The following is a 163,711-nucleotide window of genomic DNA, read 5'->3' on the forward strand; positions in this document are numbered from 1 at the left end:
TGTCGCGTCACGCTGGTCGTTCAACCGACCACCGTGACGCGACAGGCTGGCACATCCGTGGATCAGGCGGGCCCTCGTGACCGACTGGCGTCGGCAGTGCGTGGCATGACACGGACGGCAGGCCGTGGTCCAGCCAGACCGAGGGCCACGATCTTGCGCAACCGCGTGACGAACCTCGCCGGCCGCGAGTAGAGCGTCCAGGGTGTGACGCCGACGACCCGCACTCCCGCAGCGACGAAGTCACCGTCCTTCTCGACGGTTCGTGCCCACGTGTCACCGCCCTGGTCGTCGATGCCTTGGTGGAACTGACGCGAGTGCACCTGGACAACCACCCCCGCATCCTCGATGTAGCCGTCGGGGGTGCCGACGACCTCTCCGTCGTCCACCCTGACCAGCATGCAGTTCGTCACCATCGGCGGGAAGCCACCGCCCCGTCCACGACCTCCCGCAAGACAACCTCCGGTCGAGACCATGCCCCGTCCACGAACCCTTCGAGGCCCTTCCACACGGACGACACCGCTGCGAGCGGACGGAGCCACAGCTCCCTCTCGAGCAGCTCAGGCGTAGTCAACCCGCGCTGCAACACGCTGATGGTCAGGGACTCGAGCTCGTCCTGCCCGTGCGCCTCGTAGACCGCGGCGTCCGCCAGGGCGCGAGCACCTCCGACGAAGGTGGCAGGCCCCGACCTGCTGACAACCTCGAGCTCCCTGGCCGTCCGGACGAGCCGTACCCGTTCGTGCTGCCTCGCTCGGCCTGCCTCCGGGATGACGAAGGTCACACCGGTCAACCTGGTGCACTTGACGCCCAGCCTGCTCAGGGCGACCGTGCCGGTCACGGTTGCCTAGGTGCCCGCCCACAGCGCCGCGGCCGCCAGCCGCGCCTGACCGTCGAGCGGGCCGCGGTGCGGAGCGAGGACCCGTGGCATGGGCTCCTGCCACCGGGTCGCCCTGGCCTGGCGCAGGGCGGACCGAGTCCACCCTGCCTCCAGGAGCTGCGGGACCGTGGCCAGTCCTCGCTGGCCGGGGATGTCCGGGAACGCGCGCTCTGTCGTCACCGCCTCAGGATGGTGCGACCGGCCGCGCACCCGCAGCCAACAGGCCACGGTCTGTGGACAACTCCAGGCGCATGCCAGGCTGTCGACGGCAACTCACGCCCGCCACCGAACCGGCGTGCTGTCCTGTCCTGTCGTGTCTCGGTGGTCGCGGGAGCAACCGGCGTGACACGACTACCTGGCACGTCGGTGCTCCGGGGTCGCTGCCCACCGAGAGGGTGGGCGCTCGGAGGTTGAGCACTGACGAATGCACCTGCTCGGCTGGCCTAGATCACCGCCGTGCCGGTCCAGACGGTCTGCACCGACGGCTCAACGCCACCTCGCGCTTCCGTCCGCTGCGCGCGGTCGGTGGGTTGCGCCACGCTCGTCGCACGCCGGGTGTCGGCGCTGCCCAACTCAGTAGCGCAGCACCGCCGCGACCGGCGCCCTGTCGGGCAGCTCGTCGAGCACCCGGACCGAGCCGCTGTTGCGCAGGGTGGCCCTGGTGGCCGCGTCGACCAGCCCGCAGGTGTCGTCGTCCTCGCTGGTGGGCCGCACGACGTGAGGTGCGCCGTTGCCACCCGCCCAGCACTCGTCTCGGGCCAGCAGCAGTGTGTCGACCCGTCCCTCCTGGGCCGCCCGGTGGCACTCCTGCGCGCCGAGGGCACCGGTCCCGCGTGCCCTCTGCTCGTGGAAGCGGTCCACCAGCAGGCCGCTCTCGTCGTCCAGCCGCTTCTCGACGAGCTTCCAGGCCGCGGACCGCAGGGCGTCGGGGCTCATGTCGTCGGGATTGCGCTCGACCGCATCGTCCAGCAGGTGGGGGTAGCCGTTGAGCTCGCGGTAGACGGCGACCCACTCGGGGAGGCCGGCGAGGATCAGCGGGATGGACCGTCCCGCCAGGTGCTGCTCGAGCCCGCGCGAGACCTCGCGGAAGAACTCCACGACGTCCTCCTTGTGCGCGTTGTCCAGCGAGCTCGCGCCGTAGTAGACGGCACCGGTCGGTCCGTTGCGGCCCGAGGCGTTGGGACGGGGCACCGAGTCCGACTGCGGCCCGTCGGGCTCGAACACGTCGTCGAAAGCGGCGGGCACCGACGGCAGCCTCAGCTCGCCGATCCGGTCGCGGCTGCCGCGCAGCACCCGCACGTCCTTCTGGCTCAGGGTCAGCACGGCGTAGTTCTGGTCGCTCAGCAGCGGCAGCACCGGACCCAGGACGAACGAACTGCCGATCGCGGCCAGCTCGGGCAGCTCCAGCGGCACCCGGTAGGTCGCCGACCAGCCGGGGCTCAGGTACATCACCAGCCCGTCGGACTGGTGGCTCCAGGCCGGCCGGTCGGCGTGCAGCTCCCACGCGGGCGCGAGCAGGGCGTCCACGTCGCGGCGGTCGTGCTCGTCCTCGATCAACGCACTCTCGGCGGCGGTGAGCAGGTTCTTCCACCTCAGCCGGTCCTCGTCGCGGTCGTGGGGGGTGGCCGCGCTGTGCGTCGGCACGAACAGGGACACCCGTGTCCCGTCGCCCTCACCCACCAGTTCCTCGAACTCGGCCCGGGTCATCAGATCCATGAGGTCCTCCTGTCGGTCGCTGTCCTTCGAGACTACGCCGACCCGGGGACGGGCGGCGAGGCTGTCCCCACGAACGACCGCATCGTGCTGATCGGCGTCTCAACCCTGGTCGAGCACCGCCCGCAGGCGAGCGGCATGCTCCTTCGCCTCCCCCTCGGCATACGTCGTCCGCGGCCAGAAGAACCCCCGCAGCCCGTCCCCCTTGGTGCGTGGCACGACGTGCACGTGCAGGTGTGCGACCGACTGGCTGACGACGTTGTTCATCGCCACGAACGAACCCTGCGCCCCGAGCCCGTCGACGACGGCCCGGGCAAGGCTGCGCGCCGCGGTGAGGAGCGGGACGACGAGGTCGTCGGGAAGGTCGGGAAGGGTGTGCACGTGCCGCCGGGGTATGAGCAGCACGTGCCCCTTGAAGAGGGGGCGCCGGTCGAGGAAGCCCACGACGTCGTCCGTGGACAGGACGACGTCGGCCGGCTCCTCGCCGGTGGCGATCAGGCAGAAGGTGCAGGCCATCCGGCGATCATGGCACCCGGCGCCGCTCTCTGGTCAGACCGGCTCGGTCGCGCCCAGCTGGTCCAGCATGAACGCGATCTCGAAGGCGGTCTCGTGCCACGCGTCGTACCGTCCGGTCTTGCCCCCGTGCCCGGCGATCATCTCGGTCCTGAGGACGATGGGACGCTCCACCGGGTCTGACGTCACGGTCTCGCGCAGCCGCGCGACCCACTTGGCCGGCTCGACGAAGAAGACGCGCGTGTCGTTGAGCCCGGTGGTGGCCAGGATCGCCGGGTAGTCCACGGCCCGGATGTTCTCGTAGGGCGTGTAGCCGCGCATCAGCTCGTAGATCTCGGCCGACTCGACCGGGTTGCCCCACTCCTCCCACTCGCCGACGGTCAGCGGCAGCGACGGGTCGAGGATCGTGGTCAGCGCGTCGACGAACGGCACGCCGGCGTGCACGACGCGGAAGCGCTCGGGTGCGAGGTTGAGCACCGCGCCCATGAGCAGCCCGCCGGCCGACCGGCCCTCGGCCGCGAGCCGCTCGGGGGCGACCCAGCCGCTCTCGACGAGGTGGTCGGCGCAGGCGACGAAGTCGGTGAAGGTGTTGACCTTGTTCTCCATGCGCCCCTGCTCGTACCAGCCGCGGCCCATCTCCCCGCCGCCGCGCACGTGCGCGATGGCGTAGACCACCCCGCGGTCGAGGTAGGACAGGCGGGACACCGAGAAGTAGGGGTCGATGGAGATCTCGTAGGAGCCGTAGCCGTAGATCAGGCCGGGGTTGGTGCCGTCTGGCTCGACGTCCTTGCGCGCGACGAGCGAGATCGGGATGCGGGTCCCGTCGGCGGCGCTCGCCCACAGCCGGTGCTGCTGGTAGTCCGCCGGGTCGAAGTCGCCCAGGACCGGCTGGCGCTTGACCAGGTCGAGGTCGCCCGAGGCAAGGTCGAGGTCGTAGATGCTGCGCGGCGTGACGAGCGACTCCACGACGACCTGGACCACGTCCGTCTCGTAGGTCGGGTTCGCGCCGGTGTCGATGGAGTAGACCGCCTCGTCGACCGGCACCTGGTACCCCTGCCCGACGGGCAGCCCGGTGCCGGACAGCGGCAGGACCTGCACCTGGGTCAGGCCCTCGCGGCGCAGCGAGAGGACGAGGTGGCCGGCGAACGCCTCGACCCCGCTGACCCGCACCCCGTCCTGCCCCGGCACCACGGTCGTCCACTGCTCCGAGGACGTGGCGCTCGCCGGCGCGACGGCCAGCTCGAAGTCGCGGTGGTTCTTGTTGTGGACGACCCACAGCCGCTCCCCCGCCGGCTCCACGTCATACTCCACGCCCTCTTCGCGCGGCGCGACGACGCGCACCGGACCGGTCGGGTCGTCCGCGTCGAGGAGGAGGAACTCGGAGGTGTTCTTGCTACCCATCCCGATGACGACGTAGCGGTCGTCGCGCGAGCTGCCCACGCCCATCCAGAAGCGTTCGTCGTCCTCCTGGTGCACGAGCACGTCCGACTCCGCGGGCGTGCCGACCTCGTGCCTCCAGACCTGGAAGGGGCGCCAGGCGTCGTCGACGCGGGTGTAGAAGAGGTGTGCCGCGTCCGTGGACCAGGCGGTGCCGTAGCCGATGCCGGTGACCGCCTCGTCCACGACCTCGCCGGTGCTGAGGTCCTTGATCCGCAGGTCGAAGCGCTCGTCGCCGGTCGTGTCGACGGCGTAGGCGAGCCGGTCGCCCGCAGGGCTGACGTCGAGCGCGCCCAGGGAGAAGAACTCCAGCCCCTGCGCCTCGGCGTTGCCGTCAAGCAGGACCTCCTCGGCCTCCGGCGCGACGCCCGGGTCGAGCGCCGGTCGGTCGGGGGACTCGCCGACCGCGATCCGGCCGTGCACCGCATACTGCTGGCCCTCGATCGTGCGCGTGTAGTACCACCAGTCGCGGTGCCGGACCGGGACCGAGAGGTCGGTCTCCTGGGTGCGGCTCTTGATCTCGCCGAAGACCGCCTCGCGCAGCCCCCCGAGGTGCGCCGTCACCGCGTCGGTGTAGGCGTTCTCCGCCTCCAGGTGAGCGATCACCCGCGGGTCGTTCTTGTCGCGCAGCCACTCGTAGGCGTCGGAGACGTCCTCGCCGTGGTGGCTGCGGACGACGTCGGCGCGGGTGGCGACGGGCGGGGTTGTGCGGGTGGTCTCGGGAGTCACCCGCCCAACGCTACCCGCGAGTCAGGGGTTCGTCGTCTGCAGTGCGGCGGACGAGGGGTTCAGACCGGTCCGTTCTCGCGCAGGGCGGTCCCGCGCACGAGCGCGTGCATCTCGTCGAGGCGCGCCGACTGGTCCTGGGCGAGCTGGTCGAGGCGGGCCCACTCGGCCTCGTCGAGCCCCAGGAGGTGGGCCTGGTCGCGCAGCACCTGCCAGAGGCCCCGCTTGGCATTGACCGCGCCGCGCATCAGCTCGACCTCCAGCAGCGGGGTCATCGGCGAGCGCGTGAAGAGGTGGCCGTTGAGCTTGAGCCGGCCGAGCTTCTCGCCCACGACCGCCGCGACGCGGCGCGGGATCCGCTGCTGCAGGCCGAGCTCGTCGATGAGTCGACGCAGCCGGGCGTACTCCATGTCCAGCTCGCTCGCGAACCTGACCAGGCCGGGTCCGATGGGCAGGTCCGCGTGACGCTTCGCCATGTCGTGCGCGCGGGCGCGACCACCGGCGGCGCCGGCCAGGTGGTCGTTGAGGTAGAGCCCCAGCACGGACGTGTCCAGCCCTGACTGCTCGGTGATCGGTTCCACAGCACGCTCCCTGGTTCGACGGTCGATGCCCTCATCGTGCCCCGTCCGCGGGCAGAGGGCACCGTGAACGGGCCCCGGTGTGCCGTCACGGTCCCTCCGCGTCGCGACGCCGCCGTCCTCACCCCGCGGCGAAGCACAGCGCCGAGATGAGCCTCGCCCCGCCGGGCTCCACCGGCACCGTCTCGTGGGGCAGCAGCCCACCGAGGAGCACCACGCTCTGCCCGGGCACCGCCTTGACCAGGCCCAGACCGTCGTGCGGTGCCCGGCGCACGGCGTGCAGGTCGGCTCCGAGGTGGGCGGCGTGCACGAGCAGGCCCCCGGACGGTTCCTCCGCACCCGCGTCGTCGCGCAGGACGCTGATCAGCGTGACGTCGCAGGCCTCGATGTCGAGGTGGAGCCCGAGGTGGTCCCCCACGTGGACGTAGTAGCTGTAGCTGCCGCGCGTGCCCGTCGGCCGCACCCGGGTGGCGCACACGGAGGAGAGGTAGTCGGACAGCCACGCCGCGCCGTAGAACGCGTCCTGCACCGGCCCACCGCCGGCGGTGTAGAGGCGCCTGGCAGGGGTCCCGCCCCGGCCGGGCGCACCGTCGTCGACGTCGACCTCCTGCCGGTCCGAGGTCGGGTATGCCGTGGACGCCTCCTCCAGGAGTGCGGTGAGGAGCCGGCCGTCGGGCAGCCCGTCGATGACGACCACGCCGCCGGCCGCGCCCACCGGCCCGTGCAGGAGGCGGAGGGCAGCGTCCGGCAGCATGGTGCTGGTGGTGGCGGTCACCCGTCCTCCTGGTGCAGGCTCATCCCGTCTCCCTCGTCGTGCAGCTCGACCGGTCGCTCGAACGCCACCGCGACCAGCTCGTGCTGCAGGTCGTCGGCGAGCGCGGTCAGGGGCATCTCGTCCCCCTGACCCGTCGTCCAGCCGCCGTCGTCCGCGTGCACCGGCCGCTCGCCGAACGCGCTCTCGAAGGTCGCCGCGGGGGCCTGGATCGAGAACGTGGGCCCGCTCGCCGGGCCGACCGTGAAGCCGGCCTCGGCAAAGCGTTCCTCGACGGTCTGCACCGTGTCGGTGGACCGCGCCAGGACGATCGCGACGACGCTCTCGCCCTGACCGTCCTGACCGTCCGACGCCGGTTCCGTCTCTCGTCCGGGAGCCATGCCTCAGAGCTCCGGCGGGCTGTCGGACTCGATGATGTAGCGCTCGAGCTCGACGAGGTCCTCGGCGCTGATGCCGATGCCGGGTGCGCTCTGCTGGCCGCCCTGCACGTCATACCCGCCCTGGGCCTCGTAGCCACCCTGCTGGCCGGGCACGTCGTACCCGCCCGGCTCCTGCTCGTCCTCGAAGGGACCGGGCACCGGGAAGACCGGCTGACGGAACGGGAGGACCGGGGGCCGGAACGGCAGCACCGGGGGCCGGAACGGCAGGATCGGCTGGATGAACGGTCTGACCGGTCCGATGGCCGGGTGGATCGGCACCACGGGGCGGACCGGCAGGAACGGCAGCAGGGGCCGGATCGGCCGGATCGGTCCGATGGCCGGGTGGATCGGGACGACCGGCACCACCGGGCCCACGATGCAGCGGAGCTTGGCGATGAGCACCGCCCGGTGAGCGTCGACGAGTCCGTTGCCGGTCGCGAGGTCCGGCCCCACCGTGGCGGGATGGCCGTGGTTGGGGTGGTTGGTGCCCGACGTGACGTCGCGGGCCGTGTCCATGAGCACCTGCCGCACCTGCACCGGGGTCATCCGGCCGCAGACCTGGCGGATCAGCGCGCACACACCCGCGATCTGCGGTGCCGCGGCCGAAGTGCCGCTGAAGGCGGCCCACCCGTCGTCGGTGGCGGTCTCGTCACCGTTGGGGAACGCACCGCCGCCGTTGCCCTGGTCGATGGCGCAGCCGGCCGGGAGCGGCAGCATGATGTACATCGCCCGCGGCAGCATGCCGACCAGGCCGGAGACGTCCGGGACGCGGCGGCCGGGGTAGATGTTCGAGTTGAAGCCGCTGGTGTAGCTGGAGGCCTCCCACGTGCCGTCCGGCTTCTGGTGCACGCCCCCGACCGAGACGACGTCGGGGTGCTGGCCGGGGAAGCCCCAGCCGCCGTTGCCGGCCGAGAACACGACGATGATCCCGGAGGCGACGGCACCGGCGACCGCTGCGGCGAGCGCCTGGTTGGCCGCGCTGAGCGGCCCGTTCTGCTGGCTCGAGCCCCAGCTGTTGGTGATGACGTGCGGCGAGAGCGCGGCGGCGGCGGTGAACGCGGCGGTGACGTTGACGAGCGCACCGGAGGCCGTCGCGCACTTGACCGGGAGCAGCGTGATGTCGGGGGCGGTCGCGAAGATGTTCGCCGACTCACCGGTGCCGTGGCCGTTCTCGTCGACGGTGGGGTCGGCGGTGCCCGGACCGAGCGTGGTCGGCTCGACCCGGTAGCCGTGCTCGGTGAAGAACGCGTGCGTCTGGAAGCCGGTGTCCACCATCGCGACCCGGATCCCCTTGCCCGTGATCGCGTTGCGGTGCGGCCGCTCGGAGTTGAGGGCGACCGAGACGTCGTCGGGCACGTTGAGGTGCCAGTAGTCCACCACCGGCGGCAGCGCGAGCGGCGCGTCGAGGTAGTAGGGCTCCTCGATCGCCACCCCCTCGAGCAGCTCCTCGAACTCCGACCCCTGGGTCTCGATGAGGCCGGAGACACGGGTGTCCGCGTTGTCGATGAAGGTGGCCTCGTCCTCGACGTTGCCCGGCTTGATCACCGACCGTTCCTGCGTGAACAGGTGCGCGCCGAAGGCCTGCTCGAACGCCTCGGCCGGTCCGGCGAAGTTGATGAGGAGGTTGGTCGCCTGCAGCACCTCGAAGCCGGCCTGCTCCAGCGCGGCCGCGGCCTGCATCACGTCCTCCTCGGAGGACACGAACGCGTCCACGCTCTCCGCGTCGGTGGTCATGCCCGGTGTGAACAGCGAGGTCCCGCCGACCGAGGGCGGGGAGGCGACCGCATAGATGCGGTCGGGGAAGTCGCGTCCGCGCTCGCCGCCGGACGCGGCGGACCGGCCTCCCGATCTCGTGCCGCTGCTCCTGCGGCTGGTCGTCTTCTTCGCCGGGCGTGGCGTGTCGTCGGTGGTCATCTCAGCTCCTGGTTCGGACGGTCGCCGGCCTGTCCAGCCAGGTCAGCGCGGTGCGTGGGTCGGTGGAGAAGTAGTGGCAGAGCTGCCAGTCGGCGACCGCAGCGGCGCTGGGGTCGGCGAGCTCGCCGTTCTGCGGGACGTGCGCGGGCGACAGGTAGCCGGTCGCCAGTCCGGGGATGGCGCCCAGCGCGAGCCAGGTGGCGACCTCCTCGACGATCCACTGGTTCGCCGACGGGTAGGGCAGCGCCCGCGCGCGCTGCTCCGCTGAGGCCAGCCCGTGGGCAGACCCGATCCCCTCGAGGGTCCCGTAGCCGGTCCCCGCTGCGTGCTCCGGGTGTGCCGACATCCAGACCATCAGGTGCCACACGCACTGCACGAACCAGCCGTGCAGCCGCGCCAGGTCGGCGGAGCGACCGTGGTTGAGCAGGACCACCCCGGTGTTGAAGGGGGGTATGGGGAGCACGCCGAGCGAGTCCGCCAGTCGCCGCAGGGCCGGCACGTCGAGGAAGACGGCGTCCGGGCCGTAGCGGCTGGGGCCCGTGTGGACCTCCTCGCGGGCGTAGACGTCGGCCTGGCGATAGGTCGCGAACAGGCGCTCCACGTCGTCGCGGAAGAGGGTGTCGCAGTCGACGCACAGGACCCGCTCGACCTGGCCGAGCGCCCCGTGGGCGAGGAACTTGTGCAGGGTCGGGTTCGCGGCGAGCACCGGCCACCCCTCGGGGCAGAGCGAGGCGAGGCGTGCGGCATACGGGCCCCGGTCCACCAGCTCGGCCCCGTGGGTGGCGCAGAGGGCGCCGAGCTCGGCCGGGGCCGGGTCGTGGACGAGCACGACGGCCGGGACCCGCCGGTTGTGCTGGCGCAGGCTCCCCAGGCTCAGCCCCAGCTTGTCGAGCAGTCCCTGGGGGCTGCGCGCGGGGTCGAACGACACCGAGTACTGGACCAGCATGTTCCCTCCCCTGGCGGACCGATACTGCGCCCTATCGTCCCGTCGACGACGAGCGGTGGCTATGGGTAGTTCTACGGATGGCGCACGGGCACTGCCCGCGCTATGCCGACGACGAAGCTCACCGCAGAGAGTCCCCCCAGCCCCGCCAGATACGACCGGACGCGCCGGCCCGCTCATCCGGACGCGTGGTGTTGCTCGACCGAAGTGTCTCGGGCCCCCGTCGCGGCCCTACGCGACCTTGCCGATCGCCCGTCGTACGGCGTCCACGGTGTCGGCGACGGACGCCGCGTCGGTGGCGTGGTTGCTGACCGAGAAGCGGATCACGTCGCGATCGTGCCAGCGGCTGCCGCTCGGGTGCACCGTGCCCTCCTCCATCAGGGTGGCCAGCACCGCCCGTGTCGTCGCGTCGTCGTTCACCGAGATGGTGACCTGTGTGTAGACGACGTCGTTCAGGACTCGCACCCCGGGCAGCTCGGCCAGACCGGTGGCGATGCCCTGCGCAGCCTCCACCAGCCCGCGGACCAGTTCGACCAACCCGTCACGGCCAAGTGCGTCGAGGGCCGCCCAGATCGGCACACCCCGGGCCCGGCGGGACAGCTCGGGCACCTTCTCGTGCGGATCCGGGATCTCGGAGTGCAGCAGGTAGTCCGCCCCGTGGCCGAAGGCCCGGGCCAGGGCGACGGGGTCACGGACCAGGGCGATGCCCCCGTCGTAGGGCGTGTTCAGCGTCTTGTGAGCGTCCGTCGCCCAGGAGTCGGCCTCGGCGAGCCCGGCCACCAGCCCGGCCAGGGCGGGCACGGTCGCGGCCCACAGGCCGAACGCGCCGTCGACGTGGACCCAGGCGCCGATCTCCCGGGCAGCAGCGACGACCTCGCCGAACGGGTCGAAGGCGCCCGAGTGGATGTTGCCCGCCTGGGCGCAGACGATGGTGGGGCCGTCCGAGGTGGCGAGGGCCTCGCGGAGTGCCGACGCGTCCAGGCAGCCCTGGGGGTCCACCGCCACCAGCTCCGGCTCACCCAGGCCCAGGTAGCGCAGCGCAAGGTCGATCGACCCATGGCGCTCGGCACCGGCAAGGACCCGCACCCGAGGGCCGCCGGACAGCCCGAGGCTCCCCTGGTGCCACCCTGCCTGCGACAGGACGGAGTCGCGGGCTGCGGCCAGCGCGGTGAAGTTCGCCATCGTCCCGCCCGTGACAAAACTGACGGCGCAGGAGGTCGGGAACCCCAGTGCCTCGAGGATCCAGCGAGCAGCAGCGTCCTCGACCGCCACCACCCCGGGGGTCGCGTCCCGCATGCCGGCGTTCTGGTCCCACGCGCTGACCATCCAGTCCGCGGCGAGGGCGGCGGGGAGAGTGCCGCCCATGACCCATCCGTAGAAGCGGGGGGACCCGATCGCCATGAGTCCTGGTTCGACGACCTCTGCCAGCTCCTCGACGACCTCCGAGGCACTCCTGCCGTTCCGGGGAAACCGTCCCGGGATGCGGGCGGCGATCTCGTCGATGCCCCGCTCTGCAGGGACCCGTCTCGTCCAGACACTGTCGAGCCAGCGCTCCGCGGCCCGCACGGCGGCGTCCAGCTCCGGTCTCTGCGACCCAGTCACACCGACCACCATCCTGGAGGGGGGACCTGGCGTCAATGCCCCGAGCGGACGTGGCGCACCGACGTCCCGTCCTGTCGCGTCACGGTGGTCGCCCCGACGACCCCCGCGACACGACTGGACGGCACGAGCATCGAATCGGTGCCGCGCGGTGTCTACCCGGCGATGCAGGAGGGCCCGAGGAGCGCCTTGAGGTCGCCGAAGAGCTCCGGCGAGGCGGTCACCCGCAGGGTGTCGTCAAGTCGGAGCAGCACGGTGCGGCCGGGCTGCGCGAGCTTGATGTGCACCTCGGTGGTGCCCGGGTGGTCTGCCAGCACGCCCTTGAGCCGGTGCGCGAGGCCGTCGGTGGCCCGGCCCAGGGGCATCGTGAGCACGACCGGGCCGCGGGGACCCTGCTTGATGTCGGGCAGCATGAGCTCGTTGGCCAGCAGCTCGGCGCCGTCGTCACCCTTCTTGAGCCGGCCCTTGACGACCGCGACCGTGTCCTCGGCCAGCATCGTGGAGATCGTCATGTAGACCTTCGGCCAGAAGACGACCTCCACGGATCCGGCCATGTCCTCGATCGCGAGCCGGGCGTAGGGGTCGCCGTTCTTGGTCCGCTTGAGCTGCAGGTTGGTGATCAGCCCGGCGACCGTGACGAAGTCGCCGTCCTTCGCGCCGTCCTCCCCCACCAGCTCCAGGATCGAGGCGCTGGCGTGCTGGGAGAGGACGTGCTCGATGCCGTTGAGCGGATGGTCGGAGACGTAGAGCCCGAGCATCTCGCGCTCGAAGGCCAGCCGCACCGACTTGTCCCACTCGATGCCGGGCACCGGCGGCAGGGTGACGATCTGCATCGAGGGGTCCGGCTCCCCGTCGTCCAGGCCGAACCCGGCGAACAGGCTGTCCTGGCCGATGGCCTCCTGCTTCTTCTCGTCGACGAGGGCGTCGACGTACCGCTCGTGGACGCTCACCAGCCCCTGGCGGGTGTGGCCCAGGCTGTCGAACGCCCCGGCCTTGCACAGCGAGTCGATCGTGCGCTTGTTGCAGACCACGGCCGGGCTCTTGCGCAGGAAGTCCTCGAAGGAGGTGAAGGCACCCTTGGCCTCGCGGGCCCCGACGACCGCCGCGACCACGTTGTGACCGACGTTGCGCACCGCAGACAGGCCGAACCGGATGTCCTCACCGACGGCGGCGAAGTTGTCCACCGACTCGTTGACGTCCGGAGGCAGCACAGCGATGCCCATCCGCCGGCACTCGGCGAGGTAGAGGGCGGTCTTGTCCTTGTCGTCGCCGACGCTCGTGAGCAGCGCCGCCATGTACTCCGCGGGGTAGTTGGCCTTGAGGTAGGCGGTCCAGTAGGAGATGACGCCGTAGGCCGCGGTGTGCGCCTTGTTGAACGCGTAGTCGGAGAACGGCACGAGCACGCCCCACAGCGCGGCGACCGACGCCTCGGTGAAGCCCTTGGCCTTCATGCCGTCGGAGAAGGGGATGTACTCGGCGTCGAGCACCTCCTTCTTCTTCTTGCCCATCGCGCGCCGCAGCAGGTCCGCGTTGCCGAGCGTGTAGCCCGCCAGCTTCTGAGCAATTTCCATCACTTGCTCTTGGTAGATGCACAGACCGTAGGTATTGCCCAGGATCGGGCCCAGCGCCTCCTCCATCTCCGGCTGCAGCTTGCCCTTCAGCATCGGGTCGAGCGGAGTCAGGTCCTGCTGGCCGTTCTTGCGCAGGGCGAAGTTGGTGTGCGCGTTGACGCCCATCGGCCCGGGGCGGTAGAGCGCCAGCGCCGCCGAGATGTCCTCGAAGTTGTCCGGACGCATGAGCCGCAGCAGCTGGCGCATGCCGTTGCCGTCGAGCTGGAAGACGCCGAGCGTGTCACCCCGCCCGAGCAGCTTGTAGGCCTCCGGGTCGGTCATGTCCTTCGACAGCGCGTCGAGGTCGACCTCCTCGCCGCGGTTCTCCCGGATGTTGACGATCGCGTCGTCGAGGACGGTGAGGTTGCGCAGGCCCAGGAAGTCCATCTTGACCAGCCCGAGCGCCTCGCACGTCGGGTAGTCGAACTGGGTGATGATCTGGCCGTCCTGGTCGCGGCGCATGATCGGGATGAGGTCGAGCAGCGGCTCGCTGGACATGATGACGCCGGCGGCGTGCACGCCCCACTGGCGCTTCAGCCCCTCCAGCCCGCGAGCGGTCTCGAAGACCTCGGCCGCGTGCGGGTCCTCAGCCAGCAGGTCGCGAAACTCGCCGGCCTCGCCATACCTCTTGTGCTCGGTGTCGTAGATCCCGGACAGCGGGATGTCCTTGCCCATCACCGACGCAGGCATCGCCTTGGTGAGCTTCTCCCCCATGGCGAACGGGAAACCCATCACCCGCGAGGCGTCCTTGAGCGCCTGCTTGGCCTTGATCGTGCCGTAGGTGACGATCATCGCCACCCGCTCGCTGCCGTACTTCTCGGTGACGTAGCGGATGACCTCGGAGCGTCGCCGGTCGTCGAAGTCGACGTCGAAGTCGGGCATCGAGGCGCGCTCGGGGTTGAGGAAGCGCTCGAAGATCAGCCCGTGCGGGATGGGGTCGAGGTCGGTGATCCCCATCGCGTAGGCGCACATCGACCCAGCGCCGGAGCCTCGACCGGGACCGACGCGGATGCCGTTGTTCTTCGCCCAGTTGATGAAGTCGGCGACGACGAGGAAGTACCCCGCGTAGCCCTTCGAGAGGATGATCTCCCCTTCGTACGCCGCCTGCTTCGTCGCGTAGTCCGGCACCCCCTCGGGGAAGCGCCGGTGGAGGCCGGTCTGCACCTCCTTGAGGAACCAGCTGGTCTCGTCCTCGCCCTCCGGGCAGGGGAAGCGCGGCATGAAGCGCCCCTCCCCCTCGGTGAAGGACACCTCGCACCGCTCGGCGACCAGAAGGGTGTTGTCGCACGCCTCGGGCAGCTCGCGCCAGGTGTGCCGCATCTCCTCGGCGGTCTTGAGGTAGTAGCCGTCCCCGTCGAACCTGAACCGGTTGGGGTCCTGCATCGTGGAACCGGACTGCACGCACAGCAGGGCGGCGTGCGCGACGGAGTCCTGCTGGCGCGTGTAGTGCAGGTCGTTGGTGGCCAGCAGCGGCAGGCTCAGCTCCTTGGCCAGCCGGAGCAGGTCCTGTCGGACCTGGCGCTCGATCTGGATGCCGTGGTCCATCAGCTCGCAGTAGACGTTGTCGGCGCCGACGATGTCCTTGAGGTCCGAGGCCGCCTGCACGGCCGCGTCCCACTGGCCCAGTCGCAGCCGCGTCTGCACCTCGCCGGAGGGGCAGCCGGTCGTGACGATGAGCCCCTGGCCGTAGGTCTCGAGCAGCTCCTTGTCCATGCGGGGCTTGAAGTAGTAGCCCTCCATGGACGCGAGCGAGGCCATCCGGAAGAGGTTGTGCATCCCGTTGTTGTTGCGGGCCAGCATCGTCATGTGGGTGTAGGCCCCGCCGCCGGAGACGTCGTCGCGGCCGCCGTCGCCGTACTTCACCCGCGTCCGGTCGCTCCGGTGCGTGCCCGGCGTGATGTAGGCCTCGAGGCCGATGATCGGCTTGACGCCGTGCTTCTTCGCGGTCTTCCAGAACTCGTAGGCACCGAAGATGTAGCCGTGGTCCGTCGTCGCGATCGCCGGCATCCCCTGCTCCGCCGCAGCCGCCATCAGCTCGTCGATCCGGGCCGCACCGTCGAGCATCGAGTACTCGGTGTGGTTGTGGAGGTGGACGAAGTTCCCGGAGCTGGCTGGCGCTGACATCGCCACTGATCTTAGGCGCCCCCACCGACAGGCTCGGACGCACGCCGACGGTCAGAAGTCGCCGAACCCTCCGAAGTCACCGCCGCCGAAGTCGCCACCGAGGTCCCCGCCCGGGTCCCCACCGAGCTCACCGCCCGGGTCGCCGCCGACGTCCTCGCCGGCAGTGCCCTCGCCCACGGCCGCGGCCTCCGACGACCCCTCGAAGCCACCCAGCATCGAGTCCGCGACCGCACTGCCGATGACCACGCCGGCGATCGTGCCGAGCATCGAGCCGGCCATCATCGATCCCACGCCCGGCCCGGCGAACGCCGACTGCAGGTAGCCGGGCTGCCGCATCTCCGCACGGGTCGCGGCCCGCGCCAGGTCACGCGGGTCGGCCGAGCTGGGCGCCTCGCCGGCCGGCAGGTCCTGGCTGAGCTGGGCGAGCACCTGCTGTCGCTGCTGCGGCGACAGCTGGGCGAACGCCTCCGCGTGCACCTCCTCGAGCCGCTCAGGTGGGGCCGTCCTCAGCAGGTACGTGTACCTCGCGACCGCGCGGTCGTCCGCGGAGGCCGTCGCGTCGCCGACCGGCCTCATCCGCCCCTGCCCGGGGAGCGTCGGCGGCTCGTAGCCGCCCGTCGGTCGCGGTTGCTGCGGTTGCTGCCCGAAGAGTCGGTCGAGAAAACCCATGTCGCGAACCTAGCCCCGGCCGTCTCGTCCTGCGAGCGCGACGGCCACCGCCCGCCTCCGTCAGCAGCCGGCGCGCTCGACACCGTCGACGGGCACCGGCAGGCGCCCGGGCGCCGTCGCCTCTCCCGTGAGCACGTCCACGAGCGCCGCCACCGCCCCGTGGGTGTCGCCGAACAGGGCGATGCGCACGGGAGCACCGGAACCACCGAGCAGGTATGGCGTCTCGAGGGCCACCGCGATCTGCGCACCTCGGGAGGGTTGGCCGGGGCGGAGGAGCTCCACCGTGGTGCCGGTCCCGACCGGCACGCCGGCACTCTCGGCGGCGTGCTCGAGCCGCTGCACGGCGAGGGGGTCCCCCATCGGCACGACCCCGCCGTCGATCAGGGGGCCGCTGCACGGTCCCTGCACGATGGTGATCGCCGCGGCTGACACCTCCTGCGACACCTCGGCTCCGCCGCCCGGCTCCAGGGGGTCCACGTCGCCCCCGTCGTCGGTCTGCAGCAGCGCGGTGATCTGACGGGCCACGGCGTCGTCCAGACGATCCTCGTCGAGCGTGCCGTCGCTGACGGCGGCGACGATGGCGTCGCGGGCCGTCAGGGGGTCGGTCGGCATGAGCACGACGTCGGCACCTGCGCGCAGAGCCTCGACCGACGCCTGGCCCGGTCCGTAGCGGTCGGCAACGGCCGCCATGTTGAGTGCGTCCGTGACCACCAGTCCGTCGAAGCCGAGGTCTCCGCGCAGGATCCCCTCGACCACCAGCGGTTCGAGGGAGGACGGCAGCTGTGATCCCAGCGCCTGCACCTGGATGTGCGCGACCATCACCGCCGGCAGCCCGGCCTCGACGGCGGCGACGAACGGCACGAGGTCGCTGGTCCGCAGCTCCTCCATCGTGCGCGTCTGCACCGGGAGCTCGAGGTGGCTGTCGGCCGGGACCGAACCGTGCCCCGGGAAGTGCTTGACGACCGGCAGGATCCCCGAGTCCAGGTAGCCCTGCCCGGCGGCCGTCGCGTGCCGCGCGACCTGCTCAGGGTCGCTCCCGACCGAGCGCGAGCCGATGGTGGGCTCGCCCGGTCCGGTCGTGACGTCCGCGGCCGGGGCGAACACGACCGTGAACCCGACACCTCGCAGCTCGGCGCCGGAAGCGGCCGACGCTCTGCGGGTCAGGTCGGTGTCGTCGGCCGCGCCATGGCTCATGAACGCCGGGAACCGCGTCAGGTCACCCTTGGCCCGCTCGACCAGGCCGCCCTCCTGGTCCACCCCGAGGAACACCGGCCAGGTCCGGCCCGCCGCGTCTGCCGCCTCGGTGAGCGTCCGGTTGAGGTCGCTCAGCTGGTCGGTGCTGAGGTCCTGGTCCATGACGATGACACCACCGAGGTGCTCGCCGACAACGAGGTCGACCGGCGCCACCGGACCGTCGTGCGCAGCGACGATCACCTGGCCCGCCTTCTCCGTCAGCGACAGGTCGGCGACGATCTTCGCGGCGGTGGCCCGCAGGTCCTCGGTGGGCTCGGTGGTCGCGTCGGCGGTGGCCGTCGACGCCGCGCTCGTCGGGTCCTGATCGGCATCGACGTCCTCGTCGCCCGTCGTCGCCGGGGCTGTCTGCCGCACCCCGTCGGCGGCGCCCGGTGTCTCCACGGCCTCGTCCTCGGCGGACCTGCCGCCCCAGGTCGCCGCCAGCGCGACCAGGCTCACCATGAGCAGCCCGACCACGACCGCCAGGGCAAGGTTGCGGAAGCGCGACACGGTGGGCTCGTGCATCAGCTCAACCCCGGAGGCGCTCCAGCGCGAGCGTCAGGTCGCCGGGGTAGGGCGACTCGAACTCGACGTGGTCTCCGCTCCCCGGATGGGTGAACCCCAGCTTCACCGCGTGCAACCACTGCCGCTTCAGCCCCAGCTTCTTGGCGATCGTGGGGTCGGCTCCGTAGGTCAGGTCGCCGCAGCAGGGGTGGCGCAGCGCGGAGAAGTGCACGCGGATCTGGTGGGTCCTGCCGGTCTCGAGGTGAATCTGCAGGAGGCTGACGGAGCGGTAGGCCTCGAGCAGCTCGTAGTGGGTGACGCTGGGCCGACCGTCGGTGCGCACTGCGAACCGGTAGTCGTGCCCGGGGTGCCGCCCGATAGGCGCCTCGATGGTGCCCTCGTGGGGGTCGGGCAGCCCTTGCACGAGTGCGTGATAGGTCTTGTCGACCGTCCGGTCCCGGAACGCCTGCTTGAGGACCGTGTAGGCGCGCTCGGACTTCGCCACCACCATGAGGCCGGACGTGCCGACGTCCAGACGCTGGACGATGCCCTGTCGCTCCGGCGCGCCGGACGTCGAGATGCGGTACCCCTGCGCGGCCAGCCCGCCGACGACGGTCGGCCCGGACCAGCCGACGCTCGGGTGTGCCGCGACGAAGGCGGGCTTGTCGACGACGACGATCTCGCTGTCGTCGTGGACGATGCGCATGCCCTCGACCGGTTCGGCCACCACCTCGAGCCCGGGGTGCGGGTCGGTGGGCGGCATCACCACCTCGATCCAGCTTCCCGCGACGACCCTGTCCGACTTGCCGACAGCGCGTCCGTCCTGCGTGACGTGACCGGACGCTGCCAGGTCGGCCGCCTTGGACCGTGAGAGTCCGAGCAGACGCGCCAGTGCGGCGTCGACCCGCTCGCCCTCCAGGCCCTCGGGGACGGAGAAGATCCGGGCGTCGCTCACCGGTTCTGCTCCGCGTGGTCGTTCTCGTGCCGAGCCTCTGCCGGGTTCCCGTCACGGGAGCCGTCGGGGTGCTCGCCGCGCAGCGCCAGCAGGGCGATCAGGACCGCCGCCGTGGTCACGCCGATGTCGGCGACGTTGAAGATCGGGAAGTTGGGCAGCCGGATGAAGTCGACGACGTGCCCGAGGCCGGGAGCGGGGTCGCGGAAGTAGCGGTCGACGAGGTTGCCGGCCGCCCCGCCCAGCAGGAGACCGAGCGCGACCGCCCAGGGGAGGCTGCGGACCGTGAACGCCTGCCACACGATGACGACCACGATGATGCTGGCGACGGTCGTCAGGACGCCGGTGAACCCGGTGCCCATGGAGAACGCCGCCCCGGAGTTGTAGACCAGGTGGAAGCGAAGCAGGTCCCCGAAGACCTGGACGGACCCGTCCGTCAGAGCCCGTTCGGCCCACACCTTGGTGGCCTGATCGAGGGCCACCCAGAGGGCAGCGAGGCCCAGCACGACGACCGTGCGGCGGGGTCGGGCGGGGGTCAGCGGCGTTCCTGCTTCTGCTTGCATGTCATGCATAGGGTCGCACGGGGGAAGGCCTGGAGCCGCATCTTTCCGATGGGCGTCCCGCACGACTCGCAGTCCCCGTAGTTGCCGTGCTCGATCCGTTGCAGGGCGTGCAGGGTCTGGGCGAGCAGCTCCCTGTGGTTGTTGGCCAGAGACAGCTCGTGCTCGCGCTCCCACGTCGCTGCACCGGCGTCGGCCTGGTCGTCGCCCGCGCCGTCGCTGTAGCTGCGCATCAGCTCCACGAGGTCCTGCTGAGCCTCGTCGACCTCAGCCGTCAGTCGCGCTGCCTCGAGATCGAGCTCGACCCGGACCTCGGCCAGCTCCTCGCTGGTCCAGGGGTCCTCCCCCTCCCGGACGCTCAACGCCGTGTGCGCGCTGACCGCCCCACTACTCCCACTCTTCGCCACGAGGTGCCCTTCTGTGCGGTGCTCATGGGCCCCGGCCCGTCACGGAGACAGGAATGGGCAGTGCGGGCAGGATAGAGCACCCAGGGCTGCTGCACAACGACCGTCCACAGACAAGGGCGCCCCCGGCTCGAAGCCGGGGGCGCCCTTGATCGTGCTGGGAGGAGAGCTCAGCTCTTCTCCCCGTCGATCTTGGCCAGCTGGTCGGACAGGAACGCCCGCAGCCGGTCGCGCAGGTCGATCTCCTGGGTCTGCAGCTCACCGATCCGACCGGACAGCGACGTCTGCTGCTGGTGGAGGTCGGTCAGGATCGTGGAGCGCTGGTTCTCGGCCTCGCTGATGAGCTGGTCCCGGGTGCCCTGACCCTCGCCGACCAACGTCTCGTGGGTCCTCTCACCCTCTCCGATCAGTCGCTCGCGCTCCTGCTGGCCCTCGGACACGAGGTCGTCGTGAGCCTGCTGACCGGTCTGCACCAGCTCGTCGTGCTTGGCCTGGCCCTCGCCGACGAGCCGGTCGTGGGTCTCCTGACCCGTCTGCACCAGCTCGTCGTGCGTGGTCTGACCCTCGTGGACGAGCCGGTCGTGCGTCTCCTGACCCGTCTGCACCAGCTCGGTGCTCTTGGCGTCGGCGTCGGCGACCACGCGGTCGCGGTAGCTCTCTGCCTCCCCGACCAGACGGCTCTTGGTGCTCTCGCCCTCGGAGACGTGCTGGTCGTGCAGGCGCTGCGCCAGCGAGATGATCGAGGTGGGGTCCTCACCTGGCACGGTGGTCGCTGCCAGGGCGGCAGCCGGTGCAGCAGAAGCCCTCTCCTCGACCTCCTGCGCACGCAGCTGAGCCTGCTCGGCACGCTGCTCGGCGTCCTCGAGCTGGGCCTCGAGCTCGCGCACCCGGCCCTCGGCGGCCTGCACCTGGGCCCGCAGGTCCTCGACCTGACCGTCGGAGTCGGTGGACCCCTGGTCACGGTCGCGCACGGCGGCCTGGGCACGCTCCTCGGCCTGGGCGCGCGCCTCGTGGCACTCGGCCAGCTGGCGGCGAAGGTCCTCGACGTCGGCGTCGGGCACGGCAGCGACGGCTCCTCCGCCCACGGCGGCAGCAGCGGTGGCCGCGACGGCGCGCTCGGACTCGACCTGGGCCCGAAGCTCCTCCAGCTCGGCCTCCAGCTCACCGACACGGCCACCCTGGTCGGCGAACGCAGCGGGACGGTAGGACTCCGTCTCGTCCCCACCCATCCCCCGGCTGGCACGGCAGTCCTCGAGGTCGGTGCGGAGACCGTCGTTCTCGGCGATCAACCGCCGCAGCTCGACAACCACCTCGTCCAGGAAGTCGTCCACCTGCGTCTCGTCATACCCACGACGCAGGTGCGTCGCGCTGAAACTCTTCTTGATGACGTCCTCGGGGGACAGCGCCATGTGTTTCACCTCGATCAGGAAGTCACCGAGCAGACCCCGTCCTCACGGCGGGCATGCCCGATGACGTGCGGTTGAGCACGTGCAGGGGTCACTCTAACGCACGGCTCGCACGCTGGTCACAGCGACGAGACGAGCGGTCAGACCACCAGCAGCACGCCTCAGAAAGGCAGCCGCGCGGCGAAGCTCTGAGCCAGGCTGACGAGCACGAAGAGGATGATGAAGGCCAGGTCGAGGGCGATGCTGCCGATCCGCAGCGGCGGGATGACACGCCGTAGCGCCTTTAGGGGCGGGTCGGTCAGCGTGTAGACCCCGTTGGCCAGCACCAGGACCGGACCCTGGGGCCTCCAGTCGCGCGCGAAGACCTGCACCCAGTCGAAGACCAGGCGGCCGATGAGGACGACCAGATAGAGACCGATGACGAGGGAGAGCAGCTGGCCGAGCATAGGCGCAGCCTACGTCAGCTCTGGTTGAACGGTCCCGTCGCCGGCTTGGCCGCCCCGGGCGCGCCACCGTCGACGACGACGTGCTCAGGGCTGAGGAGGAAGACCTTGCTGGTGACCCGCTCGATCGACCCGCGGAGACCGAACGCGAGGCCGGCGGAGAAGTCGACCAACCGCTTCGCGTCGGCGTCGTCCATGTCGGTGAGGTTGATGATGACCGGGATCCCGGCGCGGAAAGCCTCGCCGATGTTCTTGGCCTCGTTGTAGGTCCGGGGGTGGATCGTGGTGATGCGGTTGAGCTCGTTCATCTTCGGCTCCCTGACGACCTGCGAGACCGGGGTACGGCGCGGCAGCTGGGCGACCTCCGCACCCTGACGCGGTCGCTCGTCCTCGTCGCGGACCGCTCGCACCGGGGCGTCCTGGCGGGCGGCGGCCTCACGGTCACCCGCAGACGCGTCCTCGGGGTAGGCGTCGTAGTCGTCGAAACGCTCGTCGGACTCGGCGAGTCCGAGGTACTCCATCGTCTTGCGCAGTGCCCCGGCCATGTGACGAGCTCCTTGGTGCGAACGGGTCTGGCGCCCGTGGTGGTTCGGTCCTTGCCGACGCTACCGCCGTGGTCCCAGGATTGCGGTGCCGACACGCAGGTGTGTCGCACCACTGGCCACAGCAGTTTCGAGGTCCCCGCTCATGCCCGCCGAGACCCAGCTCGCCCCAGGATGATCCCCCCTCAGCCGTCGGGAGAGTGCGAGGAGCCGGTCGAACGCTGCCCGCGTGCCCGAGCCGTCCAGGCCCAGCGGGGCCACCGCCATCACCCCGCGCAGCCTCAGGTGCTCGCTGGACGCGATCCGCTCGGCGACGGCAGGGACCTCGTCCGGCAGTGCCCCTCCTCGCCCGCGTGCCTCCCCCTCCCCCAGATCGACCTGGACGGTCACGGACACGGGGGTATGCCGTTCGCCCGTCTCCAGCGCGGCACCGGCCCCCCGGTCCAGCGCGTCCACCAGGCGGTCGCGGTCCGCGGACTGGACCACGTCGGCGTACCGCACGACGTGCCGCGCCTTGTTCGTCTGGAGCTGACCGACGAAGTGGACGGTGAGGACGGACCGGACCTCCGCCGGCAGCTCGGCGACCTTGGCCCCGGCCTCCTGGTCCCGGTTCTCCCCGACGTGCCGCACGCCCAGCTCGACGAGGGTGACGACGTCGGCGGCGGGGAAGAACTTCGTGATCGCCACCAGCGTGACCTCGGCGGGGTCGCGGTCGGCCGCCCGGCAGGCGGCGTCGATGCGCTCGTGCACCCGAACGAGGTTGGTCTCCAGCTCCAGCCGACGGGCGTCCGTCACTCAGGCCACCTGCTCAGGAGGCAGGAGCCGCACCACGCCGGCGAAGCGCCCGGTGGTGCCGTCCCGACGGTAGGAGTAGAGGTCGGGGTCCTCCCGCGTGCACCCGGGGAGCCAGCGCAGCGCCACGCCCTCGCGGGCGAGCTGGGCGACGACCCCGCCCGCGACGTCGACGGCCGGGGTGCCGGTCCAGCTCACGGCGCCCGAGGTCGGCTCGACCTCCATCGCCTGGGACCGCATCTCCTCCGGCACCTCGTAGCAGCGCGGGCAGACCGACGGCCCGACGACGGCCTCCAGGTTGCGCGCACCCAGCTCGTGCATTCGGGCGATCACCGCCGGCACGAGCCCCCCGACCATGCCGGGGCGGCCCGCGTGCACGACAGCAACCAGCCCCTCGGTCCGGTCGAGGAGCAGCACCGGGGTGCAGTCGGCAACCAGGACGACGAGCGCTTCGTCGGTCCGGCCCGAGATCAGCCCGTCGACCGAGGGCGAGCGGTCGGTGTGCTCGGACTCCAGACCCGTCGGATCTGTGGTCACCGCGACGTCGCACCCGTGCACCTGATCCATGAACCGCAGATCCACGAGACGCAGCCCCAGCTCGTGCGCCAACCGGTGCCGGTTCATCTCGACGGCCTCTCTGCGGTCGCCCACGTGCGAGGCCAGGTTGAACTCGTCGTGCGGCGGCTGGCTGGATCCTCCTCGGCGGTCCGTGAACACCCACTCGACGCCGTAGAAGGCGCCACTGGGCTCGATGTCCTCACGCCACCGGAACACGTGGATGGTCAGGCCGTCGTCAGCGCCAGCTCACTTGAGGAAGTCGGGCACGTCCAGGTCGTCGGTCTCGTCCTCGAACGTCACCTGGCGCGGCGGCTGTGCGGGACGCTGCTGCGCCTGGGACGGAGCGGCGTGCGGCTGACCCTGTGCCGCATGTCCGTTCACGGAGGCAGGCACGCCCTGCGGGTGCGCGCCCTGGGGGTGCGCGTGCTGGGGCTGGCCGTTGGCCTGGTGGGCAGCATCTGGCACACCACCGGGGACCTGCTGCCCCGGCTGCTGCGGTGCCCCGACCGGACGCTGCTGTCCACCCTGGGGCGGCTGCTGGGCGCCCTGGTGACGCGAACCGCCACCGGCCTGCACCTGTCCGAGGGCACGGTCGTCCGAGCGCTGGGTGGGCGAACCGCTGTCGAACCCGGCCGCGATGACCGTGACGCGCACCTCGTCGCCGAGCGAGTCGTCGATCACGGCACCGAAGATGATGTTGGCCTCGGGGTGGGCGGCCTCCTGCACCAGCCGGGCGGCCTCGTTGATCTCGAACAGACCCAGGTCCGAGCCACCCTGGACCGACAGGAGCACACCGTGCGCACCCTCGATGCTGGCCTCGAGCAGGGGGCTGGAGATCGCCAGCTCGGCCGCCTGGACCGCGCGGTCCTCGCCGCGGGCGGAGCCGATGCCCATGAGCGCGGAGCCGGCACCCTGCATGACCGACTTCACGTCGGCGAAGTCGAGGTTGATCAGGCCCGGGGTGGTGATGAGGTCGGTGATGCCCTGGACGCCGGAGAGCAGCACCTGGTCGGCGCTGCGGAAGGCGTCGAGCATGCTCACCGACCGGTCCGAGATCGACAGCAGCCGGTCGTTGGGGATGACGATCAGGGTGTCGACCTCCTCGCGCAGACCGGCGATGCCGGTCTCGGCCTGGTTCGCACGACGGCGGCCCTCGAAGGTGAAGGGACGCGTCACGACACCGATCGTCAGCGCGCCCAGCGACTTCGCGATCTTCGCGACGACCGGCGCCCCACCGGTGCCGGTGCCGCCGCCCTCGCCGGCGGTGACGAAGACCATGTCGGCGCCGCGCAGGGCCTCCTCGATCTCCTCGGTGTGGTCCTCGGCCGCACGACGGCCGACCTCGGGGTCCGCGCCGGCACCCAGGCCACGGGTGAGCTCCCGGCCCACGTCGAGCTTGACGTCGGCGTCGCTCATCAGCAGCGCCTGCGCGTCGGTGTTGATGGCGATGAACTCGACACCCTTGAGGCCGACCTCGATCATCCGGTTGATGGCGTTGACGCCACCACCTCCGATGCCGACGACCTTGATGACGGCCAGGTAGTTCTGCGCAGCGGACACGGTGGAACCTTTCGATGACGAGAGCAAAGTGCGTGATGACTTCTGCACGCGATACTAGGTCGGCCGCCCCGATTCACCCCTGAGCGTGAACCTCGACCTCAGGTGGAGAGTGGCCGCTCGACGGTGGGTCGGCAGCGCGGGGGAGGAGGTGCTCAGCCGGCTGCGGGCGGGAGCCCGGTGACCACGGGTGTGTCGGGCAGGCTGACGTCGATGGTCTGCGGGATCCCGCCCTGCGGGTCCACCGACTCCTGGCCGACGAGGGCCTGCACGACCTGCCACTTCTTCTCGGCCTCGGTCGGGGTGCCCCACTCGACGGTCAGCTGGTCGATGCTCAGCAGCACCCTGCCGTCGGAGGTCAGGCTCGGCGCGGCGAGCTCACCCTCGAGGTCGGCGGGGTCCGGGCGCAGTCGCCAGAGCTCGACCAGACCGACCACGGACTCCTGCGACAGGTCCTCGGGCTTCGACTTCACCGCGACACGCGGAAGCTTGTTGGAGGCCTTGTCGACCTGGTCGTAGACCACCCCACTGGCGTCGGCCACCCACGTCTTCTTCCCGCGGACCAGCGCCAGCGCCGGCTCGCGCAGCGTCACCTCGAAGGTCACCGTCGACGGCCAGGTCTTGTCGATCGTCACGTCGGCGACCCGCTTGTCGCCCGCGACGACCCGCTCTCGGACCTTGCTCTCAGAGACACGCCCGAGCGGACGTCCACGCGGGATGTCGGCCAGGTCCTCGACGCTCTCTGCGACCTCGCCCTGGACCCCCGCGACCTGCGTCTCCGTGACGACGAACGCCGCGGAGTAGAAGAACAGGAAGACGAGTCCACCAGCGAAGGCCGTCAGGAGCAGGCCCCAGAGCAGCAAGGCTCGGCGGATGGTGCCCGGGCGCGACCCGCGGGGCGGACGGGAACGGTCGGTCAGCCTTCTCGGAAGCAGTCTCACGCCTCCCCCTCTCCCAGCAGCTCGAGGAGCCGCGGACCCACAGTGGTGACGTCGCCGGCGCCCACCGTCACGACGAGGTCGCCGGGACGCACCAGGTCGCGCAGCACCTGCGGCGCCGACGCGAGGTCGTCAACGACCTGGACCTGCGTCTCCCCAGCAGCACCGCGCACCAGCTGAGCCAGCATGCCTGACGTCACCTCCGGGAAGTCCTCCTGCGTCTCGCGCGCGCCGTAGACCGGCAGCAGCACGAGGACGTCGGCTCCCGCCAGCCCGCCCGCGAAGCCCTCGGCGAAGTCGCGCGTGCGGCTGAACAGGTGCGGCTGGAAGGCGACGACCAGCCGGCGTCCCGCGGCCGCGGACCTGGCAGCCTGCAGGACGGCGGCCACCTTCGGCGCGTTGTGCGCGTAGTCGTCGACGACCTCGACACCACCGGCCGCGCCGACCCGCTCGAAACGGCGGTGGGCTCCCGGGAAGGCCTCCAGCCCCTGGAGCACCGGGCCGAGCTCGAGCCCCAGCCCGGCCGTCGCGGCCAGCACCGCTCCGGTCGCGTTGTCGATGCTGTGCAGGCCCGGCACCGGGAGCACCAGCTCGACCGAGGTCCCCTCGACGACGGAGCCGAGCGTGCGGGTCCACGTCAGGCTGGCGCGCGTCGTCATCCCCTCGCCCCTGGCGTTCGAGACCAGCACGTCGGCGCCCCCTCTCCCCCACGTCACCACGCGCACGCCCTCGTCGCGCGCCCGCTCGGCGAGCCGCAGTGCGCCGGCGTCGTCGGCGTTGGTGACGAGCAGCCCGCCGGGGCGGATGGTGCGGGCGAAGTCGGCGTAGGCACGCTCGACGGCGTCGACGTCGCCGTAGAAGTCGAGGTGGTCGGGCTGGACGTTGGTGACGACTGCGACGAGCGGTCGGTAGACGAGGAAGGAGCCGTCGCTCTCGTCCGCCTCGACGACGACCGGGCCGTCCGTCCCGCCGGGCGCGGCGTTGGTGCCGGTGCCGGCCAGCGGCGCGCCGACGACATAGGCCGGGTCGGCGCCCGCCGCCTGCAGGGCGACGGTCGTCATCGCGCTGGTCGTCGTCTTCCCGTTGGCCCCGGCGACGGCGATCGCGTCGCGGCCGTGGAGCAGTGCCGCGATCCCCTGTGCCCGGTGCAGCACCCGCAGCCCGACCGCGCGCGCGGCCGCCAGCTCGGGGTTGCTCTCCGGGACGGCGCTGGAGACGACGAGCGTGTCGGCGCCCTCGACGTGCGTCGCGTCGTGGCCGACGAAGACGCGCGCGCCCTCGGCCTCGAGCTCGCGCAGGGTCGTGCTGTCCACCCTGTCGGAGCCGGACACCGCGATGCCGCGGGCCAGGAACAGCCGCGCCACGCCCGACATGCCGGAGCCGCCGATGGCCACGAAGTGCACGGCGCCGAGCTGGTCGGCGGGTGGGACCTCGGCGGTGAAGTCGAAGCGGGCGTTGACGCCGGCGTTCATGCCCGCCCCGCTGCGGCCAGGATCAGGTCGACGAGCTGGTCGTCGGCGTCGCGCTCCCCGTGGGCCGCCGCGGCGGCGGCCATGGTGGCCAGCCGGTCCGCGTCCGTGACCAGCGGCAGCACCGTGCCGCGCACCCAGCCGGCGTCGACCTGCGCGTCCTCGGCCACCAGCCCACCACCGGCCGCCACGAGGTCGGCGGCGTTCAGCCGCTGCTCGCCGTTGCCGATCGGCAGCGGCACGTAGACGGCAGGCAGGCCGACCGCAGCCAGCTCGCAGACGGTGCCGGCACCCGCGCGGCACACCGCGAGGTCGGCCACGGCATAGGCGAGCTCCATACGGTCCGTGTAGGGCAGGGCGACGTAGCGTGCGCCCGTCGCGGAGGTCTGGGGAGCGTCGACGTCCTTCCCGGCACCGGTCAGGTGCAGCACCTGAACCCCGGCGGCGAGGAGGTCGGCGGCCGCTGCGGAGAAGGCTGCGTTGAGGCGGGCGGCGCCGAGCGACCCGCCGAAGACGAGGAGCGTCGGGCGGTCGGCGGCGAGACCGAAGTGGGTCAGGCCCTCGGGGCGGGCGGCGGCGCGGTCGAGGTCGCGGATCTCGGCGCGCAGCGGCATCCCGACCCGCTTCGCGCCGGGCAGCGCGGTGCTGGCGAAGGTGGTGGCGACGGCGCGGGTGAAGCGGGAGCCGAGGCGGTTGGCCAGGCCGGGCCGCGCGTTCTGCTCGTGGATGACGATCGGCACGCCGGCGCGGCGGGCGGCGAGGTAGGCGGGGGTGGCGACGTAGCCCCCGAAGCCGACGACGACGTCGGCGTCGACGGCCCGGATCGCGGCGAGGGCGGCACCGACGGCCCGGCCCAGGCTCCCCGGGAAGCGCACGGCCGCCGCACCCGGGCGGCGCGGGAACGGGACCTTGGGGACGACGGTGAGCGGGTAGCCGCGGTCGGGGACGAGCCGCTGCTCCAGGCCCTCGGCGGTGCCCAGCACGCTGATCGTGGCGTCCGGCACCCGGCGTCGCAGCGCGTCGGCGGTGGCGAGCAGCGGGTTGACGTGACCGGCGGACCCGCCCCCGGCCAGGACCACGGACAACGGTGCGCCGGTGTCCCCGGCGGTCATCGGGTCCTCGAGGGCTTGGCGGCCGGCTTCTTCGCCACGGGCCGACGACGCGACGTGCTGGTCGCACCGCCACGCGAGGTGCTGGTCGCCGAGCGGCGTGACGCACCGGTCGCACCACCGCGCGACGCGCTCGTCGCGGTGCGCCGTGACTGCGTCGACACGGAGGCGAGCGTCCGACCCAGCCGTGACGGCTTGGCCGCCAGCGACTCGGTCGCGCCCGGCAGCGAGCGGGCCAGGGCCAGCAGCAGCCCGATCCCCAGCAGCGCGGAGACCAGCGCCGAGCCGCCGCTGGAGACCAGCGGGAGCGGGACGCCGATGATCGGCAGCATCCCGATGACCGAGCCGATGTTGAGCAGCGCCTGGCCGAGGAACCAGACCAGGAGACCGGCCGCGGCGAGTCGGGCGAAGGTGTCCTCGGACTGGCTGACGATGCGGAAGCAGGCATAGGCCAGGACCGCGAAGAGCAGGAGCACCGCGAGCGAGCCGGGCAGGCCGAGCTCCTCGCCGATGATCGCCAGGATGAAGTCGTTGTGCGGCTCGGGCAGCAGCCCCCACTTCTCGCGGGACTCCCCCAGGCCCAGGCCCCACCAGCCGCCGTCGGCGAGGGCGTACTCGGCGTGGACCTTCTGGAAGCAGCCCTGCACGTGCGGGTTCTCGCAGATGCCGCCCACCCAGACCTGGATGCGCTCCATCCGGTTGGCGCTGCCGGCGGCGAGGTAGGCCACGCCGGCGGTGACGACCGCGCCGACCCCGAGGAACCAGCGCCCGGGCAGCCCGGCCGCCCACAGCAGCCCGACGAGGATCGCCAGCATGATCATCGCTGTGCCGAGGTCGTTGCCCTGCATGACCAGGCCGACGAGCACCAGCCCGAACGGGAAGATCAGGGGCACGGTGGCGTGCCCGATCTTGTGCATGACGCGCCGCTTGGTCGCCAGCACGGTGGCGCCGAAGACGACGAGCGCGATCTTGCCGAACTCCGAGGGCTGCAGGGTCCTGCCGGCGATCTCGATCCAGTTGCGGTTGCCCTGGAACTCCACGCCGAGGCTGGTGAAGACGGCGGCCTGGAGCGCCAGGGCGAGGAAGATGCCGGGCCAGGCCAGTCGCTTCCACCAGACCAGGGGCAGGCGGGACCCGACGACGGCCAGCACCACGCCGATGGAGGCGTAGGCGACCTGCTCGAGGAAGACGGTGTAGGAGCTGCCGCTGTCGAGGTAGGAGCGCACGCTGCTGGCCGACAGCACCATGACGAGCCCGAGGCCGGTGAGCACGATGGCGGACACGAGCGTCAGGTAGTAGGGGGCGACGGGCGAGCGCAGCCACGCCCCCACGGAGGCGACGGTCATGCCCTCGTCCTGGGCCGAGGAGCGACCGCCGAGCCCGGCGTGGCGGGTGATGGAGGTCATGCGCCGCTCACCGGACCCGTCCCGAGCCGCCGCCGCACCGCGTCCGCGAAGACGTCGCCGCGGGAGCCGTAGCTGGGGAACATGTCGAGCGAGGCTGCGGCCGGCGAGAGCAGCACGACGTCTCCGGGGCGGGCGGAGGCGGCGCACAGCGCCACCACGTCGTCCATCAGCCCCTGCAGCGCGTCCATGTCCCCATGGTCGGCGACCCCGACGTCGTGGACGGGGACCTCGGGGGCGTGTCGGGCCACGGCGTCGGCGATCAGCTGCCGGTCGAGCCCGAGCAGGACCACCGCGCGCAGCCGGTCGGAGACCTGTGCGACGAGCTCGTCGACGGCCGCGCCCTTGAGCTGGCCCCCGGCGACCCACACGATGTCGGGGTAGGCCGACAGGGCCGCCAGCGCGGCGTGCGGGTTGGTGGCCTTGGAGTCGTCGACCCAGGTCACGCCCTCGTGCTCGGCCACGACCGTGGTCCGGTGGGCGTCGGTGCGGAAGGCCCGCAGCCCGTCCCGCACGGCCACCGGTGCGATCCCCGCGGCCCGGGCCAGGGCGGCCGCGGCGAGCGCGTCGGCGACCAGGTGCGGCGGCGGGGTCGCCCCCCCGCCGCCGGAAGCCAGCGACAGGTCGGCGAGCGTGCCGAGCTCGGCGGCGGACGTGGCCCGCTCCTCCACGAACGCCCGGTCGGCCAGCACGTCCTCGACGAGCCCGACCATCGAGCGGCCCGGCGTGCCGAGGGTGAAGCCGACGGCGCGGCAGCCCTCGACGACGTCCGCCTCCTCGACCATCCGCTCGGTGCGCGGGTCCTGCGCGTTGTAGACGCACGCGACCTGGGTGCGCTCGTAGACGCGAGCCTTGGCCGCGGCGTACCCCTCCAGCCCCCCGTGCCAGTCGAGGTGGTCGGGGGCGACGTTGAGCACGACCGAGGCCAGCGGGCTCATGGTGTGCGTGAAGTGCAGCTGGAAGCTGGACAGCTCGACGGCGATGACGTCGTAGGGCTCGGGGTGCTGGACGGCGTCGAGGATCGGGTGGCCGACGTTGCCGGCGGCGACCGCCCGCAGCCCCGCGCTCGTGAGGATCGTCTCGAGCAGCTGCACGGTGGTGGTCTTGCCGTTGGTGCCGGTCACCACGAGCCACGGCGCCGCGCCGACGCGGGGACGCAGGCGCCATGCGAGCTCGACCTCGCTCCAGACGGGTATGCCGTGCGCCTGCGCCGCGGCGAGCACGGGGTGGTCGGGCCGCCAGCCGGGCGAGGTGACGACGAGGTCGAGATCGCGCTCGAGGTCGTCGGGCAGCCCCGCGACGTGCTCGGGCCCCAGCCGCACGTCGGCGCCCAGGATCCCCAGGATCCCGGCCTGCGTCGTCTGCCGCTCGCTGCCGTTGCCGGCGTCGACGACCGTCACCCGCGCCTCGTGCTGGACCAGGGCGTCGGCGGCGGCGAAGCCGCTCACGCCGAGCCCCGTCACCAGCACCCGCAGCCCGGCCCAGTCGGCGTCGCGGTGGGTCAGCTCCTCCAGTGGCGCGGTCACAGGTTGGCCACCCACTCGGCGTAGAACAGGCCCAGGCCCACGGCCACGCCGATCCCGGCGACGATCCAGAACCGGATGACGATCGTCACCTCGGCCCAGCCCAGCAGCTCGAAGTGGTGCTGCAGCGGCGCCATCCGGAACACCCTTTTGCCGGTCATCTTGAACCCGGCGACCTGGATGATGACCGACAGCGTGATGATGACGAAGAGCGCGCCCAGCACGGCCAGCAGCAGCTCGGTGTGGGTGGTGATCGCCAGGCCGGCCAGGCCGCCGCCGAGCGCGAGCGACCCGGTGTCGCCCATGAAGATCTTGGCGGGTGAGGCGTTCCACCACAGGAAGCCGAAGCAGGCGCCGGCCACCGAGCATGCGACGACCGCCAGGTCGAGCGCGTCGCTGACGTCGTAGCAGTTGGGGCCGGGGGCGAGCTGGCAGTTCTGGTTGTACTGCCAGATGCCGATGACCGAGTAGGCGGCGAAGACCATCACGCTCGCGCCGGTCGCCAGCCCGTCGAGACCGTCGGTGAGGTTGACCCCGTTGGACGCGCCGGCGATGAGGACGTTGGCCCAGAGGATGAAGAGGAGGACCCCGAGCACCGGCCCCGCCGCGGCCAGGTCGAGGCTGGTGTCCCGCACGAACGAGATGGCCGTCGAGGCGGGGCTGCGGGTGCTGTCGCCCGGCGTCTGCAGGGCGGCGATCGCGAAGACCACGGCGATCGCCGTCTGCCCGGCCAGCTTCTCCAGCGACGTCAGGCCCAGGCTGCGTTGCTTGTTGATCTTGGTGTAGTCGTCGAGGAAGCCGATGAACCCCAGCCCAGTGATGAGGAAGAGCACGAGCATGGCGCTCATCGTGAACCTGCTGTGCGTGACCTCCAGCAGACCCGACAGGTCGAGCAAGATGAGCAGGAGGTGCGAGAGCACGTAGCCGGCGAGCGTGGCCAGGATGATGATCGCCCCGCCCATCGTCGGCGTGCCGCGCTTGGTGTGGTGGCTCGTCGGACCGTCGTCGCGGATGAACTGGCCGTAGCCGCGCCGCACGAGGAAGCGGATGAACAACGGGGTGCCGAAGAGGGCGACGACCATCGCCACGGAGCCGGCCAGCAGCACGTTGACCATCTAGGCACTCTCCTGGGGGGCGGTCCCGACGGCCGTCGGGTCGGCCAGCGCGTCGCCGAGGAAGCGTAGCCCCGAGTCGCGGCTCGACTTCAGCAGCACGACGTCGTCGCGCCGCAGCATCCCGGTGAGCAGCTCCTGCGCCTCGTGCCGGTCCGCGACGTGCGTGGTGGCACCCCCACCTGCCGCGAGGTATGCCGTGCCGGCGGCACCGGCGAGGTCGCCCACGGTGACCAGGTGGTCGACACCCAGCTCGGCGGCCAGCGTGCCGACGCCCCCGTGCTCGGCGTCGCTGTCGGCACCCAGCTCGAGCATGCCGCCCACCACGGCGATGGTGCGTCCGCCGTCCCGCCGCATCGCGGCCAGCGCCCGCAACGCCGCTCCCATCGAGTCGGGGTTGGCGTTGTACGCGTCGTTGACGACCGTCACGCCGTCGGGGCGCTCGGTGACCTCCATGCGACCGCGCGACCGGGGCTCCGCGCGTCCGAGCGCGTCCGCGACGGCGGGCCACGGCATACCCCACTCGTGGGCCACGGCGGCGACCGCCAGCGCGTTGCCGACGTGGTGCTCCCCCACCAGCCGGAGCGTCACCGGCACCCCGGCGCCGCCCTCGCCGGGGGCGTGGAGGAGGAAGGACGGGCGGCCGCGGGCGTCGAGGCGGACGTCGGTGGCGCGCAGCTGGGCGTGGGCGGAGCGGCCGACCAGCAGCGTGCGGGCGGCGACGGCCTCCGCCTCCTCGGCCATCGCGGCCACGGCCGGGTCGTCGGCGTTGAGCACCGCGAGCCCGCCGACCGGCAGCGCCTGGACGAGCTCGGCCTTGGCCTGGGCGATCGCCTCCCGGGAGCCGAACTCGCCCAGGTGGGCGGTGCCGACGTTGAGCACCACCGCGACGAGGGGCGGGGCGACCTCGGTGAGGTGGGCGATGTGGCCCGGCCCGGAGGCGCCCATCTCGGCGACGAGGTAGGCGGTGTCCTCGGTGAGCCGGCAGACGGTGAGCGGCACCCCGACCTCGGAGTTGTAGGAGGCCTCGGGGGCCAGCGTCGGGCCGATCTCGCCGAGCACCTGCGCCATGACGTCCTTGGTGGAGGTCTTGCCGGAGGACCCGGTGATCGCCACCGTGTGCAGGCCGCCGCGCGCGTCGCAGCGGTCGACGACCTCGCGGCCGAGGGCCGCGAAGGCTCTGGTCACGGCGTCGTAGGGGGGGCGGTCGGGTCGCTCCGACAGCAGCTCAGGGTCCTCGTCGACGACGACGCACGGCAGCGCGTCGACCTCACGGTTGGTCAGGGCAGCGGCGGCGCCGAGGGCGGCGGCCGCTCCGACGTAGTCGTGGCCGTCGGCGCTGTCGCCGCGCCGGGCGACGTAGAGGCTGCCCGGGCCGGCCTCGCGGGAGTCCGTGACGACGGTGCCGGTGATCGTCACCGACCCCGCCTCCGGGGTGTCGGGGTGGACCCGACCGCCGGTCACCTGCGCGATCTCGCGGAGGGTCAGGGGGATCACTCAGCGGTCCCTTCGTCCTTGATGGCGATGTCCCCCAGTGTGACACCGGGACCCTCACCCGGTGCCGGTGCGGACGGGTCGAAGTCGAGCGGCACCGTCGGCGGCGCCGTCTCGGCCGGCTCGATGCCGTCGTTCATCAGGGCGTAGCGCATGATCTTGCTGAAGACCGGGCCGGCGATGATGCCGCCGAACTCGCTGATGCGGGTGGGGCGCTGGATGGCGATGGCCACGACATACCGCGGGTCGTCCGCCGGGGCGAAGCCCATGAAGCTCGAGGTCACGCCGCCGGTGTAGCGGCCCGTCTCCGGGTCGATGCGGGTGGCCGTCGAGGTCTTGCCGGCCACGTGGTAGCCGTCCACGGCGGCCAGGGGCGCCGTGCCTCCGCTGGCGGGGACCTGCGACATGATCTGGGTCAGCGTCTCGGCCGTCTCCTCGGACACCACGCGGGTGCCCTCCGGGGTCGGCGCCTCGACGTAGCGGCCCTCCTCGTCGAGCTGCCCCGCGACCAGGGAGGCCGGCACGCGCACGCCGTCGTTGGCGATGGTCTGCACGACGGCGACCTGCTGCAGGAGGGTGCTCGCGATGCCCTGGCCGTACATCACGGTGTAGCGGGTGGTGGCGCTCCAGATGCTGGGGTCGGGCACCAGGCCCGCGGACTCGCCCGGTAGGCCCAGTCCGGTGGAGCTGCCCATCCCGAAGCGCAGGGCCCAGTCGTGGAGCTGCTCGTCGGTGAGGTTCTCGCCGTAGAGGATCGTGCCCATGTTGGAGGACCTGGCCAGCACGCCGGCGAAGGTGAGGTGGAGCGTCGGGTGTGGCTCGGCGTCCTTGAACGCGGTCCCCCCGCGTGACATGCCCGTCGGGACGACGATGGGCGTGTCGATCTCGACCAGCCCCTCCTCCAGGGCGGCGGCGGCAGTGATGAGCTTGGAGGTCGAGCCGGGCTCGTAGACGTCCTCCACCGCGGCGAAGCGCATCTCCTCGGCCTCCTGCGCCTCGTCGGAGGGGTCGAAGCTGGGATAGCTGGTCAGCGCCGCGACCTGCCCCGTCCGCACGTCCACGACCATCGCGTAGCCGGACAGGGCACCGGCCTCCTTGACCCGCTGGCGCACGGCGTCGTAGGCGTACCACTGCAGGTCGGCGTCGATCGAGAGGCGGACGTCCTCACCGGGCTGGGCCGGTTCCTCGCGGTAGAGGCCGGTGGAGATCTTCTCGCCGTTGGCGCCGACCTCGTAGGTCGCCTCGCCGGGGGTGCCGGTCAGGGCGTCGTGGTGCACGAGCTCGAGACCGCCGGCGGGCAGGCCTCCCGAGCCGACCCAGCCGACGAGCGGGGCGGCCGCGTCGCCGAGCGGGTAGTCGCGGCGCATGAGCGGCTCGGCGGAGACGCCGCGCACGTTGCGGCTGCGCAGGTCCTGCCACTCCTGGGGCGAGGCGTCCTCGACGAGCACGGTCCACTGCTCCCCCAGCGGCTCGCTCAGGGCCTCGAGGACGTCGGCCTCCTTCTCGCCGGTGACCTCGGAGACGACCTGCGCGGCGGCTGCGAAGCCCTCGCCCACGACCTCGCCCTCCTCGTCCCTGAGCGTGTAGCCCTCGACGAGCGTCGGGTCCGCGACGATCCGGCGCCGCTCGGTGCTCACCGCGAGGGCGGCGCCGTGGACGTCGGTGATGGTGCCGCGCTCGGCGGGGATGGCGTTCACGGCCAGGCGCTCCCCCAGCGCCGCCGCGGACACCGAGGCGGCGTCCAGCCCCTGCAGGCGGACGAGCTGGGCGCCGAACAGGCTGAGGACGACGAGGACGGCGAGCAGGAGGGTGCGGACGCGCCGCTGCGGGTGCACGACCCCGGAGGGGACGGCGCCGCGCGGGCGACGCCGGGTGCGCGCTGCGGTCACGGGTGCCTCACTCGGTCGGGTCGTCCTCTGCCACGCCCGTGGAGGGCAGCTCCACGGTAAGCGTCCGGCCGCCGTCGACCATGGAGGCCACGCCGGTGAGGGACCCGTCGGACAGGCGCAGCGTCGCGGTCGAGGGCGAGGGGACCATCTTGAGCTTGCGCGCGGCGGCGGCCAGCGTCTCGGCCGACTCCAGGTCGGCCAGCTGCGACTCGAGGGTGACCTTCTGGTCGTGCAGCTGCGTGGTCTCGGCCTGCAGCCGGGCCATCACGTAGGAGTTCTCCGCCCGCACGGTGTTGAGCAGGAGCACGGCGGTGAAGGCGAGCGCGACGACCATCGCGCAGAACAGCCGGAAGACGGCGTGGCCGCTGCTCGGCGCGGCGTCGACGACCCGCGTGCGGCGCTGCGCGCGGACGAGCGCCGTCGGGGCGACGGTGCCGAAGGGACGGCCGAGGCGGGCGGACACGGTCATCTGGCTCATGACTTCTCCCTGAGGGGGGCGGGCTGCTGCGGTGCGGGCTGCGAGGGGGCGGGGGGCGTGGTGTCGGGCTCTTGGTCGGGCGTGGTGCGGAGCCGCTCGGCGGCACGCAGGCGTACCGAGGCGGACCGGGGGTTGGTCGCGGTCTCGGTCTCGTCGGCCTGCTCGGCGCCCCTGACGAGGAGTCGCAGCCAGGGCTGGTGCTCGGGCAGCTCGACCGGGAAGCCGGGCGGCGCGGTGCTGGTCGCGCCGGCGGCGAGGCCGCGCTTGGTGATCCGGTCCTCGAGCGAGTGGTAGGACAGCACGACGATCCGTCCGCCGACCGCGAGCGAGCGCAGCGCCTGCGTCAGGGCGCCGGACCACAGGCTCAGCTCGGCGTTGACCTCGATGCGCAGCGCCTGGAAGGTCCGCTTGGCCGGGTGGCCGCCGGTGCGCTGCGAGGCGTCCGGCACCACGTCGTGGAGAAGCCGCACGAGCGGGCCGGAGGTGGTGAACGGCTCCTTCTCGCGCTGCCGTACGATCGCGCGGGCGATCTGCCGGGCGAAGCGCTCCTCGCCGAAGTCGCGCAGCACCTGCGCGAGCTCACGCGCCTCATAGGTGTTGAGCACGTCCGCCGCTGTCATCCCGGTGGTCTGGTCCATGCGCATGTCGAGCGGGGCGTCGGTCCGGTAGGCGAACCCGCGCTCCACCTCGTCCAGCTGCAGCGAGGAGACGCCGAGGTCGAAGAGGATCGCGTCCGCGCGGGCCAGCGGAGGCTGCATACCGGCCAGGACCTCGGGGATGTCGTCGCTGACGGCGTGCACGCCGGTGAACCGGTCGCCGAAGCGGGCCAGGCGCCCACCCGCGAGGGAGAGCGCCTGGGGGTCGCGGTCGATGCCGATCGCGCGTGCCCCCGGGCAGGCCTCGAGCACCGCCTCGGTGTGCCCGCCCATCCCGAGCGTCCCGTCGACGAAGACGGCGCCGTCGCGCTGGAGAGCCGGGGCGAGCAGCTCGACGCAGCGCTCGAGCATGACCGGCACGTGCCGGTCGCGGGTGGGCCTCCCGCCGGGGGTCTGGGAGGGCTGTGCGGTCTCGTCGGTCATGGTGCGCGGCCCGGGTCGGGTGCGTGTCGCGGTCCTGAGGTGCGTCCCTGTCCCTGGTCCCCCACCGTCCATGCGGGGTGTCCGCCCGGCACCGGGGAAGGGGTGTCGGGTGGAGCTGTCGGCTCCGGCACGGGGGAAGTCGTGCCGGTTCCGGGTGCGGTCCGGCACGGGGAAGTCGTGTCGGAACGCGATGGACGGGGGGAGGCCAGGGACAGGGGGGCGGTTCGGGCGCGCGGCTCACATCAGTCCGGGCACCACCTCCTCCGACTGCTGGGCGAAGGCCTCCTCGGTCTGGGCGAGGTAGGTGGTCCACGCGTCGCTGTCCCAGACCTCGACGTGGTTGCCGGACCCGATGACCGTGCACTCGGTCGACAGGCCGGCGTAGGTGCGCAGGATCTGCGGGATCGTCACGCGGCCCTGCTTGTCGGGCACCTCGTCGGAGGCGCCGGAGAGGAGGACGCGCTGGTAGTCGCGGACGGCCCGCGACGAGGTCGGGGTGCTCTGCCACTGGGTGGCCATCCGCTCGAACTCGGCCTGCGGGTAGACGTAGAGGCAGTGCTCCTGCCCGCGGGTGACGACCAGCCCCCCGGCCAGCCGCTCGCGGAACTTGGCGGGGAGGAACATGCGGCCCTTGTCGTCGAGCTTGGGCGTGTAGGTGCCGAGGAACAGCACTCGGACCACCCCCTTTGCTCGCTCGACGGGTCCTACTTGCTCCAGTGCGCCCCACCTTACTCCACTTCGCTCCTCTCCGAGCGGGAAAGTGCCTTCCTAGTTCTCTCCCACCGGCCAAAGGCGCAGATCAGGGCAGGTGGTGCGCGGTGGAGGAGATCTTGCGTGCCGGACCCCATACCCGTTCTCACCAGAGGTTTTGTGTCGCACCGCAGCGTTGTGCCCGCCCGTTGGCACAGGACACCGACGCCTCAGGCCCCTCCGTGTGGTGCGAAGTGGGGGGTCCCAGATGGGCTTCCGGTGACGCGGGGCAGACGCGGGGCACCAGGGTTTGGCAAGATCGCCCTATGCCAGCCATCCCCGCCACGCCCGAGTCGGTCGACCTCGATCACGTCCAGGGGGTGGCGAGCGCCATCACGGGCGCGATCTCCACCGTCATCGAGGGCAAGGCGGAGGTCGTCCAGACGGCGGTCACCGTCCTCTTCGCCGAGGGCCACCTGCTCGTCGAGGACGTGCCCGGTGTCGGCAAGACGATGCTGGCCAAGTCGCTGGCCCGGGCGATCGACTGCCAGGTCTCGCGTGTCCAGTTCACCCCCGACCTGCTGCCCAGCGACATCACCGGGGTGAGCGTCTTCAACCAGGACAACCGCCAGTTCGAGTTCCGCAAGGGCGCGATCTTCGCCAACGTCGTGGTCGGCGACGAGATCAACCGGGCCTCCCCCAAGACGCAGTCGGCGCTGCTGGAGTCGATGGAGGAGCGCCAGGTCACCGTCGACGGGCACACCTACCCGTTGCCGCGGCCGTTCCTGGTGATGGCCACGCAGAACCCCATCGAGATGGAGGGCACCTACCCGCTCCCCGAGGCGCAGCGCGACCGGTTCATGGCGCGCCTGTCGATCGGCTACCCCTCGACGACCTCCGAGATGGCGATGCTCGAGTCGCACGGGCGGGTCAACCCGCTCGACGCGCTGACGCCGGTGACCACGGCCGAGGACGTCCAGGCGGCGATCGAGGCGATCCGGCTCCTGCACACCTCCGACGCCCTGCGGCGCTACGTCGTCGAGCTGATGGCCTCCTCGCGCACGCACCGGCAGCTGCGGCTGGGGGCCTCTCCCCGCGCCGGCCTCCAGCTGCTCCGGGCAGCCCGCGCCCACGCCGCGCTCTCGGGGCGCGACCACGTGCTCCCCGAGGACGTGCAGCACATGGCTGTCCCGGTGCTCGCCCACCGCATCCTGCCCACCGGGGAGGCCTCCCTCGCCCGGCACAGCACGATCGACCTGGTCCACGACCTCGTCGGGCGGACCACCGTGCCTTCCGGACGCTGACGAGTCCGGTGGCCAGGGCCCAGAGCTCGCTCCCCTCCCCCGGGACGCTGCTGACCAGCCGGGGGAAGATCTTCCTCGGTCTCGGTGTGGTCGTCGTGGCTGCCGGCGTGCTGCTCGGCTACCGCGACGTGACGCGGATCGGGCTGGTGCTCGTGGCCCTGCCGGTGCTGGCGCTGCTGCTCATGCCGCGGCGCACGCCGAAGATCCGGGTGCTGCGCGAGGTGGACCCGCCCCGGCTCGCGCCCGACGACCGCGGGAGCGTCAACGTGCGCTTCACCAACGTCGGGCCGCGTCGCACCCCGGTCTACCTCGCCGAGGAGCACCTCGCGCTCCAGCTCGGCGACCGCCCCCGCTTCGTGCTGCCCCGGATGGCCCGCGGTGAGGAGCGGCGGCTGCGCTACACGGTGCGCAGCCGGCACCGCGGCGCCTACGAGCTCGGCCCGATCGTGCTGCGCCAGCGCGACCCCTTCGGCCTGACCTTTCTCACCCTCCAGCTCTCCTCGCGAGCCGAGCTGCTCGTCCTCCCCCGCATCCACCCGCTCGGCGACGGGCGGGTGCGCGGCACCTCCCGCGGCAGCGAGGGTGAGATGCCGCAGATGGTGGCCCTCCACGGCGAGGACGACGTGAGCATCCGCACCTACCGCGACGGCGACGAGCTGCGGCGCGTGCACTGGCCGGCGACGGCCCACCGCGGTGAGCTGATGGTCCGCCAGGAGGACCGGCCGGCCCGCCGACGTGCCCTGCTCGTCCTCGACTCGCGAGCCTCGGCGCACCCGGGGACGGGGGTGCGGACGTCCTACGAGTGGGCGGTCTCCGCGATCGCCTCGGTCGCCCGCCACCTCGTCGCCAACGGGTTCGTCGTGCACCTGCTCACCGACACCACGCTGCGGGACGGCACGACCGAGCACTCCGTCGACCTCGACGCCGCGCTCGAGGCGCTGGCCAGGGTGCAGCCGGAGGAGGACTCCCGGCTCGACCGTCTCGCCGCGGCAGCCTCCCCCTTCACCACCGGCGGCGTGCTCGTCGTCGCGGCGATCGTCGCGGACGACGAGGAGCCGCTGCGAACGATCGCCGCGATCCGCCAGCCCGGATCGCGCGCGCTGGCCTTCGTGCTCGACCCCGCCACCTTCGGCGCGTCGCGCGCCGGGGCGACAGGGCAGACCGAGGCCGGCACCGCCCTCACCGGGGTGCTCGCCGACGCCGGCTGGCGCACCGTCGCCGTGGGTCCCCAGACCGACGTCGCCCGCGCCTGGGCCGCCATCGCCTCCCCCTCGACCGCTGGGGCAGGGGTATGAAGCTCGACGAGGAGGCCTTCCGCCGCGGCCTGTGGCCCGAGGCGCTGGTCGCCGCGCTGGCCAGCCTCGCGGTCGCCTGGCCGCTGACCGGTCTGCTGCGCGAGGACACCTGGCTGCTGCCGGGCGTCCTGCTGGTCGCGCTCGTGGCGATCGTCGGCGCGGTCCTGCGCACCCTCGACGTCCCGCCCAGCTTCGTCTCCCTCGGGCAGCTGCTGCTAGCGATCGGCGGCGTGGCCCAGCTCTACCTGAAGGACACGCTCTGGCGTGGCCTCGTCCCCACGCGCGCCACCCTCGACGGCGTCACCGAGCTCCTGCAGGAGGCGGGCACCGTCCTGCAGACGTATGCCGCGCCGGCCCCGACCACCGACGGCGTGTCCTTCCTCGTCGTCGCCGTGCTGACCCTGACCGCTGTGTCGGTCGACTCGATGGGCGTCACCGGACGGGCTCCGGCCAGCGCCGGGATCCCGCTGGCGGCGGGCTTCCTGGTGTCGGTGTCCAACTCCGGGCAGGCGATGGAGCCGTGGTACTTCGCGGCGGTCGCCGCCTGCTGGCTGCTCATGATGGCCCAGCAGGGGCACCGGGTGCTCGGCGCGTGGCCGTCGGCGGACCGGCGCGAGGCGGTCGGCGACGACAACATCACCCAGAACGTCCCGAACCACCGGGGCCTGGCGCAGACGCTGGGCGTGCTGTCGCTCGTGGTCGCCGTGCTGGGTGCATCGGCGATCCCCCACCTGCCCCCCACGTTCTTCGCCGACGGGCTGGCCCGCGACCCTGACGCGCGCACGGTCAGCGGCGACGCGGGCCAGGTGTCGTTCACCGAGACGATGGACCCGGGCCAGGACCTGCGCAACCAGTCGCAGGCGCCCGTCCTGAGCTATCGCACCGACGCCACGCGCGTCGAACCGCTGCGGGTGACCGCGACCGAGCGGTGGGAGGACGGTCGGTGGGTCGCGCCGACGAGGACCACGGCCGCGCTGCTGCCGGTCAACGCCCCGATCCCCACGCCGGAGGGGCTCTCCGGGTCGGTCGAGGTCGGCGAGGCGCAGATCCAGGTGCTGGGCAACGCGCTCGAGCCGCCGCACCTGGCGGCCCCCGGCCCGCTGTCCGGGCTCACCCTCGAGGGCGGGGACTACCGCTTCGACCCCACGGACGCGACGGTGGTGCTGCAGTCGAGCGCGGAACGGTACAGCTCGACATACCTGACCCTCCCCGCCGGCGGCGCCCTGCCCGCCGGGACGGGCGACGCGGCCGCCGACACCGGGGCCTTCGACGAGGACCTGCTCGCGGTGGACCCCGCGTCGGCGGACGCGGTCGCCGAGCTCGCGCAGGAGGTCGTCGGTGACGTCGAGAACGACCTCGCGGCCGCGGTGCTCATGCAGAACCACTTCCGCAGCGGGCAGTACCGCTACTCCCTCACCCTCGCACCGGCCGCCGAGTCGGACGCCTCGGACCCGATCGGCGGCTTCCTGGAGACGGGGCAGGGCTACTGCGTCCAGTTCGCGACCGCCATGGTGATGATGGCGCGCGGCGAGGGCATCCCGGCGCGGATGGCGGTGGGCTTCCTGCCCGGGACGACACAGGTCGACGGCACCCGCAAGGTCATCGCCGCCGACGCTCACACCTGGCCCGAGCTGTGGATCAGCGGGCTGGGCTGGACCCGCTTCGAGCCGACGCCGGGCATCCAGAGCGGACCGCCGCCGGCCTACGCGCGCAACCCGGTCGAGACCGGCGACGCCGCGCCGTCAACCCAGACCGTGACCCAGACCGTGACGCCGAGCGCCACCCCGGAACCCGACGCCGGCTCGCGGGACGGGCTGCTGGACCAGCTTCGCGACATCCTGCCGATCCTCGGACGCGTCCTGGTCGGCGCGCTCGTGCTGGCGCTGCTCATGGCGCTCATCCCGCTGGCGGGACGGCGGTACCGCGAGGAGGGCGTGCGGTCGGCCGAGGACGCCCGCGAGCGGGTCGAGGGCCAGTGGCTGCTGCTCACCCGCACCCTGGGCGACCTCGGCGTCGACGAGCCTCCGGCGCGCAGCCCGCGCGACATGGGGCGGCACTACCGCGCCGGCACCGCCCTGCACCACTCCGGCGAGCAGGCGCTCGGGCGGGTCACCGCCACCCTCGAGCGCGCCCGGTATGCCGCTCCCGGCGCCGTCGCGGACGCCGACGCCGAGCGGATGGGCGAGGACGTGCGCGAGGTCGTCGACCAGGTCCGGCACACCACCCCCTGGAACGTCCGCGCCAACGCGGCGCTGCTGCCACGGTCGGGGATGGACGGCGTGCGCGACCAGGTAGGACGGCTGTTCCGTCGCTGAGGTGCGCCGGAGGCGGGGTGCCCGTCCCGGACGGGCAGCCGCCCCGCGCGCCGGCTGCGACACTGGGGACGTGCCCGACGCCGCCGACCTCGACCTCGTGGTGCCGCCCGGACCTGGGCTGCGCCACGGGCTGGTCGTGCCCGCGAGCGAGCTGGACGAGCGGTTCACACGAGCGAGCGGGCCGGGCGGTCAGGGCGTCAACACCACGGACAGCCGGGTCGAGCTGTGGTGGGACCCGGCGACGTCGAGCGTGCTGACCCCCGCGCAGCGCGAGCGCGTGACGGCGCTCCTCGAGGGGTCCCTTGTCGGCGGTCGCGTGCGGGTGGTCGCCGCGGAGCACCGGTCCCAGCGGCGCAACCGCAGGGCTGCTCGCGAGCGCCTCGCGACCCTGCTGCGCGAGGCGCTCGCGCCCCCGCCTCCACCGCGCCGCGCGACCCGCCCCACCCGGGGCTCGCAGCGGCGACGGCTGGACGCCAAGAGTCGGCGCTCGCAGATCAAGGCCCGCCGTGGGCGTCCGGGGAGCGCCGACTAGCTCATCGCTCGGGGGTGGTGCGGACGCCGTTGTCCCCGGCCGGACGGTGCGGCGGTGCTGACGCCGTTGTCCCCGGGACTACCCGGCAGAAGTCGTTCTTCCCCACGGAAATATCCACCGGGAAGAACGCTTTCTGCCGGTCAGTGGCGGGCTGGCACCGGACATCACAACGGTCGGGCCATCTCCAGGTCGCGGACCCCGGGCTGGTGCGGGTGCGGCAGGGACTCGCCGGTCAGCACGTATCCGTGCCGCTCGTAGACCCGCTGCGCGGCCAGGTTGCGCTCGTTGACCTGCAGCACCATCCGCCGGGCACCGAGCCCGTCGCGGGCGAGGTCGTGGGCAGCCCCGAGGAGGGCGTCGACAACTCCCCGGCGCCGGGCTGCGGGGATGACGTAGACCGCGACGACCAGGGCGTCACCGTCCTCGGGCTGGAGCCCGAGGACCGGGCCGGCGTCCGGGGTGAGCACCGTCAGCGTCCCCAGCGGAGCTCCGTCGCCGTCGCGCGCCTGCAGCGTGCGGTCGGTCGAGCGGCGACGCCACTGCGCCTCGGAAAGACGCTCGACGTCGGCCAGCGTCGTCCAGAACGCCTCGGGAGCGTCGGTGAGCATGGCGACGCGCAGTGCGGCGTAGCTCCGCCAGTCGTCCGGCCCGAGCCGGACCACGTGCAGACCCGGCGGTGGTGGGCGCCGGGGCCTCCCCGCCTGAGGTGACTCGGACGGCATACCTGACCGGGTCAGTCGAGGTAGTCGCGGAGCACCTGGGAGCGTGACGGGTGGCGCAGCTTGCTCATCGTCTTGGACTCGATCTGGCGGATGCGCTCGCGCGTCACGCCGTAGACCTTGCCGATCTCGTCCAGCGTCTTGGGCTGGCCGTCGGAGAGGCCGAAACGCATCGAGACCACGCCGGCCTCGCGCTCGGAGAGCGTGTCGAGTACCGAGTGCAGCTGCTCCTGCAGGAGCGTGAACGACACCGCGTCGGCCGGGACGACCGCCTCGGAGTCCTCGATGAGGTCACCGAACTCGCTGTCGCCGTCCTCGCCCAGGGGGGTGTGGAGGGAGATGGGCTCGCGACCGTACTTCTGGACCTCGACGACCTTCTCCGGGGTCATGTCCAGCTCGGCGGCCAGCTCCTCCGGGGTGGGCTCGCGGCCCAGGTCCTGGAGCATCTGGCGCTGCACACGGGCGAGCTTGTTGATGACCTCGACCATGTGCACCGGAATGCGGATGGTGCGGGCCTGGTCGGCCATCGCGCGGGTGATGGCCTGGCGGATCCACCAGGTGGCGTAGGTCGAGAACTTGTAGCCCTTGGTGTAGTCGAACTTCTCCACCGCACGGATCAGACCGAGGTTGCCCTCCTGGATGAGGTCCAGGAACAGCATGCCGCGGCCGGTGTAGCGCTTGGCCAGCGAGACCACGAGCCGCAGGTTGGCCTCGAGCAGGTGGTTCTTGGCGTTCTTGCCGTCGTTGGAGATCCACCACAGCTCGCGCTTCATCTTGGCGTCGACCTTCTCGCCGGAGTTGAGCTTCTCCTCGGCGAACAGGCCGGCCTCGATGCGTTTGGCGAGCTCGACCTCCTGCTCGGCGTTGAGGAGGGCGACCTTGCCGATCTGCTTGAGGTAGTCCTTGACCGGGTCGGCCGTGGCGCCGGCGGTGACGACCTGCTGGGCCGGGGCGTCGTCGTCGTCCGCGGTGGAGACGATGAACGAGTCGTCGTTGGCCTTGACGACCGGCTTGGCGGGGGCGTTCTCGTCGTCGTCGTCGTCCTCGGCGGCGTCGGCCGTCGTGTCGGCCGCGGCCCCGGGCGCTGCGGCCGCGGTCACGACGTCGGTGTCCTTGCCGTCGGCGGCCTTGAGCTCGGTCGCGTCGGGGTCGACCTCGAGATCCGCGTCGGGACCGTCGGTCGCGTCCTTGGGAGCGGCGGTCTTCTTGGCGGCCGTCTTACGGGCGGCGCGCTTGCGCGGGGCCGGGGCCTCGCTGGTGGCGGGCGTGGCGTCGCCACCGGCCGCTGCCTCCGCGGCGGCGGCGGTGGTCGACGCCTTCGCGGCAGCCTTCTTGGCCGTGGTCTTCGCGGCGGTGGTCTTGGCCGCGGTGGTCTTGGCCGCGGTCGTCTTGGCCGCGGCGGTCTTCGCCTCGGACGTCTTCGCTGCCGGGGTCGTGGCAGCGGTCGCCTTCGCAGCAGTGGTCTTGTTCGTCGCGGTCTTCGTGGCCGCGGTGCTCTTGCGCGCCGGCGTCTGGGCGGTGCCGTCGTCACGCACCTCGATCGCCTGGTCGCTGAAGACGCGCAGCACCTTCTTCTGGGCGGCGGCCGTCGTGACCTCGGCGGCCGAGAGTGCGTCCCGGACCTGCGACATCCCGACGTGACCGTCCTGGGCACCCTGCGCCAGCAACGACTTCAGAGCGGTGTGCTCGAAGACGGCGGGGAGCTCGGTGGGGGCGGGCGTACGGGTGGTCTTGGCTGTCACGGAGGGTCCAACTCATTTCTCGTGGTGGTGGGCCTGGGCCGCGCAGTGCGGAGTCGTCGGTCGCGTTCGAGGGAGGGCGCTTGGTGCCGGCAACGGCAGGTGACCCTCGACAGTATAAAACGTCGAGGGCCACCGAAGTATGCCGAGGCTCGCCGAGCACCCCTCTCGGGTCCCGGGGTCGGGGTCAGTCGTCGTCGCCGGCCTTGACCGCGAGGACGGGGCAGGTGGCCTCCAGCAGGATGCGCTGGGCGTTGGAGCCCAGGATCAGCTTGCCGATCGGGGTGCGCCGACGCAGCCCGATGACGATGACCTCGCCGTCGCTCTCCTGGGCCACCTCGACGAGGTCCTCGGCCGGCTCGTTGCCGCGGACCAGGGCCCGCACCTCGTGCTCGATGCCGGCCTCGTCCAGCGCCCCCTCCACGTTGGCCAGCTCGTCCTCGAAGCGCTGGGCCTCCTCGGCGTCGAAGTCACGGCCCCCGCGGTGGGAGTTGACGACGATGAGCTTGGTCTTGCGCAGCAGGGCCTCGGCCCTGGCCGCACGCAGGGCTGCGCGGCCCTCTCGAGTGGGAATGTAGCCGACGATGATCGACATTGAACGCCTCCTCCTAGGTGATCCTGTCTGGGAGGCTACACCCCGCCCCGACCGCCCCCGCCTGCGGCTGGACCGTGCCCGGGCCCCTCGGCCGGACCGCGTCCAGACCCTCGGCCGGACGCCCCCGGGGCCGTTCTCAGGCAGCCCCGTCGGCGACCTCGTCGAGGTTGTCCCCGGTGCTCGCCGCGGCGCGGGCCACCGCGGCCTCGGCCGCCCATGGCGGCAGTCCGTGGGCGAGGACAGCCTGCAGCAGGGTCGCCATCCGGTAGCCCGGCTCCACCTCCAGCGCGACGTCGACGGCCTCGTTCGCCACCGTCCCCTCACCCACCGACCAGGCGAGGAAGCCGGCGACCGTGTAGAGCGGTGCGGTGAGCTCCGCGGGCACCTTGGCGCAGAGCGCGAGGAGGCGGTCGAGCGCGCCCTCGTGCGGGTCGCGCAGCGGCGGGACGGCTCGGCGCACCTCCTCGGCCTCCTGCGGGCTGAGGATGTCCTCGAGCTGGAAGAGCCGCGGCGACCAGGACGCGAGGACGGCGTCCCGCAGCCACCGGTCCTGCAGTGCCAGCGCCAGCTGGGCCCGCTGATGGGCGGTCGGCTCCGGCGTGCCGTGGACCACCCAGCTCCCGAGCGCCTCGAGTCCGACGACGGGTCGGCACCGGTCGGGGTCGAGCGCGAGGACGTCAATTGCCAGCGAGGTCGCTGCAGACGCGCGCTCGTCGCGCCGCCGGACGGCGGCGGCCACGTCCTCCCGGCTGGCCGCCGCCCCACGCCCGCGCAGCACGAGGTCCGCGACGGCGGGCACGTCGGCGGCCGACGGCACCTTCGACCAGTCGGACGTCAGGCCGCACGTCAGGGCGGCCGTGACCTCGTCGTCGTCGAGGACCCGCTCCTCGCGCTCGACGACCGCCAGGTAGCGGTCGCCGCTGACGAGAAGGAGGTCGTGCAGCCGCAGACGCCCGTCGACGTCGACCAGCCGGTGGACCGCCTCGACGACGTCGACCGCGACGGGCGGGTCGGCGTCGAAGACGAAGGCGTGGACGAGCAGGTCGCCGCGGGAGCGGGCGCCCGCCCGGCCGACCGGGCCGGCCAGGTCGTGGGCCAGGCGCCCGGCGTGACCGGCCGGGGGCAGGTCGAGCCGGACGGTCATCTGGACCTCGGCACGCACGGGCCCACCCCCGGACCGCGATGGAGGCTGGTCGCCGACCGCCGAGACGACGAGGACGAGGGACCGGGAGGGGTGGTAGCCGATGAGGTGGGGCAGACCGGCCAGCACGTGCGCGGCACCTGCGAGGACGGGCATCGAGGACTGTGGTTTCTCCATACCCCTCACAGTGCCGAAGACGGGCCCGCTCGCGCGGACCCGTCCTGGGATCTGTGGATAACTCCGGGCCCTTCGGCCCGCCGGGGTCAGTCGACCGCGGTGTCCTCCAGCGCCCGCCCGGTGGAGGACAGGGGGGTGAACTCCGCGCGGGCATGGTCGCCGAGACGCTTCATGAGCACGCCGTCCAGGCCCGCCCCGACGATCCCGCCGGCCAGCGGCACGAAGCGGACGAACCGGCTCAGCGCCTTGCTGCCCATCGTGGTCAGGAGGCGGAAGCCGACCGCCTTGTTGATCATCATCGCGGCGGCCTTGGGCATCCGGGAGGTGGCGAGGCGCGCGAGGCGTCCCGACCCCGACATGCCGGAGACCACGTTGAGGCCGGCCTTCTGGAGCAGGTCGTCCGCGTCGCCGCCCACCAGGGCCAGGAGGACCGCCGTGCGCGTGCCCGGCTCGGTCACGTCGTAGCCGCGCAGCTCGGCGATGGCCGCGTCCATGCGGGTGGCGAGGGTGTAGAAACCGACCACGTTGGCGGGCAACGAGACCGGCATCGTCACCAGACCGCCGACGCCGGTGACGAAGCCGACCACGCCGGCCTTCTTCACGTGGTCGGAGATGACCTCCGAGACCGCCTTCTCGACGTTGCCGCCGTGCTTGCGCAGGGCGTCGGCGGCGATGCGCGAGGACGGGGTGAGCGGGCCGACGCCGTCGATGCCGGCGTCGACGATCCGGCCGACGAAGGCGTTGGCGAGCTTGTCGAGCGGACCGTCTGGCTCGGTCTCGGGGGTGTCGTCTCTGGAGCCAAAAAGACCCACGGGGTGTCCTCCTCGGTACGGAAAGTGTCGGCTCATGGTCCCACGGGGCGACCAGGGTTTCGCGTCGTAGCCGCTCGCTCAGGCGGGGTCGCCCTCGTCGGGGGCGGGGCCGGCGACGTCGGGGTCCTGGAGGAAGGCCTCGAGCTGGGCGCCGATCTCGTCGGCGCTGGGCAGCTTGGCGGCCTCTGCGGCAAGGAGGCTGCGGCGGCGCTGGCCCTCGACGAAGTGGTCGTAGCGCTCCTCGAGGGTGTCGACGACCTCCTTGGCCTCGGGGTTCTGCTCCAGCTCCGTCTCGATCCGGGCGCGGGTGAGGCCGGCCATCGCGATGAGGTCGGTCGTCGGCAGCACCAGGCCGGTGAGGTCCATCACAGCGTCGATCGCGGCCACCGAGGCGTCCCCGAACTGCGTCTCGGCGAGGTAGTGCGGGACGTGGACCGCCACGCCGAAGGTCGTCAGGCCGGCCTCGGCGAGGCGCAGCTGCAGCAGGGCCTCGGCGCTGGCGGGGACCTTGACGGTGCCGAAGACGGGCGTATGGTCTCCCAGCAGCGAGGGGTCGCTGCAGTAGCGGGTCATCCCCACCGGGCGGGTGTGCGGGACCGCCATGGGTATGCCGTGCGCGCTCACCACGCGCCGGACCCCGAACGCCAGGCCCAGCTGCCGCACAGCGTCGATGAACGCCTCCCAGCGGAAGTCCGGCTCGTCGCCGTGCAGGAGCAGGAACGGCTCACCCGCGGCGTCGACCACCCGGTAGAGGACCAGCGAGGGGTCGTCGTAGTCCGCGTAGTGGTCGCCCTCGAAGGTCATGAGCGGACGGCGGGAGCGGTAGTCGACGAGCTCGTCGACCTCGAAGCTGGCCACCACCTCGTGCTCCAGGTGCTCCAGCAGGTGCTCGGCCAGGGTGGTGCGGACCTGGCCCGCGTCGAGGAAGCCGTCGAGGGACACCCAGAGCAGCGGCGCAGGCTGGGGCTGCCGCGCGGAGTCGGTCTCCAGGCGGAACAGGGGTGAGTGCGTCGTCACGGTGCGTTCTCCAATCGTCTGCCGGTGCAACATCCTGCCCGTGCCGGGGATTCCGGTCGCGCCTTCGTCGGAGGTGAATGGTAGGCATGGGGTCATGACCGCACCCGCCTCCGTCTTCCACGACCTGTCCCACTACGTCGCCGTGCCACGCCTCTCGGGCCTGGCGATGTCTCCTGACGGCACCCGCCTGGTCACCACGGTGGCCACGCTCAACCGCAAGGGCACCGGCTACGCCTCCGCCCTGTGGGAGGTCGACCCCACGGGCGAGGAGCCCGCCCTGCGCCTGACCCGCAGCACCAAGGGCGAGTCGGGCGCCGCCTTCTCCGCCACCGGCGACCTCTACTTCACCTCGGCCCGCCCCGACCCCGACTCCGACGAGGAGGAGGCCCACCCCGCGCTGTGGCTGATCCCGGCGCGCGGGGGCGAGGCGCGCGTCGTGCTCAACAGGCCGGGGGGCGTCCTGAGCGTGGCCTGCGCCCAGCGCGCCGACCGGGTGCTCGTCACCGCCGAGGTGCTGCCCGGTGCGGGCGACGAGGAGCAGCACGCCGCGCTCGCCAAGGCCCGCAAGGACGGTGGCGTCGACGCCATCCTGCACAGCGGCTACCCCGTCCGCTACTGGGACCACGACCTCGGGCCGCACCGGCCGCAGGTCTTCGCCGTGGAGCGCGGCACCGGCGTCGACGACGCGGTGAGCAGGTCGGCGGCCGAGGAGGAGGCCCGCCAGGAGCAGGCCCCCGGGGAGGACGAGGCGCAGGCACCGCTGCCCGGCACCGTCGACCGCTCGCCGCAGATGCGGCTGCGCCTGCTCACCCGCGACCTGGCCGCCCCGCTGCACGAGCCGCACCCCGTCCTGTCCCCCGACGGGACGTTCGCCCTGCTCAGCGTCCCGGTGCCGCAGCCGAGGGCCGACCTGCGCTCCGCACTGGTGCGCATCGACGTCGCCAGCGGCGCACGGCATACCCTCCTGGACCGGGACGGCCTCGAGGTCTCGGCCGGCCCGGTCAGCCCCGACGGCAGCCGCGCGGTCGTCACGGTCGACCGGGTGACCACCCCCACCGACCCGCCCCGCCCCCGTCTCTCGCTCGTCGACACCACGACGGGTGAGGAGACGCCGCTGGCGCACGACTGGGACCGCTGGGCCCAGCCCGTGGCCTGGACCCCCGACGGCAGGGCGGTGCTCGTGCTCGCCGACGACCAGGGTCGGTGCCCCGTCTTCCGCATCGACGTCGCCACCGGCGAGGTCACCCAGGTCACGCACGACGACGCGGCGTGGAGCGACCTGGTCGTCCACCCCGACGGCGAGGTCGCCTACGGCGTGCGCAGCTCCTACCTCTACCCGCCGGAGGTCGTCCGCCTCGACCTCGCGACGGGCGAGGTCGCCCAGCTGCCCGGTCCGGTCGAGCGCCCGACCGTCCCCGGTCGCCTCGAGGAGGTCGAGACCACGACGGAGGACGGCACCCGCGTGCGCGGCTGGCTGGCGCTGCCGCAGGACCGCGCGGCCGGCGGCCACCCCCTGCTCCTGTGGATCCACGGCGGCCCGCTCGGCTCCTGGAACGCGTGGACGTGGCGGTGGAACCCGTGGCTGATGGTCGCCCAGGGGTATGCCGTGCTGCTGCCGGACCCCGCGCTGTCCACCGGCTACGGCCAGGACTTCATCCAGCGCGGCTGGGGCGCGTGGGGCGACGCGCCCTACACCGACCTGCTGGCGATCACCGACGCGGTGGTCGCCCGAGAGGACGTCGACGGCGAGCGGGCCGCGGCGATGGGTGGCTCGTTCGGCGGCTACATGGCCAACTGGGTGGCAGGTCACACCGACCGCTTCAAGGCCATCGTCACCCACGCGTCGCTGTGGGCCCTCGACGGGTTCGGCCCCACGACCGACGCGTCCTACTACTGGCAGCGCGAGATGACGCCGGAGATGGGCGAGAAGCACAGCCCGCACCGCTTCGTCGAGGACATCGTCACGCCGATGCTCGTCATCCACGGCGACAAGGACTACCGCGTGCCGATCGGCGAGGGCCTGCGCCTGTGGTACGAGCTGCTCTCGCGCTCCGGGCTGCCCGCGGCGGAGGACGGCTCGACGGTCCACCGGTTCCTCTACTTCCCGCACGAGAACCACTGGATCCTGGCCCCGCAGCACGCCAAGGTCTGGTATGCCGTGGTCGGTGCCTTCCTCGCCGAGCACGTGCTCGGCCAGGAGCCGCCGGCACTGCCGCAGGAGCTCGGTCTCGTCGCGCCGGAGAAGGGAGCGTCGAAGGAGTAGGCGCGGCGAGGACGAGGCGGGGGCAGCTCCGTCGGCGCGGGCCGCGTCAGTGGTCCTGCGGCCCGTCCTCCGGCTGGCCGTCCTGCACCGGCCCGACGCGGTAGGGCCGCATCATCTCGTTGTCCTCGTGCTCCAGCACGTGGCAGTGCCAGACGAACTGGCCCGGGTTGTGGAAGGTCATGCGGACGCTCGTCACGGTCCCGGGGTAGGAGATGACCGTGTCCTTCAGGCCCCGGTCGCCGGCAGGGACGGGGCCGAGGGACTCCTCCACCCCCACGACATACGTGTCCCCACCGTCCTCCTCGGTCTGGATGTGCCGTCGGTCGAGCACCTCGAAGGGCGTCTCGTGCACGTGCACGGGATGGGCGTCACCGGTCAGGTTGTAGAACTGCCAGACCTCGGTGTCACCCACGCCGGGGTTCTCGGTGACGGGGTCCGCCCAGGTCTTCGCGACGGCCTTCCCCCTGCTCCCGGTCTCCGTCGGCTCGCGCTCGAGCACGCCCAGGAGTGCGGCCGTCGGCGCCTCTTCGACCCCCGGGTCGCTCGTGTGCATGTGCTCGAGCAGCGCGAGGTGGCGGGTGCGCACCGCCTTCGGCGTGGGCGGGGGCGCCGGCAGCACGAGGTGCTCGGGCGGGGTGGTCCGGTCGCGACCCCGTGCCCGCACGACGCGGAAGGCCATCACGCGGCCGGTCGTCGCGGCGTGGGCCGGGACGAAGTTGACCCCGGGCTCCCCACCGCCGTAGGGCTCGTCCGGTCCGAGGTTGGCCAGCACGTGCTCCCCGAGCGGCACGTCGGTGAAGTCGACGACGACGTCGGCGCGCTCGGCCGGTGCGAGCAGGAGCTGCAGGCCGTCAGGGGCCAGGTCGTGCGGTGCCGGGAGGAAGCCGCCGTCGTTGCCGATCCGGTGGGCGCGGACCTTCGGGATGTCATTGAGGTCGAGGATGAGGAAGCGGGAGCCGCAGCCGTTGAGGAACCGCAGCCGGTAGCGCCGCTGCTCCACCTCCAGGAACGGCCAGGTCTGGCCGTTCACGATGATCGTGCTGCCGAAGAACTCCGGGTTCCACACCGGTGCGACCTCGGTCTTGGGCACGTAGGGACCCTCGTAGCTGTCGAAGAAGGCCCGCGTGTCCGGGTAGAAGAGGGAGCCGTCGGCGTTGAACGAACGGTCCTGGATCGCCAGCGGGATCTCGTAGGTGGGCTTCTTGCCCCTGCCCGGCGCCCCTCCGGGTGCGGGCGCCGGCAGCACTGCTCGCTTGCCGGAGCGGGCGTCGAGGACGTGGTCCTCCCCGTGCTCGCCGCCGCGCAGCAGGTAGAAGCCGGCCGGTCCGGCGTAGACGTTGAGCCGGGTGATGCCCAGCGTGTGATCGTGGTACCAGAGGGTGGAGTCGTTGTTGTCGTTCGGGTAGTAGGCGACCTGCTCACCGGTCCCCCAGCCGACCCCGTAGACCGCCTCGGACTTCTGCCTGAAGAAGTCGTACCAGGTGCCGGAGGGCGCGTAGCCGGCCGGGATGTCCGTCGCGTCGGGCAGGAACCACGCCTCGGGGTAGCCGTCGGACTCGTCGCCCATCCCCATCGCGCCGTGCAGGTGGACGACCATCGGGACCGGACCTTGGTAGGTCGTGTACTGGTTGGCCGGGTCGGTGAAACCTTCCGGCGGGACGTAGGTCAGGTCGGTGAAGTCGGGCCGGATGTCGGTGCGCCCCATGCCGCCCTGACCGGGACGGAGGTCCGGGTTGGCCCAGTGGAGGGTGGGGTCGACGGGCAGCAGGTGCGGCAGGTAACCGCCGTCCGCGTCGACGAGCTCGTTGACCCAGCGGACGCGCACGGGGACGCCGTGCTCGGCCTCGATCGTCATCGACGGGGCGCTGTGGCCCTGGCGTCCCGCGCCGCCGCCGACCGGGCCGTATCCCCAGACGGTGGTGGCCGGGTGTCCCGCCGGGAGCATCTGCTGGCTGAACTGCCGCACGGAGATGTCGTAGTGGTCGACCGGTCCGAGGGCGCCCGTGCCACGCCCGCCGGTGCGGCGGCTGCGCGGCATCGTGGGCGGCACGAGGAGCGGGCTGACGAACTTCGGGATCGCGCCGGCGGTCAGGGTCCCGCCCGGCACTTCCGCCAGGGCGACTCGGGCCCCCGTCCTCGGGTCGACGAGGAAGAGCGTCAGCGCTCCACCTGCGGTGTAGGTCAGGAACGAACGCCTCGACAGCTTCATGATGGTGTCTCATCTCACGGCAGGACGATGTGGGGTCCCGAGGCCGACGAGGACGCCCCAGACATCTTCGTCAGGCTCCGATGGCGGTCACACTACTCCCGGTCGTAGCAGCGCGCCAGAGCTGCGCGCAGGTCAGTTTCCCACGTGGGCCAGGACGACCCGGGCAGGGTCCGCACCGGCCAGCAGGCCCCCGGTCGTGGTGCCGCGGAGGTCGTCCGGGACCACGACGAACCCCACCCGCGCGAGCCGGTCCCGCACCTCCCGACCGGACGTGTCGCGCGACGCTCCGGAGGCCGACCGGACGCGTCGCGTGGCGTCGGGACCGGTCGTCTGCACGTCCAGGTGGATCTCGTGCTGGCTCCCTGATGCGTCCGCCCGCACCTGGACCGAGGTGGTCAGGTCACCCAGCGCTCCGCGGAGTCGCGAGACGATCCGGGCCAGCGTCGCCACCGACGGGTGCTCGGGCGAGGTGACGGTCGCGGTCGTGGTCCACCGACCGGCGCGGAGGTTCTCCTCGAAGGGCACGAGACGGGCACCCCATACCTCCTCGACGAGGTGGTGGAGGTCCTCGACGGTGCCGGTGTTCGGCAGGAGCACGTCCGCGGCGGCCCGGCGCTGCTGGTCGTCGGCCTGGGCGTCGATCCGTCGACGCACCTCGGTCTCGTCCATGCCGCGCAGCTCGACGAGGCGCCGGAGCCGGACCTCGGCCGGCACGTCCACGACGAGCGTGAGCGCATAGTCGGCGGCCCGGTCGAGCTCGACGAGCAGGGGTATGTCGTGCACGACCACCGCGTCCGCGGGCGCGGCGTCGACCAGCTCACGGGTGCGGTCGGCGATGCGGGGGTGGGTGATCTGCTCGAGGTCGCGACGGGCCTGCTCGTCGCCGAAGACGATGCGGCCCAGAGCTTGCCGGTCGAGTGCACCGTCAGCGGTCAGGACCCCAGGACCGAAGCGGCTGGTGACGTCGGAGAGGGCAGGCGTGCCGGGCTCGACCACCTCGCGGGCGAGGGCGTCGGCGTCCACGACGACGGCGCCGAGCTCCGCCAGGCGCGCCGAGGCGGTGGACTTCCCCGACCCGATGCCGCCGGAGAGCCCGACCCAGAGCACGCGTCAGGCCTCGTCGCCGTGGCCGCGCCCCTGCCAGGTGCAGACGCAGACCTCGTTGCCCTCGGCGTCCGCGAGGACCCACCAGGCGGGGGCGTGCCCGTCGGTGACCAGCCGACCGCCGGCCGCGAGGGCGGCGGCCACCCGCTCCTCGGCGACGTCGTGCGGCACCGTCAGGTCCAGGTGGAAGCGGTTGCGCCCGGTCCGCGGCTCGTCCATCTGCTGGAGCCAGAGCGCGGCGTGCCGGCCGGCGGGGTCGACGAAGGTGGCGGTGCCCTCCACGGCATACCCGAGGACGGCGGTCCAGAAGGGGGCGACGGACTCCCCCACCATGACGTCGAGACCGATCTCGAGGGCGCTGAGCGCGTGCGGGGCGGGCGTGAGGCCGAGCTCGGTGGCGATCCCGCTGATCGCGGTGGCGAGGCGACGGTCGCGACCGGTGAGGCGTCCGACGTCGTGGCTGACCGTGGTGACCGTGACGTGCGGGTAGCGCAGGTCGACGTCCGGGTGGTGGTCGATCTCGTCGGCGACGGCGGCGACCCGGGAGACGAACTCTGCCCCTGCGGTGAAGCCTCCGGTCTGCCACCGGGCGCTCAGCCGTCCGAGCAGGACGCGCCAGTCCGCGAGCGCGGGGTCGGCGGAGAGCTCGGCCTCCGTGGGGTCCTGCTGGGCGGGGTCCGGCGGCACGGTCATGCTCGTCACTCTGGCACAGCGGTGCCGTCGGGACGTCGTGGACGCAGGGACCGAGGGACGTCGGTCAGGATGCTCAGGGAGCCGTCGGTCTCGAGGACGACCGCCGAGACCTCGTGGAGGTCCGCGCGCCCCTGCGCCCGCGCGACCTGCCGGATCTCGTCCTCCGTGATCCGGGCCCGGCGCATCGCACCGTGCACGAAGTCGCCGCGGTAGACCAGCGCCGGCTCCGACTTCACCAGCCGCTCGACCGTGCGGCTGCGGACCGTCAGCGAGGCGACGACGTACTGCAGGACCACCAGCAGCGCCATGGCGACCACACCCTCGGCCAGCGCGACGTCCGCGGACAGCAGGACGGTGGCCAGCGTGGAACCCAGGGCCACGGTCACGACGAAGTCGAAGGCGTTGAGCTTGGCGAGGGTGCGCTTGCCGGAGATGCGCAGCAGCGCCACGAGCGCGACGTAGGCGCAGGTGCCCACGATCAGGACACGCGCCAGGCCGGCCCAGTCGTCGAAGAACACGAGAACTCCTGATGTCGGTGCGGATGGGTCGTCCCAGGAGGGTAGCCGTCGGTCAGAGGTCCTCGGCGCGGTCCATCGCGGCGTAGATGCGCTTGGCCGAGATCGCACCAGCGGTCCCGAGCCGCTGCGCGAAGAGGGACACCCGCAGCTCCTGGAGGGACCAGACGACGTCGAGCACGTCGGGGTCGCGGCGCCGGTGCGGCGGCAGCTTGGCCAGGAACGTCGCCAGCTCCTCCTCCACCACCCGCACCTCCTCCGTGCGCTGCCGGTCCCGGGGCAGGTCCTGCACCCCCTTGTCGAGGCGCTCGGCCATGCCGCGCAGCCAGACGACCATCCGCGGTAGTCGGGCGTGGCCGACGTCGGCGACGAATCCGGGCCGCACCAGCTGGTCGAGCTGCCGCCGCAGGTCGAGCGCCATCTCGGCGGCGGCCGGCGTGGTGAGCCGCTGAAGCCGCAGGGAGACGTCGCGGGCGGTGTCGAGGATCGGCACCAGCATCTCGACGATCTCCAGCACGCGCGGGACGCTCTGCTGCCGCACCGCCACGAGCGCCTGCTCGAACTGCGCCGGGGTGCGCACGGTGGCCCCCGGCAGCTCGGCGACGACGGAGTCGACGCCAGCGGCCAGCGCGTCCTCGAGCAGAGCGGGGACCGACCCGTGCGGGTTGTGCCCGAGCGACAGCTTCTGGGCGTTGGTGAGGAGGGCGAGCAACCGCTTCCACGGCGGGCTCGTGCCCAGCAGCAGGAGCCGACGGATGCCGCGTCGCGTCTCGCGGTCGGACTCCGACCGGGTGGCGAGGACCCGCACGTCGACGGCGGAGCCGGTGTCGACGAGCGCCGGGAACCCGTTCACGGCACGGGGTCCCACCACGCGGGAGAACTCATCCGGCAGCGGGTCCAGGTCAGGGGGCCAGCTCGTGAGCCCGGCGCGCTCGACACCCGAGGCCGCCGCGGCCATCGTCGTGCGCACGTGGCCCGCGAGCTCGCGCTGCAGCGCCGCGAGGTCCTTGCCCTCGCCGAGCACCTCGACCCGCCCGCGGTCGCGTCTGGCCCGACCGCCCCCGCCCTGCTGACGTCCCCCGCCGGCCTGGACCGACCGCTCCACCCGGAAGGTCATCCGCAGGTGGTCCGGGACACGCTCCCACTCGACGTCGTCGGCGTGCACGCGCACCAGGCCCCGCCGCGTCAGCTCCTCCGCCAGCGCCTGCGCGACGGGCAGCGCGCCCACGGTGCCGGCCTGCTGCATACCCGCCAGGGCGGCGCGCGCGTGGTCCGGCGCGGGCACGAAGTTGCGGCGCAGGTCCTTGGGCAGCGCCTTGACCAGCGCAGTCACCAGCTCCTCGTGCAGGCCCGGCACCAGCCAGTCGAAACCCTCCTCGGCGACCTGGTTGAGCACCTCGACGGGCAGGTGCACGGTCACGCCGTCGGCATCGGCGCCCGGCTCGAACTGGTAGGTGAGCGGGAAGGTCAGCTCCCCCTGCGTCCAGCTCGTCGGGAAGTCGTCCTGGCTGACCGCGGCCGCGTCGTCGGAGACGAGCAGGTCCTCGGTGAACGTCAGCAGGTCCGGGGTGTCCCGCCGCGCCGTCTTCCACCAGGTGTCGAAGTGGGTCCCGGAGACCACCTCTGCGGGGATGCGCTGGTCGTAGAACTCCACCAGCGTGTCGTCGTCGACGAGGATGTCGCGGCGCCGCGCGCGGGCCTCCAGCTGCGCCAGGTCGCGGACCAGGCGCGCGTTGGCGTGGAAGAACTCGTGCCGCGTGTCCCAGTCGCCCTCGACCAGCGCGGTGCGGATGAACAGGTCGCGGGCGGTCTCGGGGTCGATCCGACCCAGGGGCACCGGGCGCCCCGCGGCCAGGGGTATGCCGTAGAGCGTCACCCGTTCGTCGGCGACGGCCCCGCCGGCCTTGCGCGACCACCGCGGCTCGCTGTAGCTGCGCTTGACGAGGTGTGCCGCCGCCTCCTCGACCCACGCCGGGTCGACGGTCGAGTTGGTGCGCGCCCACAGGCGCGTGGTCTCGACCAGCTCGGCCGTCATCACCCAGTCGGGGTTCCGGCGGTGCAGCACCGAGCCGGGCTGGATGACGAAGCGGGCCCCGCGGGCACCGAGGTACTCCCGCTTCTCCCGCTCGTAGAGACCCACGTGCGACAGCAGCCCCGCCAGCAGCGAGCGGTGGACCTGGTCGGGGCTGGCCGGGTTCTCGTTGGACTGCAGGCCCAGCCCCTTGGCGGCCTGGCGCAGCTGGCTGTGGAGGTCCTGCCACTCCCGCACGCGCAGGTAGTGGAGGTACTCGGCCTTGCAGAGGCGGCGGAAGGCGCTGCCGGACAGCTCCTTCTGCTGCTGCTGGAGGTAGCGCCACAGGTTGAGGGTGACCAGGAAGTCGGAGTCGACGGTGTCCTTCTGGTCCTCCTTCGGGCCCTGTCCGCCCGCGCCCTGCACCCGGACCGGCGGGGTGGTTGCCGCGCCCCCGCCCGGGGCGCCACCGGCCGACCCGCCCCGGCCGGTGTCGCCCCGCGCCGCTCCCCCGACCCTGCGGAACCGCGCATGCAGCTGGTCCGCCTGGGCCTGCTGCTCCATCGGCCTTTCGCGCACGTCCTGCATCGACAGGGCGGAGGCGATGACCAGCACCTCCTTGAGCGCGCCGTGCCGCTCGGCCTCGACGAGCATCCGCGCGAGGCGCGGGTCGACGGGCAGGGCCACGATCGCGCGGCCGTAGGGCGTGAGCCGCTTGCGCGGCAGGTGCGCCGGGGCGTCGGGGTCGATCGCCTGCAGCTCGGTGAGCAGCCGCACGCCGTCCGCGATCTGTCGGGAGTCCGGGGGTTCGAGGAACGGGAACCGGGCGATCTCGCCCAGGCCGAGGTTGGTCATCTGCAGGATGACGCTGGCCAGGTTGGTCCGCAGGATCTCGGGGTCGGTGAACTCCGGCCGCGCGAGGAAGTCGTCCTCGCTGTAGAGCCGGATCGCGATGCCGTCCGCCAGGCGTCCGCAGCGTCCCGAGCGCTGGTTGGCGCTGGCCTGGCTGATCGGCTCGATCGGCAGGCGCTGCACCTTGAGCCGCTGGCTGTAGCGGCTGATCCGGGCCGTGCCCGCGTCGATGACGTAGCGGATGCCCGGCACGGTCAGCGAGGTCTCGGCGACGTTGGTGGAGACGACGATCCGCCGGCCGCCGTGCCGCGCGAAGACGCGGTGCTGCTCGGCGGCCGACAGCCGCCCGAAGAGGGGCAGCACCTCGGTGTCGGGCAGCTGCATGCCCGCGAGCGCGTCGGCGGCGTCGCGGATCTCGCGCTCCCCGGAGCAGAAGACGAGGATGTCGTGGGTGCCCTCGGTGTCGTGGGCGGAGGAGACCTCGGTCCACAGCTCTTCGACGGCCTCGCAGATGCCGGTGACCTGGTCGACCTCGACGTGCGTCGCCTCTCCCTGCTTGGTCGGCGCACCCTCCCGCTGCAGCGGTCGGTAGCGGATCTCGACCGGGAACGTCCGTCCCGACACCTCGATGACCGGCGCCGGGCTGCCGTCCTCGTCCGAGAAGTGCGCGGCGAAGCGGTGCACGTCGATGGTCGCCGAGGTGATGATCACCTTGAGGTCGGGACGCTGCGGCAGCAGCTGGCGCAGGTAGCCCAGGATGAAGTCGATGTTGAGGCTGCGCTCGTGCGCCTCGTCGATGATGAGCGTGTCGTAGCGGCGCAGCATCCGGTCGCGCTGGAGCTCGGCCAGCAGGATGCCGTCGGTCATCACCTTGAGGAGCGTGTCGGCCCGTGACACGTCGGTGAACCGCACCTGGTAGCCGACCAGGGTGCCCAGCTCGACGCCCAGCTCCTCGCTGATGCGCTCGCAGACGGCGCGGGCCGCGATCCTGCGCGGCTGGGTGTGGCCGATCATGCCTTCGACGCCGCGGCCCAGCTCGAGGCAGATCTTCGGCAGCTGGGTCGTCTTGCCCGAGCCGGTCTCGCCGGCCACGATCACGACCTGGTGGTGGCGGATCAGCTCGCGGATCTCGTCGCGCCGCTCGCTGACGGGCAGCTGGGGCGGGAAGGAGATGGAGCCCGGCGCGGGCAGCGCGGCACGGCGCGCCCCGACCTGGGCGAGGTAGCGGGTACCCCCGGCGTCCCGACGGTCACCCCCCGGCCTCCTCCTGCCACCGCCACGACTGCGGCTCGCAGGAGGGGTCGAGGACGGTTCGGGCACGCGCTCCACTCTACGAGCCGCGGTCAAGGCGGTTGTCGCTCGTCCGCAGGCCGAGGGGACCGGTCAGGGGTCCTGGACGTCCACCACGATGCGAGCGGGGTCGTCCAGCGTGAACACCCGGTAGGGCGTCTGCTCCTCGACTCCGAGGAACACCTGCTGCTGCCCCTCGAAGAGGGTGCCGAACACCACCTCGGTGACCACCTCGAGGCCCTCCCCGGTCACCGTCGTCCCGTCGTAGCGCACGTCGGACTCGGTGGTCCAGTCGATGCCCCGGACCGACACCTGCAGGACGGCAGAGCCCGCCACCTCGATCGGTTCCCCCGACCCGTCGGCAACGGCCTCGTCCTCGTAGAACGCGACCCAGCCCAGGACCGCGTCGTCCCCGGACAGGTCCAGCACGACCCGGTCGTAGTCGTCGTGGAGCCCGACCCGGACGCCGCTGATCTCCTGACCCTCATCCTGCTGCTCCCCGGCCTCCTGCTCGTCCGTCTCCGTGGCGTCGACCCAGGCGGGGAGGTCGGCGGTCGGTTCGCTCGTCCCGCTGGGGTCGTCCTCGCTGGTGTCGTCATCGTCGTCGTCGTCGTCGGTCTGGTCCCCGGTGGGCGGGTCGCTGCTCGTCTCGTCCCCGCTCGTCTCGTCGGTGCTCGGCTCCTCGGTGCTGGGCTGGGCCGGCTCCGTGGAGGTGCTCGCGCCGGTGGGCGTGGGCGTGTCCGTGCCGGGTTCCTCAGCTCCCTGGCACCCAGCCAGAAGAAGAGCTGCCACTGCCGCCGCGACGACCCTGCGTCTCATGCATCCACCGTAGACCCGGCAACCGCACCCTGCCACCGGTCTCGCAGACGAGATCGGTGCAGACACGAAACACAACCGTGACGCTGCGGCAACGAGCCGCGCGTAGCGTCCCGCCCAAGCACGGCTGCCGCGGGTTGTCGCGGCCGTCGACACCGGCGCGAGGAGCTCCCATGAGCGTGACGAGTCTGCAGGTCCGGCACGAGGTTCTCATCGCCGCGCCGAGCGCAGCCGTGTGGCGGACGCTGACCCAGGAGTCCTCCTCCTGGTGGTCGACGGTCAGCCGACGCGGGTCACGGGACGTCGTGCTGGAGGCGTTCCTCGGGGGACGCGTGCTCGAGGGTGGCGTCTTGGGTGGCCGGCCGCGCCCGTGGGGCACCGTGACCGCGCTCTGCCCCGCCGGCCTGCTGGAGGTGAGCGGACCGATGGACCTTCCGCGGGGTGTCTCCGGTGCCCTGGAGATCGACCTGGACGAGTCTGGCGGCGGCACCCTCATGCGGGTGGCGCACCGCGCGAGCGGGCCGTGGGAGATCACGCGCTGGGCCATGAGCACGTCGTGCTGGCGGGCGATGGCAGAGCGGGTGCGCGAGGTCTCGGAGGAGCGCGCGGCCTGACCGCGGCGTTCACGCGACGCCCCGCTCCAGGCGAAGGTCCGAGGCGACCGGCAGGTGGACGACGTCCGACCGGGTGACCACGAAGGTGCCGAAGAGGGCGAGCCCGGCACGACCGCATACCTCGAGGGTGTGCTGGTGCACCCGCCGGTCCAGGTCCGTCACGGCGCCCGACCCGCGGACCAGGGCGACGACCAGGCCGCCAACCCCGGGCAGGTCCAGGGCGTTGGGGGCCATGAAGGAGATGACGTCCATCGCCACGTCCGGCGAGCCGATCTCGCCGACGAAGACCGGCTGGGACAGCCGACCGTCGGCCTGGCAGAGCAGCACCATCACACCGCCGGCGGCCCGGTCCCGGTCGCTGACGACGAGGTCGAGGATGTCAGCGGTCAGGACCGGGTCGTCGAGCGACCGGTGGGCCCAGTCCCTGGGAAGGTCTTCGAAAGACATGTTCCGAGACTGCCCCCGCAGCTCGTCCGCTCGCAGAAGTTGTCCACAGGGAGCCCTCGGCGGGGTGTCGGTCGCCGGTCCTCGGCCGGGTGGCTCGCCGGGTCGGTGCAGGGCCGGGCAGGTCTAGAGGAACTGCGACACGGTGTGGATGAACAGGCCGACGAGGGCGCCGACGACGGTGCCGTTGAGCCGGATGAACTGCAGGTCACGCCCCACGTGCAGCTCGATCTTGTCGGACGCCTCCTGCGCGTCCCAGCGCTGGATCGTGCTGGAGATGACCGAGGTGAGCTCCGGGCCGTAGCGCCCGACGAGGTCCACCACGACGTCCGCGCTCCACGCGTCGAGCCGGGCCCGCAGGGCTTCGTCCTCGAGGGTGCGGCGACCGAGGGCGGCGAGCTCGGTGGCCAGGCGGGTGCGGAGGTGGCCGGTCGGGTCGTCCAGCGCCTCGACGAGGGTCTGGCGCAGCGTCTCCGCGAGGCGGACGCCGGTGTCGCTGACCTGCGGGTGGTCCAGCAGCCGCTCCTTGAGGCTCTCGAACCGGGCGGCCGTGCGCGGGTCGTGCTGCAGGTCCTGCCCGAGCTCGGCGAGGTAGGAGTCGACGGCGTGCCGCACGTTGTGCTGCGGGTCGTCCTTGATGTCGCGGGCCCAGCGCAGCACCTCCTGGTAGACCCGCCGCGTCACCTGGTCGTTGACCCAGGCGGGCGACCACTGTGGCGCGCGCGAGCGGACGATCGCCTCGACCTCGTCCTGGTGCAGCGCCAGCCACGCGTGCAACTCGCGGGCACCGAGGTCGACGAGCCCGTGGTGGGACCCGTCCTCGACGATCCTGGCCATCAGGTGACCGGCGATCGAGGACAGCGGCTCGCGCCGCACGCGCGGGATGACGAGGTTGTCGACGAGCGTGCGCAGCTCGTGCTCGTCGATGCGCTCGACCCCGCGGCGCACGAACGGCACGGCCTCGGCGACGACACGCTCTGCGTGCTCGGGCTGGGCGACCCACGCGGCGAGCCGGCGGACGACCTCGGCGTCGAGGTACTTCTCGCGCAGCACCTGCGGGGTGAGGAAGTTGTCGGAGACGAACTGCTCGAGGCTGGCGCCGAGCTCGTCCTTGCGCCGGCGCACGAGGGCCGTGTGCGGGATCGGCAGCCCGAGCGGGTGCCGGAAGAGCGCCGTCACCGCGAACCAGTCGGCGATGGCACCGATCATCCCCGCCTCGGCGCCCGCGTTGACGTAGCCCCAGACGCCGTCGCGGCCGTGGGTCAGCACGTAGACGACGGCCATCAGCACCAGCAGCCCGGTCGCCACGAGACGCATCTGGCGGAGCCCGGCCCGCCGGGCCTCGTCGGTCACGGGGGTGCGCGGCGCGGATGCCTGGTCGGTGGTCAGCGTCACGCTCGAGTCCCCTTCGTCTCCGGTCCGGTGGCGGTCCGGGTATGCAGTGGTGCCGTCGGGTGGAACCGGCGTGCCCGCCCACGGTATTCCGTCGGGACCGGGTTGGATGGACGACATGTACTTCATCGTCGTCAAGTTCCCCGTCAAGCCCGAGCACGCCGAGCGGTGGCCGCAGATCGTCCGCGACTACACCGAGGCGACGCGTGCCGAGCCGGGAAACAAGTGGTTCGAGTGGTCGCGGAGCCTGGAGGACCCCAACGTCTTCGTGCTGGTCGAGGCGTTCGAGGACGACGGGGCCGGCCCCCACGTGCAGTCCGAGCACTTCGCGCAGGTGACGCGGGAGTGGCCGCAGTACCTCACGGCGACCCCGCAGATCATCTCGCGGCAGGTGGAGGGTGCAGGCTGGGAGGAGATGGGCGAGATCCGCGTGGAGTGACGCGTCCGGCGGGCGCTGCCACGCGTCCGGTAGGGGGCCGCGACGGCCGAGCGCCCGGCGACACGAGGTCACCGGGCGCTCGAAGGGGCGGTCAGACGAACACGACCTGCGCGTTCTCCGCGATGTCGATGAAGTCGCCGGCGCTGATGACGCCCTCGACGGCCGGGTGCAGGTCGGCCTCGATCATCTTGGCCATGTCGAAGCTGAGCTTGCAGGCGTACATGTGCGCACCCGCGGCCTGCATCAGGTCGAGGAACTCCGGGATGTCCGGGATCTCCATCTCGGTCATCTGCTTCTTCATCATCTTCGTCGCGATGCTGGTCATGCCGGGCACGTTGCCCAGGGCCTGCGGCATCGACTTGTGCTCCAGCCCGGGCCGCACCCGACCGAGGCCGGGCATGTGCATCGCCGTGTTGCCGGACACCGTGAACTTGAGGTTGTCGTAGGTCTTGGTGTTGACGATGTCCAGGCCCCAGAAGGTGAAGAAGATGTGCACCTCCGCACCCTCGCCCAGCGCGGCGTTGCCCATGATGAGCGCCGGGTAGGCCATGTCCAGGTTGCCCTTGGAGCAGATGAAGGCCATCTTGCGGGGCCCGGTGTAGGACGAGACCGTGTCGGTCGCGCCCTCCTCACCGGGGGTGGCGGACGCCTGGGCGCGGGGCCGGCCGGCGTTGCCGAAGTCGGGCATGATGAAGCCCTCGGGGATCTGCATGGTCGTGGTCATTGCTGTGTCTCCTTGTGCCGCAGTCGGTCCGAGCCAAGGCTCAGACGCAGCCGACCGGCTTGGGCAGGCCGGCGAGCCAGGCCATCTTCTTGGCGGGCTTGCCGGGGTAGAGGGCGAAAAGGTCCTTGATGTCGAAGCCGCCGACGGTCTGCATTCGGCGCAGCGTGGGCGTGACACCGGTCGTGGCGGAGTCTTCCCGCATGAAGCGCAGCGGCGCGAGGTGCTGGGCGTCGAGCTCGAGGTCGAGCAGGGTGGCGAGGTCGGTGGCCAGCTCCTCGCTCCAGTCGTCGCGGCGGGTGAGGAATCCCTCGCCGTCGACCTCGAAAGACCGTCCGTTGAGTGTGTTGGTGGGCATCGGTGACTACTCCTTCGGCCGACGCTTGCCGGCCATCGACATCTCGGTGGAGACGGGCAGCTTGTGCCCGGGGAGCAACATCTTCCAGTAGATCTGCTCGAAGGCTAGCTTGCCCATGTGGTTGGCCCGCGTGGCCTTGAGCAGCTTCATCGGCCCGACGGCCGGCAGTGGGAAGCTGCCCTTGAGCGGCTCGGTGTCGTAGTTGAAGTCGAGCAGCAGCGCCTGGCCGCGCCCGGACTCCACGAAGCAGTTGGCGTGACCGTCGAAGGCGTTCGGCAACGGGCGACCCTCGATGGCCGCGAGGAAGTTGTCGATGAACATCTCGGTGGCGAAGTGGGCGACGGACCCGGCCTTGGAGGTCGGGATGTCGCTCGCGTCACCGAGGACGAAGATCCGCTCGTGGGTGACCGAGCGCAGCGTGTGCTTGTCGACCGGGACGAAGCCCGCGTCGTTGCCCAGCCCGGAGTCGAAGATGAACTTCTGACCCGTGTGGGGAGGCACCGTGACGAGCAGGTCGAAGGGCACCTCGCGCCCGTCGTAGGAGACCAGGTGCTGCGTCTCGTTGTCGATCCGCTCGACCGCGAAGTCGGCGACCACCCGGATGCTGCGCTCCTTGAGCAGCCCGCCCAGCTCTTCGGAGGCGACCGGCTTGGTGAAGGCGCCGTCCAGGGGCGTGACGAAGGTGATGTCCACCTTGTGGCGCAGGCCCTTCTTGCGGAAGTGGTCCTCGACGAGGAACACGAACTCCAGCGGCGCCACCGGGCACTTGATCGGCATCTCCGAGATGTGGACCAGGATGCGGCCCTGCTCGAAGCTCTCGAGCGACTTCTTGAGGGCGATCGAGCCCTCGAGCGTGTAGAACTCGTGCACCTTGTCGCGGAAGAGCGAGCCGTCGGCCAGACCGGGCACCAGGCTCGTGTCGGGGCGGGTGCCTGAGGCGATGATCAGCCAGTCGTAGGACAGTCGGCGACCGTCGGCCAGCTCGACGACCTGCTCCTGCGCGTCCACGCGGGAGATGCCCGACTCGACGAACTCCACTCCCTCGGGGAGGAACTCGCGCCGGTCCTTCACCACCCGCTCCGGCTTCATCCAGAACGGGATGAAGAGCAGTCCTGGCTGGTAGACGTGTCGGGCGTCCTGGTCCACCACCGTGATGGACCAGTCGTCGGCACCGAGGTGCTTGCGGAGGAGGTTGGCGGCCATCGTGCCGGCCGTTCCAGCCCCCAGGATCAGGAGCGTGTTCATGCCTCCGATCATACCCCCTACGGTATGTAGTAGACATCACCCCGGGCTTCTGGACGCCGTGTTGTGACGCACCTGACACCACCGCCTCCCCCGGCGCCCCTAACCTTGGCACCGTGACCTCCCCGCGCTGGCCCCGATCCGTCTATGGCACGGGCAGCGAGCCCGACCCGCGGTTCTCGCTGGCCAACGAGCGCACCTTCCTGGCGTGGATCCGCACCAGCCTGGCCCTGCTCGCCGTGGCCGCCGCCGTCGACGCCCTGCCGCTGCAGATCGACGACCGCGCCCAGGCCGCCCTCGCCGCCGTGCTCGCCCTCACGGGCCTGGCCTCGGCCTACCACTCGTGGCGCGGCTGGGCCCGCGTGGAGCGGGCGATGCGCGAGGACGCCCCGCTGCCCGGCAACGCGGCCGGCATCGTGGTCGTCGTCGGGGTGTCGCTCGCCGGGATCGTGCTGGTGGTCGCCAGCGTGACGCGGATCGGGTCGTGAGCTCGGGCCGCCGAGCGCGCGACCCCGGCCTCCAGCAGGAGCGCACCGCCCTGGCCTGGCGGCGCACCGGGCTGGCGCTCGTCGTCGGCGCGCTCACGGTCGGGCGCCTGACAGCGAGCACCCTGGGGTCCGCCGTGCTGGTGCCGGCCCTCGTCGCGGCAGCCCTGTCTGCCTGGGTGGTCAGCGTGACGCTGCGTGGGAGCCGGCACGCCCACGCCCATCCCGACGAGCCCAGCTTCGACCGGATCCTGCGCGACGGTCGCGTGCCCGCGGTGGTCGTGGTGGTGACGATGTCCCTGGCGCTCGGAGAGCTGGCCAGCGCACTCCTGCAGCTGGTGCAGGCGGTGGAGGTCGGTGGATGAGGCACCGGAGCCCGACCTCGAGTTCACCGGCGAGGTCGTGGAGTGGCGAGGGCCGGCCCCCTTCCACTTCGTCGTCGTCCCGCCCGACGAGGCCCGCTGGCTCAGGGAGATCGCGCAGGCGGTCACCTACGGCTGGGGGATGATCCCGGTCTCCGTCCGCATCGGGGCCACCCTGTTCACCACCTCCCTGTGGCCACGCGAGGGCGCGTTCGTCGTCCCGGTCAAGGACGCGGTGCGCGCGGCCGAGGGAGTCGAGCTCGGTGATGTGGTGACCGTGGGCCTCTGGATCCGCGCCTGAGTCGCCGGACCACCACCCGTCGTCCCCGCGGCGCGTCACTCCTCGTTCCCACGTCGACTACCCGGCAGCAATCGTTCCTCCCGCTGGAAATATCCGCCGTCTAGCACGATGTCTGCCTGGTAGTCAGGCCTACGCCTCCAGCTGCTCGCCGGCAAGCGCCTTCGCGGCGAGGCCCTCCTCGGTCGCGACCTCCCAGACCTCCTTGGCGGCACCGACGTTGACGACCACGATGATGGCGCCGAGCACGATGTCGGGCCAGCCGCTACCGGTCCACCACGTCACCGCGGCCATCGCGATGATCGCGAGGTTGACCAGCACGTCGTTGCGTGCGACGAGGAACGCCGCGGCGGTCATCGAGCCGCCGTGGTGCCGGATCCGCGAGAGCAGCAGGGCGCACACGCCGTTGACGACGACCGCTCCCCCTGCCGTGACCACGAGCGCGAGCACGTCGGGCGGCGCGGGGTCGCCGGCCTTGGAGACGGCCGCCCACCCCGCGGCGAGCGCGGGCACGAGGATCAGCAGCGCCATCGCCTTGCCTGCGAGCGCACGCCGGGCGATGGGCCAGCCGAGCGCGAGGAAGATCAGCAGGTTGACCGCGGTGTCCTCGAGGAAGTCGACGCTGTCGGCGAGCAGCGCCACCGACCCGATCGCCAGGGCCACCACGACCTCGACCCAGAAGTAGCCGAAGTTGAGCCCGGCGACGGTCAGCACCGTGCGCCGGAGGGTATGGGGTTCGATCAGGTCCGCGGGCTCGCTCGCGGAGCCCGGCGTCGGCGTGGTCACGGGACCATTGTCAGCCCCCGCTCCTAGTCTCAGGCTGTGGCAGGTCGTGAGGAGATGGCGGGTCGGGCAGGGGTGCCGGAACGGTGCCTCTTCAGGGCGACCCTCTGGCGCGCCGAGGCTCAGGACGCGTGGTACTTCCTGACCCTCCCACCCGACGCCAGCGCGACCGTGCGGCAGCGGCCCCGCGCCCCGCGGGGCTTCGGGTCCGTCCGCGTTGAGGTGACCGTGGGGGGCACCACCTGGCGCACCTCGGTCTTCCCGGACGCGGCGAGCGGTTGCTTCGTACTGCCGGTGAAGAAGGCGGTTCGCCTCGCCGAGGACCTGGAGGAGGGGGAACCGGTCGACGTAGAGCTCGAGGTGCTCGAGTGAGTGGAGCCGCCGACGCCGGGCAGGGCGTGGTGGTCCGCCCCGCGGGCCGGGACGACCACGCCGACGTCGGTCGGATCCTCGTCGCGGCCTACGCGCCCAGCGGCATGCCCCCGGAGCAGCCCTACTGGCGGGCGCTCCGGGACACCGCCGCCCGGACGCGGGACGCGGAGGTCTGGGTCGCGGAGCTGGACGGGCGGGTCGTCGGGACGGTGACCTGGGCAGGGACAGGATCCGACCAGCGCGAGATCGCCCGCGAGGGCGAGGCCGAGTTCCGGATGCTGGGGGTGGCGCCGGACGCGCAGGGCAGAGGTGTCGGTGCTGCCCTGCTGGAGGCGGTGATGGACCGCGCCCGAGCAGACGGCTACGCGGCCGTCGTGCTCTGCAGCGCGACCTGGATGACCACGGCCCACCGCCTCTACCAGCGTCGCGGCTTCCGCCGTCTCCCCGACCGCGACTGGACGCCGGTGCCCGGGGTCGACCTGATGGCGTACGGCATACCCCTGCGGGGGTAGCCTTCCGCACCCAGGAGGCAGCCCCCCGTGTGCGAAGCGCGAACTCGGGAGACAATGGATCCGTCAGACCCGCCGGGTGTCCTGATCGGGGCTTTCCGTCGCGCGCGATCTCACGAGGAGACTTTTCATGACCGACCAGCCGCAGCCGCTCGCCTCCCCCCTGGCCGCCGCCGAGCCACTCACGCTCACCGCACCCGCCCCGCCCCAGCCGGTCGCGGAGACCGCGGCCCCGAAGATGGCGCCGCAGGTCGCGCCGGAGGCGATCCCGGTGCTGGACGCGAAGGTCGACGAGTACCTCACGGGCCTGACCCAGACCGAGACCCGCTCCCCGGAGTTCGCCCAGCGCGCCGCCGACGTGCGCACGATGGGCGACGCCGAGATCCGCACCGCAGCCGAGACCTCCAACCGGCTCCTGAAGTCGCCCGTGCGGGCGCTGCAGGAGGGCGGCATCTCCAAGGAGTCCAAGGTCGGTCGCACCCTCATGGAGCTGCGCCGCACCGTCGAGGACCTCGACCCCGGGCAGGCCAAGGGGTCCAAAAAGATCCTCGGGATGATCCCGTTCGGCGACCGCCTCACCGACTACTTCCAGAAGTACGAGTCGGCCGAGAAGCACATCGACGCGATCCTGCACGCCCTGCGCAGCGGGCAGGACGAGCTGTCCAAGGACAACGCGGCGCTCAACATGGAGAAGCAGCAGCTCTGGGACTCGATGGGCCGCATCAACCAGTACGTCTACATCGCCGAGCAGCTCGACGCCAAGGTCTCGGCGCACGTCGCGCTCCTGCAGGAGACGGACCCCGAGCTGGCCAAGGCGATGCGCGAGGACGTGCTCTTCTACGTCCGGCAGAAGCACCAGGACCTGCTCACCCAGCTCGCCGTGTCGATCCAGAACTACCTGGCGATCGACATCATCATGAAGAACAACATCGAGCTCATCAAGGGTGTGGACCGCGCCTCCACGACGACCGTCTCCGCGCTGCGCACCGCGGTGCTCGTGGCCCAGGCCCTCAACAACCAGCGGCTCGTCCTCGACCAGATCACCGCGCTCAACGCGACGACCTCGGACCTCATCCAGCGCACCTCGGAGATGATGCGCGACAACTCCGTGCTCATCCAGGAGCAGGCGGCGTCCTCGACGGTCGGGCTCCAGCAGCTGCAGGCCGCGTTCGCGAACATCTACGAGACGATGGACGCCATCGACAGCTTCCGCAGCCAGGCGCTGGACTCGATGGCCCAGACGATCGGCGTGCTCGAGGGCGAGGTCGAGAAGTCGCGCAGCTACCTCGACCGGTCGCAGCGCACCGACGTCCGCCTCGCCGGCGGTCAGCTCGACCTCGGCCCCGTGCCGCCCACCCAGCGCTGACGTGGGCTTCTCCGACCTGCTCGACCGCATGATCGGGCGCACCCCGCCCGAGGCGCCGGACGAGCGGATGGTGCTGCCGCCGCCCCCGACCGCCGACGACGTGCACGCCGCGCTCGCCGCCACCGAGGGGCTGCTCACCGGCAGCGCGCTGCCCTCGGTCGTCGTGGCCCGCGCGGCGCGCGTCGTCGACACCGTCCGCGACACCGTCCCGCGTCTGAAGAAGATCACCGGCAGCGAGCTGGGCTACACCGTCATCGCGACCGCGACCGACTACCTGCCCGAGGCGATCGGCTCCTACCAGCGTCTCCCCCGCCGGTATGCCGACACGCGGCCCGTCGACGGTGCCAAGACCTCGCTCATGGTGCTCGTCGACCAGCTCGACCTGCTCGGCCTGACGATGGACCGCGTCTTCGACGCCGTCTACCGCGACGACGCCCGCGAGCTGGTCGCCCAGGGGCGGTTCATCGCCGAGAAGTTCGGCAGCGCGGCTGCCGGCGGCGTCCTCAACGCGGACGACGCGCCGGCGCCCGGCCCCCCTCACGAGGCCGACGCCGAGGCCGAGACCGAGACCGACGATGAGTCCGCCACCCCGACCGCTCCGCCCTCGACACTCGCCCCGCCGGAGGGACGCGCCCCATGACCACCCACGCACTGCACGACGCCGTCGACGTCCTCGCCCGCGTCGGCCGCGAGGCCGGCCTCGACGAGGGGACAGTCCGCGCCGAGGGCCTCGCGCTCGCTGCCGCGGTGATGGAGCAGTCGGACACCGGCGCCTCCGAGGTCGCGCGCTCCTGGGGACAGGCCGTCAAGCGCCCGTCGGGCGACTTCTTCGAGATGGCCCCACGGGGTCGCCGCTACAGCTCCATCCCCACCACCCTGCTCAGCACCCTGCTCGCCGAGTCCAGCCCCCACGCCCGCGGGTATGCCGAGGCGCTGGCCGAGGTGGCCACGTCCGCCTGCGCGGTCCCCGGGGCGAGCTCGCTCAGCGTCGGCCGCGCGACCGCCGCCGCCCAGACGCAGCTCGCCGCGGCCGGGGTCGGCGGCCACGCGCCGCTGTCCCCGTCGTCCGCCCCCGCGCCGTGGGTGCCGTCCGCCACGCCCGGCACGCCCGTCGCGCCTGGTACGTCCACCACGCCGACCCTCGACCAGGCCACCCTGCGCGACTGGTCGCAGGACCTCCTGCACCGCGCGCAGGAGCAGTCCGAGCGGGTCCGGCAGATGCTGGGGCACATGGGCGGCAGCGTCGGCGCGACCACCCCGAGCGGCACGCCATACCCCCCGGTCCCCCCCGTGGAGCACCACGCCCAGCCGGCACCGCCGACCGCCACCCAGGAGGACCCGACCGCCCCCGCCGCCCCCGAGCCGGAGCCGCAGCAGCCGGAGCAGCCGGAGCGCACCGTCGAGGAGCTGCTGGCCGAGCTCGACGAGCTCATCGGGCTGGACCGGGTGAAGGCGGAGATCCACCGGCAGGTGGCCGTGCTCAAGATGGAGGCGCGCCGTCAGCAGGCCGGGCTCAAGGCCGCCACGCTGACCCGGCACCTCGTCTTCGTCGGCAACCCGGGCACCGGCAAGACCACGGTCGCGCGGCTGATCGGCGGGATCTACCGCGCGCTGGGCCTGCTCAACAAGGGGCAGCTGGTCGAGGTGGACCGCTCCGAGCTCGTCGCCGGCTACCTGGGGCAGACCGCCGCGAAGACCTCCGAGGTCGTCAAGTCCGCGCTCGGCGGCGTGCTGTTCATCGACGAGGCCTACAGCCTCAGCGGCGACCAGTACGGCAAGGAGGCCATCGACACCCTCGTCAAGGAGATGGAGGACCACCGCGACGAGATCGTCGTCATCGTGGCGGGCTACCCGGCGCCGATGGCCGAGTTCGTGGCGATGAACCCGGGGCTGGAGAGCCGCTTCCGCACGATCATCGAGTTCGACGACTACAGCGACGACGAGCTGGTCGCGATCCAGCAGACGCTGGCGAAGAAGATGGACTACGACGTCGACGCCGAGGCCACCGAGCGGTTCCGGGAGGTCCTCGCCGCCACGCCGCGAGGGCCCTCGTTCGGCAACGGCCGCTTCTCCCGCAACATGCTCGAGGCTGCCATCGGCCGGCACGCCTGGCGGCTGCGCGAGACCGATGACGTCAGCGTCGAGGACCTGCGGACCCTGCGCCGCGTGGACTTCGAGGACCGCGACGGGGTGGACCTGTCGGTGGCGGAGGGCACACTGGGCTCCGAGGGCCAGGAGACGGGTCAGGAGCAGGAGACGGAGCAGCGTATGGGGCACGAGGAGGGTTCGTGACGGGTCCGGGACAGCCGGCCGCGCAGGCAGCGGTGCGGACGGGAGCACAGGCGGCGCCCACGTCTGCGCCTGCTGCCCCCGCGGCCTCTCCCGCACCTGCCTCGGCCCCCGCCCCAACGCCCGCACCTGCGCGCACCCCCTCCCGCCGCTCGACGCCGTCCCTCCTGCGCTGGGCGCGCGGGGTCGCGGCCGGGGCCGCCCTGCTGACCGGCATCGCGGCCACCGGCACCTTCGACACCGACGGCGTCAACAGCACCCCCAACGTCGTGGTCCAGGAGTGGGCGGCGGCCGAGCGTGCCGGCACGGAGATCGCCCTGGCCGAGCTCGGCAGCACCCGGCTTGTCGCCGAGGAGGCGGCCGGCCTCACGGAGGACCAGCGAGGGGTCACCGACGCGGCTGTCCGTGAGGCTCTCACCGGAGCGGCCGTCCAGCAGGCGCGTTCCGGCACGGGCACCACGAACGCCGAGGCCGCCGGCCGGCTGGTCGACGTGGGGTTCCTCACGCAGGACGCGGCGCGGCTCGCGGCGACCGACCCTGCGGCAGCGGCCGAGCGACAGGCCGAGGCGGTCGCGCAGGCCCGGGCGGCCAGCGCCATCACCGACGACGTGGCCCTCGACCGCGCGGACGCGCTGCAGACCAGGTCCCGCTCCGCGTTCACCGCGGCGGTGGGTGGAGCGTCCACGCTCGTCCTGCTCGGCATCCTGATCTGGCTCGCGCTGCGCACGCGCCGCATCGTCAACGTCCCCCTGCTCGTGGCGACGGCGATCACCGCCGGTCTGACCTACGCCTCCCTCAACCCCACGGCCCTGCCGCTGAACTACGACCAGCGCGTCCAGGACGGCGTCGTGGCCGCGCAGGCGCTGCAGCAGGTGCGCGAGACCCGGGCGGAGCAGTACCTCGTGGTCCTCGGCTCCCCGACCTCCTCCGAGGCCTTCGACACGGCGGCCGGGGCCGCCGAGGAGAACCTCGCGCAGCTCGACCTGCCGGCCGCCCGTGACGACTGGGCCACGGTGGTCGGCAGCCACGCCGACGTCACCGCCGCCGACGGCACCGCCGCCCGCCTGGAGGCGGTCGCCGCCACCGAGGCCGAGTTCGACGACGTCGAGACCACGCTGCAGCAGCTCGTCGACGACGCGCTCGCCACGGCGCAGGGACAGGTGGGCACGCCCGCCGCCATCACCTCCGGCGCCGCGCTGCTGCTCGGTCTCCTCGCCGCGGCGATGGCCTGGTCCGGCATCGGCCAGCGGCTGAAGGACTACCGGTGACGGCCACCCCCTACGCCGTCTCCCCGCCGGCCCCGGGCTCGCTCGGGGCGGACGTGCCCGAGCGCGAGCTGCTCCGCTACCTCGACGCGATGATCCGGTGGAAGGACCTGCGCCGCGGCGAGCTCGACGCCCTCGACCAGGCGGCGATGGAGCTGCCCGACCCCGCCCAGCGCCAGGCTGTCACCCCCGACGTCACCCTGTCGATGACGCTCTGGCAGGGGGTGGCCGACCGGCTCGAGCTGCTGCTCGCCACCTGGGACAGCGGTCGCGTCGGCGAGGCCGAGCGCCGCCGGATCACCACGCTGGTCTGGGGCTCCCTGGAGCAGCCCGCCTCCCGCGGCGCGGGTCAGGCCCTCGCGGTCTCCCTGCCGGAGGCCTGCCGGCTCTCCGACTCGCTCGCCTCCTCGCTGCGTTCCCGGCTGCGCCTCGACGGGTCCGACCCCGACGTCTCCGGTCGCCTGCGCGCCCTCCGGCAGACGATCGAGCGGATCGCCGACCAGGTGGCGCTGGTGCCCGCCTCCCGGCGCGGCTCCGCCGCCGAGGTGTATGACGCACTGGACGGCAGCCTCGCGGACGTCACCTCGCGCGCCCGGCGGGGTGCGGACGTGGGCGGGCTGCTCGGTCCGCTGGAGTCTGCCGCCGCGACCGCCGAGCGCGACCTGATCGTCGCGGCGTCCGCCCGTGCCCACGCCCGGGTCGACCACGCGCGGGCCACCCGGGAGGTCGCCGAGCTCACGGCCCGGGGCCAGGCCGTCCGGGCGCTGGCCGAGCGCGCGCGCTCGCTCGTCACCCCCGCGCCCACGCTCGGGGTGCCCGACGTGACCGCGCTCGGACCGGTGCCCTCCGACCCCGCCGACCTCACGGCATACCTGGCCAGCCTCGAACGGGTCGACCGGGCGCTGAGCGTCGCGCAGGGTGACTATGCCGCGGCGCTGGCCCGTCGCGAGGACCTCGCCCTGCGTGCCACCCGGGTCCGCGACGCGCTCGAGCACGACGAGGGCGCCCGGACCGCCGTGGCCTCCCTCGCCGAGCAGGCGCAGGCCCTGGTCGAAGCCCGACCGACCGACCTGACGCGGCTGGAGGCGCTGGTGCAGGCGCAGGAGACCTTCGCCAGGACGATGGGGGTGACGCTGTGAACCCGTGCCTCGAGCCGGGCTGCCCCGGCTCCTACGAGGACGGCTGGTGCAACGTCTGCGGGTCGCCGGAGCCCCTGCAGGTCGTGGCAGCGCAACCGGCACCCGTCGCGGCGCCGGACGCCACTCCCCCCACCAGCCAGCACGCCCCGCCCGACGGCTCCGCCCCGGTCGGCGCGGACGAGGCGCCCGACACCTCCGGCCCGGCCAGCGGTGCCCCGCAGGTCGCCACCCCGGCCCCGGGCCAGACCCGGCAGGCGGTCGACGCCGCCACCGTGCGGCGGCAGCGCGCCCAGGCGGCCGTGCGCCGCTCCAAGCTCGGGATGGGACTGACCCAGGTGCCGCCGGTGCCCCCGTCCGACCCCACGCAGGCCGTGATGACCGACCCCCAGGTCCCCGAGGACCGGCGGGTCTGCCCCAACTGCGGCGCCGACGTCGGGCGCGCCGCGGGGGAGGCCGGGGGTCGTCAGCAGGGCTTCTGCCCGCAGTGCCGGGCCCCCTACTCCTTCACGCCCAAGCTGTCGCCGGGCGACCTCGTCGCGGGGCAGTACGAGGTGGTCGGCGCCCTCGCCCACGGCGGCATGGGCTGGATCTACCTGGGCCGGGACCGCAACGTCTCCGACCGGTGGGTCGTGCTCAAGGGGCTGCTCAACACCGGTGACGCCGACGCCCTGGACGCGGCCGTCGCCGAGCAGCAGTTCCTCGCCCAGGTCAAGCACCCGCTCATCGTGGAGATCTACAACGTCGTCACCCACGAGGGCGACGCCTACACGGTGATGGAGTACGTCGGCGGCACCAGCCTGAAACAGATGCTCAAGCAGCGCCTGCAGACGGCCGGGGGCTACCACCCGTTCCCGGTCGACCAGGCGCTGGCCTACGTGCTGGAGACGCTGCCTGCCCTCGGGCACCTGCACGACCTCGGCCTGCTCTACTGCGACTTCAAGCCGGACAACCTCATCCAGGAGGGCGACGGCGTCAAGCTCATCGACCTCGGCGGGGTGCGGCGCCAGGACGACCTCGAGTCGCCGATCTACGGCACCGTCGGCTACCAGGCGCCGGAGGTCGCGCAGGTCGGGCCGTCGGTGGCTTCTGACATCTACACCATCGGCCGGACGCTGTGCGTGCTGACCTTCGAGTTCCGCGGCTACCAGACCGAGTTCGTCGACTCCCTGCCCCCGGCCTCGGAGGTGCCGGCGTTCGTGGAGCACGACGCGTTCTACCGGCTCGTGGCCCGCTGCTGCGCGCCGGACCCCAACGACCGCTTCCTCACCGTCGAGGAGCTGCGCTCCCAGATGGTCGGGGTGCTGCGCCAGGTGGTCGCGACCGCGAGCGACCACGCGGCCACGATGTCCGCGCACTCGGCGGTCTTCGAGGCGCCGGTGCCGACGGCCGAGACCCTGTCCTGGTGGGAGCTGCCCGAGCTCAAGCGTGACGACACCGACCCCATGCTCGACTGGATTTCCTCCCTGCCCACGGGAGACCCCGTTGCCCAGCACGCCGCGCTCGTCCGGGCGACCGAGCAGACCCCCGAGGTGCTGCTGGCCCGGGCCCGCGCCGGGATCCGGACCGGTCAGCAGGCCTGGCTCGACCAGGCCGTGAGCGGGCTGCTCGCCGAGGACCCGTGGGACTGGCGGGCCTCCTGGGTGCGCGGGCTGTGGGCCCTCTCCCAGGCCGGGACCGAGCCGGAGCGGGCGCGAGCGGCCGGGCAGAACGCCGCCGGGCACCTCGCGGCCGTCCGTGACGCGGTGCCGGGCGAGATCGCGCCGCGGCTGGCGCTCGCGCTGGCCAGCGAGCTCGGCGGCTACGCGAGGGCGGCCGAGCTCGACTATGCGCGGGCGTGGAGGACGGACGCGGCGTATGTCGCACCCGCCGCCTTCGGGCTGCACCGGGTGCGCCTGGGCCGGGGTGACGTGGACGGGGCGATCGCCGCGCTGGACTCGGTGCCCGCGAGCAGCCGGGCCCACCCGCGCGCCCGCTGGCTCCGCGCCGAGCTGCTGCGCCGGCGCGGCTCGCTGGCCGACCTCCGCGAGTCGGTGCACGCGGTCTCCCGGCTGACGCTGGACCCGAAGCAGCGCGCCCAGTTCAACGTCACGATCTACCAGCAGGCGCTGGAGCGCGTGGGCAAGGACGGCCCCAAGCCCGACTGGAAGCTCGGCGAGGTCCCCGTCACCAGCGACGCCCTGAACCGGGCGCTGGAGAAGGAGTACCGCTTCCTCGCCGACTACACCCCCGACCCCCTCGAGCGCGCCGAGCTGATCGACCGCGCCAACGCCGTCCGACCCTGGAGCTGGACATGACGACGACCCCACCCCCCTCCCCGACGCCCCCCGCCGCACCGGACGCGTCCGACAACCTGGACGCGACCCCACCGGGCGCGACCACCGGCGACTCCGAGCCCGAGGTCACCCCGCTCACCCCGCCCGACCCTGTGGAGGCAGAGCCCGAGGTCTCCCCGCTCACCCCGCCCGACCCGGTGGAGGAGGAGCCCGAGCCCTTCTCCGACGGCCCGCCCCCGCTGCCGGCCCCGATGCTGCTCCTCGACGGCCAGCTCGGCGACCACCCCGACCCCCCGGCACCGTCCGAGGAGGAGGTCGACCACGGCACCTGCTCCTGCGGTGGCGCCTACGACGCCGACGGGTGGTGCACCGAGTGCGGGGCGCGCAAGCCCGACCCGCGCCACCACGTCACCGACCAGCCCTCGCCCCTGCTCGCCGGCGTCTGCGACCGCGGCATCCGGCACAGCGACAACGAGGACGCGATGGCTCTGTGGGCCGACGAGGAGTCCCCCGGCCGCTTCGCCCTGGTGGTCTGCGACGGCGTCACCACCGCCACGCGGTCGGCCGAGGCCAGCCTGGCCGCAGCGGAGGCCGCCGTCGGCGTCCTCGCCCGCAGCACCAGCACCAGCACCGAGCCGAGGACCGACACCGATACCGACGCCGACGCACCCTCCGCGCTCGTCATCGCCGCCACCGCAGCCGCTGCGGCAGCCGTCGACCAGGTCGGTCGCGACTTCCCCGACGCCGCACCGTCGTGCACCTACGTCGCCGCGCTCGTCGAGGACGGCCGCGCCACCGTCGGCTCGGTCGGTGACAGCCGCGCCTACTGGTTCCCCGACGACGGCGAGCCCCTGCGGCTCACCAGCGACGACTCGATGGCCGAGGAGCAGTATCGGGCCGGCCTCGACCGTGCCACCGCCGAGGCCGGCCCCCTCGCCCACACCATCACCCGATGGCTCGGCGACGACTCCCCCGACCAGTCGCCCGAGGTGACCGACCAGGACGTCAGCGCCCCGGGCTGGCTGCTGCTGTGCTCGGACGGCCTGTGGAACTACGCCTCCGAGCCGCACGACCTGCGCGCCGTCGTGCGCCAGGAGGAGCTGCGCGTGGGCCGCGACCCCCTCGATCTCGCCCAGGCCCTCGTGGCCTGGGCCAACGGCAACGGAGGCGCCGACAACATCACCGCCGCGCTCCTGCGGACCGGCGCGGGGCAGGATGGGACCCATGGCTGACTTCACCTCGACGGTCCACCAGAACGAGTTCCTGCCCGACGGCGGCACCGACGTGCACGCGATCGTGTCGGTGACCTGCTCCGGCGCCGGCACCGTGGCCCCGATGAGCTCGACCGCGGGCGAGGCCGGCGAGATCATCATCGTCGACGTGTCCGGGTCGATGGACGTGCAGGGCGTGCAGGCCGCGGCCTACGCCGCGTCCGCCGCCCTCGACCAGATCGTCGACGGCGTCTGGTTCGCGATCGTCGCCGGCAACCACGAGGCCGCCCTGTGCTACCCCGACGGCACGACCGCCGCGATGGTGCGCATGTCTCCGCAGACCCGCCTCGAGGCCAAGCGCTCGCTCCAGCGCCTCGTCCCGGGCGGCGGCACCGCCATGGGTCGCTGGCTGCTCGCGGCGGGCCAGCTCTTCGGTTCGGTGCCGACACTGACCAAGCGGCACGCGATCCTGCTCACCGACGGCGCCAACCAGCACGAGACGCCCCAGGAGCTCAACTGGGCCCTCGAGCAGGTCCGCGGGCGCTACCAGGCCGACTGCCGCGGGCTCGGTGCCGCGTGGCAGGTCGCCGAGGTACGCCGGATCGCCGAGGCGCTCATGGGCACGGTCGAGCTGATCCGCACCTGGGAGGGCCTTCCGCAGGACTTCGCCCGGCTGATGCAGCAGTCGATGGGCCGCGGCGTGCCGGAGGCGCAGCTGCGCGTCTGGGCGCCGCAGGGAGCGGAGGTCCTCTTCGTCAAGCAGGTCTCGCCCTCGCTGGAGGACCTTTCCGGCCGCCGCACCGAGGTCAACGCCCTGACCGGCGGCTACGCCACCGGTGCGTGGGGCGACGAGACCCGCGACTTCCACGTGGCCGTGCGGCTCGCCCCCAAGGCCGTCGGCCAGGAGCAGCTCGCCGCACGCGTGCAGCTGGTCGTCGGCGATGAGGTGCGCACCCAGGGTCTGGCGAAGGCGCGCTGGTCCGCGGACAGCCTGCTCACCGCGCAGATCAGCCCCGAGGTCGCGCACTACACCGGCCAGACCGAGCTGGCGTCGGCGATCCAGGACGGCCTGCGCGCCAAGGCGATCGGGGACGACGCGACCGCTACCTCGAGGCTCGGCCGCGCCGTCCAGCTCGCCCGTGAGACCGGCGACGAGGCCGCGACCTCTCGCCTGGCCCGGGTCGTCGACATCGAGGACGCCGCCACCGGAAGGGTCCGCCTGCGCCGCAACGTGGACCGTCTCGACGAGATGGAGCTCGACACCGCCTCGACCAAGACCACCCGGGTCCGCCACCAGTGAGCGCCCGCTGCCCGGAGGGACACCTCAGCGAGTCGCTGGACTACTGCGACACGTGCGGCTCCCCCATGGGCGCGGCCCCGGGCCCCGACCCCCAGCCAGGTATGCCGCCGCACTCCCCCGCACTGCCCCCACCGGGGGCTGCCGGGTCGGGTGAGGACGGTGCCGGTGCCGGTGAGGCAGCCGCCACCCAGACCTGCCCGCACTGCGGAGAGTCCAACGTGGTGGACGCCCTGTTCTGCGAGTCGTGCGGTTACGACTTCACCACCGGGACGCCGCCGATGGGGTCAGAACCGGTGGAGACGGTGGATGAGCCGCAGTCCGAGGTCGGACCGGAGCCAGAGATTGATCCCGAGCCAAAGGTCGAGCCTGAGCCAGTGGTCGAGCCTGACGTCGAGACTCCTCTGGACGTCGAGGCTGCGTCCGAGTCCGAGTCCGGGACTGAGCTCGAGGTCGAGTCCGAGACTGAGCTCGAGGTTGAGTCCGAGACTGACCAGGAGGACGAGGTCGAGTCGCAGATCGAGCCGGAGAACGAGGTCGAACCCGAGGTCGAGGCCGAACCGTTGCCCGAACCGCAGCCCGAGACCGAGCTCCCGCCCGAGCCTGCGCCCGGACCCGATGTTCCCGCGCACCGGCAGCCACGCCATACCCCTCCCTCGCGCGCCCTGGCCGACACCTGGGTTGTCGAGCTGTGGGTCGACCCCGACTGGTATGCCGTCCAGCAGACCGAGGAGGGCTGTCCCAGCCCGGGTATGCCGGACACCGTGCTGCTCACGCGCAGCACGGCGCTCGTGGGGCGACCGTCGGGCAGCCGGGGGGTGCGGCCGGAGGTCGACGCCGGCGCCGACAGTGCCGTCTCCCGGCGGCACGCGCAGCTCACCAGCGACGGACGCCGGTGGTGGGTCGAGGACCTGGGCAGCAGCAACGGGACGTTCGTCGGGACCGTCGGCCAGCCGCTCCCGACCACGGCGCTCACCCCTGGTCAGCGGGTCGAGATCGACCGCGACGACCGGATCTACATCGGGGCCTGGACCCGACTCGTGCTGCGCCAGGCGACCGAGTCCGAGCGCCGGGGAACGGGCTGACCGCCAGGCCCACGGACGGCGCCCCGGCCGCCCCGGCGTGCCGCACCGGCTCTCCTGTCGCCACGGGCGCCTAGAGTCATGGTCATGTCTTCCGAGCAGTCCGCGGCCGCCGGCCGCCAGCACCCCTCGAACCGCGGCCGGCTCCGCCGCTCGGGTCAGGCCCTGGTGCGGGTCGGGGCCCTGCTGCTGGCCGTGTCTCTGGTCGTGACACTGGTCGGCGGGCTCACCACCCGCAGCATGATCGACCACCTGCGCACCAACTCGGCCGAGCTGCTCGACGGGTCGGCGACCGTGACCCTGGACCAGGGAGCAACGCGTGCGCTCTACGTGACCGGTGGCCTCGTGGCTCCCGGGGAGGACCTGCCCACGCCGGTCGAGGCCATCGAGTGCACCGTCGCAGGGCCGGACGGGGACGTCCCTGTGGCGCACCTGGCGGACGAGGGACGACAGGTCGGCCTGGACAACCCGCTGGCCCGGTTCCAGGTGGTCGGCTCCTTCCGGGCTGCCGACGCCGGTCAGCACACGATCACCTGCTCCGGACTGGGCGTGGTCGTGGCGCCCGAGGTGAGCCCGGCGGGTGCTGCTCTGCGCATCGGCAGCCTGATGCTGGGCAGCCTCGGGGTCTTCGGCGGCGCCACCCTGCTCCTGATCGGTGGCGCGCTGGCCCTGATCGTGCGGTACGGCACCGAGGAGGACGACGACGACGGCCTCGAGGTCGGTGCCGGCGATCCGCCGGTGGAGGGGGCCGAGGAGTGGTGGGAGGAGGAGCGCCGCAGCCCGGCGGCCGAGCGTGACCCTCTGGACGGTGCGCCTGCGGACGACGACGTGGACGGCCTCGACGAGAGCGATGACGGCGAACTCGCCGAGAGCGATGAGGACGAGTACATCGACCTGACCGACGAGGAGCTGGCGTCCCTGTCCGACGAGGAGATCGCCGAGCTGCTCGCTTCCGGGGCGCTGGTCTACGTGGACGAGGACGACGAGGACGACGAGGACGCTGAGAGTGGCGGAGAGCCCTTCGACCAGGACGTCACGCGAGAGACCAACCGCTGAAGCGAAGGCGAACGGCGTCACGCCCCGGTGCAGGTGAGCCTCTGGTCAGGAGCGGCCAGCAGGAGCATGATGATTTCACGGTCCCGCTCAGGGTCCCTGCAGGAAGGCCGCTTCATGAAGCGCATGCTCGTCGCCCTCGCCACCTCGATCCTGCTGGCAGCACCGCTGCCCGCCCTGGCCGGCCCCTCCGGCGAACAGGGGAACGCGAAATCTCAGAACGTCGAGTGGTACCTCGCCCTGGGTGATTCGCTTGCTGCCGGTTATCAGCCGGGGGCCGGAGACGACCTCAAGGGTGGGTACGCCGGCGGCGTCCTGGACGGGCTGAAGGCCGACTGGACGAAGACCAAGCTGGTCAACCTGGCGTGCACGGGCGAGACGTCGACCGAGATGATCGTCGGCGGTGACTGCGCCTACGACGAGGGTTCTCAGCTCGCCGCGGCTGTTCAGTTCTTGAAGGCGCACAAGAGCAAGGTGTCGCTGGTCACGATCGACATCGGCGCCAACGACTACCTGCAGTGCGTCCATGTCATCGAGGGGAGGCTAGAGATTGTTCCTGGGTGCCTGGAGGTTGGCTCAGGCCAGGTGGTCACCAACCTGCCGACGATTCTGTCCGCACTGAATGGAGCCGCTCACCCTGACACGCAGATCGTGGTGGCCAACTACTACAACCCGTTGGTGGTCGCCCCACCGTTGTACGCGGAACTGAGCGGGACTCTGGTGACCCAGCTGAACGGCTACATCGATTTCACAGCAGCGAACGAGGCCGTCGTGGCGCACGTCGACATCGCCTTTGACGTCGGCGATCCGTTGCTCGCTGCCGCGCGCATCTGTGCGTGGACCTACATGTGCGAGGGCCCGCCCCTCGGTCCGGACATCCACCCGAACGATGACGGGTACGCCGCGATGGCCCAGGCAATCCTGGCAGTCGTCGACGCGCCGGAGTAGACACGACAGCGTTCTCACGCTCCCCCCGTGAACGGCATACGGTAGGAGGGTGATGAACTCACCAGCCCCGTACGGCCAGTCCTCCCCCCGTCGACCCAGCGGCATGACGACCGCCGGCAAGTGGATGTTCTTCATCGGCCTGATCCTGTCGGTGATCACGCTCGGCGTCGGCATCTGGGGGATCACCCAGGCGGTGAACGACTTCTCCGACCTGGAGCAGTCGATGGTCGACGTCGCCGCCGACGAGTCCGTCTCGGTCCCGATGACCGACAACAGCACGCGGATGATCTTCGCCGATGCCGGCAGCGGTGCCAGTTGCACGGTCACCGACCCGGACGGCTCCTCCGTGGCGGTGGGCTCGGACAGCACCTTCGACCAGATGGCCTCCGAGGAGGGCCTGGACCTGATCGGTACCTTCACGTCCACGCAGGCCGGGGACTACTCGGTCGAGTGCACGAGCGCGGTGCAGGTCGGCCCCGAGCTTCGACTGGCGGACATGCTCGGTGCGGTCGCCGCGGGCCTGGCCTTCCTCGCCCTCGTGCCGCTCGGTCTGCTGACGCTCCTCGGTCTGATCCTCTGGCTCGTCGGTCGCAGCAAGGACCGCAAGGCTGAGCTGGGGACGTCCGGCTACGGCTACGGCCCGGGTCGGCAGCCCTACCCGCAGCAGGGCTACGACCAGCAGGGCAGTTCCGGACAGAACTACCCGCCGCAGGGGTACGGCGAGCAGGGCTACGGCCAGCAGGGCCAGAGCTACCCCCAGGACAGCCCGCCGCCGCCCCAGGCGAGCGGCGGCAGCACCACCGACCCCTACGCCCCGCCGCCCCCGCCCGGACAGAGCGGCCCGGAGGGGGAGGACCGCACCCGCTGACCGTGACGGAGGCTGAGTCACGTGGTGGATCAGCCTGACGCCACCCCCAGGGGCCCGAGGATCGTCAGCTCTTCGGCTGCTCCTCCGGAGGCTGCGTCTCGGCTGACGACACGTCGGGCGGAGGGACGGCAGCCGGAGGCGCGGCCCGCGGGTTGACGAAGGTCACGTCCACGCCCTGGTAGCCCTTGATGGCCGTCGACGCCGTCGCGTCCGAGTAGGTGCGGATGTCCGCCGGCGTCAGGGTCACCGAGGTGGTGAACGGACCCAGCAGCGCCCGGGGCCACAGCTTCTTGACCCGCACCACGTTGACCTCGACCGAGAAGACCACCACCTGTGCCACCGCGAAGATGAACACGATCAGACCCAGGATGACCGCGAAGACACCGTAGGTGTCACCCGCCTGCCTCACGATCTGGTTGGCGTAGGCGATGCCGAAGCGCTGCAGCAGCAACCACCCGACCGCGGCGACGAACGCGCCGGGGAGCACCTGTACCCACCCCACCCGGTAGGACGTCCCGAGCCACATACCCAGGCTGAACACCAGCACGGCCACGGCAAAGCTGCTGGCCATCACCAGGTAGGGCACGGCCTGCCTCAGCTCGACGCCGTAGGCACCCGCGGACGTGGCCAGCACCGAGCCGACCGTGGTGCCGAGCAGCATGAGCCCGGCGATCGCGATGAGCGGCAGCGCCTTGATCGGCGAGCGGATGGGGTCGGGCCGCTCGTGGCGCGGCACGGCCCAGCAGATGTTCATCATGTGCAGCGTCGCCTGCGACGCGCGGATCGCCGCCCAGAGCGCGAGCAGGGCCCCCACGACCACGGCGGTCGTGCTTCCGCTGAAGCCCTCGGTGCCGATCTGCGCACCGATGAGCGGGAACTGGCTCACGGCGGTCTCCAGGATCCGCTCCCGCAGCTCAGGGCTCCCGTCGAGCAGGAAACCCAGCACCGACGTCAGCAGCAGCAGCATCGGGAACACCGCGAGCACGCCGTAGTAGGTGATGAGCACCGCGAGGTAGACGCCGTGGTCGTCGATGAACTTGTAGAACACGGCCACCGGGAAACCCATCCACGGGTGCCGTCGCTGCAGCTCGTCGAGTCGTCGCGCGAGGGACTTCACGGGGTCGGGCCTCCTGGTCGGATGCCTCGATTGTGACTCACCTCCCGCCCCGTCAGCGGGTGCGACGCTCCCTCACCACGGCAAGCTCGATGAAGTCGCGGCAGAACCCGGACCGGCGGAACAGGAACCGGACCGGCTGCGGCATACGCCCGACCCCCTCGTCCACCGGGAGGTCACGCGGCGGCCCCAGCTCCAGCAGCGCCCGACCCAGCCGCATCCGCGCCCCGCCTGCAGCCCGGATGTTCTTCAGCCACTGCACCCCGGGGCCGTACGTGAGCGCGACCGTGACCACGTCCCCGTCACGGAAGGCCAGCAGCGGGGTATGTCGCACGAGCCCGGTCCGCCGACCCACGTGCTCGAGGTCCGCGAACCAGCCGTGCCCGGCCAGGTGGATCATGAGCGGGTTCGCGAAGCGCCTCACAGAGGGAGTCGCTGCCAGCGGGATGGGCACGGCACGCTCCGGGGGCCGACGTCACGCGGTGACGTCGACGCCCTTCCAGAAGGCGACCCGACCGGCGATCTGGGCCGCGGCGTCCTTCGGGGTGCGATAGGTCCAGACCGCGTCCCTGTTCTGCTGGCCGTCCACCTCGAGGGTGAAGTAGGAGGCCGTGCCCTTCCACGGGCACACCGAGGTCGTCGACGACGGTCGCAGCAGGTCCTGCTGCACCGACTCCATCGGGAAGTAGTGGTTGCCCTCGACGACCACCGTGTCGTCGCTCTCGGCGACGACCTCACCGTTCCACACCGCGCGCATCTGCTGCTCCTTCTCCTCGGGGTATGGGGTGAACACCCGGCGGCCCCGGGGAGTTCCCGGGGTCGCCGCGCCGAGTGAGGACGTCAGGGCGAGTCGGCGCCACCGTTGACGTTCAGGGTCTCCCCCATCACGTAGGAGGACTCCGGCGAGGTGAGGAAGACGTAGGCCGGCGCCAGCTCGACCGGTTGTCCGGCGCGCCCGATCGGCTGTCCCTTGCCGAACGTCGGCAGGTCCTCCTTGGGCTGCCCCTCGACCACCTGCAGCGGCGTCCAGATCGGGCCGGGTGCGACGGCGTTGACGCGGATCCCCTTGGGTGCCAGCTGCTTGGCCAGGCCCTTGGAGAAGGTGTTCATCGCGGCCTTGGTCATCGCGTAGTCGAGCAGGTCGTCGCTCGGCGCGTAGGCCTGGACCGAGGAGCTCATGACGATCGTCGACCCGGCCGGCAGGTGCGGCACCGCGGCCCGCACGGTCCAGAACATCGCGTAGACGTTGGTCTTGACCGTCTGGTCGAACTGCTCGTCGGTGATGTCCTCGATCGAGGCGGTCGCCACCTGCTTGCCCGCGTTGATGACGAGCGCGTCCAGCCCGCCGAGGCCCTCGACCGCCCTGTCCACGAGCTCCTTGCAGAACGCCGCGTCGGTGATGTCGCCCGGGATCCTGACGCAGGTGCGGCCCTCGGCCTCGACCAGCCCGGCGATGGTCGACGCGTCCTCCTCCTCGGCAGGCAGGTAGTTGATCGCGACGTCCGCGCCCTCGCGGGCGAAGGCGATGGCCACCGCGCCGCCGATCCCGGAGTCGCCGCCGGTGATGAGGGCCTTGCGTCCCTCGAGGCGACCGGTGCCGCGGTACGACGTCTGGCCGCGGTCGGTCTGGGGCTCGAGCTCGGCGTCCGAACCGGGCATCGGCTGGTCCTGCTTCGGCGGCGTGATGTCGGGGTGCCGGGACACCGGGTTGTCGAAGGTCAGCTGGTCCGTGGTCCTCGTGCTCTCAGACATGCCACCACCCCACCACCGTCGACAACGACGCGCCACCCGAACGGGCGCCGGCTGGACGCACCCACGCGGGTGGTGAGAAAGTCACCGGGTGACGGTCGCCGGGCAGGGTGCGGCCCACACCGAGGAGCACCACCGTGACGCATGCCCCTGACGACCAGGTCCCCGCGATCGTCTCCCTCCACCGCGCCCTCGACGAGCAGGACCGCGCGCTCACCGGCCCCACCGTGCCGGAGGTCGTCTCGGCCCGCGTCCGTCGTGTCGTCGGCACCGCCCACGACGTCCTCGGGCGCGCCGAGGAGGAGAACCTGCGCGCGCGGAGGGTGGTGTCGGGCACGACCGCCTTTCTCGCCGAGGCCGTGGGGGGCTTCCTCCGGCTCCCTGTGCAGCTCGCGCTGAGTCGACCGGCCGCGGGAGAGACCTCGATCACGCTGCAGCTCGTCGACGACCTCGACCACCTCGGCCTCACCCTCGACCGGGTCTACGACGCCGTGCACCGGGACGACCACGAGGCGCTCGACGAGCTTCTCCACCACCTGGCCCAGGCGTTCTCGGCACGGACCGACTCGAACGACCTGACCAACATCCCCGACTCCGCCCTCGAGCCGGAGGTCGTCCGCGACCACGGGCTCGAGGTGGGCGACGACGGCATACCCCGCCTGCCTGTGCCCGACCACCCCGCGCCGCCACGCGACCCCGCCGAGGGACCGGTCCGATGAGATCGAGGTATGCCGCTGCCCCCGAGCCGAGCGGCAGCCCCGGCGAACCAGCGGGCGACCACGAGCTGGAGACCTACCTGCAGGAGCTGGGTCGCTGGCGGCTGCGGCGCGAGCACGAGCTCACCGCCATCGACGCCGCCACCCGCACGCACGACGACCGCGCGGCGCTCAACGCCCACGTCACGGAGTCGATGAAGCTGTGGCACGCCGTCGCCCAGCGCCACGACCTGCTGCTCTCGACGTGGCACGACGGCGGTACGAGCGCCGAGACACGGCTGGTCCTCAACCAGCTCATCTGGGGGCTGCTCGAGCAGCCGGACGGCGACGCCGACTCGCTGGCCCTGTCGCTCCCCGAGGCCACCCGGCTCTCGGACAGCCTCACGGTGGCGCTGCGCGCGCAGGTCGGCATCGACGACGACCACATCGACCCGCGGGAGCGCGTCGTGTCGCTGCGCGAGGGCGTGGCCCGCCTCCGCGAGCACGCGCGCACGGTGGAGACCGGGAGGCAGGAGGAGACCGAGGGGGTGCTGCAGGACCTGGAGGGGCGGCTGGGCAGCACGCGCGAGCGCCTGGCCGAGGGCGAGGACGTCACCGTGCAGCTGGGGGTGCTGCAGACCGACCTGGCCTCCATCGAGCGCCGGCTGCTGCTGACCGACGCCCGAGCACGCCACGACCGGGCCGACCACGCCCAGGTGGTCGCCGAGCGCGAGGAGCTGCTGGCCCGCGGCGAGGCGGTGCGTTCCCTGGCCCAGCGCGCGCTGGCGACGATCAACCCTGCCCCCCGCCTCGGCATACCGGACGTGGCGGCGCTCGGCGAGGTCCCCACGGACGAGGCGGAGCTGACGACCTTCGTCGGCAACCTCGAGCGGGTCTCGCGCGCGCTGGACCAGGCGCACAGCACGTATGCGGCGGCGCTGGCCGAGTACGCCGACCTCGCCGACCGCGCCCAGCGCCTCGCGCAGACGCTGGCGGGGTGTGGTGCGCCGACGAGCGTGGACCTCTCCGGGATGCTGACCGCGGCCAAGGAGTCGCTCAACAACCGGCCGGCCGACATCCAGCGGGCGGCGGCGCTGGTCGCGGCCCAGGAGGCCTACCTCGCCGAGCTGAGACCGGACGCGTGAGCAGCCCGGAGCGTGGCGAGCCCGCGAAGCCGGTCACGGGCGGCGCGCAGCAGCAGGACTACTGGGAGTGCGTGAACTGCCACGCCAGCAACGCCGTCGGTGTGCTGTTCTGCGAGGCCTGCGGGTATGACGTGGTCACCGGCACGGGCGCGCCCGAGGTCGAGGAGGCCGCACCGCCCCCGACCCGGCTGCAGGCCGGCGAGCCCTACCAGCACTTCATCAACCCCGACCGCGACGACGAGGAGATCGAGCTGCCGACGCTCGCCGAGGAGTTCGAGCTGGACGAGGAGTCCGACCCCCTCGTCCGGCCGGACGTGCCGCCCCCGACCCCGCCGACCGACTACGAACCGGCGCACCGGAGGCCCGAGCACACCCCTCCGTCCCGGCGCGACCCGGACGGCTGGGTGGCCGAGGTGTGGATCGACGCCGCCTGGTACGCCACCACCGCGAGCGACCAGCCGCTGCCCGAGGCCGCCCTGCCACGCGTGGTGAAGCTGACGGGGACGATGATCCTGATCGGTCGCGCCGAGTCCGGGGTCGGGGTGCGTCCGGACCTGGACTGCGGCACCGACGCCGGGGTCTCGGGCCGGCACGCCCAGCTGATCACCGACGGCGAGCGCTGGTGGCTCGAGGACCTCGACACCACCAACGGCACGTTCGTCGGGCCCGTCGACCAGCCGCTGCCCACGGACCCGCTCGGCACCGGCGCCCGCGTGGAGGTCGACGACGACGACCGCATCTACCTCGGCGGGTGGACCCGCATCGTCCTGCGGCGGCTCTCCGACCGGGCGCGTCGAGCTGCCGGACCGGACGCGTCGCACGGCGCCGTCTCGCCGGCACGGACTGCCGCGGTGACGTCGCCGGGAGTACGTTGGGCGTGACCGCACCACCCGTAGGAGGGACATCATGACCGACCAGCCCAGCACCGTCGAGAACCCCGAGATCATCACCCTCGAGGAGGTGCCGACCGCCGTGGTCGCCGGCACGGTCCGGATGGACGAGCTGGGCTCGTTCTTCGACCGAGGCTTCGGTGCGGTGGCGCGGGTCGTGGAGAGTCAGGGCATGGGTTTTCAGGAGGCCCCCTTCGGCTACTACCTGGGCATGCCCACCGACACGGTCGACCTGGAGGTCGGCTACGTGACCGACCGGCCGATCACGCCCGAGGGCGACGTCGTCGTCAGCCGGCTGCCGGGCGGCGAGGCCGCGCACGCCACCCATGTCGGCCCCTACGAGGGCCTGGGCGCCGCCTACGGCGAGCTGGCCAGCTGGGTCGGGCAGCAGGGGCGCGAGCTCGGACCCGTGATGTGGGAGGTCTACACGACCGAGCCGACCCCCGAGACCGACCCCTTGACCCTGCGCACCGAGCTCTACTGGCCGCTGGCCTGACCGCGGGCCGCCGACACCGCGGCGACGACCGCGGCGACCGCCTGCTCGACCGGCTCGTGCTCCCAGACCCGCACGACCTGCCACCCCGCCTCGCGCAGCAACCGGTCGGTGTCGACGTCGCGCTCACGGTTGGCCGCCAGCTTCGTCGTCCACCACTTGCTGTTCGACCGGGGCTGCGTGCCGTGCACGGGGCACCCGTGCCAGAAGCAGCCGTCGACGAAGACCGCGACCCGCGCCCGGGTGAAGGCGATGTCGATGCTGCGGCGCCGGTTGCCCGGCACGGGGTGGACGACCCTGAACCGATAGCCGTCCGCGTGCAGCGCCCGGCGCAGCGCGAGCTCGGGCGCGGTCTCCCGGCGGGCGGCGCGCGCCATGCGTGCCGACACCTGCGGGGACGAGCTGCCCGGATGGGGTGGGACGGTGGGCGTCATCTGCCGACCACCCTACGGCTGCAGCCTCGACCAATCTGGTGCGGCGGTATCCGGCCGGGTCTACAGTGACGAGGATCGGGCCCGGCCCGAGGGCCCGCCGCAGCAAGGAGGCTGTGCCATGAAGGAACTGAGGTGTCGCGACGTGGGCTTCGACTGCGACGGGGTGGTGGCTGGCGAGACGGAGTACGACGTCCTCTCGCAGGCTGCGAGCCACGCTCAGGAGGTCCACTCCATGACCGAGGACCAGGTCAACGACCCTGACTTCGCGAGCCAGGTCAGCACTCAGGTCCACGACAAGCCCTGACTCCCCGACGCGTCCGGTCGGGCAACCCAGGCGTCCGGTCAGAAGGCGGACGGCGGCGGAGGTGGGGGTGGAGGAGGAGTCGGAGGTGGAGGAGGCGCCGACGGTCCTGCACCTGGGGGCGGCGCGCCGGGCGGAGGCGGCGCGGACGCGGCCTGCTCCTCCAGCTGGTCGAGGCGCGTGAGCAGCTCGGTCCGGCGCGCTCCGTCGACCGGGCGGCCACGGTGCTCGTCGTGCACGAGGTGCCCCAGCTCCTGGTAGAGCCCGGCTGCACCGCCGGCCGCCCCCATCCCGGACCCTGCCTGGTTCATCATCGTCTCGGCCTTGCCCGCCAGCTCGTTCGCCGTGCGCATGGCCTTGTCCAGCAGACCCATCACAACCTCCTGCGGCAGTACGGTGAGACGACCATACTCGCCGCGAGGCACGGTGCGCAGGGAGACGACATGACCATTCACGGCAATCTTTTCGAGGCCTTCAAGGAGACCGAGGGCCGCGACCAGTTCACCCGGCAGAACTCCAAGATGCTCAAGGTCCGGATGGACTACGGGCCGGTCACCGCCCGGATGGGCTCGATGGTCGCCTACCAGGGCGACGTCCACTTCGCCAACCGCGGGTCCGGCGGCCTGGACAAGCTCCTGAAGAGCAAGCTGACCGGCGAGGGCGTGCCGATCATGGAGTGCAGCGGCTCGGGCGAGCTCTTCCTGGCCGAGGCGGCCTCCGACGTGCAGGTCCTCTACCTCGACAACGACATGCTGTCCGTCAACGGCGCCAACGTGCTCGCGTTCAGCTCCTCCATCGAGTGGGACATCCACCGGGTCGCGGCGCGCGGGGGCATGATGGCCGGCGGCCTCTTCAACGTCTCGCTCCGCGGGTCCGGGTATGTCGCCGTCACCACCCGGGGCGAGCCCGTCGCCCTCGACGTCGCCACCGCCCCCACGTCTGCGGATGCGCACGCCGTCGTGCTCTGGACCGGCGGGGTGCGCATGGACGTCAAGGTCGACACCGGCGGTCTGGGCTCGATGCTGCGGGGCGGCACCGGCGAGACGATCCAGATGGCGTTCACCGGCCAGGGCCACGTCCTGGTGCAGCCGGCCGAGAACACCCGCACCAGCGGCGCCGGCGAGCAGGCCGGCCGCGGGGGCCTGAGCGACTTCCTCGGCTGACCGAGCGTCCGTCGCAGCGTCACCCCACCGACGGGCCGCTTGTCCCTACACTGACGGGATGGACGCGCACCCCCCTGGCACTGCGCCGTCCCGCCGAGGGCCCGGCGCCCGACCGTCCCTCGACCGCGCCACGATCGTGGCCGGTGCCCTGCAGATCATCGACGAGCGGGGCGTGGAGTCGCTGAGCATGCGGACCCTGGGCAAGCACCTGGGGTATGAGGCGATGGCGCTCTACCGGCACGTGGACGGTCGCGAGGACCTCCTCGAGGCCGTCGTCGAGGTGTTGATGGACGGCCTCGACCTGCCACCTGCGAGCGGTTCGTGGGAGGACTTCGTCCGCGAGCTGGCGTACGAGGTGCGCAACCTTGCCCAGGAGCACCCTCGTGCCTTCCCGCTCGTGGCCACCCGGCACCCCGCCGCGCCCTGGCTGCGGCCGCCGCTGCGCAGCCTGCACACCGTCGAGCACTTCCTCTCGTCGTTGCGGGAGCTGGGCTGGGACCGCGAGCCCGCGGTCGAGGCCTACCAGGCGTTCTCGAGCTTCCTGCTCGGCTACCTGCTGCTCGAGGCCTCGAACGCCGGCGCCCCCACCTCGCCCGTGGACGCCCCGATCGACGAGGGCGGTGCGGCCGGCGTCGACGCGGCTGGAGACCCGCGGACGGGACGGGACCGCGAGGCGGACGTCTCGGACTACCCGACCCTTTCGGACCTGCAGCCCCTGCTCACCGTGGACCGCACCGACGAGGAGTTCGCCGCGGGCCTGGAGTCGGTCGTGGTCCGACTGCGAGGCCGTTTCGAGCAGCCGGAGGGCTGACACCGACCCGATCGGCACCCTGGCCACGCGTTGTCGCCCTCGCTAGACTGCATCCCACGACAGGTCGCACCACGAGACCCCCACGGAGGTGGGCGATGGATGCCCTGGACGAACGGTCGAACGAGCAGCGCGGCACGGTCCTCGTCGTGTCGATCGCCAGCGCCGGGCTCGTCGCGACCTACGCCGTGCTCGGAGTCCTGACCCTGACCGTCCTCGCTCCGCGTGGACAGACGGCAAACGCCGGCCCCTCCGTGCTCCGGTCGCTCGCCGAGCACGGCAGCTCCGTGTGGTTGGCCGCCCAGTTCCTCTTCCTCGCCAGCGCCCTCTTCGGCCTGGGCCTCGTGGTCGGGCTCCGCCGGCTCGCCCCGCCGGGCCGGGCCGCGATGGCGGACTGGGCGGCTGTCGTGGGAGCGCTGGGCTTCGGTGTCCTGGCGGTCGAGCAGGCACGGCTCGTCTCCCACGTCCCCGGGCTCAGCACGGCGGTGGAGGCAAACCCGGACCTCGCCCGTGAGGCCGCCAACCTGTCCCTGGTCAACCTGGTCGACCGCTACGAAATCCTGACCTACGGTGCCGTCGGGCTCTGGTTGCTGGCGACGGCGCTGGGCAGCCTGCCCACGACCGCACCGCGATGGCTGACCGTCACCGGGGTCCTGGCCGCCTGCGTGTTCCTCACCGTCGCCGTCTCCGAGGCCTCCTGGGCCACGACCGTCGCCAGCGTCGGTGCCCTCACCCTTGCGCCCGTCTTCCTCGGGGGGCTCGCGCTCCACCTGCGGAGACGGCCGGGCCCGGCCGTTGCTTCCACGCCGTAACCCCGCCTTCCCGACCCTGGACGCCACACCCTCCCCTGCGGGACCATGGGCCGGAGGAGGCGCCCATGCCTGAGGACTTCGAGAGCTACATCCAGCGGGTCCGTGCACACCGGGCCGAGCTGCGCGAGTCGGTGGCGGCGGTGGAGGAGGCGCTGGCCATCCCCCTCGGCAAGGGCATCGCCTGGCGACAACGGGTGCACGCCGCGCTGGCCGAGCTCGCCCACGACTTCGCGGACCACGTCGACCTGACCGAGCGGCCGGGCGGTCTCTACGACGGTGTGCGGACGAACGCCTCCCGGCTGACCGCGGCCGTCGACCGGCTCACCGAGGAGCACGCCGCGCTGCGCGAGGAGATCGCCGGCTCCCTCGCCGTCCTGGAGAACGAGGTCGGCACCACGGCGGACCTGCACGGCCTGCGCGAGGCCGTGACCTCGCTCATGGGTCGGCTCGTCCGGCACCGGCAGCGCGGCGGCGATCTCGTCTACGAGGCCTACGAGGTCGACATCGGCGGGTCTGGCTGACCAGCGGACCACGACCAGGACAACCACGACCAGGACGATGCCGGTATGACGTTCACGGGCTTCCCGCACGCCGCCACCGAGTTCTACGCCGAGCTCGAGCGGGACAACAGCACGGGCTTCTGGCAGGCGCACAAGGACCGGTGGGAGCGCGACGTCCGGGGGCCCATGGTGGCGCTGATGGCCGGCCTCGAGGACGAGTTCGGGCCGGCGAAGATCTTCCGGCCGAACCGCGACGTGCGCTTCTCCGCGGACAAGAGCCCCTACAAGACGCACCAGGGCGGGTACGTCGGCGTCTCGTCGAGGACCGGGTGGTATGCCGAGGTGTCCGCCGACGGTTTCCGGCTGGGTGCCGGCAGCTACCACCTGGACCCCGACGCGCTCGCGGCGTACCGGGCCGGGGTGGACGGGCCGGGAGGGGCCGAGCTGGAGCGCATCGTCGACGACCTCCGCGCGGGCGGGTGGGAGATCGGCGGGGAGCGCCTCCGGACCGCACCCCGCGGCTGGAGCCGGGACCACCCCCGCATCGAGCTGCTCCGGCACCGCTCGCTGACCGCCATGCGCTGGATCGAGGACGGCGACGTCGTGACCACCCCGGCGCTGCTCGAGCACGTCCGCGGGCACTGGCGCGCGGTGCGGCCGCTCGTGGAGTGGCTCGGGCGAGTCGTGGGCACCTGATCCTGTGGACACGTCCGGAGAGCCACAGGGCGGACCCGACGCACTCGTGCGTCGCTGACGCACATCCCCAGGACCGACGGCTACGGTGGCCGTTCGTGCACGGGACGGGAAGGTGCCATGGTCACACCATTCGGAGGAACGGGCCGAGACGGTGGGGGCGGCCACCGGCTGCTGCTCGCTGCGGGGGTCGCCGGGATCCTGCTCACGCTGAGCGCGTGCGACGCCCTGGAGGACGGCGGCACCTCGGACGGCGCTGACGGCACGGCCGCCCAGGACGGCAGCGGGCAGCCAGACGCCGTGGGCGACGCCCTGGTCGCGACGCTCGCCGCCCCCGAGGAGGCGACGGTCGTCACCGGGAGCGCCGCGCAGCGGGCGCTCCGCACGACCGCTGCCCTCTTCGCGACCGCGCCCGTGGTGGTGGTCGCTGCCCCCGACGAGCAGCTGCGCGCGGCGTCGGCCGCGGTGGCGCTCGGCGTTCCCGTCCTCGTCGACGGCGCGGGCACCGCCGAGGAGGTCGAGCGCCTCGGCGCCGAGGTGGCCCTCGTCCTGGGCCCGGTGGACGACCCGGGCATCGACGTCGTCGTGCCGCAGGACGACGAGGAGCTCGCGCGCCTGCTCGGCGTCGGCGCCGCCGCCGTGACGGTGGACGCGGCGGACGCGACCGCCAGGATCGCCGCGCTCGACCCGGCTGCTCCCGAGCTGCTGGTGCCCGGGGCGGCCGCCGCTCCAGCACCGGAGGACAGCGCCAGCACCACGGCGGACGCCACGGACGCCACGTCGGCGCCGGAGCCGGGACCCGCCCCCCTGGACAGCGACCGGGACGAGCTGCCGGAGACCGCGGCACCGCAGCCCCAGGGGGCCACGGTGGTCCTGACCACCGGCAGCGACGACGACCTCGCCGCCCTGGGCACCGCTCGGGCGGCCGGGGCCACCGTGGTCGTCGCCGAGGACGGTGACCCGCGCAGCAGCACCGAGAGCGTCGAGGCGATGGCCGGCTCGGCACCCACAGCGGTGCTCGGTCTCGGCGAGGAGTTCGGCGACACCGAGACCCTCGCCTGGCGCTCGCGCACGGCCGCCACCGGGGAAGAGCTGCCCGGCGGTGGGCAGCTCGCCCTGCCGGGCAAGACCTACGTCGCGCTCTACGGCACCCCCGTCACCTCCGCGCTCGGCGTCCTCGGCGAGCAGCCGATCGAGGAGACGATCACGCGCGCAGAGGAGTTCGCCGCGGCCTACCAACCCCTGACCGACGAGCCGGTCGTCCCCACCCTGGAGATCATCGTCACCGTGGCCAGCGAGGGCGCCGGGCCGGACGGCAACTACTCCAACGAGCTGCCGCTGGACGACATCCGGCCCCTCGTGGACCTGGCTGGGGAGCACGGGGTGTACGTCGTGCTCGACCTGCAGCCGGGACGCACCGACTACGTCACCCAGGCCAAGCTCTACGAGGAGCTGCTCGTGCGGCCCTACGTCGGGCTCGCCCTCGACCCGGAGTGGCGGCTGCGCCCGGACCAGGTGCACATGACCGAGATCGGCCAGGTCAGCGTCTCCGAGGTCGACGAGGTCGTGACCTACCTGGCGGACCTGACGCGCGAGAACGACCTGCCGCAGAAGATCCTCGTGCTCCACCAGTTCCAGACCCGGATGATCCCGGACGTCAACGAGGTCGACCAGTCCCGCTCGGAGGTGGCGGTGCTCATCCACGCCGACGGGCAGGGACCGCAGCCCTCCAAGCAGGACACCTGGCGCACCCTGCGGGCCAACGCCCCGGACGTCGAGCACTGGGGCTGGAAGAACTTCTACGACGAGGACGTGCCCGGGCCGTTGACCCCCGAGGAGACCATGAGCCTCGTCGACCCGGTGCCCGACTTCATCTCCTACCAGTAGCCCGCACCCGGGAGCCCGAACCACTACCCTCCTGCCATGCAGGGAGCGGTGCTGGTCACGGGTGCCACGGGCGGCATCGGCTACTTCGTCGCCGAACAGCTGGCCGAGCGGGGTCACCGCGTGCTCGTCGCCGCCCGCAACCCGGCCAAGGCGCAGACCGCGCGCGCGACCCTGCGACGCCACGTCCCCGGCGCCGACGTGGAGATCGTCCACCTCGACCTGGCAGACCTCCGCACGGTCGGCGCCGCGGCCACGCAGCTGGCGGCCGCCGAACCGCTCGCCGCACTGGTCGCCAACGCCGCGGTCGTCAGCTACGGCGTGCGGCCCGCTCCACCACGCCTGACCGCCGACGGTCTCGAGCTGCACCTGGGCACCGCCCACCTCGGGCACTTCGCCCTCCTCGCCCACCTGCGACCGGCCCTGGAGCGGTGGGGCACGCGCGTCGTGCACGTGGGCAGCCTCAGCCACCGCCTCCCCCTCGGTCGTGACCCGTGGGGCGCCGCCTCGGACCCGCGCCGCGAGCCGTCGCTGGTCAGCTACGGACGCTCCAAGCTCGCGGTCACCCTCTTCGGTATGGAGCTCGCGCGCCGGTTCGCGGCGGGCGCGACCGCCGCGACGTCCGTCCTCGCCCACCCCGGGACGGCGGTGGACGTCCTGACGCCCGAGCGCGACGGCATACCCGCCTCCCAGCCCACGGACATCGGCGCCTTCTCCAGGATGCTCACCCGGGGCATGCACGGCAAGGACGGCGGGGCGAAGATCCTCGTGCACGCGGCGACGGCGCCGGAGGTGCGCAACGGCGACGTCTGGGGTCCGTCGGGGCGTGGGCAGCTCAGCGGCGGTCCCGTCCGCCTCCGACCGCCCTCGCTGCGGCACGCCGACCGGCTCACCGGCGGCCTGATGCGGACGAGCGAGGAGCTCACCGGTCGGTGGGCGGCGCTCCCGGGCGGGCCGGACGCAGGTGGCGGTGATGGTGTGATGGGGTGAGGTCCCAGACGACAGACCGAGGAGGTGCCCGTGCGGGCGGTGAGGTTCGACGCGTTCGGTGAGCTGGCCTACGTGACCGAGGTGCCGGTGCCCGAGGCCGTGCCCGGAGGTGTGGTCATCAGGGTCGGCGCGACCGGGCTGTGCCGCTCCGACTGGCACGGCTGGCAGGGGCACGACCCGGACATCACCACGCTCCCCCACACCCCGGGGCACGAGTTCGCCGGCACGGTCCACGCCGTCGGTGCGGGTGTCGAGCAGCTGAGGGTCGGCGACCGGGTGGTCGCACCGTTCGTCTGCGGGTGCGGGACCTGCGAGGTGTGTCGCACGGGCAACTCCCACGTCTGCCCGAGCCAGTGGCAGCCGGGCGTGGACGGCCCCGGCTCGTTCGCGGAGTTCGTCGCCCTGCCCGCCGCAGACTTCAACGTCGTCCCGCTGCCGGACGCCGTCCCCTTCGACGTGGCGGCGGGGCTGGGGTGCCGGTTCGCCACGGCATACCGGGCGCTGGTGGACGTGGCGCAGGTGCGCGCGGGCGAGTCGGTCGCGGTGCTGGGCTGCGGTGGCGTGGGCCTCGCGGCCGTGATGATCGCGCGGTCGCGCGGCGCGCACGTGGTCGCGGTGGACGTCGACCCCGCCGCCCTCGCCCTGGCCCGGGACGTCGGGGCGGGCGACGTGCTGCAGACCGCGGGCGAGACCGCCGACGAGGTGGCCGCGTCGGTGCGGGCCCTGGTGCCGGGCGGCGTGGACGTGGCCGTCGACGCGCTGGGCAGCGTCGCGACGGCCCGCGCGGCTGCGCTCAGCCTAGGGATCCAGGGACGGTACCTGCAGATCGGGCTGCTGCCACCGGCCACGGTCGGCGACCGCGCCACGGTGCCGATGCACACGGTGATCGCGCGGGAGCTGCGGGTCCTCGGCAGCCACGGGATGCCGGCGTGCGACTACCCGCGGATGCTGGACGACATCGCGGCCGGTCGGCTGGAGCCGGAACGCCTCCTGACCCGCGTGATCCCGCTGGACGAGGCCCCCGAGGCCCTGGCCGCGATGAGCGCCCGGACCGTGCCTGGCGTGACGGTCATCCGTCCTGAGGGGCGCCGGCACACCCACCGGGACGTGCTGTGGGCAGCGCCAGAGGGTCGACTACCCGAGGACGGAGAAGTGGTCCGGTAGTGGCTCGCGGCCAGTGAGCGCCAGGAGGACGGCTCGGTCGTCCCGGCGCACCGAGGCGATCTGCACCGCCACCTCGGCGGCAGGTGACACGCTCGTGGCGAGTTCCTCAGGGACCCGCACCCCCGTCGCACGGGCGAGGTCGAGCCCGTGGACTGTTAGCTCGAACGCGCGGGTCTTGAGGTACTCGGACAGTGCCAGCGGACCGAAGCGAGAAGGGACCAAGCGGTCGTCGGGCTCCTCCGCCACCCGCCCCAGCGCCGCAGCCGCTCTCGCCCGGGCATACGTCACCGGGTTCTCGAGCTCCTGCGCCTCCGTCCGCGCGCGCTCCAGCACGCCCTCGTGCACGCCCGGCTGGGCAAGGGCCTTGACGAAGTAGGTCGACGCCTCGAGCAGGTCGCCGACCGGCAGTGGCTCGTCCAGGTAGTCGACGACCGTCGACCACGCGCGCATCGTGTGTGCCGCGAGCTCGCGGACGGTCCAGTCCCCCAGGCCGGGTTTGTCCCAGTCGTCGTCGGGAATCGATCCCAGCACGGCGAGCGCCCCTGCCGAGGCGAGCTCGAACCAGGTGCGCGGTGCAAGCTGTCCCATGCCGACAAACCTACTCGGCGTGATGTTCCGACCACTCCCGTCGCCCGGGGTGGCGAGCATGGGCAACACCTCTCGCAGCACGAGCGCAGGAGCCGTAGACGACCGGGCGCCTCGTGCGGGACCATGGCACATGGTGGCCCCCCAGGTGGAGGACTTCGAGACCTACATCCAGACGGTGCGCGCGCGCCGCGCCGAGATGCGGGAGTCGCTCGCGGCGGTGGACGACGCGCTCGCCGTCCCCCTCGGCAAGCCCCTCGTCTGGCGAGAACGGGTGAGGGCCGCGCTGGCCGAGCTGGCCCACGACTTCGAGGACCACATCGGCCTCACCGAGTGCACGGACGGCCTGTTCAGCGCGATCCTCGACGGCCACCCGCGGCTGGTCCGCTCGGTGGAGACCCTTCTCGCGGAGCACTCCGCCCTGCGTGAGGACATCGCGGGATGTCTGGCGATCCTCGACCGCGGTGACGCGATCGCCGACCTGCCGGCCTTCCGTGAGGAGCTCACCGCGCTGGTGGGACAGCTCGTCCGGCACCGACAGCGGGGCAGCGACCTCATCTACGAGGCGTATGCCGTGGACATCGGTGGGCAGGACTGAGGCACCCGCACCTGTCAGTAGACGATCCCGAACACCATGACGGCCAGCGTCATCACCGTCGCCGTCACCAGGACGATGCCGATGAGGTTGAGCCAGACGCCGCCCTTCATCATCTGCGGGATGGTGACGTAGCCGGAGCCGAACGCGATCGCGTTGGGCGGCGTGGCAACCGGCAGCATGAACGCGCACGTGGCGGCGAGCGCCACCGGGATCGCGAGCAGCATCGGGTCCACGCCGATCCCCAGGGCGACGCCGCCCGCGACCGGGAGGAAGGTCGCGGCCGTGGCGGTGTTGCTGGTCAGCTCGGTGAGGAAGATGATGCCGGCGGTGAAGATGAGCACGAGCAGCACGACCGGGAGACCGCCGAGGCCCTCGGCCTGCTGGCCGATCACCTCGGTCAGCCCGGACTCGCCGAACTGCGCCGAGAGCGCGAGCCCGCCGCCGAAGAGCAGGAGCACCCCCCAGGGCAGCTCGACCGCGCTGTCCCAGTCGAGCAGGCGGACGCCGCGGGCGGCCCCGGCCGGCAGCAGGAAGAGCAGCAGGGCCACAGCCATCGCGATGCCGGCGTCGCTGATCGGCGGGTCCTCCCAGATCAACGGGACGGACACCCAGGCGAGGGCGGCCAGGACGAAGAGGGCCAGCACCCTGATCTCGCCCTGGGACATGCGCCCGAGCTTCTTGATCTCCCGCGTCATGAGCTGACGGCCGCCGGGGATCTCGTCGATCTCGGGCTTGAAGAGGACCTTGGTGAGCAGGAACCAGCAGATGACGAGGAAGACGACCGCGAGCGGCACGCCGACGAGCATCCACTGCCCGAACCCGACGTTGATGTCGTGGTTCTCCGCGAGGTAGCCGACGAGGAGGGTGTTCGGCGGGGTGCCGATGATGGTCCCGAGGGAGCCGATCGAGGCGGCGTAGGCGATGCCGAGCATCAGCGCGGTGCCGAAGTTGGACTTGATGACGGCGTCCTTGACGGCGTCCGACCTCAGGTCGGCCTCGGGCGCGTCGGCGCGAGCGAAGTCCTCCTCGGTCAGCTCACGGTCCGGGTCGCCGGAGCCGTCGCCCTCCACGCCGAGCCGGGCGACGAGCATGAGCACCGAGACGCCGATCGGCAGCATCATCACGGCGGTGGCGGTGTTGGAGACCCACATCGAGAGGAACCCGGTGGCGATCATGAAGCCCGCCACGACCATGGACGGGTTGGTGCCCATGGCACGCACGGTGACCAGCGCGATCCGCCGGTGCAGGTTCCACCGCTGCATGGCGAGGGCGAGCATGAACCCGCCCATGAACAGGAAGATGATGTTGTTGCCGTAGGAGGCGCCGACGTCGTTGACGCTGGCCTCGCCCAGGACCGGGAAGACGATCAGCGGCACGAGGGCGGTGACCGGGATCGGCAGGGCCTCGGTCATCCACCAGATGCCCATGAGCACGGCGGTGGCGGCGGTCAGCTTGGCGGGGTGGGCCACGTCGCCCATGAGCACGTAGGCGAGCAAGGCGGCGACGAGGCCGGTGGCGAGGCCGGCCCAGCGCACCTTGCTGGCGCGGGGCTCGAGGCCGGGGTCGCGCTCGCCGGGTGACTGCTGCTCGATCTCGGCACCCCGCGAGGGGTCCGGGGCGTACTCGTGCAGGTGGTCACCCGGGACCGTGCGTGGGTGGGTCATGGGAGTGTCCTTCCCCCTCGTTGCGGATCGACAGGCCACACGCTAGCGGTCACCGACCCCCGCGCACCGCAGGAGCGGCGGCCCGCTCAGGACTGCAGCGCCTGCCGCACCAGCGCGAGCGCCTCGCTCGGGGCCAGGCCGAGTGAGCGAGCGGTCCGGGCGTAGGAGGCCGCGGCCTCCTGTCCGGCCGAGATCGCCCGCGCCGACGCCGGTTCGCCCGGCTCTCGACCCGCGACGAAGGTGCCGGACCGGCCCCGCCCGACGAGCAGGCCGTCGGCCTCCAGCTCGCGGTAGGCACGGGCGACCGTGTTCGGGGCGATCCCCAGGTCGAGCGCGAGGCCGCGCACGGTCGGAAGCTTGTCCCCCGAGCGCAGCTCGCCGCTGGCCACCTGGTCGGTGATCTGCTCGCGGAGCTGGGCGAAGGGTGGCTCGGAGGCGGTGGGGTCGAGCTCGAACATCAGGTCTCCCGTCTGTGGTGCCGCAAGAGTAGGCCGCCTCAGTCACGCATCATCGGCGGCACGAGCGCCGCCGCCCCGCCGGCCGTGAACAGGCGGGCCGGCCGCCCACGCTCGCCCCTGCGCTCCTGCCCCGTCTCCCGCACGAACCCCTCGGCGCGCGTCACCTTCCGCGTGAAGTTGCGCGGGTCGAGCGGCCGCCCCCACACCGCCTCGTAGACGCCCTGCAGCTCGGGCATGGTGAACCGCGGTGGGCAGAAGCTCAGCGCCAGGTCGGTGTACTCCAGCTTGCCCCGCGCCCGCTCGACCCCGTCGGCCAGGATCGTCGGGTGGTCGAAGGCCAGCTCCAGCCGCGTCGCCTCCTCGACCGGCCACCACCGCGCGTTCACGGCGTCCGTGCCCCCGCGCACCTCGTGCGGCAGGTCCGCCCCCACCGCGAGGTAGGCGACGGACACGACGCGCTGGCGCGGGTCACGGTCCGGGTGCCCGTACGTCGCCAGCTGCTCCAGCCGCGCCTCGACCTCCACCCCGGTCTCCTCGCGCAGCTCGCGACGGGCCGCGTCCTCGAGGTCCTCGTCGATGTGCACGAAACCGCCGGGGAGCGCCCACATCCCGCCGTGCGTGGACCCGCCCCGGCGCACGAGCAGGGCGGAGAACACCCCGTCGAGAATGCTCAGCACCACGAGGTCGATCGCCACGGCGAAGGGCGGGTATGCGGTCTCGCGGCTCTTCTTCGTCGTCACCCGCTCAGGGTACATCGTTTGCGTCTACTTGACATGATATCCGCCGAGGGTATTCACTGTCAGCAGGACATAAACCGCTCGACCCCGGGAGGCACCATGCACTTTTCCTCTCCCCGGACCGACCGCGCCGCCGGCGTGCTGCTCGGCCAGGCCTGCGGCGACGCCCTCGGCGTCCCCTACGAGTTCGCGTCGCGCCGCTTCGACCCCGTCACCGGCCCGCAGATGGTCGGCGGCGGCCTCGGCAGCTACGCACCCGGCGAGTGGTCGGACGACACCCAGATGGCGGCCTGCATCGCCCGGGTCTCCGCCACGGGCCAGGACCTCACGACCCCTGCCGCCCTCGACGCGGTCGCAAAGGGCTTCCTGCGCTGGCTCGCCGACGGCCCGGCCGACATCGGCTCGCAGACCAGCGCGGTCCTGCACTCCACCCTGCGCCACGCCGGGGACGGCCGCCCCCACGCCGTGATGACCGACGCCGCCCGTCGTCTCCACGAGCGCTCCGGCCGCACGGCCGGCAACGGGGCGCTCATGCGGACCGCCGTCGTCGGCCTGACCCGGCTCGCGGACCGCGACGCCACCGCCCGGGCCGCCCGTGCCGTCGCCGCGCTCACCCACCACGACCCGCTGGCCGGCGACTCGTGCGTGCTGTGGTCCGAGGCGGTGCGCCGCGCGGTCGTCGACGGCGTGCTGGACCTCCGTGGCGGCCTCGACCTCCTCCCCGCCGAGCACCAGGGCTTCTGGACCGAGACGATCGACCGGGCCGAGCAGGACGACCCGTCGACCTTCACCGGCAACGGCTACACGGTCACCGCGCTCCAGGCGGCCTGGGCGTCGATCCACCACACCCTGCCCACGTCCGACCCGGGCCCGGACCACCTCCGCGCGGCACTGCATACCGCGATCGGGATCGGTCACGACACGGACACTGTCGCGGCCATCGCGGGCGGTCTGCTGGGCGCGCGGTACGGCGTCAGCGCCCTCCCCCTCGCCTGGACCCGCGCGGTCCACGGCTGGCCCGGACTGCGCGCCCGCGACCTCGTCCACCTGGCCCTGCGCACCGCCCGGCAGGGTCCCGAGGCACCGCAGAGCTGGCCGTCGGCCGTGCGGATGGACACCGGCAGCGAGCGCCCGCTCGCCGCGCCCCTGGCGTCCGACCCGGACGTCCTGCTCGGCACGTTCGCCGACCTGTCCCGCACCCGCGAGCTGGGTGTCGACGCCGTCGTCTCGCTCTGCCGGCTCGGCACCGAGGAGTTCGCCCCGCCCGGGGTCGCTCCCGCGGACCATGCCGAGGTCTGGCTCGTCGACAGCGACGACCCGGTCGGCAACCAGCACCTGGTCTGGCTGCTCGACGAGGCGGCTCGTGACGTGGCCCAGCTGCGCGCCGAGGGCCGCCGCGTCCTGCTCCACTGCGTCGCCGCGCACCACCGCACCCCGGCGGTAGCGCTGCGCTACCTGCGCACACGGGGCCTCGACGTCGACACCGCCGTCGCCGAGATCACCACCGCCCTCGGCCGCGAGGTCGACGGCGGCCTGCTCTGGAAGGAAGCCCAGCGATGACCGACGACATCCAGTCCGCCGCCCGCCTCGCCAAGGTCGTGGAGATCTCGCGCGGCATCCACCACGGCATCGCGCTCGGCGACGCCGCCGACCACCTGACCAGCACCGCTCCTGTGCTGCCGGGCGGCGTGGCGACCCAGCTCACGCTCGCTACCACCGAGGGCCTGGTCCGCACGCTCGAGCGAGCCGGGCGCCAGCTCGACCACGACTGGGCGCACGAGAACCTCGAGGCGCTGCGCCGCTGGGCGACCGCCCAGGGCATCCCCGGGGTCGCTCCCAGCCGCGACGCGTCCCGGAGCCTGCTGACCACCCTGCCCGCGTATGCCGTGCGCCGGGGCAACGCGCCCGCGACGGTCCGCGTGCTGCGGCACGGACCGGCCGCGCTGACGGCCGCGGGGCACCGCAGCCTCGGCGCGCACGCCCTGGTGCGGACGCTGCCGTTCGCGGTGCTCGTCGCGCTCCACGGGCCGGGGTTCGTGTGGCCGGTCCCGGAGCTGGCCGGTGCCACGCACGGTCATCCCCTGGTCGGCCCGGTGGCCGTGGTCGGTGCACTGCTCGCCGCACGCGGCGCGGACCGGTCGGTCCCCCTCGACGCCGGCTGGCTCGACGTGCTCGACGCGCACGTCCCCGAGGGCGGCGAGCTGCTGAAGACGCGCGTCGGCACGGCGATCATGGCCGCGGCCACCGACCCTCAGGACCCCGGCCAGCTCGCCGAGCTGGCCCCCGACCGCTCGGCGCTGTCGGTGCTCGCCGCCGCCGTCTACGTCGTGCTGTCCCACCCCGAGCCCGACCAGCTCCTGCTCGCGATGGCGCTGGCCAGCTTCTCCTCCGACAAGCAGTCGACCTCCGCCGTCGTCGGCGCGCTGGTCGGCGCCCGCCACGGCAGCACCCCGATGCTCCAGCTCGGGGCGGCCCGCCTCGAGCTGGCGTGGGCATGCGACGCCCTGGCCACCGACCTGGCGCTGACCTCGATGCTCACGCCCCTCGGCAAGGAGCCGGACGGGCAGGCGTGGCTGCCGTCGTGGCCGGCGAGGTATGCGGTCTGAAGCACCACCGCCTCCGTGCACGGGCACCGACCGCAGGTCCTCCGCACCCGATCGCTTGCGGAGGACCGTGCCTGGACCGTGATAGACCTGCAGCGCGAGCACCGAGCTCGCCACACCGAGAGGGGAACCTGTGGAATCTGCACCGATCCTGACCTGGACGCTCGTCGCCGAGTGCCCGATCCCGAAGGACGTCGAGGCGCTCATGGTGCCTGGCGAGGAGGCGGTCGCTGCCTACAAGACCTTCCGGGACTCGGCGATCTTCACCACCAAGCGGCTCATCGTGCGTGACGCCCAGGGCCTTCGTGGCAAGAAGGTCGAGATCTACTCGCTGCCCTACTCCTCGATCAACATGTGGTCCTCAGAGAACGCCTCGGGCTTCCTCGACTACAACGCCGAGATGGAGCTGTGGACCCGAGCCGGCCAGGTCAAGGTCAACCTCGGCAAGGGCATCGACGTGCGCAAGCTCGACTCGCTGATCGCCCGCTACGTGCTCTGACACCGAGCTCCCACCACGTCGACCGGCTTCGTCGCATCGGCAGAATTGCCCCTAGCGTCGACGGCATCGCTGGGCTGACACTGCTGTCATGGGCCTGCTCGACGCCTTCGGTGGCCTCCGGGAGAGACTCACCAACGTGCTCACGCTGGGCACGACCCCGTGAGTCCCACCGAGGGGGCCGCCACCTTCACGGCCGGCGGCGACGCCTACGACGCCTTCATGGGCAGGTATGCCGTGCCGCTCGCCCCGCTCTTCGCGGACGTGGCCGGCGTGACGCCCGGGCAGCGCGCGCTCGACGTCGGGTGCGGGACGGGGGCGCTCACGGGCGAGCTGGTGCGTCGGCTCGGCGCCCACCGCGTGACGGGCTGCGACCCTTCGCCGCTGCTGGAGGCGTGCCGGGCCCGGCACCCCGGGGTCGACCTTCGTGCGGGCACGGCCGAGGACCTGCCCTACGACGACGGATCCCTGGACCTGGCCGTCGCCCAGCTCGTGCTGCACTTCGTCACCGACGCCCCGCGGGCGCTGAGCGAGATGCGACGCGTCGTGGCGCCGGACGGTCGGGTGGCCGCCTGCGTCTGGGACTCGACCGGCGGGATGCGGATGCTCACCGCGTTCTCCGACGCCGTCCGCGAGGTCGACGGGCAGGTGCCGGAACGTCTGCGGCGATGGCCCTGCGGTCACAGCGGCGAGCTCTCGCAGCTTCTCACCGACGCGGGACTCGAGGACGTGGCCGAGACCGAGCTGCAGGTCGGGTCGCGCTACGACAGCTTCGACGAGCTGTGGTCGACGCTCACGCTGGGCACCGGCCCGGCGGGCGCCCACCTCGCCACCCTCTCCCGGGACGCGCAGCGGGCGCTGCGCACGGCATACCTCGCGCAGGTGGGGTCACCGTCGGGCGCCTTCACCCTCGGCGCCGTCGCGCGAGCGGCCGTCGGGACGGTGACGGGCCATTGACCGCGCATCGAGCCAGTTCCATACTCGTGTGATGCGGGGCCGGCCACAGGGGAGCGGGACGAGCACGAAGGCGCTCCTCGCTGCGCGCGTGCTCGCGGGCCTGATGGGCGTCGTGCAGCTGGCGGGCGCGTCCTTCTTCCTCTTCGTGGCTCCCGAGGAGGCGGTCTGGCTCGGGCCGTCGGTCGACGTCCCGGTCGTGGGGATCATGCTCATCGGCTTCGCCCTCAAGCTCGTCTTCGCACTCTGGCCCGGCCTGCCCGTCTCGCGCAGGACCATGGTCGGACTGGCGGCCGTGACGTTCGGGATGGTGGTCACGCTCCTCAAGATCCCGCTCTACGACGAGCCGGAGGGCGTCGTCTTCCTGGCGGTCGACGCGCTGCTGCTCGCTCTTCTCCTGCTCGCCCGGCGCGGGGCCGCGCGCCCGACCCTCGACCGCGGGCACACGAAGGTGCCGGCGTAGCCGCAGGAAGAAGGTGTTCCGCGGAACACCTGCGGGCCCGGGGCAGTCCCCGTGACCGGGTTGCAGGTCCGCGAGCCAGACCGACCTACAGTGGAGGACATGTCACCCATCACTGTAGGCGTGCTCGACCTCCTCCCGGTGCGCACCGGGCAGACCACCGCCCAGGCGCTGGGCGCCGCCCGCTCGCTGGCGCGGGCGGCGGACGAGGCCGGGGTGGGGCGCTACTGGCTGGCCGAGCACCACAACACCCTGTCGGTGGCCTCGACCAGTCCCCCGGTGGCGATCGCCCTGATCGCCGCGGCGACCACGCGGATGCGCGTCGGCTCCGGCGGCGTCATGCTCCCCAACCACGCCCCGCTCGTGGTGGCAGAGCAGTTCGCGCTGCTCGAGGCGGCCTACCCGGGTCGCATCGACCTGGGCATCGGTCGTGCGCCGGGGACCGACCCGGTCACCAGCTGGGCGCTCCGCGCCGGGGCGTCGGACTCCGATGCGGTGCAACGCTTCCCGGACTATGTCCAGCAGGTCATGGCGTTCATGTCGACAGACGGGGCGGCCGTGCAGATCGGCTCGCGCCAGCACGAGGTGGTCGCGACGCCGCACGCGCAGGAGGCCCCGCCCGTGTGGCTGCTCGGCTCCTCGGACTACTCGGCGCGACTGGCCGCCCAGCTCGGGCTGCCCTACGTCTTCGCCCACCACTTCGCCGGTCGCGGGACCGCCGAGGCACTCGAGCTCTACCGCTCGACCTGGGCCGGGGAGGGCGAGCCGGAGACCTTCCTCACCGTCAACGCCGTCGTCGCCGACACCAGCGAGGAGGCGCGACGCCTGGCGCTGCCGTTCCAGCACATGATGGCAAGCCTGCTGGTGCCCGGACCGATGAAGCGCCGGCCGCTGATGACCGTCGACGAGGCGGTCGAAGCGCCGCTTCCGCTCCCCCGGTCGACGTTCGACGCGGTGACCGACCCGTGGCTCGTCGGGACCGCCGAGGAGGTCGCCGAGCAGGCGCGCGCGCTGGCCGAGAGGTTCGGGGTCACCGAGATCATGGTGCAACCCGTCGCGGGGGCGTATGCCGGAGAGCCGGTCGACCGCGACGTGCACCGCGAGCGCACCGTGGTCGAGGTGGCGACGCGGCTGGCTGCCTGACACCGCCCACCCGGCTCCGGCCAGAGCGTCGCCGCGGTCGAGAACTGTCATCACCACGACCGGCAGGGGCACCTCAGTGCCCGCGCCGTCGAAGTGGCCCTGCTCATCGTGATCACGGTCCTCGCGTGGCGCTGGCCGCGGGGCTGAGCGACCCGTCGTCGCGCTCGCGGAGCACGAACTCCAGGAAGGTGGCCGGCGGGCGACCGGTCACCTCCTGGACGTCGGCGGTGAGGCCCGCAGCGAGCCCAAGGCGGGCCGAGGTGTAGATGGCCGAGGTCACCGCGACCATGCCCAGCGGCATGCGCAGGGCGCGCCGCGCGTGCAGGGCGTACCGGAGCAGTCCCGGCCGCGCGTAGTGGACGGGCCGGTCGAGCTCCTCGCTCAGCACGGCGGCGACCTCGTCGTAGGTGAGCGCCGCCGGTCCTGTCGGCGTCCAGGCTCTCTGCGCGTGAGCGTCGGGGTCGAGGAGGCAGGCCGCCGCCACGGCCGCCACGTCGGCCGCGTCGACGAAGGCCGTCGCGCCCCGGCCGGCCGGCACCACGATCTGCGACCGTTCGCGCAGGTCGGCGCCGTGCGTGCCGGTGAGGTTCTGCATGAAGAAGGAGGCTCGGACGAAGGACCACGACAGCGACGACGCGCGCAGCCACTGCTCCACGGCGGCGTGCGGCACGAGACGGTTCCGCTCAGCCCCCTGCAAGGAGAGGAAGACGACGTGCTGCACCCCGAGCGCCTCCGCCCGTCGGAGCGCGGGGATCAGGTCGCGCTTCGGCCGGCCGAGGTGCGGAGGGCGCAGCAGGAACATCCGATGCACCCCGGTGAACGCGTCGTCCCAGGTCGCAGGGTCGGTGAAGTCGAAGCGCACCGTCGTCAGACCCGCTGGATTCGCCCGGTCGTCACCGGAGGGGGAGGTGGCGGCCGCTCGGACCTCATCGCCCGCCTCGAGAAGGAGGCGCACGAGGTGGGCGCCGACGTTGCCGGAGGCACCGGTGACCAGGACAGGCTGCATGTATGCAGAGTACATGGATCTTACATGTACGCTGCACGGATGCTTGAGCCCGCGGACCTCCCCCGCCTCGACGACGCTGTCATCCGGCTGCGCCGGCTCTGGTCGGGGCCGACCTCGCGGCACGTGGACGAGCTCCGGTGGCCGGGCGTGGAGCTGTCCACGATCCTGGTGGCCGACACGCTGCACCGGTTGGGCTCGGAGGAGGGCTCGCCGGAGCCCGAGGACGAGGTGAGCGTCGCGGCCGTCGCCGCGCGTCTCGACGTGGCCCCGTCCACCGCCAGCCGCCTCGTCGACCGGGCAGTGCGGTCGGGCGCGGTCGACCGCCGCCCGTCCGCGCACGACGCCCGGCGCACCGCGCTTGCTCTCACGACGACGGGCCAGCAGATGGTCAGCGAGGCCCGGAGCCACCGGCACCGGTTCCTCGGCAGCGTCCTGGCGGACTGGCCGGCCCACGACGTCTCCGCCCTCGCCGACCTGCTCTCCCGTCTGGCCGACGCGGTCCAGTCACCCCCGCGCGGCTGACCCGCGTCTGCCAAGGTGGGAGGGTGACCCGGGTCGGGCGCATCCCTGCACAGGAGGACACCATGGCGTACAAGGTCGGCTACCTCATCGGAAGCCTGTCGTCGGAGTCGATCAACCGCACGCTCGCCGAGGCGCTGATCAGCGTGGCGCCCGAGGACCTGGAGTTCACCGAGATCCGCATCGACAACCTGCCGCTCTACAACCGCGATCTCGACACCGCCTACCCCGCCGAGGCGACGGCGCTGAAGGAGGCGATCGCCGGCTCGCAGGCCGTCCTGTTCGTCACGCCCGAGTACAACCGCTCGATCCCCGGCGCCCTCATGAACGCGATCGACTGGGCCTCGCGGCCCTACGGCGAGAACTCGTTCGACCACGTGCCGGCCGGAGTGATCGGTGCCTCCCCCGGCGGGATCGGCACCGCCGTGGCACAGCAGGGCCTCCGGTCGATCCTCAGCTTCTGCAACGCCCGCCAGATGACGGCCCCCGAGGCCTACATCCAGTTCAACCCCGAGGCCTACGGTGACGACGGCACGGTCAAGGACGAGGAGCTGAAGAAGATCCTCACCGACTTCATGCAGGAGTTCCGCGACCACATCGCGCGGGTGCTCACGGTCCTTCCTCGGAGCTGATCGTCGGGGCCGCCCGCGCCAGCCGCCTCTCCTGCTGGGCCGCCGCGCCGGCGTCCAGACCCCGACCGCGTCGCCGCAGCTCCTCGGTCACCCGTTCCCGGTGCTCGACCGGCTTGTCGTCGTCGTACTTGAACTTCGCGTCGACCCCGAGCACCTCGAGCCGCACGCCGCGGATGCCGGACAGCATCCGGCCGTACGGCGCCTGCCCGACCGCCACGTCCGCGTGCCGCCCCTCGGGCTGCACGTCGGCCAGCTGCGCGGTGAGGATGTCGGCCTTGGCCTGCGGGTCGTCGACGACGGTGGGCCGGCAGCGGAAGTGCACCGTCGCGTAGTAGCTCGTCGGCACCCCCTCCTCCTCCGGCACGCCAGGCTTGGCGCGCCAGTGGCCCGGCACGGAGGCGTAGTCGCCGATCACGGTCAGCGCCACCTCCGCCGCCGCCTCCAGGTGCGTCCACACCGGGTTCGGCCGAGCCAGGTGCAGCAGCAGCTCGCCCTCCCCGACGGTGAAGTGCGTCGGCACCACGATCGGCGCTCGCGCCGGGTCCAGGTTGTTGACGACCAGGACCCCGAACGCCTCACGCCCGGCCAGCCACTCCCGCCACTCCGCCTCGTCGAGCGCCGCGTCCCACGGAAGGATCAGCACGTCACTCCTCCTCCGCCCGCGTTGTCCCCGGGCCGCAGCGTCCGCCGCCACGTCCGCACGCCCGACCCCTCCGGCGCGAGGTGCGCCACGAGGTCTTCCGCAGCCGCCTCCAGCGCCTCGCCGCTCATCGGGTCGAGCGCGTCGAGGATGAACAGGGCCGTCGTCGTGCCGTCGTGCAGCTGGGTGCGCCGGGCCTGGCGCCAGTTCCACCGGCGGCCGGTCACCCCGGCGTCGTCGCACCACACCACCTCGCCGACCTCCGGGTGCTCGACCACGCCGGCCCCATCGGCCGCGGTGTCGAACGGCTCGGCACCGGTGGCGCGCACGAGCCGCGGCGGACCGGCATACCTCGTGAGGTCCTCCCCGCCCAGCGGCACCTGGTGCAGGACCGACACGGCGTTGTAGACGTCGGTGAGCCGGTTCACGCGCGGCAGCCCCGCGGGCGCGCGGCGGGTGAGCGCCTCGAGGCTGTTGCGGGTGCGCTGCGGCTTGGCGCCGAAGGCCCGGTATGCCGCGCGCCACGCCTCCACGTGCGGGAGCTCCTCGACCGGACGCTCGGCCAGCAACGCACGTGCCGACTCCTCGGCGGCGACCAGCAGAGCCTCGCTGGCGTCGTCGCTGACGGCCGGGGCGATCCCGTCGACGACGACCAGCAGCGCGCGGTAGTCCGGCCGCAGCGCGAACACCGCCTCGTCGACGCTGGCGCCCGCCAGCAGGTCCTCGGGCGTGCGGGGGGTGGTCATCGCGGTCTTCCTATGGCGGTGGTCCCGACCCCTGGCTCCAGGACGGCCAGGGAGAAGCGGGCGGGTATGACGCTCTCGTTGCGGTAGGCGTGCGGGACGTCGCCGGCGAAGCCCGCAGCGTCGCCCGTGGTCAGGATGTGGGTGGCGCCGTCGATCTCCATCACGACCTCGCCCTCGAGGACGTGCAGCAGCTCGTGCGTGCCGGCGGCGTGCGCCGCGCTCGTGTGTGCGTCACCGGGCGCCAGCGTCCAGTCCCACAGCTCGAGGACGTCGGGTGGGCGGGTGCCGGCGACGAGCACCGCGCAGCCGCCGTTCGGGCTGGTCCACAGCGCCGCCCCCTCGCCGGACCGGGTGACGGTGACGAGGGCTCGTTCTGGAGGCTGGACGAGCGCGGGCAGCCCGATCCCGAGCGCGTCGCTGAGCCGCAGCAGCGTGCCGACGCTGGGGTTCGCCGAGCCCTGCTCCACGTTGACCACCATCCGGCGACTCAACCCCGCGGCCTCGGCGAGCTGGTCGAGCGTCCACCGGCGGTCCTGGCGCTCGTGGCGCACCCGCCCGCCGATCGTCGCCGCGAGCGCGGCCGCGTCATCGTTCACGCGTGCACCATACTGCACTCTGCGTGCAAGACAAGGGACCACTTTCCAAGCTGGAAACTGTGGTCTAGACTTTCCAGCATGGAAAACACAGAGTGGGGCCCCGACCGGGCGGCGGCAGCTCTCCGCGAGGCTGAGGCAGACCGCATGGCGCTGGCCGGCAGGATCGGTCCGTCGAGAAGGTTCCTGGTGGCGCTGGGTCTCGTGATCGCGGTGCACATCGGCGTGGTCGCGACGGGGTTCGCCCGACAGCAGCTCTGGATCATCGGTGTCGGTCTCGCGATCTTCGTGGTGGGCGCCGCCGTCCAGCTCTGGGTGGTGCGCCGCCTGAGCGGCGTGTGGGTGGCCGGCTTCGCCAGGCATGTCGTGCTCGGGACGGGCGCCCTCGCCTCCGGGACCTACGTGGTCGCCCTCGGAGCCGCGACGTGGGCGGCCTTCGCCGAGCAGTGGTGGCTGGTCGCCGCCGCAGCGGTCGCTGGCGGGGCTGCGTACTCGGTCGCGGGGCGCAGCTGGCTGAGCCGCCAGCGCCGAGATCCTGACCGCTCCTGGAGCGCGGAGCCGATGGCGGTGCAGGCCACCATGGTGGTGGTGGCACTGGCAGGGCTCGCGGTTCTCGTGCTGGTCAGCTGATGGCCGAGCTCGACGAGCACCTCGTGGCGCCGAGTCGACTCAGGCTGATGACGATGCTGGCTCCCGTGACGGAGGCAGAGTTCGCATCGATCCGCGACGCCCTGCACGTCAGCGACTCGGTCCTCTCCAAGCACCTCGGGGCGCTGGAGGGCGCGGGCTACGTCGATCGCCGCAAGGGAGTGTTCGACGGTCGTCGCTCCACCTGGATCGCCCTGACCAAGGCAGGACGCCTCGCGTTGAGCGGCCACGTGTCGGCCCTCCGCGAGCTGATCGACGGCGTCAGCTGAGCGTCCGGTCGCGCCCGGGCCGTGGCTCGGTGAACGCAGCGAGGAACTCGACGAGCATCCGGGCGCTCACGTCCCGGGGCAGCGTCTCAATGAGGGCGAGCACCGCCGTCAGGTCCAGCTCGCCGTCCTCCCGCGCGGCTCTCGCCAGCTCGGTCGGGTCGGGCAAGGACGACTCCCTAGGCGCTGGGTCCGACCCACCGGCGTCCCCGCCACCAGGACCGCCCGACGCCTGCCCACGCACGTCGTCGGCCCCCGCACGAAGCGCCTCGAGCAGCTCGCCCAGCACCTGGTCGGTGACGGGGGTGACCGTGAGGTGGGTCGACCGCGGCAGGACGGACCCGTCGGCCTGGGTCAGGCCCGGCTGGCCCTGCAGCACGAACTCCCTCCTAGCGACCGCGGCGGCCCACAGGTGCGGGTCGACCCGGTCCTCCCCCGCCGCAGACTCGTCGGCGACGACCGCCATCAGCGGGCCGGTCGGGTCGCCGAGCACGCGCAGGCCGGGGATCCCGTCGACGCGGGCGCGCACCGCCGCCGTGGCCGAGACGAGGCGCCGGGTCAGCTCGACATACCCCTGCACTCCGAGCGCGCTGGTGACCGCCCACGCGGCGGCGAGGGAGGTCGCGGAGCGGGACCCGAGCACGGTGGGGTTCACCACCGGGTAGCCGGGCCAGTCGGTGAGGGCGAAGTAGCGCGCCCGGTCCAGCGCGCGGTCGGCGAAGAGCAGGAGCGAGCTGCCCTTGGGGGCGTAGCCGTACTTGTGCAGGTCAGCGGAGATGCTCGTCACGCCGGGAACCCGGAAGTCCCACGGCGGCACCGGCCCGCCGCCCGCGGCCTCCCAGAACGGCAGCACGAGCCCGCCGATGCAGGCGTCGACGTGGCACGGGACCCCGGCCTCCCGGGCGGCGGCCGCCACCTCCGCCACGGGGTCGAGCACCCCGTGGGGGTATGCCGGTGCGCTCACCACGACGAGGGCCGTCGCCTCGCCCAGGCGCTGGGTGATGGCGGTGGCCGGCAGGGTGCCGGTCGCGGGGTCCACGGGGACGACGTCGACGTCCAGGTCGAGGTAGTGGGCGGCCTTGTGGAAAGCGGCGTGAGCCGTCTGCGGCAGCAAGATCGTCGGTCGAGCCGTGCTCCCCGGGTGTCGCTCCCGCCAGGCCTCCCGCGCAGCCTTGACCGCGAGCAGGCAGCTCTCGGTGCCGCCGGAGGTGACGGAGCCGACGGCGTCCGGGCCGTGCAGGATCTCCCGTCCGAAGGTGACCAGGTCCCCCTCCATCAGGGCGACGGACGGAAAGGTCGTGGGGTCCAGCCCGTTGACCGCCTGGACCTCGCGGGCCGCCCGTGCGGCCAGCTCGTCGAGCGCGGCGAGCCCGCTGTCGTAGACGTAGGACAGCACCCGGCCGCCGTGGGTGGGGGCGTCGTGCTCCCGGTAGGCGGCGAGCCGCGCGAGCACCCCGTCCGTGTCGAGCGGGATCTCGTCGGGGCCCGGGGAGGTGGGCTCGGACGGGCACGTCATACGGGATCCTTGATCTGCTCGACGGCGACGGGTGAGGGCTCCTGGTAACGCCGCAGGACCAGCAGGCTCACGCCGACGAGCACGGCGGGCACCACCGAGAACGCGACGACGATCGCGGCGAGCGCCGCGTCGGGCTGGGTCACGACCGTGTCGGCGGCGCTCGACCGGAAGCCGGTGACGCTGAGCAGCAGCAGCACGATCCCCGGACCGAGCGCCAGTCCCCCGGTCTCCGCCGCGGTCCAGAGCCCGCTCATCGCCCCGCCCCTGCCGCGGCCCGCGGAGGTGATGACGTCCGGCAGCATGGCGAGCGGGAAGAGTTGCATCCCGGCGTAGGCGATGCCGGCGAGGCTGACCGGCAGGTAGAGCCAGGCACCCGGGGCCCACACCAGCGCGACCATGCTGAGCGCGGCAACCGCGAACAGCACCGACGCGAGCGCGAGCGACCGGGGCTTGCCGTGCCGTGCGGCATACCGCGTCCACAGGGGCATGACGAGGAGCGCCGGCGCGACGAGGGCGACGAAGATGAAGGTCAGGGCGGACTGCTGGCCCAGGGTGTAGGTCGCGACGTACTGGGCGGTGGCCAGCATGATCCCCGTGGCGACCGCCTGGAGCACGAAGACGACGAGCAGGACGCGGTATGCCGGCACGTCCCGGAGGGCGGTGAGCCCCTCGCGGTAGCCACGCAGGGCGCTGCTCCTGATGCCGGCGTCCGTGGCCACCGCACCATGAGGGACGGACCGGTGGCCGCGCACCCCGAGGACCGTGCCGAGCATTCCCCCGAGCAGCATGGCCGCGACGACGACGCCCATGAGCAGGTAGCCGGCGACGCCACCGCCCGCTGCGTCGCGCACCGCCGGGCCACCGGCGCCGACGAGCAGGATGGCGAGGGCGAGGACCGCGATCCGCCAGCCCATGAGCCGGGTCCGCTCGGCATAGCTGTCTGTCAGGTCCGCGGGCAGGGCGATGTAGGGGACCTGGAACAGGCTGAACGACGTCGTGGCCAGCAGGAAGCACACCGTCACCCAGCCGGCGGCCAGGGCCGGCGACAGACCCTCCGGGACGGCGAACATCCCGACGAAGCCGACCGGCAGGGTCACCGCACCGACCGTCATCAGCCGGGTGCGCGTGCCGCGGTCCCTGGCCTCGTGGTCGCTCAGCGCACCGACGGCCGGGTCGATGAGGACGTCCCAGACCTTCGGGACGACCACCACCAGCGTGGCCAGGAGCGCCGGGACGGCCAGCGTGTCGGTGAGGTAGTAGGCCAGGACCAGCCCCGGCAGGGTCGCGAACCCGCCCGTGCCGACGCTGCCCGCGGCGTAGCCGGCGACGGCCCGGCGCGGGATGCGCTGCGTCGCGGTCGGGGTCATGGGCCGCAGACTAGCCGGGGCGGGCCCGCCCCACCCGTCCTGAGCGGAACTACCGCCCGGTGACGCCCAGCGCAAGCATGTCCTCGCTGCGGTCCCACAGTCCGCGGGCCAGGGCCTCGTCGTGGACCTGCGGGTTCACCTTGCCGGGCTTGTTCTTCTCGTAGTACTCGCCCGAGCGCCAGGTGACCCCCGGCGTGCCCTCGGCGAGCCAGACGAGCCGCTGCCCGCCGGTCTCCACGCTCGTCATCAGGTGCTTGAGCGGGGTGTGGTAGGCGAACCGCATGACGCTGGAGGTGTCGTTGGCGAAGTTCGTGGCGATGCCCCCGGGGTGGAAGGCGGCCGCGGTGACACCCCGGTCGGCGTAACGGCGGTGGAGCTCCTTGGTGAAGAGCACGTTGGCCAGCTTGGCGTCGCCGTAGGCCTTGTTCGCAGTCCAGCCCCGGCTGTTGTCCAGATCGTCCAGGTCGATCTTCCCGAACAGGCGATGGCCGACGCTGGAGGTCTGGATCACCTTCGCCCCGGACTCGAGCAGGCGGTCCATGAGCAGGTGGGTGAGCAGGAACGGCGCGAGGTGGTTGACCTGGAACGTCTTGTCGAACCCGTCGACCGTCGTCTCCTGCGTGAAGATGCCGCCCGCGTTGTTGGCGAGCACGTCGATGCGCGGGTATGCCGTGAGCAGCTCGGCCGCGAGGGCCCGCACCTGGGCCAGGTCCGCGAAGTCGGCGACGTGGAACGGCGCGTCTACCTCCGCCGCGACGGCGGCGGTCTTCTCCGGCGAGCGCCCCACGACGACCACGCGGTGACCGTGCGCGCTCAGCTGGCGGGCGGCTGCGGCCCCGATGCCGTCGCTGGCGCCGGTGATGACGATGGTCTGCTGCTCTGGCATGGGGGGGTCCGTCTCCTCGAGGGCCGCGCGGTGTGCGCAGTGGTGCAAGGCGCACGTGTCGCTCGTTCTTCCCGCGGCCCGCCCCCTAACGCTGGGCGCGCCGGAAGGCGGGCCGCGAGTTTCTGCGGCCCGCCCGCTGGCGAAGAGGCGCGCGACGGGTGATCAAAAGTCGGTGAGCACGCCGCCCTGATACTCGTAGCCGGTGAGCGAGGGGCCCCACGAACTGCCGTTCCACCACTTGTGGTAAAGCGCCCGGTCGGTCCCGCGCACGAACACGTCGAGCCGGTTCGGGCCCCAGCTCACGACCCGCGGCGGGGACGTGCAGACCCCGCCTTGGCGCTCGTAGCCGGTGAGCGAGGGTCCCCACGAACTGCCGTTCCACCACTTGTGGTAGAGCGCCCGATCGGTGCCGAGCACGAAGACGTCCAAGCGGTTCGGGCCCCAGGCGACCGCCTCGGGCGGACTCGTGCAGACCCCACCCTGGCGTTCGTAGCCGGTCAGCGAGGGTCCCCACGAACTGCCGTTCCACCACTTGTGGTAGAGCGCCTTGTCAGTCCCGAGCACGAACACGTCCAACCGGTTGGGTCCCCAGGCGACGGCTTTGGCGGGACTGGTGCAGACCCCGCCCTGGCGCTCGTAGCCGGTCAGCGACGGTCCCCAGGAGCTGCCGTTCCACCACTTGTGGTAGAGCGCCTTGTCCGTGCCGACGACGAACACGTCGAGCCGGTTGGGACCCCAGGCGACCACCTCGGGCGGCTCGGTGCAGATGCCGCCCATCCGCTCCCACCCGGTGAGCGAGGGTCCCCAGGAGTTCCCGTCCCACCACTTGTGGTAGAGCGCCCGGTCGGTCCCCAGCACGAACACGTCCAGCCGGTTCGGGCCCCAGGACACGACCTTGGGCGGGCTGGTGCACACCCCGCCGAGGCTCTCCCACCCGGTGAGCGAAGGTCCCCACGAGCTGCCGTTCCACCACTTGTGGTAGAGCGCACGGTCCGTGCCCAGCACGAACACGTCCAGCCGGTTCGGGCCCCACGACGCGACCTCGGGACGGCTGGTGCACACGCCGCCCTGGTACTCGTAGCCGGTGAGCGAGGGACCCCAGGAGCCGCCCCACCACTTGTGGTAAGTCGCCCGGTCGGTCCCGATTCCGAAGACGTCGAGCCTGCTCGCGCCCCACGAGACGGCCGGCCCGGACACGCGGGGTCGTGCGGCAGCACGGACCGCGGCGTCGGCGTTGAGGAAGGTGCCGATGGGCCGGTCGGGCGCGGTGACGGTCGCCGTGCCGGTGTTTCGAAGGATGGTGCGGGCCTCGCCGTGGGTGAGGCTCGGGTTGAGCTCGAGCATGAGCGCCGCCACGCCGGCCACCTTCGGGGTGGCGCCGGACGTCCCACCGAAGCCGTTGCGGTATGCCGTGTTGGAGCCCTGCCCGCAGGTCAGGTCGCTGCCGGAGTCACCGGGCGCGCTGACGGTGATCCGGGGCCCGAAGTTGCTGAAGGAGGCCCGACGGTTCTCCGTGGCGTGGTACTCGGTGGCTCCGACGAGGATCGAGCCCGTCTCCGGGATGGCGCGGCCCTGGTCGTCCAGGCCAGCGTCGCGGTTCCCGTTGCCGGCGGCGACACACACCACGACCCCGGCCGCGATGGCGGTGCGGATGGCCGCGTTGACCGCGGGCACCATCTCGTAGTTGCCGAACGACCCGGTCTGCACCTCCAGGATGATGACCTTGCGCCGGCCTCCGCTGCTGGTGGTGCGCACCCAGTCGATCGCGCGCGCCCACGTGTCGCCGCCCAGCGGGGTGCCCGGCCCGCTGTCGGCCTGCACGGGCCAGAGGCTCGCCCCGTGGGCGATGCCGGCCATACCCAGGTTGTTGACCGCGCCACCGGCGATGCCCATGACCGCGGTGCCGTGGCTGGCGCTCCCGCCGGTGGTGACGTTGGTGCCGCCGTCGAAGGAGTTGAAGGCCCGGCTCATGTCGAACCGGGGGGCGAGGTCCTGGTGGCTGGTGCGGTAGCCCCAGTCGATGTCGGCGACGACCACGCCGTTCCCGGACGAGTTGGCCCACGCACGGTTCACGCCGCACCGGAAGATGTACCACTGGTTCTGCATGCCCGTCGCGGGGTTGACCACCAGCTGCGACGAGCTGCCCACCAGGGGCTCGGTCAGCGGGGACAGCGGCGGGAGTGCCCGGGGCATGGGTATGGCGCGCGCGACCTCCGGCAGCGCGTCGAGCTGGTCGGCGATCGCCCGGGTGTCCGCCGCCGCCGGGAAGTGCAGCGTGACGAAGTTGGCGAGCGTGGGCAGGTCCTCACCCTCCGCATCAACCCCCGGCGCGTCGGCATCCAGCTGCTCCTCCGAGACCAGGAAGCTCGACTCGGCGCTCTCCAGGTTGTTCTCGCGCAGGATCTGGTTCAGCTCAGAGACGTCGTCGACCCCTCCGCTGGCGATCTCCGGGGGGCTGTCGCCACCCCCGGCCACGATCTCCGGGCGGACCTGGTCCAGGAACTCGACCGCCACCACCCCCGGCTCGTACATGTCCTGGGAGTACTCAGCAGGCGGCTCGTCACCGCCGGACCCGAAACGGTAGCCGTCGTCGACCTCCTCCAGCTCGGCCGTGTCCCCGACGGCGTTGGCGGCGGCGGCGTGCGCGTCAACCGGCTCCGGAGCCTCGTCGGCCCCCATGTCTCCGCCGCCCGACGGCATCTCGCTCCCTCCGGAGTCCACGCCGCCCGACGGCATGCCGCTCGACCCGGCCGCGCCCACCGCATCGGGGGCCTCGTGGTCCATCCCGCTCATGGTGTCCGTGGGCATGCCGCTGGCCGCGTCGGGCTCGACCTCCCCCGGCATGCTGAACTCGTCGTCGTCGTCCCCCACCTGGCCGGAGGGCATCTCCGCGTCCGGTCGAGCCTCGTCGCCGTCGTTCCTGCCGCCCACCTGCGAGCCGTCGTCAGCCATCGTCCTGTCCCCGTCTCCCGAGTCGTCCCTCCAGCGCCGTGCGCGCCTCACGACCCAGTCTGCGAACGAATCAAACGCACCACCATGAGTAGTTCGACCCATTGACTCCCCCGCGACCGCTGCACCACAATGTGCCGCTGGCAGCGTCGGCGATAGCCTCTCCCCGTGGCACAGCAGACCGTCACCATGCGGAACGAGCTACCCGACCCGAGCGACGAGACCGCCCGGGACCATCTCGCCTGGCTCGAGTACAAGGCGCAGTTCCACGACTACTCGGTGAGTGCGAGCCGTGCTCGAGTCCTCTACCAGGCGTCTCAGGCACTCATCATCGTTGCGGCCGCCCTGATCACCCTCTCCGCCGCCCTCACCCGACAGGCGTGGATCGCCGCGTCGTTGGGAGCCCTCATCACCGTGCTCGGCGGCGCGCAGCAGCTGTGGCACTGGCAGGCCAACTGGGTCGACTACCGCCGCGCCGCAGAGGAGATGCGACAGCACGGTTTCGCTTTCGCTGCAGGCACCCGGCCATACGACACCCCTGAGAAGTACGAGCTGCTCGCCGAGCACCGTCGCACGGTCGCCCTCAACGAGAACTCCGGGTGGGCGGAGCGGACGGCGAAGCAGCTGAGGAAGGCTTGAGGGCCGTCAGCTTGCGACAACCGTTGCAGCAGCAAAGAAGTCGGCCGGCAGCGAGTGCTCGAGCTCCCAGGTGATCGCGATGGGCCGGTCACCGGTGTGGCTCCGGTAGCGGGCCGGGCCGAGGAAGAGGTAGGGGCTGGTCCCGAACTCGTCCTTCTGCTCCTCACGGGCGAAGATCAGGACGTTGCTGTCCCCTTGCAGGTACCGCTTCCCGGTCTTGGAGTCGACCGACGTCGTCGACTGCGACTCCCAGTGAAACAGCGTGGGGCTGATCGGGTAGTCGCGATACATCGTCGTCGGCGAGTAGTTGGCCTCTGACTTCTTCAAAGTCACGAAGAACGCGTCGACATTCACGTCCGCGGCATACAGCACTCCTTCGCGGAACGAGTTCGGTCTCCTCTCCAGGGATGCGTAGCCCAGGGCGGCGAGCACCTCCTCCCGCTGATACCGCGCGTGGACGCGCAACGGGATGCCGCTGAGTGGACCCGAGAGCGCCGGGGTCTGGTGACGCGCCGCGTCGAAGGACAGGTCGACGACGCTGCGGAGCTCGTCCCGGGTCGCCTCCTCTGCTCTCAGTGCGTCCAACCCGGCGGTATAGGAGTCATGGCCTCCACCATCGGGCCACACGGAGAAGAAGAGCATCCGCGCCATCGTCTGCTCCGCCGCAGACAGCTCGTCGAACGGCGGCGAGTCATCGGAGAGCAGGTGACCATAGGACTCGGCGCGGTCTCTGTCGTCGACATGGGCGAACGCGCGGATCCGCTTGAGCAACTTGTCCTCCAGGGGAGAGCCTCCACGGTTGGGGAGGCCGGCGTCCCGACGAAGCCTGGTCCATGAGTGGGAACCCCGACGCAAGATGTCCGACAGCTCGACCCCCGACTCCTCCAGGAAGGTTCCCAGCTCCTGATCGCCGTAGGACCGCAGCTCGGCCACGATCTGACTCCACCTGTTGGAGATCTGCGTCCGGATGTTGTCCAGGACGATCGCTTGCGACTGCCGGTCCATGACGATCTGGCAGCCGGCCGGCAGGAAGGGGAAGCCCTTCTCGATGTCCTTGACCAGGCCACGCCGGGTGCTGCCCGTCAGCGCTCGCAGCTTCGGTTCGAACCTGAACTCCTTGCGGTGGTAGCCGACGAAGTCCAGGACGGTGAGCACCGCCTTGTCCTGCGTCCGTCGCAGGCCACGTCCCAGCTGCTGCAGAAAGACCGTCGCACTCTCGGTAGGCCGTAGGAAGAGAACAGTGTCGACGTCGGGCAGGTCGAGGCCCTCGTTGTAGAGGTCCGCTGCGAACAGGATGTTGACCTTCCGACTCCGCAGGTCTCGCAGTGCTTGCTCGCGTTCGCCCTGCGGAGTGTCGCCGCTGACGGCCCGCGCCGGGATCCCCGCCTGGTTGAAAGACTCGGCCATGAAGCGCGCGTGGTCCACGCCGACGCAAAACCCGAGCCCGCGCATCGCACCCGGGTCGAGGACCTTGTCACGGAGCTGCTTCACGACGATCTGCGCACGAGCGTTGTTGCCGGTGTACAGGTTCTCTAGCTCGTGCTCGTCGTAACGTCCGCGCGTCCACGTCACGTTGCGAAGGTCGGTGTTGTCCGCGACGGCGAAGTAGTGGAAGGGGCACAGGAGGTCCGCACCGAGGGCGTCCCAGAGCCTGAGCTCCACGGCAGTGCGACCGTCGAAGAAGGCTCGGACGTCGAGACCGTCCGTCCGCTCGGGAGTGGCTGTCAGACCGAGCAGCTCCCGGGGCTGCAGGTGGTTGAGGATCCGCCTGTAGGTGGCGGCTTGCGCATGGTGGAACTCGTCGATGACCACGACCTCATAAGCATCCCTCGGAAGATTGGTGACTCCGTAGGCTGTGAGCGACTGGACACTGGCGAAGACATGCCGCCAACGCTCCGGGCGGGCTCCCCCGACGTACAGCTCGCCGAAGTCTCCGTCCGCGAGGACCTCTCGGTAGGTGCGCAGGGATTGCTCGAGGATCTCGCGCCGGTGGGCTACGAAGAGAAGGGACGGCTGTTCCCCCGCCGCGTCGCAGAGTCCGCGGTAGTCGAGGGCAGCGACGACCGTCTTGCCCGTGCCTGTCGCAGCAACGACGAGGTTGCGGTGACGATCGTGGACGCTGCGCTCGGCCTCTAGCGCCTCCAACATCTCAAGCTGGTAGGGGAAGGGCCTGACCTGCAACCCCGACAAGGTGACTGTGACGCTGGAGTGCTGCTTGCGCCCCGACCCCTCAGCAAGAGCATCATCAAGGCGGTCACGGTCACGGTCCGGGTCGTACAGCTCGTAGGCGCTGTCGTTCCAGTAGGTGTCGAACGTCGCCCCGAACTTCGCGAGGAGCGTCGGGGTCGCGACCTTGGAGAGACGAACGTTCCACTCGACGCCGTCCAGCAAGGCCGCCCGGGAAAGATTCGACGAACCGACGTATGCCGTGTCGAAGCCGGTCCGCCGGCGGAACATCCACGCCTTGGCGTGCAGTCGCGTGCGCTGCGCGTCGTACTGGATCCGGACCTCGGCGCCGAACTCGCGTACCAGCCGGTCGAGCGCCGCTCGTTCCGTTGCTCCCATGTAGGTCGTGGTGATGACCCGCAGCGGGACTCCTCGTTCGCGCAGGGTGGTCAGCTCGCGAGTGAGCAGTCGAAGACCGTGCCACTTCACGAATGCGAGCAGGAGATCCACCTCATCTGCCGACGCCATCTCGGCCTTCACCTCTGCCCCGAGGTTCGGCTCTCCCCTGGCGTTGGTCAGCAGGGCAGCGTCACTCAACGGGGTCGCCGGCCGTGTCGTCGTTGTTCCCGGTAGGCCCGGTACGCGGGTGTCGAGGACCGCGAGAAGATGCCTGGCCGGGTTCAGCACCTCGTCGTCGCCCACCGCGAGATGCTGCAGAACGCTGTTCACCAGCGCCAGCCGTTGCTCATCACTCTTGATATTGCTCAGACGACGCCGCAGGACCTCGTAGACGTGGCGGCTCAAGACGGCCGGAACGTCCGCCTCGGCGACGGCCCCCAAGTGCACTGAGTCACCGAGTGACTCGAGCCGCTGACTCAACTGCGCAGTGAGTAACTCTTCATAGATCCCCCGTTGCATCGGCACAGCTTGTCAGAGACGGAAAGGACGCATCTCGGCGGCCTGTCGACAGCGGGCTTCCCCCGTCGGATTCCGTTTTGCTGACGAGCACGTATGTCGGACCCATCTGATAGTCCGGAACCAACGGAAGGGGAGGGACGGTTAGGAGACACATGAGGCCGCCGGCCTCGCCGGTAACACCGGAGACACCGATCTTGTGCCCTCCGTGCGAGAAGGAGCATCCGGCGTCACACTACAACCGAGACACGAGGAGGTTCAGTGGCCTCGCTCAAGTCTGTCGTGAGGAGCAGCGTCGCCGCCGGCAAGACCCAACTGAGAAGAAGATGACCAGAGAACGTGATAAACACCGTTGGGAAGACCCTAAATATCGTGCGAGATCGTTGGCGGTCGTGCCGAGCTATGGAAAGTTGAGGCAGTGCGACCTGAAGAGAGCAAAGCTGCGACTATCGGTTATCGTCAACGAGTGGAAGCGTCAGTGATGCGTCGACTGCCGGTACGCGGATGTTCGCGCCATAGATCCTGACCATGTCTCGGGCAGCAAGGTGAACCATGTGTCCCGTCTTGTGCAGTTGTGCGTTTCCGAAGACAGGTTGCGTGCTGAGCTATCGAAGTGCGAGCCCCGCTGCGCTCGCTGCCATCGCAAGCGCACCAAGACGCAGCGTTTTTCCCGCTGGAGGCAGACAGGAGTTGTGTTACCACCCTCATGGATGCGAAGGCCGGACACCCAGGACGTCAACAACGTCATCAAGGTCGCTCTGGGCTGTTAGGACTGCGCATGGAGAGGTGACGCCCGCGCGCTCGACTGGGACCACGTGCACAGACCGAGGGTGTCGAATATCAGCATTCTGATCGCTAATGGCGCTACTTGGTCGACTATTCTCGATGAACCGGCGAAATGTGAGCTGGTGTGCGCCAACTGCCACCGCCTGCGAACCTTGATCCGAACTAGACCAGCGGAATGAATTCATAGGGCAACGAAGAAAGGCCCGGCGTGTTCAGCCGGGCCTTTCTTCGCTCACTCAGCTGCAGCCGCTGGTGCTCCCGCACCCCTCGCACACGTAGCACGAGCCGGCCGGGCGCATCTTCGTCCCGCAGGTCATGCAGATCGGGGCGTCAGCGACCTTGCCCTGGAACTGCTCGAGCAGCTCGGTCGAGGAGTGGACGCCGGGCTCGACCTTGCGGGCGTCGGCGGCACCGGAGCCGGAGACGTCGGCGACCCTCTCGGACTTCTTCGCCGGCGTGGTGGCCGCGCTCTGGCTCAGCGTCTCCAGCTCGTCCTCGAGCTCCTCGTCCGACCCGCTGGACGGGGTCGGCGCGTAGGAGCCGGTCTCCAGCTGGCGGGCCCGCTCCTCCGCGCTGTGGATGCCCATGAACGAGCGCGAGTCGAAGTCCAGATAGTCCAGCGCCAGGCGGCGGAAGACGTAGTCCATGATCGACTGCGCCATGCGCACGTCCGGGTCGTCGGTCAGGCCGGCGGGCTCGAAGCGCAGGTTGGTGAACTTCTCCACGAAGGTGTCCAGGGGCACGCCATACTGCAGCCCGATGGACACCGCGATCGAGAAGGCGTCCATGACGCCGGCCAGGGTCGAGCCCTGCTTGCCGAACTTGAGGAACAGCTCCCCCAGCTCGCCGTTGTCGTAGGTGCCGGCGGTGAGGTAGCCCTCCGCGCCGCCCACGGCGAAGCTCGTGGTCTGGCTGCTGCGGCGCTTGGGGAGCCGCTTGCGGACGGGACGGTACTCGATGACCTTCTCGACCGGCGCCTCGTCCTTCTTGTCGGACTTGGCCTCCTTGCCGTCGGAGAGCGGCTGGCCGACCTTGCACGCGTCACGGTAGACCGCGAGCGCCTTCAGCCCGAGCTTCCAGCCCTGCAGGTAGACCTCCTCGATCTCCTCGACGGTCGCGGACTCCGGCAGGTTGACCGTCTTGGAGATGGCGCCGGAGAGGAACGGCTGGACCGCGGCCATCATCTTGACGTGGCCCATGGGCTGGATGGAGCGGGCGCCCATGGCGCAGTCGAAGACCTCGTAGTGCTCGGTGCGCAGGCCGGGGGCATCGATGACGTGGCCGTGCTCGGCGATGTACTCGACGACCGCCTCGCTCGTCTCCTGGGTGTAGCCGAGGTTGTTCAGCGCGCGCGGCACCGTCTGGTTGACGATCTGCATGGAGCCGCCGCCGACGAGCTTCTTGAACTTCACGAGGGAGAAGTCGGGCTCGATGCCGGTGGTGTCGCAGTCCATCATGAAGCCGATGGTGCCGGTGGGGGCCAGCACCGAGGCCTGGGCGTTGCGGTAGCCGTGCTTCTCGCCGAGGCGCACGACCTCGTCCCACGCCTTGGTGGCCGCGCGGTGGATCTGCGCGTCCATGGTGTGCAGGGTGCGCACCTCGTCGTTGGCCGACTGGTGCTTGCGCATGACGCGCTTGTGGGCGTCGGCGTTGCGGGCGTAGCCGTTGTAGGGGCCGACGACCTCGGCCAGCTCGGCGGAGCGCTTGTAGGCGGCGCCGGTGAGCAGCGAGGTGATCGAGGCGGCGAGCGCGCGGCCGCCCTCGGAGTCGTAGCCGTGGCCGGTCGCCATGAGCAGCGCGCCGAGGTTGGCGTAGCCGATGCCGAGCTGGCGGTAGTTGCGGGTGGTCTCACCGATCGGGTCGGTCGGGAAGTCCGCGAAGCAGATCGAGATGTCCATCGCGGTGATGACGAGCTCGACGACGGCCTGGTAGGTCTCGACGTCGAAGGTGTCGTCGTCGCGCAGGAACTTCAGCAGGTTGAGCGAGGCGAGGTTGCACGAGGAGTTGTCCAGCGACATGTACTCCGAGCAGGGGTTGGACGCGGTGATGCGGCCGGTCTCGGGGTTGGTGTGCCAGGCGTTGATCGTGTCGTCGTACTGGATGCCCGGGTCGGCGCACTCCCACGCGGCCTTGGCCATCTTGTCGAACAGGGTCTTGGCGTCGACGGTCTGGATGACCGAGCCGTCCTTGCGGGAGGTCAGGCCGAACTCGCGGCCCTCCTCCACGGCGTTCATGAACTCGTCGGTGACGCGGACGGAGTTGTTGGCGTTCTGGTACTGCACGGACACGATGTCCTTGCCGCCCAGGTCCATGTCGAAGCCGGCGTCGCGCAGGGCGCGGATCTTGTGCTCCTCGGCCGCCTTGGTCTCGATGAACTCCTCGATGTCGGGGTGGTCGACGTCGAGCACGACCATCTTGGCCGCGCGGCGGGTCGCGCCGCCGGACTTGATGGTGCCCGCGGACGCGTCGGCGCCGCGCATGAAGGAGACGGGGCCCGAGGCGGTGCCGCCGGAGGAGAGCAGCTCCTTGGAGGAGCGGATGCGGGAGAGGTTGAGGCCGGCGCCGGAGCCGCCCTTGAAGATGAAGCCCTCCTCCTTGTACCAGTTGAGGATCGAGTCCATCGAGTCGTCGACGGACAGGATGAAGCAGGCGCTGACCTGCTGCGGGCTGGCGGTGCCGACGTTGAACCACACCGGGGAGTTGAACGAGAAGATCTGGTGGATCAGCGCGTAGGTCAGCTCGTGCTCGAAGACCTCGGCGTCCTCGTCGGTGCCGAAGTAGCCGTTCTCCTTGCCCGCCCTCACGTAGGTCAGGACGACGCGGTCGACGAGCTGCTTGAGACCCGACTCGCGCTCCGGGGTGCCCACCGCACCGCGGAAGTACTTCGTCGTCACGATCGTGGAGGCGTTGACCGACCAGAAGTCGGGGAACTCCACGCCACGCTGCTCGAAGATCGTCTCCCCGGACTTCCAGTTGGTCTGGACGATGTCCCGCTTCTCCCAGGTGACCTGGTCATAGGGGTGGACGCCAGGCGTGGTGAAGATCCGGTCGATCTTCAGGCCCTTGCCGCCCCGGCGGGTGCGAGCCTTCGCCCCTGTCGTCTCGGTCATGACTTCATCTCCTTGGTTCTGGTGGGACAACGGTCTTCCTCTTCTTGTATGCAGTGCAGCACCGAGCTCTGACACACCCGATCCGGCACGGGCCGGGTGTGTCGAGCTACGGCATACGCCTGGGAACGGGTGCTGCCTCGCGCTCGGTGCGCAGCAGCGTGATGGCCGACTCGAAGTCGTCGAGCGAGTCGAAGGCCTGGTAGACGGAGGCGAAGCGGAGGTAGGCGACCTCGTCGAGGGAGCGCAGCGGCTCCAGGATCGCCAGGCCGACCTCGTGCGCGTCGACCTCCGCCTGCCCGAGCGTGCGGATCGACTCCTCGACCTGCTGGGCGAGGAGCTGGAGCTGGGCGTCGGTCACCGGTCGTCCCTGGCAGGCCTTGCGGACCCCGGTGATGACCTTGTCGCGGCTGAAGGGCTCCGTCGCCCCGGACCGCTTGATGACCGACAGGGTGGCCGTCTCGACGGTGCCGAACCGGCGCCCGCACTCGGGGCACTGACGACGCCGCCGGATGACGGTGCCGTCCTCCTGGACGCGGGAGTCGACCACGCGGGAGTCGGTGTGACGGCAGAACGGGCAGTGCACGCTGACCTCCTCCTCGCGAGGGTCTGGCAGGCGCCGGGAGCGGCGGCCTGTGGGTGGGGCTGGGGACGGACTGTGGACGACCTGTGCGTAGGCACGGATCCCCTGTGCACAACATGTGGAGGAACCACAGTTATGTAACTACTAGATGTAGGGATGTTATGCCCGTGACCCCCTAGATGCAAGGGGTTGGCGAGGGTCGTTCCGCGCGGGGTGCGGAGAAGCGCGGAGCGGTGCGGGAAGCGGCTCCGAAGTCACGGCGTGTCGGGGGCAGGTCGGCGTGTCGCGCCGCTCTCACGGCACGAGCGGCAGCCTGCGTATCGCAGTCGATCGGGAGAAGTGGCCTGCGCGGGATCCCGGTCCGAGCGCACGGCCTGCCCCAGCGCTCGAGCCAGGGCCGGGCACTCACCCCTCGCAGCCCACGCCGTCGCGGTCGCGGTCCAGATGGGTGCCGTAGCCGGGCTGCCCGATATAGACCGGGGCGGCACCGGCAGCTCGCGCGGCGGTGCAGTTCTCGTAGTAGACGTAGGCCGGGACCAGCGGCTGGATCTGAGCCGGGGGCGGCGGCGGGGCCTGCTGCTGCGCCTGACGCTCAGCCTCGGCCTCTGCCTGCCGCTGCGCCTCTTCATCGGCCGCTGCCTGCGCCTGCCGCTCGGCCTCGGAGTCGGCAGCTGCCTGCGCTGCGTCCGCCTGTCGCTGTGCCTCGGCGGCGGCCTCCTCGGCCTGGATCCGGGCCTCCTCCTCGGCCTTCTTCTCGGCCTCCGCCTCCTCGGCGGCCCTGGCCTCCGCCTCTTCCTTCTCCTTGGCCTTCTCTGCGGCTATGCGCTCGCCCTCCTCTGCGCGCTGCTTCGCAGTCTCCTCGGCTTGACGCTTCGCCTCCTCCTCGGCCTTGACTCGCTCGGCCTTCGCAATCGCCGCTTCGGGCGCTGCTGCTGCCCGACCCTGCAGCACTACGACCTCCCCCCGCAGGACCTGCAGCTCGGCAACGGTCAGACCCGCAGCGGCGAGCGTCCCCGCCTCGGCACCGTCTATCAGCGCGAGGATCGCCGCGCCCTCGGCCACGACGGTGTCTGCGGCCTGCTGCGCCGCGGCGGGATCCTCGGCCGAGGCGGCCTCGACCGCGGCGACGGAACCGGCATACCCCTGGATCCGCGACGCGAAGGTGCAGGTGAGGTCCGGGCTGAACATGCCCGCCTGGGCGGTCTTGCCCTCCTCGTAGGCGGCCGCCACCTCGTCGTAGAACTTGCGGTTCGGCTCAAAGAGGACGGGTATGCCGAGGCCGCGGCGGGCGAGCTCGGCGTTGATGAACAGGTCGTCCTCGAAGACACCGGCCAGCTCGCGGTCGTAGCGGTCGTGGAGCTCGACGTCGAACTCCAGGCGCACGACGTCGCCCGGCTGGAGGAGGTCGCTGAGGGCCTGCGTCGCCTCCGGGCCCAGACACTCGACCGCCTTGCCGGGGTGCTTGGTCTCGGGGGTGTCGATGTTGAGCAGCCGCACGCGGTGCTCGCTCCCGTCGTAGCGGACGTCGATGGTGTCCCCGTCGACGACCTTCACCACGCGGGCCTGGTCAGGCCCTGCGCCGCCCATCGCTGAGTACGCGGCCCCTCCCCCCACCAGGACGGCTCCTCCAACGAGCACACTGACCACGACGGACCCGAACGACGGCACTGTTGCCCCTGTTTCCCCTGCTGCGGATGAGATCAGGGACATCCTCGCTGGTCAGTGAGGGGCTTTGGCCGCGTGACGACGTTCGTCACCAGATCGTTATGACCGGTTGCCGAAGTATTGTGCGCTGCTTCTCGGGGGCGACCCTGCGGAAGTCGCTGAGATAGATCTCGTGGTGCTTGCCGACCATCTGGAGTCCCTGGCCAGGGATGAACTCGTCGTGCATCTGCGCGAGCACCTCGGCCTCCTGGTCGAAGGAGCCGACATGCAGCGTCTGGACGCACCGCCCCTCGGAGAGCATCTCGAGCCGGAGATCGTCGAGGCGGGCTGGTCTGTTCTTGGCTGCTGCCTCCTCCGCGGCCTCGGTGAACAAGTCCGGTTCGATCCACGGTGGGACCATCAGCATCAGCGTCCAGTGCCACCGCGCCTTGTCACGCGCGACGGTGAAGACGCTCATGTCGTCGCCCCACCACAGGCCCTCCAGGGGCGGGATGACATAGTCGCGCCCGAGGGTCGACCTGCTGGCGAACTTGAGCTTGTAGGCCACCGGGTAGAGCGTTTCGATCGCGTCCCCGAAAGCTGGAGAGGTATTCGGGTCGCCATGACCGTCGATCATCAGGTAGCGCATGTCCGGCACCTCGAGGACCCGGAACTCCGCCCGTTTCGCCCGGTACGCATCGAGCGTCTTGAAGTCGACCTTGTCCGTCATCGGAACCACCCTTTCGTCACTCGTCGCCGGACAACCGGCGCAGCATCGTCGTCGCCTCGTCGTCGTCCGGGTCCAGCTCGACCGATCGCCGCAGATGCTCGACGGCAGTCTGCCGGTGGCCGTCGATCTGGTGGGCCCAGCCCGTCATGAACCACGAGACGGCGGACCGCGGCTGGACGAGGCGCCACAGCTCCAGGAGAGGCCACGCGAGGTCGGTGCGATGCACCTCGATCAGGCCCCACACCGCGTCCGCGAAGCCCTCCTCGACGTCGACGGTCGGCGGGTCCGCCGCCGCCAGCTGCCGGTAGAGGTCGGAGGCCGCGTGCACGTCATACCCCTCGAGCACGGGGGCCAGCGGCACGGTCACCGGCGGCAGCGGCGGCGGGGGCGGCTCGAGCCCCAGGAGCGTGTCCAGCGCCGCCCTGGTCAGCGTCGTGATCGGGGCGGTGTTGCCGTTGGTCAGGACGGTGACGCCGAGGCCGAGGTCGGGCAGCAGCACCAGGTTGCTCTCGAAGCCGGGGTCGCTGCCGGAGTGGCTCACCGCGGCGTGCTCGCGATAGCTCCCCCGGAACCAGCCGTACGCCATCTGCGCCTGCAGCTCGCCCCACCCGGTCTCGATCTGGGGCTCCCACATCACCTCGTGCGTCTGCGGCGACATGAGTCCGGCACCGCCCGCCAGGTGGGCGACCATCCACCGCCCCATCTCGGCGGCGCTGCTGTGCAGGCTGGAGCTCGGTGCGTGCCTGCGCGTGTAGGGGTAGGACCCATCCACGACGCGCGGTGGCAGACCAAGGTGGGGCCCGGCACCCAGGTGCGGCGGGACGTCGGCCCGCAGGAAGGTGCTCGTCCGCATCCCGACCGGGTCCAGCACCCGCTCCTGGAGCGCCTTCTCGAAGGACTGCCCGCACGTGGTCGCGACGAGGTGACCGAGCAGCTCGTACGCCGCGTTGGAGTAGGCGAACCCCGCGCCCGGGTCGCGCTCGAGCGTCCACCCAGCGACCCGGGCCGCGAAGCGCGCCAGCGCCCCGTCGTCGAGCTCCGGCTCGTGCCACCCGTAGTCGGTCACGTCACCCAGCCCCGACCGGTGGGACAGCAGGTGCCGCAGCGTGATCTGCGCGGCGCGCGGGTCCCCCCAGGGAAGATCGGGCAGGTATGCCGTGATGTCGGCATCGAGGGCCAGCTCGCCGGTCTGGACCATCTGCAGCGCGGCGGTGGCCACGAAGGTCTTCGAGATCGAGGCCAGGTGGAACAGCGTGTCCGCCGTGACCGGCTCACCGGTGGCGCGGTCCCGGGTGCCGAACCCGCGGGCGGCGACCTGGTCCCCGTGGCGCACCACGCAGAGCGCCACCCCGGGCAGCGCCCAGCTGTCGACGAGGCCGTCGACGAACGGCCACAGCAGCGACTCGATGCGGTGCTCGGTGTCCGGCACGCGACTCACGTGTCGACGCTACCTGCCGGCGGTGCGACCGGCCAGGGGTCAGTCCCAGGTGCGAACGCGTCATGCATCTGTGCCGGCACCTCGGGCTTGTGTCGGTCGGGGGGTCTGTCGGTGGGTGTCCATACAGTTGTTCTATGCATGCGACGTGGGGTGGTGAGTTGCTCCGGACGACGATGGACGAGGTCCGGATCGGGTCGCTGCCTGCGGTGGGTCTGCCGGGGGAGGTGTTCGCGGGGTCGGTGCGTCAGGCCGGGCGGGAGGCCACCTCCGCGGACCTCGCCGCGCGGGACGCGGCCCGTTTGCAGGACACGGAGGTGCGGGTGGGTCTGGGGCTGCTGACGTTCGCGTGCCAGGCGCTGCTGCACGCCCGGCTGCGGCTGGCGTGCGAGGTCGCCGAGCGGGGCCTGCACACGGCCGAGGGGTTCGCCCTGGTCGACTGGCTGGCGCTGCGCTGCCCGGACCTGGACCAGGGCAGCGTGCGTGACCTGGGGCGCCTGGCGACCGCGGCCCGCGAAGGGGTCCACGCCCCGCTGCTGACCGCGGTTCTGGGTCGGGGTATGCCGTTGGCGCGGGCCGGGCGGATCCACCGGGCCCTGGCCCGGGTCCGGTGGCCGCTCTCGCCGGAGGAGTACGCCGCTGCCGTGCAGCTCCTCGCCGATGCGGGGTCCAACCCGTTGTTCGAGGACGCCGACATCGCCCGGATCATCGCCGAGCTGCTGCGGGCCTGCCTGCCGGAGAAGGACCACGAGGCGCGCAGGAAGGCCCAGCACGCGCTGCGGGACGTGCACGAGTCGTCGCTGGCCGACGGGTCCGTGAAGCGGATCATCATGACGTTCGGCGACGACGCCGACTACGAGGCGGTGCGGGCGATCCTGCGCTCCCCCCTGGCGGCACCAGCGTCGAAGGAGGAGCTGGAGGCCACCGGAGAGGAGGACCCGCGCACCCCGGGCAACCGCCGGTACGACGCGTTCATGACCGTCATCCGCCGTGGTGTGGCCGGCACCAGGGGCCAGCCCACCACGCCCAAGGCCATGCTGCTGGTGACCCTGGACTTCGAGACCCTCAAGCGCCAGCTCGCCCAGTCCCAGGGGAACGCGCCCGGCTGCGGTGCGACGCTGGACGGTGCCTCGGTCAGCGCGGAGACGATCCGCCGCCTGGCGTGCGAGGCCGACCTCGTCCCGATGGTCCTCGGTGGCGCCGGCGAGGTCCTGGACCAGGGCCGCCGGCACCGTCTCGTCACCCCCGGCCAGCGGGTTCGCCTCGCCGTCCGCGACCGGGGCTGCACGATCCCGGGGTGCACCGTGCCCGCCACCTGGTGCGACGCCCACCACGTCGTGCCCTGGTCCCACGGCGGACGCTCCGACCTGTCCAACTACGCCCTGCTCTGCCCCCGCCACCACACCTGGGTGCACGAGACGGGACGCACGGCGACGGTGAGCGCCTCCGGCGTGACGTGGCACCTGTTATGACCCCGCCCCGCACCCGGCCCACCACGGGCCGGGTCACAACCATGCCCGGGGACGGCCCCGAGGGCGCCGGGCCACGCCACCCGGTAGCGTCGCGACGGTGATCGAGGTCCGTGCCGAGCGCATGCTCCACGCCGACGGGTCGTTGGCACCGGGGTGGGTGCAGGTGGAGGGCGAGCGGGTGGTGGACGTGTGCCGTGCCGCACCGGGTGGGTCCTCGAGCGAGACCGTCCCCGTCCTGTCCCCCGGCTTCGTCGACATCCACGGCCACGGCGGAGGCGGGTTCTCCTACGACGACCCCGAGCCGGACCACGTCCTGACGGCGCTGGCCGCGCACCGTCGCCACGGCACGACCACCGCGGTGGCGAGCCTGGTGACGCACTCGGGCGAGGTGCTCCATACCCAGGTCCGGAGGCTGGCCGAGCTGGTGCGGGCCGGTGAGCTCGCCGGGGTCCACCTCGAGGGGCCCTGCCTGAGCCCGGAGCACAGGGGGGCGCACGCGCAGCGGTGGCTCACCGGCCCCCGCGACCTCGACCTTGTCGCCCTGGCCGAGCCGGGCGTGGTCCGGATGGTCACGCTCGCACCAGAGCTGCCGGACGCGCTGGAGACCGTCGCACGGCTCGTGGCCCGCGGCCTCGTGGTGGCGGTCGGCCACACCGCTGCCGACGCCGACACCACCCGGCGCGCCTTCGACGCCGGCGCCCGGGTGGTCACCCACCTCTTCAACGCGATGCCGCCGATGCACCACCGGGCCCCCGGGCCGGTGCCCGTGGCGCTCAACGACCCGCGTGTGGTCGTCGAGCTCGTCGCCGACGGGCACCACGTGGCGCCCGAGGTGCTGCTGCTCGCGTGCCGGGCCGCCCCCGGCCGCGTGGCCCTGGTGACGGACGCGATGGCCGGCGCTGCGGCGGCCGACGGCGACTACCCGCTCGGCGAGCTCACTTCGACGGTGCGCGACGGCGTGGCCCGCATCGGTGCGGACGGCCCGATCGCGGGCAGCACGCTGACGATGGACCAGGCGGTCCGGACGCTGGTCGGTGCCGGCTGCGACCCCGCCGAGGCGTTGCGGTCCGCCACCGCGACACCGGCTCGCGCCCTGGGTCTGGGCGGGGTCGGCGTGCTGGAGCCAGGTGCCCTCGCCGACCTCGTGGTGCTGGACGACGACCTGTCGGTCGTGAGGGTCATGCGGCGCGGACGCTGGCTGCCCGACCCCTCCCCAGGTGGGGGTTGACAACATACAACCGTCTGGTTGTATGTTGGTCCCGTGACCGACGACGAGGACCGGGCCGACGCCCTGTTCCACGCCCTCTCCGACCGGACGAGGCGCGACATCCTGCGCCGCGTGCTCGCCGGGGAGCACTCGGTCACGAATCTCGCGGAGAAGTACGACATGAGCTTCGCCGCGGTGCAGAAGCACGTCGCCGTGCTCGATCGGGCCGGCCTGGTGACCAAGAGGCGTGACGGTCGCCAGGCGCTGGCCAGCGGTGACGTGCGGGCGGTGCGGTCGGTGGGCTCGATGCTCACCGAGCTGGAGTCGATCTGGCGCGGCCGCATCTCACGGATCGACGAACTGTTCACCACCCCCGAGAAGGACTGAGCCATGCCTGTCACCGATGTCACCCACGACCTCGACGCCCGCACCATCACGATCGTCGCGGACTTCGCGGAGCCCGTGGAGCGGGTCTTCGAGGTGTATGCGGACCCGCGCCAGCTGGAGCGGGTCTGGGGCCCCCCTGACTACCCGGCGACCGTCGTCGACCACGAGCTCGCGCCCGGCGGTCGGGTCACCTACTACATGACCGGACCGGAGGGCGAGAAGTTCTGCGGCTACTGGAGGGTCGAGACCGTCGACCGCCCGAGCGGGTTCACCTTCCTCGACGGGTTCGCCGACGAGGACTTCACCCCCAGCCCCGACCTGCCGGAGTCGCACAACGCCTTCGCGTTCACCGAGCACGACGGCGGCACCCGGGCGACGTACGTCAGCACCTACGCCAGCGCCGAGGCCCTGCAGCAGGTGCTGGCGATGGGCGTGCTCGAGGGCGCGTCGGGCGCGATCAACCAGATCGACGACCTGCTCGCGGCGCGGGACTGGGCAAGCCACAGGTGAGCCCGGGTCGACGGTGACCGGAGCCCCCGTCCCACTACCCGGCAGACATCGTTCTTCCCGCTGGATATTTCCGGCGGGAAGAACGATGTGAGCCGGGTAGTCGGGGGATCAGGTGGCCGACTACCCGGCAGCCTCTCTCAGGTGGGTCTGACCTGAGCGTCCTCACCGGTGACGGCCGCGATGTCGGTCTCCGCGGTCGCCATGAGCGTGTCGGCCAGGTGTCGCAGCGCACGTGCCACGGCCACCTCGTCCCCGATCTCCGGCACCGACGGGTCCCGGTATGCCCGATGGCTCTGCCCGCTGGCCCGGAGGTGCTCCGGGGAGTCCGCCAGGAGGACCGCCTGCGCACGGGTGTCGTCGCCGGACTCGTAGAGCGAGATGCGCACCGACCACTCCCGCACGTGCGGGGCCGTGGCTCCGGCCGCCTCTTGCGACCCCGGGGCGACGGTGCTGGTCGAAGCAGCGGCAGGCTCGGCCGCGGCCGACGCGCCACCGGTCGTGGTGGTCTCCTCGTCGTCGTCGCTCGAGACCCGCAGCACGGCGCCCGGGCCGGGGAAGATCAGGCCGGTGTGCCCGTCGGACCACTCGACGACGAACGGCGGCCCGCCGTCGTCCCCGCGCACCTCGACGACCCGGCCGTCCCTCGTCGGCTCCCCGACGTGGCTCGCCGCCAGGACGATGCGGTCTCCTGGTTGCGCCTTCATGACCGCTTCACCGGCACGGTCGTCGCTTCCTGCTTCTCGCCGCTCGACGTCGGCACCCGCACCTCGAGCACCCCGTCGGTGTAGGAGGCCTCGATGCGGTCGACGTCCGCACCCTCCGGGAGGCTCACGCTGCGCTGGAACGAGCCGTAGTGGAACTCCTCGTGGTTGCGGTCCTTCTTCTCCTCACGGCGCTCCCCACTGATCGTGAGCATGCCGCCCTGGACGGTGACCGAGATGTCCTTGTCCGGATCCATCCCGGGAACCTCCGCGCGCAGGACGTACGTGCCGTCCTCGACGAAGTCCTCCACACGGAGGTACGGCGCCAGACCCACCCCGCGCCGGGCTTTCGGGGCGCCGAGGTCCAGCCACTCCAGCATGTCGGCGAGCGGGCTCGTCGTGCGTGCCACCTGCTTGTTCATCGTCGTCCTCCCTGTCGAGGGAGGCGACCCTGCCCCCCGTACCTCGATGATCCTCCGAAAGCCCCCGCAGCGCGAGGGGTCGAGGGCCAGGACGGCGCCACTGTGACCAACGAGACGTCCGCTGCGGAGACACCAGGAAGGACCTGGTCTAGCGCTGGTCGACCTGCCTGGTCGCCAGGTAGACCGTGTTGGTGGCCGTGCGGTCCTGCAGGGGGTTCGGGAACTCGACGACCTCCGCGACGACGTCGGTGAAGACGGACCGCAGGATGTCCAGGTAGCTCTCGTCGGGCGGGTCGTTGGACCACAACGCGTAGACGCCACCAGGACGCAGGTGGCCAGCCAGCGCCTCGGTCCCCTCTCGCCGGTAGAAGGACGAGCTGCCGTCGGCCAGGAGGTGCTGCGGGGAGTGGTCGATGTCGACGATGACCGCGTCCGCGAGCGCCCCCGTGCCATCGGGGTCGAACCCGCCGGCGGCAGACATGGCGAAGAAGTCGCCGTGCACCAGGTGGCACCGGGGGTCGGCGGTCAGGACCGGGCCGAGGGGGACCAAGCCTTGCTGGTGCCAGGCGATGACGGGCTCGAGCGCGTCGACCACGACCAGCTCGGCGACCCGGTCGTCCTCCAGCACCGCACGGGCGGTGTAGCCCAGACCCAGACCCCCCACGACGACGCGCAGGTCGCGACCGCCGAGCCGCGCCAGCGCCAACCGCGCCAGCTCCTCCTCCGCGACGGTGAACATGCTCGACATCAGGAACTCCTCGCCGAGCTTGACCTCGTGCACCTCGGTCCCGGTGACCGGCTCCCGACGACGCCGCAGGCTCACCTCCCCGATGGGGGTCTGGGCCCAGGCCAGCTCCTCGAACCGTGCTCTCACGTCGTGTCTCCGCTCATGCGGTCAGCGTAGGGCGGAGGACATCGCGGACCACCCCTGACCGCCGGCCGTGGCACGCTGACCCCCATGGACGAACCCGCGCAGACCCTGACGGCCCGGCAGTTCCAGGAGGCGGGCGGCCTCGAGGACTGGAGGGTGCTCGGCATCGGCGCGAGCGCGTGGTTCGACGCGCCCACCCACAGCGCCGGGGCGGCGCTGGCCCGTCGGCTCCCCGACCTCGCGGCGCAGCGCGCGGACGGGTCGGGGACGACCCTGGTCGACCTCGACGTCCGCGCCAACGGCATACGCGTCCGGCTCCCCCTCACCCCGACCGACGGTGGGTTCACCGAGGCGCACGTGACCACGGCACGCGCCGTGTCCACCGCAGCAGCGGAGCTCGGGCTGCGTGCCGACCCCTCCGCGGTGCAGGACGTGCAGCTGGCCTTCGACGTCCTCGACCGGTCGGCCGTGCTGCCGTTCTGGGAGTCGGTGCTCGGCTACGAGGCGGTCGGCGAGGAGGACCTGCTCGACCCGCTGCGCCGCCACCCGCCGATCTGGTTCCAGGACCAGGACGCGCCACGCCCCCTGCGCAACCGCGTGCACCTCGACGTCGTCACCCCGCAGCCGACGGCGGTCGCCGCGGTCGGGGCGGCGAGCACGGGCGGCCTGCGGGTCGACGAGCACGGCTACTACGCGACGGTCGCCGACGCCGAGGGCAACGAGGTCGACCTGCTGCCGCTCCCCGGCGGCTCGGACCGGTGGGGCGGGCCGGAGACGGAGGACTGGAGGCTCGTCTTCGCAGCGATGGCCTGCTACCCCACGGGCTCCCCCCGGCAGTCGGCCGAGCTCGCCGAGGTGGTGGCCGCCCTCGCGGACGAGGCGCACCTGCCGCTGGGCATCGACCTGCGCCCGGGCCTGGTCGTGGTCGACAGCGGTAAGGACCGGTGGGAGGAGGACGAGGGGTATGCCGTGCTGGCGGCCCGGGCGCAGGAGGCGGCACGCGCGCTGGGGCTGACGGCCGACACGACCCGCCCGCGCTTCGTGCAGGTCGGCATCGACGCCGTCGACATCCCCGCGGTCCGAGGGTTCTGGCGGGCGGTGCTGGGCTACGTCGAGGACCCGCGCCCGGGCGTGACCGACATCGTGGACCCGCGCCAGCTCGCCATCCCCTTCTTCTTCCAGGACCTGGACGCCTCGGACCAGGCACGGCGGGAGCAGCGCAACCGCATCCACGTCGACCTGTTCGTGCCGGACGACCAGGCGGCGGCCCGGGTCGAGGCGGGGCTGGCGGCCGGTGGGCGCATGGTGCGCGACTCCGGGGCTCCCGCGTGGTGGACGCTGGCCGACCCCGAGGGCAACGAGGTCGACGTCGCGGTGTCGGTCGGTCGCGAGGAGGCGTGGGCGGCGGCCGCCGGCTGAGCCAGTTACGGGCGAAGACGGCGCGCGCACTGGACAGTGGTGTGTGTCGCACACTATTGTGGAGGCATGCTTCCGGACGACGTGCTGACCCAGCACCTGCAGGAGCTGCGCAGGGGGACCGTGGTCCTCGCTGCGCTGGAGATGCTGACGGAGCCGCGCTACGGCTACGAGCTGCTGGCCCACCTGGAGAAGGCCGGCTTCGTCATCGAGGGCAACACCCTGTACCCGCTGCTGCGCCGCCTGGAGAAGCAGGAGCTGCTCACCAGCGAGTGGAACACGCAGGAGTCGCGCCCCCGCAAGTACTACGACATCACGGCAACCGGGCGGACACTCCTGGACCGGCTGCTCACCGAGTGGGGGGCGCTCGACGCCGCCGTCACCGGGCTGAGGAAAGGACCACGCGCATGACCACGCCCACCACGACGCTCACCGACCGCTACGTCGACGCCGTCACGCGGCGGCTGCCCGAGGCGTCCCGCGACGACGTCGGGCGTGAGCTGCGCGCGACGATCCTCGACACCGTCGAGTCCCGCCCGGACCTCGACCGGGAGGTCGCCGAGCGGGAGGCGCTCGTCGCGCTCGGCGACCCCGAGCGGCTCGCGGCGTCCTACTCCGGCCACGGCCTCTACCTCATCGGGCCCTCCGTGTTCCTGCTGTGGCGTCGGGTCCTGCTCGTGCTGCTCAGCATCGTGCCGGCGGTCGTGGCCGGGGTGACGATCGTGGTCGCGATCCTCGAGGGCGCCGAGGACGTGATCCAGGTCCTCGCCGAGGCCCTCGGGTCGGCGTGGGAGGCGGCGCTCCAGGTCGGGCTCTGGACCACGCTCGGCTTCGCGATCGCCGAGCGGAACGACGCGGCACGCGAGGGGCTGGAGGACGGTCTGTCGAGGGGGCGGGGCTGGACGCCGGACGACCTGCCCGAGCCGAGCGCGCCACGGGTCTCCCGGGGTGACGCGATCGGCGGTCTCGTGGTCGCGTCCGTGCTCGCGGCCCTCGTCGGCCTCGGTCCCAACCCGCTCGCCAGGGTGGACGGGGAACCGGTCCCGCTGTTCACCGACGAGGCCTACTCGGGTCGCTGGATGCTCGTCGTCGTCCTGCTGGTCTGGGCCGCGATCGAGCTGGGCAAGCTCGTCCGGGGTCGCTGGACCTGGTCGCTGGCCGTGGTCAACGTCGTCCAGAACGTCGCGTTCGTGGCCCTGGTCGCCTGGTGGCTGCTGCGTGACGGCCTCTTCAACGACACCATCGTGGAGCGAGTGTGGGTCGGTGAGCCACAGACCTGGCGCGTGCTCCTGCTCGTGCTCATGGGCGGCATCGCCCTGTGGGACTCGGTCGACTCGGTCTGGAAGGCGCATCGGCAGGCCCGTTAGGTTGGGCCCCGTGCCAGCGCCCGCCCCGCCCCTGCCGACGCTCGCCCTGCCGAAGCTCGTGCCGGCGGCCGGTGTCTCGTTGTCGGCGTTCCTGCTCTTCGGCGCGCACCAGGACCTCGCGGGCTACACGACGCTCGCGCTCAGCCTCCTCACGGCATACCTCGTGGACCGCCCTCTGGCCAGGGACCTGCTGCTCATCGCGCTCGGCCTGACGATCGTCTCCACCACCTCGGTCGAGGCCGACATCAGCTGGGACCGGTTCTTCCTGCTCGGGTTCGTGCTCACCGCGGCGGTGGTCGTGCCGGTGCTCGTCGAGAGGATGGTCTACCGGCGCGAGCCGGCGATCCGCTTCCCGTGGTTCACCGGGCGACGGTGGACGCGGCTGCAGTGGACCTACGTCGTGGCCGTGCCGGTGCTCGGATGGCTGGTCCTGCCGTTCTACTTCATCAGCTCCGGCGCCTACCAGAACTGGCCGCCGATCCAGACCGCCAGCGAGTACGGCCGGTTCTTCGTCGGCGTCAACGCGGTCGGGCTCTGGGACGAGCTGTTCTTCATCTGCGTGTGCTTCGCGCTGCTGCGGCGGCACTTCCCGATGTGGCAGGCCAACGTCCTGCAGTCGGTGATCTTCGTGTCGTTCCTGTGGGAGCTCGGCTACCGCTCGTGGGGGCCGCTGCTGACGATCCCGTTCACGCTGCTGCAGGGCTACATCTTCACGAGGACCAAGTCGCTGACGTACGTGGTGCTCATCCACCTGCTCTTCGACGCCGTCGTGTTCCTGGCGATCGTGCACGCCCACGACCGCAGCGTCTTCCCGTTCTTCCTCTACTGACGTCCTCCTCCCCAGCAAACTCCCCTACGCTGCAGGGCGTGAACTGGGACCCGGTCGACGCCGTCCTCTTCGACCTCGACGGGGTGCTCACGCCCACCGCCGAGGTCCACATGCGTGCCTGGGAGGTGATGTTCAGCCGGTTCCTCGACTCCCTCGACGGGCCGCACGAGCCCTACACCGAGCAGGACTACTTCGACCACGTCGACGGCAAGCCGCGCTACGAGGGCGTCGCCGACTTCCTGGCCTCGCGGGCGATCGAGCTGCCGCAGGGCGACCCCTCCGACGCACCCGACGCCCGCACCGTCTGCGGGCTCGGCAACCGCAAGAACGCGCTGTTCAACGAGGTCCTCGCCGCGGAGGGCATCACGGCCTACCCCGGCTCCCTCGCCCTCGTCGAGCTCCTCGAGGGTCGCGGCACCGCGATGGCCGTCGTCTCCTCGTCCAAGAACGCCCCGGAGGTGCTGCGGACCGCCGGCCTCGCCGACCGCTTCCCGGTGGTCGTCGACGGCGCGGTCGCGGCGGAGCGGGGCATCGCGGGCAAGCCGGAGCCCGACACCTTCCGGTATGCCGCGCAGCGGCTCGGCGTGGACCCGTCCCGGTGCGTGGTGGTCGAGGACGCCGTCTCCGGGGTCCGCGCGGGCGCGGCGGGCGGCTTCCACACCGTCATCGGGGTCGACCGCGGAGTCGGGGCGGACGTGCTGCTGGGCAACGGTGCGGACGTGGTCGTGACCGACCTGGCGGAGCTGGTCTGAGTGCAGCACGACTCCTGGCACCGCCCGCCCCCACCGATCGACCCGCTCGACCGCACGCGGTTCCCGCTCGACGACTGGCGACTGGTCGAGAACGCCTACGAGACAAAAGACATGGGCGCGACCGAGACCCTCTTCTCGGTGAGCAACGGCTACCTCGGCCTGCGCGGCAACGTCGAGGAGGGTCGGGACACGCACGCGCACGGCACCTTCGTCAACGGCTTCCACGAGACCTGGCCGATCCGGCACGCCGAGGAGGCCTACGGCCTGGCGCGCGTGGGGCAGACGATCGTCAACGTCCCCGACCCCAAGACGATCAAGCTCTACTGCGACGACGAGCCGCTGCTGCTCTCGGTGGCCGACCTGGAGGCCTACGAGCGGTCCGTCGACTTCCGCGACGGGCAGCTGCGGCGTGAGCTCATCTGGCGCACCAGCGCCGGCAAGCGGGTCCGGATCACGAGCAGCCGCCTGGCCAGCGTGGCCGAGCGGCACCTCGCGGTGATGACCTTCGAGGTCGAGATGCTCGACGGCGACGCGGCGCTGGTCATCTCCAGCCAGATCCTCAACCGCCAGGACGGCTCGGACGAGTACCACGTGACGTCCGCCGCCATGGGCGAGGGCGTCGACCCGCGCCAGGCTGAGGAGTTCGAGGAGCGGGTGCTCGACCCGGTGCTCCACGAGGTGCGCGACCAGCGGCTGCTGCTGGGCTACCGCTGCCACAACTCCGCCATGACGATCGCGATGATGGCCGACCACCGGATCGAGACCGAGAACACGTTCACCGAGCGGGCCACCGTCGGGCCCGACCTTGCCAAGCACGTCTACCGGATCGACGCGCGCCGCGGCCACCCGGTGCGCCTGGACAAGCTGGTCGCCGTGCACAGCTCGCGGGGCGTGCCCCCGCGTGAGCTGGCCGACCGCTGCCAGCGCACGCTGGACCGGGCCGTGAGCGCGGGGGTGCCCGTGCTGCAGCGGGACCACGCCGAGGTCTGGAAGCGGTTCTGGGCCGAGTCCGACGTCGAGGTCGAGGATCAGCCGCACCTGCAGCAGGCCGTCCGGTGGAACCTGTTCCAGCTCGGGCAGGCGACCCTGCGGGCCGGCAGCCACGGCATACCCGCCAAGGGGTTGACCGGGTCCGGCTACGGCGGCCACTACTTCTGGGACACCGAGTGCTACGTGATCCCGTTCCTCGTCTTCACCCACCCGCAGGCGGCGCGCAACGCGCTGCGGTTCCGGCACGGCATGCTCGAGCACGCCCGCCGCAGGGCCGCCGAGATGGCGCAGTGCGGCGCGCTCTTCCCCTGGCGCACCATCAACGGGCACGAGGCGTCGGCCTACTTCGCCGCCGGCACGGCGCAGTACCACATCAACGCCGACATCGCCTACGCCCTGATGAAGTACCTGCGGGCCACCGGCGACCGGCAGTTCCTGCTCAGCCAGGGCGTCGACCTCCTCGTGGAGACGGCACGGCTGTGGGTCGACCTGGGGTTCTGGCAGGTCAACGGCGACAAGTCCTTCCACATCCACGGCGTGACCGGGCCGGACGAGTACATGACGGTCGTCAACGACAACCTCTTCACCAACGTCATGGCCCAGCTCAACCTGCGGGCGGCAGTCGAGGCGGTGGAGATGCTGCGCGAGGACGACCCGGAGCACTTCGCGCGGGCAGCCCGTCGGCTGGGGCTGCAGGACGAGGAGCTCGGGGCGTGGACGCGGGCCGCGGACCACATGCACATCCCCTACGACGAGACGGTGGGCGTGCACCCGCAGGACAGCCACTTCCTGGAGCGGGAGGTGTGGGACCTCGACGCCACCCCGGCCGACCGGCGACCCCTGCTGCTGCACTACCACCCGCTGGTGATCTACCGCTTCCAGGTGCTCAAGCAGGCCGACGTCGTGCTGGCGCTCTACCTGGCCGGCGACCAGTTCAGCACCGCCGAGAAGATCGCCGACTTCGACTACTACGACCCGATCACGACCGGCGACTCGACGCTGTCGGCCGTGGTGCAGTCGATCATCGCCGCGGAAGTGGGGCACCGCGACCTCGCGCTGCGCTACTTCTACGACGGGTGCTTCGTCGACCTCGCCGACCGGCACGGCAACACGACCGACGGCGTGCACGTGGCCTCGGCGGGGGGCGTGTGGAGCGCGCTCGTCGGCGGGTTCGGCGGCATGCGCGACCACGGCGGGGTCCTGACCATCGACCCGCGGCTGCCGCAGGAGTGGACGGCGATCACCTGGCGGATGCGCTGGCACGGCTCCCGGCTGCGCGTGCGCCTGGCGCAGAGCGCCCTGACCCTGACGGTCGAGGAGGGCGAGCCGGTGGTGGTGTCCGTGCGCGGCGAGCTGGTCACCGCGGACTCCTCGGGGGTGCTGGTCCCGCTGGACGGCCAGGGCCCCACCCGGGACGCCGCGCCGGTCGCGCCCAAGGTGACCACCAGCCCCACCAACCGCGACCCGGACGACCCGCTCGCCCTGGCCCCCGGCGTCGGCGTCGTCCCCCACAGCTGGCCCGACGGCCTCGACGACCCCACCGGCCCCGTCCCCATCCGCCGCTGACGCCCACTCCCCACCGGGCGCCCCGGGTTGCCGCACCGGACGCGTGGGGTTGCCGCACCGGGCGCCCCGGGATGCCGCACCGGAGGCCCCGGGGTACCGGTCAGGCCGCCGGCATCCCCCACGCCTCCGCGAGCATCCGGTAGGACCGGCGCCGCAGCTCAGGGTCGAACGTGTAGGTCGTGACGATCAGCTCGTCCAGCTCGTGCTCCGCCGCGAACGCCTCGAGCTTGGCGACCACCGACGCCGGGTCGCCCACGGCCTGAACGGCCTGGTGCGCCTGCGCCAGCCCGATCAGCTGGGCGGGGACCGCGCTGGCGAGGTCGTCGACCGGCGGGTCCAGGGGGGCCGGCTGACCGCTGCGGATCCGGATCGCCATCAGCTGCGCGGTGGTGAAGAGGTGCTCGGCCTCCTCCTGGCTCGGCGCCACCAGCACGTTGATCCCGGCCATCGTCGTCGGCCGCTCCACCTGCGCGGTCGCGCCGTCGGCGCGGAACCGGTCGCGGTAGACCATCAGCGCCTCCCGCAGCTGGTCCGGCGCGAAGTGCGACGCGAAGGAGAACGGCAGCCCCAGCGCCCCGGCCACCTGCGCCCCACCGGTGGAGGAGCCGAGCATCCACAGCGGAACGTGCGTGCCCTCGCCGGGGATCGCGCGGACCTTCGCCCCGGGCTGCGGCTCACCGAGGTAGGTCTGCAGCGCGAGCACCTCGCTGGCGAACTCGTTGAGCTGCCCGCTGCTCCGCGCCAGCGCCGCCGCCGTCATCGGGTCCGTTCCGGGCGCCCGCCCCAGCCCCAGGTCGAAGCGGTCGCCGTAGAGCGTGGCAAGCGTCCCGTAGTACTCCGCCACCATCAGCGGCGAGTGGTTCGGCAGCATGACCCCGCCCGAACCGAGCCGGATGCGCGAGGTGTGCTGCGCCATGTGGCCCAGCAGCAGGGCCGTCGCGGACGACATGAAGGTGTCCGACCCGTGGTGCTCGGCCATCCAGAACCGCGCGTAGCCCAGCTCGTCGACCTCCTGCGCCAGCAGCGTCGACTCCTCCAGCGCCTGCCGCGGCGTCATCCCGGCGGAGCGCGGAGCGAGGTCGAGCACGGACAGGGGGACGCGGCGGGAGGAGGTCTCGGGGTGAGGGGGCACGTGGGCGGCAACACCCCACACCCCCGAGGTATGCCGTACGCGCGCGGTCCGCCCCGGCCGCGCTGGATCTCTGAGCCTCAGCCCTCGACCGCGAGGACCAGCGGCAGCACGGCATCGGCACCAGCGAGCCGCAGCTCGCGCGCTGCCACGGTGATCGTCCACCGCGAGTCGACGAGGTCGTCGACCAGCAGCACTGGACCCCGCGTCGAGGCCAGGGTCTCCCGCAGCTGCGGTCCCGCGGCGATCCGACCCCACACGTTGGCCAGCCGGAAGGCGCTGTTGCCACCCGGCCCGCCCACCGGTCCCCCGTCCACGTAGTCCAGGGTGCCGAGCAGCGGAAGCCGCCCGATCTCGCTGACCTGCGCCGCCAGCGAACCGGTCACCGCCGGACGCCGCCGCGACGGCATCGCGACGACCCCGACCGGGCGCTCGCGCCAGTCCCAGCCCGCCAGCACCTGCACCACCGCGCGCATGACCTCTGCCGGGACCGGCTGCCCGGCGACCAGCTCCTGCTCCGGGTCGTCGGGGTCCCCGACGCGGGACGCCCCCTCGCGGAGCACGGCCCGCAGCCGCTGCCCCCAGCCGAGGTCCGACAGCCGTGCCAGCGCCCGCCCTGGCTCCGCCTGCTCCTCCGACGCGATCTTGCCCTTCTGCTCCACGCCGAGGCGCGGCATACCGGTGGGCCACTGCGCTCGCGGGTCCAGCGGCACCCCGACACCGCCGAGCTGCTCCCTGGCAGCCCCGACGGCCGCGTCCGGGATCTCCGTCGGGTACCAGGCGCCGGCACAGCTGTCGCACCGGCCGCAGGGACTGGCGGTCGAGTCGTCCAGGCACTCCTGCAGGAAGGCCATCCGGCACCCGTCCGTGCCCTGGTAGGCCACCATCAGCTCCGCCTCGCGGACCCGCGCGTCCGCCACCCGCTGGTAGCGCTCCCGGTCGTAGACCCAGGGCTCGCCGGTCCCGATCCAGCCTCCCTGCACCTTCTCCACGGCGCCGTCGACGTCGAGCACCTTCAGGAGCAGCTCCAGACGGGTCCGTCGCACGTCGACCATGGTCTCCAGCACCGGGGTCGACAGCGGACGCTGCGCCGCGGACAACGCGCCGAGCACCGCGTCGGCCTGGTCCTGCCGCGGCATCGAGACGGTCGCGAAGTAGGACCAGATGTCCCGGTCCTCCGAGCCCGGCAGCAGCAGCACGTCGGCCCGTTCGGTCGCGCGCCCCGCACGACCGACCTGCTGGTAGTAGGCGACCGGCGAGCTCGGCGCGCCGAGGTGCACGACGAACCCCAGGTCGGGCTTGTCGAACCCCATCCCGAGCGCGCTCGTGGCCACCAGCGCCTTGACCTGGTTGCGGCGCAGCGCTCCCTCCAGCCGCTCGCGCTCGTCGGGGTCCGTGCGTCCGGTGTAGGCGGCCACCTCGTGCCCCGCCGCGCGCAGCGCCACGGCGACGTCCTCGGCGGCCGCGACGGTCAGGCAGTAGACGATGCCGCTGCCCGGCAGGTCCCCCAGGTGCGCGACGATCCAGCCCAACCGCTGCTCGGGCGTCAGCCGGGGCAGCACCCCCAGGCGCAGGGAGGCCCGTGCCAGCGGACCACGGATCGTGCGTACGTGGGCCCCGCCCACGCCCAGCTGCTCGACGACGTCGGCGACCACCCGCTCGTTGGCCGTGGCGGTCGTGGCCAGCACCGGCGTGCCCTCGGGCAGGACGTCGAGCAGCGTCCGGATCCGCCGGTAGTCGGGGCGGAAGTCGTGGCCCCAGTCGCTGATGCAGTGCGCCTCGTCCACGACCAGCAGTCCGCAGCGGCGCGCCAGGTCGGGCAGCTGCTCCTCGCGGAACCGAGGGTTGTTGAGCCGCTCGGGGCTGACGAGCAGCACGTCGACCTCGTCCCGGGCGAGGGCGCCGCGCACGTCGTCCCACTCGGTGGCGTTGGCGGAGTTCATGGTCACGGCCCGCACCCCTGCCCTCGCCGCCGCCGCGATCTGGTCGCGCATCAGGGCGAGCAGCGGCGAGACGATGATGGTCGGGCCAGCACCCTGCGCCCGTCGCAGGGCCGTCGCGACGAAGTAGACCGCCGACTTGCCCCATCCCGTCCGCTGCACCACCAGCACCCGTGCCCGGTCCTCGACGAGCTCGAGCACCGCCTCGAGCTGGCCGTCGCGGAACTCGGCGTCCTCGCGCCCGACCAGCCGTCGGAGAGCGCCGAGGGCGACCTCCGCGCTGCCCCCCGGAAGTGCCGTGGCCGCACCGGTGGCACGGTCGGTGGTCGGCGGCTCGGTGCTCAATGTCATCCCCCGACGGTAGCCGCCCGCACCCACAGCCCCTGCCGCCGTCCGCAGGACAGTTGGGTCCCCCCTCCCCGGTGTGGTCCGATAGCACCATGACTGATCCCACCGGCCTGCCGTTCCAGGACGACCCCGACCGCAGCGACGGGGAGTCGATCTACGAGGGCAGGCGTCCCGGGACCGAGGCTCGGGCCCAGCCCGAGGACGACGGCACGACAGCGGTCGAGGGGACGACCGGGACCGGACCCGCCACGGACATCTCGGACCTCCTCCCCCCGTCGGAGACCGAGACCGACCTGCTCGCCGCGCGGGTCGAGGGCCCGGACGACCGCGCCGGCATGACCGCGCTGTGGCGGGCGACGATGGGCCTGGAGCACTGGTGGTTCGTCGCGGTGGGCGACGAGGGGATGGAGTCGCCGGCGGCCGCGTCGATCGACGACCAGATGATGCTGCTGACCTTCACCAACGCCGAGCGGGCCCGCCACTTCGCGGTCCAGCACGGCATGATCGGTGCCGCCGAGGACCTGCGCGCCATCGCCCTGCCCCCGGACGAGGTCGTGCGCTCGGCCGACGACTACCGCACGGCCGACATCGCGGGGCTGATGTTCGACCCGCACCTGTCCGGCTACTTCATGCCCACCGACCAGCTGGCCGTGGTCTGGGAGGCCGTGCACGCCGGGTGACCCGTCTGCGTCAGCGGCCCGGGATCACGAGCTCCTGACCGACGGCGATGTCGGTCGTGCTCAGCTTGTTGGCTCGCTGGATGTCGGTGACGGCCTGGCTGAGCGGCATCTCGGGAAGGTGCTCGGTCGCCAGCTGCGTGAGCGTCATGCCCGGCTCGACCACGACCGCCGAGCTTGCGCCCGCCGGTCCCAGCGCGCTGAGCAGGGAGGCGAACGCCAGGACGAGCACGAGCGCGACCGTGCCGGTCAACGCCAGGCGTCCGCGCCGCGTGATGTGCAGGGGCACCGGCTGCGCACGGCGCTCGTCGGCGACGACGAGGCGGAGGTGGTCACGACGACCGACGACCGTGCCCGCGGCCCCGGCTCCGACGGCGAGGGGGGAGAAAACGGTGGCTGTGCTCATGGTGGTCCTCCTCAGGGTCCGTGTACGCATGTGCGATAGCACGTCTGTCCTATTGATAGCACGGACGTACGATTTTGTCGACACGCCGGTCGAACAGATGTTTGCTTGACGGCTGCTCGGCTCGTAGGCTGTGTGCATGTCAGGTACTGAAACACCGACCACTGACAGACCCTCTGACCTGGCCTGACGGCCAGGACCTGGCAGGCAGAGAGACGGGGACGAGATGGCCACGATCCACGAGATGCCCGACCGCGACGGCGGGGCTGAGCTCACCAACCGGCAGCGGCGCGTGCTCGACGTGATCCGCGACTCGGTGGACGCGCGGGGCTACCCACCGAGCCTGCGCGAGATCGGTGACGCGGTGGGGCTCACCTCACCGAGCTCGGTCGCGCACCAGCTGAAGATGCTCGAGCGCAAGGGCTACCTGCGCCGCGACCCCCACCGGCCACGCGCCATCGAGGTCGTCGTCCCGGGCGAGGAGGGCCAGGGCTACCGCCGGTCCACGAGCTCCCCGGCCGCCAGCGACCGCGCACCCACCTCCGCCGACGGCCGTCCAGCCACGGGCGACGTCTACGACGAGACCGGCATCGGCGACTCTCGCCCCCAGGCCACGTATGTGCCCGTCGTCGGCCGCATCGCCGCCGGCGGTCCGATCCTGGCCGAGGAGGCGATCGAGGACGTCTTCCCGCTCCCCCGCCAGATCGTCGGCGACGGCGAGCTCTTCCTGCTCAAGGTCGTCGGCGACTCGATGATCGACGCGGCGATCTGCGACGGCGACTGGGTGGTCGTGCGCCGCCAGCCGACCGCGGTCAACGGCGACATCGTCGCCGCCATGCTGGACAACGAAGCGACCGTCAAGACCTACAAGAAGCGCGACAGCAAGGTCTGGCTCATGCCGCACAACCCGGCCTACGAGCCGATCGACGGCGACCACGCCGTCGTCCTGGGCAAGGTCACCGCGGTCCTGCGCCGCGTCTGACCCTCACGGGGACCCCCGACGCCCGCTCCGGCTGCCACCGGACGGAGCCGCTCCCCCGACCCCACAGCGCCGTCCCACCTCGACCGGGGCGGCGCTGTGCTGCGCCCGCCCGCACACGCTCCTCCCCGCTGCGACACGCCATACCCCTGTTCCTCACGCGGACGGCATGGGCCCCTCGTCGACCGCGTAGTAGGCGTCGAGGTCCTGCTCGTCGGCCTCCGACAGGTGGCCGTCCACCTCGATGTCGGGCGCGCCCTTGATCTTCGCCATGCTGTAGGCGCAGCGGATCTGCCCGTCCAGCACCTCCGCCGTGGTGAGCGGCACGAACACCCGCCGCCCCCCGAACCACCCGGTGCGCACCGTGATCCACGCCGGCTCCCCGGTCGCGTTGTCCAGGTAGATCTGGCCCATCGCCCCGACCTTCTCGCCGTCCTGGTCGACGACCTCCGCGTCGTACAGCATGTTGAGCTGCTCGTGCGAGATGACCACGTCCGCCTCCTGGTTGCTCCTGTGCACGCCGTCGGCACGGCCTCGGTGCAGCAGATCACATCATCCGCCCCCTGCCAAGACCCTCCCCCCGTCCAGGTCGCTCACCAGCCGCGGGAGCACGTCGGTGAGCAGGCTGTCGACGTGCACGGTGGTCTCCGCCTGCCCCCGGGTCTCGCCGCGGGTGACCACCGCCACGGGGATCCCCAGCCGTGCCGCCCTCCGCACGAAGCGGTAGCCGCTCATCACCCGCAGCGAGGAGCCCAGGACCAGCAGGCACGCCGCCTCCTCGACCATCGCGTAGGCACGCTCCACCACGTCCTTGGCCACCGAACCACCGAAGAAGACCACGTCCGGCTTCAGCACGTCCCCGTTGCAGACCAGGCACTGCGGCGACCTGAACCTCTCCACGGCGGCGTCCGGGAGCACGACGTCGCCGTCCGGCCGCACCTGCACCCCGTCGTCGAGGCCCCGCGCGAAGCCAGGGTTGGCGTGGTCGAGCCAGTCGTGCACCTGCTCGCGCGCGTAGGGCTCCCCGCAGTCCAGGCACAGCACCCGCGCCAGGTTGCCGTGCAGCTCCAGCACCTCCCGCGCCCCCGCCCGCTGGTGCAGCCCGTCGACGTTCTGGGTGATCAGCCCGTCGACCAGGCCCGCGCGCTGCAGGTCGGCGACCGCCCCGTGGGCCGGGTTCGGCTGCGCCGCGGCGAAGCGCCGCCACCCGCTGTAGGCCCGTGCCCAGTAGCGCCTCCTCGCCTCGGCCGACCCCACGAACTCGGCGTGCTGCATCGGCTGGACGCGCCGCAGGCCGTCCGGCCCGCGATAGTCCGGGATCCCCGACGCCGTCGACATCCCCGCCCCCGTGAGCACCACCAGACCTCCGTCGCCGACGAGGTCGCGCAGCACGGCATACCGGTGCTCGTCGACGCCCGTCCCGGGGGGCAGGGTCAGCGCGGTGTCGACGGGCCCGCGGGCGGGCGGGGGTGCGGGGTGGACGTCCATGGTCGGACGGACATCGTCTCACCCGGGTGTGCCGGCGGACACCCGGGAGGTATGCCGTCAGCGTCGCCCGAGGGGGGTGATCCGCGCCGACCCGGCCAGCTCGTGGGCGGCCCGGCCCTCCGTCGCCACCTGCGGGTGCGGCGGCTCGAGCGGTGCGTCCACGGCGACGACACCGGGGCTGTGGCGCGCGAGCGAGGCGTCGGAGACGACGTACCCGTGGCGCTCCAGGACCATCTGCTCGCCGGCGGTGAAGGCGTCCAGGTCCGTGCGCACGCGGTTGATGTCCGCGACCAGCGCGGCAGGGTATCCGGCGGCGAGGTCACGGGCAGGCCCGTGCCCCGGCACGGTGGAGACGGTGTTGGGCGTCTCCAGCGACCACGTCGCACCCTGCAGGATCCCGGCGGACAGGCTCGCCCGCAGCCACCTCAGCCGGGTGGTCTGACCGCCGCTGGAGGCGACGGAGAGCAGGTGCCACAGCCGCCCGAACGTCGTGCCGGCGTCCCGCCCACGGAAGACCGCGCCGCCGTCGCTGACCAGCACTGTCGCATGGTCGGACCAGACCAGCTCCAGCCCGAGGTTGTCGTAGACGCCGCCGTCGGCCAGCTGGATCCTGCGCAGGATCGACTCGCGCAGCTCCGGCGGCTCGTCGAGGTCAGGCACGCCACCGACCAGGCCCAGGCTCGTGCCGTCGAGCTGCAGCGGCGCGAAGAACGGCGGGTAGGCGCACGAGGCCGCGACCGCGTCGACGATCCGCAGCCCCGGCGGCGGTGCGGCATACCCGAGACGATGGTCCCCGACCCGCCCGCGCGGGCCGATCGACCGGGCGTCGGCGAAGACCCAGGAGACGCCGTAGCCGATCTCGGTCGCCCCGGTGAGGACGACGGGACCACCGCGGTCGTGCTCGCGCAGGTCGGTGCCCCACCAGGGGACGGCGCGTTCGAGCTGGTCGGCAAGCACCTGGACGCTGGCGTCGGGCCGTCCCCACCCGCCCGGGAGGAGGCGCGAGAGCATCGCCGGGGTCCGCATGTTGCGGCCGGTGAGCCGGCGCAGCGGCTCCGCGACCAGCTCGTCCAGACCCCCCACGCGGCCCGGGGCACCGTGCGGGTCGGGCCACTCGAGGTCGGGGTGGGCCAGCAGGTTGGCGACGATCGCGCCGCCGGAGACCGCGCTGATCGTGCGCAGCCGGCCCAGCACCCCGAGCTCGTCGAGCCTCAGGACGGCGCCGAGGTGGAAGTGCGCCGCCCGGAAACCGCCGCCCGAGAGGCACAGTGCCGTGCCGTGCCGCTCGCCGCGGGCGGACGGTCCGTGGTGGGCCGTGGCGCGCGCCGCCTCGAGCTGGGCGGCGGCGAGGTCAGGACCGGCGGCGTGACCAGGACCGTGGAGGTGCAGCACGCTCCCAGTGCAGCGAGGCCGGGTGTCCGCACGGTGAACGACGCGCGGCACACCCGGCGACGCTCAGGTGACGGGACGGGGTCGCCGGGCCGGCACGGGGGCTGCTCCTTCCTGGCCGACCGCGCGGGACGACGAGCAGCTCCGCGTCCTGGGCGTGGTCCAGGAGGGCGGCCACCGGGTGGCGGTCGGTCGCCACGGCGACGACGTCGACCTCCGGGTATGCCGTGCGCCAGGGGGCGAGCACCGTGTCCAGGTCGCGCTCGGCGGCGGCGGCGGCCTCGGCCCACACCTTGGCGATCGAGACGCCTTCGTCGGCCCGGTCGGCCGGTGCCGACCACACCGAGACCGCGACCACACCACGGCCGTCGCGCTGCGCCCGGGCCAGCGCCGCACCGAGTGCCCGCTGACGTCCGTGACGCCGGGGGTCCTCGGTCGCGGGTGGGGTGACCGTGATGGTCGCCGTGGACGTGGCCGTCGGGGTCTCTCCTCGCGCCGGCACCGCTGCCTGGGGTTCGACACCGAAGCTGGTGTCCGGCCCCGGGGGCGAGGCGTCGACGACGACCGGTGCCTGGGCCGGGACCTCAGCAGGGTCCCAGCCGGTCGGCACCAGCACCACCGCGGGACCGTCCGGGTCGTGCACCAGGCGACGTGCGGTCGAGCCCAGCGCCATCCGGGCGAACCCGCCCGCACCGCGCCGACCCACGACCACCAGGCCTTCCTCGGCACCGGGGGTGGCGCCTGAGCTCTCGCGGGCCACCTGGACCAGCGCGGTCACCGCCCCGGACCCGACCGAGATCACCCGCATCCGGGGCTTCAGGTCGGGGTCGACCCGGGCCACCTGAGCGGCAGCCCGCTCGACGGTCGCCCGACCTGCACCTGCTCCTGCTCCTGCTCCTGCGGCTTCGTGCACCAGCACCAGTGGGGCGTCGGACGACGACGCCTCCACGGCCGCCCAGGCGACCGCGGAGGCGTTGCGTCCTGACCCGTCCACGCCCACCAGCACCGGCCGCACGGCCCGCACCGTGGCGTTCATCACCGGGTCAGTGCAGGTAGGACGGAGCGGTACGGGCCCACCAGTTACCGAGTCCAAGGTAGGACCAGGACGCGGGGATCGTGGCGATGACGAGCATGACGATCGCACCGGTCAGGTGGTCGTCCAGGAACGGGTTCGTCACGGTCGGGAGGGAGGCGAGGTACATGAAGAGGTACATCAGCACGCCAGCCAGCGCACCCAGCCGGGCACCCGCGCCCAGGACCAGCGTCACACCGATGCCCAGCAGGCCGGCCATGAACAGCCAGTCCCAGATCACCTGGCCAGACATGCTGTTGAAGACGCTTGCGAACGGACCCTCGACACCACCCAGGTAACCCGCCGTGGGCGAGCCGCCGTTGACCCAGGCACGCTCGCTCGGGGTCGCGTAGCCCAGCCCGAACAGCTTGTCCACGAACGCCCACAGGAAGTAGAACCCGAACGCGATCCGCATGATGCCGAGCATGTATCCGCCCACCGTGGGCAGGAAGTGCAGGTCGTGGTCGACGGCCGTATCGCGCTCCGTCGCCATCTGGGTCCTTGTGCTCATCACAGCCAGCTCCTTCTCTCTGTAGGGGTCTTACCAGCAACACCAGACTGCCAAGGAACGACGTGCAGTAGTAGAGGCGCAGGTCCACACTCCGACGGGACCAAGGTCCCGCCCCTCCCCCGACCCGACGTGCCGGGTGCGGCGGCCCGGACGTGCCGGGTGGCTCACCTCACCCGACCGGACGCGCTGGCTGGTCATTAGCCGGGGTTATGCTGGAGGCATGCTTGATGCAGCGGGGCTTCGGGTCATGAAGGCGATCGCCGACGAGGGCACCTTCACGGCGGCCGCGCACCGGCTGGGCTACACGCAGCCGGCGGTCTCCCAGATGGTGCGCCGGCTGGAGGACCGCACCGGCACCGTGCTGGTCGAGCGCAACGGTCGCAACGTCCGGCTCACCGAGGCCGGTCGGCTCCTCGCCCGGCACGCGAACGAGATCCTCGGGGCCCTCGAGCGCGCGGAGACCGAGATCGCCGCGATCGCCGGGCTGCAGAGCGGCCACGTGCGGCTGATGGCCTTCCCGTCCTCGTCCGCCACCCTTGTCCCCCGAGCGCTGGCGATGCTGCGCGCCACGCACCCGCACATCAGCGTCCAGTTCAGCGAAGCAGAGCCACCCGAGTCGCTGGCCGCGCTGCGGGCCGGCGAGGTGGAGCTCGCGCTCGCCTTCTCCTACGAGGGCACCGACCCCGGCCGCGGCGAGGACGACCTCGCCGGGCTCGAGGTCATCGACGTGCTCACCGACGAGGTCATGCTGGTCCTGCCCAAGGACCACCCGTTGGCCGGCAAGGCCGAGGTCGACCTGGCGGACCTCGCGGCCGACACGTGGATAGCCGGCTGCCCCCGCTGCCGCGGGCACCTGCTCACGCTGGCCGGGCAGGCGGGCTTCGAGCCGGACGTGACCTTCCAGACCGAGGACTACGTCGCGGTGCTGGGCCTGGTCGCCGCGGGCCTGGGCGTGGCGCTCGCCCCGCAGCTGATCCTGCGCTCCGTGTCCCACCCGGACGTCGTCGTGCGTCCGGTCTCGCCGCCGTCGCGCCGGGTCGTCCAGGTCGTCACCACCCCCGACCTGCGTCGCGTGCAGACCGTGGCCGTCCTCCTCGACGCGCTCTGCCAGAGCGCGCGCGACCTCGCCGCCTCCTCCTCCAGCACGGTCGCCACGCCGGTGCCGTGAGCCAGGACCGGCCGTCGTCAAGCCACCTCAGCCCGTGCCTCGTCGGTGCACGACCAGGCTGGCCCCCTCGCGACTGACCGCCACGTCACCGTCGGTGTCCGTGCGCAGCACCAGCATCCCGTTGTCGCGCAGCAGGTCGAGCGCGCTCGGGGACGGGTGGCCGAAGGTGTTGTCCGCACCCACTCCGATCAGGGCGACCTCGGCCCGGGTGCCGGTCACGAGCGCGTCGTCCTGGGCCGCGGACCCGTGGTGCGCGACCTTCAGGACGTCGTAGTCCCGACCGCTGAGCAGCTGCCGCAGGGGTCGGGCGCCCTCCGGCTCCAGGTCACCCGTCATGAGGACGCGGGTCTCGCCGACGGTCACGTCCAGCACCAGGCTCCCGTTGTTGGCGGCAGAGCCTCCGACGACGGGGTGCGGGCCGGGTGAGAGCACCTCCAGCCGGACCTCCCCCACCGTGACGACGTCACCCTCGACGAGCACGACCTCCGGGACACCGGCCTCGGCCAGCTCGGCCGAGGTCCGGCCGGCGACCGCGGGAGGGTCACGGACCGGACTGGTGTAGGCCGTTCGCACCGGCCCCGCGTCGAGGGCGCCGGGCAGACCGCCGACGTGGTCGCTGTGGAAGTGGCTGAGCACGACGGCGTCGAGCCGCTGCACGCCCAGGTCCCGGAGGCAGCGCTGAAGGGGCTCTGGCTCCTCGCCCGCGTCCACGAGGACGGCGGCACCCGGCCCGGCACGGAGCACGAAGGCGTCACCCTGACCGACGTCGCACCCCACGACCACCCACCCGGGTGGCGGCCAGCCGCTCAGCGAGGGCCCGGGCCAGAGCACCCCGGCGAGCGCGCCGAGGCCGGCCCAGCCGCACCAGGGGCGTCGTCGCAGCTGGTGGCGCCACCACGCGCCAGTCACCAGAGCCAGGACCGTCAGGGCGGTGAGCAGGGCAGCACCGGGCACCCCGTCGACCCACTCCAGGGTGCCGTACGGCAGGTCGGCGCCTCGACGGGCCACCTGCGCCAGCAGCCAGGCGGGCAGGGCAGCCAGCCACGCCACGAGCGTCGCCAGCGGGACGGACAGGGGGGAGACCACAGCTGCCAGGACGCCCAGGACGGTCGTCGGTGCCACGAGTGGCGCCGCGAGAAGGTTGGCCAGGACGGCGACCGTGGTGATGCTGCCCTGCAGGAGCACGATGACAGGAGCGCACGCCACCTGGGCGGCGAGAGGCACGGCGACGGCGTCCCCGAGCAGCGACATCCGCCGAGGCAGCCGGGACGCCATGGCGTCCCCCCAGGGACGTGACCAGACGACCAGGCCCAGGGTGGCCAGCGTCGAGAGGGCGAAGCCGTAGGACCGAGCCAGCCAGGGGTCGACGCACAGCAGACCCAGCACGGCCGCCGCGAGCGCCGGGAGGCTGACCCGTCGTCGTGCGGACGACAGCGCCAGCAGACCCACCGACCCCATCACCCCGGCCCGCAGCACCGAGGGTTCGGGCCGGCACAGGAGCACAAAGCCCACGAGCGCGAGCAGTACCAGCGGAGTCCGCCACCTGCGGTGCACCCCCAGGCGGGCGACGAGGACAGCCACGGCACCGCATACCAGCGCGACGTTGCTGCCGCTGACGGCCGACAGGTGCGTCATGCCGGTGGCCCGCATGTCCTCGGTGAGGTCGTCGGGGGTCAGCGACGTGTCGCCGATGACCAGGCCGGGGACCAGGCCTCGTGGGTCGGCCGGGAGCGGACCCACGGCCTCGCGGAAACGGTCGCGCACGTGGTCCGCGCCGACCAGGACGCCCACCGGGACAGCGACGGTCTCGGGCGGGCCCCGAGGGGCGAGGACCGCGACCTCGCGGTCACCGGGCTCAGGCGCACGGAGGCGTCCCTCGGCCCTGATCGTGCTGCGCCACCTCAGGTCCTCCCAGCCGTCGGCCGTCGTGGCCATGACGACCAGGGGCGCAGCGGTGCCCACGGTCCGGCCGCGCGCCGTCATCTCCTGTGCGCGGATCTCGAGGACGACCAGGGGTGCGCGCTCGTCGCCGCGGGAGATGACGCGTGGCTCCGTGGTGACAACCGCCGTGATGCTGGCGACGGCCCCTTCCTGCGCCCACCCTGCGACCGGCCCCGACCGGTCCCGGAGCAGATGGAGGGCGGCCGAGCTGCAGACCAGCCCGGTGGCGACCAGGGCGAGGGCGGTCACGCCGAGCAACGGCGGTCCGGCGTGGGCAGGGCGACGGGCCAGCAACCCGGCCCCGGCCAGGAGGGCGAGGCCCCCGACGGTGCCGGTCACCCAGACCGGTTGCGGGACCAGGAGCGTCAGGACGGCCCAGGCGAGGAGCGCCGGCAGCAGCAGCCGGGCGTCGAGGCGGGGCTCGTCGGTGGGTGGCGTCGCGGGCCGTGCCACATCGGACCCCGCCGCTGGACGATGTGCGGCGGCGGGCGGGTCTGCTCGCCGCGACGGTGCCGACGACCTGGACTGCACCTCAACCCCCGACGCTGACGACGGGCTCGAGCTGGGCGAAGGTCCGCTCGCCGATCCCGGTGACCTCCATGAGCTCCTCGACGCTGGAGAAACGACCGTGCTCGTCGCGCCAGGCAAGGATGCGCCCGGCAGTGACCGGTCCGATGCCGGGCAGCTCCTCCAGCTGCGCCTGGTCCGCCAGGTTGAGGTCGAGGGGGGTCGTGGTGGGCGCGTCAGTGGCGCTCGGGGTGCTGCCGGCGGGCGTCCCCGCGCCGCCCGAGCCGCCTGCCACCGGCACGAGGACCGGCGGATCCTCGCCCGGGCGTCCCACCCACACCTGCTCGCCGTCGACGACAGCTCTGGCGAGGTTCAGCCGGGACTGGTCGGCATCGCCGGTGAAGCCCCCTGCCCCGCGGACAGCGTCCACGACCCGGTCACCGGCCCTCAGCTCGACGACGCCAGGATCCGTCACCTGCCCGGTCACGTGGACGAAGACAGCAGGTGGCTCGGCCGTCAGGGCGGGGACCGCGTGGGGTGCGGCCACGTCACCCGACCCCGTACCGGCTCCCACGACGCTCCCGTCGGGGGGTTGCGGCCTCCCGACGGTGCCGGGGGGTCCGGCGGTCGACCCGGCCCCCTCCGAGACCACGACCCGGTCCTGCGGCGTCTCCGGAACCGGCCGCTGAGACCACAGCCAGCGCCCGCCGAGGACCAGGACGGCGACGACCGCCAGCACGAGCACCCCGCGCACGGCGTGCGCGGGGACCCGCAGGTCGACCGAGCGAAGCGACTCCGGCGCGCTGAAGAGCGGGACGGAGCCGGGTCGATGGCGTCCCGGTCCGCCCTGATCGTCGAGCCCATCGTCACGCGGACCGACCGGCTCGTCCCACGGCTCGAGCCGCCGCCCGCGCACGGGCTCGGCGTCACCGCTCAGCAGCTGCTCCAACCGGTCGGGCGGGGTGGATGCCCGACCGGGCTGACGGGGACTCATGCGGCCAAGGTAGGGACGCCTGTCGTCGCGGGAGAAGAGCGGCGCGAAGCCCTGTGGACACTCTGGTGCTCACCGTCCAGCGTGTGGATGCCGGCCAGCAGAGCGGCAGCACCGCACGTCCGGACCGACAACAGGACGCGTCCGGTGGTTAGGGGACCTGGGGGGCGACGGCGACGCCGAGGGTGCCGGGGCCGGTGTGGACGCCGACGACGGGGTCGAGCTCGGTGATGTCCACGCCGACGCCCGTGCGTTCGCGCAGGACGTCGGCCAGCTCGGCCGCGGCGTCCTCGGCAGCGAGCTGGTGCACGGCGACCCTCACCTCCAGCCCGTCCGCGCGCGCCGCCTCCACGGCCTCCACCGACAGGTCCACGAGGCGGGCGAGCGCCTTGGCGCGGGTCCGCACCCGCTCGGCGGGGTGCACGACGCCGTCGCGGATCGTCAGCAGGGGCTTGATGGCCAGCGCGGACCCGAGCAGCGCCGCCGCACGCCCGATCCGACCGCCCCGGCGCAGGTGCTCGAGGGTGTCCACGTAGAACCACATCCGGCTCGCGTCGGCGTGCCGGCGCGCGAGGGCGACGACGTCCTCGGCGCTCGCGCCGGCCGCGGCCGCCGCGGACGCGGCGCACACGGCATACCCCATCGCCATCCCCAGCACCCGCGAGTCGACCACGTGCACGGTCACCTCGCCCGCGACCTCGTCGCGCGCCAGCTCGGCGGCCTCGACGGTCCCGCTGACCCCGGACGACAGGTGCACGGAGACGATCTCGGCGCACCCCGTGCGCGTCGCCAGGTCCCGGTAGGCGGCAGCCAGCTCGCCCGGTGACGGGCGCGAGGTCGAGACCCGTTCCTTGCCGCGCCGCTGGATCTCCACGACCTCGCCGGGGGTGATCTCGCGGGTCTCGACCTCACCCCGGCCTCCGCCCCCGGTGACCATGACGTGCAGCGGGACGACGGTCATCCCCGCCCGCTCGACCAGCGAGGTCGGCAGGCAGGACGTGGTGTCGGTCAGCACCTGGACGGTCATCGCAGCCTCAGACGACGACGTTGACCAGCGACGGGGGCCGCACGACCACCTTGCGGACGGGCGCGCCGTCGATGAACGCCTGCACCTTCTCGCTGGCCAGCGCCAGGACCTCCAGCTCCTCGACGGTGACGTCGGCCGGGACCTCGATGCGGTCGCGGACCTTGCCCCGCACCTGCACGACACAGGTCACGGTGGCCTCGACCAGCTTGGCCGGGTCGGCCTCGGGGAAGGGCGCGTAGGCCAGCGGCTCTGTCCGGCCCAGCCGCTCCCACAGCTCCTCGGCGACGTGCGGCGCGACCGGGGCGACCATCTGCACCAGCGGCTCGACCGCGGCCCGCGGGACCGCGTCCAGCTTGGTCAGGTGGTTGTTGAGCTCGATGAGCTTGGCGACCGCCGTGTTGACCCGCAGCGCCTCGTAGTCGGCCCGGACCGCGTGGATCGTGCGGTGCACCAGACGGTCGGTCTGCTCGTCCAGCTCCCCCTCGACGACGACGGACCTGCCGGTCTCCTCGTCGATCACGTTGCGCCACAGGCGCTGCAGGAAGCGCATGGAGCCGACGACCGCACGGGTCTCCCACGGGCGGTACTGCTCCAGCGGCCCCATCGACATCTCGTAGACGCGGAAGGTGTCGGCGCCGTACTGCGCGCACATCTCGTCCGGGGTCACGACGTTCTTGAGCGACTTCCCCATCTTGCCGTGCTCCTGGGTCACCGGCGCGCCCTGCCAGGTGAAGGTCGGCGCCCCACCCGCGGCGTCCGGCCGCTCCTCGACCTCGTCGGCCGGGACCGGGAAGCCCCGCTCGTCGCGGTAGACCCAGGCCTCGATCATGCCCTGGTTGATCAACCGGCGGAACGGCTCCTCGCTGCTGACGTAGCCCAGGTCGAAGAGCACCTTGTGCCAGAAGCGCGCGTAGAGCAGGTGCAGCACCGCGTGCTCCACCCCCCCGACGTAGAGGTCGACGCCGCCGGGGTCGACCGCACCCGCCGGAGCACCGGCCACCGGGGCAGGTCGGGGCCCGATCCAGTAGTTCTCCACCGCCGGGTCGACCAGCGCGCGGTCGTTGGCGGGGTCCAGGTAGCGCAGGTGGTACCAGCAGGACCCGGCCCAGTTGGGCATGGTGTTGGTCTCGCGGCGGTACCTGCGCACCCCGCGACCGTCGCCCAGGTCGAGCTCGACCTCGACCCAGTCGGTCGCGCGCGCCAACGGCGCCTCCGGCGAGCTGTCGGCGGCCAGCGGGTCGTAGGTGCGCGGGCTGTAGTCCGGCACCTCGGGCAGCTCGACCGGCAGCATGCTGTCCGGCACGCTGTGGGCCACGCCGTCCTCGTCCCAGACGATCGGGAACGGCTCGCCCCAGTAGCGCTGCCGGCTGAACAGCCAGTCGCGCAGCCGGTAGGTGATCGTCGGCTCCCCCAGGCCGCGCCCGGCCAGCCAGTCGATGATCCGCACCTTGGCGGCCACGACGTCCAGCCCGTCCAGGCTGACCTCGTCGTTGGCCGAGTTGACGGCCGGACCCTCGCCCGTGAACGCCCGGTCCTCGGGGTGACCCCCCGTCGGCTGGACGGTGCGCACGATCGGCAGGTCGTAGGCGACGGCGAAGTCCCAGTCGCGCTGGTCCTGCCCCGGCACCGCCATGATCGCGCCGGTGCCGTAGCCCATCAGGACGTAGTCCCCCACGAACACCGGGACCGGCGCCCCGTTGACCGGGTTGGTCGCGAACGCCCCGGTGAAGACACCGGACTTGACCTTCGCGTCGGCCTGCCGCTCGATGTCGCTCTTGGTCGAGGTCAGGCGCTGGTATGCCGTCACGGCGGACTGCGGGTCCGCCGCTCCGTGTGTCCAGGCCTCCCGGGTGCTCTCGGGCCAGGTGGTCGGGACGATGCGGTCCACGAGAGGGTGCTCGGGGGCCAGGACCATGAAGGTGGCACCGAAGAGGGTGTCGGGACGGGTGGTGAAGACCTCGACGTGCTCCGGCTCGCCGGCGGTGGTGGCCACGGGGAAGCGGACCCGTGCCCCGGTCGAGCGGCCGATCCAGTTGCGCTGGATCAGCTTGACCTGCTCGGGCCAGTCGAGCCGCTCCAGGTCGTCGACCAGCCGGTCCGCGTAGGACGTGATGCGCATCATCCACTGGGACAGGTTGCGGCGGAACACCGGGAAGTCACCGCGCTCGGACTTGCCCTCGGAGGTGACCTCCTCGTTGGACAGCACGGTGCCCAGCCCGGGGCACCAGTTGACCGGGGCCGCCGACAGGTAGGCGAGGCGGTAGTCGTCCAGCACCCTGGCGCGCTCCACGGCGCTCAGCTCCGCCCAGGGGCGACCGTCGGGGGTGGGTCGCTGCCCCGACTCGAGCTGGTCGACCAGCTCGCTGATCGGCCGGGCGCGACCGGTGCCGGCCCCCACCCGTGCCGGCGCGTCCACGTCATACCAGGACTGGTGGATCTGGGTGAAGATCCACTGGGTCCAGCGGTAGTAGTCCGGGTCGATGGTGGCGAAGCTGCGGCGCAGCTCATGGCCCATGCCCAGCCGACGCAGCTGGCGCCGGTAGACGTCCATGTTGGCCTCGGTGGTGGTGCGCGGGTGCTGGCCGGTCTGCACGGCGTACTGCTCGGCGGGCAGGCCGAAGGCGTCGAAGCCCATCGTGTGCAGGACGTTCTTGCCGGTCGTGCGCTGGTAGCGCGCGTGCACGTCGGTCGCGATGAAGCCCAGGGGGTGCCCGACGTGCAGTCCCGTGCCGGAGGGGTAGGGGAACATGTCCATGATGAAGCGGTGCCCACCGGTGAGGCGGGGGTCCTCGGGCTCGGCCCACGGACCGGACGGGTTGGCGGAGGAGAAGGTGCCCTCGGCCGCCCAGCGGTCCTGCCACTTCGCCTCGATCTGCCCTGCCAGCGTCGCGGTGTAGCGGTGCTCCGGGGTGCGCTCGCTCATGTCGGTTCGTCGTCCTTCGTCTGCCGGTGCTCGGGTGCGGGGTCGGTGCACAAAAAAGCCCCTCTCGCAGGAGGGGTCAGCCGCGCTGGGTGGTGCGTCGTTCAGCGCGGCTGGCTAAGGAGGAGCACGCAACGTGTCGTCATGGTCTCTTCATGGTAGCGCAGCGGGCGCCCACCCCGGCCGGGGT

General features: G+C 72.2%; 154 protein-coding genes. 62 read left to right on the plus strand and 92 right to left on the minus strand.

Annotated features, from left to right (window positions below):
• Positions 1-62: 62 nt before the first annotated feature.
• The 35 genes from ACI3ET_RS01265 to mraZ all read right to left on the minus strand — a co-directional run bounded on the left by ACI3ET_RS01265 (position 63) and on the right by mraZ (position 38,005).
• Positions 63-386 carry a hypothetical protein gene (locus ACI3ET_RS01265; RefSeq protein ID WP_405031116.1) on the minus strand — a complete coding sequence of 108 codons (324 nt, stop codon included), beginning with the start codon at positions 384-386 and terminating at the stop codon, positions 63-65.
• Positions 387-406: 20 nt separating this feature from the next.
• Positions 407-835: a hypothetical protein gene (locus tag ACI3ET_RS01270; protein WP_405031117.1), complete on the minus strand. Its 429-nt coding sequence runs from the start codon at positions 833-835 to the stop codon at positions 407-409.
• A 6-nt stretch (positions 836-841) separates the two neighbouring features.
• A complete protein-coding gene (locus tag ACI3ET_RS01275; protein WP_405031119.1) occupies positions 842-1,054 on the minus strand; it encodes a hypothetical protein in 213 nt (70 codons plus the stop codon).
• Positions 1,055-1,447: 393 nt separating this feature from the next.
• On the minus strand, positions 1,448-2,590 hold the full coding sequence (locus ACI3ET_RS01280; protein ID WP_405031120.1) for a baeRF3 domain-containing protein: 1,143 nt from the start codon (positions 2,588-2,590) through the stop codon (positions 1,448-1,450).
• A gap of 99 nt (positions 2,591-2,689) precedes the next feature.
• Positions 2,690-3,103, minus strand: coding sequence for an HIT family protein (locus ACI3ET_RS01285; protein ID WP_405031121.1), 414 nt, complete (start codon positions 3,101-3,103; stop codon positions 2,690-2,692).
• A gap of 33 nt (positions 3,104-3,136) precedes the next feature.
• A complete protein-coding gene (locus ACI3ET_RS01290; protein ID WP_405031122.1) occupies positions 3,137-5,266 on the minus strand; it encodes a S9 family peptidase in 2,130 nt (709 codons plus the stop codon).
• A 59-nt stretch (positions 5,267-5,325) separates the two neighbouring features.
• On the minus strand, positions 5,326-5,844 hold the full coding sequence (locus ACI3ET_RS01295; RefSeq protein WP_405031123.1) for a hypothetical protein: 519 nt from the start codon (positions 5,842-5,844) through the stop codon (positions 5,326-5,328).
• Between the two features lie 118 nt (positions 5,845-5,962).
• Positions 5,963-6,616 carry a hypothetical protein gene (locus ACI3ET_RS01300; protein WP_405031124.1) on the minus strand — a complete coding sequence of 218 codons (654 nt, stop codon included), beginning with the start codon at positions 6,614-6,616 and terminating at the stop codon, positions 5,963-5,965.
• Positions 6,613-6,993 (minus strand): hypothetical protein, encoded by a 381-nt coding sequence (locus tag ACI3ET_RS01305; protein ID WP_405031125.1) that lies wholly within the window; start codon positions 6,991-6,993, stop codon positions 6,613-6,615. The genes ACI3ET_RS01300 and ACI3ET_RS01305 overlap by 4 nt, the downstream gene beginning before the upstream one ends.
• Before the next feature lie 3 nt (positions 6,994-6,996).
• On the minus strand, positions 6,997-8,946 hold the full coding sequence (locus ACI3ET_RS01310) for a S8 family serine peptidase (RefSeq protein ID WP_405031126.1): 1,950 nt from the start codon (positions 8,944-8,946) through the stop codon (positions 6,997-6,999).
• A 1-nt stretch (position 8,947) separates the two neighbouring features.
• Positions 8,948-9,892: a hypothetical protein gene (locus ACI3ET_RS01315; protein WP_405031127.1), complete on the minus strand. Its 945-nt coding sequence runs from the start codon at positions 9,890-9,892 to the stop codon at positions 8,948-8,950.
• A gap of 228 nt (positions 9,893-10,120) precedes the next feature.
• Positions 10,121-11,491, minus strand: a complete 1,371-nt coding sequence (locus ACI3ET_RS01320) for a pyridoxal phosphate-dependent decarboxylase family protein (protein WP_405031129.1) — start codon at positions 11,489-11,491, stop codon at positions 10,121-10,123.
• Between the two features lie 152 nt (positions 11,492-11,643).
• On the minus strand, positions 11,644-15,222 hold the full coding sequence (gene dnaE / locus ACI3ET_RS01325; protein WP_405031130.1) for a DNA polymerase III subunit alpha: 3,579 nt from the start codon (positions 15,220-15,222) through the stop codon (positions 11,644-11,646).
• A 51-nt stretch (positions 15,223-15,273) separates the two neighbouring features.
• A complete protein-coding gene (locus ACI3ET_RS01330) occupies positions 15,274-15,891 on the minus strand; it encodes a hypothetical protein (RefSeq protein WP_405031132.1) in 618 nt (205 codons plus the stop codon).
• A 60-nt stretch (positions 15,892-15,951) separates the two neighbouring features.
• Entirely contained in the window at positions 15,952-17,649 is a 1,698-nt protein-coding gene (locus ACI3ET_RS01335) for a glycoside hydrolase family 3 protein (protein ID WP_405031133.1), read from the minus strand.
• A 4-nt stretch (positions 17,650-17,653) separates the two neighbouring features.
• Entirely contained in the window at positions 17,654-18,583 is a 930-nt protein-coding gene (locus ACI3ET_RS01340) for an RluA family pseudouridine synthase (protein ID WP_405031135.1), read from the minus strand.
• Positions 18,580-19,143, minus strand: a complete 564-nt coding sequence (gene lspA, locus ACI3ET_RS01345; RefSeq protein WP_405031136.1) for a signal peptidase II — start codon at positions 19,141-19,143, stop codon at positions 18,580-18,582. The genes ACI3ET_RS01340 and lspA overlap by 4 nt, the downstream gene beginning before the upstream one ends.
• A complete protein-coding gene (locus tag ACI3ET_RS01350) occupies positions 19,116-19,502 on the minus strand; it encodes a TraR/DksA family transcriptional regulator (protein ID WP_405031138.1) in 387 nt (128 codons plus the stop codon). The genes lspA and ACI3ET_RS01350 overlap by 28 nt, the downstream gene beginning before the upstream one ends.
• A gap of 212 nt (positions 19,503-19,714) precedes the next feature.
• Positions 19,715-20,953 carry a DivIVA domain-containing protein gene (locus ACI3ET_RS01355; RefSeq protein ID WP_405031139.1) on the minus strand — a complete coding sequence of 413 codons (1,239 nt, stop codon included), beginning with the start codon at positions 20,951-20,953 and terminating at the stop codon, positions 19,715-19,717.
• Positions 20,954-21,111: 158 nt separating this feature from the next.
• The gene (locus ACI3ET_RS01360; protein WP_405031141.1) at positions 21,112-21,396 is read right to left on the minus strand and encodes a YggT family protein; all 285 of its coding nucleotides are present in this window, start codon (positions 21,394-21,396) and stop codon (positions 21,112-21,114) included.
• 14 nt (positions 21,397-21,410) lie between these two features.
• On the minus strand, positions 21,411-21,938 hold the full coding sequence (locus ACI3ET_RS01365) for a cell division protein SepF (RefSeq protein ID WP_405031143.1): 528 nt from the start codon (positions 21,936-21,938) through the stop codon (positions 21,411-21,413).
• Between the two features lie 60 nt (positions 21,939-21,998).
• On the minus strand, positions 21,999-22,730 hold the full coding sequence (locus ACI3ET_RS01370) for a YggS family pyridoxal phosphate-dependent enzyme (RefSeq protein WP_405031145.1): 732 nt from the start codon (positions 22,728-22,730) through the stop codon (positions 21,999-22,001).
• On the minus strand, positions 22,731-23,501 hold the full coding sequence (locus ACI3ET_RS01375) for a purine nucleoside phosphorylase YfiH/LACC1 family protein (RefSeq protein ID WP_405031146.1): 771 nt from the start codon (positions 23,499-23,501) through the stop codon (positions 22,731-22,733).
• 30 nt (positions 23,502-23,531) lie between these two features.
• The gene (ftsZ, locus tag ACI3ET_RS01380; RefSeq protein WP_405031147.1) at positions 23,532-24,845 is read right to left on the minus strand and encodes a cell division protein FtsZ; all 1,314 of its coding nucleotides are present in this window, start codon (positions 24,843-24,845) and stop codon (positions 23,532-23,534) included.
• A 152-nt stretch (positions 24,846-24,997) separates the two neighbouring features.
• Positions 24,998-25,705 (minus strand): cell division protein FtsQ/DivIB, encoded by a 708-nt coding sequence (locus ACI3ET_RS01385; RefSeq protein ID WP_405031149.1) that lies wholly within the window; start codon positions 25,703-25,705, stop codon positions 24,998-25,000.
• Positions 25,706-25,779: 74 nt separating this feature from the next.
• Positions 25,780-27,252 carry a UDP-N-acetylmuramate--L-alanine ligase gene (murC, locus tag ACI3ET_RS01390; protein ID WP_405031150.1) on the minus strand — a complete coding sequence of 491 codons (1,473 nt, stop codon included), beginning with the start codon at positions 27,250-27,252 and terminating at the stop codon, positions 25,780-25,782.
• Entirely contained in the window at positions 27,249-28,361 is a 1,113-nt protein-coding gene (gene murG, locus ACI3ET_RS01395; RefSeq protein WP_405031152.1) for an undecaprenyldiphospho-muramoylpentapeptide beta-N-acetylglucosaminyltransferase, read from the minus strand. The genes murC and murG overlap by 4 nt, the downstream gene beginning before the upstream one ends.
• Positions 28,358-29,764, minus strand: a complete 1,407-nt coding sequence (gene ftsW, locus ACI3ET_RS01400) for a putative lipid II flippase FtsW (protein WP_405031154.1) — start codon at positions 29,762-29,764, stop codon at positions 28,358-28,360. Before ftsW ends, murG begins: the two co-directional genes overlap by 4 nt.
• Entirely contained in the window at positions 29,761-31,287 is a 1,527-nt protein-coding gene (gene murD / locus ACI3ET_RS01405; RefSeq protein WP_405031156.1) for a UDP-N-acetylmuramoyl-L-alanine--D-glutamate ligase, read from the minus strand. The genes ftsW and murD overlap by 4 nt, the downstream gene beginning before the upstream one ends.
• Entirely contained in the window at positions 31,284-32,399 is a 1,116-nt protein-coding gene (gene mraY, locus ACI3ET_RS01410) for a phospho-N-acetylmuramoyl-pentapeptide-transferase (RefSeq protein WP_405031157.1), read from the minus strand. The genes murD and mraY overlap by 4 nt, the downstream gene beginning before the upstream one ends.
• The gene (locus ACI3ET_RS01415) at positions 32,400-33,893 is read right to left on the minus strand and encodes a UDP-N-acetylmuramoyl-tripeptide--D-alanyl-D-alanine ligase (protein WP_405031159.1); all 1,494 of its coding nucleotides are present in this window, start codon (positions 33,891-33,893) and stop codon (positions 32,400-32,402) included.
• The gene (locus ACI3ET_RS01420; RefSeq protein ID WP_405031160.1) at positions 33,890-35,779 is read right to left on the minus strand and encodes a peptidoglycan D,D-transpeptidase FtsI family protein; all 1,890 of its coding nucleotides are present in this window, start codon (positions 35,777-35,779) and stop codon (positions 33,890-33,892) included. Before ACI3ET_RS01420 ends, ACI3ET_RS01415 begins: the two co-directional genes overlap by 4 nt.
• A 7-nt stretch (positions 35,780-35,786) precedes the next feature.
• Positions 35,787-36,257 (minus strand): cell division protein FtsL, encoded by a 471-nt coding sequence (gene ftsL, locus ACI3ET_RS01425; RefSeq protein WP_405031162.1) that lies wholly within the window; start codon positions 36,255-36,257, stop codon positions 35,787-35,789.
• Positions 36,254-37,336, minus strand: a complete 1,083-nt coding sequence (gene rsmH, locus ACI3ET_RS01430) for a 16S rRNA (cytosine(1402)-N(4))-methyltransferase RsmH (protein WP_405031164.1) — start codon at positions 37,334-37,336, stop codon at positions 36,254-36,256. The genes ftsL and rsmH overlap by 4 nt, the downstream gene beginning before the upstream one ends.
• A gap of 237 nt (positions 37,337-37,573) precedes the next feature.
• A complete protein-coding gene (gene mraZ, locus ACI3ET_RS01435) occupies positions 37,574-38,005 on the minus strand; it encodes a division/cell wall cluster transcriptional repressor MraZ (RefSeq protein WP_405031282.1) in 432 nt (143 codons plus the stop codon).
• 347 nt (positions 38,006-38,352) lie between these two features.
• On the opposite strand from mraZ, the gene ACI3ET_RS01440 reads away from it, so the two are divergent.
• The 4 genes from ACI3ET_RS01440 (at position 38,353) to arfB (ending at position 43,472) form a co-directional block, all read left to right on the plus strand.
• Positions 38,353-39,330, plus strand: a complete 978-nt coding sequence (locus tag ACI3ET_RS01440; RefSeq protein WP_405031166.1) for an AAA family ATPase — start codon at positions 38,353-38,355, stop codon at positions 39,328-39,330.
• A gap of 8 nt (positions 39,331-39,338) precedes the next feature.
• Positions 39,339-40,625 (plus strand): DUF58 domain-containing protein, encoded by a 1,287-nt coding sequence (locus ACI3ET_RS01445; protein WP_405031167.1) that lies wholly within the window; start codon positions 39,339-39,341, stop codon positions 40,623-40,625.
• Complete coding sequence (locus ACI3ET_RS01450; protein ID WP_405031168.1) at positions 40,622-42,940, plus strand: transglutaminase TgpA family protein; 2,319 nt, start codon at positions 40,622-40,624, stop codon at positions 42,938-42,940. Before ACI3ET_RS01445 ends, ACI3ET_RS01450 begins: the two co-directional genes overlap by 4 nt.
• A 70-nt stretch (positions 42,941-43,010) precedes the next feature.
• On the plus strand, positions 43,011-43,472 hold the full coding sequence (arfB, locus tag ACI3ET_RS01455) for an alternative ribosome rescue aminoacyl-tRNA hydrolase ArfB (RefSeq protein ID WP_405031169.1): 462 nt from the start codon (positions 43,011-43,013) through the stop codon (positions 43,470-43,472).
• A 164-nt stretch (positions 43,473-43,636) separates the two neighbouring features.
• Here arfB and ACI3ET_RS01460 read toward each other — a convergent pair whose 3' ends face one another.
• From ACI3ET_RS01460 to ACI3ET_RS01485, 6 genes are all read right to left on the minus strand, one after another.
• The gene (locus tag ACI3ET_RS01460; protein ID WP_405031170.1) at positions 43,637-44,134 is read right to left on the minus strand and encodes a GNAT family N-acetyltransferase; all 498 of its coding nucleotides are present in this window, start codon (positions 44,132-44,134) and stop codon (positions 43,637-43,639) included.
• 71 nt (positions 44,135-44,205) lie between these two features.
• The gene (locus ACI3ET_RS01465; RefSeq protein WP_405031171.1) at positions 44,206-45,933 is read right to left on the minus strand and encodes an RNA polymerase sigma factor; all 1,728 of its coding nucleotides are present in this window, start codon (positions 45,931-45,933) and stop codon (positions 44,206-44,208) included.
• A 184-nt stretch (positions 45,934-46,117) separates the two neighbouring features.
• Complete coding sequence (locus ACI3ET_RS01470; RefSeq protein WP_405031172.1) at positions 46,118-46,525, minus strand: universal stress protein; 408 nt, start codon at positions 46,523-46,525, stop codon at positions 46,118-46,120.
• Positions 46,526-46,661: 136 nt separating this feature from the next.
• Positions 46,662-47,843, minus strand: a complete 1,182-nt coding sequence (locus ACI3ET_RS01475) for a DUF4192 domain-containing protein (RefSeq protein ID WP_405031173.1) — start codon at positions 47,841-47,843, stop codon at positions 46,662-46,664.
• Between the two features lie 86 nt (positions 47,844-47,929).
• Entirely contained in the window at positions 47,930-48,655 is a 726-nt protein-coding gene (locus ACI3ET_RS01480; RefSeq protein ID WP_405031174.1) for an EcsC family protein, read from the minus strand.
• A gap of 78 nt (positions 48,656-48,733) precedes the next feature.
• A complete protein-coding gene (locus ACI3ET_RS01485; protein WP_405031175.1) occupies positions 48,734-49,672 on the minus strand; it encodes a PAC2 family protein in 939 nt (312 codons plus the stop codon).
• Positions 49,673-49,766: 94 nt separating this feature from the next.
• Between ACI3ET_RS01485 and ACI3ET_RS01490 the strand changes: the two genes are divergently transcribed.
• A complete protein-coding gene (locus tag ACI3ET_RS01490; RefSeq protein ID WP_405031176.1) occupies positions 49,767-51,935 on the plus strand; it encodes a S9 family peptidase in 2,169 nt (722 codons plus the stop codon).
• Positions 51,936-51,981: 46 nt separating this feature from the next.
• Here ACI3ET_RS01490 and ACI3ET_RS01495 read toward each other — a convergent pair whose 3' ends face one another.
• From ACI3ET_RS01495 to ACI3ET_RS01520, 6 genes are all read right to left on the minus strand, one after another.
• Positions 51,982-54,144 carry a multicopper oxidase domain-containing protein gene (locus tag ACI3ET_RS01495; RefSeq protein ID WP_405031177.1) on the minus strand — a complete coding sequence of 721 codons (2,163 nt, stop codon included), beginning with the start codon at positions 54,142-54,144 and terminating at the stop codon, positions 51,982-51,984.
• 132 nt (positions 54,145-54,276) lie between these two features.
• Positions 54,277-55,251, minus strand: coding sequence for a dephospho-CoA kinase (gene coaE, locus ACI3ET_RS01500; RefSeq protein ID WP_405031178.1), 975 nt, complete (start codon positions 55,249-55,251; stop codon positions 54,277-54,279).
• 3 nt (positions 55,252-55,254) lie between these two features.
• Positions 55,255-55,941, minus strand: a complete 687-nt coding sequence (locus ACI3ET_RS01505) for a VOC family protein (RefSeq protein ID WP_405031179.1) — start codon at positions 55,939-55,941, stop codon at positions 55,255-55,257.
• Between the two features lie 5 nt (positions 55,942-55,946).
• Positions 55,947-56,459 (minus strand): DUF421 domain-containing protein, encoded by a 513-nt coding sequence (locus ACI3ET_RS01510; RefSeq protein WP_405031180.1) that lies wholly within the window; start codon positions 56,457-56,459, stop codon positions 55,947-55,949.
• Positions 56,460-56,511: 52 nt separating this feature from the next.
• On the minus strand, positions 56,512-60,648 hold the full coding sequence (hrpA, locus tag ACI3ET_RS01515; RefSeq protein WP_463671526.1) for an ATP-dependent RNA helicase HrpA: 4,137 nt from the start codon (positions 60,646-60,648) through the stop codon (positions 56,512-56,514).
• A 54-nt stretch (positions 60,649-60,702) separates the two neighbouring features.
• Entirely contained in the window at positions 60,703-61,428 is a 726-nt protein-coding gene (locus tag ACI3ET_RS01520) for an AMIN-like domain-containing (lipo)protein (RefSeq protein ID WP_405031182.1), read from the minus strand.
• A gap of 170 nt (positions 61,429-61,598) precedes the next feature.
• On the opposite strand from ACI3ET_RS01520, the gene ACI3ET_RS01525 reads away from it, so the two are divergent.
• Positions 61,599-62,039, plus strand: coding sequence for an SRPBCC family protein (locus ACI3ET_RS01525; protein WP_405031183.1), 441 nt, complete (start codon positions 61,599-61,601; stop codon positions 62,037-62,039).
• A gap of 9 nt (positions 62,040-62,048) precedes the next feature.
• Here the strand turns inward: ACI3ET_RS01525 and ACI3ET_RS01530 are convergent, their stop codons facing one another.
• Positions 62,049-62,486 (minus strand): hypothetical protein, encoded by a 438-nt coding sequence (locus ACI3ET_RS01530; RefSeq protein ID WP_405031184.1) that lies wholly within the window; start codon positions 62,484-62,486, stop codon positions 62,049-62,051.
• A gap of 123 nt (positions 62,487-62,609) precedes the next feature.
• Positions 62,610-63,878, minus strand: a complete 1,269-nt coding sequence (locus ACI3ET_RS01535; RefSeq protein ID WP_405031185.1) for a DUF445 domain-containing protein — start codon at positions 63,876-63,878, stop codon at positions 62,610-62,612.
• A gap of 115 nt (positions 63,879-63,993) precedes the next feature.
• On the opposite strand from ACI3ET_RS01535, the gene ACI3ET_RS01540 reads away from it, so the two are divergent.
• The gene (locus ACI3ET_RS01540; RefSeq protein ID WP_405031283.1) at positions 63,994-64,314 is read left to right on the plus strand and encodes a putative quinol monooxygenase; all 321 of its coding nucleotides are present in this window, start codon (positions 63,994-63,996) and stop codon (positions 64,312-64,314) included.
• A gap of 91 nt (positions 64,315-64,405) precedes the next feature.
• Here the strand turns inward: ACI3ET_RS01540 and ACI3ET_RS01545 are convergent, their stop codons facing one another.
• From ACI3ET_RS01545 to sqr, 3 genes are read right to left on the minus strand one after another with little or no spacing between them, the layout of a single operon-like run.
• Complete coding sequence (locus ACI3ET_RS01545; protein ID WP_405031186.1) at positions 64,406-65,038, minus strand: DsrE/DsrF/DrsH-like family protein; 633 nt, start codon at positions 65,036-65,038, stop codon at positions 64,406-64,408.
• 40 nt (positions 65,039-65,078) lie between these two features.
• Positions 65,079-65,393, minus strand: a complete 315-nt coding sequence (locus ACI3ET_RS01550; RefSeq protein ID WP_405031187.1) for a TusE/DsrC/DsvC family sulfur relay protein — start codon at positions 65,391-65,393, stop codon at positions 65,079-65,081.
• A 6-nt stretch (positions 65,394-65,399) separates the two neighbouring features.
• On the minus strand, positions 65,400-66,638 hold the full coding sequence (sqr, locus tag ACI3ET_RS01555; RefSeq protein WP_405031188.1) for a type III sulfide quinone reductase, selenoprotein subtype: 1,239 nt from the start codon (positions 66,636-66,638) through the stop codon (positions 65,400-65,402).
• A 113-nt stretch (positions 66,639-66,751) separates the two neighbouring features.
• Between sqr and ACI3ET_RS01560 the strand changes: the two genes are divergently transcribed.
• Genes ACI3ET_RS01560 through ACI3ET_RS01570 form a run of 3 tightly spaced genes read left to right on the plus strand, consistent with a single transcriptional unit; the run spans position 66,752 to position 67,783 of the window.
• Complete coding sequence (locus tag ACI3ET_RS01560) at positions 66,752-67,123, plus strand: YidH family protein (protein WP_405031189.1); 372 nt, start codon at positions 66,752-66,754, stop codon at positions 67,121-67,123.
• On the plus strand, positions 67,120-67,485 hold the full coding sequence (locus ACI3ET_RS01565) for a DUF202 domain-containing protein (RefSeq protein WP_405031190.1): 366 nt from the start codon (positions 67,120-67,122) through the stop codon (positions 67,483-67,485). The genes ACI3ET_RS01560 and ACI3ET_RS01565 overlap by 4 nt, the downstream gene beginning before the upstream one ends.
• The gene (locus tag ACI3ET_RS01570; protein ID WP_405031191.1) at positions 67,478-67,783 is read left to right on the plus strand and encodes a DUF1905 domain-containing protein; all 306 of its coding nucleotides are present in this window, start codon (positions 67,478-67,480) and stop codon (positions 67,781-67,783) included. The genes ACI3ET_RS01565 and ACI3ET_RS01570 overlap by 8 nt, the downstream gene beginning before the upstream one ends.
• 129 nt (positions 67,784-67,912) lie before the next feature.
• Here the strand turns inward: ACI3ET_RS01570 and ACI3ET_RS01575 are convergent, their stop codons facing one another.
• A complete protein-coding gene (locus ACI3ET_RS01575; RefSeq protein ID WP_405031192.1) occupies positions 67,913-68,566 on the minus strand; it encodes a cation efflux transmembrane domain-containing protein in 654 nt (217 codons plus the stop codon).
• 36 nt (positions 68,567-68,602) lie between these two features.
• Between ACI3ET_RS01575 and ACI3ET_RS01580 the strand changes: the two genes are divergently transcribed.
• The 14 genes from ACI3ET_RS01580 to ACI3ET_RS01645 all read left to right on the plus strand — a co-directional run bounded on the left by ACI3ET_RS01580 (position 68,603) and on the right by ACI3ET_RS01645 (position 84,235).
• Positions 68,603-68,935: a DUF1905 domain-containing protein gene (locus ACI3ET_RS01580; protein WP_405031193.1), complete on the plus strand. Its 333-nt coding sequence runs from the start codon at positions 68,603-68,605 to the stop codon at positions 68,933-68,935.
• Positions 68,932-69,447 carry a GNAT family N-acetyltransferase gene (locus tag ACI3ET_RS01585; protein ID WP_405031194.1) on the plus strand — a complete coding sequence of 172 codons (516 nt, stop codon included), beginning with the start codon at positions 68,932-68,934 and terminating at the stop codon, positions 69,445-69,447. Before ACI3ET_RS01580 ends, ACI3ET_RS01585 begins: the two co-directional genes overlap by 4 nt.
• 127 nt (positions 69,448-69,574) lie before the next feature.
• Complete coding sequence (locus tag ACI3ET_RS01590; RefSeq protein WP_405031195.1) at positions 69,575-70,810, plus strand: toxic anion resistance protein; 1,236 nt, start codon at positions 69,575-69,577, stop codon at positions 70,808-70,810.
• A gap of 1 nt (position 70,811) precedes the next feature.
• Complete coding sequence (locus ACI3ET_RS01595; protein WP_405031196.1) at positions 70,812-71,450, plus strand: hypothetical protein; 639 nt, start codon at positions 70,812-70,814, stop codon at positions 71,448-71,450.
• Positions 71,447-73,102 carry an AAA family ATPase gene (locus ACI3ET_RS01600; protein ID WP_405031197.1) on the plus strand — a complete coding sequence of 552 codons (1,656 nt, stop codon included), beginning with the start codon at positions 71,447-71,449 and terminating at the stop codon, positions 73,100-73,102. Before ACI3ET_RS01595 ends, ACI3ET_RS01600 begins: the two co-directional genes overlap by 4 nt.
• Positions 73,099-74,367: a hypothetical protein gene (locus tag ACI3ET_RS01605; protein WP_405031198.1), complete on the plus strand. Its 1,269-nt coding sequence runs from the start codon at positions 73,099-73,101 to the stop codon at positions 74,365-74,367. The genes ACI3ET_RS01600 and ACI3ET_RS01605 overlap by 4 nt, the downstream gene beginning before the upstream one ends.
• Positions 74,364-75,503, plus strand: a complete 1,140-nt coding sequence (locus ACI3ET_RS01610) for a serine/threonine-protein kinase (RefSeq protein WP_405031199.1) — start codon at positions 74,364-74,366, stop codon at positions 75,501-75,503. Before ACI3ET_RS01605 ends, ACI3ET_RS01610 begins: the two co-directional genes overlap by 4 nt.
• A complete protein-coding gene (locus ACI3ET_RS01615; RefSeq protein ID WP_405031200.1) occupies positions 75,500-77,797 on the plus strand; it encodes a serine/threonine-protein kinase in 2,298 nt (765 codons plus the stop codon). Before ACI3ET_RS01610 ends, ACI3ET_RS01615 begins: the two co-directional genes overlap by 4 nt.
• Entirely contained in the window at positions 77,794-79,008 is a 1,215-nt protein-coding gene (locus ACI3ET_RS01620; protein ID WP_405031201.1) for a PP2C family protein-serine/threonine phosphatase, read from the plus strand. The genes ACI3ET_RS01615 and ACI3ET_RS01620 overlap by 4 nt, the downstream gene beginning before the upstream one ends.
• Complete coding sequence (locus tag ACI3ET_RS01625; protein WP_405031202.1) at positions 79,001-80,287, plus strand: vWA domain-containing protein; 1,287 nt, start codon at positions 79,001-79,003, stop codon at positions 80,285-80,287. The genes ACI3ET_RS01620 and ACI3ET_RS01625 overlap by 8 nt, the downstream gene beginning before the upstream one ends.
• Positions 80,284-81,369 (plus strand): FHA domain-containing protein, encoded by a 1,086-nt coding sequence (locus ACI3ET_RS01630; RefSeq protein WP_405031203.1) that lies wholly within the window; start codon positions 80,284-80,286, stop codon positions 81,367-81,369. The genes ACI3ET_RS01625 and ACI3ET_RS01630 overlap by 4 nt, the downstream gene beginning before the upstream one ends.
• Before the next feature lie 84 nt (positions 81,370-81,453).
• Positions 81,454-82,422, plus strand: coding sequence for a hypothetical protein (locus tag ACI3ET_RS01635; RefSeq protein ID WP_405031204.1), 969 nt, complete (start codon positions 81,454-81,456; stop codon positions 82,420-82,422).
• Between the two features lie 114 nt (positions 82,423-82,536).
• Positions 82,537-83,367, plus strand: coding sequence for an SGNH/GDSL hydrolase family protein (locus ACI3ET_RS01640; RefSeq protein WP_405031205.1), 831 nt, complete (start codon positions 82,537-82,539; stop codon positions 83,365-83,367).
• Between the two features lie 49 nt (positions 83,368-83,416).
• Positions 83,417-84,235 (plus strand): hypothetical protein, encoded by an 819-nt coding sequence (locus ACI3ET_RS01645; protein WP_405031206.1) that lies wholly within the window; start codon positions 83,417-83,419, stop codon positions 84,233-84,235.
• A gap of 64 nt (positions 84,236-84,299) precedes the next feature.
• Here ACI3ET_RS01645 and ACI3ET_RS01650 read toward each other — a convergent pair whose 3' ends face one another.
• The 4 genes from ACI3ET_RS01650 to ACI3ET_RS01665 are packed head-to-tail and all read right to left on the minus strand — an operon-like array spanning position 84,300 to position 87,101.
• Positions 84,300-85,352, minus strand: a complete 1,053-nt coding sequence (locus ACI3ET_RS01650; RefSeq protein ID WP_405031207.1) for a YihY/virulence factor BrkB family protein — start codon at positions 85,350-85,352, stop codon at positions 84,300-84,302.
• Positions 85,353-85,404: 52 nt separating this feature from the next.
• Complete coding sequence (locus ACI3ET_RS01655; RefSeq protein ID WP_405031208.1) at positions 85,405-85,773, minus strand: nitroreductase family deazaflavin-dependent oxidoreductase; 369 nt, start codon at positions 85,771-85,773, stop codon at positions 85,405-85,407.
• A gap of 51 nt (positions 85,774-85,824) precedes the next feature.
• Positions 85,825-86,142 (minus strand): DUF427 domain-containing protein, encoded by a 318-nt coding sequence (locus ACI3ET_RS01660; RefSeq protein ID WP_405031209.1) that lies wholly within the window; start codon positions 86,140-86,142, stop codon positions 85,825-85,827.
• 47 nt (positions 86,143-86,189) lie between these two features.
• On the minus strand, positions 86,190-87,101 hold the full coding sequence (locus ACI3ET_RS01665; RefSeq protein ID WP_405031210.1) for an SDR family oxidoreductase: 912 nt from the start codon (positions 87,099-87,101) through the stop codon (positions 86,190-86,192).
• Positions 87,102-87,235: 134 nt separating this feature from the next.
• Here ACI3ET_RS01665 and ACI3ET_RS01670 point away from each other — a divergent pair, with 134 nt between their 5' ends.
• The 4 genes from ACI3ET_RS01670 to ACI3ET_RS01685 are packed head-to-tail and all read left to right on the plus strand — an operon-like array spanning position 87,236 to position 90,324.
• A complete protein-coding gene (locus ACI3ET_RS01670) occupies positions 87,236-87,817 on the plus strand; it encodes a hypothetical protein (RefSeq protein WP_405031211.1) in 582 nt (193 codons plus the stop codon).
• Positions 87,814-88,938, plus strand: coding sequence for a hypothetical protein (locus ACI3ET_RS01675; protein WP_405031212.1), 1,125 nt, complete (start codon positions 87,814-87,816; stop codon positions 88,936-88,938). The genes ACI3ET_RS01670 and ACI3ET_RS01675 overlap by 4 nt, the downstream gene beginning before the upstream one ends.
• Positions 88,935-89,819: an FHA domain-containing protein gene (locus ACI3ET_RS01680; protein WP_405031213.1), complete on the plus strand. Its 885-nt coding sequence runs from the start codon at positions 88,935-88,937 to the stop codon at positions 89,817-89,819. The genes ACI3ET_RS01675 and ACI3ET_RS01680 overlap by 4 nt, the downstream gene beginning before the upstream one ends.
• Before the next feature lie 25 nt (positions 89,820-89,844).
• Complete coding sequence (locus ACI3ET_RS01685; RefSeq protein WP_405031214.1) at positions 89,845-90,324, plus strand: GyrI-like domain-containing protein; 480 nt, start codon at positions 89,845-89,847, stop codon at positions 90,322-90,324.
• Here the strand turns inward: ACI3ET_RS01685 and ACI3ET_RS01690 are convergent.
• Complete coding sequence (locus ACI3ET_RS01690; protein ID WP_405031215.1) at positions 90,306-90,755, minus strand: very short patch repair endonuclease; 450 nt, start codon at positions 90,753-90,755, stop codon at positions 90,306-90,308. The two genes, ACI3ET_RS01685 and ACI3ET_RS01690, sit on opposite strands and share 19 nt — an antisense overlap.
• Before the next feature lie 118 nt (positions 90,756-90,873).
• Between ACI3ET_RS01690 and ACI3ET_RS01695 the strand changes: the two genes are divergently transcribed.
• Positions 90,874-91,059 carry a DUF1059 domain-containing protein gene (locus ACI3ET_RS01695; protein ID WP_405031216.1) on the plus strand — a complete coding sequence of 62 codons (186 nt, stop codon included), beginning with the start codon at positions 90,874-90,876 and terminating at the stop codon, positions 91,057-91,059.
• Between the two features lie 38 nt (positions 91,060-91,097).
• Here the strand turns inward: ACI3ET_RS01695 and ACI3ET_RS01700 are convergent, their stop codons facing one another.
• Positions 91,098-91,430: a hypothetical protein gene (locus ACI3ET_RS01700; RefSeq protein WP_405031217.1), complete on the minus strand. Its 333-nt coding sequence runs from the start codon at positions 91,428-91,430 to the stop codon at positions 91,098-91,100.
• Positions 91,431-91,499: 69 nt separating this feature from the next.
• Between ACI3ET_RS01700 and ACI3ET_RS01705 the strand changes: the two genes are divergently transcribed.
• From ACI3ET_RS01705 to ACI3ET_RS01740, 8 genes are all read left to right on the plus strand, one after another.
• Positions 91,500-92,219, plus strand: a complete 720-nt coding sequence (locus ACI3ET_RS01705; RefSeq protein WP_405031218.1) for an AIM24 family protein — start codon at positions 91,500-91,502, stop codon at positions 92,217-92,219.
• A 58-nt stretch (positions 92,220-92,277) separates the two neighbouring features.
• A complete protein-coding gene (locus ACI3ET_RS01710) occupies positions 92,278-93,030 on the plus strand; it encodes a TetR/AcrR family transcriptional regulator C-terminal domain-containing protein (RefSeq protein ID WP_405031219.1) in 753 nt (250 codons plus the stop codon).
• A gap of 95 nt (positions 93,031-93,125) precedes the next feature.
• A complete protein-coding gene (locus ACI3ET_RS01715; RefSeq protein ID WP_405031220.1) occupies positions 93,126-93,839 on the plus strand; it encodes a DUF4386 family protein in 714 nt (237 codons plus the stop codon).
• Positions 93,840-93,904: 65 nt separating this feature from the next.
• Positions 93,905-94,360 (plus strand): hypothetical protein, encoded by a 456-nt coding sequence (locus ACI3ET_RS01720; RefSeq protein WP_405031221.1) that lies wholly within the window; start codon positions 93,905-93,907, stop codon positions 94,358-94,360.
• Between the two features lie 45 nt (positions 94,361-94,405).
• Positions 94,406-95,035 carry a DUF2461 domain-containing protein gene (locus tag ACI3ET_RS01725; protein WP_405031222.1) on the plus strand — a complete coding sequence of 210 codons (630 nt, stop codon included), beginning with the start codon at positions 94,406-94,408 and terminating at the stop codon, positions 95,033-95,035.
• 117 nt (positions 95,036-95,152) lie between these two features.
• A complete protein-coding gene (locus tag ACI3ET_RS01730; RefSeq protein WP_405031223.1) occupies positions 95,153-96,919 on the plus strand; it encodes a hypothetical protein in 1,767 nt (588 codons plus the stop codon).
• A gap of 36 nt (positions 96,920-96,955) precedes the next feature.
• Positions 96,956-97,906, plus strand: coding sequence for an SDR family NAD(P)-dependent oxidoreductase (locus ACI3ET_RS01735; protein WP_405031224.1), 951 nt, complete (start codon positions 96,956-96,958; stop codon positions 97,904-97,906).
• A 30-nt stretch (positions 97,907-97,936) separates the two neighbouring features.
• Entirely contained in the window at positions 97,937-99,070 is a 1,134-nt protein-coding gene (locus ACI3ET_RS01740; protein WP_405031225.1) for an alcohol dehydrogenase catalytic domain-containing protein, read from the plus strand.
• On the opposite strand, the gene ACI3ET_RS01745 is transcribed toward ACI3ET_RS01740, so the two are convergent.
• Positions 99,041-99,658, minus strand: a complete 618-nt coding sequence (locus ACI3ET_RS01745; RefSeq protein ID WP_405031226.1) for a maleylpyruvate isomerase family mycothiol-dependent enzyme — start codon at positions 99,656-99,658, stop codon at positions 99,041-99,043. The two genes, ACI3ET_RS01740 and ACI3ET_RS01745, sit on opposite strands and share 30 nt — an antisense overlap.
• 130 nt (positions 99,659-99,788) lie before the next feature.
• On the opposite strand from ACI3ET_RS01745, the gene ACI3ET_RS01750 reads away from it, so the two are divergent.
• Entirely contained in the window at positions 99,789-100,253 is a 465-nt protein-coding gene (locus ACI3ET_RS01750) for a hemerythrin domain-containing protein (RefSeq protein WP_405031227.1), read from the plus strand.
• Between the two features lie 14 nt (positions 100,254-100,267).
• On the opposite strand, the gene ACI3ET_RS01755 is transcribed toward ACI3ET_RS01750, so the two are convergent.
• The 3 genes from ACI3ET_RS01755 to ACI3ET_RS01765 form a co-directional block, all read right to left on the minus strand.
• Positions 100,268-101,917: an SLC13 family permease gene (locus ACI3ET_RS01755; RefSeq protein WP_405031228.1), complete on the minus strand. Its 1,650-nt coding sequence runs from the start codon at positions 101,915-101,917 to the stop codon at positions 100,268-100,270.
• 86 nt (positions 101,918-102,003) lie between these two features.
• Positions 102,004-102,375, minus strand: a complete 372-nt coding sequence (locus tag ACI3ET_RS01760; protein ID WP_405031229.1) for a GntR family transcriptional regulator — start codon at positions 102,373-102,375, stop codon at positions 102,004-102,006.
• A gap of 38 nt (positions 102,376-102,413) precedes the next feature.
• The gene (locus tag ACI3ET_RS01765; protein WP_405031230.1) at positions 102,414-103,115 is read right to left on the minus strand and encodes an NUDIX hydrolase; all 702 of its coding nucleotides are present in this window, start codon (positions 103,113-103,115) and stop codon (positions 102,414-102,416) included.
• A gap of 96 nt (positions 103,116-103,211) precedes the next feature.
• Between ACI3ET_RS01765 and ACI3ET_RS01770 the strand changes: the two genes are divergently transcribed.
• The 6 genes from ACI3ET_RS01770 (at position 103,212) to ACI3ET_RS01795 (ending at position 108,768) form a co-directional block, all read left to right on the plus strand.
• Positions 103,212-104,672, plus strand: coding sequence for an ADP-ribosylglycohydrolase family protein (locus ACI3ET_RS01770; RefSeq protein WP_405031231.1), 1,461 nt, complete (start codon positions 103,212-103,214; stop codon positions 104,670-104,672).
• On the plus strand, positions 104,669-105,718 hold the full coding sequence (locus ACI3ET_RS01775; protein ID WP_405031232.1) for an ADP-ribosylglycohydrolase family protein: 1,050 nt from the start codon (positions 104,669-104,671) through the stop codon (positions 105,716-105,718). Before ACI3ET_RS01770 ends, ACI3ET_RS01775 begins: the two co-directional genes overlap by 4 nt.
• Positions 105,719-105,848: 130 nt before the next feature.
• Entirely contained in the window at positions 105,849-106,214 is a 366-nt protein-coding gene (locus ACI3ET_RS01780) for a PH domain-containing protein (protein ID WP_405031233.1), read from the plus strand.
• A gap of 159 nt (positions 106,215-106,373) precedes the next feature.
• Positions 106,374-107,168 carry a class I SAM-dependent methyltransferase gene (locus tag ACI3ET_RS01785; protein WP_405031234.1) on the plus strand — a complete coding sequence of 265 codons (795 nt, stop codon included), beginning with the start codon at positions 106,374-106,376 and terminating at the stop codon, positions 107,166-107,168.
• 31 nt (positions 107,169-107,199) lie between these two features.
• Entirely contained in the window at positions 107,200-107,628 is a 429-nt protein-coding gene (locus ACI3ET_RS01790) for a hypothetical protein (protein ID WP_405031235.1), read from the plus strand.
• Positions 107,629-107,727: 99 nt separating this feature from the next.
• A complete protein-coding gene (locus ACI3ET_RS01795) occupies positions 107,728-108,768 on the plus strand; it encodes an MsnO8 family LLM class oxidoreductase (protein WP_405031236.1) in 1,041 nt (346 codons plus the stop codon).
• A 112-nt stretch (positions 108,769-108,880) separates the two neighbouring features.
• Here ACI3ET_RS01795 and ACI3ET_RS01800 read toward each other — a convergent pair whose 3' ends face one another.
• Positions 108,881-109,774, minus strand: a complete 894-nt coding sequence (locus ACI3ET_RS01800) for an NmrA family NAD(P)-binding protein (protein ID WP_405031237.1) — start codon at positions 109,772-109,774, stop codon at positions 108,881-108,883.
• Between the two features lie 39 nt (positions 109,775-109,813).
• On the opposite strand from ACI3ET_RS01800, the gene ACI3ET_RS01805 reads away from it, so the two are divergent.
• A complete protein-coding gene (locus ACI3ET_RS01805) occupies positions 109,814-110,296 on the plus strand; it encodes a MarR family winged helix-turn-helix transcriptional regulator (protein ID WP_405031238.1) in 483 nt (160 codons plus the stop codon).
• Between the two features lie 62 nt (positions 110,297-110,358).
• On the plus strand, positions 110,359-110,925 hold the full coding sequence (locus tag ACI3ET_RS01810) for an NADPH-dependent FMN reductase (RefSeq protein WP_405031284.1): 567 nt from the start codon (positions 110,359-110,361) through the stop codon (positions 110,923-110,925).
• Here the strand turns inward: ACI3ET_RS01810 and ACI3ET_RS01815 are convergent.
• From ACI3ET_RS01815 to ACI3ET_RS01825, 3 genes are read right to left on the minus strand one after another with little or no spacing between them, the layout of a single operon-like run.
• A complete protein-coding gene (locus ACI3ET_RS01815) occupies positions 110,903-111,568 on the minus strand; it encodes an FMN-binding negative transcriptional regulator (RefSeq protein WP_405031239.1) in 666 nt (221 codons plus the stop codon). The two genes, ACI3ET_RS01810 and ACI3ET_RS01815, sit on opposite strands and share 23 nt — an antisense overlap.
• Complete coding sequence (locus tag ACI3ET_RS01820) at positions 111,562-112,311, minus strand: B3/B4 domain-containing protein (protein WP_405031240.1); 750 nt, start codon at positions 112,309-112,311, stop codon at positions 111,562-111,564. Before ACI3ET_RS01820 ends, ACI3ET_RS01815 begins: the two co-directional genes overlap by 7 nt.
• Positions 112,308-112,907, minus strand: coding sequence for a helix-turn-helix domain-containing protein (locus tag ACI3ET_RS01825; RefSeq protein WP_405031241.1), 600 nt, complete (start codon positions 112,905-112,907; stop codon positions 112,308-112,310). The genes ACI3ET_RS01820 and ACI3ET_RS01825 overlap by 4 nt, the downstream gene beginning before the upstream one ends.
• Before the next feature lie 78 nt (positions 112,908-112,985).
• On the opposite strand from ACI3ET_RS01825, the gene ACI3ET_RS01830 reads away from it, so the two are divergent.
• Entirely contained in the window at positions 112,986-113,534 is a 549-nt protein-coding gene (locus tag ACI3ET_RS01830) for a hypothetical protein (protein ID WP_405031242.1), read from the plus strand.
• Positions 113,534-113,821 carry a transcriptional regulator gene (locus tag ACI3ET_RS01835; protein ID WP_405031243.1) on the plus strand — a complete coding sequence of 96 codons (288 nt, stop codon included), beginning with the start codon at positions 113,534-113,536 and terminating at the stop codon, positions 113,819-113,821. Before ACI3ET_RS01830 ends, ACI3ET_RS01835 begins: the two co-directional genes overlap by 1 nt.
• Here ACI3ET_RS01835 and ACI3ET_RS01840 read toward each other — a convergent pair.
• The 4 genes from ACI3ET_RS01840 to ACI3ET_RS01855 all read right to left on the minus strand — a co-directional run bounded on the left by ACI3ET_RS01840 (position 113,814) and on the right by ACI3ET_RS01855 (position 120,539).
• Entirely contained in the window at positions 113,814-115,334 is a 1,521-nt protein-coding gene (locus ACI3ET_RS01840) for a pyridoxal phosphate-dependent decarboxylase family protein (protein ID WP_405031244.1), read from the minus strand. The genes ACI3ET_RS01835 and ACI3ET_RS01840 overlap by 8 nt on opposite strands.
• Positions 115,331-116,701: an MFS transporter gene (locus tag ACI3ET_RS01845; RefSeq protein WP_405031245.1), complete on the minus strand. Its 1,371-nt coding sequence runs from the start codon at positions 116,699-116,701 to the stop codon at positions 115,331-115,333. Before ACI3ET_RS01845 ends, ACI3ET_RS01840 begins: the two co-directional genes overlap by 4 nt.
• A 49-nt stretch (positions 116,702-116,750) precedes the next feature.
• Positions 116,751-117,587, minus strand: a complete 837-nt coding sequence (locus ACI3ET_RS01850) for an SDR family NAD(P)-dependent oxidoreductase (protein ID WP_405031246.1) — start codon at positions 117,585-117,587, stop codon at positions 116,751-116,753.
• A gap of 162 nt (positions 117,588-117,749) precedes the next feature.
• Positions 117,750-120,539 (minus strand): S8 family serine peptidase, encoded by a 2,790-nt coding sequence (locus ACI3ET_RS01855; RefSeq protein ID WP_405031247.1) that lies wholly within the window; start codon positions 120,537-120,539, stop codon positions 117,750-117,752.
• 165 nt (positions 120,540-120,704) lie between these two features.
• Here ACI3ET_RS01855 and ACI3ET_RS01860 point away from each other — a divergent pair, with 165 nt between their 5' ends.
• On the plus strand, positions 120,705-121,175 hold the full coding sequence (locus ACI3ET_RS01860) for a DUF4231 domain-containing protein (protein ID WP_405031248.1): 471 nt from the start codon (positions 120,705-120,707) through the stop codon (positions 121,173-121,175).
• Positions 121,176-121,181: 6 nt separating this feature from the next.
• Here ACI3ET_RS01860 and ACI3ET_RS01865 read toward each other — a convergent pair whose 3' ends face one another.
• The 6 genes from ACI3ET_RS01865 to ACI3ET_RS01890 form a co-directional block, all read right to left on the minus strand.
• Entirely contained in the window at positions 121,182-124,259 is a 3,078-nt protein-coding gene (locus ACI3ET_RS01865; RefSeq protein ID WP_405031249.1) for a DEAD/DEAH box helicase, read from the minus strand.
• 1,019 nt (positions 124,260-125,278) lie between these two features.
• Positions 125,279-128,152, minus strand: a complete 2,874-nt coding sequence (locus ACI3ET_RS01870; RefSeq protein ID WP_405031250.1) for a vitamin B12-dependent ribonucleotide reductase — start codon at positions 128,150-128,152, stop codon at positions 125,279-125,281.
• Positions 128,153-128,258: 106 nt separating this feature from the next.
• Entirely contained in the window at positions 128,259-128,735 is a 477-nt protein-coding gene (nrdR, locus tag ACI3ET_RS01875; protein WP_405031251.1) for a transcriptional regulator NrdR, read from the minus strand.
• Between the two features lie 402 nt (positions 128,736-129,137).
• A complete protein-coding gene (locus tag ACI3ET_RS01880) occupies positions 129,138-130,289 on the minus strand; it encodes an excalibur calcium-binding domain-containing protein (RefSeq protein WP_405031252.1) in 1,152 nt (383 codons plus the stop codon).
• Positions 130,290-130,485: 196 nt separating this feature from the next.
• Positions 130,486-131,106 carry a GyrI-like domain-containing protein gene (locus ACI3ET_RS01885; RefSeq protein ID WP_405031253.1) on the minus strand — a complete coding sequence of 207 codons (621 nt, stop codon included), beginning with the start codon at positions 131,104-131,106 and terminating at the stop codon, positions 130,486-130,488.
• A 16-nt stretch (positions 131,107-131,122) separates the two neighbouring features.
• Positions 131,123-132,544, minus strand: coding sequence for a serine hydrolase (locus tag ACI3ET_RS01890; RefSeq protein ID WP_405031254.1), 1,422 nt, complete (start codon positions 132,542-132,544; stop codon positions 131,123-131,125).
• Positions 132,545-132,678: 134 nt separating this feature from the next.
• Here ACI3ET_RS01890 and ACI3ET_RS01895 point away from each other — a divergent pair, with 134 nt between their 5' ends.
• The 4 genes from ACI3ET_RS01895 to ACI3ET_RS01910 all read left to right on the plus strand — a co-directional run bounded on the left by ACI3ET_RS01895 (position 132,679) and on the right by ACI3ET_RS01910 (position 136,117).
• Positions 132,679-134,013, plus strand: a complete 1,335-nt coding sequence (locus tag ACI3ET_RS01895; RefSeq protein ID WP_405031255.1) for an HNH endonuclease signature motif containing protein — start codon at positions 132,679-132,681, stop codon at positions 134,011-134,013.
• Between the two features lie 97 nt (positions 134,014-134,110).
• Positions 134,111-135,241: an N-acetylglucosamine-6-phosphate deacetylase gene (locus ACI3ET_RS01900; protein ID WP_405031256.1), complete on the plus strand. Its 1,131-nt coding sequence runs from the start codon at positions 134,111-134,113 to the stop codon at positions 135,239-135,241.
• Between the two features lie 33 nt (positions 135,242-135,274).
• A complete protein-coding gene (locus ACI3ET_RS01905) occupies positions 135,275-135,607 on the plus strand; it encodes an ArsR/SmtB family transcription factor (RefSeq protein WP_405031257.1) in 333 nt (110 codons plus the stop codon).
• Positions 135,608-135,610: 3 nt separating this feature from the next.
• Positions 135,611-136,117 (plus strand): SRPBCC family protein, encoded by a 507-nt coding sequence (locus ACI3ET_RS01910; protein WP_405031258.1) that lies wholly within the window; start codon positions 135,611-135,613, stop codon positions 136,115-136,117.
• A gap of 137 nt (positions 136,118-136,254) precedes the next feature.
• On the opposite strand, the gene ACI3ET_RS01915 is transcribed toward ACI3ET_RS01910, so the two are convergent.
• The 3 genes from ACI3ET_RS01915 to ACI3ET_RS01925 form a co-directional block, all read right to left on the minus strand.
• The gene (locus ACI3ET_RS01915) at positions 136,255-136,821 is read right to left on the minus strand and encodes a dsRBD fold-containing protein (RefSeq protein ID WP_405031259.1); all 567 of its coding nucleotides are present in this window, start codon (positions 136,819-136,821) and stop codon (positions 136,255-136,257) included.
• The gene (locus tag ACI3ET_RS01920) at positions 136,818-137,240 is read right to left on the minus strand and encodes an Hsp20/alpha crystallin family protein (RefSeq protein ID WP_405031260.1); all 423 of its coding nucleotides are present in this window, start codon (positions 137,238-137,240) and stop codon (positions 136,818-136,820) included. Before ACI3ET_RS01920 ends, ACI3ET_RS01915 begins: the two co-directional genes overlap by 4 nt.
• A gap of 148 nt (positions 137,241-137,388) precedes the next feature.
• Positions 137,389-138,114, minus strand: a complete 726-nt coding sequence (locus ACI3ET_RS01925; protein ID WP_405031261.1) for a polyamine aminopropyltransferase — start codon at positions 138,112-138,114, stop codon at positions 137,389-137,391.
• Positions 138,115-138,198: 84 nt separating this feature from the next.
• Here ACI3ET_RS01925 and ACI3ET_RS01930 point away from each other — a divergent pair, with 84 nt between their 5' ends.
• The 6 genes from ACI3ET_RS01930 to ACI3ET_RS01955 all read left to right on the plus strand — a co-directional run bounded on the left by ACI3ET_RS01930 (position 138,199) and on the right by ACI3ET_RS01955 (position 145,031).
• On the plus strand, positions 138,199-139,530 hold the full coding sequence (locus ACI3ET_RS01930; protein WP_405031262.1) for a VOC family protein: 1,332 nt from the start codon (positions 138,199-138,201) through the stop codon (positions 139,528-139,530).
• 66 nt (positions 139,531-139,596) lie between these two features.
• Positions 139,597-139,938, plus strand: a complete 342-nt coding sequence (locus ACI3ET_RS01935) for a PadR family transcriptional regulator (protein WP_405031263.1) — start codon at positions 139,597-139,599, stop codon at positions 139,936-139,938.
• Entirely contained in the window at positions 139,935-140,894 is a 960-nt protein-coding gene (locus ACI3ET_RS01940) for an HAAS signaling domain-containing protein (RefSeq protein ID WP_405031264.1), read from the plus strand. Before ACI3ET_RS01935 ends, ACI3ET_RS01940 begins: the two co-directional genes overlap by 4 nt.
• A gap of 10 nt (positions 140,895-140,904) precedes the next feature.
• A complete protein-coding gene (locus ACI3ET_RS01945) occupies positions 140,905-141,723 on the plus strand; it encodes a CPBP family intramembrane glutamic endopeptidase (protein ID WP_405031265.1) in 819 nt (272 codons plus the stop codon).
• 38 nt (positions 141,724-141,761) lie between these two features.
• The gene (locus ACI3ET_RS01950; RefSeq protein ID WP_405031266.1) at positions 141,762-142,475 is read left to right on the plus strand and encodes an HAD family hydrolase; all 714 of its coding nucleotides are present in this window, start codon (positions 141,762-141,764) and stop codon (positions 142,473-142,475) included.
• On the plus strand, positions 142,476-145,031 hold the full coding sequence (locus ACI3ET_RS01955; RefSeq protein ID WP_405031267.1) for a glycoside hydrolase family 65 protein: 2,556 nt from the start codon (positions 142,476-142,478) through the stop codon (positions 145,029-145,031).
• A 100-nt stretch (positions 145,032-145,131) separates the two neighbouring features.
• Here the strand turns inward: ACI3ET_RS01955 and ACI3ET_RS01960 are convergent, their stop codons facing one another.
• Positions 145,132-146,163, minus strand: coding sequence for an LLM class flavin-dependent oxidoreductase (locus tag ACI3ET_RS01960; RefSeq protein WP_405031268.1), 1,032 nt, complete (start codon positions 146,161-146,163; stop codon positions 145,132-145,134).
• A gap of 77 nt (positions 146,164-146,240) precedes the next feature.
• Positions 146,241-148,451 (minus strand): RecQ family ATP-dependent DNA helicase, encoded by a 2,211-nt coding sequence (locus tag ACI3ET_RS01965; protein WP_405031269.1) that lies wholly within the window; start codon positions 148,449-148,451, stop codon positions 146,241-146,243.
• An 89-nt stretch (positions 148,452-148,540) separates the two neighbouring features.
• On the opposite strand from ACI3ET_RS01965, the gene ACI3ET_RS01970 reads away from it, so the two are divergent.
• Positions 148,541-149,128, plus strand: coding sequence for a hypothetical protein (locus ACI3ET_RS01970; protein WP_405031270.1), 588 nt, complete (start codon positions 148,541-148,543; stop codon positions 149,126-149,128).
• A 10-nt stretch (positions 149,129-149,138) separates the two neighbouring features.
• Here ACI3ET_RS01970 and ACI3ET_RS01975 read toward each other — a convergent pair whose 3' ends face one another.
• Positions 149,139-149,531 (minus strand): LysM peptidoglycan-binding domain-containing protein, encoded by a 393-nt coding sequence (locus ACI3ET_RS01975; RefSeq protein ID WP_405031271.1) that lies wholly within the window; start codon positions 149,529-149,531, stop codon positions 149,139-149,141.
• A 223-nt stretch (positions 149,532-149,754) separates the two neighbouring features.
• Here ACI3ET_RS01975 and lexA point away from each other — a divergent pair, with 223 nt between their 5' ends.
• Positions 149,755-150,510 (plus strand): transcriptional repressor LexA, encoded by a 756-nt coding sequence (gene lexA / locus ACI3ET_RS01980; protein ID WP_405031272.1) that lies wholly within the window; start codon positions 149,755-149,757, stop codon positions 150,508-150,510.
• Between the two features lie 153 nt (positions 150,511-150,663).
• On the opposite strand, the gene ACI3ET_RS01985 is transcribed toward lexA, so the two are convergent.
• The 5 genes from ACI3ET_RS01985 to ACI3ET_RS02005 are packed head-to-tail and all read right to left on the minus strand — an operon-like array spanning position 150,664 to position 154,967.
• Positions 150,664-150,999 (minus strand): PRC-barrel domain-containing protein, encoded by a 336-nt coding sequence (locus ACI3ET_RS01985; RefSeq protein ID WP_405031273.1) that lies wholly within the window; start codon positions 150,997-150,999, stop codon positions 150,664-150,666.
• Between the two features lie 60 nt (positions 151,000-151,059).
• Positions 151,060-151,995: a Sir2 family NAD-dependent protein deacetylase gene (locus tag ACI3ET_RS01990; RefSeq protein WP_405031274.1), complete on the minus strand. Its 936-nt coding sequence runs from the start codon at positions 151,993-151,995 to the stop codon at positions 151,060-151,062.
• Positions 151,996-152,052: 57 nt separating this feature from the next.
• The gene (locus ACI3ET_RS01995) at positions 152,053-153,387 is read right to left on the minus strand and encodes a patatin-like phospholipase family protein (protein ID WP_405031275.1); all 1,335 of its coding nucleotides are present in this window, start codon (positions 153,385-153,387) and stop codon (positions 152,053-152,055) included.
• Positions 153,347-154,420, minus strand: a complete 1,074-nt coding sequence (locus ACI3ET_RS02000) for a universal stress protein (protein WP_405031285.1) — start codon at positions 154,418-154,420, stop codon at positions 153,347-153,349. Before ACI3ET_RS02000 ends, ACI3ET_RS01995 begins: the two co-directional genes overlap by 41 nt.
• 7 nt (positions 154,421-154,427) lie before the next feature.
• Positions 154,428-154,967, minus strand: a complete 540-nt coding sequence (locus tag ACI3ET_RS02005; RefSeq protein ID WP_405031276.1) for a hypothetical protein — start codon at positions 154,965-154,967, stop codon at positions 154,428-154,430.
• Between the two features lie 220 nt (positions 154,968-155,187).
• On the opposite strand from ACI3ET_RS02005, the gene ACI3ET_RS02010 reads away from it, so the two are divergent.
• The gene (locus tag ACI3ET_RS02010; RefSeq protein ID WP_405031277.1) at positions 155,188-156,135 is read left to right on the plus strand and encodes a LysR family transcriptional regulator; all 948 of its coding nucleotides are present in this window, start codon (positions 155,188-155,190) and stop codon (positions 156,133-156,135) included.
• A 27-nt stretch (positions 156,136-156,162) separates the two neighbouring features.
• On the opposite strand, the gene ACI3ET_RS02015 is transcribed toward ACI3ET_RS02010, so the two are convergent.
• The 4 genes from ACI3ET_RS02015 to leuS form a co-directional block, all read right to left on the minus strand.
• Positions 156,163-158,529 (minus strand): DNA internalization-related competence protein ComEC/Rec2, encoded by a 2,367-nt coding sequence (locus tag ACI3ET_RS02015; RefSeq protein ID WP_405031278.1) that lies wholly within the window; start codon positions 158,527-158,529, stop codon positions 156,163-156,165.
• 79 nt (positions 158,530-158,608) lie between these two features.
• Positions 158,609-159,577 carry a ComEA family DNA-binding protein gene (locus ACI3ET_RS02020; protein ID WP_405031279.1) on the minus strand — a complete coding sequence of 323 codons (969 nt, stop codon included), beginning with the start codon at positions 159,575-159,577 and terminating at the stop codon, positions 158,609-158,611.
• A 148-nt stretch (positions 159,578-159,725) separates the two neighbouring features.
• Complete coding sequence (locus ACI3ET_RS02025) at positions 159,726-160,601, minus strand: DegV family protein (RefSeq protein WP_405031280.1); 876 nt, start codon at positions 160,599-160,601, stop codon at positions 159,726-159,728.
• 7 nt (positions 160,602-160,608) lie between these two features.
• Positions 160,609-163,524 carry a leucine--tRNA ligase gene (gene leuS, locus ACI3ET_RS02030; protein WP_405031281.1) on the minus strand — a complete coding sequence of 972 codons (2,916 nt, stop codon included), beginning with the start codon at positions 163,522-163,524 and terminating at the stop codon, positions 160,609-160,611.
• Positions 163,525-163,711 lie beyond the last annotated feature (187 nt).

The organism is Ornithinimicrobium jinqii (assembly GCF_045032595.1).
Taxonomy (GTDB): domain Bacteria; phylum Actinomycetota; class Actinomycetes; order Actinomycetales; family Dermatophilaceae; genus Ornithinicoccus.

Bases quoted from the DNA above. Each gene is read 5' to 3' on its own strand.
- ACI3ET_RS01280 (WP_405031120.1), bottom strand. From the start codon at position 2,590: ATGGATCTGATGACCCGGGCCGAGTTCGAGGAACTGGTGGGTGAGGGC.
- ACI3ET_RS01285 (WP_405031121.1), bottom strand. From the start codon at position 3,103: ATGGCCTGCACCTTCTGCCTGATCGCCACCGGCGAGGAGCCGGCCGAC.
- ACI3ET_RS01305 (WP_405031125.1), bottom strand. From the start codon at position 6,993: ATGGCTCCCGGACGAGAGACGGAACCGGCGTCGGACGGTCAGGACGGT.
- ACI3ET_RS01310 (WP_405031126.1), bottom strand. From the start codon at position 8,946: ATGACCACCGACGACACGCCACGCCCGGCGAAGAAGACGACCAGCCGC.
- ACI3ET_RS01315 (WP_405031127.1), bottom strand. From the start codon at position 9,892: ATGCTGGTCCAGTACTCGGTGTCGTTCGACCCCGCGCGCAGCCCCCAG.
- dnaE (WP_405031130.1), bottom strand. From the start codon at position 15,222: ATGTCAGCGCCAGCCAGCTCCGGGAACTTCGTCCACCTCCACAACCAC.
- ACI3ET_RS01330 (WP_405031132.1), bottom strand. From the start codon at position 15,891: ATGGGTTTTCTCGACCGACTCTTCGGGCAGCAACCGCAGCAACCGCGA.
- ACI3ET_RS01335 (WP_405031133.1), bottom strand. From the start codon at position 17,649: ATGCACGAGCCCACCGTGTCGCGCTTCCGCAACCTTGCCCTGGCGGTC.
- lspA (WP_405031136.1), bottom strand. From the start codon at position 19,143: ATGCAAGCAGAAGCAGGAACGCCGCTGACCCCCGCCCGACCCCGCCGC.
- ACI3ET_RS01355 (WP_405031139.1), bottom strand. From the start codon at position 20,953: ATGGCGCTGTCCCCCGAGGACGTCATCAAGAAGAGTTTCAGCGCGACG.
- ACI3ET_RS01360 (WP_405031141.1), bottom strand. From the start codon at position 21,396: ATGCTCGGCCAGCTGCTCTCCCTCGTCATCGGTCTCTATCTGGTCGTC.
- ACI3ET_RS01365 (WP_405031143.1), bottom strand. From the start codon at position 21,938: ATGGCCGGGGCACTGCGCAAGACGATGGAGTACCTCGGACTCGCCGAG.
- murC (WP_405031150.1), bottom strand. From the start codon at position 27,252: ATGAACGCCGGCGTCAACGCCCGCTTCGACTTCACCGCCGAGGTCCCA.
- murG (WP_405031152.1), bottom strand. From the start codon at position 28,361: ATGACCGCCGGGGACACCGGCGCACCGTTGTCCGTGGTCCTGGCCGGG.
- ftsW (WP_405031154.1), bottom strand. From the start codon at position 29,764: ATGACCTCCATCACCCGCCACGCCGGGCTCGGCGGTCGCTCCTCGGCC.
- mraY (WP_405031157.1), bottom strand. From the start codon at position 32,399: ATGGTCAACGTGCTGCTGGCCGGCTCCGTGGCGATGGTCGTCGCCCTC.
- ftsL (WP_405031162.1), bottom strand. From the start codon at position 36,257: ATGAGCCAGATGACCGTGTCCGCCCGCCTCGGCCGTCCCTTCGGCACC.
- rsmH (WP_405031164.1), bottom strand. From the start codon at position 37,336: ATGACCGACGAGACCGCACAGCCCTCCCAGACCCCCGGCGGGAGGCCC.
- ACI3ET_RS01440 (WP_405031166.1), top strand. From the start codon at position 38,353: ATGCCAGCCATCCCCGCCACGCCCGAGTCGGTCGACCTCGATCACGTC.
- ACI3ET_RS01450 (WP_405031168.1), top strand. From the start codon at position 40,622: ATGAAGCTCGACGAGGAGGCCTTCCGCCGCGGCCTGTGGCCCGAGGCG.
- ACI3ET_RS01470 (WP_405031172.1), bottom strand. From the start codon at position 46,525: ATGTCGATCATCGTCGGCTACATTCCCACTCGAGAGGGCCGCGCAGCC.
- ACI3ET_RS01475 (WP_405031173.1), bottom strand. From the start codon at position 47,843: ATGGAGAAACCACAGTCCTCGATGCCCGTCCTCGCAGGTGCCGCGCAC.
- ACI3ET_RS01490 (WP_405031176.1), top strand. From the start codon at position 49,767: ATGACCGCACCCGCCTCCGTCTTCCACGACCTGTCCCACTACGTCGCC.
- ACI3ET_RS01495 (WP_405031177.1), bottom strand. From the start codon at position 54,144: ATGAAGCTGTCGAGGCGTTCGTTCCTGACCTACACCGCAGGTGGAGCG.
- ACI3ET_RS01505 (WP_405031179.1), bottom strand. From the start codon at position 55,941: ATGACCGTGCCGCCGGACCCCGCCCAGCAGGACCCCACGGAGGCCGAG.
- ACI3ET_RS01520 (WP_405031182.1), bottom strand. From the start codon at position 61,428: ATGAGACGCAGGGTCGTCGCGGCGGCAGTGGCAGCTCTTCTTCTGGCT.
- ACI3ET_RS01525 (WP_405031183.1), top strand. From the start codon at position 61,599: ATGAGCGTGACGAGTCTGCAGGTCCGGCACGAGGTTCTCATCGCCGCG.
- ACI3ET_RS01530 (WP_405031184.1), bottom strand. From the start codon at position 62,486: ATGTCTTTCGAAGACCTTCCCAGGGACTGGGCCCACCGGTCGCTCGAC.
- ACI3ET_RS01540 (WP_405031283.1), top strand. From the start codon at position 63,994: ATGTACTTCATCGTCGTCAAGTTCCCCGTCAAGCCCGAGCACGCCGAG.
- ACI3ET_RS01545 (WP_405031186.1), bottom strand. From the start codon at position 65,038: ATGACCACGACCATGCAGATCCCCGAGGGCTTCATCATGCCCGACTTC.
- ACI3ET_RS01550 (WP_405031187.1), bottom strand. From the start codon at position 65,393: ATGCCCACCAACACACTCAACGGACGGTCTTTCGAGGTCGACGGCGAG.
- sqr (WP_405031188.1), bottom strand. From the start codon at position 66,638: ATGAACACGCTCCTGATCCTGGGGGCTGGAACGGCCGGCACGATGGCC.
- ACI3ET_RS01590 (WP_405031195.1), top strand. From the start codon at position 69,575: ATGACCGACCAGCCGCAGCCGCTCGCCTCCCCCCTGGCCGCCGCCGAG.
- ACI3ET_RS01600 (WP_405031197.1), top strand. From the start codon at position 71,447: ATGACCACCCACGCACTGCACGACGCCGTCGACGTCCTCGCCCGCGTC.
- ACI3ET_RS01620 (WP_405031201.1), top strand. From the start codon at position 77,794: ATGACGACGACCCCACCCCCCTCCCCGACGCCCCCCGCCGCACCGGAC.
- ACI3ET_RS01625 (WP_405031202.1), top strand. From the start codon at position 79,001: ATGGCTGACTTCACCTCGACGGTCCACCAGAACGAGTTCCTGCCCGAC.
- ACI3ET_RS01635 (WP_405031204.1), top strand. From the start codon at position 81,454: ATGTCTTCCGAGCAGTCCGCGGCCGCCGGCCGCCAGCACCCCTCGAAC.
- ACI3ET_RS01640 (WP_405031205.1), top strand. From the start codon at position 82,537: ATGAAGCGCATGCTCGTCGCCCTCGCCACCTCGATCCTGCTGGCAGCA.
- ACI3ET_RS01665 (WP_405031210.1), bottom strand. From the start codon at position 87,101: ATGTCTGAGAGCACGAGGACCACGGACCAGCTGACCTTCGACAACCCG.
- ACI3ET_RS01675 (WP_405031212.1), top strand. From the start codon at position 87,814: ATGAGATCGAGGTATGCCGCTGCCCCCGAGCCGAGCGGCAGCCCCGGC.
- ACI3ET_RS01685 (WP_405031214.1), top strand. From the start codon at position 89,845: ATGACCGACCAGCCCAGCACCGTCGAGAACCCCGAGATCATCACCCTC.
- ACI3ET_RS01690 (WP_405031215.1), bottom strand. From the start codon at position 90,755: ATGACGCCCACCGTCCCACCCCATCCGGGCAGCTCGTCCCCGCAGGTG.
- ACI3ET_RS01695 (WP_405031216.1), top strand. From the start codon at position 90,874: ATGAAGGAACTGAGGTGTCGCGACGTGGGCTTCGACTGCGACGGGGTG.
- ACI3ET_RS01700 (WP_405031217.1), bottom strand. From the start codon at position 91,430: ATGGGTCTGCTGGACAAGGCCATGCGCACGGCGAACGAGCTGGCGGGC.
- ACI3ET_RS01705 (WP_405031218.1), top strand. From the start codon at position 91,500: ATGACCATTCACGGCAATCTTTTCGAGGCCTTCAAGGAGACCGAGGGC.
- ACI3ET_RS01710 (WP_405031219.1), top strand. From the start codon at position 92,278: ATGGACGCGCACCCCCCTGGCACTGCGCCGTCCCGCCGAGGGCCCGGC.
- ACI3ET_RS01715 (WP_405031220.1), top strand. From the start codon at position 93,126: ATGGATGCCCTGGACGAACGGTCGAACGAGCAGCGCGGCACGGTCCTC.
- ACI3ET_RS01720 (WP_405031221.1), top strand. From the start codon at position 93,905: ATGCCTGAGGACTTCGAGAGCTACATCCAGCGGGTCCGTGCACACCGG.
- ACI3ET_RS01725 (WP_405031222.1), top strand. From the start codon at position 94,406: ATGACGTTCACGGGCTTCCCGCACGCCGCCACCGAGTTCTACGCCGAG.
- ACI3ET_RS01730 (WP_405031223.1), top strand. From the start codon at position 95,153: ATGGTCACACCATTCGGAGGAACGGGCCGAGACGGTGGGGGCGGCCAC.
- ACI3ET_RS01735 (WP_405031224.1), top strand. From the start codon at position 96,956: ATGCAGGGAGCGGTGCTGGTCACGGGTGCCACGGGCGGCATCGGCTAC.
- ACI3ET_RS01745 (WP_405031226.1), bottom strand. From the start codon at position 99,658: ATGGGACAGCTTGCACCGCGCACCTGGTTCGAGCTCGCCTCGGCAGGG.
- ACI3ET_RS01750 (WP_405031227.1), top strand. From the start codon at position 99,789: ATGGTGGCCCCCCAGGTGGAGGACTTCGAGACCTACATCCAGACGGTG.
- ACI3ET_RS01755 (WP_405031228.1), bottom strand. From the start codon at position 101,917: ATGACCCACCCACGCACGGTCCCGGGTGACCACCTGCACGAGTACGCC.
- ACI3ET_RS01760 (WP_405031229.1), bottom strand. From the start codon at position 102,375: ATGTTCGAGCTCGACCCCACCGCCTCCGAGCCACCCTTCGCCCAGCTC.
- ACI3ET_RS01770 (WP_405031231.1), top strand. From the start codon at position 103,212: ATGCACTTTTCCTCTCCCCGGACCGACCGCGCCGCCGGCGTGCTGCTC.
- ACI3ET_RS01775 (WP_405031232.1), top strand. From the start codon at position 104,669: ATGACCGACGACATCCAGTCCGCCGCCCGCCTCGCCAAGGTCGTGGAG.
- ACI3ET_RS01790 (WP_405031235.1), top strand. From the start codon at position 107,200: ATGCGGGGCCGGCCACAGGGGAGCGGGACGAGCACGAAGGCGCTCCTC.
- ACI3ET_RS01795 (WP_405031236.1), top strand. From the start codon at position 107,728: ATGTCACCCATCACTGTAGGCGTGCTCGACCTCCTCCCGGTGCGCACC.
- ACI3ET_RS01800 (WP_405031237.1), bottom strand. From the start codon at position 109,774: ATGCAGCCTGTCCTGGTCACCGGTGCCTCCGGCAACGTCGGCGCCCAC.
- ACI3ET_RS01805 (WP_405031238.1), top strand. From the start codon at position 109,814: ATGCTTGAGCCCGCGGACCTCCCCCGCCTCGACGACGCTGTCATCCGG.
- ACI3ET_RS01810 (WP_405031284.1), top strand. From the start codon at position 110,359: ATGGCGTACAAGGTCGGCTACCTCATCGGAAGCCTGTCGTCGGAGTCG.
- ACI3ET_RS01820 (WP_405031240.1), bottom strand. From the start codon at position 112,311: ATGACCACCCCCCGCACGCCCGAGGACCTGCTGGCGGGCGCCAGCGTC.
- ACI3ET_RS01830 (WP_405031242.1), top strand. From the start codon at position 112,986: ATGGAAAACACAGAGTGGGGCCCCGACCGGGCGGCGGCAGCTCTCCGC.
- ACI3ET_RS01835 (WP_405031243.1), top strand. From the start codon at position 113,534: ATGGCCGAGCTCGACGAGCACCTCGTGGCGCCGAGTCGACTCAGGCTG.
- ACI3ET_RS01840 (WP_405031244.1), bottom strand. From the start codon at position 115,334: ATGACGTGCCCGTCCGAGCCCACCTCCCCGGGCCCCGACGAGATCCCG.
- ACI3ET_RS01845 (WP_405031245.1), bottom strand. From the start codon at position 116,701: ATGACCCCGACCGCGACGCAGCGCATCCCGCGCCGGGCCGTCGCCGGC.
- ACI3ET_RS01850 (WP_405031246.1), bottom strand. From the start codon at position 117,587: ATGCCAGAGCAGCAGACCATCGTCATCACCGGCGCCAGCGACGGCATC.
- ACI3ET_RS01855 (WP_405031247.1), bottom strand. From the start codon at position 120,539: ATGGCTGACGACGGCTCGCAGGTGGGCGGCAGGAACGACGGCGACGAG.
- ACI3ET_RS01865 (WP_405031249.1), bottom strand. From the start codon at position 124,259: ATGCAACGGGGGATCTATGAAGAGTTACTCACTGCGCAGTTGAGTCAG.
- ACI3ET_RS01870 (WP_405031250.1), bottom strand. From the start codon at position 128,152: ATGACCGAGACGACAGGGGCGAAGGCTCGCACCCGCCGGGGCGGCAAG.
- ACI3ET_RS01885 (WP_405031253.1), bottom strand. From the start codon at position 131,106: ATGACGGACAAGGTCGACTTCAAGACGCTCGATGCGTACCGGGCGAAA.
- ACI3ET_RS01895 (WP_405031255.1), top strand. From the start codon at position 132,679: ATGCATGCGACGTGGGGTGGTGAGTTGCTCCGGACGACGATGGACGAG.
- ACI3ET_RS01910 (WP_405031258.1), top strand. From the start codon at position 135,611: ATGCCTGTCACCGATGTCACCCACGACCTCGACGCCCGCACCATCACG.
- ACI3ET_RS01915 (WP_405031259.1), bottom strand. From the start codon at position 136,821: ATGAAGGCGCAACCAGGAGACCGCATCGTCCTGGCGGCGAGCCACGTC.
- ACI3ET_RS01920 (WP_405031260.1), bottom strand. From the start codon at position 137,240: ATGAACAAGCAGGTGGCACGCACGACGAGCCCGCTCGCCGACATGCTG.
- ACI3ET_RS01930 (WP_405031262.1), top strand. From the start codon at position 138,199: ATGGACGAACCCGCGCAGACCCTGACGGCCCGGCAGTTCCAGGAGGCG.
- ACI3ET_RS01935 (WP_405031263.1), top strand. From the start codon at position 139,597: ATGCTTCCGGACGACGTGCTGACCCAGCACCTGCAGGAGCTGCGCAGG.
- ACI3ET_RS01940 (WP_405031264.1), top strand. From the start codon at position 139,935: ATGACCACGCCCACCACGACGCTCACCGACCGCTACGTCGACGCCGTC.
- ACI3ET_RS01965 (WP_405031269.1), bottom strand. From the start codon at position 148,451: ATGACATTGAGCACCGAGCCGCCGACCACCGACCGTGCCACCGGTGCG.
- ACI3ET_RS01970 (WP_405031270.1), top strand. From the start codon at position 148,541: ATGACTGATCCCACCGGCCTGCCGTTCCAGGACGACCCCGACCGCAGC.
- ACI3ET_RS01975 (WP_405031271.1), bottom strand. From the start codon at position 149,531: ATGAGCACAGCCACCGTTTTCTCCCCCCTCGCCGTCGGAGCCGGGGCC.
- lexA (WP_405031272.1), top strand. From the start codon at position 149,755: ATGGCCACGATCCACGAGATGCCCGACCGCGACGGCGGGGCTGAGCTC.
- ACI3ET_RS01990 (WP_405031274.1), bottom strand. From the start codon at position 151,995: ATGGACGTCCACCCCGCACCCCCGCCCGCCCGCGGGCCCGTCGACACC.
- ACI3ET_RS02000 (WP_405031285.1), bottom strand. From the start codon at position 154,420: ATGAACGCCACGGTGCGGGCCGTGCGGCCGGTGCTGGTGGGCGTGGAC.
- ACI3ET_RS02005 (WP_405031276.1), bottom strand. From the start codon at position 154,967: ATGAGCACAAGGACCCAGATGGCGACGGAGCGCGATACGGCCGTCGAC.
- ACI3ET_RS02010 (WP_405031277.1), top strand. From the start codon at position 155,188: ATGCTTGATGCAGCGGGGCTTCGGGTCATGAAGGCGATCGCCGACGAG.
- ACI3ET_RS02020 (WP_405031279.1), bottom strand. From the start codon at position 159,577: ATGAGTCCCCGTCAGCCCGGTCGGGCATCCACCCCGCCCGACCGGTTG.
- ACI3ET_RS02025 (WP_405031280.1), bottom strand. From the start codon at position 160,601: ATGACCGTCCAGGTGCTGACCGACACCACGTCCTGCCTGCCGACCTCG.
- leuS (WP_405031281.1), bottom strand. From the start codon at position 163,524: ATGAGCGAGCGCACCCCGGAGCACCGCTACACCGCGACGCTGGCAGGG.